Here is a 175,060-nt window from a genome sequence, read left to right on the forward strand (position 1 = left end):
TCCTTTTTTTGAATTTAATACAATAGATATTTAAAGTATATATACTATTTTTCCACAAAAAATATCCGCGAAAATAAATTGGACAAAATGAAAAAGAACAACGAAAACACTTGATTTTATGGGGGGTTTATAATGAAAAAACTTATGTTTAATCTATAGACCAACAAATAAACCGCTGACGAACTAATACAACTAATTTAATAGTACAGACTAAAAACCCTATTTATAATAAACAAAAAAATATTTTTTATCATCTCCAAGACTATAAAGCACTCTTTTAGATAGAAAAATATATTATTTCCAATCAAAAAAATATATATACCAAAATATACTATTCTGTTCTTTTTATTTTTTATTTTTATATTAAATTCATTTTAAAACAACAAATATTGAAAGTCTATATATATTTTTTTCATTTTTTTAACAAAAAAAGAGTTTCTGTGAGAATAAAATAGATAAAATGAGAAAAAACAAAGAAATATTTTTATAGAAATTTCATAATAAAAAATATTTTTAACCTATAGACCAGCGAAGCAGTAACATAATTGGCTTCATACTTGTGGATAACAACTCAAAAATATATCCTTTTGAGAAACGGATTTTTTGATTTTTTATTAGAAATGTCCGCATAACAAACACTATCTCATACTTGGCATATCATTTTTTGACGTACCTCCTAATACCTTGCTGCATTCCGTATACTGATTTTTGTATCTGAGGGAGCTTCCTGCACGCTCTAAGTCTTCTTCCTTGCTGAGCTTCATTCCTCTTTTTCAATCCCAAATACCCCTATCTGGGATTGAATTATTTCTTTATCCTAGATAGGGGTAGAATATTATGCTGTCTGTTACTCTTTTTACTTATTATTTTATATAACATCTCTTTTTGGTGTTGGCTTATATTGATCCCAGAAATTCTCTTCTACTACATGAAATCATCAGATAGACAAGCGGCAATTAAATAGACAGAAAAATAAGGTGTAGACAATGAAAGAACATACACTGGAAGGATTAAGCAACGTCAAATCGTAAACAGCGGACATTTACAAAGTTAAAAAATAGCTTTGTCTACTTATTAAACTTCTTACTACCTAATTTCATATGAAATTGAGGATCTTTCGGTATAGACGGATCTATTCCTCGAAGAACTGGAATCTTAGCACACATTAATTGCAATGGTATTATAAAGTTAAAGGTTAGCATTTCTTTATTATTCACAGTTGGTAAGACTAGATCCGCATTCTCTGATTCATAATTAGTAAATAAGTATATTGTTTTGCTCCAACCAGATAATATTCTTTTCATTTCATCTGATCGGGACTCATTACCAATGTCTAAAATGAAAACAGTTGATTCATTATCAATGGCATTATAAATCCCATGAATGAATTCTTCAAATTCATACCCTGTAACTGGACAACGCATAGTTTCCAGCAGCTTCAATGCACTTTCCAAGATATCTCCATATAATGAAGCCGGTCCAGTGATACGGATATCTCTAATTTCTTTTAATGAATCCTTGTGATTCTCAATCCATATTTCAGATGTATCAAAAACAGCACGAAAATGTTTTATTGCTTCTCTTACTTCAGTAATTTCCCTATTGAAAATTTCTTCTGAGACAGTCCTCTTCTCTAAACCAATGTACAAAGCGAACAATAATAAATTCAATTTAGTACAATAGAACCCTTTAGTTTTAGCCCCTGCCAACTCCTCGCCACAAGAAACAGTTAAAACATAATCCGCTACTTCATCGATAAAGGCTTCATCTACACCTGCCATGGAAGCCGTCATACAGCCATGATGTTTAGCCAGCTTCATTGTGTTATAGGTTGAGTAACTGCTTCCCCCTTGAGAAATTCCAACAACTAAAGTTTGTTCATTGTCTGCTAAAAAAGTCGTATCTGTAATTTCAAATGGATACATTGCACAAACATCCATTTTTAGTAAAGCTCGCATTTTTTGACTCATTTGCAAACCTGAATGATAGCTTGTGCCTGATCCAGTAATGATGACTCGTTTAATACGGGCTTTCTTTACTTCTGAGAATAATTCCCGAGCATTCTCAATGATAGCTTCCATTCTATCAGGTGTTTCCAGCATGTAGCTTTCAATTGTTGCCATTTATCTATTCTCCTTTTTTATAAAATTCCAATAGCGTGCATCAAAATTCCAAAAACGATGACTCCAATAGTCAACCAGGTAACACTAACCTTTTTAATCAAACTATAAATCACAAAGGTAAAGATCAGCGGAAGCATATTAGGTAAAATCTGATCCAAAATATCCTGAACAACAATTTCAGCTCCACTGATTTTTAATTCTAATGGTGTAGATATCGATAACATAGTCGCTACCATACCGCCTACAACTGATAATCCAATAATGGTTGCTATGGACATGATCTTATCCATCAGCCCTTCTTTTTGAAGGCGTTCCAGTGAGCTGACTCCAACCTGATACCCTAGTTTCAGACCAAAAATTCGAACAAGAAAATTTGGGAAATTGTAAATCAGAAGGAATAGTATCGGTCCAAAAACACTACCGTCTTTCGCAATTGAAACACCAATACCGGCAGCAATAATTCGCAAAGTTCCCCAAAAAATTGAATCTCCAATTCCAGCTAACGGCCCCATTAATGACGCCTTAACGGCATTGATAGATTGCTCATCAAAATTAACATTGTCACAATTTTCTTCTTCCATCGCTGTGGTAATTCCCATGATGGCTGGAACCACGGCTGGCGTGGTATTGAAAATTTCAAGGTGCCTAATTAGTGCCTCTGATTGATCTTTTTTCTCGCCGTATAAGCGCCTAATTACTGGAATCATAGAATAGCAATAACCAATATTTTGCATTCGCTCATAGTTAAATGCGCCCTGTAAGACAAATGAACGCCAGAAAACACTACGAAGCTCTTTGTTTGTTACCTTAGTCAAAGTCAATCTCTCCCTCCGTTAAGTTATCCTGAGTCAAATCAGATGTTTCTTTTTCCGGTTCGATATAAAAATGCAAGATAAATGCTAGACAGACCGCAAACAAAGCAATTGCAGTAATATTCAAGCCGCCATATGCAGCAGCCAAGAAACTGATGAAAAAGAATGGTGCCATTTTCTTTGAAAAGAGCATATCCATCAACAAAGCAAAACCAATTGCCGGTAATAGGGCACCAGCGATACTCATTCCATCTAAGATAACCTCAGGAACTGCGTTAATGAGATTAGTAACTTGGTCCGCACCCAAAAGAATTGCTAAAAAGGTTGGTAAAAAAGTACTTAAGAAAAACAGACAGACCGGAATCCATATAGAAATAGCCAATCCTCTATAATCTGCTTCTTTAGCATACGCATCTGCTTTGTGGGCAAAATAAGTATTGACAATCCTTACCGCAACACCTAAAGACTGTGCTAACACAGCTATTGGGACTGCCAACGCCAACGCTACTTCAACACCGCTTCCAGAAAGAATAGCGAATGCTGTTCCCAATATGCCTCCAGTTACTACATCAGGTGGTGTTGCAGCACCAATCCCCGCAATCCCCATCCAAATTAATTCTAGTTGAGCACCGATAATAATTCCTTGTGTTACATCTCCTAAAACCAGCCCAACAAAAAAGCCAGTCACTAGTGGTCGATCAAACATCATTTGTCCAAAAATTCGTCCATCCAAAATTCCGACCCCTGCTATCAGCCCCAGCATTAATGCTTGTGCTACCATTTACTTTCTCCTTTCTTATAAATCAAAATCCTCCAATGTTTTACGTTTGTCTCTTGGCAGCATTCGGAATTCAACTTCCACTCCAGATGCATGAATTGCTTTCAGATTTTCAATATCTTCTTCATTAACCGCCACTAAGTCCGTCAGCTTCCGTTTGCCTTCGTAATAGCGTAAGCCGCCAATATTAATTCCTTTGATGACATTACCAGTATTTTCGATCAACTTGCGGGCATCAACTGTATTTTTTACTAAAACTAAGACATTGCTCTTTTTTGAGTGACTGAATTTTTCAATAATTTCACCAGATTCCTCAATACTGCGAATATACAAGTTTACATTGCTCGGCTTTGCCAAATTTAATGCCATGGCCTTCATCTGGTCATTCTTGGCTTCATCATTTACAACTAAAATAGTGTTAATCCCTAATGATGAGGTCCAACCAAAAGCAACCTGTCCGTGAATCAGCCGGTCATCAATCCTCAATAATGATACTGTCACTCTCAACGCCTCCTTTATTTTCGATACATGCATTCACATGTAAAATTCCTTTTTTGGCTTCCTCCAAACTATTGTTGATTCGTTCTTTTATTGGGCCTTCTGACAAGAACAGATTCAATAACATTGGTAAATTTACTCCAGTAACCAATTGAAAATTATATCCCTCTAATAAAAATTCCGCAAAAAGATTTGCGACGCTGCCGCCAAACATATCCGCTAAAACAATTAACGGTTCCTCCTCTATCCCTTTTAAATATTGTTTTACTTCCTGAGAAGCATCTTCAGAAGATTTCGACTTTGTCATGCAGAAATAATCAATCGTTATATCTTCCCCGATAATTAGTTGGACACTGTCAATGATTCCTTTTGAAAACTCACCATGTGTCGCAATTAAATATTTCAAGTAAATCCCTCCTTCACTTCTATTACAAAGCAAAAAGCGTGCCATTAGTTGGCACGCTACGGATTATAAAGGATATTGTGTATATATCCGATCTCTGTGAGAGGAACTGTCACACTATATATCTTCTCCAGCACACTAAACACTTCCTGAATCACTTGAATTTCCTTTTGATGCTCATAAGAGAATTTCTCCAAATCAGGAAAGTCCATAATTTCAGAATGACGAATCAAACGTTCCACCATACAACTAATATGCACGTACATAGCAACTTTGCGAGCATTGGACAATTCCAAAAACAAGCGCGTTTCCAGTTGTCTAATACAGCCTTCCACGAGTTCCAGAGTTTTCTTAGTATCCAGAATAGTCAAATAATCAATCACTCGAATTAAAGAGAAGTTTTTCACCAGACGATTATTAATTTCTAGAATATCTTCCTCAGCCAAGGTCCGTTGGAAAATTTCTGCGATTTCACTAGAAACTTCACCGGAAATAATGGTCTCTAGAAAGACAAAATTTGCTTTTGGTACTTGTGGATCATCAGTGCCTATAATTGCTAAAATCTCATACTTGGCAATTACAGCCGAACTGATACCGTTCTCCTTAAGCTCATGAAATTCAGTTGGGATAATTTCAATATCCACTATACCCTTTAAACAGTCATACAATAGCTTTTGAATTTGCACAGCTGTCCCAATTCCAGTAAAACAGGTAGTAATAATCGCTTTCTGTTTACTGCGTTGCGGTTGAAAGAGCTGAACGTTCGGTGCAGCAACCTCTTTCATCCGATCTGCAATCTCCGACAGCTCCTTGCCTTGCTGAATTAGATTGCCGATTTCCAAAGCCAGCAAGGTTCCCAGCTGATCAATAAACAGAATCGGAATTTCAATATCTTGCTTCAACTGATCATAAATCATGTTCAAAGAACCCATATCAATTAAAATTATTAATCCACGATTAACCAAATTTTCTTCTATGTATAAACGAACTTTTTCACTAATGTCACTCAAGGCAGCCTCAATCGGCATGTCAATGGAAGAAAATGTTGCATTACCCAGCATTCGATTGCAAACATTGGCAATACTACTAGCAGTCGCATATCCGTGAGCCAAAATAAGGGCATTCAAATCAGCTTGTTGTTCGGCTTGTTCTAGAGTTGATAAGAAAAGGACAAACATACAATGATCTACCTCATTAAAAGTTAAATCGAGCCTCTTATCTACTTCTGGTAATAGTTTATTTATTGCACCTCTCTCTAATTGATAGTTCTCAGTAACCAATTGTTTTAAACCCTCAGGTAAAGTTAACTGATCTGTTTCTCCCTTTAATACATACCGATAAATATAATGAGAGAAAAACAGTACAAAATTTCCGTCATAGCGAAATTTTGTTTGGTAATCTAGTTCCCTAAAAATCTCTTGCATTGTCGTTGAAATGAATTTTTCCAATGACATATGGCTAGCATAGTTATCCTGGTACACTAGCTCATCCATAAACTGTGTCACCTGTTGTGACCATTGTTTTTTCAATTCATAAAAAGTTTCTTCACCAGTATCATAACGTTCATATAGCAGTACCACTTGAGAAATAAAACTGGTCAGTTCTTTAGCTCGACTGGAAACCGACCTCCTTTCATGAGAACCGGAAAAAATAAGATTAGATCCTTCAAAGGTCGACCATTGCTCTTGTTTGGTATTACGAGCATAGATTTTTTGAGGTAAGTCCCGAAACTGAATTTTCACCTGAGTCTGTTCATTACGAGCAATGGCACTACCACAGGAGTATTTGATCGTATTCTCAATTTCTCCAATATTTCCTTCATAGTGTGTCTGCATTAAAATATTCATTACTCGTGGTGTAACCTCAATCGGTTGGTTCAGCTTGCGACTTTCTTTATCAAATAAGTACTCAAGCATTTGACGTTTTTCCATAACTCCCCGTTCCTCCATATTTGGAACGTATATATGAATCGGAATTCTTCTTAAAAACGTTTGCAAAAATCCCTGTAATTTTTCTGTCGTTGCAAACGCTAAACGCACCTTAGCTTTATACGGTTTTATGTCACCAATTCGTGTAAACCTTCCTTTATCCATAAAAGTAAAAAGCTTCTCTTGTCCTTCAGCATTTAAACGATGGACTTCATCTAAAAAAAGTAATCCTTGATCGGCTTCCTCCAACAATCCAGTATGATTCTCATAAGCTCCGGTAAAAGCTCCTTTTGTGTAACCAAATAAAAATCCCGACAATAATTCTGGATTATTGTAATATTGTGCACAGTTCAACACTTTAAAAGGAGCATCAAATGGTAGTATGCCAGCTTTAATCATATATTCATACATTACTTGTACAAAATAGCTTTTCCCAACTCCCGTATCTCCTGCCAGCATGATTGGCAATCCATTCTCGGGATAATAGACAGCTGTTCGTAATTGTTCCAATGCTTCAGATAAGCTTTTATCCCAACCAATCATTTGTTCAAAAACTCGTTCAGCTGGCACCTTTTTTATCAATTCGGCGATTTCCTGCACTCGTTCATATTCCTTATTCAAATTTAATTTAAAGTGCTGCTCAAATATCTCTTTGGCTAAAAATAAAACCGGCCTTGTATTCACTTTAACCAACAACCCATTTTCAACAAGTCGGTTAGCTGCTCGGCTGGCTTGTGTTCTGCTTACCTTCAACAATTTCTCAATCTCAGGTGTGTCAAAGAAAAATCGGTCTAACTGGTCTAATTGCAGATTCGTACACTTTGCATTTGCTAGTTCTAGAATTGCTTCTTCCAATGTTGACATTTTTATCACCTCTGTATCCATTTTAGTGAAATCTGGAGCGAAAAATAATCTGTTGTTCACTTAGAAATCCGATCGTTTGCCTATTTTATTTACGACTATAGTTAATCATGATCCGTTCTTGCCGCAGGAATTTCTCGATACAAAGACATAGCTTCATTATTTGCCAATTCCTCAGCTAGTCCTTTAGTACCCTTTCTTTTTTCAAAATCCAATTGAATCTCTTCCAGTGTTCATTCCATTCTCTCACCCTTATGTTTTCTTTTTGTAGTAAACCATTAGTCCCCCTGGAATCTTCACACCGTAATTTTTCTTCTGTTGATCTAAATAATTCCAATGAATAGTCTCAGCTGCACTGCTTGCTTGAACCTTTGAAATAGCAATCTTCTTCATTAGCTCCTCAGCCTCTCTTTCAGAAGAACAAGCATGTTCATCAATAATATTAGTTCCATGCTGCACAATAACTATCCATAGAGCTCTATTTGCTTCTTCTTCAGTTTTACTAGTCAGATACTCCATACCTTGTCTAGTAATAACATATGTACCTCTATCTTTTTTTTCTGATTTCAACAGATCAACAGTTCCAACAAGAAATTTTTTTGGATACTTATTGTACTGCTGCTGCACATAGCTCCTTTCTTTCCCCCATCGTTCACTGGCTTGGCTAAAGGTCATTAGACCCAGTTCTCGAATATCTTGCATCCCTAACTCCGTTCTGACGTTTCATACATCTTTTGTTGTAAGACTATATTATACATCTTTTGAAGTATAGAGCAATAGATTTTATTCATTTATGGTATACCTTGTGCTGGCACTCCATGATGCTTGCGATATAATGTTTTCATTGTAAATAATACGTATAAAATAAATATGTAAAAGTTTAGGTGAATAAAATGAAAGTTGGCTATATTCGAGTTTCAACCATAAAACAGAATTTGGATCGACAATTAAAACAGATGTCAGACGAAAAAGTAGATAAACTATTTGAAAAGAAAATTAGCGGTAAAGATACTAATCGAACAGAGTTTCAAAAAATGCTTAAGTTTATTAGACAAGATGATATTCTAGTTGTTACCTCCATAGATTGATTGGGAAGATACTATGATGACATCAAAGCAACCGTTTCAGAATTACGTTCTAAGAGTGTAAAAATAAAAATTTTAACTGCTCCATTCCTTAATTTTGATACAGGGAATAACCTATTAGATAAGGCAATATTTGACATGTTTCTTTCTCTGTTAAGCTATATTTCTCAAAATGAACATGAAAAAATTGAGGAAAGATAAAAAGAAGGTATTGAACTCGCAAAAAAGCAAGGAATTTACAAGGGGCGTCCTGCTGAATACACTCCCGACTCAAAAGATCCACAAAAACGGCTTGTGTACCAGACTGTCTGTCAGCTATTGATACAGGATTCTTCTATCACTGAAATATCAAAACAAACAGGCATTTCCAGACCAACTATTTATAAAATGAAATCAGTCTAATCTAGTCTCAAGCTAGTTTAATTGACTTTCATTCCTATATCTACACACCAAATAAGCACCTAAATATACATGTATTTAGGTGCTTTAAAAACATTCTATTCACTGATATAATAACATTTATAGAGACTTCATATATTTAAACAAGGGGAGGAATAAAATTGGTTACAAATGTAGAAAAAATAAGAAATAAAATCAAGCGTGCACCAAAAGGAACCTTATTTATTTTGGCAGATTTTTCTCATCTAAATATTCCATATAATACCTTGAAAGATACAATTCGTAAATTTGTAAAAAAACGCGAGCTTATTAAAGTTTTTCAAGGAATTTACAAAAAACCGAATTTTAATAAGCTGCTACAAAGAGAAGTTCCAGCGTCACCACATGAAATTGCTGTAGCATATGCCCGAAAAAATGGATGGAAAATCATTCCATCTAGAGATATAGCTTTAAATCGATTAGGTTTAACTACTCAAGTGCCAAATGCTTACGAGTACAAAAGCAGCGGTCCTACTCGCAGTATCGTATTAAATAATGACCAGATAGTTAAATTCAAAGCAGGATTGGCAAGAGAAATTGATATAGATAGTACATCGGCTTTAGTGATCGAGGCATTCAAAGCACTAGGCGAAAATAATGTCACAAAGAACGATTTGAAAACTATAAAAAGTAAGTTATCAGGAAAGCAACTAAAACAATTAAAGAAGGATAGTACATTATCTAGAATTTGGATTAAAGACTTAATTATTCGTATGGAGAAAATGTAATTATGCTAGAATTTTTAAAAATGAAGGACGCAGACAAAAAGGATATTTATCGAGTTGTTTCAGAGGACTTAGGGATGAATGAAGCAATTCTCGAAAAGGACTATTGGGTTGTTTTAATGTTGGATATCTTATTTACTAAATCCAAATTCAAGCATTCTTTTGCATTTAAAGGCGGAACATCTTTATCCAAAGCATATCATCAAATTCAGCGATTTTCAGAAGATATCGATTTGATTTTGGATTGGCAGATTTTAGGATATGGAATGGATGAGCCTTGGATAGCAAGAAGCAAAAACCAACAGCGTAAGTTTAATGACGAAGCAAATGAACGAGCTGCCAGATGGATCGAAACAGAATTAGTCCCTGAATTAAATGCGAATTTAATAGATTTAGGTATTGAAAATATCACGTTAGCTATCTCACCTACTGATATAGCAGATAAAGAAATTTCGGCATATATTGTTGATGCATTTCCACAATTATTTGATATCAAAAGTGTAACTGTTCCTACCGTAGAAGCCAAAAGAACTTTTTGGGAAAAGGCTACAATTTTGCATAAGGAAGCTTACCGGATGAACACCCAAACACCAACTAGATACTCTAGACACTATTATGACATCTATCAATTAGCACAATCTATTACTAAAGAAGACGCTCTTAATGATCTATCACTACTATCTCACGTTATCTCTTTTAAGCAAAAATTTTACGCAGATAATTCTGCACATTACGGAGCTGCTGTGCCTGGCACTTTAAAGCTCCTTCCGAATAATATCCAAATGACTGGCTTAATCAACGACTATGATTCTATGAAAAGCATGCTTTTTGGCGAAGTTCCGACATTTGATGTCATTTTGAATGATCTGGAACAACTTGAAAGCGAAATTAATTCTATCGAATAAAGTAAACAAATTTAATTGTTGTCTCACAGCAAAGCTAAATATGCTGTGAGGCAATTTTTATTATCTCTAAAATTTCATGTTTATCTCGTTCTGAAAGCAGTGAACAGCCTTGAATTAGAACAGCAATGATCTTTTTATTTGTCTAGCTTAATTTTACTATCGACGTTATAAAACATAATACTTTTAAAATCATTTAAATTTTGCTTATTCAGATTTGACAAATAGCTCAACATAGGAGAAGTCGTACTTCCAAACATCATTTGAGAATATATGTGCTTATTATCATTATTTGACAAGTTTACATCATCTTTTGTTAACAGTGTATGGATATTGAAAAAAACTTTTTTCTCAAAATCAATCATTTGTCACCCTCCTTCCTTTTTCTATTTTTCAAAGCTATAACAACTTCGGTTACGATGGCTAACACCATTGAAAATATAATCCCGATAAACATCATATTACTATTATTTGGTGTTCCTTTAAATTCGTTCCCCACTTTTTGAATATCAAAAATAGTAAGACCAAAGATGTTTACACTATATTCAGTTAAAGAAGAACCTTTAACATAAGTATATCCAGAGCGAATTGCCATAAAGCAAACGAAAACTCCTAAAATAATTCCTAAAATAATAGATACGATAACACGAGTCGTTGGATTGTTAAACTTCTTTTTCATTAATGTATCTCCTCCTTTCACCAATTTAATTTTTCTTCTTTTGTGTTACAACAAAAATAGCAATTAGAATACATGTTAAGCCTACTCCTAAAATAGTATTCAACACTAAAAAATCTTGAATAAACACTTTTTTTTCAGCCCAAACATTAAAAAAGTCATTCATAACATATTTCATTGGGATAAATTTTCCAATTGATTGAAATGACGTTGGAAGATCTGAAAACGAAGAAAACGCACCTGTAAAAATATAAGAACTAAATAACAAGACCATACCTATTGGCATCAATATCCTCGTGTTTTTTACCAGCAGTGCAATTATTGCTCCAAAAATAAGTAAAACAAAGTTACAGTATAAACATTGTACGATATACGACAAGAAATAACCGATGCTTGGAATATGCAATCCATACATAAAAAAACCAAATAAAATATTGACGACAACGCTCAACAAAGTTAATAACGCGTAAGAGAAAACATCTGAAACAATCATATTGTGTGTGCTTAATCCAAAATACTCCAGACGTTTATAACTTTGATTTTGAATACTCTCACCTAACCATATAGGAAAACTAATCAGAGAGATTGGCATCATTCCCATACCTGTACTGATTAAAAAATATTTATCCACAAAATGAAACCCATTACCTATATCAAAATTCCCATATGATGTAACCATCGCAAACATCATAATTAACGGAAACAATAATGAAAAAAAGATGGATACTGGAATACGAAATTGTAACTTAATACTCGTCCCTAAATACCTCATTATTTTCTCACCTCCGTAATTAATTTGCTTGTAGTTTCAGTCATTGAATAGGCGACTAAATAAGTTGTGTATATACTTTGTTTAATGACAGTGTAACTTATGCTGTTCTCTTCAAAAGTTTTTTCTATATCTATTTGAAGGTCAGGACTTGAACAAATAAATGCTTCACCATCTCCAGTATCAGTGTGATCTACACTTTTAATAGTGGTTTCTTTCAATTTTGAAAATTCATTATAATCAATTTTCACGATAGAATAATGTGCGAATTTTGAGAAAAAATCTACAACTGATCCAAAAAAAATTAGCTGTCCTTGTTTTAGCATAAGAATTTTTGTCGCCCAATTTTCAATTTCGTCAAAATAATGTGTTACATTTATAACTGTTCGATTAATTACTTTTCTCTTCATCATAGCTAATAATGAAAGTCTTTTTTTATAATCTAAGCCTGATGTAAGCTCATCAAAAAAATAGATTGACTTGTTACTTTCCAACACTAGGCTTAGTGTCAGTCGTTGTCTTTCTCCACCGGAAAGATCTTTAATATACTTTTTCTTCAAGTCCTCCAACTCATAATTTTCTAAAAAATGAGATAATTCCTCTTTTTTAAAAGGTAGAACAAGCTTTATTAGTTCATTAACTTTTAGTAAATCATTATAAGAGTTTTCTTGAAAAACAATTCCACAACTTAGTTTGTCAAAGTTTTTTACTATCTTTCCCTCAAAATTAATTTCTCCTAAAATAGCATTGATTAGCGTTGTTTTTCCAGCACCGTTTTCCCCTAAAACTACTACTTTATCTTTAGGTAGAATTGCTATTTCTTGATCTATATCCAATATTACTTTGTTGCTCTTTTCTATTTTCAATTTGTTTATCGTTAAAATAGAATCCATTTGTATACACCACCTATTAAAAAAGGAGAATGAATCCCCTTTCATTTCTAACCCTATTTTTTGTTTCAGTAGTAGTTGAAGCGGAACACGTACATGTACATGTTGAACATGAGCATGAACAACATCCAGCAGCATAGTTCCTGGCTTCAGCACCAACACCTGTGTTACTATAACCATTCATTGATTGAGACTTGATATTCATATAAACACCTCCTTACTCAAAATCGTGTTATGTCAACATTAAAATAAGTCTATCATAACTAACTAACAGAAACCAATATTTTCCTATCGATTAGTTGTTTATATCCAATTTTTGTTCATTTTAAAAAACAAAACAGGTTATTATGAATCTTTTTGATAATCAATAGACGACAATAAGAAACATATATCGTTTCTTTAAAATTTATTTTTCAGACCAATTATAGTAATCGTATTGATCTAATTTTTGATACAAATCGATTAGTTGAGGCCGCATAGACTGAAAAATAGTGATTCGTTTATTATTAAATTCACGTCCAGAAAATCCAGAAGTTGGATACCTCGTCAATTCTTCACTAAGAAAATCAACTACTTTCAAGCTTTGACCATATGAACTTAATACATTTTACTGTTACTTCTTACAATTAACTTAGGAGACCGCAAAAGCTAAACATACACTTTACAATGGAAACACATCAAATATTGTCAATCTTTCTACTCATGAAGCATTCGAAAGACGACTAAACGAAGCACAAGAAGCTAAATAAAATTGCACTAAACTATGGAGGGAACCAATTAATTTTAACGTTCCTTCCACTTTTAAAGAAGTACAATTCTGTAAAGTGTTCTCTATTTTCAAAAAAACAAGAGACACCCATTTCTTGGCACCTCTTGAAAATACTGATATATAGGTATTTTTAACGTTTTGAAAACAGAATTTACTATCAATCACGAATTCCATCCCAGAGGAATCCATTTATATCAATAACTTAGTAGTTTATGATATGGATTGAAATAGATAAAATCGGATGTTTATTGATAGCACTTGAACCAATTCGAACCATAGATGCTAGTTGAATACAATCTATAGTCATAGAAAAAATGGGTTAATACTTTGAGAAAGGAGCATCAAAAAGAATTGTTAGACCTTAAATAGTTTATTATCAGTAGATAATTCGAGTTTTATCATTTCTTGAGAAACAAAATCATAGCTACTAATTTTTTCCTTTAGAACAGCTACAATATACTGTCCATCAATTCTGTTCATAATATCTACTAAATTTTTAAAAGCATTGTCATCCATACTCTCTAATACATCATGAATAATAAATTTCGGTCCTTTTATCTCATAATGTTCTGCATATTTAAGATATGCTAAATCAAATGCAAGGATTGTCGATTTTTTTGTCCCAGTACTAAATGTGCCACTCTCACTCCCCGTGATACCTAATGGAAAGCCATTATCAGCTTGAACATAATATATAAGGTAACTTTCGTTCGATAAACTATAACTATATTCTGAAAAATAGCTATTGAAATATTCAATCTTCTTATCAATGCCTTCCTTATCAATATCGATTTCTGCAAGCCTTGCAATTAACGTCTCTCGCTCAGAATTGTAGCTTTTCACTCGTTCATATACTTCTTTAACACCGCCAGATAATTCTTGATACTTTTCCAGTTCTCGTTGTATGTCATAGTATTTTTCTACATTCTTACTGTCAATTAGCAAAATTGCATCTTTATTTTTTTCAAACATCAAATCTAGACTACTTTTTAACTGCTTTACTTCCTCTTCCTTTTCTAACAATAATGATTCATAGAATGAAGTCTTATTTACTAGCAATTGATTATTAAATTCTACAAGCTGAGAAAACTCCTTATTTAAATTTAAGAAAATTTCACTAGTTTCTTTATAGAGAGTTTCTAAAACATTTTTATCAACCTCTCTAAAAGAAGAAATCGCTTCATCATAAATATCTTTTGCTCGATCTCTTTCAAAACTCGTTTTTTCTAGTTCATTCTGTAATTTTCTATATTGTAATCTGATGTGAGCAATTTCTTCCTCATTTAATTTAAACTCTTGCGAATTTACTAAATCATCTAAGTCTGATTTAAGCTTTGAAATTCGCTTATCTAAGGTATTAATTCTTTGATGTAATTCATTTTCATCTTGATATGCATTGATTCTTTTATACACTTTCATGTCATTATCTAACGACCTTAACCTCTCAGATAATTCATGAGCTTTTTCATTCACAGAGTCGTTATTAAAAGAAAATAGTGTAGAATAGATATTAATATAATCAATATTTGATGTTATGACATGTAAAAACTTTAGAAATTTATCATTATCACCTTTTAAATCTATTCTAACAAATTTTTTTATTAACTGCCTAAAGGTAGCGCTACTACTATTAGTAAAGAAAATATCTTTTAATTGTTGCAAGTAGTCTACTCTCTTTAAAGCCGTTCCGTTAATATATTTTTTTCCTCTTGGATATAAATCCACTTTCAATTCATAAGTCACTTTTTCCGGACCTTCTTCAAATTGAGTTGAAACTACCAATATAACTGAGACCTTGTGTTCAATTATATACTTCTCTAACACAACATTTTTTGAACTTGATTCAGAATCTACATATATATTTTTTATGTCATTGGCACCCAAACAGATATCAATTAACCGAAGTACAGTTGTTTTTCCAACATTATTACCTTTTGCACTTCCATCAGCATCTACAACAAAATTTAGCCCTTTAGAAAATGGAATGTTCCTTATTCTTTTCTCTTTCGGTTGAGTCTCTAAAATTATTAATCGTTCAATATACATAGTTTAAAACTCCACCTTCAATTTGAATTTTCCCTATAAGATACAAAAAATCTAATGCTAAACAATACTGACTAAAAGGAACATCTAGCTTGTAATTAGTTAGCATAGTATCGTATAAATCTTCAGGTGAAATATTATCTAACTGAGATTTACATAATGTTAACAGACAACCAGAAATATAAAACAGACTTTCTGTAGGGTCAGAGTCTTTACTAATTAACATAGATATCCCCTCCTCTATAATGTTAAAGTCAATATCTTCTTTAAAGGAAATACTTGATACATCTGATTGAGAATTTTTTAATATATCTAAAAAAAAGAATAGTATCTCTAATTTCGTTTCATTCCTTATTTTACTCATCGGCTATTTTATCATAATCAGGGAGAGGTTCTAGCAGTTGGCACTTTGTAAAAGTATAAAACATTACAGAATAAATTGCATCATTCTTTTCTTCTTCATACAATTCATTTCCACAACTAATACCTGAGGTAACAACAAGGTTTGATAACTCTTCAAAGACCTGATTCAAGACTTCATCCTTATTATCATTCTTCACTTTTTCTTTCTGATATATCGTTCGTATGTTTTGTATAATCAAATCTCTTTTTGGTATGGTTTTCAACGCTTGTTCTACTTTATCATATGATAAATACTGATCCTGAAAAATCGTCTTATAGCTTTGAATTTCATTGTATGCAATCTTTGCATTCCATTCACTATTTTTTTCAATTGAATATTTTTCAATTGCTTCAAATTCAATCTCAGATATAACTTTACAAACGTTATAAATCAGACTAATTGACGGAACTGGTTTTACGCCATGCAAATTGACAGAGTGATAAGTAGTAGTATTATTATTGCCGGTATTTAGAACAGAATGATTGGAAATATCATTATTTTGTTCCCTTGGAACCATATTCATTATTTGCTACCTCCACCACCATAAGAAGTAGTATTACCACTACCATTATTTATAACTGAATGATTTGTTGCTTTATTCTCTTTCAAAGAATCTCCATGATTTATCTCTTGCTGTTGGATCAATTTTTGTTCCAAAGTACTAATCTTTTTATTCGTTTCCTTTTTAAAGAAATATGTTATCACAAAATTTACAATTCCACATATTCCTGATAGAATACCAATTACTAATCCTATTTCTGCCATTATAAGCCCTCCAAATTTTTACTAAGCAATTTAGCACTTGATTTTATCCTCATATATGATATTATCGAAGTTTTCGCACAAATTCAAGATGCTATCCTCAATTACATAATATACCTATTTTAAAACATAAAAAAACACCTTCCAAGTAATCGAAAGATGCTTTAATATTAAAAAATAGAAATTTCTTAATTTTTCTTATTGGAATTCCTTTTAATCTATTTTATAAAGATTTTCCTTAATTACTATTCATCATCAGTAATATCATTAATACTGGACTCAGTAGTCACCTCTAAAAAATCATTTTTCCAGTTCTCATTTGTTTTTTCAGGATAATAATTAATTTCATCTGTTACTATTGGAATATAGTATTCACTCGTATTATTTGGATAATCTTCCCCTTTTACAAATTTTGATGTGCCAATAATTTCTCCATCCCTAATAGTTATCTCGTTATCAAGTAAACTAGAAAGACTAGATTCTACATACTCTAAATCTGCAGTATTTTTTAGCAAAATTGCTTGTATTCCAATTTCATTAAATCCCACAATTATAGTATCAGTTTTTCCAAACTGAACAGTTGCTAATCGTATATTACTTTTATGAAGTGTGACATTAGATAATGGCAGTTCTGAAAGCTTATACATAGTAGAAGTTTGATTATTATACTTGGTAAGAATTTCGTTATAAACTTCTAAATGTTGAATTTTTCTTTGATTTTCCTTTTCTTCAATTGACACAATTTCATTTGAAGTACTACTAGCTTCCTCACCGAAAAACTCACTTTCGTTGACTGATTTTTTAATTGCACTATTCTTAGAAGTAATATTTGAACAAGCTGAAATAAGTAATAAATTTACTATAAAAGTAATAAATAAAATATTTCTCTTCATATTTTTCTTCTCCATTTCTACAAAATGCTTATTGATTTTAATTAGAAACGCTCAAACAGGGAGTACCCCGTTTAAGCGTTTCTCTTATTCCGTCCTTACTTGGGACACATCGTCATTGAGAGGTGTATAAGGTTCTGTTCTATTTAATAGTTTAGTAGATTTCTGAAACTACTACTTTTACGTAGTAAGGGTTTGATCCTGACCAATTAATGTCAACGTTAATTCCATTAGCATCTGCATAATCCCACCATTCAGCTGAGACAGCTAACATGTGAGCTTGAGCTTCGGCAGTTGAGGTAAAACCTTCAGAAGTATACAACACTTGACCTACGTAAGTGTTTTACCACTATTATGAATAAATTAAAACCTTCAAAATGTGCAGTTATCCTTCATGATAAAGATGTAAATGATGTTGGTAAGGCTAAAGCTCCCCATATCCATATTATGGTAACTTTTGAAAATGCAAGGAGCTTAAAAAATATAGCCCATCTCTTAGGCATTGAACCTCAGTATATTGAACAATGGAAAGGAGAATCCTTGAATGGCTATTCCTATCTGATACATGCCACAACAAACGCCGAACATCAATATCAATATAGTACTGATGAAGTAATGGCAAATTTTGACTTTGATGAAGTAATGGAACAAGCACGTCAAGGGATTCAACGTGTCACTAAAACAACTAGTGCAAAAGATGAAATCATTATTCGAGCTTACTTAGATGAACTAAAAAAAGGAAGTGTTGCGCTTAAAGAAGTCGAGGATGCTCTTACAGGTTCACAATTTGCTAAGGCTAAACCTCGCCTTGAACATGTAGCACGAAAAAGAAGGGACACCTTAGCAGAAGAATGGCGAAAAGACATGCTTGAAACAGGGCGTTCAATTGATGTTATCTATATCTATGGACACGCTGGTGTTGGTAAAAGTCGACTTGCTAAAGATTACGCTGAAAAATCTGATAGTGATTATTTTTTGATTGGTTCAAGTCGTGACCCATTCCAACAATATGACGGGCAGTCAACAATCATCTTAGATGAGCTAAGACCTTCAACATTTCCCTATAATGACCTGTTGAAATTACTTGACCCTTTTAACACTTATTCAAACGCACCTAGTCGCTACTTTGACAAGGCATTAACTGCTGATCTAATTATCATTACATCACCTTATAGTCCGAAAGAATTTTATCAGCGTATCATTAAAAGTGATAAGCACTTTGACGAAAGAATAGATAGTTATTATCAACTTGCAAGACGATTAGGTTTAGTCATATTTTTAACAAAAGATTTTATGCAAGTAGCATTTTTTAATGAATCTCGGCAAGATTTTGTATTGGACAATTCATCTAAAGAACCAAATCCCTACAAAGAAGATACTGTGAATAATATTCTAAGTCAAAATCAAAAAGCAGAAAAACTTTACAAAGGCGTATTAGATACTTTTCCTATAGCAGACAATTCAGCAAAAGAAACTAGCGAAGAAATAGCAAATGACCAAACCACTCTCTTTAAAACTCATACTAAACTAGAAGTTACGAAAAAAATGATAAAAACAGACAACAAAAAAAGCCCCATCATCAAGCCGACCAAAGCAAATGATGATGAGACTACAGACAATTAGAAAGCTGTCTATAAGTCATTATCTCACTTTTATAGACAATTTTAAAGAGAGGTATAAAGATGGAACATCACAATAATTTTCCCTTTCTACTTACAAGGGAACAAGCTTCAAAATTTTTAGGTATTGACCCCAAATCTTTTGATAAATTTATTCGTGCAAATGACAATTTGGAACGCTTTATGATAGGTAAACAAGAACGTTACACAATTGAATCACTCTCACATTTTATTAAAGCTAATTCAATATGATCATACTGATGGTTGATATGCCGTTGAAAACTGTTTACAATAAAACTTGTATTCAACTAGCATCTATCAACCATCTTTTTTTGAAAGGAAATGATAGAACATGGCTAGTATTGTAAAAAGAGGAAATAAATTTAGAGCTCAAATTTCATTATACAAACGTGGAGAACATAAAAAATTAACCAAGACTTTTGATAATAAAAGTGATGCGAAACGTTGGGCTTTAGAAAATGAATTAGAAAAAGGAAATGGAAAACAGTTGGCAGAACGTACTACCACGTTTGCTGAGTTCTTTGAAAATTGGATTCACATTATCAAAAAGAATGACGTTAAAGAGACCACTTTTCAAAACTATCTACGAACATCAAATATTGTAAAAAAACTATTTGGAGATATCCAATTAAAAGATTTGAATGATATTGTTGTTCAAAGAAAAATTGATGAGTATGCTAAAAACCATTCTCGCAAAACTACTCATGAAGTATTGTTGAAAATTAAAACAGCTTTGCGTGATGCTTATGCTAGAGGTTACTTAGCAACTGATTTTGCAAGCTTAGTGAAAACTAGAGGAAAAGAATTGCCCAAACGAAACAAATCCCTATCTATTACTGATTTTAAAAAATTGCGCACCTATCTGCTACAAAATACTGATAATGAATTTAATGTGTTAGCGTTATTAGCTTTAGAAACAGGGATGCGACGTGGTGAACTACTGGGGATTCGTCCAGAAAATTTATTTGAATATGGAATCGAAGTACGGCACTCTATCAGTCCGACTTCTGAGGATACCTCATTAAAAATTAAAAACTCTAAAAGAGATGTTTCGATTAATCAAGAAGTATATAACCTGCTACAAGCAATACCAGTAAAAGATAATGGTTATATTTTTGATTCAAATGGTTTTCATCAATCTGCCGATTTAGCAAAACTGCTTAAAAAGCTAGATATTCCTAAAACCACTTTTCATGGGCTACGTGATACTCATGCGTCTTTTCTGTTCTCACAAGATATCAATATTGCCTACGTATCAAAACGCTTAGGTCATATTAATATCCAGACAACACAGAACTATTATCTTGAATTGATGCCAGAAAAAAAGCATCAGCAAGATGCCGATGCTTTAAACTTGTTAAATTCTTTGTCAAATTGATAATTTGAACCAACTTGAACCAAAAATCTCTTGTAAACGTCGATACAATAAGGAATTGATTAACGTTTTGAGAACTGTGAAGCTTTACGTGCTTTCTTAAGACCTGGTTGGCTGTTCCTGAGTTTTGTAAAGTTGAAGAACACTGTATTATCGGGATTTATAGCATATTTTAAACAGAAATAGTTTCACTAAATTTTATTGAATTTTAGATACTCATTACCAACATTCGTAACCAAAATAAATTAATTGCACATCAGAATAGATGCTTTCCATTAATATAAAATTTCAATTATTTTATATTCAGCTTCATTATTTGTTTCCTTGTATTCTTTATTATTTTTTATAACTTCAACAGGTCTGTATTCCCAATATTTTCTAGCTAAAGTAACGGGAGAATTACTTTTATCCTTCATATTCAATTCTTTTAAAATATACGAACCACAACCTGTCATGAGGCTACCTCTTCTTACCTTTTCTAAAGATTTCATTATCCCTTCATAACTAGTAGATTGGCTGTAGGTTGCATTTAAGTCCCCATGTCTAACATAATATCTAATTTCTCCATTTGAACGTTCTACTTCACCTGTTGGTTTACTTAATATTTCTATAACTTCAACAAGATTTTCTTTTAATGTAATAGATTTTGGTTTAATGAAGCTTATTTCATAATGTCCTGATTTATAACCCAAACGACCTCTTCCTATACACTCTAAAACATCCCCTTCTGACAACGGATGATCTACATATCCTTTAAATAAAGGAATTAGTGAAGGATTTTTATGCATATATTCCGATTGATGCTCAATAACTTCACCCAAAAATTTCACATAATTATTTTCACTATGCCATTTCACATTTTTAACTATAACTTTAAATTTGGTTTTCCAATTATCTTTTTCAGCTTTTTTATACCATTGTGCTTTAGAATCCATTCCATCCCACCAATACGAATCCTCTCTAAAAAATATTTGACTGATCTTCAATTTGATAGCTTTGTGTATTCTTTTAATAGCAAGTTAGACAACCATTTCTATCATCGTCATTACTCTAATCCCTTTATGGTTTGCAGATATAAGATATACAACCCCTGAATGATGTTCAGACATGCCAATTTCCACAGCGAAATGATCTGCTCTGATGCCGCAAAAATAATCATCATTTTTTTCTATCAATTCAATTTTTTCCATATGAAAGGCATTTAAATCTTCGATATTGGCTGGAGTTAATTCTTCAAGCTGTACACTATCAAATATTATATTAGACTTTATATGATCAAATTTCCCCTCGTAAAGTCCAGATAACCTAGTTGAAAAATTGTTAAACCTATCTGCTTGATGTACAAATGTGCTCATATTTATTCCTCTCCTCACTATAAATTTTATTAATTACAACTAAGATATGTGGAATTAATTAACTGTTGTCCTTTTCCCACTCATCAATAGTTGGAATTCCTTTCTCTATCACTTTCTTAATTACTAAATAAATAAGATTTGATGAATAACTTCCATCAACATAAAAATGTGAAGCACGTGAAATTTGTGTCTCAACTCTTTCTCCGACATCTTCTATTTCAACTCTTCCAGAGTCCTTTAAAATAGCTAGATAATCCACTAAACCTTTACTTGTCGCAAACAGACATTCAATGTTGCCGTCATCTATCACTAACCCGTATGGCATAAGATAATAATATCTAGCCATGTGAAGTGTTATCTCTATATTATCATCCATTTTTTGACATTCAAGTTTATCAATATACTCCGAATAATTAGTAACAATATTATTGCTCATACTAATTTTCTCAAAAGTAACTTGATTCCAATCAGGAATAATTGTTCCAAACCAATTTTTTTCTTTAATAACATTCATAAAGAACAATTTCGTTTGTATATCTAGTTCTAATTGATTTGGATATCATAATTCTTAATTTCCCAGCCTTCCTGCTCGTACTTAATAATCATTTTATCTACGAGTACGATGATAAACTTAATTTCATGATAACGATAGTTGCCAATAGTTCCAGTTGTTCTCGCATTGTCTGCATCTCTTATTGATTTATACAATAGTGCATAAACTTTTGATGGAGAATATATTTTAAGCCATCCATCAAATGCACTACAAAGCATTTTTACTTTTTCTTCATCATCCAATTCTCTGAAAAATCCCAATTTCTTCATTTCAAATTTAAATATCTTAAGCAATTCTTGAATAACGTAACTCTTCCATAAATGAATATATTCCCTAGAATTTTTCATCTCAATATCGTCTAAATATTTTAATTTTTCAAAAAATCCTTTCTACTATAGCGTTCACTTACTATATTTAATGAAAACAATGTTTCATCTACTCTATAAGAAAAATTTGTATCAGTAACGTTGGAAAAGACTTCTATTGGAGTTTGTTCAGAGACTTTCAGTATGTCTTTATCAATTAAATCCCTAATTGTGTCCAGCGTAAAGCCGTTTACTAACCCCTTATACGTTTTATATTGTGGTACTAAACAATTAAATTCTAAATTGCTGATTTGAAATAATGCTGCAATATTCACTCTGTCAAAAACACCAATATCTTAAAATTCAACTTCACGATCCAAATAGATATCATTAATATAGGTACGATTTTATTAGATTTTCAGACTTTCGTACCTAAAAATACACGTTAATAAGAACAAAACTACACAAATTTTTATTTAAAAAATAGGCTTTCTCAAAGAAAACCTACTTTCATTTCTGAACTCATTCTAAATTTATCTTATATTATCTATTCTCCACAAATCTTATATACTGTATTAGCAAATGTGGTTGTTTGACAGATTCTTCAATTGCATAAGCTTTTGAACCACCTCTATTTGGATAATTCTCTTTAATCTCTACTTTACGCAAAAGTTTTTTAGATGGTGGGCTGTAAACAAAATCATTTTTACTTTTAACCCACTTCACGTTTACTAATGGTGATTTCTTATCCAAATGCTCCATTTGTTTCTGAACAAGAATAACTTTTCCAATGTACTCACGAACAGTAAAATCATACTTGTTAACTGTCATTTCTCTAGGGACCAAAATTATTGGTTTCTCGTCCCCATCATATGGAAGCATCACTTCTATAGATTTCCAACATTGATCCTCTAAATCATAGTATCCATTGAGTTTAAATTTTTTCAGCTTTTGGATATCATATTTCTTACAAATTTCATAAGTAAACTCACTAAGTTCTTTACAAATAATATTCGTAATTAGATCGGAAAAACGATCCTCACCAAAATTATTTACAAATAACGGTATCAAACAAGGTTGGCTAAAAAGAGAACTGTCTAGTTTTCCTAGTTCCTGAATTTTAGAAAATACTTCATCCAATATTTCTGGAGATGCACCTTTCCCAACCGACTTACCACTAGAATAACCTAGGCGAGTAGCATTAATTTCCTTTGAACAATCAATTAAACTAAAAGCTTTTGACTTATCTCCTATACTGTAAAGATTGTTTACGTTAAGGAAGTAAGCCATTATCTTACTTTCAGCTAACTGACTCTTAAACAACCCTGCACCCACCTTTTTTATCTTATTAGGATCAAGAAAAACTGTAGTGTCTGTTGCCAAGTCAATATCTACATACTCGTTCCCTCTAACATTAAAAAACTCATTAAATTTTACCATATAACAAATCGTACCCCTTTATAAATTATTACAAAAAAGCACTTAGACACAGTAAATCCAAAAGTTTATAGAGAGTTTAACTATTTTATAAAAGAAATATACAAATACTACATTGAACTTACTCCATTTTTGAAAGTAGAGTAATAAATCTTTAGATTCAATAGATAGCTTACTAGCTACTATAGTCACTAAATAGAAAAAGATTACTCATAAAAAATGGTGACATTCTGGAACAAAAGTACTTGCATATAAAATTTTCAAGTGTTAAAATGAAGTTCAGAAAGTTATAATTTAGTTAACTCATCTATACGCCAATATAGATGTACCTAGCCCTGCACTGAATCCCTATGTCAGTGCTTTTTTGTTATGTCTATGATAACATATTTTATTTAAATCAACAAACTTATATAGTCAGAAATACATCTAATTATCGTTTTAAGCTATTTTAATCAAATATGATTCTGAACACCAAAGATAGATAAACATCCATTAAAAGGCATATCAACGTTGTTTTCAGCAATATTTTCAATGTTAATACACTTTCTATAAAAATTGAAAATTAAAGTTCTTAGATTTCTAATAAGTATAAAAGGAATGTTCTATTTCTCCTTAATAAAGATGATTCAACTGTAAAAATTAGTATCATTCCTTTTTTTACTTTAAACTGTACCTATCGTCAGAAGATGTTACAATATCTGAGATTTTTGAGAAATAGTAGCCCTTCTTCTCCCTAAAAATTAAATTCACTTTCTAATGCATAATATGCTATACTCAGTTTGGCAACTTGCCCCTAAAGGGGGTGTGTAGTATTGGATAAGCTTCTATCGTTAGTCATTGCGCCTATTTTTGTAGGTATAGTAATTCAACTAGTTTCTCATTGGTTAGATGAGAAAAGACAATGACTAAAAGCAGGTTGCCTTCTAACTCACACATTCGACGTCGCAACGAATGTAAAGAAAAACCACTCTATTTGCCGTAGAGTGGTTTTTGTGTAATATTGGTAAAGCGACTATCGTCTCGCAACAACATCATACCAAAAATAATGAGAAAAATCAAATTTTCTCTCTTAAAGATTTGTTCATCTTGTTTACAACGACTTCAACATTGCTAATAAGGAGGAAATACACAATGGCAGAAGAACAAAAGAAAGAAATCATTTTAACAAAAAACAATCAACCCATTAAGGAAATCTGTTAATAGGGTAGAGGGGAAATAAATTCCGCCCCTCACATTGCACCGTACGTACGGGTCTCGTATACGGCGCTACATTTGTATTGTACTCACGATTCTCTTAAATAGTAAGTTAAAGGATTGACTAGACCTGGTCGGTCCTTTTTCTTTCGAGCTAGAACTGTCGGGTTCAAAATGAAGTTAACGACAATCATCCCACTTCGTCTATACCACCCAAGTCTTGAGTTGGTCACTTTAAAGATATCTTCTTCAGCGAAACCGCAGTTTAACAGTCAGTTCAGTTTCTGGAGATTCTTCGATATACGTTTCGGTACCTTCCATTGTTTGATGATAATGACTCGGATTTTATGTCGTATCCATTGACCAAACTTCTCTATAAATGTCTTCATACTTCCGATTCGGTAGTAATTTATCCATCCTCTTACAATTTGGTTGACCTTCGTAAAGGTTTCGGCTAATGGTCTCGATACTGCCTGTTTTCTTTTCAGTACAGTTTTTATTTTTCCATACAGCTTGGCTTTACTGGCGTTGGTTGGCTTACATTTCCACCCCTGTTGATCTTTCCAAAAGGTGAACCCTAGAAATTGGCTTTGGGTCGGCCTTACGACTTTGGTTTTCGTCAGATTGACTTGTAAGAATAACTTCTTTTCCATCCAATTCGTGATTGACTTCATGACTCGATTCGCTGCCATTTCGCTTTTGACAAAGATACAAACATCGTCCGCATATCTTGCAAAGTGTAGCCCTCTTGTTTCCAATTCCTTATCTAATTTATCTAAATAGATATTCGATAGGATTGGACTTATTGGGCTACCTTGCGGGACTCCTATTTCAGTTTGTGTCGCTAATCCATCCGCCATTACGCCTGCTTTTAAGAACAAGCGTATCAAATATAAGGTGTCTCGATCATTTACCTTTTCTCTAAGAGTTGAAATTAATTTATCATGATTTACTGTGTCGAAATATTTCTCTATATCCATATCGATGACCCACTCAAACCCTTCATTCAAGTAATTGACCACTTGGTTAATGGCTTGATGTGCACTTCTGTTCGGTCGAAATCCGTAACTTTTCTCGCTGAACTGCTTATCATAGAGTTGACTTAATTGTTGGGCAGTCGCTTGTTGGATGACTCTGTCTATCACTGTAGGAATTCCTAATGGACGTTTAGTTCCATCAGGCTTCGGGATGTAAGTCCTGCGGACTGGTTTGGGCTGATACTTTCTTTCACAAATTTGTTGGACAAGTGTTTGTCCATGTTTTCGAAAGTAAGTCTCAAGTTCCTCCACGGTCATGTTATCGCTACCTGGAGCGCCTTTATTACTCTTGACTTTGTTAATTGCCTGTTCTATATTTCCAACATCTGTTATCTTTTCGATTAATCTCATCTCGCTGTTCCTCCTCTAGTTATAAATTTTTCCAAGACCGTCCCCATTACTTTCCCCATCAATGGTTACGTTCCATTGGGCTAGGGTATCCTCATTTTCGGACTACTTGGACATTCTCATCTAGTGATTCACACTATACAAACATTAGGTCCTTCATTATCTAGGCTGGATAATTACTATGACCTCAGCTGACTTCCTACGGTTAACCTTTTTCGACCGTCATTAACGATTGCTGATTTTAAAGCCTCTCGTGATTAGACGTCCGTAGGACCTCCCAGGGTAAGACACTTATCTTTCACTTTACAACCTCTTGATTTACTGTCTTGGTTTTACGTTTACCTTTTGGACTTCGGTTTGTTGAGCAACCTCATCCACCATTTAGCCTCATCAAGTTTCTGTTCGTAGGCTCAAAGTTTTGCTACACCACTTCCTTCACCCCGCCATTACTGACTTCGGCTTGTGGTTCGCTACGCTTGGCGGTAACTACCCGCGACTGGACTTTCACCAGCTAGATAAGTGCCATGCCTGGCACACTCAAAAAAAGACACTCTCCAAATGAATGAAAAGTGTCCTAAAACCCTTGGTATAACAAGGATTAACGTTTACTAAATTGTGAAGCTTTACGGGCTTTCTTAAGACCTGGTTAGCTCAACTATTTTTTTAATCAGCTATAAAAGGCTTTAATAGCAACTATTTTTAGAGATTCAAATGATAAAAATTTTATTGACTTTCAAATTATTTGAAAGCAATGGTGTCAATTTTTCAAACAAGTAAACATGCGAGCTGAAATGTTTTATTAGTGTATACTTATTATCGACGAAGAACATATCATATTCACTCACTCTAAACTACATTCTCAAAAATCCATCATACGAATACGAGATTTGATACTCTGATTAGGTTCAAACATCCAAAAAATAACAAACAACATAATTGTTGTTTGCTTTCAATTCGTATAATCGTTACTTTAACCCTATGAAAGTATCCGTTCTTTCTCGTAACACGTTTAAATCATCAAGATGAACTTCTAATCTGCTAACCTGATAATCAAACATAAATAATCCCGCTTGATTATTTATAATTTCTAGCGGAAGGTATTCAGCATCCGTATGAGCTAAAATAGAGCGTATCAATACGTTCTTTATAAACTCATCAGTAATCAGAATTTTGTGCTTCGTAAGTTCATATACACCAGGCTTGCTACGAAATAGAAATCCCCAATCAACCAAGGAACCCAAAACCGTCAACACCCCTTTATTCACTGTCTCAGTCATTCCATAAGTGCTACGAACTTCTTCCATAATTGTTTTCGATTGAAAAGTATCCTGCATACGTAGATACTTCCCAATTATATTTATGGTGTCTGAAAAAAATGAAAAAGAATAAAGCATCATCAAAACTTGCAACGATTTTTTCTCATCATAATTTGAAATAGCATATCGTTCTAGTACTTTCTCTTGAAAATCAGAAAGTGGCTTCTGGCCGTTCCCCCATACTTTCATTAAATTGTTTAGAGCTTTTCTGCGGAACGTATCCCCCTTAACTGTTTTTGCAAAGGTCTCATCTAATATTTGATACGCGTCTGTAGGTGAATATTTCACCATTACTTCAGCAGCTTTGTCCAACTCTTCAAATGTCATTACACGAAATAATCCCACCATTTTTTTCATCTATCGATCATCCCTTTTTAAAACTTTTACGAAAGGCACAATTACTTCTTCCACATGCATTCCACCATGGGTCATAATTATTTCACCTTCAGGTACAAATGCAAATTTTTCCTTAGCAATTAACGAAAAATAACCCTTATTCGGTAACGTTACACTCTCCCATTCTATGGTTGATTCAGTGTATAAATCATGTGTATTAGACCTAAGTACTTCTGAGTCATATATCCGAGCACGTTGCCCTTTCTCTGTAGCAAGAATACCTTCTTGGATTCGTCCAATCCCAGTTGCCTCCACATTTCCATGGTCAGACGTAATATACACATCATAATCTAAATTCATCAAGTCACGTAACATAAATTCTAAGAAGCCCTTCTCAAGCCAAATTCGTAATTCTGATTGAACTGTCTCCAGACCTTGCTTGGCGCCGTGCATAAACTCGTCCACCACATCGATGACGCAACCATAGATATCTGTACCAGCGTATCTATACTCAAGAACAGTATCTTGATAATCGGCATGCCCTAAACCCTTCTGATACTTGATTGAATTTTCTAGGAATCCTTTTTCTTTCCAAAATTTACGCCATTGAATTGGTTCCGAGGAAGTTCTTGTAATTGTTTCTGGGAACTCGCTAGGCCTTCTTCCAGAAAAAATTGCTTGTCTTGAAACAGAGGTAATGGTCGGAATCATCGCCATAGTTGCCATGGTTTGGAAATCAAAACTTTTATTAACTAACCATTTTTCAACAACACTCCATTGAGTAAAGCTCATTCCATCCATAACAATCAGAGCTAATTTTCTACCCGAAATACCCTGCATTCTGTGCAAATAATTCAAAATTTGATTTACATAATTTGGCTGTTTTGCCGGAGGCAGGGAAAGATTCCTGTCATAATCTTTTTTTAAATACTCTTGAAATTTTTTATTGGCATCATCGACTAATAGTTCAAACTCCTTATCCATTCTACGATATAAGCGATGTTCACCAATCAATCTAGCAATCTCGCCCCATTCACGTAAGATCGGAGCTTTTTTGTTAAATAGCATAAAATCTTCAACATAAGGATCAAGTATCATTGAAATGTATTCATCAGCTTCATGATAAATCACACATTCTATAAATTCCAGTGAAGAAACATAATCTTGTCTTGTTGTTAAACTTTGCTGGGCATTGTATAATTGCTCCCAATTTTCAATACCTAGCTCTTTCACAGCTTTACTATCCAAAAAGGGAAATATATCAGCAATTCCAATAGATTCACGAAATGCCTTTTGGTACACGTCCCAAGGAACCTCATAAAAATCAACACCTACTAAGCGAATAAGTAGCGTTCCATCAAATTTTCTGCCGAATTTGGTTCCGTAAGTATAACGAAAATGAACTGGATCTCCATAAGTTATTACAGAAATATCTAACTCAAACAATTTAACTTTAACATCATCTATCATCAGCAACTCATCATCATCTCTTACAAGATAAATATTTTTCTGCGGGAACTTATCTGTAATCTCCTTTATCCAGTTCATTTTCATCACTTCCCTCTATGTGTAGAATCTATCAAATTTCTTTATCATTAGTATTTGCTACATTTCTACTCGCATTAAAGCATTATCAAAATACATCAGAAGCTTATCGTCTTCTTGAATTACTTTTTCTGGAAGGCGCTCTCCTACTTTTACGATAGTTTGATATTCTTTTTCTGTCCACGCCTTCTTAAAACCAACACGGATTGCTTCTGTACGGAATACTTTTAATTTCTTCTTGCTATTATTGATTTCTTCAAGATAATGGACAAACTCACGCAATAAGTTCTTCTCTCGCAGTTTTTCCAAGTCGGCTTGTTGATTAGGATTTGGCACATACCAACGATTTTTCGCTTTTTCTTTTAACACTTCATCATCTTTGTCTAGCCCACGTAATTCATGATAGTTTTTTGTTAAGTAAGTGCTAATTTGATTGGGAACTGATCCGATTCCATTATAGAACAAAAAATTTTGCTGAAGTAAATCATCTAATTCAGGTAAATCTTCATGTTTTGCAATATTCATAATTTCTTTCATGAACAGAGGTTGTATATCTTGCCTTGTTTGTGGTTTTTTTAATAGTTGCTGCCTAATCCATTCAATAGCACTATTCTCATCAGATACAAACAATGATAATTTAGAAAAGTTTTTAGCCGTTATCCTTTTCTTATCATATTCAACAACCTGAGATTCAAGAAATATCATTCCATCACGTAAAGAGAATCGCCTCACAATTTCCTCCTGAAAATTCAAAGCAGAGATAGGGACAGGCAACCCATTTTGAACATGATAAGCAACCATTCGATCATACAGAATTCTAATAGTTCTTTCTACTATTACCGAAGCATCACCTCGAGTACCTACAAAAACTGGAAGTTTTTTTAAATGCTGTTCAATAAATGTCCAAGCTGATTCTTCGGAATTTCTTTCTGAAATCATTTTATTGACGCTTTCAATCGCTGGTTTATAAGCGGAAATAACTAAATCTTGTTTTACTGCTGTAGTTGTTATCATTGAATGGAAACCACCACGTTTTTTATCCAACGCATCAACACTCGCAATTACAAAACCAGCATTTTGTATGACGAATTGTAGCGCGTTCCATACACTAGCTTTCGTATTAGAAAATTCAACTGTAATCCATTTATTTGGTTTCAAAATTCGAAAAGCTTCATTAAATGCATCACTCATCAATTGAGTATAATCTGACAATCTCTTACCTTGACTTTTATTCTCTATTGCTTCCTTTTTATTATTAGTATATACACCCAACCAAGATTCTCTTATAAAGCTTAACTCTGAATACATAATATTGGCACCAAAAGGAGGGTCAATAAAAATATAATCTATTGAATTATTAGCAATAGGGACTTTTGTACTACTTTGAGTAGAAATTATCGTTCCCGAATAACAATTCCAAGCTTTTACAATCTTCTTTAATTGAAATTCAAACTGAGATAAAACATTATTTTCTACAGATAAAGGCGGAAAGTATAACGCGTTTGCCATTGGTCCCACTAATGCTCTACTACCATGTTGAGGCATATATCTGTTCATTTTGGTAAGCTTAGGAAGAGTACTTCCTAACAAAAACTGTATATCATCAATCATCACGGTATCCTCAACGTCTAAATAATCGTTTAAGATTGATAGGATTCTATCTGTGTATACATGATGGACGTAGGGCATTCCATTCCTGATTGGTTCTGAAGTTTTAATACCATTATTAAACTTTACAACTGGGATTTTATTGTAATTCCCTTGGAATTTAAAATAGTTAATAACTTTAATATCATACCAATCAGGGGACTTGTTGTATCTTTTTTTATTCACCGAATAATTGATTTTAACTGGTACCATCTTTGGTTGTAGCACTAGCTTATTAATCACTGGATCTAAGTGGCTTTCCATTGCCTTATCCAAATTTTTCTTTTCACTTCTTGCTCCGCAATGAGCACAAGTCAACACGCTCTCTACTTTTTTCTCATCTCTTGAAACAGCGACATCCCAGTAATTTATCTCGCTAGTACAGGAATTACAAATATACACTTCGCTCCATACAATATAATTAATTTCACCAAAATTTTCTTTATTTTCTTCATAAAATCGCCTTAAATTTGTATCGTTTTTTATCATACGAGAACCTTCGCAAATTGTTGAAAATGCCCAATCATATTTTTCTCTCAATTTTTTTAGTCTTTTCAACAAATAACGAGCTGATATTTCTGATTTTCCTTTTTTATTATAATTATGAGAAATAAATGTTGCTGCGGGTGCTAAGTCAATCAACATTGCTTTTCTGTAACCAACACTACTCTCGCAAAAATCATCTCCCATTAAATCTCTTACAGTTTCCTTATTATCACACATTTCAGCTGCAACACCTGTCATTCCGGATCCACAAAATCCGTCAAAAACTATATCTCCAGGATTCGTATAATAAAGCATATATCTCATAATTGCCTTATAAGGAACTTTAGTATGATAACTATGCGCATTATAGATTGGATCATTTTTACCTTCACTAACATCGACTGCTAACGGGTATTCAACGTCCTTTGTATAATTCTTATCAGTCTTCCAGTCGGAAAAAAAAGAACTTAACCATGGATTGGGACAAATTGTATAATATGGTGGATCAGATAACGAAATAATATCTTCGTCGCTACCAATTGGAAAGCCTTCAATTTTCTTCAACTCAGGAAGTTTTTTTCTCAGCTCCTCCCGGAAATACTCTCGACGAGCATCATCATTTTCAAATTCCATCCCGAGAACTGTCACTCTTTTATTTTCCTTTTGTTCAGAATCAAAAGACAATTGTTCATTTTCTAATGACATCTACTCACCTCTTAAACATAATTCTAACTTTATTTTTCTCTTTGCCTTCAGTTAGCTCTGCAATCAATTGACGGATACGTCCTTCTAGTTCATTAACTGACATTGGACTACCATCTCCCATCGCTTTAACCAGCTCCGCTTCAGTTATTTCGACCTTCTCAAAGCCTTTAAACAAATTATTTATGGTATTCAAGAATTGAGGACTAACCGGAAATGTTAATTCTTTTGTAGCAATGAATTGATTAATTTCTACTTTTTCTTCATTATTCAAGAGTTCCCGATTCTCAACAATGTCTCCCTGTTGTAAGCTACTTACAAGAATCTCCATCCAATTTTCATAAATTCTAGTTAATTTTTCTTTACCATTAGATACAACCAATTTAGAATTCCGATCAGTTTTTCCAATTTCGAAATTACAATGAATACATGTCGGATGCTGTTCTAGTTCAGCTTTTGTTAGTGAAAAACAAGCTCTTGTAGCACGTAGCTCTTGGACCCAATCAATAAGCTGTTGACCCGGAAGAATGTCGATATTGGCCTTTAGTGTAGCTAATACATCTGCCTCAACTGAATTAAGTAGCGCATCACGATTAATTTCCTCTTTACTTGTTAATCGCGATTTCTGATGAATATCATAATATTCATCTATATAGTGCTCTTTAATTTCTTTCAAGTCATCCATTTGCGACTTGAATCCAGCACCTTTCTTCACGGCTTCAACGACAGCATTAATCGCTTCTTGGGCATTCTTTGTCCAATCACTCTCAAGGCCATAGTTGTAAGTAGCCTGTGTAATGTATGTCACTAGTGTACCGACTTCGTCAACGTCTTTCTTCATCTGTTCAATTGAATCAATTAATTTCTTGTTTTCTTCTTGTTCTGAGATTTCAGTAACGCTAGCCGAAAAGTTTTTCATTTTAGCAACGGTATTATACCGTTGGACTTTTTCACAAAAGTCTTTATAAGAAGTGAGTCTCATAATTGTATCTTGTCGAGTATTTGCATCCATAACTTCTGTGCCGCCAATAGAAAAACCTTTCTTGACCATCTCAATAGTATTTAAGGTATGACTCACTTCTTCAATTGACTTGCTGCTAAGGCGCCTAATATATCCTTCTAGAATCTTTTCATCAAAGTTTGGGGCGTACTCATCAAATAGATTTAGTACTGCATTGATTTCATTAATTGGAAGACCAGATGGCTTTTTGATATAGTCGAAATTAGACAATATCTCGATATTTTCGGCAGCAAACTCTCGATAGTTCATTGCTGTATAATTCGTTCCAGCTACGCTTATCTCTAATTTCCCTGCATAAAGAAGCGCACCAATAACGACAACAACTAGTTCAGGCTCTAATTTAAACTCTTTTGAAAGTCGTCTATCACCTGTACCGCGTAAGGCGTCTTGGTCGTATATTTCTTTATTGTTAACCACCTTGCCGTTTCCTTTTTCTTCTAGCATTTCCAAAATCCAACGTGAAAAGCCAGAATTAGAAATGGATTCTGCAGTAACTTTCCCAGTGCTATCTTCCATAACCAAGCCATTGAGTAAGGCTTCACCAGTTTTTGTTGAACGTCCATTTAAGAATTGCAAAGCATCACTTGCGGAAGTTTTGATATTATCATTTGTTAGATATCCTGGCTTATATTCTTTAAAGGTTGGATAATCTGGGTATTTCTCTTGAAAGGCATCATTCAAGAACTCTGCAGAAGCATAGTTTACCATTGCTTTCAAAGTATCTTCTTGTGGAAGGAACATTCCAAAATCAGAAAGATATCCTTCTTTACCTTTATAAACCACCTTGAATACATCTACAAAATGTTCGAACAGCCATTTATTCAATTGCTTATAGTAGCTATCATACTTAGCTTTAAATAAAGGTTTTTGCGCTTGTGTTGTTTCAATGTACTGTTCTTTTGCTGCAGCATATTTTCGCAATGTCTTTTCAAAGTAATCGTCTTCTAAATTAAGTTTGAAGAAGACTTCATCCGAGCGCTTCTCATCTTTATAGTTTACGGTATTAAATGGTCGTAACATGTAAATGTAAAAATCTCTCTCTGGTTGCGCTGTAGATCGCTCATTGGGAGAACCCAAGAAAAGATATCCTTTTCGCATTACTCGGCGTTGTTCCCAAGGAAGCTCATATGACCAAATCTTATAACCAGAAATATAAGTAAGATCATCCAAAGCAATCGCATTTTGTAATAAATCAAAATAGTAGCGGTCCATTGTGTCTGCTTCAATAATTTCAGCACGATCTGCAATCAGACTATCTACATCAATATCTTTTTTCAAATCTAGATAATATTGTGCATTGACTTCATTTACTGAAATATATTGATAGCTGACGGTTTCCATAATTGTCTTAATAGCCACATCTATATTTGTTTTCAAAAATCCCGCAGGATCAGGATCTTCAAGCAGCATATCCATCTGACCAGGAATTGTTAGAAAAAGGTCATCTTTCAATTCATCAGAAGTCATCCCTACCTTAGAATAGATATCATCAGTAGTTAGACGATTCAATGCCATAGCATTCACTATACGAATAGACATTTTTTGATAGCGTCTTTTTGTTGAAGGAAAGGCACTATTTATTCTATCCTTCAAAATTGATACTTTATCCATCACTTCTCGAACTTCAGGAATTGTCTTGTAAGATGGGTCTTCCTCAATGTAAGCCCAATAACTATCATAGGAAACTAATCCTGGATCATCTATCGGTACGTCGTCATTAATAATCTTCTTCATCTCATTGGTGATGGTTTTCAATGCTATCCGTTTTTCAATATTATGAACATTCTCAAATGTCGATAAATATGCAGGATGAATTGGAAACAGCTCAACATATGTTTCCATATTCTCACTTAGTCGGTCGTAGAGCTTAGAAAACTCCGTTAAATGTTCACGAATTTTAGCTTTTTGTAAATCATTTTTCTTAAGTAAACGTTGTGAAATAACATAGGCAATATCTTCTTTAACAATACGTACTTGCTCGAAGCGTTCCTTTACCCGTCGCAGTGGATCCGCCACATAATAAAAACGCGGGTTATCGAATAACATCTCCTGAATCCCAGCCATAAACCTAAACCGGCTATCATACGCTACTTCACCTAACTCACGTAAGAACCCTAAATCCAATGTCATTTCTAACTCTTTACGTGAACGAAGATAATCCAGAAGTTCATCGACGACTACTAATAACCCTTTTTCTGGATATTTTGTATTGAAGGCATCCATCATTTCCAGTAGCCATTCTTTATTATTGGTTAACTTCGAATCATCTTCTGGAAATTCAAAGTTGACATCCATTTCAATAAAGCCTTTTTCGAGTTGTGAAATAATAATATCTTTGAACGGGCGATCCACTCCACCAATTTCAAACCGGATTACCTTGAATTGTCCTTCAATTTGTTTAGCGTGCTCAGCTACTTCTTTGTTTGCAATATGCTTACTAGCACCTTCATACTCAGCAATTGTTGAGATTACTGACATTAAATGAGACTTACCTGAGCCATAGTTACCCACAACCAATAATCCCTTGTTGTCTTCCGGTCTAGTGTATTGTAGTTGCTTAAAAATAATTTCATTAATTGTTTCTGCCATGCGATCTGAGATTACGTATGTATCCAACAGGTGCATTGCCTTTTCTGTTGAATTTGCATCTGTTAATTGGATGACTGAATCAATTGGTTCAAAATTTACTAATTCTTTATACAGCATTTTCTTCTCCTATCCAAAAAATAATTGATCTTCTCTCATTTCAATACGGCGGTATTCCTTGTGCCCAGGTTTTGCATATATGAGAGTGGTCCCTTCAATATCATAATGCCATGCAATCAAAACAACTTTTATCTTACTTAATTCTAGCAATAGATCCATAAAATTGACACCTAATTCTGGATTCATTATCAATTCAAAGTTATCAAACAGAACAACTTCTTCTGAAGATTGTTCTATTATTCCTTTGATAAAATCAGAAGCAATCAGATACCAACTTCGCCGACTCTTTTTCAGAAGTAATTCACTTAAAGGTAGATTCAAATTTACGAATTCCACTCTACCCGTATTAATTTCTTTATCTTGGCTAGATACTACTACTCCTAACTTCTGGTATTGTTTTTTCAAATGAGAAATAAACATCCATATATCATCCATTATCTATGATCTCCTTTTGAGCAAACTGGTGTATTTATGAATATTTTAATAGACAAAGACGAAACAATATCCGCAATATTTCAAAACAACCTGATTGATTTTCGATAATATAAAATAATATCTTATCGTCTTTTCGCAATTAAAAAACTGAAATATACTTATGTTAACTATCAGTGATTATACCATGCAAATTTGAGCATATAATTTTTTTGAAATAATCTAACCGGGAATAGTAAGTCAATTTATATCTTCTCGATAGTATAGCCTTATCCGTTGTCGGTTCAGCCTCAATTGATTACCTAGCGACATACCATCAACCCCTAATTTCAATTAATTTTACTTTTCAAACCAATCCTCAAGCTGATCAGCACTAATTCTATTGGACAGATTAATTAACGCTGGTCTTAACGTCTGAATCGTTTCTACTAACTCTTCCCCACCAAACAATCCTGTAAATGTCCTATCTGTCAACTCTTTAGACAAATGATTAAGTAACTGAATGGTCTGCTGATTGTCAGAAAGTATATTGATCAATTTCCCAATCAAATATTTATCTTCAAATTTACTATTTGCAAAAAAATCAAATTTCGCAACCTCTTCTTTTACTACTTTTATCATATCATCTTTTTTTTCATAATTAAATTCGCCTGCCACATCCAGATATTCGATGATACCGTTCGTAATAACGGTGACTGCTTCATCTTTCTTCTGTTTAGATAAATCATCGGCAATCGGTAAATTGTTTATCTTATCATGTACCATTTTTTGAATTTCTTCTTTAATGACGTCTTGCTGCAGTTCATAAAAATAATCATCCATGAACTCCTCACATGGATAACCAACTTCATTTTCCCATGCCGGATTCTTAAATTCCCCAGTGTAAAACTCTTCTTTGATTGCTTTCACAACTTCTGGATGTTCTTGCACAATCCTGTTCTGCCCTTTTAACCGCAAGTAGTCCGCAATATATTCTTCAATATCGCCAAAGTAAAACCAGCCTACTGGTTTCCCACTAATACTCGATAATTGGTTAATAACAATTTCCGGGGCTAAGGCATAGCCTTGAACATAGGAACTGATTGTTGGTTTCTTTATCCCCAAGCGATTTCCTAACTCTGTAAAGGACAAATTCATACTCTCTTTGATTTCTTTGATTCGTTGTCCTACCTTCACTTTATCCGGTTGTAATAAACCAAACATAGATTACTTCCTCCTTGTCATTTTTACTTATTATATCACTTGTATAAAATTTCGTATATATTTTTTCGCTAATTCTCTTGACTTCGTATAAACAAACGTATAAAATACAAATCATAGATGGCCGTCTATATTTTTTTAAACCAATCGTATAAATTATCGTATATCTAAAAAGGAGGACTATTATGCCAATTAAAATCAACGATCTTACCTTACCAAAAGAAAAACTCGAAAAAGAATATCAAGTTGTCAATATTACTCGCTGGCAAAAAGATGGAGAAATTCTAGGTTGGAGTTATGAATGTATCCTACCAAAACTCCGCTACGAAAAAATCAATGTCAAAGTCAAATCTGAAAATCCTATAATCACTCTGGAAGAGCTTACCCAACAAGGTTTAGCCATGGTTACATTTGCCAATTTAGTGATTGCACCTTGGGGTCGCTCTAACGGTCAATTTGTCAGCTATGGTTTATCAGCCACGGCAGATGCGGCAACCTTGATTCCGAAAAAACAAGGTAACCCTACGCAAAACTAATTTTCCTATGGGTTTGTTGGGTGGTTAGGACGAAACGGCGAGGCAGCGCCCACAGAGCCGTTTCTGTCCGTTAAAACCGCCCAATAAACACATAGGCTGGAAGGACTGCTTTGCAGGACTTCCCCTTAACTTGATTTATAGAACAACATCAGGCGAAAAATGATGGTTCTTTGACAACTGAATACACATCAAGGAGTGATGATTTTTGAAAGCTTATAATCAGAAAATCATTGAAACTCCCACGTACCTTGAAATTTATGATTATGAAGCAATCATTACTCCTAAACAAAAAGCAGGAAATATTGAAATCAATCCAAAACGAAAAAAAGAATTAGCTTGGCTTTATGAAGAAGAAAATCCAACTAGCGATAAAAGAAAAAACTATGATGAACTATCTGCTCAAGGGCAATACGACAGCTTAAAACGAAAACAAAAATACTATCAAAATATGCGCTTTGAAATCGCCAGACTCGTGGATATGAACTTTGACAATCAGACAAAATTTTTAACCCTCACTTTCAGAGAAAACATTCAAGACATTGCCTATGCGAATAATGAATTCAAAAAATTTATCAAACGACTAAACTACGAACTCTATCACACAAAAAAAGCAAACCTGAAATACCTTGCCACGTGGGAAAAACAAGAACGAGGCGCCATCCATTATCACATCATCCTGTTTGACTTTCCTTTTATCTCTATCAATCGCCTTACTACCATCTGGGGACATGGATTTGTCAAAATCAACAAGATTGATGTGGATAGCATCGAAAATCGCGGGCGCTATATCAGTAAATATTTTGAGAAGGACTTGGATATGAAAGAGCATAAGAAAAAAGCATTCTTCAAATCCCGCAACCTCAAAGTACCCAGCGTCACAAAGCAACTCGTGGATCAACCTTTTGACATCACAAATCAAGAGGTACTTTATACCAATGAGTATCTCGTAAGACGTCCAATATTTTACAGTGCGATAAATGAAGGTGGAACTCCTGAACAAGTGATGGATTTTCAAGAAAGCACTGTTCACTATACCAAGATAAAAAAATAATTCATTATTCCCTACGCAAAATTCAAAGGAAGTGAGAATATGACCGAAATGAAAATTTTACTCAGCGATGATCAGATGGGAATCATTTCTACTCAACTATCTGATTTAATCACAACTGAAATCGAAAAAATTAAGACACAGGAAAACCTGCAACATCGCTATATGAATAAGAAGCAGACTTGTAACTATTTACAAGTTTCCAATAATACGTTAGATGGCTGGATTAAAGATGGCTTGCCCCTTATTCAAATCCACGGATCAAATAGATTTGACCGTATCGCCATTGATCAATGGCTAGCAAGCCTAGCAAAATAATTCCGACATCGTTATACTCCATATATAGTATTTGATTTCGGCTCGCAAATTCGGAGGGAAATACTATGGCAATTAGCAAAACAGAAAATGAGACTTACCGTTTACGGCTTTACTATCCACAAGATATCCAAGAGATGATAGGTGTAAACAAACTTTATTCCAAAACTTTCAAAACTAGAAAGGAGGCAAAAGAAGCAGAAATTGATTTTTATGCCAAAATTAAAGAGCTACGGGAAAACAAAGAAAAGAATGCTTTTGAACTAGGTGGCGAAGCACTGTTCAAAGATTTCTATGAAGATATCTGGATTGATGCTTATACAGCTGGCTTAACTTCTCGAAACACAAAGTCTCCTACTCCTGTCACAATCGCGAATACAAAAGATATTTTTCGACTTCACATCTTACCAATGTTTGGAAAATACACATTGAACTATCTGAATCAAAACAAAGCCTTTGTTCTAAAAATTATGACTCAAAAGGCTGCCGAATACGCAAACTTCAAAATACTACGTAGCTACGTTAATTCTATTTTTGATTGGGCAGAAGAGCTTGAATACATCGAACGGAATAAACTAGAAAAATCGCTCAAACGGATCAACGCTACTAAGAAAAACCAACTGCAAGAAGCTAAAAAAGAAGAAGACTTGTACCTTTCCTTTGAACAACTTCAAGAATGGCTAACTGCCGTCCAAAGTGATTATGAAAGTGGGCAATTGACTTTACAGGACTATGTATTATTTCTAACCACCTTCTTTTTGTCTGATCGCAAATCAGAAACTTACGCCATCAAATGGAAGAACGTGAATTTCACTACTTCCCAGATTATGATTGGCAAAGCCTTGGATAAATTCGGCAATGAAAAAAGCACAAAAGGGAATAAAACGACAATTTTCCATATTCCGAATGAACTAAAGCAATTACTTCAACAGTGGAAAGTCCAACAAAAAGAAGAACTAGCTCAATTTGAAATCGAACAAACCGAAGAGCAGCTACTCTTTACCTTCTTTGATGATAAAGGGAATATCAATCAAAGACTTCATACAGATTATTTGAACTACCGTATGAAATCCATTGAGCGACGACATAAGCACCTTACCCATGCGACTCCACACAAGTTACGACATACTGGGGCAACTTTAGCCAAACAAGCTGGTGTCGCTCTAGAACAGATTTCTGAAGCATTGACTCACAGCGATACAAACATCACAAGAACTTATGTAAATACACCAAATGTGATTCAAATGCCTATTGGAGAAATTGCCTATCGTAAATTGTCTCAAAAAGAGTCAGACCGGAATGGTGTCAACAATGGTGTCAACTCAAAAAAAGACGCTTCGCAAAATGAATTACGAAACGCCTGAAAGTACTGATATGAAGCTGTTTTTAACGTTTAGAGAATTGTGAAGCTTTACGAGCTTTCTTAAGACCTGGTTTTTTACGTTCAACCATACGTGCGTCACGAGTAAGTAACCCAGCGCGTTTCAGAGCTGAACGGAAGTCAGGATCTACTTCCAACAATGCACGAGCGATTCCGTGACGGATCGCACCTGATTGTCCAGCGTATCCTCCACCGTTTACGTTTACGATTACATCGTAAGCGCCTTTTGTTTCAGTAACGCCGAATGGCTGATTGATTACTTCACGCAAGTCAGCGTGTGGAATATATTCTTCAACATCTTTTTTGTTTACAGTAATTTTACCAGTTCCTGGTACTAAACGTACGCGGGCAACTGCATTTTTACGACGGCCAGTGCCGATATATTGAACTTGTGCCAATGAATTTCCCTCCTTAAATTAGGTTTGTAATATCTAATACTTCTGGTTGTTGTGCAGCATGTGGATGCTCAGCTTCGCCGTATACGTGTAACTTAGTAAGCTGCTTGCGGCCTAAAGTGTTTTTAGGAAGCATGCCTTTTACTGAATTTTCGATCAAGCGACGAGAATTTTTCTCACGCAGTTCTCCAGCAGTAACAGATTTCAAACCGCCTGGGTATTGGCTGTGACGATAGTAAATTTTATCAGAAGCTTTATTACCAGTTAATTTAATTTTGTCAGCATTGATGACAATTACAAAATCTCCAGTATCCACATGTGGTGTGAATGTTGGTTTATTTTTTCCACGTAGTATAGATGCTACAACTGTTGAAAGGCGTCCCATAGGAACATCAGTTGCGTCTACTACATACCATTTACGTTCTACTTCGCCAGCTTTGGCCATATATGTTGTACGCACGTTTCTTTCCTCCAATTTTCGTTTCGATGTTTGACATACACTTGAGTTTCCGGGGCTCTTGTGGGGCAAACAATACCATTTAACATAATACCTTCTATTCCCTGCAATGTCAATGAATTTATGCAGTTTTCTCACCTTTTTTCAATGATTTTTTGCCCAATTTTCACTGTTTTACAAGTTTTCCTTTCTATTCTGACTTTTCTAAAAAGAAACTAATGATCCATCTATCAACAGAATTTTTACATCTCCGATTATTCCGACATTGCTTACTTTTCTTTTATTATTATAACAGTCCTTTTCTTAATGTCAGCAGGCTTCCTGAGCTGAAAACCACAAATATTTTTTGTCATTTAAACAGCTATTTTCAATTTATTACTATCAATATTTCCCTGATTCTTTGTTCTTTTCCCAGTCTTCAATTGTTAATCCTTTAATAATATCCGTCACTATTTTATCTTTATCAATTCTGGATTTTGGTAATCGTCCTTCTTTTTTCATCCCGATTTTATCCAACACTCGCCCTGAGTTGTGATTTGTTTCATCATATTTAGCAAAGATTCGTTGAAGCTGCAGTTTTTCAAAACCAAATGCCATTAAAAGAATACAAGCTTCCGGCACCAGTCCCTGTCCCCAGAACTTTTTATTTAATGTATAACCAATTTCCGCATTCTTGTTCAGCATATCTACCCGCAGATCAATTGAGCCGATCATTTTTCTATTTTTCTTCAACTCAATCGCATACTTGCCTAATGGATCAGCAATAAAATAATTTGCAATGACTACTTTTGTTTCTGTAAAATCTCTATGGGTAGGAAAAACATACTTGGTATTTTCTTCGTCTGACGCATATTCATGCATATCTCCCGCATCGCTCATGGAAAGCGGGCGCAACAATAACCGTTTACTTTCCAACTGCTGATTTTCAGCTAAAATCAATTTATACTCTAATGTCGCTTCCATTTCATCTTCCCAACTTTCATTTGTTTTATGTCTACTTTAGCGAAATGAGTGCTAAACCTCAAGCGTTGTTCTCCATTATTTTAAGTCATCTTTAAGCTTAACCAAGTATCTTTAATTTATCCCACAGAATGAAGAGGTTCCATCGATGAAGAAAAAATACCTAAATACCTTATTCTTACTAGTAGTTTTATTGAGTGTCAGTTCTGCTTTCTACTATCTGAGATTACAGTCCCCGATAATAAAAAGCAGCGCTGCCAGTCAGGAAACAGCTTTTGAGGTAACACAAACTCAACTGGCCGCTGCCAAAACTTCTGCTAATCAAACGATGATCACCGCTGTGCAGATGGGACCTGAGGATAGTCCATTATACAGCCAGCCCGACAGCAGCAGTGAAGAAATTGCTCTAGTTACTCGAGGCGAGTATATGGAATACTTGGATACTGAAAACGGCTGGTATCACGTGATTGTCAACAATGAATATGAAGGCTATGTTTCCAGCTTATACAGCGAAAAATATTCAATAAATATGCCAGTCACACCTACTTCTCCGGAAGGTGCCGTTGTTGTTCTGAATCCCGGCCATGGTGGTGAGGATACTGGTGCGCTTAGTAACGATGAGTATTATTATGAAAAAGACGTTACCCTTTCTACCGCTCAGGTGATTCAGGAAACACTTGAGACAGCCGGATTTACGGTCATTTTGACTAGAGATTCAGATATTACCGAATCACTGGATGATATTTGTGCGGACAGTATTGATAATCATGCTGATTTTTTTATCAGTCTTCACTATGATTCAACGGAATATATGAATGATGCTTCTGGAACTACAACCTACTACTATTACAATACCTATAAAGAACTGGCGGAAACAGTAAATGACGCCTTAGCTTCTACACTTCCACTGGAAAATCGCGGCGTTGAAGTCGGAAATTATCAGGTTCTACGTGAAAATACCCGTCCATCACTGCTTTTAGAGCTGGGTTACATGAACAATGACTACGATCAGTGGACCTTTATGACAGAAAGCTATCAACAGCAGGTAGCTGATGCTTTATTGGAAGCTCTGACAGAATATATCCAAGCGGCATAACCTAGGCAAACCAATTAAAATTACGCTATCCTTCGCCTTTAATTTGAAAAATAAAGGTAAGACACATTTCATATACAGTATTTCTCCATGACTTTTGATTATACTTATCAATAAAAAGTTATGGAGGTTTTTTTATGGAACAATGGATTTCAAAATTTTTAACATACAAAGGAACATATCACAATCTGTCTTCACGAACAATCAAAGCATATAAATCAGATCTTTATCTTTTAAATGACTACTGTACCCTGCAAAATATCGAATTGACGGACGGTATCCTCCCCTTTATCAATGAGCTCAATCATGAGAAAAAACTAAAAGCAACCTCCTTAAAAAGGAAATTAATCACTTACCGCATGTTCTATAGATACTTGTTAAATAATCAAGTAGTTGTGAAAAACCAGCAGTTTGAAGGAGCACGTTTAAGTTATCCTATTCCAAAAAAGATGCCAAAAACTCTAAAAATTACAGAAATCAATCATCTTTTATCAACAATGTATGAGCGAATACATAACCCGACAGTCAGCTCTTATCAAAAAGGGAACTGCATACGGGATACTGCACTCTTGGAACTGCTGATTTCAACAGGTATTCGCATCAGCGAAGCTAGCAATATCCAGCTAAATGATTACGATCAATCTGATCACTCACTTTTAATCCATGGAAAAAATCGAAAAGAGCGGTTAATCTACCTTTCCAGCAACGAAGCAGCAGAAGCCATCGCAGCCTATTTAAAAATCAGAGACAGGTTCCATCCTAAAGACAACAGTCTTTTCGTCAATAAATATGGAAAGCAGCTTTCTATCTATGGCATTGAAGATATTTTTTCAAAATACTTAAGGCTGGCAAATATCGAAAGTACCGCAACACCTCATTATCTACGACACACTTTTGCAACCGAACTATTAAACAATGGTGCCAACATAAGAGAAGTACAGGAGCTGCTGGGACACTCCAGCATCGTAACCACTCAGATTTATACAGAAGTATCGCTAAAACGAAAACGACATGTGCTGGATACCTATAATTACCGAAATTCAATGAACATAAAAACCTCCAAATAACTATAAATTATTTGGAGGTTTTAGGTCATGCTAGAAAAGCTAGAAGGATACCAACAATTTAAAAAAATTAATCATCAATTTACACAAAGTAAGCAAAAGACACTACCACTCTGTGCAGCTGAAAATAGAATCTCTGCTTTCGCAAAATTACCTTTGTCAAGCGATTACCAAGAACGCTATATAATGGATGGCTTATTAAATTTTAATCCCCAGAATAATTTCATTGGGAGTTCTTATTTGCATGAAATCTATCAATTAATAAATTACCAATGTAAGAAGCTTTACTCATGCAACTATGCGGATGCTAGAACTTTATCAGGAATGAACTGTGTGACTAGCTTGTTAATGTCTATTACTACACTCGGAGATAAAATAATGGTTTCAGATAGTTCTAATGGAGGACATCAGTCTATGAAAATTGTTTGTGAGCGCTTGGGTTTGGAAATCATAGATATGCCTTATGATTATGAAAGCTTCAATCTTGATTATGACAAAATTTATGATCTTTTAAAAGAAAATGAAATCAAGTTTTTCTTATTTGCACCCTCAGATATTATCTTCCCACCTGATTTTAGCCGGTTAAAATTACCTGAGCATGCACTCTTTTTATATGATGCTAGTCAAACATTAGGATTGATTGCTGGTAAACAATTACCAAACCCACTCAACAGCATTGAAAATCTTGTCTTATTTGGCGGAACCCATAAAACAATTCCAGGCCCCGCAAAAGGTCTAATCATGACTAATAATAAAGAAATTGCAAAACAAATTGACGAAACAATTAGTCCTAAGTATGTAAGACATACACAAATGCATCAAGTTGTAAGCTTACTTTTTTCATTATTTGAATTAGAAGTGTTTGGGGAATCTTATTCTGTAAAAATTCTTGATTATGCTAATAGATTAGCCAGAGGTTTAGCGTCATGCGGCTTTACTATTCCACAAATCAATAACGAGTATACTAAAACACATCAGGTCTTTATTCAAACATCTGAAGCTGAAATGAATACAATCTACAAAAATGCTTTTTTAAACGAGGTCACTCTTAACAAAAAAAGTAAAAAATTATTTCATAATCATGGTATTCGTTTAGGTACACAAGAAATAGCCCGATTAGCTTGGAACCAAGATCCTATTGAAAACACTATTCAAATTATTTTATCTTTGCTTGCTGACCCAACGATTACGAAGAAACTGATGAAACAATTAACTATTCCTTCTGAATTGAATTTCACTTTTAAAACAAGGGGAGAATTCTAGGAAATTCCTTTTTGAAATTAATTAAACAGTCTTTTAGTTCTTGAACATGTTGAAAACCTAGTTGGAATCGAAGTGAGCCATCTCCATATCTACATAAATTTTCACAAACAAATAAAGATTCAAGTTGACTTTCTTTATTTGCATGATAGAAAAATTCATTTGCTTCTAACTCTGCTGCTAACATTCCCAGTAAAGAATAAAGCTGGATATTTTTATCACCATTGTATTCTGAAGAATTATAGCTTTGTCGGAAACATTCAACTGCATTTTGAAAGTTTTTCTCTCTTCGAAGGATTTCACCTTTTTCAAAATACAAATTAAATCTTAAACGTTCCATACTTTGTTCATATTTATCTATAGTAGTTTGAATCAATTGATATGCTTCATCGAATTTTCCTGATAAGCTTAATTCAATCGCTTGATATTTATTCGTTGATAAGCGAGAGGCATCACTTTTTGTTTTTTTCTCACATTTTCTCACTGCATTATTAATTATATCCCTATTATAGGGAGCTTCAAATCCTTTATAGACAAAAATACTATTCTTTTCATTCAAGCATTTTACATAAATATCCCAACAGTTCTCAATATTTTCTCGGCATAATTCGATCGCTTGATCGTAATAATAGAGGGCATTCTCAAAGTCCCCCGTATGTCTATGAATATGAGCCAATCCCCAAATAGCTTTCGCAAGATTTTGAGGTGTTTCTTGCGAAGCATGTGAATCGATCATTTGTTGAAAATAATTTCCCGCTAATTCATACTCATTTTGAAGATGAGCAAGATTAGCCTGTGTAAAGTGAAGATCAAAACTATTTTTTGTAATATTTTCAGGTCTAATATTAATATACTTTTTAGAAAATTCATTAGTGAATAATTCATGTGCTTGTTGATAATTCCCTGCACCAATCAATCCATTTAGAACGTAATATAAAACTTTTTCTAATATCTCATTATCATATAAATATTTTAGAAAACTTGGGCTAAACTCCATGATTTTATATATTTTTAATGTAACAGTATTGTTCTCAGCTTTTCTATAATTTTCAAGTAAACTTATGGCTGACTTATGGTACTTCTTTACAAATAACTGGTGTATTGCAATATCTTCTTTGAGATGAATTTCTTTTTCTTCATACTTCTTAACAATAATCTCTTGCCTGCTTTTTAAATCAGAAAAAGTTGTGTCATATAAAATAGAACGGACTTTATCTGAAATATGAAAAGTATTGGGTACATCTGCTTTTGAGACAAATCCAAGTGTTACTAACTCTTCTAGAAATTTATGGATATTTGGATGATTATTCGGGCACAAATTATTTATTTCATAAAGGCTGATTTTTTCTCGAGAAAAAGATAATGCTAAACAGATATGAAAAATATCTCGTAAATTTTCATTTCTTTCTAAACGTTGGTCAAAGTATTTCATCATTGTTGGACTTAAATCAGATGTATCTAATTGTTGAGTTTTATCTTCTATTATAATATTTTTGACAATCTCCAAAAGTTCTAAATTCCCTTCTGTTAAGTCATAAATTTTTTTAGTATAACTGTCTGACAAATGAGTTAAAGAATGCTTATTAAAAAATATTTGTGTATCATTTATATCAAACTTTTCTAGTTGTTTTTCTTTTGTATTATTTTTTTTATAAGGAGCTAATGTACTAGAATAGACTAAAAAGAAAACAATTTTTTGTTTTTTGATATTACTCTTTAAATACATGAATAACTCAAATAAATCATTAGCTAAATAGTTCTCATCAATATTTTCGAAAATAAATACCACTGTTTTCCATCTTTTAGTTTGCCTATAAATGTATTTCGCCATTTCATTCTGTGCAATTGTTTTTGATAGGAGGTCTTCTTTGACTTGGAGTCGTTCTAAAATATCCATATAAATATCATTAATATCTTTCGAATTACAACTAAATTTAAAAGAAACACTCTTCGGAATAACGTAGTTAGAAAAATACTCATTTATAAAGTTTGTTGATTGCTCATCTAGCCTCTTTTTAGGAGTGTTTAGCAACCAATTTAGCACTTCCATGAATTCACTTTTACCGATGCCGGCATCACCAATAATTGAAAATATTTCACCATTTTCAGATTTACTAATATCCTCTAAAATTCCATGTATTTGCTTTTTTCTATCTGTGAAATAAGAGATTTTAGGATATTTTTCGTATTTCATTATATGTTTGTATTTTTTTTTTCTCTTTATATAAGCAAATAAAAAAATTACCGTAGTAAAAAAACCACCTAAAACTACAGTCAGCGACTCCAGTGAACTAATATTGATTTTTTCGATTAATTTAAAAATTCTATCCAAGGAATAAACCTCCAAATAATTTATAGTTATTTGTATATTATTATACCTGAGAATCGGCAGTTTAAAAACAGTAATTCTTAACATATAACAAGAAAATAATTCCCTTTTAAAAATTCATATCTACAACAAAACCAAATTCTATTTCTTTTAGAATAAATTTTCGATAAAAACAGCTGGTTATTCTATATTAACTCCTAGCCAAAAAGTTAGATTTTTGCTCGAACTTGGGATAGATGCTTTATTCACTTTATCCCCTCCTAACTCCCAGGATTACTTCGCTTTCTCACTCATTCTCCCTCTGTGTCATATCATTCGCATCTGTTGCTTTCGTTGCATTATCGGTTATTCCTGAATACCCTGTTAAAAATAAAGCTGCTACTGCCATCCTTATAAAATATTTTTTCAATTTCATTTTTTTCCCCTCTTCAACTGTGGTAGTTCAAAAGTTACTAACTAAAATGAACCCACTCCCTGATGTTACTGGGGTTTTCGGCACTTTTTGTCTCTCTCCCCTGTTATCTTAGTGGGTGAAGCGAACACTTTATAATGAGCATCATTGAGCTAAAGCTGCTGTTCTGATACGCTTTCTTCCTGCACTTCTTAACGTCAGAACGCTCAATGATGGAGGCTCGTTATCAAGTACACCAGTTCTTTAGCTGGTTCTTTTCATAGATTCTTTTGAACTACCTCAACTGTTTTGTCGACAACCGGCAATGAAGTAGGCCTATGTCTTCCTTCAAAAAAATAAAAACCTAATTACACTGATTTCAAAAAAATCAGCGTAATTAGGTTAGGTTTAGCTTGTCTCAAACGATCACTATCCTGTTGTTTAACTAAATGTATTATAATGCTTAGATTTCAGAGTGGAAAACCTTTCCCTGTAATTAAAATAATATTTAGTCTTTCATTAAAATCAAAATAGTTTCATTTCTATACAAAAGAACCGACTAATACTTCTGCCTTACTTATTCGGAGTAAGCCTAAACTGTCGAAAGCTCTTCAACAAAGGCAGAGACTTCTGCCTGTTTTCCTTCCTGCAGCAGCTTAACAATTTTACTGCCGACAATCACGCCCGCACAGCTTTTTCTAAAGCGTTGGACATGTTCTGCAGAAGAAACACCAAAACCCACCAGAACCGGCTTATCGCTGACACTTTGAATATAGGCCAAATGCTCATCCAGCTCTTCCTGATAATTCCGGCCGACTCCTGTCACACCATTTACTGCCACAGCATAGATAAATCCTTCTCCTTCATCGGTCAGCAACTTAATGCGGTCCCTCGGCGTTGTCAAGGCTACCAGAGGAATCAGCGAAATGTCAGTGTCTGTCAGTAAAGGCGTCAGATAATCGCTATGTTCAAATGGCAGATCAGGAATAATCAGTCCTTTGACAGGCGTTTCCTTTAGCTCTTCAACAAATTGTTCCAATCCTAATGAATACAATGGATTAAAATAACTCATAATGACTAAAGGAATCTCTGTTTCAACCGTTTTAAGCAGCTGCAAAATGTCCCGCAACGTTACTTGCCGCCTCAATGCTTCCAGTCCTGCCTCCTGGATTACCGGACCATCTGCGACCGGATCAGAAAATGGGATACCCAACTCAATTGCACTGGCTCCTGCTTTCTCCAGCATTTTGATTTCCCCAGCCAGGTTTTCCAGTCCCTGTGCGCCTGCCATTATATAGGGAACGACAATCGTCTGATTGTTCTCCTGCTTTTCTTTCAATACTTTAGTCAACGTTTTCATTGTTCCGCCCCTTTCTCCATCAGTTCCTTGATCTGCTGAACATCCTTATCACCCCGTCCAGACAGACAGACGATAATTTGCTTATCCAGTCCAAGTTCTTTCGCAACCTTTACCGCATGGCTGATTGCATGAGAGCTTTCCAGTGCTGGAATAATTCCTTCGGTACGACAAAGCAAATGGAAAGCCTCCAACGCTTCTTCATCAGTTGCAAAAGCATATTCTGCCCGACCAGATTCATCAAGATAACAATGCTCCGGTCCCAGCCCCGGATAATCAAGTCCAGCTGAAATTGAAAAAGCCTCTTGAACCTGTCCAGCTTCATCCTGCAAAAGCTTCATCATCGCACCATGAAGAATACCTGTCCGTCCCCTTGTAATCGTCGCTGCATGTGCGCCGGTTTCCAGCCCCAGACCAGCTGCTTCAACACCGATCAGCCGAACCTCATCATTGATAAACGGATAGAAAATCCCCATTGCATTACTTCCGCCCCCGACACAAGCAACCACTGCATCCGGCAATTTTCCTTCCACATCTAAAATCTGGCGTCGGGCCTCCTGACCAATCACGCTTTGATAATCTCGGACAATCTCCGGAAACGGATGCGGTCCCAGAACCGAGCCCATCACATAATGCGTATCCTCCACATTTGCCACCCAGTAGCGAAGCGCTTCATTCACCGCATCCTTCAGCGTCTTACTTCCAGAGGTTACACTCTCCACTTTAGTTCCCAGAAGCTCCATCCTAAACACATTTAATGACTGACGAGCTGCATCCACTGCCCCCATAAACACCGTACACTCCATACCGAACAATGCCGCAACCGTTGCAGTCGCCACCCCATGCTGTCCGGCACCGGTCTCTGCCACAATCCTATTTTTCCCCATCTTTTTCGCCAGCAAAATCTGCCCGATCGTATTATTAATTTTATGCGCTCCCGTATGATTTAGATCCTCACGCTTTAAATAGATTTTGGCTCCCCCAACATGTTCCGTCAGCCGCTGTGCATAATAGAGCGGATTCTCTCTGCCCACATACTGCTTTAAGTAATAGTCCAGCTCCTTCTGAAACGCCTCATCTTTCTTTGAAGCTTCGTAAACTTCCTCCAGCTCATTTATTGCATACATTAACGTTTCCGGCACAAACTGGCCGCCGTAATTTCCATAAAATCCTTTTACCGGTTGTTGATACATGGTGTATCCTCCTTCGCTTTTTTCAAAAATTCTCTAATTTTTGCTATATCCTTTTCCCCGTCCTTCTCCACGCCGCTGGAAACATCGACCGCGTAAGGACTAAAATAGGCTTTTGCCTGCTGAACATTCTCACTTGTCAGACCGCCGGCAATAAAAACCTTCTTATCTGAAAATAATGCAAGGTCCAATTCTTCCCAGTTAAAAGTTTCACCGTTGCCCCCCGCATATTGTTTTACCGGTGCATCAAACAGCAGGTAATCGCCACGACACATTTGCTCGAAGATTTGCGGCTCTGTTTGTCTGCCGACAGAGCCCGCCAAAATACAGGGAACAGAAAACGTTCCTTCTGGATACTCTCCATGAATTTGCACTATATCCAATCCGGCGGTTTTAATTGTTTCCTCCACCTCTTCTATTTTCGGAGAAACAAAAACACCGACTTTTCGAACCGTGTGCGGCACATCCATTGTTATCTGCCGCACCTGTTCAGCCGAGACCCGTCGCTTACTTTCAGCAAATACAAATCCGATATAATCTGCTCCTCCATCTACTGCTGCCATCACTGCTTCCTTTGTTTTCAATCCGCAGATTTTTACTTTCATCTCATCACCTGCAGTTCTCTGACCTTCTCCTGAGAGTCAGCTGCCTTCATTAATGTTTCTCCAACTAAAATCCCTTGATAATGCTGAGCGATTTTTTCTACTTGTTCACCTGTTTCAAAACCGGATTCACTGATATAAACTGCTTTTGTTGTCTGCTTTTTTCCAAGCTCAATACTGGTCCCAACAGACACCTCAAAGGTTTTTAAATTCCGATTATTCACACCGATCAATGGTACCCCAAGTTTTTCAGCAATCGCCAGCTCCGCCAGATTATGTACTTCCACCAGCACTTCCAGACCCAACTTCTGTGCCTTTTCAAGTAATTGCTTCAGATGCTCTTCCGTTAAAGCTGCCACAATCAACAGCACCATCGTCGCTCCGGCATTTCTCGCTCGAATCAGCTGCTTTTCATCAATAATAAAATCCTTGCAGAGAACAGGAACGCTCACTGCCTCGGCAACTTCCCTCAATATATCAATTGAGCCCTTAAAAAATACCTCATCCGTCAGAACAGAAATCGCTGAAACTCCTGCTTTTTCATAGTCTTTTGCCTGCTTCACACTATCTACATTCAGATTGATTATACCTTTAGATGGAGATGCCCGTTTGATTTCACCAATCACATGTATATGCTCCGGGTGGTTTTTGACTCGTGCATCAAATGACTCTGTCACTCTAAGAGGCTGCAGATTTTCCAGCTCCATCCCGGAAACTTCTTTCTCTTTTTCCAGCAAAATCTTTTCCAAAAAATCCATATTTATGCGACCTCCTTCTGTACACGAATAAATTCCTGCAGCTTGTCCATTGCCGCACCAGACTGAATGCATTGTTTTGCCAATTCGATTCCTTTTTCAATTGTTCCTGTTTTCCCATTGCTGAAAAAGCCCAGTCCAGCATTTAGAATCACTGTATCCAGATAGGCACTGGACTGATTTTTCAAGACCCTATATAGAATTTCTGTATTTTTCTGAGCATCCCCGCCTTGTATTCCTTCAAGTGGAACACGCTTGAACCCCAGTTCCTCCGGTTCAATTCTCCGAAGCTGAATCTGACCATTTTCCAGCAGCGCATAATGAGTGGTCCCGGCCAATGAGGCTTCATCCAGCCGCCCGCCGCCATTCACTACCACTGCCCGCTTTCTTCCCAGAGAACCCAATGTTTTTGCTGTTTCTTCGAGCAGGTCCAGCCGATACGTTCCCATCAGCTGTGTCTCAAGTGCCACTGGATTTGTTAACGGACCGATTAAATTCAAAATAGTTGGTGTTCCAAGCTCTTTACGAACCTTCATTACATAGCGCATATTCGGATGCATATTCGGTGCAAATAAGAAAGCCAGTCCCACTTCATCCAATAAAAAACTAATTTTCTCCGACGAAAGAGCAATATCCACACCCAGACATTCAAAAATATCTGCACTGCCCGAACAACTGGAAATACTTCGATTGCCGTGCTTCGCCACGGTTACTCCTCCGGCAGCCAGTACGAAAGCAGCTGTCGTGCTGATATTAAAACTCCCTGACTGATCACCGCCAGTTCCGCAGTTATCCATCACATTTTCTTTCTGACTTTGAATTTTACGTGCTTTGCTTTGAATTGTTTCAGCGATCCCAGCCATTTCTTCTGCTGTTTCACCTTTACACTTCAAGGCAGTTAAAAATGCCGCCAGTTGGCTGTCTGTCAATCGTCCTTCAAAAATTTCCTCTGCAACAGTTTTCATCTCATTCTTTGTTAAATGCTGTTTCTGATATATTTTTTCAAATAATTCGTTCATTTTCGTTTCCTCCACATAATTGAATAAATTTTTGTACCATGAGACTGCCTTCTTTTGTTCCTATCGACTCCGGATGAAATTGAAGCCCGAACACTGGATATTTTCTATGCTCAATGCCCATAATTTCTCCATCTTCCTCTGAATAAGCAGTGATTTCAAACGCTTCTGAAACCATTTGTTGCTTGATAACCAGCGAATGGTAGCGAATCACTTCAAACGAGTCGGATAATCCACGAAACAGCTGCCCGCCCTCTTGATTTACTATAGAAGCTTTTCCATGATAGATTTCCTGAGCCTGCTGGATGGTTTCACCAAAAGCAAAGCCAATCGCCTGATGCCCCAAACAAATACCCAGGATCGGTTTTTCTTTATAAAAATGCTGAATCACAGCGACACTTTCGCCAGCCTCCTCCGGTGTTCCCGGCCCCGGGGAAATAATAATACCGTCAGCAAGAGCTGCCTCTTCCATCAAGGTCGGATGATCATTTCTGAGAATTTTTATCTCAGCCGACTGCCCTGCCAACTGAACGAGGTTGTATGTAAATGAGTCATAGTTGTCAATCAGTAAAATCATTTGCCCACCTCCAATAATGCTTTAGCTTTTTGCAGTGTTTCTTCATATTCTTTTTCCGGCTCCGAATCATACACAATTCCGGCTCCTGCTTGTACATAGGCCTTTCTCTTATGGATCACCATAGTTCGAATCGCTATGGCAAAATCAGCCTGATCATTTTTAGATAGATAACCGACTGCCCCGGCATAGATTCCTCTTTTGACAGGCTCTAATTCATAAATCCTTTTCATAGCCCGGATCTTCGGTGCTCCGCTGACTGTTCCAGCCGGCAGTGTCGCTTTCAAAGCATCCATCGCTGTCACACCCTGCTTCATTTTTCCAGTGACTACGGATACGATATGCATCACAAACCGGTATTTTTCAACCGTCATATAAAGAGGGACTTCCACCGTTCCCTGTTCGCTGATCTTGCCGATATCATTTCTGCCCAGATCAATCAGCATTAAATGCTCTGCCCGCTCCTTCTCGTCTTGAAGAAGCTCCATTTCCAATCGTTTATCTTCTTCGACGGTGTCGCCTCTTTTGCGTGTTCCCGCAATCGGATTCGTTGTAGCTGTACCATTCCTGGCACTGACCAGCCGTTCCGGTGAAGAGCCGATAATAAAGGTTTCCCCAAAATCAATAAAGTAAAGATACGAGGAGGGGTTTTCAACTCGCAGCCGCCGATAATAATCAAAGGGTTCATTATGACACATTGCCGTCAGCCGCTGAGAAGGAACCATCTGAAACATATCTCCTTTTGTAATGTATCCTTTGACTTTTTTGACCGTCTCTTGAAAGGCCTCTTTTGTAAAATTGCTAGTATAGCTCATCTTCTGTAATTGAACTTCTTTCGTTTCTGCCTCACTCGGAAGCTGCAGGTCTTTCACTATTTGTTCAAGTGCCGCCTCCAGTTGCTCAGGTGTTCTTTTGGAGTAACTATCTGATTCAACCAGACACAGACACTCATTCAAATGATCAAAGATCAGAAAAGAATCAAACAGATAAAAATGAACATCTGGAAGCCCTAGTTCATCCGGGGGAATTCGCCCTAGCTCCTCATAATTGGTAACGACATCGTAGCCGACATAGCCCAAGCCACCGCCGTGGAACGGAAGCTTTTCATCTTCATCCTCTGATATCAGAATGTACTTCTCTAATTCTTTCAGCGGGTCCGTCACCTGATATGGAGAACTACCAGTAATGGAAAATTGCTGACCTCTGACCGTCATTTCTTTAACCGGATTCCACGCAATAATCGTGTGCCGCCCCTGCTCTTTATCTCTGGGAATACTTTCCAGCATACACTTATTCTTTCCCTGAATTCGTAGAAACGCTGAAACAGCTGTTAAATGATCCGCCTGTAATTTTTTAGTTTTCTGCATCTTCTTTTTCCTCCTTCTTTCCGTTCATCTATTCGATCCAAACTGAATGCTTCCTGGGATATTCAATCGCTTCAAAGGTTTCACAGTATCTGTACCGAACAATGCAAAAAGCCCTCAGAAAACAAACCTGCTGTTTTCTGAGGGCGAATAATATTCATCCACGGTACCACCTCACTGAAAAGAATTTTATCAATCCTGTGAACGACCCGAAAAAACAAAAAACCCCCAAACCATAAAAAAACTATGGTTTGAGGGTGAAAAGTCACGGTGCCACCTCAATATTGAAAGAATCATTCTTTCCTCTCTATCAGTCGTCTATCAACGACCTTTCTCTGTAACGGGAGTACCCGGAAATGCCTACTCTGGTTCAACATTTCGCTCGAAAGTCCATTCACAATTCCTTCCCTGCTGATTTCCACCACCATCAGCTCGCTGTAAAGTACCGGATATTGCTACTCCTCTTTCTCAAAGCTTCACTATTGTTCCTCATTATATTCTCATTTATCTGCTGTGTCAACATTTTTCCATTAAACAGATGAATCAGGAAAAACCTCAGATACAACAGGTTTTAGAAAGACCACAGATTAACTGTGTACCCCACCTGCTGCATTCTCTTTGATGATTTCCACAATTGTTTTCACAGCAGCCTCCATCGCCTCCGCTGTGATAAACTCATACTGTCCATGAAAATTTTCTCCTCCGGCAAATAAATTAGGCGTAGGCAAGCCCAAATAAGAGATTTTCGAGCCGTCCGTTCCACCGCGAAATGGAGCAATCAACGGTTTGATCCCCAGATTATTCATTGCTTTCACAGCCAGCTCGACAGGCCGCATGTCCTTTTCAATAATCTCCTTCATGTTGTAGTACTGATCGACAAACGTAATAGTACATCTTGGACGATCCAGCTGCCCATTCACTTCTTCGACTCTTTCCTGAAGAAATTGTTTCCGTGCAGCAAATTTCTCCTTGTCATGATCACGAATAATATAGGTCAGCTCTGCATGATCCAAGGTTCCTGAGAAGCGATTCAACAGGTAAAATCCTTCATAACCCCTTGTTTTTTCAGGTACTTCATCAGCCGGCAGCAATGCATCGATCTGTTCTCCAACTTTGATTGCGTTAACCATAAGACCGTATGCTGTTCCCGGATGCACACTGGTTCCTTCAATTTCAATCACAGCTTGAGCGGCATTAAATGTTTCATACTCAAAGCTGCCGACTCTCCCGCTGTCCACCGTATAAGCAAACGTTGCCGGGAAAGCAGCCACATCGAAGCGGTCAGCCCCTCTGCCGATTTCTTCGTCCGGACCAAATGCAATCCAGACATCTCCACGGCTGATCTCAGGATGCTCAAGCAGATAGATCACAGCTTCTATGATTTCCGCAACTCCTGCCTTGTCATCAGCACCCAGCAGTGTTGTACCATCGGTCGTAATCAATGTCTGTCCCTTGTAGTCTTTTAAATTGGGGAATTCTTCCACCTTCATTGTAAGACCCAATTCTCTGTTCAACAACACATCCTGACCATCATACTCAGGAAAAATCTGAGGTGTAATCCCCTCTGCTTCAAAATCTGCCGTATCCAAATGCGCAATAAACCCAATTGCCGGAATATCTGTTGTTGTATTTTTAGGCAGTCGTGCAGTCAAGAAACCATTCTTCTCATTATAATGGATATCTGATAAGCCCAGCTCTGACAGTTCCTTTTCAATCACCCTTGCCAGCTCGATCTGACCCGGTGTTGTCGGAATCGTCTGACTGGCTGCATCGGAACGTGTATTTACTTTTACATATCTGATAAAACGATCCACTAATTGACTCACTGTTTTCCTCCGTTCATCAGAACATGTCTGAAAACTCCAAAAACGAAATTTCCAGACATGCGCTGCTTATTATTTTCTATTCTTCAATGTAGGCTGTGCGCAGATTAAAATAATCTCCATATAAATGATAACTGATCCCCTTCACTGTTGGATTGATCAGATAGTTGGAGGCGCTTTGGTAAATAGGAACCTGCGCTGCATCTTCATCCAGTAAAATATCTTCTGCTTTTTTATAATCCTCAAATTGTACATTTGGAGAATTAGCATCTGTCGTTTTCGCCTGATTCACCAGTTTGTCATACTCAGCATCTTTATATCCTCCGTAATTGTATGCAGAGCTGCCTTCATACAAGTTGAAATACGAATCCAGATCACTGCTGCCGGCAATCCAGCCTGACAGAGACAATTCGTACTCTTTGTCTTTACGGGATTGAGTAACATTATTTTTGGGCTGTGCAGAAATCGTAACTTCCAAGCCCTCAAGATTTTCCTGCAGCTGACTTTGAACATATTCAGAAATTTTCTTACCCTGTTCATCATCGGATGCCAGTAATGTTAATTTCACTGTTTTACCAAGATCAGACTGAGCCTTTTTCCATTCTTCTCTTGCTTTCTCTACATCATAAACCAGATGATCACCGCTGTAAGCTCTGAAATCTTCTGAAGTATCCGGATTTGTGTAAAGGTTCGCCGGGATTAACCCATTTAACGGTTTTGAACCGTCATTTAACACATTGGTTGTCAGTGCTTCTTTATCAATCGCCTGTGCAATTGCTTTTCTCAAGTGCAGATTCGCTAAAGGCGTACCTTCTTTTTTGTTAAAATCAAGAAAATAATTGGCCACATCTGAATAGCTGATATAGCCCGGATCATCGCTGTACTGTGCAACATACTGTCCACTGATTCTGGTTAGATCCAGCTCACCGGTCTGATACAGATTAATCCCTGTATTTTCTTCCTTAACGGTTGTAACATCTACTTCTTCCAGCCTCACTTCGTCAGCTGCATAATACTCAGGATTCTTTTTCAGTGTCCAGGTATCAGAAGAAATTGTCCAGTCGGCAATTGTAAACGGTCCGCTGTAAATCAGATGCTCACTGTCAATCCCATAATCTTCGCCCTGTTCTGTAACGTATGCTTCATTTTGAGGTGCCAGCCAACCAATGGAGACCACTGAAAGGAATGACGGCTGTGCCTGATCCAAGGTCACAATAAATTGATTGTCCTTCGCTTCAATACCCATTTCATCAACCGATTTTTCACCTGTACGAATCGCTTTGCTGTTCTTCACGTTATCCAGCAAATACGCATTAGGTCCGATTGTTTCAGGAGTGACCAGACGTTTCCAGGAGTACTCAAAATCTTCAGCAGTAATTGGTTCCCCGTTGCTCCACTTAATATCGTCTCTCAGTGTAAATGTATAAATCAGACCATCCTCACTAATATCTAGTTTTTCCGCCAATCCTGGAATTGGTGTGCTGTCATCATCAAAACGATAAAGTCCTTCAAACAGATGCTGAATCATTGTAAATGTATTTTTGTCCATTGCCTGCGTTGTATCCAGTGTTGAAATCGGAGCAGGAGAACTGATTTTAATTTTCTGTTCCACACTGCTTGCTTCCTTATCTGTCGCTTTTGTTGATTCTGATGCTGTTCCGCCGCACGCACTCAATAGTAGTGCTAAAGCAGCCAACCCTGTTGCAATCACTCGTTTTTTCATACTTATTTCCTCCTTCATTAACTATGCTACCCATACTTAAAATTCTGTTCCCTGCTGCGATGCGAATCGTATTTTCATCCAAAAATGTAACAAAAAAGCCCTCATCCTTGTAAAAAGGACGAGAGCTTAAGCTATCGCGGTACCACCTTCATTGACTGTAAAAAAGTCCACTCTATCAGTACAAACATACTGAGGTGCTGTAACAGGCACTCCTGTATTGGCTTAAATATTCAACCAATCTGTTCAAAGGCCATTTTCTTCCTCAGCATCACTATCTCTTTCCACCAGTCGAGACTCTCTTTAAGCTGTCTGAAAAATACTTTCCTTCTCATCACATTTCTATAGATAACATGTTACTGAGAATATTAACAGATAATTTTTTAACAGTCAATTCATTTTAAACCATTATTTCATTAAAAATTTTAATGGATTAGTCAAATGCTTTCGTGACATCTTCGATCATTAAATGCGTAGACTCAAGTCCGCCGCCGCTTAGATACCAGACATCCGGCTGCAATGTGATTACTTTTCCGTTTTTACCTGCATTTGTTTGCTTGATGAGTTCATTTTCAGTAATATTATTGTTTGTTTCATCTCCGCCAATCGCCTGTGTCCGATCCACAACAAACAGAATATCAGGATTTTTTTCCAGTACATATTCATAAGAAACGCTTTGACCATGAGTAGAAGCTTCGATCGCATCATCTGCCTGGGCAAAACCAAATGTATCATGAACAATACCAAAACGAGATCCTTCACCATATGCAGACAACTGACCTTCATTCAACAGAACAACCAGTGCTTTCTCACCGGATGCTTCCGCTTTTTCTTTCAACTCTGCAATCTCAGTTTCCAGTGAGCTGATTTCTTTTTCAGCTTCATCCTGTTTATCAAAAATCTCTGCAAGTGTTTTGATATTTTGTTTTGTTGAATTCCATGTATCAGACGCATCTACTGAAAGATAGACCGTTGGCGCAATTTTGCTCAGGTCCTCTTTGAAATCACTTTGGCGACCGGAAATAATAATCAGCTCCGGCTGTAGTTCATTGATTTTTTCCAAATCAGGTTCTTTGATGCCGCCTGTAGATTCTACATCTGCATATTTATCAAGATATTTGGGAAGACTTGAAGTTGGTGCACCAATAACCATATCACCGACACCCAGCGCATCCAATGTATCCAGTGAACCATTATCAAATACAACGACTTTTGTTGGATTTTTCGGTACTTCAACAGTGCCGTCCGAATCCTTCACAGTAAGGGTTGTTGCTTTTTCACTGCTCACAGCTGTTGAAGAATCTGTCGAGCCTGATTCCTGGCCATTTCCGCATGCTCCTAATATCAATACTGCAGCAACTGAAAATACTGCAAATGCTAAAATTCTCTTCTTCATTTCGTTTCCTCCAACTTTGTATTTTCTTTTATTACGGTCTCTTAAAACCTGATACACAGTGTTTTAAAAGCAGCTTCTTTGACAATAAGCCGAAATTATTGAGAATTACTATTTTATATAAAATAGATGTTTCCTCATGAGACACTCGTCACAGTTTAGGTCATATAAGTGATGATCAATACCTGCCTAGTGCTTACTTCTGGAACGCCGTTTATTCAGTCTTAGGGGACTCAAACAGACTTTTGTCACAGACCCTCTATCAAACAGTGTTATTAATCGTTGCTTAGCTAAAATACATACAGAATCGTTTTCCCTCTATTTCACAGATACGAATAGTCATATCATATAACTGATTGAGCGTTTCCGATTGAATCATTTCCTCCGTCGTACCGTGAGCGAATAACTTTCCGTCTTTCATTGCGACAATTTCATCTGCATAGCTGGCCGCAAAATTGATATCGTGAAGTACGATGATAACTGTTTTCCCAAACTCATCAACCAGCCGCCGCAAAATCTGCATCATCTGCACCGCATAATTCATATCCAAATTATTTAACGGCTCATCCAGCAAAATATAGTTGGTATCCTGAGCAATCACCATAGCAATGTATGCTCGCTGCAGCTGACCGCCGGATAATGTATCAATCATCGTATCCGCCAGATCAGTCAGACCGAGATGCGCCATTGCTTCATCCACTTTTAGATGGTCTTCTTTGTTCAGCCGTCCTTTTGAATAAGGAAAACGCCCGAAACTGACCAGCTCTCTGACTGAAAGCTTTAAATTGATACTATTTGCCTGTTTCAGAATCGACAGTTTTCGAGACAGTTCATTCTGTTTCCATGTCTTTACTTCATTATGATCCAGGTAAATTTCTCCTGTATCTTTCGGAATCAATCGGCTCATCATGGAAAGCAATGTACTTTTGCCCGCTCCATTTGGTCCAATAAAAGCCGTCAGTTTTTGCTCCTCAACGGGCAATTTAATTTCTGAAACAACGAACGTATCGCCATACTTCTTTGAAACATTTTTTATTTCAATCATTTCTGCTGCTTCCTTTCATGAATTATTTTCCCGATAAAGTAAACACCGCCGCCAAATTCAATGACAATACTCAGTGTTGTATTTAATGCAAAAACCTGTTCAACCAAAAACTGACCGGATACCAGCAGGAAGATCGACAGCAGGCTGCCGCAGATAAACAGCTCTCTGTGACGATATGTGCCCATCAGCTGATAGCTCATATTCGCAACAATAAATCCTAAAAAAGTCACCGGTCCAACTAAAGCAGTCGAAAGACCCACAATCCCGCTGACTGCAATCAAAATCAGCAATTGAAACCTTGAAATATCAATTCCCAGATTTGTTGCCTGATCATTTCCCAGATGAAGAACATCCAGTGAATGACTTTGACTCCACAAAAATCCCGCAAAAATGACCATTAAACCAGCTGCAATCAGCAGATAATGACTATTTACATTGCCGAAGCTGGCAAAAAGTTTCCCCTGCAGCAAATCATATTCATTCGGGTCCATCACTACTTGAAGAAAGGTACTGATACTGCTGAAAAACGTTCCGGCAATCATCCCAATCATCAGCAACAGAAAAAGATCATTTTTCCCTCTGCCAAGCAGAAATTTTGAAAGCAGTACGCTGATACTCATCATCAACAGAATATTTCCCAAAAATTGAGGCAATGATTCTTTCCCTAATATTGCCTGCCCTCCTAAAAAGAAAAACAGTGTGGTTTGAATGAAGACATACAACGAATCCAGACCTAAAATATTCGGAGTCAGAAAATGATTCTGTGTCATTGTCTGAAAGCTGATGGTTCCAAACGCTGAGCCGATACCCACCAAAGCAAATGCCGCTAGTTTTTTCCCTCGTAAGGCAAGCGCAAACGACCAGTTCCCATAGGTTTTATAGGTTAAATAAAAGAAACAGATAAGAACGACTCCGATTCCCAATAATACGAATGTCGTAATGGGAGACTTCACTATTTTTTTCAAGCTGTCCTCCTCCTTAATAAAAGGAAGATAAAGATCAGACTGCCAATAACACCAACAACGACACTAACTGGGATTTCATAAGGCGCAATAACAATACGTGCTGCTACGTCACAAATCAGCAGAAAAATACTGCCGCCAACTGCCGTAATCCACAAAGTATTCTTCATATGATCTCCATAACGCATCGATACCAGATTCGGAATAATAACACCCAGAAAAGGAATGCTTCCCACCATAATCAGAACAACTGCACTTGACAATGCCACAATACTCAAACCTAGAAGCTGTGTCTGCCGATAATTCAAACCAACACTATGTGACATGTCTTCCCCCATACCAGCAATCGTAAAGCGATAGGCAAAAAAATATACGATGACTAACAACGGAAGGGTTAGATAAATCAGCTCATAGCTGCCCTTCATAACTGTGGAAAAATTTCCCTGCAGCCAGGAAGACATATTTTGAACCAATTGAAACTGATAGGCAAAAAAAGTCGCAATCGAACCGACGATATTTCCGAACATCACACCAATCAACGGAATCATCACCTGATTCTTCGGTGGTAAGAACCGTGTCAGCGAAAGAAAAATCAATGTACCGCCAAAAGCAAACAAAAAAGCGATTAATGAACGAAACAGCAGCGGTGCCGTGGGGAAGAAAATCATGACAACCAGTATCCCGAGTCGTGCACTATCCATTGTTCCCGCTGTACTTGGCGAAACAAATTTGTTCTGCGTTAAATGCTGCATAATCAATCCAGAAACACTAATCGTACTTCCTGCAATCATTAAACTGACTGTTCTGGGAATCCGAGTGGTCAGCAACACCAGCTTCTGTTCAGAATCCCATTGGAAAAGCTGGGTAAAAGAAATATCCTTCACACCAACAAAAATCGATAGCAATGCTAAAAGGAGTATAAACAGAAATAGACCTACTTTTTTCATGCATGAGCTCCTTTTTCTAATTGAGAATGATTTTCATTCTTAACAACTAGTTTATGTGATATTTTTTGGAAAAGCAACTATTTTTCGGTATATTCTTATTTTTAGTAATCAATTGACCTACTTCGGATAGTAGTACATAAATCCCAATATATAAACTTTTTATGCTATACTTCAAGAGAATGATTCTATGTTTGAGTAGATTTTACATAAGTATTTTCATCATTTTACTATTTGTATAACCATGACAAAAGGACTGAAAGAAACCGAAAAAGAAAAGCTTATTGAGGACTTGTGTACTCTGCTTCCATAATAGAGTCCAATACGGGTAATAAACGAAAGGAGCTTTTTTATGACAGATGAACTGCAAAAACACCTGGACAGTTCCCTTTACGGCACACCCAGGATCAAGCCAGATGAACAAAAAAAATACATGGGAACTTTTAAAGAACGCTGCTATGTCACGATGACTATCGCTCAAATGAAAAATCAAACCGATAGAAAAAACTTTCTGACAGAGCTGAAAAAGTATTCTGACGGTACTGTCCTATTGAACGGAAAAATGGACATCTCCCTACAAACTACCTATATAAAACTAATTAAAGCACAGGGAAATCGCTTTACAATTGTGAGTGAAGCAGAAAACAGCGGAAATCAGTCATTAGGTCTGATTATTGCCGCTTCAGAAGCAGTAGATGAAGAAGAAATCGATATTGAAAAGAAATATCCGCAGTCTGACGACAAACAGGATACAAAAGAAGCCGAACAGAAAAAAAGCTTTTGGAAGAATTTGTTTAAATAGGCTGCAGCAGTCAGGAAAGATTTCCGGCAAAAGCTCTATTCTTCCCAAAAAAAGAATAGAGCTTAGCAACATATACATAAATAACGGGACTGTGACATAAGTATGTCTGAGATCTCTAAAACCGAATAAACGGTGTTCCAAAGCCCCTCCATGCTTCGAGGATCGGAACGAAGTGAGAACCGTAGACGCAGAAAAACGGATACAGCGTAATGTTTTGTCTCGAGAATCGTTAGACTCGTAGAGACAGCAGTTCTGGAAATAAGTCGAACTATACTGAAAATATGAGTAGCTATTTTCGTATAGTTCGACTTATTTCTTGAGACAGAACACTTCTGTCACAACCTCGTTATTTATATAATAGATTCTTTTATTAACACTTACAATGCTCCTGCTGCCTCCTTATCCAGAATAACAGTTAAATTAGGATGCAGCTGCAAAATAGAAGCTGGTCGATCTTCTCCTATCGGGCCTGTTAGTACTCGACTAACCATCTCAGCTTTCTCTGCACCATTAACAATCAATACAAGATGCTTCACTCGCATGACACTGACTGGTCCCATCGTTACAAATTCCAAGCCTTTTTCCATCATCTCCGGAACAAACCAAGACTCTTCTCCTGTAACAGTTACTTTGTGCGTAAGAGTGTTAAAGGTGGTTGTTCCCGGCATATTGCCGCAGAAATGTCCATCTTTACCCAAACCAATCAGCATTGCGTCCAATCCGCCAGCTTCTTCTATTGAGCGGTCCTGTGTTTCGTAATTTTCAAGTGTCAAAGGATGGATGTTTTTTTCATCAATTCCTGCAGGTGTTAAGTACAGCCTTCTTAAATCACTCATAGTTATTCCTTCTTTTTGACCCTCTACAGGAATCTCATCAAAATTATAGTAGTGAACATTATCATAATTGGAACTTCCTTTGACCACCTTAACCATTTTTTTATAGACCTTCACTGGTGTATTTCCTCCAGTAATAGACAGATTCACTCGCCCGGTTTTTGCCATATGACCCAATAAAATATTTTTTGCTGTTTCACTCATCGAATTGAAATCGCTTTCAACGATAATCTTCATGTAAACACTCCATTTCTGTCTTATATAAGATAATTGTAGACTATGGGAATATTCCCATGTCAAGATGAAAAATTAGACAATGGAGATGACACCCCCCTCCATAGCTAGCATACAAAAAAGTCCGAAAGAAATCCCCTCGATTTCTTTCGAACTCAATTTAAATCTGCCTCTCATCGTTCTACCAGTCGATAATAAACCTTAGAAGTTCGCCAGTAGATAATGAAATAGCTCAGAGCAAAGACTGCAATACAGACTGCCGTCGTCAACAGCAGTAATGACGTATTCGTCAGACCAAACAGAACAAGCAGTTTCCTGATCATCGGAAAAGCAAAAGTCAGATGAATGACTGCAACTGTAATTGGCAGGAAGAAAACCAGCAAGATCTGATACTGAATTGTTTTATGAACTTCTTTGCGGCTAAGCCCAACCTTCTGCATAATTTCAAAACGATCGTGATCATCATTTCCTTCTGAAATTTGTTTATAGAAGATAATCAGAGTTGTCGCGATGATAAAGCTCAGCCCAAAAATCACTCCAATAAACAGAAATCCCCCTAATACAATGCGGTTCTCTTCTCTGTCCTCATCTATAGAAGAAACAGTCACATCCTCTTCTTCTCCGGCTTTTGCTCTCAACTCTGTTCTTAAAGCCTCTGTCATTTTCAGCCGCTGCTCCAAGGAACCATCCAGTTGAAAGCTAATAGTACTCTCTGAATCAGCAGTAACAGTATAAGAACTGTCCTGAAAATCTTCAATAATTTTTGCGAGGATCTCGTCATATCTTTCGTCTGAAACAAACATTAGAAAAGAGTTTGAGCTTTCGTCCTCTGTTTTAGGCGCCATACTGAAATTATCCAACACCTCATTCACAAGAAAGACCTGCGTTCCGATTTTAAACTCTTGTGACGTATAGTCTCCGTAGAGAGGATATAGCAGAATGTCTTTTCCGGTTAGTTCAATGTTCTCTCCTTCCACGCGGTTATACTCGCTTAGTTTAAGTAATTGGAATCCTCTCATATCTTTATAGTTGCTGAGTGTTTCTTTAGCCGGAACAAATGTATCTTCCTTAGCCTTGAACATAATGATTCCCTGTGATGAATGAACATATTGCAAATCCTCCACAGAAAGGTTATGAGCTTCAGCAGCAGCATACAATGATTCTTTTACTTCCTCTATAGGCAGTACGGTCTCTATTGTATTTTGAAATGGATTTCTGTTGCGAATGATGTCCTCCCGCCCCACATAAAGAGAAACTGTTGAAGAAATGGTTACCAGCGCCATTGTACAAAGGATACAAATACTTGCCAGTCCTGCACCATTTTGCTTCATTCGAAAAATCATTCCTGAAACAGAAATAAAATTAGACGGTTTATAATAGAACGAATTGTTCCGCTTCAGCAATTTCAAAATAGTAATACTGCCGGTTACAAATAAGCTGTATGTCCCGATAATGACCAGAATTACTGCGATAAAAAATTGCGTCAACGCTTCCAAAGGGGATTGAATAGTCAACGAAATAGCATATCCGCTGCCTAAACAAATAATCCCTATCAGAGCAAACAGCCATTTAGCTTTCGGCTCCTTCTCTCCCGATTTCGCCTGCTCCAACAATTCAATCGGCTTTGTTTTCCTTACCTGCCACATATCATAAAGAAAGGTACTTAAGAAAATTCCGGTAAACAACAGCAGAACTCTTAGTACAGAGGAAAAAGATAAATCAAAGTCAAATTCGTCCCCAAATGCTGTTATCTTTTTTAATATTAAAAACGTTAATTTAGAAAAAATAATTCCTGAGACTATTCCCCCAACCATAACAAGTAAAAATACATAGAAATTTTCAAACAGCATCATCACTGTCAGATTTTTTTTATCCATTCCCAGAATGTTATAGAGTCCCAGTTCCTTCTTTCTTCGTTTAATCAGAAAACTATGCGTGTAGAAAGTAAAAATCACCGAAAAAATCATGATGATTTTGCTTCCCAGACTAAACATCATTTTTACAGACATTGCCTGCGGGAGAGTATTCATTCCTTCATTATGAAGCATCACCTGCATGATAATATTTAAAATAACTGTAAACACCGTCGCCAGAATAAAAGGAAGATAGACAGTTCGGTTCTTCTTTAAATTATTGTATGCTAAACGTAGGTACAGCATCTCCATCACCCCTTCGCCAACAGTGTCGTCATTGTTTTAGATATTTCATCCAGCAATTGTTCATTTGTCTTCTGCCCTCTGTACACCTGATGGAAAATCTGGCCGTCTTTCACAAATAGAATTCGATTTGCTCTACTGGCAGCAAGTGCACTGTGGGTTACCATTAAAATCGTCTGATTCTGCTGGTTAATCTCCTGAAAAAGCGTCAGCAGGTTTTCTGAACTTTTAGAATCCAAGGCTCCTGTAGGCTCATCTGCTAAAACAACCTGCGGCTTCGTGATCAATGCCCTTGCTACTGCCACCCGCTGCTGCTGTCCTCCTGAAATTTCATAGGGATATTTTTCCAGAAGCTCTCCAATTCCCAGAATCTCAGCTAAAGGAAATAAGCGTCTCTCCATCTCACTGACTGCTGCTTTCGACAGTACCAACGGCAAAAAGATATTATCCTTCACAGAAAAATTATCCAGCAAATTAAAGTTTTGAAAAACAAAGCCGAGGTTCTCCCTCCGAAACGCTGCCAAATTCCCTTCAGGAATTTCTGTAATATCTTTTCCCTTCAATAATACCGATCCTTGTGTCGGTATATCCAATGTTGCCAGGATGTTAAGCAGGGTACTCTTCCCTGATCCTGATTCCCCCATAATTGCTATGTATTCTCCTTCTTCTACTTGAAAAGAAATATCTTTCAGCGCAGTTACCTGATTTCCGCCAAAGCGGGTCTGATAAATTTTTTGTAAGTGTGTCACTTCAAGTATTGCCATAGTATGTCCTCCTCTGCCTCATTTGAGTAATCGGCTGTTTCTCATTTCCCATATTAAACAAAACAGCAGCCAAAGACTACTTACACTTTAGCTGCCATACTTACAATGCTGTAAGGTTCATTCAATTTGATAGAGATGCTGGCTCAAATCCAGCCAGACCTTTGTCCCTTTACCAACCTCCGACGTAATATGGATAGTATGACCCAGACTTCTCATTACTTCGTCACTCATATACAATCCAAGTCCCGATGCTTTTTGATGATTATGTCCGTTATACCCTGTATACCCTTTTTCAAATATTCGCTGTCTATCCTCAGGCAAAATTCCGATACCGCTATCTGCAATAATAAGCTCCTTTGAATTCTCGGGATTGGCATAAATACGAATACCGCCGCGTTTGGTATACTTAATTGCATTTATCAAAATCTGCTCCACTACAAACTGCAGCCACTTTTTATCACTGATAACCGACTGCTTGGTCTCCTGAAAAGAAAACGATAGATTCTGATAAATAAAAAACGTTGCATACTTTTTTACCGTCTCTTTAATGAGACGATCAATGTCTATCGTCTCAAAAACAAAATCAGTCTCTGTATGATTTAGACGCAAATACTGAAGCATCATGTCCAAATACTGATCAATTTTAAACAATTCCTGTTTTAACACTGTATGATCCAGCTGATTTTCCTGCATTTTTAAATTCAAAACAGCCAATGGTGTTTTAATCTGGTGACTCCACAAGCTGTAATAGTCCATCAGCTTGTGGTTAACTCGCTTAGATTCCCCAATCTCCTGCCGGTATTCTTTATCTAGACTGTGCAGCATTTCTTCATAATCCTCTTCAAGCAATGTACTGCCGCGTTTCCTATCCAGCACATGAAGCTTTACAGCTTTCTTTCTGCCGTCCAGCTGCTGATGTTTTGAATAATATCGATAGAATTGTACTGCGGCAATGACTGCCAGCAGAAAAAAGGAAAACAGCAGCGCATCACTATACGCTTCAAAAGAAATATCATGAAGGAAAAACGTTACGCCAAAAATTAAAATAAATCCCATGTATGTCAAAAGTGCAATCTTCTGATCCAACAGATAACGAATAAACACTCTCATGTCATTCTTCCTTTCCGAGATAGTACCCTTTCCCCTTTTGCGTTTGAATAAATACATCTAGTCCTATATCACTGACTTTCTTTCTAAGTCGCGCTATGTTCACCGAAAGCGTGTTGCTGTCGACAAACGCTTCATTTTCCCAAAGCTTCTCCATAATCAGCTCTTTCGGCACTACTTTTTCCGGCTGTCGAAACAGCATATCTAAAATTTTTGTCTCATTCATTGTCACGGGAACACATTGTTCTCTACAGCAAACTTCAAAATCCTCAAGATTCAGGATATAGTCGCCATAGTTCAATGTCCGAACTTCTACCATCACAACATTTCTTCGCATAATTGCCTGAATTTTTGCGACAAGCACTTCCAGGTCAAAGGGTTTTGCAATAAAGTCATCCCCACCCATATTCATTGCCATAACAATATTCATATTATCACTGGCAGAAGACAGGAAAACGATTGGAACAGCTGACTGTTTGCGAATTTCTGTGCACCAATGATAACCATTATAAAAAGGCAATGAAATATCCAAAATTACCAAATCCGGCTGGAAAGCCTCAAACTCAGCCAGTACATATTGAAAATTTTCAACTGCGAGTACCTCAAAGTTCCATTTTTTCAGATAAGCAGACAATGTTTCAACAATCTGTCTTTCATCTTCAACAATAAATATCTTTTTCATAAGCTTTTCCCTCCACTCAACGCATCCGATAGTCTCAGCTTCACGTTTCTTCCAAAGCTGTTTCTTCAGCCTGTTCTTATCACAAGCTTACTTCTAAATCTGCAGCTCTGCCAACAAAATTTTCTTCAGCTCATCAGCTAAATCTTTTTTAGTGTACCATAAATTATAGAGAATATAATGGGACCGAGGGAGGAAATCAGTTGATACGAAAACGCCGCTTTTAGCTTTTTTCCCACTTTTCAAGTGTATGTCTCTCACTAATAATTTTCTTCCTGCAGCCTAATTTCCTTGTATTCATCGTTCCCCATCTGTTTTAATACTTCCTTTTTTTACCTTCAAAGAGATGGATGATTTAGACTCTAATCAACATTAAAAATAAAAAAACAGCTTAGTTCCTCTTACAAAATCCCAGAGGAACCAGCTGTTTCAATAATGCTGTCTTATTTATTCTGTATATTCAAGTATCACCCGTTCATTCAGCGGCTGTGTTTCTCTATTGTTGTGAGAATACAATTTTTTAAACGATTCAATCTGCTCTGCTGATACTTCTACAGGATTCTTCATTACATACCATTCTACATTTTCATTTAATGGCGGAGTAGTTAAAGAACCAAGGTAATGGTAGTAGCTTTTATTTGCCGGAATCATATCCTCCAAATCAGTGATAGGATCTGTTTTTTCATTATTAACATCGTCAAGAGCTTCCTGAAATCCTTTGTTTTCAGCTCCTTCTTTAAAGAACACGCCAATTACAGCAATACGCCCATCTTGGGCAATGTTAACAAAGTGTGCTTCTAAAGGATAATGCTCTCCGTCAACTGTATGTTCACTTTCTGCATGAAAATGAAATTGTGTCAGAGCAAAATTACGACCATTTATCACTGCTTCACCACCAGCAGTAAATTGAATACTGTGACCGTTATTCTCTGCTTTGGTGATATCTATTCCATAATCCAGCTCAATTGTTCCTTTATCCGGCATCATTGCTTCTGCCTTGCTGCTTGGAATATCGATTGGGGACTGCATATCTCCCGCTGTAAACTCCCAATTTTCCTGATCATCATAATTAAGGTGCTCTTCGGCTTCCTTTTTCTCACTGCTTTCTGTAACAGCTGCAGTGCTTGATTCTGATTGTGAAGCGGTTGTTTTTTCTGTTCCGCAGCCTGTGATAGAAACACTCACTCCAATTAATACGGTCATTGCTAAAATCTTTTTCTTCATCATTTCATCTTCTTTCTGTAAATTATCCATTGCTTACTATACTCTCTTTTAAAAAAAAATAAAGCACTTTTTAGATTTTATCAACTATTTCTTTTAGGAAAAATTGACAAAAGAAGCAAAAGAAAACTCCTTCTTTACATTGCAGTACATCAAAAAAAGGCTCTATACTATCTAGTATTGGTGAGGTGCCATTCACTGCACTTTTTCTTTTTGAAAAAAACAGAAAAGACATCTTGAAATCCGTTAGAATTAAAGTCGACCAAAACCAACCTAAAGGAGTGTTTCAAGATGTCTCTATCCGAGCCTACCAAAGATTTCCTTATTCGAACGGTCCCTTAGAATGTCTCAATAATCATAGTAAAGTATTGAAGCGAATGACCTATGGGTTTCACAACTTCACCAATTTCAGAGAGCGGATCTTTTTGTATAGAAGAACCTATTTCCTCAAGAAGAAACCAAAAGCAACACTGAAAAAGCAAGCAGGATGACATAGATTTCCTCCCTGTTTGCTTTCTCTAGCGTATTTCTTTTACCAACACTAGCATCTTGACAACATTATATTTTTGTTTTTTTAGGATAAAAACCAAAAAAAGTGAGTAATTCCATGAATCAAAAATATCAGGTCAATCTGAGTGAAATTGAACCTCGTAGAATCTGTTAGCAGAAAAACCATTCGTGTCCTGTAAAAAACACAACTTAAGCCTCACTAAAAAAAGCAATGGTGTATTTCTAAAAAAGAGTCCGGACATTTTGTCACAGCCATGGAAAACATCATGGAAGCCTACGCTCGTCCATATGACCCGGACTGTCCACTCATTTGTATGGACGGAGAAGCCCTACCAGTTATTATGTCATTGACCCGTTACCTATGAAGGGTGGGTAGATACAAAAATAGGACTACGAATACGAGCGCAAAAGAGTATTCAATATTTTACCCCTCACTGGCTGGCGCCATGTCAGTGCTCAACAAACACGAAAGAAACAGGTCTGGGCAGAAAAAATAAAGGAACTGGTAACCCTATACTATCCCAAGGCAAAACGAATTCGCTTAGTAACAGATAACTTGAACACCCATAGTATCAGTTCCTTGTATAATGGCTTTGCACTGGAACTTGCACAGCGCTTAGATAATTCATCATACACCCAAACACGGGAACTGGCTGAATATTGCCGAAATTGAAATTAATGTGATTACCCAGCAGTGCTTAAACAGACGAATTCCAACACTTCATGACTTGAAGCAAGAACTCAGTGCGATTGAAATTTATTTATTGATAAAGATTTAAAAATTTTTGACAATCTAGTATTCTTAAATCCAACAATATCTTTGATTTAGTTAATAACTCTTAATATGCTTTTATTAACAAAAAATACACTAATTATGAACACTACTACCATTCCCGAGATAGACCAGAGTATTGTTTCTATGCTAAAAATAGGAATGCTATCCTTAAATAAATGTCCGATTGGAAACATATTCCCTAGTAAAAAGACAAATTTATTTATAGCCATTCTAGACAGTAGATACCCTATAGTCCCCAAAAAAGGTAGACCAAACAATACTTCAACTATCATTTCAAAAGAAACGTAAACAGGAGTAGCCCCTAATAGAAGTTTTGTCTCAATATCATCCTTTTGAATAATAATCTTTTGACTCAGATAAACAAAATATCGAAAAATTCCCAAAATTAATAATCCAACGATAAACATAAATAAGCTCGTTTTTACTGTTAACAATAAAAAATTTAAATCAGGTTCTTTATTTACAGCCTGTAACTCATTAACTGGTGAATTATTAGTTGATTTTTCCCTTGTTTTAGAAATGACACGAAAAAGATTGAACAAGTGTAGCAGTAGAAATTCAAAAAAGAAAAAAATCAATGTTGCAATGTCACTATAGAATGTTTCTTTAGCTGCCCTACATCTAATTTTCAAGCTTCTATAAAAAAAATTTTTGACATAGATAACATAATGTTTATTCTTTATAGTATTGTCCATTTTTTTCATCCCTTATTATTTTTCCGTTATCTAATTCAATAACCCTAGAATTTAGCTGATTAACTATTCTTGAATTATGGGTAGCCATAATAATTGTTTGGCCTAATGCGTTTACCTTATTTAAATAATTCATTATCTCATTTGCATTACTTGGATCTAAATTAGCTGTGGGTTCATCAGCAATGAGTATTTTAAAATTTCCAACTAATGCTCGAGCAATTGCTACTCTCTGCTTTTCACCACCTGACAATTGATTAGAAAATCTTTTTTTCAAACCAACTAAATCAACCGCTTCCAAAGCATCCAACACTCGCTTTTTAACTTCTTTCCCAGTGTAGATTCCTTGTATTTCTAATGGATACGCTACATTTTCGAACACATTCAAGCTTTGAATTAATCGGAAATCTTGAAAAATAAAACCGATATTTCTCTTATAATTCCTCATTTCCAATTGATTATTTTGATTCATCAGTTTCTCATTGAAAAAAATCTTGCCTTTGCTAATCCTCTTTTCGAAAGATAATGTTTTCAAAAGTGTTGTTTTTCCAGAACCACTTTTCCCAACAACAAAAACAAATTCTCCATCTGCAATTGAAAGATTTATTTTGTTAAGAATTAATGTATCCTCAATAATTTTATTAACATCAACTAATTCAATTATAATCAACATCTCTCCTTCTAACTTTTAGATTACTTTAAATCACTTTGAATATCAATATATTTTTTATTTATAACTTAAAAATCTCAAATATCAAATTAAGATAGACAAATCATTGTTACTAACGTAATTCAAGAATACTTCTAAATGGTGTTTTATTAATTCAACGATTTTCTTGGGATATTATTTCTCTTGGATGTTACTGATTGAATAAAGGTTTCGTCCACTAAATTAAAGTCCATAGCTTTTGATAAACCATCTTTACGCAATAAACCGTTAGAATTCTCATTCAACCCTCGTTGAGAAGACGTTCATGAATCTGCAAAATAAATATCACTGTCATTATTATTGCTAATTTTCTTCCAATTTGAAAATTCTTTTCTACAATCAAAAGTGATTGATTTGAATAGATTTTTAGGTACAAACTGAAACCAATAATCTAATCTGTTTTCAATATCTTTTACCTGTCGTTCAGATGGCTTTAATATGATAATCACTTTTGATAGACATTCAACTGAGGTAGTGACTGTACTTTTATGTTTCTGACCGACGATAGTATTACATTCAAGGTGACCAAACTCCTCTGCAAATAAGGTATAGTCATTGGTACGTTCATGAATAGAGCGACGGAAAGCTTGTCCTCCTCGTTTTTCTTGATAACCCTCAGTGCTGCTCTCACTGTCAAGCGAAGAACAAGCAGACCATTATCAAATGGGGCTGAAAAAAAGTCACTCTCTTACTCAATGATGCCAGTAACTGCAAAACCCTGCTCTCTCTTAAAAAGCAGCGCTTTTTCTGTAAGGATTGCTTTCATTACGCACTTACTTTTCCCGTTATTCTAGGAAAGAGCATGCACACGTTTGTTTAGTCGTTACTGATTTTTACAGTCCCTATCGTACGTTAGTAAAGGAGCTGTTTCCTAATGCTTCCATTGTCGCAGATCACTTTCATATCAGCCAACACATGGGGCTACAACACAGAATTCAAATAATGAAGCGATTCAAAAAAATCGACCTACACGCTCTTCTGTCCTCTTTAGTATGACAGGAAATAGCGTGTAGGTCGATCGTTTTTTTCTTTTCATTCTGTTTGGTGAGGGCGTTAGCCCTCATGAGTGTTTGTCTCGACCTCCTTCTATTTTACTGAAGACCTATTCAAACAGATTTCTGTTTTTTTGAGGTTGACTTATTCACTCAAACAACTCTGGATACAATAATTTCAACACATCCATTGTCAAATGACGACCCACTCCAGAATAAGGGTATATATGCATATGCATTGCCGGATTGAAATTAGCTTCGATAATTCCATAAGTATTGCTTTTTTTATCAGCCGGAATGGATTTATCGGGAATGATTAAATCAATTCCGCATATTTTAGCCCCTAATGCTGCCACAGCTTCTACAGCAAGCTTCTTATAACTCTCATCAAACTGATCCGTCACATCAATGGAATCGCCGCCGGTACTGATATTAGAATTTTCTCTCAGATAAACCACTCTTCCCTTTTCAGGTACAGCATTCACCACCAGATTCTGTTCCTTCAGCATCAGCCGCTCCAATTCACCTAGCTGGATCAGCTCTAAAGGCGCCCGATGGTTGCTGCCTCTTAAAGGATGAAGGTTCTTTTCTGCAACCAGCTCTTCTATTGACCGGACACCGTCTCCCACAACATTAGCAGGAATGCGCAGCAAAATAGCTTTTACTTCATTATCCAACACAAAAAATCGATATTCTGTTCCCGGCATAAATTCTTCAACGAGAACAGAGTCGTCTTCCTTAAACGCAATGTTCAAGGCTTCCACATAGTCTTTCCCTGAAGCACCGTCTTTAAAGATAGATATCCCAAGCCCATAATTTGTCGATTTTGGTTTTACAACAAATGCCTGCTTCTCATATCTTAAATATGCCCGTTCTGCTTCTTCAATTGAAGAAAACTCCTCCCCGCCTGGCACACGAAAGCCAGCCTGTTCCAACACCTTTTTTGTGACTGTTTTATTTTCCATAATCAAGGGAACAATATAACTGTCTTTACTGGTCATATTCGCATTCTTCACATACTCAATATGCTTTCCATGCTTCAATTTCAGGAACTGTTCCTGCTCATCAAGAATATCTATTTCCAGCCCCTTCTGAATTGCATCAAAAAGAAACAGCTGTGTGGATAACTCCATATTTCTGAACCCGGCAAGCTGATAGGGACGCTCAAAAGCTAGTAAATGGTATTCTTTTCCATAAACAATTCCCAGTTCATGGTTAGAATTTGCTTCAATGATTGTCCACATTTTACCTGAAATAGTCATTTCAGGCATTCTTAGCTGTTCATGATAGGTTGTCAGCATTTCTTTTTTACCGTAAATTCCTAATTCAGTAACCATTTCAATCATTTCAGAGAAAAGCCTGTCACCCTCAGCCAATATATTCACTGTTGAAAAAGGATGCCCCAGCGCTACCTGTTCATTCAACAACTCACCGGTTGCTACCCATTCATCTGCACTTTCTTTTTCATCTGTCCATAGTAAAAACAGCATAAATAAATGCATAAATTCAAGCATTTCTTCGTCGATACCAAAGGGTGCGAACGGATTTAAATCAATATTCCTCAATTCAATATAACGAATGCCGGTCTGCGGCAAATCTGCCATGGATTTTCCGCCTCTCAACCGGACTGGAGCGTAAAACTCCTTCTCTTCGGACAGAATCCCATTTTCCACCATCGTTTGAATATCATCAATATACCCTTCCAGCGTTTCATAGGACACACGGACATTCTCCCTATTCCGATAGCCAAAAGAACTGTTACGCAGACTTCTTACCGGCTCTGCGGGATGCTCTTCTTTAGCCGTAAAGTACCCCGGCTCACTAACAACCGAGGCACCAAATAAATACGTAATCAGCCAGCGGTAACGAAGATAATTACGTGACGCCTTCATATAAAGAATGTTTTTAAACTCTTCAATTGACTTAGCCTCTTCCTGTACATGATACATTTGAAAAATTAAGCTTTCTGCATATTCAAAATTAAAGTGAATCCCGCTGACCATTTGTTTTCTTTTTCCATACTCTCTAGCCAAATAGCGTCTGTAAAGAATCCCTTCATACTGATCCAGCTTTGCAATTTTGATGTCCCGCTCATTTTCCGGAAGTTTCGGCGGCATACTCATTGGCCACAGCATTTCCTCTCTATTCATCGAACGAATGGTCACATCATGAATCGCTGCAAGATAACGCATAACCTCAGTAATCGAATCTGCAACAGGGGTAATCAGTTCCACCTGTGTTTCACTGAAATCCGTTTGAATATACGGATGATAGGAACGATTGCCTAGTACTGAAGGATGATCTGTTTGAGCCAGCTGACCGTCCAATGTCACTCTCTGACTCTCTTTTTCAATGCCAAAACGTGCTGTCAGCGCATAAGGACGAACGCTGTCTTTATTTAGTATCTCTTTAAAATTCATCTTTTCGCCTTTCTGTCTATATAACTTTTTACATTACTTACTATTATATAGAAAATTGATCTAAAAGAGAATCTTTCTGACCCCTTAAATAGAATTAAATAATTAATTCTTTGTACTCATTCAGCACAAAAACTCCGAAAAAAGTTTCGGAGTTCGCCTCTCTTTGTTGGCGGTCTGTCTGAAAACTATTGAGAAAATACGTTTGTATCGAGAATTAAGCAGTGTGAGACTCGTAGATATAAGATTTTTCTGTAGTAGAAAGTCAGTTAGCAGAATTGCCAGTCTCACTAAGATAAATAATCTAGTAAGATGGTATACGCAGCTCTGATGGGGATTAATTGGTCAAAATTTATTCCATATGTAAAGAGATAGCTGTATGCGAACGACAAGCTTTGAATGTGTTAACATTCAACCTTTAAACGGCATCTGACCCTTGATCCAGCAGAATGCTAAATGCATGACAATCACTGTTAATTTATAGTGGCGCATATCTAAGGCTCGTTTGCATAACTTACTCCTGCACTTTTAACAAATACTCGTCGCATATTCAGCATTCTCATATGTAACACTATTGGATATGCTTCACATTTCTTGGATTAGAAGAATCACTTAGTTTTAATTCGATCCATACACCAGCTCATATCTAGTTTTCTGAACAGAGTCGCCACTAAAATTTTCAGACAGACTCTAACCTTTTCTGCGTCGGGCAAATTCTATAAAACGGAATTTATCCAGTCGGTGAATAGATTCAGTATACTCAAAACAATTAGTATTTTCCAGATACACTAGGCTGCGGACAACAACCACATGACTGTCGCCATGGAGTGTCATCAGCTCCTGCATTTCCTGTGTCACCGGTTCAGCAGTGATCTCTTTTTGCGCATAGGAAATATCCAGTGACAGATCATTCTCAAAATAGTCATAGATTGAATCTTCCGCTCTGTCTTCAGGCAAATCCGGAATCACAGATTTTAACAAATAATCCTTATCCAAAATAACTACTTCACCATCAATTTTTCGCTGTCGAATCAATTTCCAAACGGGATCTCCCACCGGCCAGCCGGTTTTTTCATTTAACTTCTCCGTCACAGGAACCTCTTCCAACACACGAACAATCGTTTCACTGGGGATTCGCTGTGCTTCTTTCAGCTCTTTATAACTAGTCAGACCGGCAATCGGAAAATCAAAACGATTCAAGTCCAAAACAATAGAGCCTTTCCCCTGTTTTTTTTGAATATATCCGGCATTCAATAACAAATTCAACGCTTTACGAATCGTCTCTCTCGAAACACCGTAAATTTGTATTAACTGATTCTCACTTGGTAAAAGGGAATGTGCAGGATACTCATCTGCCAAAATTTTCTTTTCCAGATCAAGGAAAATCTCATTAAACTTATTCATACTATCTCCTACCTCCGTCGATAGTTATTATAATGTCTCTGAAATTAAACTGCAACCCTTGTATATCCTTTTATTACAGCTATGAGAGCCGTTTCAAAAAATATTTCCCAAATAATTTAAAAAGAAAAACCTTTCACAATGATAGAATTTTCCAAATCTTGTCATTGTAAAAGGTCTGAAATCATTAGCTCCAGCTTATTTCTTCAGCAACTCATCGATAGCCAATTCATCCAGCCGATAAACCAGCTGATCAGCACCTAAAAGTTTTTCATTTTCGACAATACCCACCGCATACATCCCTGCGGCATTGATTCCGTCAATGCCTGCCTGAGCATCCTCAAAACCAACAGCTTCCTGAGGCTTTACAGCTAATGCTTCTGCTGCTTTTAGAAATATCTCCGGATCAGGCTTCCCACGATTTAGAGTATCTGGATCTACAATATAGCTGAAATATCCGGTTACTCCCAGCTTTTCTAAAATTACCGGGGCATTTTTCGAAGCTGAAGCAATCGCACAAGGGATTTTTCTTTCCTTTGCCTGACTGATAAACTCCTTCACTCCCGGCAATAAATCTGCCGGAGATAACGTTTGTAACAACTCTACATAGTGGTCGTTTTTCTTTTCCGCCAGCTGCTCTTTCTCTTCTTTGGAATAGACAGTTTCTTTTCCGCCATAAGCTAGAATCCGATCCAGTGAGTCCATCCTGCTGATTCCCTTCAGCTGTTCATTGAATACTGGGTCAATGGTAATGCCCAAGGTTGCCCCCAAATCCTTCCAGGCTATATAGTGGTATTTTGCTGTATCGGTGATGACCCCGTCAAGATCAAAAATGAATCCTCTTCTCATTTGGCACTGACTCCTTCATAAAAAAGTTGCTGCGATTGCCCACTTTCCAGAGAAACAGTTTCTCCTTTAATAGTGACTCTTACCGACTGATCCGCTTCAATTTGAATCTTCTCTTTATCTATGACCAGTTGATAATGGACCCCTCGAATATTTAAACGGAACTTCAATTTCTCCCATGTTTCCGGCAGCTGCGGTTGGATTGCAACTTCCTTTTGACGAATATCAATCCCGGCAAAAGTTGTTAGTGTAATAAACAATGTGGCAGCCATCACTCCGGCATGAATGCCTTCCGCTGTCGTTCCGCCCTGTATATCCTGATAATCTGAATACAGCGCCTCCTGATACAAGTTCCAGGCAAGCTCTTTATCCTCAACAATGGAGGCCAGTTGAGAATGCACTATTCTGGATAACGTTGAGCCATGAGAAGTTCTGGCCAGATAATAATTCAAGTTCTTCTCAAGATAATCCTCCGGCAGCTGATAGCCCATATCCGCTAAAATCTGATCCACCTTATCTTTGCGGAAATTATAGAAAATCATCAACGAATCAGCTTGTTTAGCTACCTTATATTCATCAGCCGAACATCCTTCCGCACTTAAAATACGATCCATTCGATAGATATTTCCATACTCTTCTTTATAGTAAGTCCAGTCTATTTCTTTCAAATCAAAATAACCGGCAAATTGAGCAATAACCCCTTCCGAATTAATTTCCAGATTCAAGTCATGTCGGATACGATTCATTTGAGCCAGATCCTCTCTGGTCATTTCCGCTTTTTTCTGCGCTGTTGCTAAATCATCAGCAGAATAATTCAGATACAATGCTTCGATTTCTTCAAACAGCCAAACGACCATCATATTAGTATAGGCATTATCCGTCAATCCACCCTTAGTGCTTCCCGGATACGCCTCATGGAATTCATCCGGACCCATCACTCCAGAAATTGAATAGCGCTCAGTTTTGTCGTTATACGCTGCAATACTCAACCAGAATTTTGCAATTTCCATCAACAATTCAATACCATGATGAATCATGAATTCTTTATCTTCAGTATTGTTATTATACAGCCAGACATTATAGGCAATTGCCAAAGATACATGACGCTGCAGACGGCTGTGATCTTCTCCCCATTCACCGCTGATCGGATTTAGATGCAGCTCCTGTGACTGCTCTGTTCCATCCAAACCGGACTGCCACGGGAACATCGCTCCCTGATAACCGGCTTTGGCAGCACTGCTTTTGGCAGCAGGCAAACGATTGTAGCGATACATCAACAACTGCCGTGCTGTTTCCGGAAAATGAATAATATAGAACGGAAGAATAAACAGTTCATCCCAGAAAATATGTCCTCGATAGGCTTCTCCATGCAGTCCGCGAGCAGTAATTGAAGCATCCAAAGTTGGATTAGCTGTTGGAGAACCTGAAACTAATATATGGTAGGTGTGAAGATGCAGCATTTTTTCAGACATCATATCCCCTTCAACCATAATGGCTGTTTCCTGCCAATAGTCTTTCCACACTTCAGAAGACGCTTTATACATACTATTAAAATCAGAAATTTCGAAAGCCTCAAACTCATGGCTTTTTTGTTCTTCCCCTTTTTTATAAAGATGGACAGCTACACTTTTTTCAAGTGTGTACTTTTGACCCTCCGCCATTTCGACGGACATCGATTGGATCACCTTTTCATCCGTTATTTCAGAGATCAGTTCAGACAGATCCATTGTTGAGCTGAAAAGCTGTGCTTCCTGAACAATTGTAAATGCCGACTCTAGTGTTTTTGCCTGTAAACGGCTCCTCATTGCCTCTGCTACAGTCTCAGTAACTTTTAAATGCTGCTTTGTCAGACTGCGGTAACGAGCCACGTTATAGTTAAAAACTGTTCCATCTGCTTCAGTAGTAATTGTTACTTTTCCATTGAAATTAAGGGGCATGACTTCATAAGACAAGCTGTATTCATGCATATTGGCCATACTGACTACACGCTTCACCGTGACTTTTAGCTGACTTCCGGCAGAGGTTTCCAGAATACTTACTGCTTCAAACAAACCGGTTCGCAAATCCAAACTTCGTTTAAAAAATTTCACTGTTTCCTGCGTGAAGTTCACTATTTCTCCATCAATTTCCAGCGAAATATACTGCAGATTTGGCGCATTGACAAAATCCTCATTTTTAATTATCTGACCCTCTATCTGTGACTCGGCTGTATTATACAGCCCTGCAAGATATGTCGCCGGATAGGTATCTTTTGTAATTCGCATTTCCGGTACTGTGCCTCTTAACCCAATAAATCCGTTTCCAGTGGTTAATAAGGATTCAGCAGCATACTCATCTTTTCCCGTACGAAAATCATGATAGACTAAATTCCAGCTGCAGTATTCTGCTTCCTCTTTCAGTGAAGCCTCTACAGAATCCTTAACTGCTGACGCAAAAATAATCGGTTTATTCAATGTTTCTTCTAATATCAGGCGAAATTTATCTACTTCTTGAAATTCCATGAAAGACTCAGTTTCAGACCAATTAATTATACCCCCATCAAAAATACTGCCTTTCAATTCTTCACGAATATTTGCTGCGTTTTCTACCGTCAGTTGACCTGAAAATGTCAACGTTCTTCCTTCGACTAACACCATCAGCTGTTCATTTTCTTTGTGTATTTCTATATAATTCATAAGATACCCCTCCGAAACTTGTCTATACATGTTCACCAACAATTATACAATTCCATTCTTTCTTTTTCAAGCGTTATTATCTTATTTATTTTTGTACTTGAGGCTCTTCAGTCCATTTATACAACTACAAATTCCCTTGATATATCAGTATTATCAGTATTATTTATTTCATCTGTTACAAATCTTACCGAAAAGAGATATTTCCTCCAAAAAAAAAATCTATATTTCTTTTAAAGTAAAACGCTTGCATTTTCTTGTATAAGCAGTTATGATTAAAACGAAATAAATCAACTTGTGTATACAAGTTAACGAAAGGGGTTTTTCTGATGGGTAAATACTCAGCAGATGCTGAACAGCTATTAAAGGATATTGGCGGGAAAGAAAATATTGCAGCTGTCAGTCATTGTGCCACTCGTATGCGTTTCGTTTTAAACGATCCTTCGCTGGCAGATGAAAAAGCAATTGAAAATATTCCAAGTGTCAAAGGAATGTTTACCAATGCCGGACAATTTCAAGTCATTATTGGAAACGATGTGCCATTATTTTTTAACGATTTTTCTGCAGTTTCAGGTATTGACGGTGTTTCCAAGGAACAGGGAAAAGCAGCGGCAAAACAAAATCTAAATCCGATTCAACGTGCAATAGGTGTATTAGCTGAGATTTTCACTCCAATTATTCCAGCAATTATTGTTGGGGGATTAATTCTTGGATTCAGAAATGTTTTGGAAGGCATTCAATTCAGCGGTTTGGGCGGACAAACCATTGCTGAAGCTTCCACATTCTGGAATGGTGTCAACTCATTTTTATGGCTTCCCGGTGAAGCAATCTTCCATTTTCTTCCTGTAGGAATTACCTGGAGTATTGCGAAAAAAATGGGAACTACACAGATACTGGGAATTGTTTTGGGGATTACACTGGTTTCACCGCAGCTTTTGAATGCGTATGGCGTAGCGGGTGCTGCTGCTGCCGATATTCCATTTTGGGACTTTGGTTTTGCACAAGTACAGATGATTGGTTATCAGGCACAGGTTATTCCGGCAATGCTGGCAGGATTTATGCTTGCTTATCTGGAAATTTTCTTCCGGAAAGTTATCCCGCAAGCTATTTCAATGATTTTTGTACCGCTCTTTGCCTTAGTCCCAACTATTCTGGCAGCCCATGTTATCTTGGGACCCATCGGCTGGGCTATCGGTAACGTTATTTCAAATGTCGTTAACACCGGGCTGACGTCTGCCCTTAACTGGCTGTTCGGAGCAGTCTTCGGCTTCTTATATGCGCCTTTGGTTATTACAGGACTTCATCATATGAGTAATGCCATCGATACACAGCTGATTGCCGACTTCCAGTCAACGAACCTTTGGCCAATGATCGCATTGTCAAATATCGCTCAAGGATCAGCGGTTTTGGGAATTATCTTCCTGCACCGCGGCAATAAAAAAGAAGAGCAAATTTCTATCCCATCTATGATTTCCTGTTACCTTGGTGTCACAGAGCCGGCGATGTTCGGGATTAACTTAAAATATGTATATCCATTTGTTGCAGCAATGATTGGCTCAGGATTGGCGGGGATGTTCGCTACCCTGATGGGCGTTCGGGCAAATGCGATTGGTGTCGGAGGGCTTCCAGGTATACTTGCTATCCGTGTTCAAGATTGGCTGCCATTCATTATTTCTATGGCAATTGCCATTGTCCTTCCGTTCTTTCTGACTATTCTCTTCCGTCGCCAGGGAATTTTTAATAAAGTGGAGCCGGCAGATGAAGAAACAGGTGAACTATACGTAGATGAACTGGCTATGGCCGGTAATGTACCGCAGAGCTTCGCTGCTGATTTAGCAGCTGCAGAAACTACTGCAACTGCTGTACTGAAAGAAGAAACACTGTTCTCTCCTGCTGAAGGAGAAGTTATTGCTATTACTGAAGTAAATGATCCTGTATTTTCACAAAAAATGATGGGTGACGGCTTTGCAGTAAAACCTGTAAACGGGAAAATATTTGCACCGGTTGCAGGAACAATTACAACTATTTTTGAAACTAAACATGCCATCGGAATATTAACAGATACCGGTCTGGAAGTACTCGTTCACATCGGATTGGATACAGTTGAATTAAACGGCGAACCTTTTACTGTACACGTTAGAGAAGGACAAAGAGTCACTTCTGACACATTGCTGGCTGACGTCGATTGGGACCAGATTAAAGCAGCCGGAAAAGGAACAGATATCGTTGTTGTCATGACAAATAGAGAAGCTGTCTCCGGCATCACTTTGGCTAAAAAGGGCGCTGTTTCAGAAAATACAGAAATTGGCATCGTTACAGTTAAATAATTGCTGTTAAAGGGAAAATTAAAAGAGGTGGTTCTTTGCTCGGTCAGCAGAGAACCATCTCTTTTTTCTACTTTTGAAAAGGACTTCTTACACTTGTTAAGCTTTTCAACTGTTGAATAATCACCTGTTACTGCATGTAACAATACAAAAGAAAAATCTTCTTCACAGAAAATAACAAATTTACCGTCACTGTCCATTGTAGTAATTAAGCAGGAAAATAGGGAGAATCTCTCTGTTCGGTCGAATAGATACCATGGTAATCAGAGGGCTTTGAGGCGTAAATAGAAATACCGATGCTTATAGAACTGTCTAAAGAAACAGCTTTTCCAATAATTTCTTATTGATCTAAATCACAAAAAATAACTGTAAAGAAAATGAAGCTCACAGTTTAATTACTGGATAGGATAGAGGTGTATTGAAATTTTTCTCACTGGAGCCATCTGCGAGAATACCTGTAAAGGTAATTTTATCCCTGTACTCTCCAAGTTCAGCTGCAGACAGCTCATCTAGAAGCATTAAAAAAGAATCGATAGGGTTATAATCAGCATTCACATTACAGTCTGTTTAGATTAAAAGCCGTGCTAATTTAACCGTTGATACAGAAGGATTTATAGCAGCTTTGCTGTCCACCTCCTACTTTTTCCATTTTCAAATTAAAAGTAAGTTTTATGATTTAGCAGCTCCGCCATTAATGTCAGATATAAAAAAAGCAGCTGGATTTTCATTCTAGCCGCTTCTATTTTCTACTCTTCCTTCAACAGCCCTTTAAACAATCCAAGTGCAAAGTCGTTTGCATCGAATGGTTCAAGGTCATTGATTCCTTCCCCCAGACCAACTAATTTCACAGGTAAATGGAGTTCATTCCGAATAGCCAGGACAATTCCGCCCTTGGCTGTTCCATCCAGCTTTGTCAATACCAGTCCTGTCACATCTGTGGTTTCTTTAAATTGTTTTGCCTGTGACATAGCGTTTTGTCCGGTTGTCGCATCCACTACCAACAAAACCTCATGTGGCGCATCAGGAATTTCCCGTTGAATGACCCGTTTGATTTTTTCCAGTTCATTCATCAGATTTACTTTATTCTGCAGACGTCCGGCAGTGTCTACCAGCAAAATATCTGCCTGTTCTATTTTTGCCCGTTCAACAGCATCAAATACCACTGCTGCCGGGTCTCCTCCAGCATTGCCGCGAACCACTTCAACTCCCGCACGGTCTCCCCACACAACGAGCTGATCAATCGCTCCAGCTCTAAACGTATCTGCCGCTGCCAGCATCACTTTCTTCCCATTTTGTTTGAACTCATGTGCGAGCTTACCAATACTGGTCGTCTTTCCAACGCCGTTTACGCCTACGAAAAGCATGATTGTCAGTCCGTCAGGCTGAATATTCAGTGAATTATTTTCATCCACTCCTTCTGCTTCGTACAAGTTAACCATTTTTTCAATGATGGTATTTTGAACTTCTGCTGTTTTCTTGGCATTGCGCAGCTTCACTTCCTGTCTCAACTCTTCCGTGATTTTAATAGCTGTTTCAAAGCCGACATCAGCGCCAATCAATGTTTCTTCCAGCTCTTCAAAAAAGTCTTCATCTACACTTCGGAAGTTGGCCATCAATTCATTGAAACGCTGTGAGAAAGTTTTTCTGGTTTTTTCCAGCCCTTTTTCGTATTTTTGTTGCGTCTGAATCTCTTCTTCAAGTTCATTTTCAGATGATTCAATAACTTCACCTATTTTAATATCTTCAGCTGATGTCTCGTCTAATTCATTATCTACAGCACTCAGTTCTTCCTGCGGCTGTTCGTTGTCCTGTCCTTCCAGCTTTTCAGATTCATTTTCTTCTGCTGGAAGTTCTTCATTCAGCAGTTCTTCTTTTCCTGCTTCCTTATCTGCCCTAAAGGCCTTTTTTATCTTATCAAAAAATCCCATCAGTTTGCCCCTTTCAAAGATTTCAGTGCGTACTCTGTTACCGCATGGGCAACACCATTTTGATCATTATTTTTTGTCACGACATCTGCGGCTGCTTTGACCAAGGGAACAGCATTAGCCATGGCTACACCAATGCCGGCATATTGAATCATCGGCAGATCATTTTCTTCGTCACCGATGCCCATTACTTCTTCCTGACTGATGCCCAAGTCTTTGGCCAACAGGGAAATTCCGTAAGCTTTTGTAATTCCTTTAGGCATGAATTCCAAAAGATTGCTGCGTGTTTTAATAATCTCATAGCGTTCATAAAAATCCGCAGGTATCTTCTTTATCTGTTCATCTAAATAGTCCGCATCAATCGCTACCACTGCCTTATTATAAATTTGGTCTACAGACAAATGATTCAACTGCGCGCGTTTAAAGGTTAAAAGATTATTCAGCTGTCCATAGATTGATAAATAATTTTGAGAAGTCGGCAGCTGCAGCACCGTTCCCTCTGATAAAATATCCATAGGTACATCCAGAGAAGACGCCAATCCAAAGAGTTCATGAATATGTTCAACAGGCATCAGTGCTTTTTCAATAATTTCACCTGTATCATTCTTCTGCACTAATCCGCCATTAAACGTAATACTATAATCTCCCGGTTCTTTCAAATCCAATTCATCCAAGTATCCTTGAATTGCAGCTAATGGTCGACCTGTACAAATAACTACTTTGATTCCTTCTCTTTTTGCCTGCCTCAGTACACGCTGATCTTCCTTGCTAATTTGCTTTTGACTGTCCAGCAAGGTTCCATCCAAATCTATGGCAATTAATTTTATCATTTCGCTCCTCCTATAATCTATGCACTGGTAGAAATAGCGCCGCCTTCCTTCACATCATCCAAACGAACAGAAACAATTTTGGATACACCGGATTCCTGCATGGTAACACCATACAGCACATCTGCTGCCTCCATTGTTCCTTTACGATGTGTAACAACAATAAACTGCGTTTCATCTTCAAAATCACTGAGGTAGTGACCGAAGCGAGATACATTCGCATCATCCAATGCAGCTTCCACCTCATCAAGAATACAGAATGGTACCGGACGAACCCGGATAATTGAAAACAGTAAGGCAATAGCTGTTAACGCTCGTTCCCCGCCGGAAAGCAAACTCAGACTTTGAAGCTTTTTACCTGGAGGCTGTGCTTCAATCTCAATTCCCGTATTCAGTAAATCATCCGGATCTGTCAAAATCAGTTCTGCACGTCCGCCACCAAACATATTAGGAAATACTGTTTTAAACTGCCCGCGAATTGCTTCAAATACTTCGCTGAAACGTAATTTAACTTCCTGATCCATTTCATCCATTGTTTCAAATAGCTGATCTTTCGCATTCAGCAGATCATCACGCTGTGTTGTCAGAAACTCATGCCGTTCATTCACTTGTTCATACTGTTCAATTGCATTGATATTAACCGGTCCCAAACGTTCAATCTCTCGTTTTAGACGTTTGACTTCTGTTCCTGCTTCCTCCGGTTCAACTTCCTTCTGATAATCCATTACAGCCTTCTCGTAAGTTAAGTTGTATTCTTCCTGCAAATACTGCAATGAATTGTCCAGTTTAATTTCTGCTCGATTTTTTATTACTTCGATCTGAGTTTGTTCAGTCTGGGTCTGTTTCTGTTGTCGGTGCTCTTCCGCCAGATTGTTATCCAGAATGTCTACCTGTTCCTGCAGATTGTGTCGTTTACGCTTTCCCTGCTGGATGGCTTCTTCAAGCTCTGCTCTCTTCTCTGCCATCTGTTCCAGCTGAATAGAAAGACTCTCTTCTGTTACCTGATGATCACTTGAATGATTGCTTAGCTGCTGCAGCTGCTGCTTTAGTCCGCTTTCCTTCAAGAGCATTTCATCCAGCTGATCTTGTTTGCTGTTACTCTGCTGTTCAAGATGTGTCAGCTGCTCAGCAATAACTCCCTGCTCTGCCCGAGTTCGATTTAATTCTTCTTGGGCCTTATCTTTATAAGTTTCCATCTGACTGGCTTCTTGATCAATCTGTCGCATTTCCTGATCCAGACGGTCTTTTGACTGCTGCTGCTGCTGCTGCTGTTCTTCAAGTACCAGCTTTTTACTTTGATATTCTTCTAGGAATTGGTGAAGCTCCTGACTTTCATATTCAAACAGTCTTTTTTCTTTCAATAAGCGGTTGACTGTTTCTTCTTTATTCAGACATTTATTTTCCAACTCCTGCTGCTTCAAACGGCTTTGTTCTCCTTTTGAACGCAGCTGTTCCAATTGCTCTGTTGTTTCTTTTACCTGTTCAGTCAGAAATCGAACCTGTTTTTCATCATCTGTCAGCTGTGTTTCCAATCGCTTTAACTGGTCTGTCAGCGTCTGAAGCTCTTGAGTCTGAGAAAATAGACTACCCTGATTTCCTTTTTTTGTAGCTCCGCCCGTCATTGAACCGCCGGGATTCATCACGTCTCCATCCAGAGATACTACCCGATATTGATAATTGATGGTCTTTGCCAAACGGTTAGCGCTCTCCAGGTTGGCTGCAATGATTGTGACACCCAGAATGTTTTGTACTACTGTTGTGATTTTTTCCGGATAACGAACCAGTTCGCTGGCTATACCCAGATAACCATCTACTATTTTCACTTTTTCCCTGACTGCTGCAGACAATTGTCTGGGCTTAATCGCCGTTAAAGGCAAAAAGGTTGCTCGACCACTATGCTGCTGTTTCAAAAATGTGATTGCTGCCCGACCATCTGATTCATTCTCTACGATCACATGCTGTGCGGCGCCGCCCAGTGCAGTTTCTACAGCTAAAGTGTAGTCCTTGGGCACTTCAATCAGTTCAGCAACTGCGCCCACAATCCCGCTCAGCTGTTTTTTCTGTTTTAGAACCGCTCTGACTCCCTGATAGAAGCCTGAATAATTCTCCTGAATTTCCTGCAGACTTTTACTTCGTGCTTTTACCTGCTGTACCTGATTCATTATCTGATACATTTTTTTCTGAGAGACCGCAAGTTCCTCCTGTTGCTTATCCAAAGTATGTTTCGCAGCAGTATAATCAATTCGCTGTTGCTCCAACTGAGACTCTGTCTCTTTCAAAAAAGCTGTCAATTCTTCTTGTTCAAGCTGAGCAGAAGCAAGCTGTGTTTCTATTGTCTGATGCTTTTCCACAGCCTGTTGATTTTTTGCCGTTTCCTGCTGATACTGACGCTCCAGATATTTCAGTTCATTGGCTGTATTCGCCTGTTCCTGCATAACTTCTACATACTCACTGCGCAGCTCTTCCAAAAGTTCTTTTGAAGATTTACTGTATTTTTCAACTTCCTGCTCTGCTTTTTTTATTTCGACTGCAAGCTGTTCCTGCTCCTGACGCTTCAAGCTGTTCTTTTCTCGCAGTTCTTGAAGCTCTGTCCGATACAGTTGAATTTTTTCATCTGTTTCTTTTAGATTTTCCTGATATTCAGAGGTCGTCTGCAGTGTATGCTTGGATCGCTCAATAAGCACCTGTTTCTGACCTTCCGCCTGCTTCAGAGCTTCTGTTATTTTCAGTAACTGCTGCTGCTGCTGATCAAGCTGTTCATCCAGTTTATTTCTCTGGCTTCTCAATTGAAGCAACTGATCTTCCGAGTGATAAATTTTCTGACTAAGTTCTGTAAGTAACGCCTCCACAGATTGCAGTTCTTTCGACTTCTCTTCCCACACCTGCTTGGTTACTTCTATTTCAGATACAGTCAGGCTCACGTCAATTTCTGTTAATGTCTCTTTCAATTTCAAAAATTGCTTAGCTGCTTCGCTCTGAGCTGCCAGAGGGGTGAGCTGATCCTCCAGCTCGTAAATAATATCCTGTACACGATTTAAATTATCTTCTGTTTCAAATAATTTCTGTTCCGCTTTTTTCTTCCGTTGTTTATATTTTAAAACGCCGGCAGCCTCTTCAAAGATCCCGCGGCGGTCCTCCGGTTTACTATTGAAAATTGCTTCTACTTTCCCCTGTGAGATAATTGAAAAAGATTCTTTTCCCAAACCGGAATCCATAAATAAATCCTGAATATCTTTTAGGCGGCAGGCTTGTTTATTAATGAAGAAATCACTCTCGCCAGTTCTTCGATAGCGGCGCGTGACACTGATCTCTGAAAAATCAAGCGGCAGATAATTGTCTTTATTATCCAGCACCACAGTTACCTCCGCGATATTCAACGGTTTACGCCCTTCTGAGCCGGCAAAAATAATGTCCGGCATCTTGCCTCCACGCAAACTCTTGGCAGACTGTTCGCCCAGTACCCAGCGGACAGCCTCAGTAATGTTGCTCTTACCGCTGCCGTTAGGTCCAACAACAGCTGTCACACCATTTTCAAATTCAATTACTGTTCGATCGGCAAAAGACTTGAATCCTGCGATCTCAATACGTTTTAAAAACAAGAAAAAAATCTCCTTCCGATAATAAAAGCTGTAAAAGCTAGGCAGCTCATAAGCAATATAGGAAACTGACCATGCGATGTTTTTTGTCGCAAGAGGCAGTTTATCTTATTGCCGTAGTGAGCTGGCTTTTGAAGCTAGATAAGTGTAAAAGCTGAACGAACCTGATCAGGCTTTGAGTAAATTAGAGAATTGGATGAGTCGCTTACAATCAACTTATTCCAATTCATCTATTTACCGAAAAGGCTGGTTCGTGAAGCTGGATAATATAAAAGCTGTAAAAGCCGAGTAGCTCATAAGCAATAAGAGTGAGGGAACTAATGAATCACCCTTGGACTCATAGCTTCGCTTTACTTATTATTGATAAGCACAATTCCAATAACAAGTCAACAATACTTGATCTTTTTCGTCCAAGCATTATAACAGATGCAGGTCTATGAAAATTTCTTTAGGGCTTTTTCAGCTGCATCCTGTTCTGCCAGTTTTTTGGACTTTCCTTGACCTGTTCCAATCAATTCCTCATTCAAAAATACTTCTATATAGAAAACCCGGTCGTGAGCCGGTCCCTCTTCTTTCACTAGCCGATAATCAATCGACACATCACCTTGGCGCTGCAGAACCTCCTGCAATCGTGTCTTATGATCCATCTCATGTGAAAAAGCACCTGCATCAATCTTCGGAAAGATTACTTTTGCTACAAATTCTCTGACTGTTTCTAATTGCTGATCCAGATAGAGTGCGCCTAAAAATGCTTCAAACACATCACAAAGCAGCGCCGGACGTTCCCGACCACTAGAATTTTCTTCCCCTTTTCCTAAAAGGATATACTGATCAAAATGACATTCTTTGGCAAATTTTGATAAACTGTCTTCTCTGACAATTGCTGCCCGCATTTTAGTCAGCTTTCCTTCTGATAAATCAGGAAAATGACGATACAGATAACGTGAAACTAACAGTTCCAACACTGCATCTCCCAAAAATTCCAAACGTTCATTGTCAGACAGTTTTAGATACCGATGCTCATTCACATAGGATGAATGCGTAAAAGCCTGTTCTAATAAATTGACATCATGGAAAACAATGCCGTAGCGTTCTTTCAGTTCAAGTGTTAACTGATTGTTCATTCTCCACATTCCTTTAGATTTATTTACGACCTTCTCCATTATACTTTTTTTACAGAGATTTTAAAAGGTTTGACCTGAACAAGTCGCGCCAAATATAAGAAAAGAACTCCTTTTCTCGAAATCATCAGGCCTACAGACACAAAACTGAGATTTCTTTCACAGATTCAGTTTTATTATCCTAAAAATAGTTTCAAGCAGTTAAGATTATTTCATTCCGCAGTCCTTTTACCGACTAGACAGGGCTCTGTTCATAAAGAAAATCAATGAAATAAATAGTATTACGCCTCAAGTACTTAACACGCCCAAAGCTGTTAAAATTTATTTTTAAGCATGTCATGTATTTTCCCAATAATTATTGACAACGTGAAATATCTTCAATTTCAAAATAAAAAAGAGCAGACCCTTCTTTCAAAGAAATCCACCCTTTATTTTTACTATGTTTTGTCTACTATAAATGATTTACGATATAATCTACAGCAGCACCCACAGTTTCAATCTGCTCTGCATCTTCATCAGAAATCTCAGTTCCAAATTCGTCTTCCAACTCTAAAACAAATTCCATCACGCTGATTGAATCAGCATTCAGGTCATCTTTAATGTTCAGTTGATCAGTCACATTCTCAGTATCAACCTCAAAGTGATTTGAGATAATATTCGCTACTTTTTTTAATACTTCTTCACGAGTCAACTGTCTTCACCTCCACTGCTTTTAAAAACATTAATCACCAAAAGTCTTAAGCACTATGGTACATTTTACTCAGAAATCTGTCATTTGTCTACAATTTTTTCAAATTTGTTACAGACAAGCTGCAACAAACAGGCAAAAATGCTATGTTTTTTATTGAAGAAATGAGAAAGTTCAGAGTAATTATTGAGGCTGTTTCTGAGAACTCCAGCACTAAATTTTCAAGAAAAAGCCCTATGTTTTTAGAAAAATATATAAACGAAAGAAATTCATGCTCTATTCACATTTATCTTCCTTCGTAGTATTCTACCAATTGACCCACTACATCAGTAATCAACATCGTTCGAATCTGGCGAATCGTATAACGAACTGCTTCAGGACCAGTAGCTCCATGAGTTTTTACAACAGGCGCTTTCAGTCCGAATAGTACGGCCCCCCCATGTTTTGAGTAATCCATTTCTGATTTCATACCCTTTAATGCATTTTTTAGCATGGCAGCACCGATTTTACCTTTGAACCCTTCAGCTAAAATAGAGGATTTCAACAATGACATCATGTTCATAGCCGTTCCCTCAATGGATTTCAATACTGCATTTCCAGTAAAGCCATCTGTTACAACAACATCCGCAGGTCCATTCAGCAGCTCTCTTGCTTCTACGTTCCCAATGAAGTTCACTGTTTTATTTTCCGACAGCAGCTCAAATGTTTTCTTCGTAAGTTCGCTGCCTTTATTTTCTTCTGTTCCGTTATTCAACAAGCCCACTCTAGGTTTGTTAATTCCACGTACTCGATTCGCATAAAAAGAACCTAAGATTGCGTATTGGACAAGATGTTCCGGCTTGTTGTCTGCATTTGCACCTAAATCAAGCATATCAAATCCGCCATTCTTTTGACCAATTACCGGCATAGTTGACATCAGACCCGGCCGTTCAACATGTTTGATCCGGCCAACAATGAATAACCCTGCAGCCAACAGTGCTCCCGTATTCCCTGCTGAAAAAACAGCATCTGCTTCTCCATTTTTTACTGCCTGAGCAGCGAGAACCATAGAAGAATTTTTCTTTCGACGAATAGCCTTTACCGGCTCATCATTACTTGTTATTTTTTCATCTGTATGAATAATCTTTATGTTTTTTTCATCTGTTATATATTCTCTGATCTCTTCCTCTTTTCCGTAAAGTAAAAACTCAATATCCGGAAAATCGTTTCTAGCCAGAACGACCCCTTCTACTATAGCTTGAGGGGCATTATCGCCACCCATGGCATCAACGGCGATTCTCATAAATGTTTCCTCCTATTTTAATTTATCAACGTTTAATTAAGACACGACTGAAACTCCATTAAATAATATTTTTGTTATTTTTCCATTTAATTAACTGGATTGCTCTCATTCAAGGAGTACTGATTGCACTTTCGTATAACTGATTCTACTACCAGAATAAGTTCTGAAAATTTTATACTTGTCAGCGCTGTGCATATCCTCCGCATCGAATTCCTACAAGCTCTCCGAAGTTTCCAGACAAGAATCAGTATAGCATATTTTACTTAATCAAAATACTGATGTTTCCCATCTTCCGGCTGAATTTCTTCCGCCAGTCCCTGATAATCAGGGAGAACCCACCATTGCTTCTTCTTCCAAATTGTGGAAGCCTCTTCCCGAGCAACTTCCAGAACATTGAAGTCTGTAATAATATCTCCAACAACAAATTCAGGAAGTCCGGATTGTCGAACACCAAAAACCTCTCCCGAGCCTCGAAGCTCCAAGTCTTTTTCGCTCAGAATAAACCCATTATTAGTCTCTGTCATGATCTTCATTCGCTCAATCCCCATTTCATTTTTAGGATTGGCAACTAATATACAATAAGATGCCTCAGAGCCTCGACCGACACGTCCCCGAAGCTGGTGCAGCTGAGCCAGACCAAATCGATCTGCATCCATAATCAGCATAATTGTTGCATTTGGAACATTGACACCCACCTCAATAACAGTCGTAGAAACCAGCAGCTGCAGCTCATTCTCTTTAAAGCGCTGCATAATCTCATCTTTTTCCAGATTTTTCATCTTTCCATGAAGCAGCCCCACTTGGTAAGCTGGACTGAAAACATCCTGCATATGCTCAAAAATTTCTGTCGCATTCTTGACATCCAGTGCTTCTGATTCTTCAATCAGCGGACAAATGACATAGGCTTGATGTCCTCGTGCAAGCTCCTTCTGCATCCATTCCAATACGGTATCAAGCTGCGGCGGTCGAATCCATCGTGTCTCTATTGGAATTCTTCCGGCTGGCATTTCATCAATAATGGATACATCCATTTCTCCAAAAGCAGTAATCGCCAATGTTCTGGGAATGGGTGTAGCTGTCATGAAAAGTACATCAGGATGCTGCCCCTTCTCTCTCAAAATCCTTCGCTGGTTCACACCAAAGCGATGCTGCTCATCTGTGATTACAAGTCCAAGCCGCTTAAACACAACATCTTCCTGAATCAGTGCATGGGTTCCTATAACCACATCAATTTCACCCGAGGCCAGTTGTTCCAATATTTCTCGACGTTCTTTAGCTTTCGTTGATCCGGTCAGAAGAGCTGTTTGTACTTCCAGAGGATCGAACAGCAGCTGCAAACTTTCCATGTGCTGCTGAGCCAGTATTTCTGTAGGCACCATCAATGCGCCCTGAAATCCTGCAGTCATTACTGCATACAAAGCAATTGCTGCCACAACTGTCTTCCCGCTCCCAACATCGCCCTGCAGCAGACGCTGCATATGCTGCGGGCTCATAAGATCCCGACAGATCTCATTAGTGACTTTCTTCTGTGCCTGAGTAAGCTCGAATGGCAGTTTCTTGGTGAATCCCTTCAATCTCTGTACATCGTACTGAATGGCTATCCCATTCTTTTCAGCTTTTTCCTGTCTTTTCAGCCCTTGTATTTTCAGCTGAAAAAGCAAAAATTCCTCAAAAACAACTCTGCGTTTTGCCTGATGGCTTTCCTCCGGGTTTTTAGGAAAATGCATGGCAAACATCGCCGTCGGACGATCCATCAGGCGATATTTTTCCAGAAGCTCCTGCGGCAGGTTTTCCTCTACCAAACAACCATATTCTTCAAATCCTGTACGGATCAGCTGAACCAGACTGCTTTGTCGGACCCGTTTATTGACATGATAAATAGGAGCGAATTCCTCGCCATCATTTTTGGCTCCCAGAATTTTCATTCCGTTTAAGGACTTTCTTTTTGCATCCCATTTTCCATAGACCGCTATATCTTCAGATAAAACAACCTTATCCTTTAAATAAGGCTGATTAAAAAAAGACACATTGATGACCGCATGTCCTTGCATAATTCTAAAATTAAGTCTGCTTTTTTTATAACCAAATCTGTTAAGAACAGCCTCAGAAACAACTGTTCCTTTTAATGTAACTTTTTCCTGATCCTGGATATCCTCTATTTCCTTTTCCTGAATATCCTCATACCGGAAGGGATAATAGGTCAGTAAATCTTTTACTGTGTCAATACCCAGTTCTCCAAACGCCTCTGCCCTTTTTGGCCCCACACCGGAAAGTGTACATAAAGGGTCCGTCAATTTTTTCATTTATTTCCCTCCCTTCAACCGTGGACAATTCGAAATATATTCACCTAAATCCTTCAAATCCTTGATATGCAAGGATTCATAACCTGTGTTCTCCCCACTTGCAACCATTTAATTATGTTATCACAGATAACGAAATAAACACTTTACAATAAGCAGCCTTAAACTGCGATAGTCGTTCTGATGCGCTTTTTCTGCATCTTTTATCGCCGAAATGATTTATATTTGAGACATTTTATAAAATGCGATGATTATTTGATCAGTCAGTTTTTCATAGATTCTTTTGAGTTACCTATCCATATTTCTGTCCATATATACATGTACGCAATAAATAATAAATCTATCTAAAGAAAAGAGTCTGACGAATATTCAGTTAGAATACTGTTCAGACTCTTATAAAATGGCGTCAGTTAAAAGAACCGTTCTTTCAACAATTATTTCTTTTACCTGCTGCTGATTTATTCAGCAGAAAACAGATACGGATACACCGGCTGATCGCCTTCATGAATCTCAGTTTCCAAGTCTTCATGTTCAGAGGTAATTGCTTCAGACAGTTTCTCCGCCTCTGCCAATGTACCGTCTTCACCGACAATAATTGTGATGATCTCTGTGTCTTCGTCTATCATACGATTCAATGTATCTAAAGATGCCTTAAACATATCTGGTTCAGAAATGACGATTTTTCCGTCAATCATTCCAAGATAATCATCTTTTTTAATTTCCACATTATCAATCGTTGTATCACGAACAGCTGTTGTCACCTGACCGCTGACAACACTTTCCAACATGTCTGTCATGCTGGCTTTATTTTCCTCCAGCTTCTGCTGATCATTGAATGCAAGCATCGCTGTCATTCCCTGTGAAATTGTTTTAGACGGCACTACTGCTACAGGAACCTCAGCTACTTCTGCTGCCTGATCTGCTGCCATAAAGATATTTTTGTTATTTGGTAAAATGATAACCTGATCTGCGTTAACCTCTTTGACTGCTTTCAGAATATCTTCCGTACTCGGATTCATTGTTTGCCCACCGCTGATAATATAGCTGACACCCAAGCTTCTGAATAGCTCCTGCACGCCTTTTCCAGCAGCAATCGCAATGACTGCATAGGGTACACGTTCTTTCTTGGCAGGAGCTGCAACACCCTGTTGATCATGCTCTAAAATGGTTTCATGCTGCAAACGCATATTATCCACTTTTACTTTAACCAGTGAACCGAATTTCTGTCCATAATTCATCACTTCACCAGGATGTTCAGTATGCACGTGAACTTTGATAATCTCATCATCATTTACGACAAGCAGAGAATCACCCAGTTCATTTAGATAGTTTCGGAATGTTTCATAATCAAAGTCGCTGTCCACGGTCGGACCTTCGCCGATTTGAACCATGATTTCTGTACAGTAGCCAAAGTGAATGTCTTCAGTGGCCATTTGTCCCTGCACACTTCGATGGTGCTCAGCATTCACCATTTCATCCATTTCAGCAGGTGTTGGCTCATACACTGCTTCCGGATCATATTTCCCAGATAGCGACTCTAAAAAGCCTTCATAAATAAACAGAAGCCCTTGACCGCCGCTGTCCACCACACCGACTTCTTTCAAGACAGGAAGAAGATCAGGTGTTTTAGCCAACGCACGTTTTGCTCCTTTTACAACAGCTTCCATTACTTCAATACAATCATCTGTTTCTTTTGCTTTGCGTTCACCTGAACGGGCCGCTTCACGGGAAACAGTTAAAATGGTTCCTTCTACCGGCTTCATCACTGCTTTATAAGCCGTTTCCACTCCGTGAGTAAATGCCGCTGCCAAGTCTGCAGCATTTAGTGTCACAACATCAGGAATATGCTTGGAGAAACCTCTGAACAATTGTGAAAGAATAACGCCGGAATTTCCTCTGGCACCCATTAATAAACCTTTAGACAACGCTGTTGCCAACTCTCCCACCTTTTCAGATCGAGAATCTGCTACTGCTTTTGCTCCGCTGGTCATGGATAAATTCATATTTGTTCCTGTATCCCCATCGGGTACAGGGAAAACATTCAACGAGTTGACATACTCTGCATTTACATGCAGACGAGAGGCGCCGGCCTGGACCATTTCCTGAAACTGACCTGCGCTGATTTCTGTTACATTCACCTAAAATATCCTCCTTTAGATCACTGCTGATTCATTCAGAGCCCTGCTCTTTTTCAACAGCGGACTGTCCTTCTAATCAGGCAGCACACGAACACCTTGTACAAATACATTGACAGAATTTGCAGTCACACCAAGTAATGTTTCAAGATTATACATTACTTTTTCCTGAACATTACGGGAAACTTCAGAAATTTTTGTTCCATAGCTGACAATTGTATAAACATCTACTGCTACGCCATTCTCTTCTTGACGTACCACCACACCTTTTGAATAATTTTCTCTACGTAAAATCTCATTCAGATTATCTTTAATTTGCTTCTTGCTAGCCATGCCGACGATTCCGTAAATATCTGTAGCAGCGCCGCCGACTACAGTGGCAATGACTTCATTGGTAATCTCAATGGTACCTGCTGACGTTTTGATTTTTACAGCCATTGATGAAAGCCTCCTTAAAGAGCAGATTTGCCCTATTTTCTTCCTTAATATTCTATCATAGCTGAGGATTAATGAAAAGAAAGGAAATCAAAGTAGCCGATGAATTTTGTACACTTCTTAATAAATGACTGTTTTTATCATGAGCTGAGATTTCCTTGCTCCAAGACGCTCCGCCCTAAATAAAAAAAGCCGAGATTCATTTTGACATCCACAGCTCATCTTTTGATTATAAATTTTTCATTGCACGAACTGAAACCAGACAACTCTCTCCATTACTCATTTCAACGATACGTTCTTTTTTCTGAATCTTCTCTACATGATTTTTATTGATCAGAAATGACTTATGGCAACGGTAAAAATCTTCGTATTGATCTTCAATATCTTTTAAAGCACCATAGAACTCTTCTTCTCCATTTTCCAAGTGCATAATTACTTTATGAGAAGAAATGGAAGACTCAAAGAAAATAATATCATTGATGTCTACTGATCGAATCGCATCTCCATCTTTAAATTTAAAGAAATGCTTTTTCCCGCTTCGATCATTCAAGCTTCGGTCATGAGCAATCTGAATACACTCACACACACGTTTTTGAATATTTTCCTGCGTATCTTTGATAATATAATCCATTGCTTCCACTTTATAAGTGAACGTAAGATAGGACAACTCGCCATGTGTTGTCACAAATACGATTTTCCCCAGATCGTCGTATTTTCGAATTTCAGCAGCAAGTGTCAATCCAGACATCTCATGCTGTAGATCAACATCAAAAAAGTACAGTCCTACAAACTTCGGCTTACTCTTAACAAATTCCAATACCTCTGTCGGATTGCCTGTCGAAAACGCCAATTCCATATCTAAGTTTTCTATCATGATAAAATTCTTCACGTACTGCTCAAGCATCTGACGCTGTTTCCAGTCATCCTCGCAGATAATAATAGACAGCATTACTTCCACTCCTTTCTACACTACAATAACTTCTCTTAAAATGATTCAGTATTTTCATATTTTAAAATTCAATAACCATTTTTTGTGTAAACAGCTGGTGTTCAATCGTGGTAGCCAAACGGATATTGACTGCCTCTGTCACAATCTCCTGTACATTACTCAGCCCGTCCCCTCGATTCGTCCCCTTTGTTGAAAATCCTCTTGTCTTCAGCTGATGCAGCTTTGGTAGATCTTCTCGACAGCTGTTCTGAATAATCAAATGAACAGCCTGCTTATCCTGATAGACTGCAACAGAAAGTATTCCTTCACCTAAATACTCCAGCTCTTCAATGGCATTATCTAAAAATATGCCCATAAGCCGAACCAAGGAGACCGCATCCAGATTTACGTTATCGATCATTTCCGTTACTTCAATTCGTACATCAATGCCCTTTTCCTGTGCTGTTATCAGCTTTGATGCCAAAATACTTTTCAATTCTCTAACTTGAATATTACTCAGCTTTTCCAGCTTGTAATTATTTTGTTCGATCACTCTGGAAGAGGTTTTAAGCATTGATCGATAATACTCATCCAATCCATCCATATCTCGTTCCACAATAAAATTCTCCATCGAAGTCAGTATATTCTTATAATCATGACGAAACTTACTGATTTCTTTGAACTGGCTTTCCATAACATCCATATATCGCTGATTGGACAGATACTCCAGTTCTTTTTGTTGGGTCTCGTACTTATTCTTTGTTGAACTGGCGTACATTAGAAACGCCACAATTGAGATAAAGAAATACAAAATAAAAAATACCAAATTCAAGGTAATGATCTCCACATTGTTGCCTAGATACTTCCCAAGGAAAATACTGCTGTAATAGATCAGCATCATGAATACCCCCATGATGCTGATAATTGGGTAGAATTCGGATAAGAATGGGACTTTCTTTTCGACAGAAGGTTTGATCTTAGCAATTAAAAGTGCTATACCTATAGCTAACCCAATACTTACTGCCATATGTAAAAATGTGTCCAAGGGAAGTAGCATTATCCCATTATTATTAAAAAAATAGCTGTCAATTACTCCAGCAACATGATCACTAATTATCATGAATATCAAAGAATAGGATAGTGCACCAGTAATATGTAGTTTCCCCATTGGTATAAAGTAAAAGCTGAAGAGTAATAAAAATAGAATCATCAGAACAATTCCATATGTTCCTATCCAAACGAATGAACTTCCAATCCCCATAGAAAAAGATATTAATAAAAGAATTTCCATTTTACTGACGTTTCTATCCCCTATCAATAGTTTTAAAACTATGTAACTAAAAATTGTTTGAAGTCCTACAGCAATCGTAGACACCCATAGCCCTATTCCCATTAAAATCCCAACCTTCCACAAAGATACTTAAATTATACATCTTCGCAAAAACTTAAGCAAACTGAATAAGACAAAAAGAATTTTCTATTTGTGATGAAGTTGGATAAACATGTATTTTTTATTGTTCAATAACCATTTTTTGTGTAAACAGCTGGTGTTCAATCGTGGTAGCCAGACGGATATTAGCTGCCTCTGTCACAATCTCCTGTACATTACTCAGCCCGTTCCCTCGATTCGTCCCCTTTGTTGAAAATCCTCTTGTCTTCAGCTGATGCAGCTTTGGTAGATCTTCTCGACAGCTGTTCTGAATAATCAAATGAACAGCCTGCTTATCCTGATAGACTGCAACAGAAAGTATTCCTTCACCTAAATACTCCAGCTCTTCAATGGCATTATCTAAAAATATACCCATAAGCCGAACCAAGGAGACCGCATCCATATTTACGTTATCAATCATTTCCGTTACTTCAATTCGTACATCAATGTCCTTTTCCTGTGCTGTTATCAGCTTTGATGCCAAAATACTTTTCAATTCTCTAACTTGAATATTACTCAGCTTTTCCAGCTTGTAATTATTTTGTTCGATCACTCTGGAAGAGGTTTTAAGCATTGATCGATAATACTCATCCAATCCATCCATGTCTCGTTCCACAATAAAATTCTCCATCGAAGTCAGTATATTCTTATAATCATGACGAAACTTACTGATTTCTTTGAACTGGCTTTCCATGACATCCATATATCGCTGATTGGACAGATACTCCAGTTCTTTTTGTTGGGTCTCGTACTTATTCTTTGTTGAACTGGCATACATTAGAAACGCCACAATTGAGATAAAGAAATACAAAATAAAAAATACCAAATTCAAGGTAATAATCTCCACATTGTTGCCTAGATACTTCCCAAGGAAAATACTGCTGTAATAGATCACCATCATGAATATCCCCATGATGCTGATAATTGGGTAGAATTCGGATAAGAATGGGACTTTCTTTTCGACAGAAGGGTTGACCTTAGCAATTAAAAGTGCTATACCAACTGCCAATCCTATCCCGACTATTGTATGCAGTAACGTGTCCCAAGCTTTTATAATCACTTCGCTGTTATTCCATATATAAGCATCAGCCAATCCAGATATATGATCACTGATAATCATGATTATCAACGAATAGGATAGTGCACCAGTGATATATAGTTTTCTTGCATTAACAAATATCATTCCTAATACTAGCATTGATAGAATCATTACAATTGTCCCGATAATATTTTTATATAGAAAAAAAACACCTATAAAGGGGGCACTTGTTAGTAAGAACAGTAACTCTAGTTTCTTAAATTTTACTTCTCCAATCAATAATTTAAAAACTGTGTAGCTAAATATCATTTGAAAAAATATTAATGTTATTGTTACTAACTCACTCGTTTCCATTACAAATCCCAACCTTCCACAAAGATACTTAAATTATATATCTTCGCAAAAACTTAAGCAAACTGAATAAGACAAAAAGAATTTTCTATTTGTGATGAAGTTGGATAAACATGTATTTTTTATTGTTCAATAACCATTTTTTGTGTAAACAGCTGGTGTTCAATCGTGGTAGCCAGACGGATATTAGCTGCCTCTGTCACAATCTCCTGTACATTACTCAGCCCGTTCCCTCGATTCGTCCCCTTTGTTGAAAATCCTCTTGTCTTCAGCTGATGCAGCTTTGGTAGATCTTCTCGACAGCTGTTCTGAATAATCAAATGAACAGCCTGCTTATCCTGATAGACTGCAACAGAAAGTATTCCTTCACCTAAATACTCCAGCTCTTCAATGGCATTATCTAAAAATATACCCATAAGCCGAACCAAGGAGACCGCATCCATATTTACGTTATCGATCATTTCCGTTACTTCAATTCGTACATCAATGCCCTTTTCCTGTGCTGTTATCAGCTTTGATGCCAAAATACTTTTCAATTCTCTAACTTGAATATTACTCAGCTTTTCCAGCTTATAATTATTTTGTTCGATCACTCTGGAAGAGGTTTTAAGCATTGATCGGTAATACTCATCCAATCCATCCATATCTCGTTCCACAATAAAATTCTCCATCGAAGTCAGTATATTCTTATAATCATGACGAAACTTACTGATTTCTTTAAACTGGCTTTCCATAACATCCATATATCGCTGATTGGACAGATACTCCAGTTCTTTTTGTTGGGTCTCGTACTTATTCTTTGTTGAACTGGCGTACATTAGAAACGCCACAATTGAGATAAAGAAATACAAAATAAAAAATACCAAATTCAAGGTAATGATCTCCACATTGTTGCCTAGATACTTCCCAAGGAAAATACTGCTGTAATAGATCAGCATCATGAATACCCCCATGATGCTGATAATTGGGTAGAATTCGGATAAGAATGGGACTTTCTTTTCGACAGAAGGGTTGATCTTCATTATTGAAATGCAAATAATAAATCCTAAACCTATACTGACCGTCATATGTAAAATAGTAGAAAAGATAGATGTCCCAGCAGTAGTTTTCCATAAATATGTATCCATCATACTAGAAAGATGATCAGAGATAACCATTATTATTTGTACATAAGATAATGCTCCAACAATATATAAATTATTAGCATCTATAAAATACCAGCCCAAAATGAATACAAATAAAAGCATTACAATCACACCATAGGTTCCTGTTATCAAAAAAACATTTACCATAAAAAAAGCACCTAATAGTAAAATAATGATTTCAAACATGTTTATCTTTTTATCGCTTAAAAGTAACTTTAAATTTAAATAACTAAAAATTGTTTGAAATCCAATTACAAGCATAGTTGTTAAGTTACCAATTTCCATATAAAACCCCAGTTTTCCATAAAGATACTTAAATTATACATTTACAGAAGGGAGAAAAGCAAATTGAAATTTGTCTAAATAAAAAAGCAACCATCTATGCCTTGATACGATTATTTCAATTCTTCTAATAATTCTTGAGGAATTTCTATTTCATCCTGAAAACCAAAACAACATACAACGAGATTTCTTTCTCCCCAAGCAGTAAATAATTCAATTAATAAATTTTTCATTCTCCTCTATCATCTTTTTTGATAGTACTGGTAATATGGTTACACTTGATAAAAAGTTTCCAACAATGAGTAGATTTTGGATAAGCAGGACAGCTACACACCGAGCAAATGCAGTCACAAGTATGCATGAACACATTGCCTGAATCCTTCGCCTCCTTCTCTTCTCCTCACTGCCAACTGGATTTTTTGCTTGTAACGCCCGGTGCATATTTACTTAAGATCAACAGATTGATCAGCTGCAGCAATAACAAATCACTTTCTGGAATCAACAGACCTCCAACTAGCAAGCCGGCAAAACCGACAAACAATAAAATACTACTAATTTAATACAACCAAAGCTGCTGCCAGCATGCTCGCCATACGCAAACACCCGAACCGTTAAAAAACTAAGGTGTAAAATAAGGGTTTCAAAGCCAACATTCAGAATTAAGGCTGTTTTCTTCAATACACTCTCCATAGCCCAGAAAAATCGCTCGTAGATCCTCTTTTTCATAAACTCTTAGAGTGGGTTCTGCCGGATTCGAAACCGTATAATGCTCTCCATCTATTGCATGAACAACAACATAATGCGCGTATCCTTCATTTTCAACCACCAATACCATCGGCAGCTGCTCTACCTTTTCTAATTCCTCAAATTCTCTGACTTCATAGGCGCTTGAAACGACACCATATTGGAGCAGAATTTCATTCAACTCACCTAATGACAACCCCTGATCCTTCTTAAGATTGTAGTGCTTATATAGTTCACTAACATTTTTTATCTTAATTTCCAGTTGAGATAAAATGACCCTTAGTGAAGCTATACCGCAATCTGTACTTGATTTCTGCATATAATGCGCATACATAGCTTCTGCTCCTTCCTATTTTTCAACTGTGATGTCTCCCATCGTATCGATTCGTACTTGTTCTTTACTTGTTCCCTTAGTTTCAGGAACTGCTTTAACTTCTCCTTGCCCATTCGTCTCTAAATGATACTCGCCATCAAAGTTTTCTTGGATCATTGCTTGCACATCGCCCACAACACTGTTAACCTCCAGCACTTCACAGGAAGTATTTTTCCCTAATTCCACTGTCAGCTTCAATTGTTCCTTTCCATTGGCAGTTGTCATCAAACGAAACTGATTCAGCTCTGCTAATGTGATTTCAATACTGTCCTCTTTTACCACAGTATTTTTTAGATATGCTTCATTGTCTTCAGACACTTTCCCTGACAGTGCCACCCGAGTATACTCATTTTCCGTCTCTAAAACATCAACAACTATATGTTGTTCCGCACCAATTAAAGCTATCTTCTCAATTTTAGTATCGTCCAACTCCCATGAAAGATCGATTTTATTCTCTGTTTTCATCTCTGCAAAGCTTGTATATCCAAAGAATCCTCCGGTCACCAATACCGCTGCCAAAATTATCAATTTTTTCTTCATAATATATCTCTCCCTAATTTTTTATTCTTTTAATCAATCGCCTTATTTGAATTCCCTGTTATTAAACAAACTGAAGCTGATGAACAATGCAGCTGCACTATATAGAACACTACTAATCATGATCGTCTGAAACTGATTGGACGAAACAGCGGACAAATCTGTTACCATGCGCAAGTTTGAAAAGAATAATGTGTCTAAAATAAAATCTAGTTTTCCAAGGTATGTCGACACAATATTTGAAAAAATAGTATCTCCGACAAAGGCAATAGAGATAAATGCTGCTACTGAGAGGTAAGATGCCTTGAGTGCATTAAATAGTAGAATCCCTAAACAACTTGCTGCTAAATACAGCGGTATCTGTGCCACTAATGGTTTTAACGCTACTGTCAATGAAAATCCACCTTTGAGAAACCATGTAGTTCCAATCAGACTTCCAGCAAATGTTGTTACAAAAAGAATAGTTAGTAAAAATGTCAATAATGTTTTGCTGAAAAAGAATGTACTGCGTTTCATACCAGCAATCAAGGAGTTGTTGACCACACGATAGCTAAACTCATGTCCCCATGCAATCATAAATATATTTGTTAAAAAAACAGGTATTAATAACGCACCATTTGACAAACCAGACTGTACCATGAGCTGTGGCGGGTTATCTGTAGAAGCAAGAAAACCAAAAACAATCCCTAAAACGATAAGTCCAGCTATTGAATAAAATCCCAATGAGCTTTTAATAATTCTATAAAAATCTGCCTTTAATGTATTAATCATTGCTATTTCCTCCACTTATTAAATTTAAATAGTATTCTTCTAAATTCTCTTCCTTGTAGCCTAAGGAGGTTACATAGATACCATTTTCAAATAACAGCTTTGCGATTCCAGTCATTGCTTCCTTCTCTTCTTTGATGGAAATCAACCCTTCCTTCTCTTCCAGCTGGTACTCATAACTTTTTAAAAGCTGAACTGCCAAAAGATTGTTTGAGGTGTTTAAAGAGATAGACCTTCCGCATTCTGCTGCCAATTCCTCACTTGTCAACTCTTTAACCAGCTTTCCTTCATTGATAATTCCGTATCTTGTCGCTACGAGTGATAACTCTGATAAAATATGACTGGAAATCAAAATCGTCGTTCCAAATTCTTTATTCAAACGATGAATGATCTTTCTGATCTCAACAATTCCTTGTGGGTCTAATCCGTTAACAGGTTCATCCAAAATTAAAAATTCCGGATTATCCAGTATCGCTAAACCAATCCCCAAACGCTGCTTCATTCCTAATGAATAATCCTTAAATACTTTTTTCTTATCTACATTTGCCAACCCGACAAATTCAAGTACTTCATCAATTCGTTTCTCTGTTTTTATATTTCGTTGAATGGCATAGTATTTCAGGTTGTCTCTTGCAGACATGTACGGGTAACAAACCGGTCCTTCAATCACTGCCCCCATCTTCATTTTTCCTTCTGTATTAAATTTCAAATCCCCGGAGCTCTTTTCAATCAGTTGTGTTAAAAGGCGAATAAAGGTCGTTTTTCCTGCACCGTTTTTTCCTATAAAGCCATAAATATCACCTCTATTAATTGTCATTGATACTTCATTTACCGCATGCTGTTCTTTATAAGTTTTAAATAAATTATTTGTTTTAATTAGATAATTGCTTTTAGTGACTAGTTGCATTTTTAGTTTCCTCCTTTAGAATAACCTCATTTTATTAGGGTGTTCTTTTGGCTCTGCCTTACACTACTTATTATATTCAGAATAAAATGCTGTAACTCTTTTTGACTTAAAATAGAAGAAAGCAAGCATTATCGTTATTTTTAGCAACGCTCTAAACGTTAATGGTTCCCTAAACGTTTTCAGTGACAGTCTTTTTCACTGATGCATACTTAAACGTATAACATTTTGGAAATCCTACTAACTATTTTATTAAAAACATATAAAATCATTGGACCATCAAACATAGCTTACTGTTCTCTCTTTTCTTTCATCAAACAGATACTTCTTCAATTAGGAATATCTATTAATCAAACAGAAAATAGCTCACTTTATAAAAGACAAACATATACTGAGAATAAACTTGATTTGTGGTCATAAAATCAAGTTGAATTGAAATTAAGAACTTGCTCCTACGCTTCTTCGAATGCTCGTCGCATGTCTTAGAGTCCTTTATCAAAACTTGCTCCTACGCTTCTTCAATTGCTCGTCGCATGTCTTAGAGTCCTTTATCAAAACTTGCTCCTACGCTTCTTCAATTGCTCGTCGCATGTCTTAGGGGCCTGTATAAGAACTTACTCCTATCCCTTCTTCAAAATGCTCATCGTATTAATGTCCTAGGGTCATACAAAACACGCTCTATGTGTATGACAAGCCGAAAATGCGGCAACATTCCTTCTTTAAACGAAACTAGCCTATATTTATTTTTTCGAAAATACTTGCCGCTAGAGTTTTCAGACTAGTCCTAATTAAACCCGTAAAAAACTCTGACTGCTGGAAATTAAGCAGTCAGAGTTTTTCTGTAATGGTTAACTTAGTTTTAATGATGTGTTCCACCTCCCAAGGTGGGGAGACGTTAAAAAGACAAGCATCGATTGTTTCCTTCTTGTAATCAATCATTTCTTCATCCAATACAGACGTTATCTTCGCTAAAAAATCAACCTTTTGCAAACGAGAATTTTTCAGCAAAATGATATAATGGTAGTTTCTATCCAACTGGTCACCATATGCCAAGTTTCCTAGAAACAACTCTCTCCCCGAAGCCCGCTTCACGTAGGAAACTTCTTCAAAAATAATAATGAGCCGAAAATCTAACTCCTCCGAAGGATGCACCATACTTTCCTGCTCTTCTAAACAATCAAAAAGTCTAAGTAAAGGTAATTTCTTTCCATTTGCCTCTTGGATCATTTCCAATGTTTCATAGGGAATCATCGGAAGCCTATGCTGTCCCTTTTTAATAAGTGTCAATAAATTATCTCTATCTTCTGTTACTTCCTCCAACACCTCATTCTCCACATCCATTCTTATCATTATCATCACCTTCTTCTCATTTATGATTACACTAAAGCAATCAAATAAATAGGTTACTTATATTCTAGCTAATTCTTTCAGTATCAGGTGATATTCTCTTAAACTATCTATTTCCTTTCTTTTTCTCCTCTATAAACGTTTAGGAATTCCCGAACGTAAAAAAGAGCGGATTTTTTATAATTCTTAAAATTTTCTTGCTAATCCCTTCCAAATATGATAAATTAGTCAGGTATGAGCAGAAAACCATCGCTCCAAGATCAAAGCAAAGGAGGAAATTCACAATGGCAAAAGTATGTTATTTCACTGGTCGTAAAACAAGCAGCGGAAACAACCGTTCTCATGCTCTGAATGCGACAAAGCGTACTGTTAAACCAAATCTGCAAAAAGTTCGTGTACTTGTAGACGGTAAACCAAAAAAAGTTTGGGTGTCAACTCGTGCTTTGAAATCTGGTAAAATCGAGCGTGTTTAATAGAATAGATACAAATCAAAATCCTGTTTTCTCACATGAGAAAACAGGATTTTTTGTATGTGTTGAAAACCACAGGCTACGCCGGTGGTTCAGGAGAGCTTCCAGCGAGGTAAGAAAAAAAGCCTCCCAATATACTGACAGATATTGACAAAAAATGTCCCCCTTCAGCTTTGTAAAATGCTGTATCAGCATGAACTGATTCTTATGACTCAACTCACTAAGTATCGGCTCAATACAGTGATTGTCTCCTGTGTGTTTCTGCCTTATAACTTGAATAATCCATTAAAATCTCATTCAGAGACTAATAAGGCTGCTCCACCTTTTTAGATAATCTCCTGCATTATTTATCAACGAATAAAGCTCTGACAGCAAACCCAATCCCTGATAATCCGAGACCGCAGTCTGAGAGAAGAAGAGAAGCTCCTTTTCTCCGGTAACTTGTTTCGTCAATTGCTGCATTATATTCGGTGCAGCATGAATTCTTCTGTAATCCATCAGCTCATCACTGATCTGCTCACAATAGTGATTGTCATATGGATTAATCAGAAGAAAATTGACCCTTACAGCCACATACTCTTGCCATCTGCAGGAAAGAAAAACTCACCTACTTTCAAAGCTCAGTACATAGAGCTCATGGAAGTGATTGGAAAATTTTTGTTTAATCCCCTTAAACTGATAGGCTTAGATTGACAGCCTGCTATCAAACGTCGTAATTCTTTGTTCCACAGTCCTTCTCATTTTCCTTCTATATAACTGAAACTCAAGCGAATGTATTGAACAAAATGGATAATAAAAAAACAGCTGGATTTTATTTGGCCAGCTGTTCTGTTTGCTTATTCAATTATTTCTGTTTTGATGTACTCTCGGTACACTTTTTTAAAATAAAGTTTAGTCCCTGCTTTGGATGACTGCAATCACTCCAGAGGTAAAGGAGAAAGATGCTGTCTGTCCAACAAATTCATTACTTGCATATGAAGTTGGAACTGGAACCTGATGCTGATTCAGCAGATACTTACTGTCCTTAAGTGTCAGATCATTCACTGGTGTCAGACAGCAGTAAGCCAGATAATTCATTCCGGCTTCTCTTCCAACTGTATATTCTCCCGGCAAAAAATATCGGATGCTATTCTGTCGATCCCTTAAACCAATTTGCTGAGTATATGAACGAAAACGCTCCTCCAGCGGCAGCCAGAGATTCGCGAGAAAATGATCTAAACGTCCGCCCGTTGCACCAATAATTGTCACTGTTGCTTTCGGAAACCGTTTAAAAACCTGATCAAGAGCCAGCTGCGTATCTGTATCGTCTTTTTCAGGCTTGGACGTGATAACCTCGACTGCTTCCTTTTCTACATAAGCTTTTTCATTGGCACTCAAGGAATCAAAATCACCTACAGCTAAATCCAAAGGCCAGCCCTGTTCCAAGATAAACAGACTTCCGCGGTCAACACCGGCAAAATAATCAAATTCAGAAGAATGAATCGCTGGCCATTCTTCATTTGAGCCGCCAGCAACGATTAATAAATTCATTGATTCAACACAGCCCGTAATGCATCAATCCGCTCTTTTGGATCCTCTGCACTATAAATATAAGAACCTGCTACAAATACGTCTGCACCTGCATCTTTACATTTTTGAGCTGTTTCAGGAACAATCCCTCCATCTACTTCAATCTCATAAGTATACCCCTTTGTTTCTCTCCACTCTTTTAACTGAGCAATCTTACTCAGCTGGCTTTCAATAAAGCTTTGTCCGCCAAAGCCCGGATTTACAGTCATAATTAAAACAAGGTCTGCTAAATCCAATACCTCTTCAATAGCGGAAAGAGGTGTACCTGGATTAACTACTACGCCGGCTTTGACATCAGCCTGTTTAATCATCTGCATTGCCCGGTGAATATGCGGCGTGGATTCTTGGTGTACAGTAATAATATCTGCACCTGCTTCTGCGAATGCCTTAATATAGTTTTCCGGCTGCTGAATCATCAAATGTACATCTAAAGGCAGCTTGGTTGTCGGACGAATCGCTGAAACAACATTTGGACCCAGCGTAATATTCGGAACAAATTGTCCGTCCATTACATCCACATGGATATAATCGGCACCCAGCTTCTCTACTAACTGAATATCTCTTTCCAAATTTGCAAAATCTGCGCTCAAAATTGATGGGGCTATTTTCATAGTATGTATCTCCTTTGATTTTATTGATATCCGCCCACTCTTTCAATCCATGAAGGATGAGTGGATTTCTTCTTCAGCTACTTGCTATTATTTTTAATAAGACCGTCTCCATTAAATAAATCAGTTTCCTTTTTTCTTCTTGTAAATGGGTCGGCGGTCTTCAATTTCTGAAAGAAACTGCAAATAATTATCATACCTTGTCTGAGCAATTTCTCCTGTTTCAACTTGCTTTTTGACCTCGCAGCCAGGTTCTTTTCTGTGCATGCACTCTCGAAACTTACAATGGGGCGCAGCTTTTACAAATTCAGGAAACTGTTTGGGTAATTCGACTGCATCCATTTCAAGAAAATCAATCGAACTAAACCCAGGAGTATCTGCAACCAGACCTTCGTACAGAGGAATAAGCTCCACATGTCTAGTTGTATGCTTCCCGCGCCCAAGAGATTCGGAAATCTCTCCAGTTGCCAATTGAAGCTCCGGTGAAATTTTGTTTAATAAGGTGGATTTCCCTGCACCGGACTGCCCCATAAAAACGGTCAGACGGTCCGGAAAATATTGCTCCAGTTCTCGAATCGATGCCTGATCATCGATAGAATCGTCTCCAAAAATAATAGGATAGGATGGCTGATACACCTTTTTGATTTCCTTCAGCAGTTCTTTTTCTTCTTCACTAAACAAATCGATTTTTGTTAAATAAATGACCGGTTCGATCTCCTTGTATTCCAATGTCACTAAAAAGCGATCCAACAGGTTATAGGAAAAATTCGGTTCTACTACACTCATCACGACAACACCAATGTCGACATTGGCAACTGACGGACGAACTAATTCATTTTTTCTCGGTAAAATCTCCAGCAGGTAACCATCTGTCAAGTTATCGCTTTCAAAAATTACATCGTCTCCAACCATGGGAGTAATGTTTCGATTGCGAAAATTCCCTCTGGCTCTTGTTTGAAATGTTTCACCTTCTGCATAAACATAATAAAACCCGCTCAATGCTTTTCTAATTTGACCGTTCAATGTATCCCTCCTAACCAATCCGAATATACAAGAAAAATCGAGAAGATGCAAGGACTGTCCATGTTTTTTACCGAATTGAACATATCATTCATTAAAAATTTTGAATAAGCAATTATAATTGAAACTCTTTAAACATATAAAACAACCCGAAAGAGCCGTTTTTTCGGAAAGTCGCTACACTCTTACCTCTTTGATAAAAAAATCCTTTCACCTAAATTGATTGCTGTTCTCCCCCTCTGATAATTGAAAAAACATCGGAACCGCCAATTTCTGACATGCTCCGATGCTGCATTTAAGTTTACTTGTAAAAACAAACAGCTGTGGTCTTTCTATTCACCTTCGGAATCTTCTGATGAAGGAGATTCATTCTGTGTCGGTCCGCTGGAATAATAGATCGTAACCGTTTCTCCTTTTTCAAGACTTGTACCGGAGGACGGATTTGTTCTGATTACTGAATCTTTTGTTTCATTCGAAGTTTCCACCTGTTCAGATACCTTAAATCCTTTTTTCTCCAGCTCAGACTTAGCTTCTGATCGTGACATCCTCACTACATCAGGTACTTCCACCATTTCAGCACCGGAGCTGACTACCAAAGTGATTTTTCCTGTCTTCGGGTTAAACGTTGAACCAGCTCCCGGGCTTTGAGAAATCACATTGCCCTTGGCTACAGTACTGCTGGATTTTTCTTCTTTAGAAATACGATCCTGACTCACCCCTAAAGCAACCAGTGCATTTACAGCATTGTCATAGCTGTAGTCTTTATAATTGATCAGTGTCGTATTATCCGATCCGCTGCTGACTGTCAGTGTGATTTCATCATTCACCGGATCAAAAGAAGTTCCGGCTCCCGGATTTTGGCGGATAACATAGCCTTCTGTTACTGTATCACTTGCTTCTTCTTCATATAAAATATTTTCTTCTTTAATACCCAAAGCCAGTAAAGCGGCTACTGCATTCTCGTAAGAATAGTCAACATAATTATCCAAAGAAACATTTTTCGGGCCGGTACTGACTACCAGAGTCACCTGATCATTCTTAGGATCAACTTCTGTTCCCTCTTCCGGTGTCTGACGGATAACTTTATCTGCATCGACTTCCAGACTATTTTCTTTTTCAATTTTTATATTGCTCTCAAGGAAGCCCAGCTTCTTCATCGCTTCAATCGCATCTTTTTGTGTCCAGTCTGTGTAATCATCTATCTTGATTTTTTTGTTGCCGGTACTAATATAAAGAACAACAGACTTCTTCTTCTTCACGCTGGCACCTGCAGCAGGATCTGTCTTAACCACTTTTCCTTCTTCAATCTCATCATCCGGAAGTTTTTTTACTTCATCTGTTACTTCAAGATCTGCGGCTTCCAGCTCTTTTCGAGCCTCTTCCTGTGTTTTGTTTCTAACATCAGGAACCATCACCTCGTTCTTGCCTCCACCGGCAAAAAATAGAACAGCTCCGACTGCCAACGCTATAAATAACAGAACAAGGAAAATTATAATAAATTTCTTTCGTCTCTTTTTCGGCTTTGTTTTCTCTTCCGGTTTTTCTTCAACAGAGGCTCCTTCTGTTTCATCTCCCAGAGTTTCTAAAGCAGCAAGAGCTTCTGCCGCCTGAGTTTCATCCAAAGGGGTCAAAACCATTGTTTCGCCGTTCAATGCTGTCGGTTCCCATCTGGACTCATTTAGCCGGTCCACATTCAAGACAGTATAAAGGTCTCTTGACATTTCCTCCGCTGATTTATAGCGGTCGGCAGGATCCTTGGCTGTCGCATGCAAAACGATATTTTCCAGCGATTGAGGAACATTGGAGTCAAATGAGCGAACAGACGGCATTTCCTCCTGAAAGTGTTTCAAAGCAATAGTTACCGCTGATTCTCCATCAAACGGAACAGTTCCTGTCAGCATTTCATACAAAATAACACCTACTGCATAAATATCTGACTGGTTTGTCGCCATGCTGCCTCTGGCCTGTTCTGGAGAAAGGTAATGAACAGAGCCCAGCATTGTATTGGTTTGAGTAATTGATGTCTCAGACAGCGCAATTGCAATACCAAAATCTGTAATTTTAACAACACCATTTTCATCAATCAAAATATTTTGCGGCTTCAGATCCCGGTGAATAATGCGGTGTTCATGTGCAAGGGAAACAGCTGATAAAATTTGTTCCATAATATCAACAACTTGCGCATACATAATTGGATAATAGGTATGGATGTATCGTTTAAGGTCCATTCCTTTAACATATTCCATTACCAGATACTGCAGTCCATCTTCCTCGTCGACATCATATACACTGACAATATTAGGATGAACCAACTCGGATGCAGCCAATGCTTCTCTTTGAAAACGCCGAATGGCCGCTTGATCATTTTGGAAGTCAAACCGCAGGACTTTCACTGCAACATCCCGATCCAAAATCAAATCATGGGCTAAAAAGACATTGGCCATTCCGCCGCTGCCGATATTACCGATAATCTGATAGCGGCCGTTTAATTTTCTGCCGATTTCTATCATCGGTTACTCCTCCTCACTCTTGTCAAAGTGTATTACGAGAACGGTGATATTATCAACGCCTCCTGCTTCATTTGCCAAAGAAATCAGCGTTGCCACTTTTTCTTCCAGCGAAATTCCAGAAATAAGAACAGTTAAAATCATTTCTTCAGAAACCATGTTTGTCAGACCATCCGAACACAGCAGCAGGTAATCGCCTTCTGCACTGCCATGGTTGGCAACATCCACTTCAACGGTTTTCGGCATTCCCAGCGAACGGGTCAGTACATTTTTTCGAGGATGATTGAACGCCATTTCCTGCGTAATTTCTCCGGACTTCACCAATTCATTGACAAGAGAATGGTCCTCAGTCAACTGCATCATCTGCTGATTCCGTACTAAATATGCGCGGCTGTCTCCGATATTAGCCAAAACAAATGTCTCACCCAGTAAAACTGCACTGACGATTGTTGTGCCCATTCCTGAATATTCCGGAACAGACTGGCCTTTTTCATAGATTTTTTCATTTTCTTCCTGAATCATTTGAATCAGCCATTGTGCGGCTTTATCAGCTGAATCAATATCGTTTTCTGTCCACCGTTCTCCCAGGTAATTGACTGCCATCTGACTGGCAACATCACCGGCCTGATGCCCACCCATTCCGTCAGCAAGAAGTGCCAGCGAAATGCCGGCTTTATTCTCAAATACGCCTGCATAATCCTGATTTGTATTTCGTTTACGCCCAATATCTGTTTGAAAATTGATTTTCACTTGTTCCACCTCATTTAAGAAACTTTCTGCATGCAGCAAATAAAGAAACCGTCTGTTAAAAACTGGTGCGGATAAATTGTCAGCATTTGATCTTCTATTGAAGTTTCAAGAATCTCACTAACCTGCACATCAATTTTTTTAAACTCGGGATGCTTCGATAAAAATGCTGCCACCACTTCCTGATTCTCTTCTTTCGCGATCGTGCATGTGCTATAGACCATTATACCCCATTGCTTTAAGGTCTGCGCAGTATTTTCAAGGATTTCCAACTGAATTTTCGGCAGCTGTTCAAAATCCCCAGCGGTCTTATGATATTTAATATCCGGTTTTCTTCTCATTAGTCCAAGTCCTGAGCATGGCGCATCTACTAAAATACGATCAAACGTTTCTGCCGGAAAGTGTTCATTTACTTTTCTGGCATCCAGCTCTTTCGTTTCTACCAGTCCAGTCAGTCCCAATCTTGCTGCATTTTCTTTAATCAGCTTTATTTTATGGGGATGAATATCCAGTGCCGTAACTTTCCCGCCTTTTGCTGCATCTAGAAAAGTGGCAATGTGAGTTGTTTTACCCCCCGGAGCTGCACAGGCATCCAAAACCCGATGCTGTGCTTCCACCTGTAATGCTGGGGCTGCCAGCATGGAGCTTTCATCCTGAATGGTAATTTCTCCGGCTTTAAACAACTGACTGCCAGCCAAAAATCCTTTTTCTGCGACAATTCCATAAGGCGAAATCTCACTTGGAACAGCTTCAATTCCATCTTCAGATAATTCTTCAATCACTGTGGTGCGATCCAAACGCTGTACATCCACCCGTGCACTGGCATGACTTCGTTCAAACAATGACAAACCCAGCTTTTTTGTTTCGTCTATTCCAATTTGACTCACTAATTTTTCTGTCAGCCACAAAGGCATACTGATCTCTGCAGAGAGCCGTTCCATAGGATCGCTGATTTTTTCCACTTCTGGAAGACCTTCTCTTTGAATCGTTCGCAGAACACCGTTTACAAACTTGCCGATACCGCTGTTGCCTCTTTCTTTGGCAATCTCAACTGCTTCATTGATAATCGCATGATCCGGAACTTTATCCAGATAAACAGATTGATAAATCGAAAGAATCAGCAGATTTTTTACCCAGTTATCTACTTTTTTTGCTTTTTTTATGAATGGAGACAAATAATACTCCAACAATAATTTTCTGCTGAGTGTACCATATACCAGTTCAGTAAACAAGCGACCGTCCTGAGCAGAAAGCTTTGATTTTTCAATCATTTCACTTAACAGCAGATTGGAGTACGCACCGCCTGTATCAACACGTTCAATTGTTTCCAGCGCAGCATAACGGACAGAGTGTCTGATCTTCGCCGAGATTTTCTTTCCCATCTAGTCCACCTTCTCCATTTCTTTCACTGCCTGACCTGAGCCGTTTAAAAATTCTTGAATAGACAGTCTGCCTTTTCCGGAAGGTTGAAGACTATTCAAAGAAAGAACTGTACCTTCCCCGCAGGCAATCCACAACTCTTTTTTAGTTCGTTTAATAATCGTCCTTGGTTCTGCTTCAGTAGTTTCCAATAACGGAGAAACCTCCCATAATTTCCAGTTTATTCCCTGATAGGTCGTGAAAGCAGTCGGCCAAGGTCTCATTCCTCTGACCTGACAATCAATCTGTTCCGCAGTTTTTTGCCAGTCGATTTTTTCCTGCTCTCTGGTAATATTCGGAGAGAATGTTGCCTGTGACTCGTCCTGAGGAACAGGCTTAAGCGCTCCAGACAGGATTTCAGGCAATACTTCCAAAAGCAGTTCTTTTCCTACAACACTCAACTTGTCAAACATTGTTCCTACATCATCCTGTGTCAAAATAGGAATACTTCGTTGAGCATAGATACCTCCTGCATCCATTTTTTTGATCATTTCCATAATGGTTACACCTGTTTCTTTTTCCCCATTTATAATGGAATAGTGGACAGGTGCACCACCGCGATATTTTGGTAAAAGGGACGCATGTACATTCACCGCCCCCAATACAGGTGCCTGCAGCAGGCGTTCCGGCAAGAACTGACCAAATGCTGCGGTTACAATAATATCCGGCTTAAGAGCAATTACTGTTTCCATTTCCTCGGAGCCAGATATTTTTTCCGGCTGCAGTACCTTCAGACCGTGCTTTAATGCTGCCTCTTTTACAGGAGGAGCTGTCAAAATTCTTTTTCTTCCGACAGGACGATCTGGTTGTGTTACTACTGCTGCTACTTCATACCCGGCTTCTAAAAGACCTTCTAAAATGGGAACTGAAAATGTGGGCGTTCCCATAAAAATAATTTTAGTCATCCAACTTCTCCTCCATATATGCATCCAGATCTTCTGGAGCAATTTCTTCAATGATCTTATCAATGAACACTTTCCCATTCAAATGATCAATTTCATGCTGAAATGCACGCGCCAAATAACCATAGGCAGTCACTTCAATTTCTTCGCCTTCCCGATCAAAGTAACGAACCGTTATCTCTTCAGAACGTTCAACAGTCCCATATCTATTGGGGATACTGAGACAGCCTTCCACATCAATATCTACCCCGTTTCTTTCAATAATTTCAGGATTGATCAGCTCAAAACGTCCAGTTTCTTCATCGATTTCAATGACTGCAAGTTGAAGGTTCTTTCCTATCTGCGGAGCTGCAATCCCGATGCCGTCATGGGCTGTCATGGTGTCATACATATCATCTAACAGCTGTATAATCTCATCTGTAATCAGTGTCACTGGTTTTGCTTTTGCGGTCAACTTGTTATCAGGGTAAAGCACGATTGGATAACGCATTCGCTTTCCTCTTTTCTAACATCTATTTCGTCATTAATTGAATATTTCCTGCTTTTGCACTTCTTATGAAAACTTAAATAAAATTCATCGGCTCTGCATCAATCGATACTTTCAACCCTTTGGCTGCTCCTGCCTGCGTATCCGTTAAGATTTTCTCCAGCAGCTCCTGAAGCCGAGCCTCTTTTTTATATTTGATAATCATTTGATAGTAATAGCGATTATTTATCCTCATAATTGCTTTAGGTGTCGGCCCCAACAAAAGACTTTGATCTGAAAGTCCTTCCTGAAGCTCTTTCATAATCGAAAACATTTGCTTGGCAGCAACATTTTCTTCCGGATGGCTGGCTGTAATCTGAACTGTAAAATAAAACGGCGGATAATCGCCTCGATGACGAATCTGCATTTCCTTTTGATAAAAGGCTTCATAATTCTGGATTCTTGCCAGCTGAATCGCATAGTGGTCCGGATTAAAGGACTGAATCACTACTTCACCGGGTTTTTCTGCCCGCCCTGCTCTGCCGCTGACCTGTGTAAGAAGTTGAAACGTTCGTTCACTTGAACGAAAATCAGGCAGATTCAACGCGGTATCTGCATTTAAAACCCCTACCAGTGTGACATTAGGGAAGTCTAACCCTTTTGCAATCATCTGCGTACCAAGTAGTATGTCCGCCTCCTGATTCTCAAAAGCAGAAAGAATCCGTTCATGTGCTCCTTTACGACGCGTCGTATCAACATCCATTCTCAAAATTCGTGCCCCGGGTAAAAGCTGCTGCAGTTCTTCTTCTACTTTCTGCGTACCCGTACCATAGTAGCGGATTTTATCACTGCTGCAGTTTGGACATTGATGGGGAATCCCTTCCTCATGTCCACAGTAATGGCATTTCATTGTTTTTGTATCCATGTGCAGCGTCAGTGAGATATCACAGTTTGGACAAGGCACAACAAAGCCGCAGTCCCTGCACATAACAAAGGATGAATATCCTCTCCGATTGAGCAGCAGCACACTTTGTTCTTTACGCTCCAATCTCTCTTGAAGCTTATTCTGAAGCAGCTGAGAAAAGGTTGAAATATTCTTTTGTCTGACCTCTGAGCGCATATCAATCACATCAATCTGAGGCAGTGACGCTGCACTGTTTGCACGTTGGGTCAACAGCAAATGCCTATAGACTTTTTTCTGTGCACGAGCTCTGGATTCAAGTGAAGGAGTGGCACTTCCCAGGATGACAGGACAATGATGATATGCTCCCCGCCAAATAGCTAAATCTCTGGCGTGATATCTGGGCGTTTCTTCCTGTTTATAGCTGGCTTCATGTTCTTCATCAATGATGATGACCCCTAGATCAGATAACGGGGCAAATATTGCCGAACGCGCACCAACCACTACCTGTGCTTCTCCCCGCTCAATTTTCCGCCATTCATCATAACGTTCACCATGAGACAATCCACTGTGCAGCACTGCTACTTGTTCCCCAAAACGACTTTTAAATCTCTGAACCATTTGAGGTGTTAATGAAATCTCCGGTACCAGCATAATCGCTGTTTTCTTCTGTTCAAGCACTTCAGCAATCACCTGAAGGTAAACTTCCGTCTTCCCGCTTCCGGTGATTCCTTCCAGTAAATATGTATCAGATGATTCTGTTTTCATGGAATACGTGATTTCTTCTACTGCTGTCCGCTGTTCTTCATTCAACAGCAGTGCTTCTGTCTTTTCAAATTCCCGGTCAGCAAAGGGATCTCTGTAAGTTTCTTTTTCTATAAACCGCAGCCAGCCTTTTTTCTGCGCATCGTTTAATACAGCCGTGCTGAATCCCAGATCCTTCATTTCTTTTACAGCGACTGTCTGCTCCTGTCCCAGGCTTTGTAAATAATATAACAGCTCTTCTTTTTTTTTGGCTCCTTTGCGCAATGCTTCCTTTTCCTCTTGAAGCCGTTCAAAATCCATCGCTGCCTGAATATACCGAACTGTTTTTACTTTATTTTTCGTTTGGACTTCATAGCGAATATCAACTTTTTGCTCTGCACGCAGCTGCATCAGTTTCGGCAGAATGTTTCTCTCAACTGCTTCTTCCCATGGAATTTCATCAAGACCATAAAACAGCTCATCTTGAAGTTCTTCCGCAATTTCATCAGTCAGATAAATATATTTATGATAGGCTGCACGCATAACACTTGGCAGCATCGTCTGTAAACATGTAATTTTAAAGGAAAATGTTTTAGTTTTCATATATTCTGCCAGTTCCAGCATTTCTTCATCCAAAACGGGCTTTAAATCGAGGATTGAAATAATCTCTTTCCATTCATACTCAGAGAGCTGTTCATCAGAAAGCTGTCCAAGACCAACTATAAAGCCCTGAACATGACGATCTCCCCGACCAAAGGGAACCTCCACTCTCATGCCCACAACTATCTGACTGCTTAAGTTTGAAGGAATCAGATAGGTAAACGGCTGATCTGTCTGCATCGCCGGAATGTCTACAATTATTTGTGCAGCGTTCTTCATTCTGATCCTTCCTTTCTATGTACTGAAAATCTCTTTGCTTATTGTACTAAAGAATCCGACTTTTGTCTTGCTGCTCCGCCGTTTCTTAATAAAAAGACACAGTGCTTTATGCAGCTGCAGCCTAATTCCAATTAGTTTTAGGGCGTGTCTGAAAAGTTAATGGCATTCGAATTTTTCAGTGATTTTTGTTGAAATCAAGGAAGAAAACACAGCTTATGTGGTTCATAAGCGGGTATTTATGACGATGAGTTCGATAAAAATCATCAAACTATTCGCCGCTTGAATTTTCAGACATGTCCTAGGTATTCTCACTGAATTAGTTTAAATAAAAAAAACGGCTGGGAGTCAGTAATTGCCCCAGCCAACTAGTTCTATTTTATAACTTGCTTTCTTCCCGAATGCGCTCTTCCAGTTCTCTCTGTTCCTGATCTTTCGCCATTCGCTGCTCTTCTTTCGCTGCACGGATACGCTCGCGTTTTTCTTCAGGATTTGGATCATTGATAACCATTGCAGCATCAATTTCTTCCAATGCACGACCAACACTTTTTACAGATTCAAAGCTTTCAATGGTCGGCTGCGCTCCGGCTTCCAATTCATGAGCACGTTTACTTGCCAGAATAACCAAAGAGTATTTCGACGGAACTTCTTCCAATAATGAATCAATAGACGGTTTTAGCATCATTTTGGCTACATCTCCTTTAACATATTAATATATTTGCCGATCACTCGGTCTACTCTGAAGTGTTCACTTGCAATAATCCGTTTGATTCGTTCCACAGCAAGTGATACTTCATCATTTACTACAGCATAGTCATACAATGCCATCATTTCAATCTCTTCTCTTGCGACCTGCATTCGTTTCTCAATTACAGACAGATCATCTGTACCGCGATTGACAATACGGGATTTCAATTCAGCCAAGTCTGGAGGCGTTAAAAAAATGAACACACCGGCTTTGCCAACTTTATCTCTTACCTGTTTAGCTCCCTGCACTTCAATTTCAAGAAAGACATCTTTCCCTTCATCCAATGTCTGGTTTACATAGGAGAGCGGTGTGCCATAATAATTACCAACATATTCCGCATATTCCAGCATCTCTCCGGCTTCAATCATTGCTTCAAACTCTTCCCTCGTACGGAAATAGTAGTCCACACCTTCCACTTCTCCCTCACGCATTGCCCGAGTTGTCATGGAAACAGAATACTGAAAATCATGTTCTTCACTTTCAAAAATTGCTTTTCGAACCGTGCCTTTGCCAACACCAGAAGGTCCAGACAATACTATTAGTAACCCACGCTCTGTCATGATGACTTCCTTTCAAATGGTTTCTTTGTCATTATTTCTATAATGCACTTTTTTTCAACAATTTTCAAGGCTTTCTTATTAAGGTTTTCTAAGAAAATCATTTCTTTCATACAAACCACGCATTCCACCCATAACCATTCCATCGAAATATACATGAAAAAAATAGAATCCGTGCTAAACAACTATGTACAAATTCCGGTACCTGCTGAAGCACTGAGTGAAAAAAATTTCCAACTAAATGAGAAAGTTTATTCAAAGAAATGAAACTCAGTTTAAAACAGCTGAAGCACTGTTTGACCTGCTCGGCTCACAGCTGTTCCAGCCATTTCTTCCTCAAACTAAATCCCCATATTGGACAATATATTGACCACACCCATCAATTCATCGCGGCGTTTCATTTGTTTTTCAGCGGGTCCGTCAACTTCCTCTGCATCCACTCGAACGATGTAACGTCGGTCCATCGTTATAAACTTATCCTCATTGACTTGAATATTCAACACCTGATCTGTATAAGAAACACAGGCATCCTGCCATGCTTCAAAGGGTTCTTTCTCAGTCAGAACCTCTCTTTTAATTACTGACTTTCCGCTCAATTCATGAAATGTTATATCATAATATTTTGTCATTCTTCTCACCTCATTATCATTCTGCTCTTTAATTATAGCGTTAAAGGAAAAGGACTGTAACATAAGTATGTCTGAGTCCCCTAAAACCAAATCAGTTGATATGATCGAAGCGCAGCGGAGTGTATCTATTCTCAGTTATTCATTCTATGAATAGTGTTCTTTGACAATTTTCGGATATTCCGCCTTATTGTCATAAATCACTACGATTGACCTGTCAGAGTAGATAATACCTGACTGGTTCTTGATGCTCCTGCGATTACTCGTCGCAGTTAAGTTCGTGCACGTGCTCCTGCGGTTACTCGTCGCAGTTAAGTTCATACACGTGCTCCTGCGGTTACTCGTCGCAGTTAAGTTCATACACGTGCTCCTGCGATTACTCGTCGCAGTTAAGTTCATACACGTGCTCCTACGGTTACTCGTCACAGTTAAGTTCATGCATGTGCTCCTGCGATTACTCGTCGCATGGAGAAGCTTTGTCACACCCTCACTCCTATTCGATATTTTGAATCTGTTCACGGATCTTTTCCAAAATTGTTTTCAACTGTACCACATAATTTTTGATTTCTATCGGACTGGATTTTGAACCAATCGTATTTACTTCCCTGTTGATCTCCTGAATAAGAAAATCCAGTTCCCTTCCAACAGGCTCTTCCTGCTCTAACAATTCTTCTAATTTATTAATATGAATTGCCAGCCGGTCCAGCTCTTCATGAATATCTCCTTTTTCCAGAAGGATAGCCATCTCAGTCAGAAGTCTGGTTTCATCCACAGATGTTTCCAGCCAGTCACGCAGCTTTTGTTCAAATTTATCACGATAATCAGATTCATATAATTCTGTAAACTCTCCAAGCCGAGCAACCAGATTGGAAAAATCATTTGAATACTCAAACAAAATTTGTTTAATCTTTTCACCTTCTTGATATCGGCTGCTGTCCACTTTATTAATAGCTGCTTCAACAGCAGCCAGTAAACAAGACTCAAGCTCTGCATCTGTTTCTTTTCCTTCGACTATTTCAACATAGTCGGAATTATTCAACAGCTGATTCAGACTTGCTGACGGATCAAATGTATTTTCTCCGTATTGAGTGTATATTTCTTCTTTAATTTCCTGCAGCAGCTGATGGATTAATGACCAGTGAACATGAACTGCTTTACTGCCTTCCCCTATTTTTTTCAGATTGATAAAGACTTCTACCCGTCCTCTTTGAAGCCGTTCTTTAATTTTTTGTCGGATTGCCAGTTCAAAAGAATTGGCCTCTTTCGGCATTCTAAGCTGCATATCCAAAAAACGGTGATTAACGGTTTTTATTTCTACATCAATTTCATAGTGTTCACATTCTGTTTTTTCTTTCCCAAATCCAGTCATACTTTTCATTGACAGGGTGTCCTTTCTACATGGATTTCAGTGTTTCACGCAAGGTTTCAAATTCCTCATTTGTCAGTGTAATGCCCTTACCCATCTTTTCATGACCAGGCGCCCAGTCACGCAGATCAAATTTAGGCGGACGTTCATTCCAGCTCACCAAGTTCAGTTCTTTCCGCCAGCCTTTCGCATTTTCGGAAAGTACTGCAATTTCTTCTACGATTTCATATGAAAATTCAGCCAATAGTTATCTTCTCCCTTTTTGTATATATTCGTTCATCAATACTTCCAGCACCATAGCCGGCAGTCGTTCAAACAAGACTGACAAACGCCGTTGTTTCTCTTCAGCTTCTACATTTAAAAAATTTGTCATCAACTGAAATTGTCTCTTATCCGATAAAAGAAAAAATTCATCATAATATCTTCCCAGCCATTCCTGAACAGAAATCATCCCGTCAAAAGAATTTTCCGGCAGGCTTTCTTCTCCGTCTTTTTCCAGCAGTTGAATAAATTCAGTAACTGTATAAAGCTTATTTGGAGGAATATCTCTTTGTTTTCCAAGAAGCTCCAGTAAAACAAGACTGATATTTTCCTCATACACCCTGTCTTTATAATATCTACGCAATTTCTGATAGATTCTCTTTCGGGATTCCCCGTTTTTCCACAAAGACAGTGAATAATTCTTTTTTATATAGCGGAAAAAGCTTTTCTGAATGGAGACTGCTTTTTTTAAATCTTCATCAAAAGTATACCAATAACCGTTATATTTTTGAAATGCTTTCATGGTTTCCAAATAGCCCAGCTGGATATTTACCTTTGAACGTATCCCATCAAACAACAGCACATTCCCCAATGTCCATGGGGTTTTCAGCACAATTTTCGGTTGCGAGTCCGGCAGTTCCGTTCGTTTTGAAAAGCCCGGTCCCTTTACATCTGCTACAATATATTCTGTAGCTCCATTTTGAAAAGCAACATCTATCGGAACATTATTTCTATAACCGCCATCAATATAAAATTTTTCATCAATCACTGCAGCAGCCATTGCCGGAAAAAAAGAAGATGATGCCAAAAGCCATTGTTTCTGCTGGTTATTCTTACAAGAATTGAAATGAATTACCCGCTCAGTCACACCAGGCAGCTCTGTTGTTACTATATAAAATTCCTGTTTTGCCGATTTGAGCTTTTCTTCTGAAAAGGTATCATCCAGCAACTGCTGTAAAGGTTGAGTTGAAACTCCCTTTGATTGTATGGCTGCCAAAGTGAAGGAAGCGATTTGTCCCAATAATTCAGACAATGTATTTTTCGATGACACCTTCATTGGAAAAGAAAGGATTTTCTTAGTCTCAATTTTTTCCCACATTTCTTTGGCCCGTTCAAAATCATCCTGAATAATCAAAGCCCCGTTTAATGCACCGACTGATGTTCCGGTAATCAGCTCAAATGGAATTTCAAGTTCTTTTAGTGCCTGCCAGACCCCGATCTGATACGCGCCTCTTGCTCCACCGCCACCCAAAACCAGTGCCGTGTGGTAATGAAGTTTCCTGCTTGCTGTTCCGTCATCAGTAAAAAAATACTCATGCTTCTCCAATACAGCTTGTTCCATATGTGATAACGGCTGCGCAAATGTCATTCGTATTTCAGATTGAAACCTTGTTTTACCGATGAGTTCCAATCCATCGAAAATCAGTTTCCAATTCATCCAGGAAATATCTCTCGTCATTAAGTTGACAATACTTTCTCCTGATATTGTCGCAAACAGCACAGGCTGACTGTTTTTCAGCACGACATAATGATCTGCCTCCATTATTTCCAACTGTTCCAAAAACTGCTGATGCGCAGCAGAATGTTCTTTATAGAAAGGTAATGGCAAAGTGCTGACCTGAATAGCTGAAGCAATATCATACTTATCAGAAGGAACCAGTTTTAGTACATTCACGATGACACACCTCCTCCACTAAAGTATAGCAGAAAAAAAGGAATTACTCTTTTTGCACCCTATTATTCTTTATAAAATCCAGAGTATTCGACCTGCAGTTATTTACATTATTATTTAACTTGTAAAATTTATTTCTGAAAAGAAATTTATTTTTCAATTAGCATATCTTAATTATGAAAATAAATAAATTAGATAGACGCTTCTTTAGATTATGAAAAAGGAACTGCCCTCTCTTGGATAACAGTTCCTGAATTACATACTTTTACCTGCTTGTTACTCTATTTCAATTCGTACGTTAATTCCGCTTGGGTCCGGCAGCAAAATAGAAGCTTCCGTCTCACTGATGATTATTTCTCCATTCTTTTCCACATTCCTTTTTACCTTAGTCAAAGCGGCTTTATCCGGAACAAGTATCGTAAAGAAATCGAGTCCAAGATCTTTTTCATCAGGAGCCGGCAATCCTCTTCCTGTCCAGACATTTGTTCCAATGTGGTGATGATAGCTTCCTGCTGCAAAAAAGCTGGCATATTGACCAAAGTGATCTTTCAACCCCATGCCTAATGTGTTCATATAGAAATTTTCAGTTTGCTCCAGATCTGAAACAGAAAGATGAATGTGCCCTATTTTTGTACCTACAGGGAATTTATCTGTTTTTTCATCACGACTTGCCAAAACACCTTCTGCATCCATTTCGACTGTGATACCGATAATTTGTCCGTCTGGGCGAACATCCCATTTTGTTTCCGGTTTATCGCTATAAATTTCAATCCCGTTACCTTCCGGATCTTCCAGATAGACAGCCTCGCTATAACCATGATCAGACGCCCCAATAATTGCAGTATTGTTTTTCAACAGGGAAAAAAGTGTATTGCCCAAATCTTTTCTTGTCGGCAGAAGAAAAGCTGTGTGATATAGACCAGCCTTTTTTGCTTTCATATTGGGATTCTGTACTTCTTTTAACTTCAGCAATTCCGTACTATTGCCTTTAATACCCAATACTGCACTGTCACCATCTTTTCCCAGTATATCCAAACCGATAATCTCTGTATAAAAAGCCACTTGCTTTGATAGATTGGCTACTTTCAGCCCAACAGTTCCTATATGGGCTGCATTGTTAATTGTAAATGTTTGTGCCATCATGAGACCGCCTCCTAATATCTCTAACTTAACTTAATTATATCACTTACTTTTAGTAAGTTAAAACTTTTTGCTTCCGGCTTCTACAAATTTTTTGTACCTTAATTAGATTAATTGCAAAAAAGTACCCAATTTTCTTCTATTTTCATTTAAAATAGAACTATAGATGTTCAGATAAGCAGAAGCAGTGAAATAATCAGTCTCTAGTTATAGCTGTTTCCTTTAAGGGAAGTGAAAAGAAGTTTTTAGAAGATACATCCATCCTCTTCAACTTATTAGAGTAAATAGAAGACAGTCTTTTTATCTGCGGTGTATTTAGAAAATTTAATCAGTTGATCGTTCATTTTTTTCTAAAATAACTGGTTTTATAAGACTGGAATGCATTATAATGGTATAGACTTCCTTACAGTACGATTTAAAAAATTTTGTGTTTTGACGAATATAAAATGAAATAGCATGACAAGCAGAACAATAAATCATAAGAGTTTAGCCCAATAAAAATACTTTTTAGAGTAAAAAAAGAATGTAGGACCTCACGATTCTGCAAAATAAAAGCAGTTCATTTTCAAACATTAATGATGAACTGGTTTCAAATGAGAAAAGGAGTGCCTTTAGTTTTTAGCGATTCTATCGCTTAGAAATAACGGTCATCGGACCTGAAAAATAGAAGCAGTTCATTTTCAAGTATTAATGATGAACTGGTTTCAAATGAGAAAAGGAGTGCCTTTAGTTTTTGGCGATTCTATCGCTTAGAAATAACAGTCATCGGACCTGAAAAATAGAAGCAGTTCATTTTCAAGTATTAATGATGAACTGGTTTCAAATAAGAAAAGGAGTGCCTTTAGTTTTTAGCGATTCTATCGCTTAGAAATAACGGTCATCGGACCTGAAAAATAGAAGCAGTTCATTTTCAAGTATTAATGATGAACTGGTTTCAAATAAGAAAAGGAGTTATTATGCATAAAAGTAAATTGAGTCATTTGATGGTATTATCTAGTTTATTTATTCTATCAATTACGGCGCTGTTTCCCCTAGTCAGCTTTGCTGAAGATGGAACTGCTCCAGAAACAGAAACCACCACCACTCAGCAAGAGAGTATTGCTGAGGATATTATGTCCATCGCCCGCAATGCCGGGTATACAGTGGATGATGTTTATCGTCCTGCTGCCTCCATTGTGATTGAAGCAAATTCCGGGCAAGTTATTTGGGCAGATCAGGCGGATTTAGCTTGGTATCCTGCAAGTATTGCCAAGATGATGACTGTCTATCTGGTGCTTGATGCAATTAAAGAAGGCAAACTGACTTTGGATACCCAAGTGACAGCAACAGAAAGTGATGCCGCAATTTCACAAATTTATGAACTAAGCAATACAACAATTGTCGCAGGAGCAGCCTATCCAGTTACTGACCTGCTCTACATGACAACGCTGGCTTCATCCAATGCTGCAACTGTGATGCTCGCCAACTTGATAACAAGCAACGATGCCGCAGCATTCATCACAATGATGAACGAAAAAGCCAAAACACTAGGAATGACCAACACTACCTTTTATAACCCAAGTGGAGCTGCCGCCAGTGCATTTAACGGTTACTATGTCCCAGAAGGAATTGATCCTGAGGCAGATAATACATCCACTGCAAGAGACCTTGCTTTGATGTTCTATCATTTATTAAAAGACCACCCAGAGGTTCTGGAATATACAAATAAATTTCAAGTAACAGTTATGGAAAATACAGAGTACGCAGAAGTTTTGGAAAACTCAAACCGTTCTATTCCCGGCAGCAGTTATGGTTATGAAGGGGAAGACGGGTTAAAAACAGGGGCAAGCCCGGAAGCTGCATTTAACTATGCGGCAACAGCAAAAAGAGGGGATATGCGGCTGATTGAAGTGGTTCTTGGCGTTGGCAGCTGGGAAGATCCTGAGAGTGAAAACTATCGGCATATATTTGGGAATGCTTTGTTTGACTATGGCTTCAACAACTTTGAATATAAAATAGTTCTACCCGCCGGCACTCAGACCGTTAATAATAAAGAAATTATTTTAGAACAGGATTTTTATGGACTGCTGCGAAAAGGGACACAGCCCGAATTTATACTTTCTGACAATCAGCAGCTGCTTTTGTCAAACCAGCTGGAGAAGGTTTCTCCAAGTTTGCCTGCGCCAAGTATCTCTTATCAGGAAAAGAAAACTGAAAACACTGATACAGTCGCAGCTGACACTGGTGCTGATAAGGAGGGAAATAATGCTGCCTCTCCAACCTCTTTTGTTGGTAAAATAAGGCAAAGATGGAAAGAGTATGCAATCAGTATAGTCTTTCTCATTCTATCCATTCTGTTGTTGATATATTCTCAAACGAAGAGCAGCAAATTAAAACAAACACGCAAACGGGCAACAGCTAGAAAACAAACAGCTTTTATACTTGGAGTTACTTGCCTGCTGATTGCTGTAGCTGCTGCAACATTCACCTTTGTTGCCGGACAATGGCTGCCATTTTAAAACAATAAGAGATTAAAAAAAGAAGTGCTCCGTCTCTAATCAGACGAACACTTCTTTTTTATTGCATATTTTCCTACATTGATCCTTTAAACACTTTTGAATTCTTTATAAAATAGTCAACTCCGGAATAGATAGTAAATATCAGACATAGATAAAGCATAAGTACATCTACCGGAATTCCAATCAGATTAAATGGAATATTGTTGATAAACAACAGAATAATGGCAACCATTTGTGTAGCTGTTTTTACTTTTCCCGGCCAAGCTGCAGCCATCACTTCACCATCTTCAACTAAAAGCAAACGAAGTCCTGTTACTGCAAGTTCCCGGCAGACAATAACTGCAACAATCCATGCAGCTGCTTTGCCCTGTCCAACCAAGACAATAAACGCGGTCATAACCAGCATTTTATCAGCCAAAGGATCTGCAAATTTCCCAAAATTCGTTACTAATCCCCGAGCTCTGGCAATCTTTCCGTCCAACCAGTCTGTTACGCTGGCAACAGCAAAAATAATTGCAGCTGTCAATTGTGTGATTTCAAGAGTCGTATCTCCGACTGTCAGTGTTCCCCAATTTAATGGCAGACTGACGACTAAAATAAATACTGGAATCATACAGATTCTAAGTACTGTTAATTTATTTGGCAAATTCAAATTTTTCCCCTCACTTTCCATTTCTATTTTACGTTATTCACTCTTCACTGTCACGATAAACCCTTTTTATCCTATGAATAGTAGAACAGTATGCGGAGCGTAGAAGAACTGCTGTCTCTACGAATCTAACGATTCTCGAGACAAAACGTTAAACTGTATCCATTTTTCTGCATCTGCAGTGCTCACTACACTTCGTTTCGATCTCATCACTTTCTAAACGGCAGAGCCATTAAGAATTGAAGGACTTCGTTTCGATCCTCGAAGCATGGAGGAACTTGCTCCTACGCTTCTTCGAATGCTCGAATCATACAAAGACTGAAACGCCATTTATTCGGCTTTAGGGGACTGTGACATAAGTATGTCTGAGATCCCTAAAACCGAATAAACGGTGTTCCAGTGTTTCAATCTCTGCACATTCATCAGAGAGTCGCTTCGCATACCATCCTACTATTTGATGTTTTCTTGCATAAACACTCGTTACAGTTTATAGCTTACAAGTAGTGAGCGTTTCTGCCCTTGGTTCTCGGAGCTGAATGCTTTTGGAACAACCTCTCCATGATTAAATTTCTTATTGCTGATACGCAAGAGTCAAAATAATATTTCTTTCACCTATTCCGGTATTGTTAGGATTAAATAGGATTGATTGTCCATTCAGCTTCATATCAATGTACTCTGAAGCACCCAATGCAATTGTCAGACTGGTTACATCCGCAGGAATCTCATATTCCTGTGTCTGTCCGGCTGGAATTGTTGACTGGAACATATAGGCGCCATTAATAATCACCCCAACCCAGCAATTACCTGTAGTAGCTGTAAATGAAAATTTACCTGGCTTAGGTACATCTGTCGCAGTCATATTCACAATTCTGTTTGCTTCATTCTGATAGGTTACAACTGCCTGCTTCTCTTTAGAGCTTTCTGTTGTTGAGCTCTGCTCCGGTTCAGATGAACTACTTTCCGGCGGCTCCGTACTGGTACTTTCAACAGACGAGCTTTCCTCTGAAGATCGTTCCACCACAATGCTGGAAGCAGGCGGTTCAATAATCGGATTTGCTTTTTGATCCTGCCACATAATATAAAAAACAACAATGGCAATTGCCAACCCAAATAGCGACAGAATAATTGCCGGCAAACTCTTAAGCAGACGATTATCATGCTCTTCTTCGTAAATTTGCAATCTCGATTCTTCCAGTGTCTGATATTCCGTCGCAGCTTCAGTTTCTTCTGGAAGATCCTTGCCATCAAAATGATTAATGAGCTCTTCACCATCAAGGTTTACAGCACTGGCATATTGACGAATAAACGCACGGACATAAAAAGTTCCGGGCATAGAATCGAAATTATTTTCTTCAATTTCCATTAGATAGCGCTTTTGAATCTTGGTAATTTGCTGCAGCTCATCTAACGACATATTCATTTGTAGTCGTGCTTCTCTTAATTTTTGTCCTATGTTAACGCTGGCCACTCGTTCATCTTCTCCAGTCTTTCTAAATTCCTCAATACCATCCGCCGTTGACAGGAATAGTCGCTCTAGTTATATAATCAGCTTGATCAGAGAGTAAAAATGCTGCAGCTCCAGCAATTTCTTCCGGCCGGGCCATTCTCTCCAATGCTATATTCTCTTCTATTTCTTTTATTTCTTCATCTGTCCATTGTTGATTCATTGCTGTCTCCACTGCGTCGGGAGCTACTGCATTCACAGTAATTCCAGAAGACTTGTAATTTCCTTGCTGTAAGCTTGGACAAACGCTTCCTGCTCCCCCTTAACACAGCTTGTAAACAGCTTCCATACTGCTGCCTAACTGACCATAGACAGAACCTATAAACACAATTCGTCCGTGACCGCTTTGGCTCAATTTATTCTGCAGCTTTCGGCAAATCAAAATGGGTACTTTTAAATGAATGTTCAGCAAGCTCGAAATTTCCGTCTCTGCCTGATCTGTTAATAGACCATAACAAGTAAATCCACCTGCAAAAACAATGGCATCCACTTGAAACAGACCGTTAAAAAAAGACGGCAGCTGCTGCTCATCCAACATATCTAAGGATAACATAAAAAAATCTTGCTGAGGATAACAATTTTGAAAGTTTTCAATCAAATTTTCTATTTTTTTTATTTTTATTGTAGTGACAACACAGAGACCAGCCTTCTGCCGACAGTTTCTTTGCAACAGCTGCTCCAATGCCTCCGCTTGCACCCATTTTTCATCAGTATCGCTCCGATTTTTTATATTTTACAATCCTTTTGCAATTAAAAAGTTACTGCTCCTTAGGATATATGTAAAATCTGCTTAGCCCATCTTCTCTGATAAAAGTCTCTGCCGCTTCTTTAATATCTGACAGCTGAATTTGGTCAATCACAGATAGCATATCAAATAGTGTTACATCACCAAACAAAGACTGAGAAAACTGGTTGGCAATATACTCCAGTGAATTCAGTGACTGGAAGTATTTTCCGATCATTTTTTTCTTTAAAAGATTCAGATTCTCTTCCGTTAATTCAGCACTTTCTCCATAAGTCAGTAAAATCTTTTCAATCGCTTCAGCCAGTTCATCCGGACGATCGCTGTCTCCGCCAATGTCAGCGAAATGAAAGCTTCTATCCAAATTAAATTCATAGCTGAAGCTGTCATCAAGCAGACCTTCATTATAAAGAGAAAGATAATTTTTTGATGTATTTCCAAACAGCAGCTGAAGCAGCAGATTCACAGATGTTTTATACTTTATCAACTGCAGACCGTCTGTTGGAAGATCTTCCAGCCCTTTTAATCCTACCAGTACTTTTGTACGCTGTACCGGCATTTTAATGGAGCTTTCCCGAACAATGTCCGCAGCTGTTTCCTGAGGAAAATGGCGCTTGATCGGCACAGCTTTCGCAAAGCTCTTTTTTCCCTGATTTGCTCTGATAAAGGACATCATTTCATCCGGATTCATTTTCCCTACAATAAACAGTGTCATGTTACTAGGATGATAGAAGGTATGATAGCATGTATACAAATCTTCCGCCGTGATTTTATCGATGCTTTCAACAGTTCCTGCAATATCAATATGCAGCGGATGCTTGGGATAAAGATTGCCAAGAATACCAAAAAACAACCGCCAGTTTGGATCATCCTGATACATTTGAATTTCCTGTCCGATAATTCCTTTTTCTTTTTCTACTGTTTCTTCAGTAAAATAAGGCTCCTGAACAAAATCAAGCAGTGTTTCCAAATTCTTTTTCACCTGATCTGTTGTTGAAAATAGGTAGCTGGTTTTAGTAAAGCTTGTGAATGCGTTAGCAGAAGCTCCCTGTCTGCCAAAGTCCTGAAAGACATCCCCGGTTTCTTTCTCAAACATCTTATGCTCCAGAAAATGAGCGATACCATCAGGAACACGAGTGAATTTATTTTCTCCGAGAGGAACAAATTCATTGTCAATCGAACCATAATTCGTCGTAAACAGTCCATATGTTTTATGATAGTCATTTTTAGGCAGCAAATATACCGTTAAGCCGTTATCCAGACGTTCTGTATAAAGAACTTCGTTAATCTGCGGATAGACTTTTTTATCCATTCTTCTGCTCCCCTTCCAAAAAGAAAATTGCCTGCATGCTTATTCCTTCAGCAATCTTCTGTATGTCTTTAATCGTGACAGCCTCCATCCGACGAATCCACTCTTCCGCTGATAATTGTGTTTCAGGCAGAAGGAAATCCATGTAGGCCGATTCCAAAACTGCAGCCCCGTTGTCCAGTGAAAGCAGGTACTGATTTTTCAGCATAGCTTTTGTTTGAGATAGTTCTTCTTCCGTGATCTGTCCTCGACGCATATTTTCCAGCTCCGTCGCCACCAGACGCAATACCTTCTCGCGATTTCTGCCATCTATCCCTGTCTGAACAGTCAGCATCCCACGAAAGGTGTCTAAACTGCTGGATGCATAGTAGGCCAAATTTTCTTTTTCCCGAACATTCATAAACAGTTTGGAATGCGGAAATCCGCCAAAAACACCGTTAAAAATCTGCAGGGAAAAATAATCCTGATCTCCGTAAAAAATATTCGTATCATAACCGATATTCAATTTGGATTGTGCCAACTCTTCCTGATCTGAACGTTCTTTAATAACATTGCTAATGGAATGATGATAGTAAATTTCACCTATCCCTTCTTCTCGGTCAGTAAAAGGCAGTGCTGAAAACAATTGATGAATCTGTTTCTCTTCCACATCACCAAGAACAAAAATATCCACCTGATCCTCACGAATCATTTGACTATAATAGGCAGCCATACTTTGCGCAGTTTCTTTTTCAAGATCTTCCAGTGTTCCAAAGCTCGGAATTCGCTGATCTTCTGAATCACTGAAGTAAAGATTCTGCAGTGACAATGCCGCATAAGTTTGTTTGTCTTCATTCACACTCTTCAAATAAGCAGCGGTATTTTCTTTTTCCCTGTCGAATGTTTCCTGATCAAAATGATCTTCAATAATATGTGGAAAAAACACAATTTCTTTAATAAAGGAAACAGCCTCTCCCAATACATCTGTATCATTTAGATATTTATCATTGACGATACTCATGGAAAGATTCAGCCAGTGCAGATTTCCTTTTTTATTTACGTTCAATCCAAAGCCGGCTCCATATAATTCGGCCAGCTTTTCACTCATCAGAGTCTGATCTGGGTAATTGAGACTGTTTGTTTCCATCAAACTGGACAACAATGTACGTTTAGTAATGGTTTTACGATCTAATTTTGTATTAAAACGCATAAAAATGCGTATCGTTTTATATTTTTCAGTTGGAAGAACATGAAGGTTCACACCTTTAGCTAGTTTAACTGTCATTATTTCAGACCTTTCTTTTGTTGTTTTATCTTAATCAAATTCTATCCTAAATTCAAGAATAACAAGGGAATTAAATACTTTTTTAACTTCCTGTGTCTACTCTCAATTATAGCATAGCTTCCGGCTCTTTGAAGGCTCCAGACTTTATTCATTTAAAAATTTTCTAAACTTGGGTATACTAATGTCACAGAGGAGGAGATAGAATGTTCAAAGAATTCAAAGAATTTATGATGAGAGGCAGTGTTCTTGATTTAGCTGTTGGGGTTGTGATCGGGAGTGCATTTACTGCTATTGTCACTAAGATCGTTGAGGGGCTGATTACCCCTATTGTCAATTTAATTATCTTATTAATAACCGGCAAGAGCAGTGCAGATGATGCCTTCGGTTCCATGATCTTTAAAATTAGAGGCGTACCTTTTTATATTGGTGATGTCATTAGTGCCATTATTACCTTTGTTATCACAGCTTTTGTACTGTTCCTGATTGTTAAAGCAGCAAATAAAATGAATAGACAGAATAAAGAAGAAATCGATTCTCCTACAGCAGAAGACTATCTACAGGAAATTCGTGATTTGCTGGCTGCACAAAATCAAAATAATAATAGTGATGAGAACTAGAAAGAGACCGTCCGTTCATTACGCGAACAGGCGGTCTTCCAGCTTAACACACACAGCTGACAACCCACCGGTCGTCAGCTGTTTAATTTAGGAGTTATACACTTGAAAATTATTTTGTCTTTCTAACACTTCCCAGTATAGATTCTATTTGTGAAAAAATTGTGATGATTTTTTTTGGAATTAAGGATTTTTCTGAAACGAAACTTTAACTTCTGTAAAATCAACCGCTTTTCTAGATAAATTTACATTTATTCTGTTGAGATATTGAATAATTCAAAGACTTTCTTATCTGTTTCAAGTTCAAATAATAAAAAGACTGATAAAAAAATTACTCACCTTAATTCGAATGAACTGCCTCTATTTTTCACCATTATGACTAGCTTTTCTCTAAAAATGAATCCTATACATTAGCATACAGAAATTGATTTTATTGCATTTTCAGATTGTTTTCAGTATTTAACCGAACATTTTTCGAAAATTACAAAAAAACAATCGTTTTTAATCTTTTTTTAATGTTAGCTTTCTGTTATAATGATTTTCACATTTATTATCGTCCAAACGGTAAGAAGAAGGAGAGAAATGTATGAAAACAATTTATAATTTTTCAGCAGGCCCAGCAGTTTTACCAAAAAGTGTTTTGGAAAAAGCACAATCCGAATTGGTAAACTATCAAAACAGCGGAATGTCCGTTATGGAGTTGAGCCATCGTTCCTCCTTGTTTGAGACCATTATTCAGCAGGCAGAAGCGCTGTTAAGAGAATTGATGAATATCCCTGACAACTACAAAGTTTTGTTTTTACAGGGAGGAGCCAGTCTGCAGTTTACAATGGTTCCGCTAAATCTTGCTCAAAATAAAAAAGCGATCTATGTTAATACCGGTTCATGGTCTAAAAAAGCGATAAGTGAAGCAAAAAAAATTGGAAATGTGAACGTTGAAGTCATTGCTTCAAGCGAAGATAAAAACTTTTCTTATATACCTGAGATCAAAAAAGAAGATGTGCCGCAGGATGCAGCCTATGTTCATATCACAACAAACAACACCATTGAAGGGACTGCCTATTATAAGCTGCCCGATACTGGTGATGTGCCGATTGTTGCGGATATGTCTTCCAACATTTTGTCCATTAACTACAATGTTGCCGACTTCGGACTAATCTACGCAGGAGCACAGAAAAATATCGGACCTGCCGGCTTAACGGTGGTCATTGTCAGAGAAGATCTGATTGGTCAGTCCGAGGTTTTGAGTGCCATGCTGGACTATAATATTCAGGCCAAAAATGATTCCCTGTACAATACACCGCCGACCTATGCAATTTATATGGCAAAGCTGGTCTTTGAATGGATCAAAGAAAACGGCGGCGTTTCACAAATGGAGAAACGAAACAAAGAAAAGGCAGCTCTTTTATATAATGAAATTGATGCTTCTGCCTTGTTTTCTTCCCCTGTAAATCCAAAAGATCGATCTATCAATAATATTCCGTTTATTACCGGAAGTGATAATTTAGATAAAAAATTCAATCAGGAAGCAGTCACTGAAGGATTTGAAAACCTAAAAGGACACCGTTCCGTAGGAGGCATGCGTGCTAGTCTGTACAACGCTTTTCCAAAAAAAGGTGTAGAAGCTCTCACAGCATTTATGAAAAAATTTGAAGCAGAAAATGGAGGAAACAACTAAGATGTTCGATATTAAAACATTCAATGCCATCGCCCCGGAAGGATTAGCTCGTTTTGAAGACCCTCTGTTTACAGTCAATCAAACAGAGCAACCTGCTGGAGTAATCCTGCGTAGCCAGAAACTTCATAATTACGATTTTCCGAACTCTGTTCTCGGTGTCGCTAGAGCCGGTGCCGGTACAAACAACATTCCTGTACAAAAATGTACTGAAAACGGTATCGTTGTGTTCAATACACCTGGCGCCAACGCTAATGCAGTAAAAGAACTGGTTATTGCCTGCCTACTGCTGTCTGTTCGTCCTGTTCTCAAAGGCGCAAATTGGGTTCAGACGCTTTCAGGTCCGGATATCGAAAGTCAGGCAGAAGCCGAGAAAAAACAATTTGCAGGAACAGAGCTGGAGGGTAAAAAACTGGGCGTCATCGGACTTGGTGCTATTGGCGCTATGGTTGCAAATGATGCTTATCGTCTGGGAATGGATGTTACCGGCTATGATCCTTTTGTTTCTGTAGACACTGCCTGGAGTATTTCACGTCGGGTGAAACGTGCTCAGAATATGGATGAAATTTTCAATAATTGTGATTTCATCACCATTCATGTACCGTTAACTGAAAATACCCATCATCTAATTGGAAAAGACGAGTTGGCAAAAATGAAGAAGACTGCGGTGCTTCTGAATTTTGCACGTGGCGAGCTGGTTGATACAGAGGCTGTGCTTGATGCAGTTAACACAGGCGAGATCAATAATTTCGTCACTGATTTTGCCGATGAAAGACTGCTGGCTAACGAAAAAATCATGGTGCTGCCGCACTTGGGTGCTTCTACAGAGGAAGCGGAAATCAACTGCGCAAAAATGGCAGCCCGTACGTTAAAAAAATTCCTTGAGACTGGAAATATTAAGCGTTCTGTCAATTTTCCTACAGTGGAAATGGCATTTAATTCACCTTACCGTTTCACTATTATTCATAAAAATGTACCAAATATGCTGGGACAGATTTCAACAGGAATCGCAGACTTAGGTATTAACATTGATACAATGATTAACCGAAGCCGTGATGACTATGCTTATACGCTGGTTGATATTGCTGAAACAGACGAACAGAAAATTCATGATGCCGCTCAAAAAATTCAACAGGCAGAGCATATCATAAAAGTCAGAACGATTAAAAATATTGAGGCGGTGAGCTATTAATGGTCCGAATTCATCCATTTAAGAGTATTCGTCCTTCTGCAGAACATGGCGAACAGATCGCCACATTGCCTTACGACGTATTAAATTCTGCAGAAGCACGTGAACTTGGAAAAGATAATCCCTATTCTTATCTTCATATTGATAAAGCAGAAATTGATTTGCCTGATACTCTGTCTCCTTACGATGATCAGGTTTATGCAAAAGCAGCAGATAATCTGAGGAAATTTTTATCTGAGCAATGGCTGATTGAAGAAAAACAGCCTGCCTTATATCTTTATGAATTGATTATGAATGGACGTTCTCAAACAGGTCTCGTCACTTGTACTTCCATTGAGGAGTACGAAGAGGGAAAAATTAAGAAACATGAATTTACCCGTCCGGAAAAAGAAATAGACAGAATTAGACATATCGAAGCCTGTGATGCAAATACCAGCCCGATTTTCCTTACCTACCGGGCTCACCAGAACATTCAACAAGCCATGGACAACTGGAAGCAGAATCATTCACCTGTTTACGACTTCACCAGCTTTCATGACGTGACTCATAAAGTTTGGGTAATCGATGACGAGGCAGTCATTCAAACATTTGTTACAACCTTTGAAACGGAAGTACCGGCACTGTATATTGCAGATGGGCATCATCGGACAGAATCAGCTGTAAAGGTTGGGAAGAAAATTAAGGAAGCTCATCCTGAAATTGGCGATGAAGACGAAGTAAATTATTTCCTGTCAGTCATTTTTCCAAAAGAAGAACTGGAAATTTTAGATTACAATCGGATTGTGAATGCTCCGATTCCTGAAAATTTTATGGAACAGCTTGAAGAAAACTTTACCGTTAGCACTACTGATAAAGGGAAACCTGCTCAGCCAAAACATTTTGGGCTTTATTTAAATGGGCAGTGGTATGAACTGAAAGCCAAACCTCAGATATTATCAGAGGATCCGGTAGATGGACTGGATGTTTCACTGCTTCAAAAGTATGTATTTGCTGATATTTTTGACATTCAGGATGTCCGTACCGATAAACGTATCGACTTTGTCGGCGGAATTCGCGGGATGACTGAGCTTGAAAGACTGGTGGACAGCAAGCAGTGGACAGCTGCATTTGCCGTATACCCGACCACGATGGATGACCTTTTAAATGTTGCAGATGCGGGAAAAATTATGCCGCCAAAATCAACGTGGTTCGAACCAAAACTATTAAGCGGACTATTTTTACATGATCTAGAGACAAAACAGCAATAAAGCAGTAAAATAGAAGACAACTGGAAGCTGGGCCTGTAATTTATAGTCCCGGCTTTCTTACCATCTAAAAGATAAACAGCAAATACATAAGAAAACTGTCGGAAAATTAACTCAGAGAGGCCCCATCATTCACTTAATGTTATCAGCCGCAGTCGTTGTCAGAATACAGCTAGTTTATCAAAAACAGCGGAGGATTATTATGCGCAGACAATTAAAAAAAGCAAATCGAATCGTTATTAAAGTGGGAACCAGTACATTAATCTATCCCAACGGAACAATCAATCTAAGTGCCATCGATCAGCTGGCATTTACACTGACTGATTTAAAAAATCAGGGGAAAGAAATCATTCTGGTTTCTTCTGGAGCGATTGGAGTAGGGCTGCACAAACTGAATATGGACCAGCGCCCGCCAACCATTCCGGAACAGCAAGCGGTTGCAGCTGTCGGACAGGCTGAGCTGATGAATATTTATAACCGGCGCTTTTCTACCTACAGTCAGCAGATTGCACAGTTGTTATTGACTAGAGATGTGATTGAATTCCCGGAAAGTCGACGAAATGTTGTGAATACCATGGAGCAGCTGCTTCATATGAACATTATTCCAGTCATCAACGAAAATGACACCGTTGCAATTGATGAACTGGATCACCTGACAAAATTTGGCGACAACGATCAGCTCTCTGCCATCGTAACACAGCTGATTAATGCAGATGCACTGGTAATGCTCTCAGATATTGACGGCTTCTTTTCTGATAATCCTGTAACAAATAAATCTGCCATACTCTATTCTGAAATCAATCAGATTAATAACACGCTGCTGGAACAGGCAGGAGGAAAAGGCAGCCGTTTCGGCACAGGCGGTATGTACAGTAAATTGAAAGCGGCAGAACGGGTACTTGAGCACAACAGTATGATGGTTTTGGCAAATGGAAAGCAGCCCAAAATAATTTTTGATATTTTAGCAGGAGAAACAATTGGCACGTTATTTATCGAAAGGAGAAAAAAGAATGACTGATTTGATTCAACTTGGAAAACAGGCAAAACAGGCAGCCTATCAGCTGGGACAGCTGGACACAAAACGAAAAAATGAATTATTGCTGTTTATGGCAGATCAAATAGAAAAAAAGACTGCTGTTATCTTGGAAGCAAACCAAAAAGATCTGGCTCAGGCAGAAGAAAACAGCATTACTGAAACCATGCAGGACCGCCTGCGTCTGACAGAGGAACGTATTTCAGATATGGCAGATGGAATCCGTCAGGTTGCCGCACTTGATGACCCAATTGGTGAAGTGGAGAAAATGTGGAAAAATGAAGATGGATTGATGATTGGCAAACAACGTGTTCCACTTGGCGTTATCGGTATCATTTATGAATCACGACCTAATGTGACAACGGATGCCGCCAGCTTGTGCTTCAAGTCCGGTAATGCGGTGATCCTCAGAGGAGGAAAAGAAGCGTTCCATTCCAATCAAATTCTGGTGAATATTCTTCAGAAAGCCTTGGAAGCTCAGAAATTTTCTCCTTTCGCCATTCAATTTGTCGATGATACTTCCAGAGAAACAGCTCAAAAATTGATGACTTTAAACGGCTATCTGGATGTATTGATTCCTCGCGGAGGAGCAAGTCTCATTAATGCTGTCCTGAAAACAGCTACAGTTCCTGTCATTGAAACTGGGACAGGCAACTGTCATATCTACATTGACAAAGATGCTCAGCTCAAAATGGCCACAGATATTATTGTCAACGCTAAATGCCAGCGTCCTTCCGTCTGTAATGCAGCGGAGACACTACTAATTCACAAGGATGTTGCTGCAGACTTTTTACCAGTTATTGAAAAAGCATTGAATGAGTATAGTGTGGAACTGCGGGCCGATGAACAAGCACTCGCTATCTTTAAGCAATCTGTGCCGGCAACTGAAGAAGACTGGGCAACCGAGTTTTTAGACTATATTCTTGCTGTAAAAGTGGTAAATTCTCTTGATGAAGCGATTGAGCACATCAATAAATACAATACCAAACATTCAGAAAGTATTGTCAGTGACAACTATTTTGCAACTCAGCAGTTTTTGAAGCAGGTAGATGCTGCTGCTGTTTATGCCAATGCTTCGACCCGTTTCACAGACGGCTTTGTCTTTGGCTTCGGAGCAGAAATAGGAATCAGCACCCAAAAGCTTCACGCAAGAGGTCCAATGGGACTGGAAGAGCTGACATCCACAAAATATATTGTTTACGGAGATGGTCAATACCGTCACTAAGAACGGAGGGCAAAAATGAAGTACGATGGACATACCCATACAGAATACTGTCCACACGGAATAGTTGAAGATACGGAACAGCTTATTCAAAAAGCCATACAACTTGGCTTTAAAGAATACAGCATAACAGAACATGCTCCTCTGCCTCCTTCAATTACAGAAATTGCTGCCGGCGAACCGGAAATGTGGACAACTGCTTCTATGGATTTAAATGATGTGGATAACTATTTTAAAAAAATGGAAAAATTAAGAAAAAAATATGCTTCTGAAATAGTTATCCACATTGGCTTCGAACTGGATTATTTCTCCGAGTATGAAGCATGGACGACCGACTTTTTAAATGAATATGGTCCTTTGACAGACGACGGTATCCTCTCTGTTCATTTCCTTCCAGGGAAAGACGGCTTAAGAGGCATCGATTATACTTTTGAAGAATATCAGGACGGAATTTGTGACTTTTACGGATCATTCCAAAAAGCGCAAACCCTTTACTATCAAAGGGTTCTTGCATCATTGCAGGCAGATCTCGGAAAGTGGAAGCCCACTCGACTCGGACACATCTCTCTATGCCAAAAATTCGAACATTTCTTTGATGAAGCAACTGATTATTCGGTAAAAAGTCTGACCGTTCTCGACAAGCTTTTGGCAGTAGTCAAAAAGGAGAATTATCAGCTTGATTTAAACACTGCCGGCTTCATTAAAACAGGTTATCAACAAAGTTATCCACAGGCATGGATTCTTGAAAAAGCTTCTATTTTGGGCATTCCTTTTATTTATGGTTCTGACACCCATTCTTTGGAGACTGTGGGTCAAGGTTATGCAAAAGTCGAACAATGGCTGAATTAATGAAAAATCAGGAAAGAGCTGCTTCCAAAATTTCAATCGTTTGGGGAGCAGCTCTTTGTTTGTCTCTTTTTTCATTCACGTAAAAAACTTTCAGTTTTTCTTTCTAAAGATCAATCCAATATCTTTGCACAGGTTCACCGTCTTCCAGCAGTTCATTTTCCAATAATCCACCATTCGCCTGAATCACTTTTGCAGAAGCGATATTCGTTTTGTTACAAGTTACCAAAACCTTTTCGAGTCCGAGTTTCTGAGTAAAAAACAGCGCTTGTTTCAACATTTCTTTGGCATAGCCCTGATTCCATTCGCTTCTGCGAACGCTGTACCCGATATGACCGCCAAATTTCAGCAGAAAATCATTTAATGTATGACGAATGTCAATCATTCCGACCAGTTTATTATCACTCACTCGAACGGCTAAAAATTCAGTTGCCGGTACTAAACCTTCTGTCACCGTTTCTTCTCGGGTATTGCGTTCAATAAAGTCCAGCCAGTCCTGAATATCTTCATATTCACGTAAAAATGAAGTCCCATCCATACTATCGCTATTCGCTAAAAACTCATTTCTATACTCTCTGATTTGTTCTTCATACTCCATAGAAGGAGCAACCAATTGAATCTTTCCCATAACCATCCCATCCTTTTTTCAAAATAGTATAGCACAGCCTGTTATTTTAATATGTACTATTTTGACTTTAAAAAATTTCCATCATTCTACCTTTATCATCATTTTAAGAATAAAATCATCAAAATTTGGAGCTACCAGCTCGTTTTGAATAAAATCCACATAGAGATTTCCTTTAAGTGAGAGATTACGTTCTGCAGCAAAAGCAAGCAATTTTCTGTACCCTTCTTCGTAATCAAAGACCCCTCTGGAATAACATGTTAAATAATTTCCTTCTGGTCGAAAATCAGCAGATTCTGGAATTTTGATATAGTATTTGGTCTCAGAAGCTCTTATCTCCTGTTTTCCTTCTGACATGACAAGCATTCCTGAAGGATAAGGAAATTCATAACCAGCTGCAATACATTCCTGATAAAAATCATTTAAAGAAACTGAAAATCTTGATCTTGCCCCTTCATAAAAACATTTTACATGACTGCTGAAAAATAAAGGAACCTCATCAGAATACTTTACAGATATCTTTTTCTCTTCAAACATTTCCGTTTCTTCCAGAGTTTGAAGCTGCAAATCAAGCATTTGTTCCATTCGACGGTAAAACATTTGTTTCTGTCTGGCTTCTTCCCTCTGTCTTTGAATCAGATCGCTAATCTGACTGGCAGCTTTCATTTTATTATATTCTTTGATTTCTTCCAGCGACATACCAATTTCCTTAAAAAAATGAATCATATTCACTGTATACAATTGATGATAATGGTAATAGCGATAACCGTTGCTGTGGACAACTCTTGGTTTTAACAAATCAATCTGATCATAATAAATTAATGTTTTCCTTTTTATTCCGGACCGTTTGGCAAATTCTCCGATAGATAAATAATTGCCTTTTTCCTCTTTCTGCATTTATTTACTCTCCTGTTCAAATTCATCTCTTGACTGTCTAGTTACTATACAGTTTACACTATTTAATATGAAAGGGGTTTCGATTATGCAAAAACAATTAAAAAAAGTTGAGATGAATCCTTCCAACATACAATCTGATAGAATGAAGGCAACTATGATTGAGAGGTTAGTAACTCTTTATGAGAAAAAATATTTGTTGCACAGAAGTGATATTCTGAAAAGGGAACTGTGCGCTTATACATATTATAAAGCTGACAACCATTTTCAATTCCCTGAGCCTTATCTAAAAACAATCCGACTTTTATTCAACGAAGAGTATTTGTTTACAAAAGAGGCTTTTGCAGAAATCAATTTAATTTCTGAATGCTCTTTAGCCAATCATGATTTTCTTCGCCTTTTGGAAACAGTATTGCGCACTAATTGGCAATATTCCAATCAGCCGGAAAACATTCTGTCCTTTATTGAACTGATTCATTCCCTTCTGGAAATTATTAGTTGCCGCCTTAAGGTTTCAACGCAGTTTTTTGAATCCAGCCGCACCAGCTTCCTTCATCATATTAAGTTTCTAGCCCTCAAAATCCAACAAAAAGAAATAGACTACAGTACATCAGATAATGACCTTTATTTTTTTTTAGAGGAAAATCATCGGGAAGCATTCAGTATTGCTGAAAATATTCGAAAATTTATTACTGAAACCTATGATTTTGATTTATCGAATAATGACATCACCTATCTAGTCCTGCATCTTATAAAATCTTTAGGTGCATTGACAGTATGAAAACTCTGTTGCCTGACTCATTGAACTTCCTCATCAATTATAAACAAACAGCTGTGGACATATAGACTGACTCTGCGGCTGTTAATTTTCTTTCACTTGATCTCTTCAAACAGAAAGCCAAGAAAAAATGGATCTTGATCTTCGTTTCTCAAGATTTACTTAACTTTGGATTCTAATATTTTCATATACAGCTTAAAATTCTTGAATATTTTATGAAATTTTCCTTCTATTAGCTATATTTTATTTGAATATGCTAAACTAGATGATACGAATACTAATTGTGCTGTGAGGTCTTTTAATGAAAAATAAACTACAGAATTTTATTAAGGAAAATTGGCGTTATATGGCTGCCAGCTTCTTTATCCCTTTTTTTATAATGGTCTTTGTATATCTAAGTATCGGTATTTATCCCGGCAGCAGCCGAAGTGTTCTTGCCAGTGATGCTTTTTCTCAGTTCTCAAATTTTCATGCGAGCTTCAACAACATGCTTCATGGAAAACAAAGTATTTTTTATACCTGGAATGCCTCTTTAGGGCTGAACTATTTATCTTTGATTTCTTATTATCTGGGCGGGCTGTTTACTCCGCTTGTCTTTTTCTTCAGCAATCAAAATATGCCTGATGCCTTGTATCTGATTACTCTGTTAAAAATAGGATCTGCAGGACTGTCTTTCTGGTTTCTGGCTTCTCATACATTTGACATTAAAAAGTGGGCACATGTCACACTAAGTGTCCCATATGCATTGATGTCGTTTGCCACAGCTCATTCTGAGCTGATCATGTGGCTGGATGCATTTGTCTATTTGCCGCTGATTATTTGGGGCATCCACCGTGTTATGGATCAGAAAAAAATCACACTTCTGTTTGTCAGCTATCTGCTGCTGTTTATTTCAAATTTCTATATGGGCTTTATGATTGGTATTTTTTCGTTCCTTTATTTCATTGTTCGGTTGTTTACTAACTGGAAACAATATAAACAGTCCATTCTGCCTTATGGAATCACTTCATTACTTGCCGGCGGAGCGTCTATGATTATCATACTGCCAACAATTTTTGATTTACGTTTTAATGGTGAAACGCTGACGGAAGTAACTAAATTTAAAACAGAAGCAACAGCCTTCTGGGATATTGTCATGAAAAACATGGTCGGTGTTTATGATACGACAAAATATGGTTCTATCCCTTTTATTTACGCAGGGCTTCTTCCTTTGCTGTTTTGTATTTTTTACTTTGTCACCCGGCAGACACCATTAAAAAATAAACTGCTTTTTGGTAGCTTGTTTGTTGTGCTGATTGCCAGCTTTTACATTGTCCCGCTGAATCTTTTCTGGCACGGAATGCACGCACCAAATATGTTCCTATTTCGTTACAGCTTCCTGTTTTCATTTCTGATTGTCCTACTGGCCGGCTATGGCTGGGAAAAATTTAAAACAGACGATCTGGGAATTTTCACCGGGACAGCCATTTTGGTTATTGCCCTTTTCGCACTCGCAGAAGGTTCAGCACCCACTGGAAGTTATGATTATATCTCACTCACTACGTTTGTTATCACTGTTTTATTTTTGATTCTTTATACAGCAGGAATTGCGTTTTATCAGTTGAAGAAAATACCTGGCCGCTACTTATCCATTCTGTTGCTGCTGGTCGTCTGTGCAGAGGCGTTTATTAACACAAGCGCCATGATTAATGGCGTGCTGGATGATTGGAACTATGCTTCCAGAAGCTTGTACACCGAACCTTATCCGGATATCAAAAAACTGGTAGATCAGACAAAAGAGGAAAATGATTCGTTTTATCGACTGGAAAATTTGAACCCCGTTTCTTCAAATGACAGTATTAATTACGGCTACAGCGGAATCAGCCTGTTTTCTTCCATACGTAACCGAAATTCATCAGCCTATTTGAATACACTTGGATTTCGCTCAAGAGGAACCAGCTTGAATACGCGCTATCCAAATAATACTCTGCTCATGGATGCGCTGATGGGTATACAATACAATCTATCCAAGGACAATCCATTAAAATTCGGCTATACGGAAACAGCCCGTTCTGGAGAATACGGCTTGTATGAAAACAGTTATGCTCTGCCTTTAGGTTTTCTGGCAAATGAATCAATCTATGACATAGAGCAGCCAGAAACGGATAACCTGACTAGTCAATCAAATCTGATTAATGCTCTTTCTCAACAACAGCAGAACTTTTTCACATTTTATACACCGATAATTACAAATCAGCAAAATGTAAAAATCGAAGAAAATGCTTCTTCTGTAACGTATCGTGAAACACAAAGCAATGTTGCAAAAGAAATTACCTGGACCGTTAATGTTCCTGCTAATACTCAAGCTTATCTTAGCCTGTTTCCAACAGATTTCGGTCAGCTGCAAAGTTCCACTGCTACAATGATGGTCAACGGCACCACCCAGAAATCACAGATTAATATCACCGGTCAATATTACAATATCGGCTACTATGAAGTTCCAACAACTGTCACATTTACTGTCAGTTTTTATGGAACTGAAGCAGTCAGTTTTATGGAACCAAAAGTTGTTGGTCTTGATACGGCTGCTTTTGAATCTGCCGTGAAAGAGATTCAAGACAATAGTGTGAATTTAACAGTCAGCGGCCGAAAAGCAACCGGTACTTTTTCAGCAGAAGAAGATCAAATGGTTCTTACAACCATCCCTTATGATAAAGGATGGACAGCTTATATTGATGGAAAAAAAGTACCAATAGAAGTATTTAAAAATGCGTTTATCAGTGTTCCTGTCAGTGCCGGCAAGCATACCCTTAAACTGGTCTATCTTCCAGAAGGCTTCAAAACAGGTGCTTTATTCTTTGTATTCTGTACAGGCGCCTTTATCCTTTTTGTAACCACCATTGAAAAACCAAAAAGAAAGAGAGCACGCAGAAGACAGCGAAATAGACGGGTGAAATAATAACAGAACATTATAGTGTATTATCCTTATCTAGGACAAAGAAATAATTAAACCCTAGATAGGGGTATTTTATATGGGAAAGATACAAATGAAGTACGCGCCAGAAGAGCACTTAAAAATTGTAGAGAGCTATCTTAGTCATAAAATCAGTTTAAATGGAGCAGCCCAAAGTGATTATCAAACTGGCTCAAGCTGTATACTACTCACAAAAACTTCAAATCAGAAATTAGAAGGCTTGTTTGAGGGCTTAAGCGGGAAAAGTATTATATCCATGAGTTTACAGACCGTAAAGCGCTTATCACTATGATTATTCAATACATCGAATATTATAACAATGAACGATATCAATGAAAATATGCAAATAATGACACCTATGAAGTTTCATTATCGCTATTACAAAGCTGCTTAAATTAACCAAACATCATCAAAAAACCACCCATCTTTTTTTGATGGGCAGTCTACAGTATTTTTTTATATATCTCCTATCTTAAATTCCTTGGCATCATCTGAAAATCTTTTTTCTCCATTGAATATTGCGTAGTCTAATTCATTTTCGTCACAAGCAATGATCATTGCCACAGTAACATCTGCATCCACATTCAACAAAGTTCGGAACATTCCGGAAAACCAGTCTATTCCTGCCAACAAGGCGATGCTTTCTGTTGGTAATCCCAGCATTGGCATAACAGTGGCTAATGCAACCAAGCCTCCTCCCGGAACAACAATCGTTCCTAAACAAGCCAAAGTAGACAAAAGAACTATTTGGATAAGCTTGCCGACGCTTAATTCAACATTATAAAACTGTGTAAAGGTAATTACGGAAAGAGACAGGAACATTGCCAAACCATTGCTGTTTAAACTCATTCCTAATGGAACAACCAGCTTGGATATCCGATCACTAATCCCCAATTTTTCTCGGCTGTCTTCAATTTGGACGGGTAGCGAAACTGCAGAAGAAGTTGTCGTAAAAGAAATCACGGACATACGCCACATGTTTTTTACTAAACGAAAAACTCCTACTTTACAATACCAAGCAGTGATCAATAGCCAAATGACTAAAAAGATGAGTGAAGCAATACCTAAAGTTACTAAAAATCGAACTAGGGTACCTAAAACTTGAATCCCTGCTTCACCAACCACCGAAGCGATTAGACAGAAGATTCCAATTGGAGCTGCCTTCATAATCAAAGTAACCATTTTTAAGATTACATTGTTAAAAGCGATAATCCACTCCAGAATAAGCTGATTGGTTTTTTCTTCTTTAATTAAACTTAAGGCCAATCCGAACAGTAAAGAAAAAATAATTACTTGAATCATGTTTGCTTCTGCCATTGCTTCAATAATATTCAAGGGAATGAACCCAAGAATAATTTCTTGCAAGCTTGCATCTGCCATCCCCACAACTTCTTCTTGTAAAGCTGCAGTCGTTAGACCGACACCTGGTTTGAAGAGAAGTCCAAAAAGAATACCTATAATAGCAGCTAGAATTGTTGAGCCCATAAACCATAGAAATACCTTAAGCCCAATTTTTCCTAATTCTTTTGCTTCTAATCCACCAACTGCTTCAATGACTGCGCCCATAATCAATACAACCACAGACATTTGAATTAATCGCAGAAAAAGTTCACCTACAATTTTCAAATCACTTACTGCTCCTTGAAAAAGAAACCCGCATAGTACCCCTAAAACAGTAGCAATCATTATTTGATTGATTAAACTGATTTTTCTGTTTCTTTTTTTCATGTGAAGCTCCCCACTTTTTTATTAGTCATTCAAATCCTATTCTACAAAACACTTATAAAGCTTGAATACCCAGAGCTTTATGGTTGTTTTTATCTTTTCTGCCTCTACCTAATGCTCTGACCAAATTATAAATTATAATAAAAGATCGTTTATAAATGATGTTCACTGATAGAAAATTTTAATTTGTATACTTTAATAACAAGCAGCTGGAGAATTACTAGCTGTTTCTATAATTTTTACGGCTAGTTTGACTCCAGTTAGGGATGAAATCGGCGTTTTTTACCGAGTTGCTCCCGTGCTAGCTGCACGTTTCTTGGATTAAAAGCATCTCTTAGTTTTAATTTAGCCAACACACTAGTGGGATCGTATGCGAACAACAATCTTTGAATGTGTAATTATTCATCCAATGAATGGGTGGACAAGATATTGACATTAGATCAATATTGTTGTCTGAGGCAGCGAAGCGAACACTTTACAATAGTATCACCACTGCTGCAAGCATTTGTTTTAACACACTTGCTTATTACACCCTTTGTCATCAAAATACTTAATGATAGTCACTTACTGCCAAGTATATAGATGATTAAATCAAAAGCTTTTTATAGACTTTTTTGAGTTACCTTTTTATTCTGCTGCTTTCCTCGCATTGAATGATAAGAATAAGAGTGTTCCGCCGATTAATAGGATGATTGCTATATAAAAGCCCATAACTTTAGAACCTGTAGCGTCAGAAATAGAACCTGTCAGTGTTGGTGCAATAACCGAAGACATCATACCGAAAAAGTTAAAGACACCTAGAGTCGTACCAACACCTACTTTAGGTGCATTTTCACCTAACCATGAAATGATAATCGGTTCAACTGCCAGCTTTCCTAAAAATCCATATAAAATCAAGGCAATCATCAAGAAAGTTGCGTTCGTTGCTTGAACCGTAACTAAGAGCATTAAAGCAGCAAGTATTTCTAAAATAACAATAAATGTCACTTTTTTATGCATATATTTATCTGCCAAACGACTGAAGAACAATGCACCCGGAATAGATGCAAAAGCTACTAGAGAAGAAGAAAAGCCAATTGCAACCCCTTCAAATCCTCGTTCTGTTCCGAGGAAATTCGGCAGCCAAGTCACAGTCATATAGTAAGCATAGCATGTCGCAAAATATAACACATAGGTGAACAGCATCCGTAAAGAAAACAAAGTTGTTAGAGAAACTTTTTCCTTAGGTGCTTCACTGACTTCAGCTATCGCTTCCCGTTCCAAAAAGGCGACATCATCTTTGTTACTGCGAATAATTAAGGAAAAAGCAATTGTCATACATACAATCAGAAATGCAGACAAATACATCATTGTTTGCCATGGCATTTTCATCTGAATAACTAAAAAACTCGATAGAATCATTCCAAACCCAGATCCAACAGCTGAACCGCTGTTTACGATTGCTGTTGAGAAGCTTTTCTTCTCTTTAGGTATATTTTGTGAAGTCAGTGAGTAAGCTGACCCGTAAAAAGAGCCGCAGCCAATCCCAGCTAAAAAACTCCCTGTATAAATCATCGTAATTGATGATGCTTGCGAAATCAAAAATGCTGCTAAAGCAAACACCACAAAACCGGGAATTAAGACTTTTTTCTTTCCTATCTTATCAACTAAAAACCCTGCAGGTATCTGCATAATTACATACCCTAAAAAATAAAAACTTGCAATAGATCCTAATGCCGTGTCCGAGATATTACCACCAAGTGACTCATTTATTTGCGGATAAATTGGTGATAATGCGGACCGATAAATCCAGATTGTTACCCAACCTGAACACAATAAGACGATAATCTGTTTCCAGTAGGCAAAACTTGTTTGTTCTTTATTGATCTCCATATTTTCTCCTCCATCATTAGCTCTTGTAAAGTTTGTGCACCTCTTCAAGAAAACGCTTTAACATGCTTTTAGTTTACGTCTTCCTTTAACATTTTTCATTTGACATTTTTCACAAAGTACTAATTTCTATTGTGCATAAGTGCTAATTCGCTTGATAATAGTTAAGTGCAGCGGTTACTGCTTTTCCTGCTTGAATTTCAGCACCGTAATACAATAAGACACCTTCCAGAACTGCAAGAACATGAAGGATATTTTCTTTACGACTGCTATAACCCATATTCCCGATTCGCCAAACCTTCCCTTTTAAATCCCCAAAGGAACTCGCAATCTCTACACCAAAAGAAGTCAGCATTTCTTCTCTGACAGCTTCACCATCGACTCCATTTGGTATCAAAATAGGTGTCACCGTTGGCATTTTTGTTTCGACTTCACCATAAAAAGATAGACCCATTGCCTTCAGTCCTGCAATTAACGCTCGATCATTTTTTTCATGGCGTGCATAGGCATTTTCAAGCCCTTCCTCAAGCAGCACTCTCAACCCTTCGTGTAAACCATAAATCATACTAGTCGCCTCAGTATGATGATTGATTCTTTCTTCACTCCAATATCTTTGCAGCTGACTTAAATCCAAATAATTACTGCTAATGTGTCGTTTGTTGCGATCAGTTTTACTCAATCCCAGTTCTTTCTGATAACGAGCATTCACAACTTCCGCTACCCGATCATTATATGTAACTAAGGATAAGCCTGAAGGGACACTGAGACATTTCTGAGTACCTGCAATTGCCAGATCAACACACCATTCATCCACAAATAAAGGAACCCCGCCATAGGTCGCAACCATATCGACAACAAAGAAGACATCCTTTTGGCGACAATAAGCCCCTATTTCTTGCAGCGGCTGCATCTGACCATTTGCTGTTTCACCATGAACCATCGCCACAATTTTCGGCTGAAAATCATCAATCTCTTTTATGACAGTATTTGGCACAAATGGGGTCGTCCATTCTTTCTCCATATAGCGGACTTCTGCCTGCGCACGCTCGCAAATTTCCCCTAAGAGATAAGCAAATCGTCCATAGACAGGAATCAATACCTTATCTCCCGGCTCAATTAAAGCAATTAGTGCTGCCTCCAGTCCAGATCTTGAGGTTCCATCTACCGCAAAAGCCTCTTTATTTTTCGTACCAAAAGGCTGTTTAATCATTTCCTTTACTTCATCCATAATTGTTAAAAACATAGGATCAAACTGACCTAAAATTCGACTAGTCATCGCTTTTAAAACTACAGGATGAGCTTCCACAGGTCCAGGTGTCATAATCGTTCGTTGTGGTATTGCTAATTCTTTATACATTTTTTTCTCCCCATTTCTATATTCGCTTGTCAACGCTTCCATCATTATTGTACAATAGAGCTAACTTCTGCACGTTTTTTGTGCATTTTGATCAAAAACCAATCAAAAGGAGTCTCCTTATGAAAAAATTAACTGACTTATTAGCCATTCCTCGTTTTTCAGGACTACGCTTATTAACAGATAAAACTAGTACCCAAAAACCAGTTGAAAGTATTGAAATCACTGAAACGCCGGATATTGCTCATTATATTCCAGAGAAGACATTCATATTGACCACTGCAATGGTTTATAAAGATAATCAAAAAGAGCTATTCCCTTTAATTGACTCTCTCGTTGCAAAAAATGCATCTGGTCTCGGCATCAAAATAGGGCGCTTTTTAGATACTGTTGATATAGAAGTGATTGCCTATGCACAGACTTTAGGCTTTCCTATTGTTGAAATTCCTGCAACTATCCCCTTGGGAAGACTAATGCATCAGCTGTTAAATGTTCTCTGGAATACCAAGACCGAACAGTTGAGCTATGCCTTAGACATTCAAAAACGTTTTTCTTCATCCTTAATTAATGACGTTAGTATCGCCCGCTTTATTGCTGACTTCGGTCAAATTGTAAATACACCAATTATTCTTTTAAATCCTTTTAAAAAGGTGATCGCTCATTCCAAACATTTTACAAAAATGTCTAAGCCTGCAGAGTATTATATCCATGAACTCACCAAGAAAATAGGAGTCTTCACCGGCGAGAAAAGTGGTACTATTCCTATTACTGACTTGAATCAAAAAACATCTCAAATTTCTTATTTTGCGATTGAAACATCCAGCTACTTTCCTTATTATTTGGTTGTCTTGAATCCTGAAGCTATTCCTTTTCCTGTTTCTGAGTTTGCCATAGAACAAGCTGCATTAGTACTTTCTTTCATGCTGTATAAAAATCAAAAAGTCCAAGAATCTTTAGAAGATTTGAAAACTGAATTTCTAACTCGTATGATTGAATACCAGCAGTCAACAAAACAACAACAAAAAGATTGGTTAGACCTCGGGAAGACCTTTGGTTTAGTTAAAGCCCGGCATTATCGGGTGATCTATGTTGCCTGTCAGCCCACAGAAATAACACAAGCAACAAAAGTCAAATACCAAAAAGAAGAAAGTGAATTGGCTTATCAATGGTTTACCGAACAGCTTCCTCATCGAATCAAAGACACCTGCCTGTTCAATCTAAAAGGCAGCAATCATTTTGCTATCTTAGTCCAACATAAATGTGAACAGTTGGAGGCTGATTTAACGGAAACCGCTGATGCTTTGGCTGCTTGCCTGCCCTTTAAAATTACCTTTGGGGTCGGAACAGTCTATGAAAGTATTAATGATTTAGCTAGTTCGTTTATCGAAGCAAAAACTGCTTATGAAGAACGTAAATCGCAAAACTCGTCTTCGTCTGTCACATTCTATCACCAAAAAGGGATGCGGAGTCTTTTTGAAAAGATGAGCCCTGAGGATATTCATTATTTTTGCCGAACAATCCTAAAAGAATTAGCCTTCCCTCAAGAAGATGCCTTAATTGAATTACGCAAAACACTTCGCTATTACCTTGATTTCCAATGCGAGATAACTCGCACTGCTAAGGCGCTTTTTGTTCACCGCAATACGATAAAGTACCGCATTGAACAATGTCAAAAACTATTGGGCAAAAATGTCCATGACCCAGCAGTTAGTCTTGATTTGCGCCTAGCCCTGGAATTATCTGAAGAAGGAGACTAAAACAGCCGAATTGCTGGTTTTAACCAGCAATTCTAGTCCCAGCTTTTCCAAGTAATGCCTGATCTGCTTCTTCTAGTGAACAAATGATTGCTGTTTTCCCTTGTTTAGCAAAGTCAATTGCAGCTTCCATCTTTGGCCCCATACTTCCTTCTGCGAAATGTCCTGCATCAAAGTAAGCCTGCGCTTGATCTACAGAAATACTACTTAGCTTCTCTTGCTCCGGCGTACCATAATTGATATATACATTGCTAACATCTGTAAGCATCATAAAAATGTCTGCATCTACCTGCTCTGCTAATTTCTTTCCGGTTCTGTCTTTATCAATCACCGCTTCAACTCCGCGCAGACCTTTTTCTTTTTTAACGACCGGAATACCACCGCCGCCGCCAGCAATCACAATCGTATTTTGATTTAATAGATGAACCATTGCTTCTACACCATGAATTGCTACAGGCTTGGGAGAAGGAACTACGCGACGATAGCCGCGACCTGCATCTTCTGCCATCACCCAATTTTTTTCTTCCTCCATTGCCTTTGCTTCTATCTCATTGTAAAAGAGACCGATTGGTTTCGTTGGTTTTGTAAAAGCCGGATCTTCTGATGACACTTCTACTTGTGTTAATAACGTTACCACATTACTTGTCAGTTCTTTTTGTTCAATTTTATTTTTAATACTCTGTTCCATTAAATAACCAATAAAGCCCTGTGACTCTGCATTACACACATCTAAAGGAAAAGGCGGAACAACTTCCTTGGCTTCTTCATTTTGACGTAAAATGTTGCCAACTTGCGGGCCATTGCCATGAGTTACTACAATTTGATGATTCAATTGTTCAATTTTTGAAATTTGATCCGCACTTAATTCAATATTTGCAATTTGCGTTTCAACCGTGGCTGGTTGATTTGGTTTTAAAATTGCATTGCCGCCTAAAGCAATCACTACCCGCTTTGCCATAACGATCCCTCATTTCTATTTTGTTGAAATCTATAAATACTTCTTGCAAAGCCAGCAAGAAAATCAGCACCTGAAGTGTGTCCAGTCTTAAGAATTTCCTGAATAGCTCGATAGCTTTTTGCTTCTTCCTGACATTGACTAACTGCTAATGGTAATTGACTAAATGATCCTTGCAAAGCATTTTTTAAATAATGAAGGCTGACATCCGTCGTTAAATCAGGGACTGTTTCAAGCTTATGCTGTAAATACCTAACTAAGCGCTGATCTTCAGCCTTCATAAGCAAGCGAGCCAAGAAATGTCCGACTAGCATGTCATCTCCTGAAGGCGTCAAACCAAGCCCTCTTCCTAATAGAAAGTTCAGCCCTATTTGCTGCTGTGAAAATGAATCCTGACACACTTGATCTATCGCCTGACAAAATTGATGCTGACTGGATAATGCTGCATTGACCTTTTCTTGATAACCAGTTTCTTTATTCACCTTTGAAATCAACAAAAAAAATAGCTTTGGATCAAAGGTCGCTGACTGGGCTGCCCATTTCGTGGAGTAGCTTTGAGCAGATTGGAAGGATAGCTGATGCTGCGGAAAAATAATCAGCCGCTGCTGTATCAAAAACGGCATTTCTGGCCAGATTTCATTTTTCAAGATCAAAAAGTCTTTCTCTGCTACTTTGATACCTTTAGGAATTTTTGTTTCCTGTGCAGTAATCGTCACTAAATATTTTTTCTGCTGATCCTGGATATTGAAGCTTTTTTGAAAAATGCTATGAATATACCAGTATCCTTTCATCAACTGTGAGTCAAAAAGTACCTGATCCACCCATTCAGCTGCCAGCATTCCTTTCATTCCCTTCTCGTTTGCAAGAAAATTTTATTCTTACTCTTCCTTAAATCCTAATTTTTTTGCATAAGCTAAGACTGCTTTCTCAAAACAATCTATTGGTGGTGTTACTGTACCCGCACCAATTTGTCCAAGTCCTGCCTGCTTGTTCGCAATCCCTGTATTAATGACAGGCAGAATACCCGTTTCAACAACTTTGCGAGCATCAATACCCAGACATATTCCCTGAAAATCCCAAGTTGGTACTGAGAAATTAGGATTCGTATCAATACAAATTTCCAACATCTCATTACTTGTTTTTAATGCATCCTGAAAGCCGCCAGAGCCTACAAACCGTGTAACTGCTGGAGCCGCAATCATTGCCATTCCTCCAACACCGAACGTTTCAGTAATTGCACTATCTCCCATATCCGGAGAAGCATCTTCTTCACTAAACCCTACAAAATATAACCCTTTTGGTGTGTTAACCGGTCCGGTAAACCATTCATCCCCCATTCCAGAGATACGAATGCCAAATTCATGACCATTACGACACATAGCTGTAACAACTGTTCCTTCTTCAATTGTTCGAGCGCCATCCAGCACAGCCTTTGCAGAAGCCATCATAATATTCAGGAAAAACTGATCTGTATCTGCCAAGAACTGAATAACCTCTTGTTTTTGATTTTCAAACGCATCCAGCCCTGCAATAATTGGAGCCATTTCCTTTAAGAAAGCTAAAGAAGCTGCAATATTCCGTTGATGGAATTCATCGCCCATAGCAATTGCTTTTGCAACAATGACATTCATATTGAATCCCTCTGGTTTCATGTGCAGTGCAGCACTTAAAACAGGTGCTAATGTATCTTTCATCCAGTGAAGACGGTCAATAACCTCTTGTGAATAGGCGCCAAAACGTAAAACAGCACCAATTCCTTCATTCATAGTACAAAAAGCACGATTCCCATCTGTCTTATTTTCCACGACTAAAACCGGCATATGCGCCGAGGTAATTCCTCCCATCGGTCCAACAGCTTGAACATGATGACAAGGAATAAGCTTAACTTCACCTGTCTCTAATAATTGACGAACCTCTGCCTCTGTTTCACCCCAGCCTTCAAAAAGACCGGCTCCCACACAAGCTCCTTGTATTGGATCAACCATTTGATCATACCTAATAGGTGGACCAGCGTGTAAAAGAACTTTGCCTTCTGATAGCTCTGGAATCACACTTTCTGCTGGAACAACATCCATTAGAAATGGCGACCCAGCAACAATTTTTGCAATAACAGCTTGATTTGCTTCTTCAATTGTTTGATACACGATAATTTCCTCCTACTCTTTCAATGAAGCTTGGGCTAAGAAGCGCAGTGCTTTTTGCAATGTCACATTGCCGCCCGCAACAGGCTGCCAGTCATATTGAATTACACTGCCGTGATGTTCACGGATTGCTTCTGCAAAACTGCGCAAGCCTACATTGATAAATGCCTGATTTTTCAGCAATTGCACAACTGCCTCGGAAGGTTGCGGCAAAGCTTCGGTTGGTTGTGATTTTGGTAATAATTTACGAGTGATGTTTGGCAGAGGATGCCCTAATAATACAAGAGCTTTTTTAACTGCTTGTGCATTGCTCTGGCAAAGCGTTACACCTGCCTCAGTTAAAATTGCAGCCTGCTTATTGATATCTTGCGGGTCAAGGTCTGTACCAACAATTGTTCCAATAATTGCCAATGATCGGTCAGCCAAAGCTGCATTCGCTTTCAATTCCTTAATTGTTGGTGCCAGCTCACTCGCCATATCTGCATGTGAACCATAGCCTAATACGATATCCAATAAAATGACTGCTGTTGCAGGATCTGCTGCTGCCTGTTGCAGCATCTCTTTTCGTTTGCTTGGATCAATCATCGGATGGGGCTTTCCTTGTGTATAAATATCATCACCAAGATCAATAATTTCATGCCCTTGTGCTTTCAAAATATACCCATCCTCATGTGGTGCATCCTCTGATAGCTGCAAGCCTGCTTTTACAAGCATTGCCGCTTCATAAGCTAACGTTCCGCCTGAGTAATAAGCTTTGATCTTTTGCTGCTTCGGACTAAAAATAGTTTTTGACTGATCAATCATTTCATCAATCGGTGTCACTGCTTCTTCATGTAAAAGTTGAACAGCAATTTGTGCTGCTTCTTCTAATGTATAAGCACGGTACAAGCCAACTTCATGATCTGTTGGTTTTTCTCCAAGAAAGATTGTAACTGCCGGTTTTGTTCCTTTTCGTAAAAGATCAAGAACTTCATCACGAACTTGCGGAGCAGGTGGCTTTGAAATGACAACAATCACCTTTGTTTCTGGATCATTTTCCAATGCAATAATGCTATCTTTGACTGTGATTCCTCCTACTGCTTCACTTAAATCACGTCCACCAGTACCAAGTGCTTGTGTTACGCCCGCTCCTAATTTATGGATAATTGTTGTTACCTCTTGGATACCTGTACCCGAAGCACCCACAATACCAATACTTCCTTTACGCACTGCATTTGTGAAAGCAACTGGGATGCCATTGATAATACCTGTGCCGCAGTCAGGTCCCATTAATAAAAGCCCTTTATCATGAGCCATTTTCTTCAAACGTACCTCGTCTTCTATTGATACATTGTCGCTAAAACAAAAAACATGTTTCCCTGCTTCTAAAGCTGTTTCGATTTCCGGAGCAGCCAAGGTTCCGGGAATAGATAAAACTGCTGTTGCTGCTGCTTCGCCTGCTTCCAACGCCTTCTCCCATGTTTTGACTGTTTGAGGTCCTTCTTCCCCACTGCTTTTCCCTTGATCAGCTATAAAATCAGCTACTTCTTTTAAAACAATATCAATGAGGTCTTTATCTTCAATATCTAATACAAGAACCATATCATTTGAAGTAGCAGCTGCCATTTCATCCGTATAAATACCACCTGTTTTAAAAATATCCTTGTTGGCAGGAGTACCCATCATAACAGAGGCATTGCTTACACCGTCCACTGTAAGTAAACGGTTGGTCAATAGCATTAGGACAATAGAATCCTGATAATTATTTTTTTGGATAATCGTGTATAACATTGGTTTCCTCACTTTCCTGTTCCAGATTGAGCAAATGCATCCGCCCCAGAATATTGATCAAAATGAACAGTATCACTTAATAAATAAGCATAGATATTTTTTTCAATCGGGATGCCTTTTTTCATATATTTTTCATAATTTAGTTGATTGATTTCTCCTGGATAATACACTTGTTGAAACCCTTCAGCAGGAGGAATCTCATGTAATTCAGTAACCATTGTTTCAATTGATTCTTTAAATTGCTCCAAATCAGTAAAGCGCTGCGGATCAATTAAAAGAATAAACTGTCCTAAATCCCGCCCTTTGGTTAAATCATTGTACATTGAGGAAACATGTTTCCCAAATGGCAATCCCAAAAGCATTCCCGACAAAATATCCGCCATCATCATAAGACCAAAGCCTTTAGGTCCTGAGATTGGTAACAAGCCATGAACATGATGAGGGTTTGTCGTCGGTTTCCCTGAAGCATCAACCGCCCAATTATCTGGAATGTTTTTATTTTTTGAACGAGCATCTAAAATTTTCCCCCACGCTTGTACTGTTGTCGCCATATCAAAGACAAGGGGGGCTCCATTTTTACGAGGAGCGGCAAAAGCAATGGGATTTGTTCCAAAATAATTCTCTTTACCGCCAAAAGGAACAACCATCGGATCTGATTGACACATAGACAACGCCAATAAATTTTCTTGTGCTGCCTTCCTCACGTAATAAGAAAGAGCTCCACTATGGCTAGTTTGTCGCACACCGACAGCCGCAATTCCCGATTTTTTTGCCATTTCAATAGCATAATTAGTCGCCTCCAGCACCACAACCTGCCCAACACCATTTTGCCCATGAACAATCCCGCTGCTTGGTCCTGTTTCTTCAAACGTAATTTCTGGTGTACGGTTCATCCCGCCCTTTGCAATTCGTTCTGCATAATAATCAACTCTTACTGCACCATGGGAATGAATACCACTAGCATCTGCAAAAACCAAGTGCTCCGCAACGATGTCCGCATGTTTTTCAGACAAGCCTGCTGCTGTTAGTTTTTTTTGAATCAGATGATGCAGCTCCTCTGGCTTAACAATTACTGTTTCTTCCATTCTGCTCTGCTCCTTCTTAAATCTCTGGATCTCGATTACAATCTTTTGAATAGATATAAGCCAAAGGTTCATCTCTGCCAACACCATACGCAGCTTGTTGAACGTAGGCACTCATAAAAATATAGTCGCCTTTTTCCACTGGGAACCATTCATTATCTAAGTTGTACATCCCTTTACCAGATAGTAAATAAGCACCATGTTCCTGATAATGCGTTTCGATATAGCCATGACTGGCACCAGGTTCAAAGGAAAGTATGTGCATATTCATATCAAAACCTAAATCTTTTGGTAAAAAATCCCATAATAAAACATCTTCCATATCCTCATAATGGACAGGTGTCAAGTCAGAGAGATGTCCGACAATTTTATAGGCCTGATATCCTTCAAGCGGCTGGTAGCGTTTTTTATAAAGAAAGACTTCGGTTGCTTCTTCTTGAAGATTCCTCATAAACATTTTTTCTCCAGCTGGCAAGTAGAGATATCCGCCAGTTCCTAATTCATGAGTTTCTTTTCCATCACCAACTTCTAATTTCCCATTAATCACATACAAGAAGGTTTCAATCCCTTCCCCTCCAAAACCTTGAATATTTTCCCCTCCCTTTTTAAAAGAAACGAGATAATCTACAAAGGAAGCGCCCAGCTTCTTTGAGCCTAAAATTGAACATTCACAATTATCAAAGCCTGGAATTACATTATTGACTAACCCGTCATGGGGTAAAATTGCATAGTTGTTTTTCTTAACAATTGCTCTGGATTGCAATAAGCCATCTAAATAACCAGTATTATTATTCCTATAACCCACTATTCTTCCCTACTTTCTATTCTTGATAAGCTAATTCATACAAGGCAGCTGCCAGTACTTCTACACCTGCTGTCAAATCTTCAATGGTTGTTTCTTCTGCTGGATTATGACTGATACCATTGATGCTTGGGACAAAAATCATTGCCGTTGGGTAATGTGGTGCAATAATCTGGGAATCATGACCGGCTCCACTGTGCATTACTTTGTATCGCTTACCCGATTGTTTAACTGCCGATTCAATTGCCGCAACGATTGTTTCATTCATTGGTACCGGACGTTCATCCATCCATAAATCCATTTCAACATCTAAATGATGTTCCTGTGCAATTTTTTTAATTAAGTGCTCCGCTTCTGCAGCAAAGGAATCCAAAAGGGCGCCATCAGTATGACGGCAATCCATTGTAAATAAAACTTCTCCTGGCACAACATTGACAGTGTTAGGTTTAGGCTCCACTTTCCCAAAAGTAACGACCAGCGGATCTCCCAGTTCAAGACCTCGATCTATTACAGCTGAGCACATCTTAGCAAAGCCATATACTGCATCTCGGCGGTAGCCCATCGGCGTAGTGCCTGCATGATTCGCTTCTCCTTTCAATACAAAGGTATAGCGTTTTTGCCCAGCAATATTGTTTACAACTCCAATTTGCAAGTTTTCTTTTTCTAAGACATTTCCTTGCTCAATATGAATTTCAACAAAGGCTTTGATATCTTGCCTAAGTGTCTTATTTGAATCACAAAAGTCGAAGCCTTGCCGTCTCATTTCTGAAACAAAGCTTATTCCATCAAAGTCAGCAATTGTTTCAACATCTTCTCGTTTTGCTTCACAAACGAAGTTTTTACTTCCCCAAAAAACTGTTGGGAAACGGCTGCCTTCTTCCTCTGCCATCGAAATTACTTCTAGTGAGCGTAACGGGTTACCATATGTTTCCTGCAAATACTTAATTGCTAAATAAGCAGCAGCTACCCCATATTGTCCATCCAGGGTTCCACCATTTACTACAGTGTCAATATGCGATCCTGACATAACTGTTTCTTCGGGATACATTGTTCCTTCCAGACGTCCAAAAAGATTTCCAACAGCATCAAAGTGCGTAGACAATCCTGCTGTTTGCAGTTTCTCCTGTATAAACTCCTGAGCTTGCTTCCAGGAGTCAGTATAAAGTAGTCGTGTCATACCCCCTGTCGGATCATTACCAATTTGGGACAACGCATCAATTGTTGCAGCTACTTCTTTTTTTAAATCCATTATTTTTGCCTCCTTTGATTTATATTTCGATTGTAAGCGTTATACGAAAACGAATCATTGTTTAGTATCCACAAAATGCATTATATTTTTGGTCAAAACGCATATGATTAAAGCTGAGAGCGAGACAGAAATAAAGTTCCAAACTCTCTAAATTCAATTGACTTAAAAGGAAGTCGGTTCAATTTTATCGCTTATCGCAAACAGGAAGAGAAAAATGTTTCTGCTCATGAATTTAAAGAATACCAAGTGGAATGTATAGTGAAAATCATAGTAGACCTTCATAGGAATACTACAAAGAAAGACCGGAAGAGATATTTTCAACAGCAGAAACCGGAAAATCTATAGTCGAAGAAAAAGCGACGTAGAAACAGTTTTGGGCTGTACCTGCAGCTATAATATGGGGACAGAACTATGAAACATTTCTTGTCCACTACACTAAAAGCGACACCCCAAGCAGCTTTAGACCATTTAGCTGTCAGTCACTGGTTTATTAAGCCATTACAAACTTCAAATTTTCTTTTTTAAGAGACTGTGTTATTTTATCAAATGAAAATGTTGCCGAAAATAAATTTATTTTCCAATAAAAATCAAAAAAATACGTTTTATTTACTGACAAACATAAATAAAACATATTTTTTATATATAATTATAAAAATGAAAATTGATTGCAGCTTTGACAAGATCGCCTCTCTAGATGGTTTTTGTGAAAAAATTTCAAAAACAAAAAATTTATCTTTTTTTATTGAAATTCAAGTACCTTAAAATATCTGCTATACTTAGTTCAGTTGAAAGATGAGCGTAGCAAAACTTCTTTCTAACTATCTCCCCTTGAAGCCAAACTTAATTCATATTAAGCTTGGCTTCTCCCTTTTTGGTGCTTATAATTAAATATCTTCATATTATGGTCAGGCTGATTTTTCCGTTAAGCAAAAGCAGTCATTTTTTTCTGTATTTTCGCCAAATATCGTATATCAGGAACAGGATAGAAAATAAAGCAATTCCATAGCCAAAAATACCCAAAATAGAAACAAATCGCCTAGTCATGGTTCCGTTAAATTCAACAAGCATAGATGAACCGATAATCAGCGATGATAAGATCAAGCCAATGACCAAACGATTCACCATTACCTCCACTTTGTTCAACAGCTCATCCTGCTTTTTCAGTTCAATGTTGACTTTTGCCTTCCCTTTTGACAGATCATCCAGAACATCCAGCGTTCTGCTGGGGATCTGAGGAACTGCTTTTGCAGAATACAATGCATCCAATATCGTTCGTTTAAATTCCGTTGACCAGTCAATTTTTTCAGTAAAATATTTTCTAGCAAAAGGTGCAGAAATCTCCACCAATGATATTTCGGGTGCTAGCTCTCTAATCATCCCTTCAAAAGTAATGACTGACTTAATCAGCATTGTTACTTCCTGAGGAATCTGTAAATTATTCTCATGACAGATGGCAACGATTTGGAAAAACAGGCTTTGCAAATTCAATTCTCCAATACCCACACCATAGTTTCGTTCAAGTAATGGCGTCAATTGCTCATAAAAATGCTCCTCATCTAAAGGCCCAACCTTCTTGCATACTTGTAAAATTGCCTGACCAGTCACTCTGGTATTATTTCTGTACAGACTAACCATAATATCAGTCAGTTTATTGAGCATCTTATCCTTCAATTGTCCCATCATACCAAAATCCAGATAGATCAAACGATATGGCAGCTGCATATCTTCTCTTTGATAAAGAAAATCAATCGTTTTATACTTGAATTTCTTCTCAAAATAGTTGGCTTTATTTTTTTCAGCTCCAAACTCTTCATTAACTTTTTCATCTGCAGCTTGAACAAATATATTTCCCGGATGCGGGTCTGCATGAAAAAAACCATCTTCAAAAACCTGTTTGATGTAGTTACGGACAAGAATATTCCCAAACTCCTCCCGCAATTTCTGATTGGCGGGATCTGATTGCTGCTGATTGCCAAAAAAACTTCTAATACTGGCCCCTTCAATATATTCCATCACTAAGACTCTCGGAGTACAATATTCCTGATAAATTTTTGGTACTTGTATAATGGACCAGTTATTGTTGAGTTCATAAAAGTATTTTCCATTAGCTGCTTCCTGAATCCCGTCCAGCTCTTTTTCAAGCGACTGCTTAATCTCCTGAAAAATATTTTTAAGATCAATTATTTTCGACTCAGGAATATATTTAATAAGAGGCAAAGCTTTTTCCAACAGGGATAAATCCATGCCAATTTCTTCCCGTATCCCTGCATGCTGAATCTTAACAGCAACTATCTGGCCTTCAGGTAAAACAGCTTTATGTGTCTGACCCATTGATGCAGATGCAAAAGGCACTTCTTCAAATGAGGAAAACAGCTCTTTAATAGGCTGCTGTGCTTCAGTCTCAATGATTTCTTTTATTATTGGATAATCATCTTTTTTCACGTTATCCTGTAATTTTTTCAGCTCATCGATAAATGACGGAGGAAAAATATCAGTTCTGACAGATAACATCTGACCTATTTTAATAAAGGTTGAACCCAGCTCTTCAAAAGCTGTTCTGATTTTTTCCGGATGTGTCTGCTTCACTAAATTCTGGATGACATTATACTCGATAAATACCCCTGTTATTTGTCTGAATCTTGTACTTTTTTTATATTTCCGGTTCTTTTTCTGCGCTTCAGTATTCATTGCCATTTTTTCCCCTCCCTCTCTTTCATAGTACCTGTAAACCTTTTATGGGGCAAACAATTCCTCACTTAAAAAAATACGACTGAAGCATTGTTAGAGCTGTTTTTATCGAACTGCCTACTCAATAAAAGAAACAGCCGCCGGAAAAAAATGAAGTAAGGGGGTTATCTAACTGATTAAGTGATCGTTAAAAATAGAAGTTAACATACTCTACACTAACAATGGTTCTTATCTAAATATCCATCACTATTCACAAGTACCAGACAAAAATACTGCAGGCTATTTACATTTAAGTTAATTACACCTGAAGCACTCATATTGATTATAAGGAGCTCTTTAATACTGAATCTATAAGAGCCATTTATTTATAAAAAAATGAAAAACATCTGAAGTGCTGATAAGTCAGTCTTTCAGATGCTCTATCTTTTATACGTTTTTTGAGGTTTAAAAAGATGAAGCCCCCTATCTGCCGATCATGCTTCATCCTCAATTAAACTAGCACTACAATTTATGTCGGAAAAAAATTGGAGAAAGATTTTTCCCTTCCTCCAATATTCATAATTGATACTGTCAGTCCGATTTTATACGAAAGCTTATCAATAGGTTTCATTATTCAGGATAAACGAATAGTATGAGTTCATAAATGTTTGACAAAGAGTCATTAAACTTACTTTACACTAAACAGGAATTTCCTGATAGTTTCAGGTTGTTTTTTGACAGACTTCCTCGTACTAGTTCCTTGTCTATCCTGTTGTTCTATTTGATAAGTACAGCTCAAAGTACTCATTGAGCAGCTTAAAGCCTTCCATTTTCTGTTCCACTTCTTTTGGACAGTATATCCACTTGCCCATAACCTTTCGTTTAGAGGCAAGCTCTTCTACTTCATCAAGAAAAGTCGGAACACTGTTGACAAGCTGTTGACAGCTAAGTTCATTATTCAACAACATATCCTGCGGTTCATCTCCAGTTTCAATTGTTGACCAAAGATAAGGAAGCACCTCAATCTGTCGGATATTGCTGTAAAAATCTTCTTTCGAAACCATTCCCCGGGAACCTATTCCGCCTTTAACTCTTTTAAAACTTGAATAAATCTCTCCTTCAAGCTTTTTCAGCCGTCGCAGAGAAGTTGTTGACATTCTTGACTGCTCGGTTACTGGCTGATTTATTGGCTCTGTTCTTTTTGGATGATCAGAAACTCGATCCAGCATTTCTTCTATTGCAAGAGTCACTGTAGGGGCTCCTTGTGGAGTTTGAGATTCTGCTGGAACTGGATTTGTTCTTTGCTGATAAGCTGTTGGCATAGGTCTGGATGCCTGTAAAAACGATTCCTTGGTTGGAAAGCTTCTGGTTGCACCATGGTCATTCTGCTGCTGTGGTTGATTGGTCAGTGCCTGTACAGGTTCATTTTCTCTGTGATAGCCGTCAGATGGATGCACACTATTGATCCGGTTACCCGACATCCCACCGGTCACTCTGACCTTCTGCTCCAATTCGGCAATTTTCTGATTTGCCTGAATCAATTGAACATCTACTTTACCAACTGTCTGACTAAGCTTTTTGATTTCCATCGCATTCATCTTCAGCTGTTCCTGATCTTTATTATGCTGTTCCGAAAGCTTTTTCACTGTCTCACTCTTTTTCAGCTTCATCACAGGTACTTTTTTCTGACCCTTTTGTTTTACATCAGTCAATTCACTTTCTACAGACTGTAATTTTTCAGTCAACTGACTAATTACCTGATTCAATTTCATCGTTTCAGAAATAGTCTCCTGTATTTGACCATGCTCTTTTACTTGTTGAGCCAGCTCTTCCGGTGTCTGTTCGGCTTCTGAAACCTTCGTTTCAACAGTGCTCAGTTTATCATTGATTTCCTTAAGCTGATGTGAAATCATTGATACCTCTTTACTGGTAATAGCCATTTTTTCTTCGAGATTGTTCTGTTCCTCAAATCCTTGAGGTGGTAACGGCTGATTTTTCAGCAATTCTCTGTTTCGCCGAGACTCCTTCTCCAGCTTCATTGTCAGCTTCTCTATCTCCTGCTGAGAGAAATCTGTTTTAGCTGTCAGCTTTTGCACTTGTTCAAGTGCTTGCTCCACACGCTGATCCAAACCGTTTCTTTTTTCTTTGCCGTCAAAATAGATTTTAAATTTTGGCGGTTTTCTGTTCACTGAGGTGCTCTCAAGCCGTTCAACCACCTGTTGTTTAAATGCTTGAAATTCTTCAGTCATTTTATCTAATTTAGCTATTGTCTCATCAATACGCTGACTATTTTCATTTTCTTTTTCAAGCGTCTTTTTAGCAGCCGCTTCACTTTTTATTACCTTCATTACAGGAGGCGTTTTGCCGGACTTTAATACCTGCAATTCTGAATAAATATCTGTTAGACTTTCATTATACTGATTCATCATTTCAGTCAGAAGCAAGACCTCACTGTTTGTTTCCTGCCATTCTCTTACCATTTCAGTCGTCGCAGCAACAGGGGGTTCCATAAAATTAGATGTATGCTCCAAGGCCAATGAAGGTACTGTCAGCGCACCCATCCAGTTTTTTAATTCAACAATTTGGAATTTAGTCAGCGGCTGAGGCAAAGCAAGCAGTAAAGTAACATAAACCGCTTTAGGAACTGTTCGTACATACATGTTCTTCGTAACTATATCCTGAAAATCTTTATTAAATCTTTCCGGTAAATCCTTCAGCAGATTTTCCATCTGAGATAATTCCAGATAATCATCCTGTTCTTCAAACTTTCTCACCAAATAAACAGAATACTGGCACAAGATATCTTCTGCGTAGATCTCTTCTCCCAGTCGTTCCTGCTCTATCTCTTTTCTCAAAAAGATTTTCTTGTTCCCCTGTGCATACTTATTTAAATTCTCCATAATTGGTTAATGGCCCCTTTATTTCTATCCAACTAATATACCCGTGTCTGTCTTGGATATTCATATTGTTCTACCCATCTGAATTTTCACCTTATTACCCATCGTCTATTCTACACTAAAAAGAGCTAAAGCTGTTTTCATAAAATAAACAGACTTTTAAAAAATTTGAGAATTTTAAGACTTTGTCTTCAGCTGTTTTTTTCGTATATAGGGTATGCCTATCTATTTTATAATATTTGCACCGGCAACTCAATAGGCGAAACAAGTACCGTTTAAGTATAACCATCAGCCTTTTATATATTGCCGCAAAATGAATTAAAAATCTTTTGAATAAACTAGATAAATAAAATGAAATCAGTAAGCTTTTGCTATGAATTTTTCTTTGATATCAGATTTTTTGAAGCAAATTACTCAAATATTCAGCACATACCTGTCCTTATTTGGGTTCTCTGTAGTACCTTTCAATTCTTTTTTCCGGAACAAACCATATGATAAGAATTACACAATTGACGATCAAAACCAGATAAGGATGAATCACCCAGCCAATAATAAGCGCAAGAATATTTAAACCTAAAGAAAAATACAATTTATAATAGCGCTTCAATGCAATTTTTAACTGTGTATTCTGTTCATCGGCCCGAAATAATTCTCTCATTAAAAGAAAATAGGATGCATCCGCCAATAATACAACTATTCCATAAACCAACTGTGGAACCAGACTATCCAAATAGTTTCCCACCCATGCAGTCGCAAAAGGCATCAGTGTCAGAGTAAAGATAAAAAAATTATTTGCCCAAAGCACTCGTCCGCTGATTTTATGTACCATCTGAAACATATGGTGATGATTGTTCCAGTAAATGGCCAGCATGATAAAGCTGATAATGTAAACAAGAATCTTATGAAAAATTCCCCATAAGGCCGACCAGGTATCTGACTGCGGCGGCAATAATTCCAGTACTAAGATAGTCATAATTATCGCAATAACTGCATCGGTAAAAGCTTCCAATCTCGTTTTTGACATCACGCATCATCTCCATTCAGTTTTATTTTACTGACTTTTTTTATTAAGGCAATGGATAAGTCTTTTATCAACTATAAGTGCTTACCACTTCAACTGTAAAAATAATCCTGATAGATAGTAGGAAGACAGCTCTGGTACCCTCCGCTGATTTTATCCTGTTGTCCAATAATGAAACAAGACATAATCAGCTGCAGTTTCCACTATATATTTATAATCAAAATAAGAATCAATATCTCCATAACGAATTATTTTTACTATATTTGATCGAATGGCTAAAGAAGCAATTTTTTCGGCAACGGGAAACCAGTTATAAAATACTTCTTCAGAAATATACTTATAAGCAACTGCTCCATTTTTAATATTTAGATATTCGGGAAACCAGTTTTTTTTAAGAAGTTCCTTCCATTCTTGAGAATTAAATCCTTCCTTCCACATGGAATTATCCATCGACCACTCTTCACTCTCGTATAAACTATGGATAAACAGCAGCGGAAAAGCTTCTTCCAGTGAACTAATCTCCTTTTTAGAAACCATTGCATAATACGCCCCTTGTTCACCGCTTGCACTTACCTGATAACTTTCAATTATGTCCTGATAATACTCCGGTTCTATTTTTGAACCTTTCTCTGTCAGATAATCTAAATCCACAAGCATCTTTTCAAATTTATCCATCTTTAACTCCTCTAAGTGTAATAAATACTATTATATCAAAGGAACGAATAGTAACAGTCCACTTAAAACTAAGATACCCTATAAGGAACTGTATTCTTTTCAGCATTTAACTTGAGACAAACAAAAAATATCCCCCCAGAGTCGGACAATAAATCGGTCTTCAGGTGGATGCCTCCCATTTTTTCTCTTGCTATACTTTTACTATAGAAAATAAACAGGAACGGAGAGAATAAAATGAATAATAATAGATCTTTGGTAGCTAATGTATTGATGTTGATTGGGTTTTTCTTTGCAGCTGGTATTATTATCAGTATAATTTTAGGAATTGTAAGCAGTCTGCTATGGTTTGCAATTAAGATTGCGATTCCAGTAGCAATTGCTGTATGGTTGGTTCGCCTGATTTCACGTCCTTCCAAAAATGTCCGCAGATACTACTAATATCAGCTAAGACGGCACACATGGACTTAACATACAAAGAAGGATGGCGGCGAGCCATCCTTCTTTGTATGTTCATTGACGAAATCCATAAACAATATAAGTAATCCCAAATATCATAAAATAGAAGCCGACTAAAAAGCTTAATGTTAGCGCTGAGGACAGCGGGTTGAACAACAATACAAAGCCCAAAGCAATTCCCAGAATATCTACAATCAAGCTAAACCAGTAATAACCGGCACTGAAGGATCTTGCTAAATCCAAGGTAAATAAATTTATAAACGAATCCAGAATAAACCAGATTGCAAAGACATATGGTAAAACTGAAACACCCACTCCAAGATTAAACAGCAGGTAAATTCCAACAATAATATCAACAATACCCAATATAACTGGAACATAAGACTTGTAGCCAACCAGCTCCTTTAACCGATTTCGTACAAATATTTCAAAAATCCCTTTGAAGATCGCAAATATTGTAAAAACTATAACAATAGCAAGCAGATTCCCTGCCGGATCCTGAAAGGATAGTAAAGCGGTCATCACAAACAGAATTCCCAAAAGCAGCGATCCCCAGTCTAAACCTGAACGATGTTCCTTATCCATTTTCTTTCGCCTGCTTTCCTACTTATATATTTAAAGGAAATTTTATTATATTGGAGCAAATTTTAAATACTTATTAATTTAGGTAGTTTACATTTGAAATTCATTTCCTCGAAGATTTTTTTAAAATAGCCCCTTTTATCTGTTTTTAATCCATTCACTAAAGCCGACCTCTTTCAACTTATTCAAAAGTTTTTTATCTGAAAAATCTTTGATTTCCACCCATTTAGTTTCTAGTTCTGCACTTACTCTATCAGTTTTTTCTAATTTTAATATATATCTAAAATCATAATGCATATGTTCTTTTTCATTCTTTTTTGAATTTTTTTCAATAGTATGAATGTCAATATCTATCGGAAAACTATTTTCTATGTGCCAATCAGCTAATGATGTTCTATACCCTGTTTCCTCAAAAACTTCTCTGATAGCGGATTCAAAATGCTGTTCATCTTTATCTATATGTCCACCCAGAAATAGCCATAAATTCAAATACGGATGTTTAATCAATAGTATTTTTTGATCCTTAATAACTATACCACTAGCAGTAATATGTCCATCCATATTTTTTCTATCATCCTTTTCACTTTAATTTCCTTTCCCTTCTCTGAATTAAAATAATTTCATTTGTCAAATTAAGCTAGACACTATCTCATCATCCATATAACTCAAAAATACTTCCATGGGGGTTCGATAGTTCAGTGATTTCCTTGGAATATGGTTCCTTTTTGAGGCAACCGATTGGACAAATGCCTCATCAACTTCATTGAAATCCATACTAATTGCCCCGTTATTTCGCTATGCCCGTTTCATTGCTTCTTTCAGATTCTTCGGTTCTAAAATCTGAACCATTAGCTTTTGTAATTTCTGTTCGTCGGATCAGAGATTTGCCTAAGTCTTTCCTTCAGATTCCACATCACCATGGACATCTTTGACTTCAACTAGGTACTTTCCATTACTTGGACACGCTAAAGACTTTACCCCCTTAGAGTTTGATCATGCTGGGCAAACAAAAAGACATCTTCCAAGTAATGGAAAGTGTCTTGAAACATTCTAATTGACCGGTACTCGATTTCTGAAGAAATCTCCGTCCCATATTGTATTCGTAAGCAAATAAATTTGCAACGACTCCAACAATTAACGTTTTGAGAAGCGCCGTATAGGCTATATAAGAATCTCCATCTATAAGAATCCCTTTAAATCAACATTCATAACTATCTAAATTGGATAGAGGAGTATAAAAATGGATGATTATGGATAAAATTGTTACCAATTAACACTAAAAAAGATTGATAGAAAGAATGAATACTTCTATTTGATGTTACTCGAAAAAGTAACATGGATAGGCTACCTCAATCACGAAATAGTGGAAAGGGAGTGTGATCTATCTACACATACAGAAGAACACTCCCCTCTTTCATCTCCTGCGACAGAAAAAACTGTTCCTATCACCCATTGGGCAAAAAACGATGCTTCCAATGAATCAGAACTATCTACACCTGAGGCGGAAAAATTAATGGATGAACTCGCCTCTTTACGCCATAAACGAAACGAACATGTTGTCTATGAATAAGTTAAAAGCAGGGTTTACTACACTTATTCTTTTTAGTGGACTTCTATTATTTCTTGTGGTGGGTAGCTTCTCTGAACCAACGTTAGGCAGTCATACATCCTCCTCACAAGCTTTACCTGCATCAGTTTTACGATGGGAAGAAGATGTCCGAAAAGAAGCAGAAAAAAACAACATTTCCGAAGCAGTCTCTTACTTACTGGGAATCATTATAATTGAATCAGGTGGAAATGCCGAACAGTATCCAGATATTTTTCAATGTAGCAAGTCACAAGGCTGGGCACCAAATACCATCAGTGATCCACAACAGTCCATCGAAGTTGGGGTGAAGTATTTTGCGGAGCTTTGGAAGTCTCACCGTGATTATGACCTACTGAACATCTGCCAAGCCTACAACTACGGTAGTGGCTATTTATCCTTTTGTGAGCCTACTTATTCATTAGAAACAGCTATTGCCTTTTCCAAGAAACAAGCGAATGGAAAACAAGTCTCCTATATTAATCCAATCGCTAGGCAACTAGGTTATTCTTATCGCTATGCTTATGGCAACATGTTTTATAGTCAGTTGATTCAGCAATACCTCGCCTCGTCTTCTGATACATCAAGTGGAAATAATTCAGCCCTTGTTTCTGCGGCATTAAAGGAATTATCCGAAGGGAGCCATCAAGGAGGAACGAAATATTGGCAATGGTATGGTTTTGGTGGACGAGTAGAATGGTGTGCAGTGTTTGTTTCATACTGCGCCAATCAAGCAAAGCTTCTATTAGAAAAATTTGCCTATTGTCCTACAGGAATCAGTAATTTTAAAGCGAAGAATCAGTGGTTTGGAAAAGACCAAGTAAAAGAAGGATTGGTGATTTTCTTTGATTGGAATGGCGATTCAGTTAGCGATCATGTAGGCATTGTAGAAAAAGTAGATGGGGATACCGTCCACACAATCGAAGGCAATTCAGGAGATATCATTGCGAAGCGAACCTATGAAAAAAACAGTATTTATATTATGGGTTATGGTTCCTTATAAAAAAAAGAGTGTGGGACAATAGTCAGAAAAAAATCTGATTATTGTCCCACTTTTTTTGATTTTAAGGTATACAAAAAGCACACGACCTTATAAGATTAAAGTGACTAAACTCAACCAAAAAGGAGTGTGCCTTATGTTTAAAAATTATACCATTAATCAA

The 175,060-nt window shown here is 37.6% G+C and carries 153 protein-coding genes, 7 pseudogenes and 2 other annotated features; of the genes and pseudogenes, 36 read left to right on the top strand and 124 right to left on the bottom strand.

Going from position 1 to position 175,060, the window contains the following annotated elements; genetic code table 11:
• Positions 1–1,067: 1,067 nt before the first annotated feature.
• From IW492_RS03325 to IW492_RS03355, 7 genes are all read right to left on the bottom strand, one after another.
• On the bottom strand, positions 1,068–2,123 hold the full coding sequence (locus IW492_RS03325) for an SIS domain-containing protein (protein ID WP_202065169.1): 1,056 nt from the start codon (positions 2,121–2,123) through the stop codon (positions 1,068–1,070).
• Positions 2,124–2,140: 17 nt separating this feature from the next.
• Positions 2,141–2,938: a PTS system mannose/fructose/sorbose family transporter subunit IID gene (locus tag IW492_RS03330; RefSeq protein ID WP_202065170.1), complete on the bottom strand. Its 798-nt coding sequence runs from the start codon at positions 2,936–2,938 to the stop codon at positions 2,141–2,143.
• Entirely contained in the window at positions 2,931–3,716 is a 786-nt protein-coding gene (locus tag IW492_RS03335; protein ID WP_202065171.1) for a PTS mannose/fructose/sorbose/N-acetylgalactosamine transporter subunit IIC, read from the bottom strand. The genes IW492_RS03330 and IW492_RS03335 overlap by 8 nt, the downstream gene beginning before the upstream one ends.
• A 15-nt stretch (positions 3,717–3,731) precedes the next feature.
• A complete protein-coding gene (locus tag IW492_RS03340) occupies positions 3,732–4,214 on the bottom strand; it encodes a PTS sugar transporter subunit IIB (RefSeq protein WP_202065173.1) in 483 nt (160 codons plus the stop codon).
• A complete protein-coding gene (locus tag IW492_RS03345; protein ID WP_202065175.1) occupies positions 4,189–4,617 on the bottom strand; it encodes a PTS sugar transporter subunit IIA in 429 nt (142 codons plus the stop codon). Before IW492_RS03345 ends, IW492_RS03340 begins: the two co-directional genes overlap by 26 nt.
• A gap of 56 nt (positions 4,618–4,673) precedes the next feature.
• On the bottom strand, positions 4,674–7,406 hold the full coding sequence (locus IW492_RS03350) for a sigma 54-interacting transcriptional regulator (protein WP_202065178.1): 2,733 nt from the start codon (positions 7,404–7,406) through the stop codon (positions 4,674–4,676).
• Between the two features lie 249 nt (positions 7,407–7,655).
• Entirely contained in the window at positions 7,656–8,105 is a 450-nt protein-coding gene (locus IW492_RS03355) for a helix-turn-helix domain-containing protein (RefSeq protein WP_202065180.1), read from the bottom strand.
• A 191-nt stretch (positions 8,106–8,296) separates the two neighbouring features.
• On the opposite strand from IW492_RS03355, the pseudogene IW492_RS03360 reads away from it, so the two are divergent.
• The 3 genes and pseudogenes from IW492_RS03360 (at position 8,297) to IW492_RS03370 (ending at position 10,556) form a co-directional block, all read left to right on the top strand.
• Positions 8,297–8,890 (top strand): annotated as a pseudogene (locus IW492_RS03360) (recombinase family protein).
• Between the two features lie 158 nt (positions 8,891–9,048).
• Positions 9,049–9,654 carry a DUF6088 family protein gene (locus IW492_RS03365; RefSeq protein WP_202065182.1) on the top strand — a complete coding sequence of 202 codons (606 nt, stop codon included), beginning with the start codon at positions 9,049–9,051 and terminating at the stop codon, positions 9,652–9,654.
• Positions 9,655–9,656: 2 nt separating this feature from the next.
• Positions 9,657–10,556, top strand: a complete 900-nt coding sequence (locus IW492_RS03370; RefSeq protein WP_202065185.1) for a nucleotidyl transferase AbiEii/AbiGii toxin family protein — start codon at positions 9,657–9,659, stop codon at positions 10,554–10,556.
• Positions 10,557–10,690: 134 nt separating this feature from the next.
• On the opposite strand, the gene IW492_RS03375 is transcribed toward IW492_RS03370, so the two are convergent.
• The 10 genes and pseudogenes from IW492_RS03375 to IW492_RS03420 form a co-directional block, all read right to left on the bottom strand.
• A complete protein-coding gene (locus IW492_RS03375) occupies positions 10,691–10,918 on the bottom strand; it encodes a hypothetical protein (protein ID WP_330927515.1) in 228 nt (75 codons plus the stop codon).
• Positions 10,915–11,232 carry a DUF5963 family protein gene (locus IW492_RS03380; RefSeq protein ID WP_202065187.1) on the bottom strand — a complete coding sequence of 106 codons (318 nt, stop codon included), beginning with the start codon at positions 11,230–11,232 and terminating at the stop codon, positions 10,915–10,917. The genes IW492_RS03375 and IW492_RS03380 overlap by 4 nt, the downstream gene beginning before the upstream one ends.
• Before the next feature lie 25 nt (positions 11,233–11,257).
• Complete coding sequence (locus IW492_RS03385) at positions 11,258–12,001, bottom strand: ABC transporter permease (RefSeq protein ID WP_202065190.1); 744 nt, start codon at positions 11,999–12,001, stop codon at positions 11,258–11,260.
• On the bottom strand, positions 12,001–12,936 hold the full coding sequence (locus tag IW492_RS03390; RefSeq protein WP_236671764.1) for an ATP-binding cassette domain-containing protein: 936 nt from the start codon (positions 12,934–12,936) through the stop codon (positions 12,001–12,003). The genes IW492_RS03385 and IW492_RS03390 overlap by 1 nt, the downstream gene beginning before the upstream one ends.
• 13 nt (positions 12,937–12,949) lie before the next feature.
• Positions 12,950–13,093 (bottom strand): annotated as a pseudogene (locus tag IW492_RS03395) (listeriolysin S family TOMM bacteriocin); the annotation flags it as partial.
• A 918-nt stretch (positions 13,094–14,011) separates the two neighbouring features.
• On the bottom strand, positions 14,012–15,703 hold the full coding sequence (locus IW492_RS03400) for a DUF2326 domain-containing protein (protein WP_202065200.1): 1,692 nt from the start codon (positions 15,701–15,703) through the stop codon (positions 14,012–14,014).
• Positions 15,693–15,926 (bottom strand): ABC-three component system middle component 6, encoded by a 234-nt coding sequence (locus IW492_RS03405; protein WP_202065201.1) that lies wholly within the window; start codon positions 15,924–15,926, stop codon positions 15,693–15,695. The genes IW492_RS03400 and IW492_RS03405 overlap by 11 nt, the downstream gene beginning before the upstream one ends.
• A gap of 130 nt (positions 15,927–16,056) precedes the next feature.
• Entirely contained in the window at positions 16,057–16,626 is a 570-nt protein-coding gene (locus IW492_RS03410; RefSeq protein WP_202065202.1) for a hypothetical protein, read from the bottom strand.
• Complete coding sequence (locus IW492_RS03415) at positions 16,626–16,868, bottom strand: hypothetical protein (protein WP_202065203.1); 243 nt, start codon at positions 16,866–16,868, stop codon at positions 16,626–16,628. The genes IW492_RS03410 and IW492_RS03415 overlap by 1 nt, the downstream gene beginning before the upstream one ends.
• Positions 16,869–17,110: 242 nt before the next feature.
• On the bottom strand, positions 17,111–17,758 hold the full coding sequence (locus IW492_RS03420) for a hypothetical protein (protein ID WP_202065205.1): 648 nt from the start codon (positions 17,756–17,758) through the stop codon (positions 17,111–17,113).
• 345 nt (positions 17,759–18,103) lie between these two features.
• Between IW492_RS03420 and IW492_RS18290 the strand changes: the two are divergent.
• The 4 genes and pseudogenes from IW492_RS18290 to IW492_RS03435 all read left to right on the top strand — a co-directional run.
• Positions 18,104–18,379, top strand: a pseudogene (locus IW492_RS18290) (Rep family protein); the annotation flags it as partial.
• A 240-nt stretch (positions 18,380–18,619) separates the two neighbouring features.
• Positions 18,620–19,378 (top strand): hypothetical protein, encoded by a 759-nt coding sequence (locus tag IW492_RS18295; RefSeq protein ID WP_269160911.1) that lies wholly within the window; start codon positions 18,620–18,622, stop codon positions 19,376–19,378.
• Positions 19,379–19,437: 59 nt separating this feature from the next.
• A complete protein-coding gene (locus IW492_RS03430) occupies positions 19,438–19,626 on the top strand; it encodes a DNA-binding protein (RefSeq protein WP_202065207.1) in 189 nt (62 codons plus the stop codon).
• 100 nt (positions 19,627–19,726) lie between these two features.
• Positions 19,727–20,773: a tyrosine-type recombinase/integrase gene (locus IW492_RS03435; protein ID WP_202065208.1), complete on the top strand. Its 1,047-nt coding sequence runs from the start codon at positions 19,727–19,729 to the stop codon at positions 20,771–20,773.
• Positions 20,774–21,045: 272 nt separating this feature from the next.
• Here the strand turns inward: IW492_RS03435 and IW492_RS03440 are convergent, their stop codons facing one another.
• The 6 genes from IW492_RS03440 to IW492_RS03465 form a co-directional block, all read right to left on the bottom strand.
• A complete protein-coding gene (locus IW492_RS03440) occupies positions 21,046–21,705 on the bottom strand; it encodes a hypothetical protein (RefSeq protein ID WP_202065209.1) in 660 nt (219 codons plus the stop codon).
• A gap of 84 nt (positions 21,706–21,789) precedes the next feature.
• Complete coding sequence (locus tag IW492_RS03445) at positions 21,790–22,125, bottom strand: hypothetical protein (RefSeq protein ID WP_202065210.1); 336 nt, start codon at positions 22,123–22,125, stop codon at positions 21,790–21,792.
• 58 nt (positions 22,126–22,183) lie between these two features.
• A complete protein-coding gene (locus tag IW492_RS03450) occupies positions 22,184–22,639 on the bottom strand; it encodes a hypothetical protein (protein WP_202065212.1) in 456 nt (151 codons plus the stop codon).
• A 29-nt stretch (positions 22,640–22,668) separates the two neighbouring features.
• Positions 22,669–23,025 (bottom strand): hypothetical protein, encoded by a 357-nt coding sequence (locus IW492_RS03455; protein WP_202065214.1) that lies wholly within the window; start codon positions 23,023–23,025, stop codon positions 22,669–22,671.
• A gap of 20 nt (positions 23,026–23,045) precedes the next feature.
• Positions 23,046–23,318 (bottom strand): hypothetical protein, encoded by a 273-nt coding sequence (locus IW492_RS03460; RefSeq protein ID WP_202065216.1) that lies wholly within the window; start codon positions 23,316–23,318, stop codon positions 23,046–23,048.
• Between the two features lie 208 nt (positions 23,319–23,526).
• Positions 23,527–24,423, bottom strand: a complete 897-nt coding sequence (locus IW492_RS03465) for a hypothetical protein (protein ID WP_202065218.1) — start codon at positions 24,421–24,423, stop codon at positions 23,527–23,529.
• 809 nt (positions 24,424–25,232) lie between these two features.
• Between IW492_RS03465 and IW492_RS03470 the strand changes: the two genes are divergently transcribed.
• On the top strand, positions 25,233–25,325 hold the full coding sequence (locus IW492_RS03470; RefSeq protein ID WP_202065226.1) for a type I toxin-antitoxin system Fst family toxin: 93 nt from the start codon (positions 25,233–25,235) through the stop codon (positions 25,323–25,325).
• Between the two features lie 561 nt (positions 25,326–25,886).
• On the opposite strand, the gene ltrA is transcribed toward IW492_RS03470, so the two are convergent.
• From ltrA to IW492_RS03505, 7 genes are all read right to left on the bottom strand, one after another.
• On the bottom strand, positions 25,887–27,002 hold the full coding sequence (gene ltrA, locus IW492_RS03475) for a group II intron reverse transcriptase/maturase (RefSeq protein WP_236671765.1): 1,116 nt from the start codon (positions 27,000–27,002) through the stop codon (positions 25,887–25,889).
• A 962-nt stretch (positions 27,003–27,964) separates the two neighbouring features.
• Positions 27,965–28,672 carry a hypothetical protein gene (locus IW492_RS03480; protein WP_202065228.1) on the bottom strand — a complete coding sequence of 236 codons (708 nt, stop codon included), beginning with the start codon at positions 28,670–28,672 and terminating at the stop codon, positions 27,965–27,967.
• Positions 28,673–30,205, bottom strand: a complete 1,533-nt coding sequence (pglZ, locus tag IW492_RS03485) for a BREX-3 system phosphatase PglZ (RefSeq protein ID WP_202065237.1) — start codon at positions 30,203–30,205, stop codon at positions 28,673–28,675.
• 51 nt (positions 30,206–30,256) lie between these two features.
• Positions 30,257–33,034 (bottom strand): DNA methyltransferase, encoded by a 2,778-nt coding sequence (locus tag IW492_RS03490; RefSeq protein WP_202065239.1) that lies wholly within the window; start codon positions 33,032–33,034, stop codon positions 30,257–30,259.
• A 4-nt stretch (positions 33,035–33,038) separates the two neighbouring features.
• A complete protein-coding gene (locus IW492_RS03495; RefSeq protein WP_202065241.1) occupies positions 33,039–36,758 on the bottom strand; it encodes a DUF6079 family protein in 3,720 nt (1,239 codons plus the stop codon).
• 9 nt (positions 36,759–36,767) lie between these two features.
• Entirely contained in the window at positions 36,768–37,193 is a 426-nt protein-coding gene (gene brxF, locus IW492_RS03500; RefSeq protein ID WP_202065243.1) for a BREX-3 system P-loop-containing protein BrxF, read from the bottom strand.
• Positions 37,194–37,529: 336 nt separating this feature from the next.
• A complete protein-coding gene (locus tag IW492_RS03505) occupies positions 37,530–38,393 on the bottom strand; it encodes a helix-turn-helix domain-containing protein (RefSeq protein WP_202065245.1) in 864 nt (287 codons plus the stop codon).
• A 182-nt stretch (positions 38,394–38,575) separates the two neighbouring features.
• Here IW492_RS03505 and IW492_RS03510 point away from each other — a divergent pair, with 182 nt between their 5' ends.
• The 4 genes from IW492_RS03510 to IW492_RS03525 all read left to right on the top strand — a co-directional run bounded on the left by IW492_RS03510 (position 38,576) and on the right by IW492_RS03525 (position 41,653).
• A complete protein-coding gene (locus IW492_RS03510) occupies positions 38,576–38,926 on the top strand; it encodes a hypothetical protein (RefSeq protein WP_202065246.1) in 351 nt (116 codons plus the stop codon).
• A 205-nt stretch (positions 38,927–39,131) separates the two neighbouring features.
• Positions 39,132–39,977, top strand: coding sequence for a rolling circle replication-associated protein (locus tag IW492_RS03515; RefSeq protein ID WP_202065248.1), 846 nt, complete (start codon positions 39,132–39,134; stop codon positions 39,975–39,977).
• Between the two features lie 39 nt (positions 39,978–40,016).
• Positions 40,017–40,292 carry a helix-turn-helix transcriptional regulator gene (locus IW492_RS03520; protein ID WP_095803878.1) on the top strand — a complete coding sequence of 92 codons (276 nt, stop codon included), beginning with the start codon at positions 40,017–40,019 and terminating at the stop codon, positions 40,290–40,292.
• Positions 40,293–40,357: 65 nt separating this feature from the next.
• Complete coding sequence (locus IW492_RS03525) at positions 40,358–41,653, top strand: site-specific integrase (protein ID WP_202065256.1); 1,296 nt, start codon at positions 40,358–40,360, stop codon at positions 41,651–41,653.
• A 22-nt stretch (positions 41,654–41,675) separates the two neighbouring features.
• Here IW492_RS03525 and rpsI read toward each other — a convergent pair whose 3' ends face one another.
• The 3 genes from rpsI to IW492_RS03540 form a co-directional block, all read right to left on the bottom strand.
• The gene (gene rpsI / locus IW492_RS03530; RefSeq protein ID WP_202065265.1) at positions 41,676–42,068 is read right to left on the bottom strand and encodes a 30S ribosomal protein S9; all 393 of its coding nucleotides are present in this window, start codon (positions 42,066–42,068) and stop codon (positions 41,676–41,678) included.
• Between the two features lie 13 nt (positions 42,069–42,081).
• Complete coding sequence (gene rplM, locus IW492_RS03535) at positions 42,082–42,510, bottom strand: 50S ribosomal protein L13 (RefSeq protein ID WP_236671774.1); 429 nt, start codon at positions 42,508–42,510, stop codon at positions 42,082–42,084.
• A 393-nt stretch (positions 42,511–42,903) separates the two neighbouring features.
• Complete coding sequence (locus tag IW492_RS03540; RefSeq protein ID WP_202065276.1) at positions 42,904–43,485, bottom strand: GNAT family N-acetyltransferase; 582 nt, start codon at positions 43,483–43,485, stop codon at positions 42,904–42,906.
• A gap of 145 nt (positions 43,486–43,630) precedes the next feature.
• On the opposite strand from IW492_RS03540, the gene IW492_RS03545 reads away from it, so the two are divergent.
• The 3 genes from IW492_RS03545 (at position 43,631) to IW492_RS03555 (ending at position 46,902) form a co-directional block, all read left to right on the top strand.
• A complete protein-coding gene (locus IW492_RS03545) occupies positions 43,631–44,578 on the top strand; it encodes an N-acetylmuramoyl-L-alanine amidase (protein ID WP_236671766.1) in 948 nt (315 codons plus the stop codon).
• Between the two features lie 134 nt (positions 44,579–44,712).
• Positions 44,713–45,642, top strand: coding sequence for a tyrosine-type recombinase/integrase (locus tag IW492_RS03550; RefSeq protein ID WP_202065286.1), 930 nt, complete (start codon positions 44,713–44,715; stop codon positions 45,640–45,642).
• Between the two features lie 27 nt (positions 45,643–45,669).
• Positions 45,670–46,902, top strand: a complete 1,233-nt coding sequence (locus IW492_RS03555) for a hypothetical protein (RefSeq protein ID WP_202065288.1) — start codon at positions 45,670–45,672, stop codon at positions 46,900–46,902.
• On the opposite strand, the gene IW492_RS03560 is transcribed toward IW492_RS03555, so the two are convergent.
• From IW492_RS03560 to IW492_RS03625, 15 genes are all read right to left on the bottom strand, one after another.
• Positions 46,880–49,231 (bottom strand): tetratricopeptide repeat protein, encoded by a 2,352-nt coding sequence (locus tag IW492_RS03560; protein ID WP_202065290.1) that lies wholly within the window; start codon positions 49,229–49,231, stop codon positions 46,880–46,882. The two genes, IW492_RS03555 and IW492_RS03560, sit on opposite strands and share 23 nt — an antisense overlap.
• 283 nt (positions 49,232–49,514) lie before the next feature.
• Positions 49,515–49,643: a hypothetical protein gene (locus IW492_RS18300; protein WP_269160909.1), complete on the bottom strand. Its 129-nt coding sequence runs from the start codon at positions 49,641–49,643 to the stop codon at positions 49,515–49,517.
• 568 nt (positions 49,644–50,211) lie between these two features.
• A complete protein-coding gene (gene trpA, locus IW492_RS03565; protein ID WP_202065292.1) occupies positions 50,212–50,979 on the bottom strand; it encodes a tryptophan synthase subunit alpha in 768 nt (255 codons plus the stop codon).
• Positions 50,976–52,169, bottom strand: a complete 1,194-nt coding sequence (gene trpB, locus IW492_RS03570) for a tryptophan synthase subunit beta (protein WP_202065294.1) — start codon at positions 52,167–52,169, stop codon at positions 50,976–50,978. Before trpB ends, trpA begins: the two co-directional genes overlap by 4 nt.
• Positions 52,151–52,771, bottom strand: coding sequence for a phosphoribosylanthranilate isomerase (locus tag IW492_RS03575; protein WP_202065295.1), 621 nt, complete (start codon positions 52,769–52,771; stop codon positions 52,151–52,153). Before IW492_RS03575 ends, trpB begins: the two co-directional genes overlap by 19 nt.
• A complete protein-coding gene (gene trpC / locus IW492_RS03580) occupies positions 52,768–53,532 on the bottom strand; it encodes an indole-3-glycerol phosphate synthase TrpC (RefSeq protein WP_202065615.1) in 765 nt (254 codons plus the stop codon). The genes IW492_RS03575 and trpC overlap by 4 nt, the downstream gene beginning before the upstream one ends.
• The gene (gene trpD, locus IW492_RS03585; RefSeq protein ID WP_202065297.1) at positions 53,529–54,542 is read right to left on the bottom strand and encodes an anthranilate phosphoribosyltransferase; all 1,014 of its coding nucleotides are present in this window, start codon (positions 54,540–54,542) and stop codon (positions 53,529–53,531) included. Before trpD ends, trpC begins: the two co-directional genes overlap by 4 nt.
• The gene (locus tag IW492_RS03590; RefSeq protein WP_202065300.1) at positions 54,526–55,116 is read right to left on the bottom strand and encodes an anthranilate synthase component II; all 591 of its coding nucleotides are present in this window, start codon (positions 55,114–55,116) and stop codon (positions 54,526–54,528) included. Before IW492_RS03590 ends, trpD begins: the two co-directional genes overlap by 17 nt.
• On the bottom strand, positions 55,113–56,480 hold the full coding sequence (gene trpE / locus IW492_RS03595; RefSeq protein WP_202065302.1) for an anthranilate synthase component I: 1,368 nt from the start codon (positions 56,478–56,480) through the stop codon (positions 55,113–55,115). Before trpE ends, IW492_RS03590 begins: the two co-directional genes overlap by 4 nt.
• 247 nt (positions 56,481–56,727) lie before the next feature.
• Positions 56,728–56,958: a binding site (T-box leader), on the bottom strand.
• Between the two features lie 106 nt (positions 56,959–57,064).
• Positions 57,065–58,303, bottom strand: coding sequence for a peptidase T (pepT, locus tag IW492_RS03600; protein WP_202065304.1), 1,239 nt, complete (start codon positions 58,301–58,303; stop codon positions 57,065–57,067).
• 76 nt (positions 58,304–58,379) lie between these two features.
• Positions 58,380–60,023, bottom strand: coding sequence for a peptide ABC transporter substrate-binding protein (locus tag IW492_RS03605; protein ID WP_236671768.1), 1,644 nt, complete (start codon positions 60,021–60,023; stop codon positions 58,380–58,382).
• Between the two features lie 111 nt (positions 60,024–60,134).
• Positions 60,135–60,364, bottom strand: a binding site (T-box leader).
• A gap of 89 nt (positions 60,365–60,453) precedes the next feature.
• On the bottom strand, positions 60,454–61,416 hold the full coding sequence (locus tag IW492_RS03610; RefSeq protein ID WP_202065306.1) for a siderophore ABC transporter substrate-binding protein: 963 nt from the start codon (positions 61,414–61,416) through the stop codon (positions 60,454–60,456).
• A 283-nt stretch (positions 61,417–61,699) separates the two neighbouring features.
• Entirely contained in the window at positions 61,700–62,458 is a 759-nt protein-coding gene (locus tag IW492_RS03615; RefSeq protein ID WP_202065314.1) for an iron ABC transporter ATP-binding protein, read from the bottom strand.
• On the bottom strand, positions 62,455–63,423 hold the full coding sequence (locus tag IW492_RS03620) for an iron chelate uptake ABC transporter family permease subunit (protein WP_202065323.1): 969 nt from the start codon (positions 63,421–63,423) through the stop codon (positions 62,455–62,457). The genes IW492_RS03615 and IW492_RS03620 overlap by 4 nt, the downstream gene beginning before the upstream one ends.
• Positions 63,420–64,367, bottom strand: a complete 948-nt coding sequence (locus tag IW492_RS03625; RefSeq protein ID WP_202065333.1) for an ABC transporter permease — start codon at positions 64,365–64,367, stop codon at positions 63,420–63,422. Before IW492_RS03625 ends, IW492_RS03620 begins: the two co-directional genes overlap by 4 nt.
• Positions 64,368–64,716: 349 nt before the next feature.
• Between IW492_RS03625 and IW492_RS03630 the strand changes: the two genes are divergently transcribed.
• Complete coding sequence (locus IW492_RS03630; RefSeq protein WP_202065337.1) at positions 64,717–65,166, top strand: YueI family protein; 450 nt, start codon at positions 64,717–64,719, stop codon at positions 65,164–65,166.
• Positions 65,167–65,543: 377 nt separating this feature from the next.
• On the opposite strand, the gene IW492_RS03635 is transcribed toward IW492_RS03630, so the two are convergent.
• From IW492_RS03635 to IW492_RS03660, 6 genes are all read right to left on the bottom strand, one after another.
• The gene (locus tag IW492_RS03635) at positions 65,544–66,236 is read right to left on the bottom strand and encodes a glucosamine-6-phosphate deaminase (RefSeq protein ID WP_202065339.1); all 693 of its coding nucleotides are present in this window, start codon (positions 66,234–66,236) and stop codon (positions 65,544–65,546) included.
• Positions 66,237–66,406: 170 nt separating this feature from the next.
• Complete coding sequence (locus IW492_RS03640) at positions 66,407–68,392, bottom strand: ABC transporter permease (RefSeq protein ID WP_202065341.1); 1,986 nt, start codon at positions 68,390–68,392, stop codon at positions 66,407–66,409.
• Between the two features lie 5 nt (positions 68,393–68,397).
• Positions 68,398–69,153 carry an ABC transporter ATP-binding protein gene (locus IW492_RS03645; protein ID WP_202065342.1) on the bottom strand — a complete coding sequence of 252 codons (756 nt, stop codon included), beginning with the start codon at positions 69,151–69,153 and terminating at the stop codon, positions 68,398–68,400.
• A 117-nt stretch (positions 69,154–69,270) separates the two neighbouring features.
• Positions 69,271–70,263, bottom strand: a complete 993-nt coding sequence (locus tag IW492_RS03650) for a sensor histidine kinase (RefSeq protein WP_202065343.1) — start codon at positions 70,261–70,263, stop codon at positions 69,271–69,273.
• Between the two features lies 1 nt (position 70,264).
• Positions 70,265–70,942 carry a response regulator transcription factor gene (locus tag IW492_RS03655; protein WP_202065344.1) on the bottom strand — a complete coding sequence of 226 codons (678 nt, stop codon included), beginning with the start codon at positions 70,940–70,942 and terminating at the stop codon, positions 70,265–70,267.
• Positions 70,943–71,386: 444 nt separating this feature from the next.
• Positions 71,387–72,193 carry a carbonic anhydrase gene (locus IW492_RS03660; protein ID WP_236671769.1) on the bottom strand — a complete coding sequence of 269 codons (807 nt, stop codon included), beginning with the start codon at positions 72,191–72,193 and terminating at the stop codon, positions 71,387–71,389.
• Positions 72,194–72,456: 263 nt separating this feature from the next.
• On the opposite strand from IW492_RS03660, the pseudogene IW492_RS18590 reads away from it, so the two are divergent.
• A pseudogene (locus tag IW492_RS18590) lies at positions 72,457–72,651 on the top strand (transposase); the annotation flags it as partial.
• 844 nt (positions 72,652–73,495) lie between these two features.
• Here the strand turns inward: IW492_RS18590 and IW492_RS03670 are convergent.
• From IW492_RS03670 to IW492_RS03680, 3 genes and pseudogenes are all read right to left on the bottom strand, one after another.
• On the bottom strand, positions 73,496–74,161 hold the full coding sequence (locus tag IW492_RS03670) for a hypothetical protein (RefSeq protein WP_202065346.1): 666 nt from the start codon (positions 74,159–74,161) through the stop codon (positions 73,496–73,498).
• Positions 74,139–74,828: a cell division ATP-binding protein FtsE gene (locus IW492_RS03675; protein ID WP_236671770.1), complete on the bottom strand. Its 690-nt coding sequence runs from the start codon at positions 74,826–74,828 to the stop codon at positions 74,139–74,141. The genes IW492_RS03670 and IW492_RS03675 overlap by 23 nt, the downstream gene beginning before the upstream one ends.
• Positions 74,829–74,912: 84 nt before the next feature.
• Positions 74,913–75,481: pseudogene (locus IW492_RS03680) on the bottom strand (IS30 family transposase); the annotation flags it as partial.
• Here IW492_RS03680 and IW492_RS18500 point away from each other — a divergent pair.
• Positions 75,481–75,833 (top strand): annotated as a pseudogene (locus IW492_RS18500) (transposase); the annotation flags it as partial. The pseudogenes IW492_RS03680 and IW492_RS18500 overlap by 1 nt on opposite strands.
• Before the next feature lie 175 nt (positions 75,834–76,008).
• On the opposite strand, the gene gshAB reads toward IW492_RS18500, so the two are convergent.
• The 4 genes from gshAB to IW492_RS03705 form a co-directional block, all read right to left on the bottom strand.
• Complete coding sequence (gene gshAB, locus IW492_RS03690; RefSeq protein WP_202065362.1) at positions 76,009–78,279, bottom strand: bifunctional glutamate--cysteine ligase GshA/glutathione synthetase GshB; 2,271 nt, start codon at positions 78,277–78,279, stop codon at positions 76,009–76,011.
• 687 nt (positions 78,280–78,966) lie between these two features.
• Positions 78,967–79,680 carry a trehalose operon repressor gene (gene treR, locus IW492_RS03695; protein ID WP_202065364.1) on the bottom strand — a complete coding sequence of 238 codons (714 nt, stop codon included), beginning with the start codon at positions 79,678–79,680 and terminating at the stop codon, positions 78,967–78,969.
• Positions 79,681–79,875: 195 nt separating this feature from the next.
• Entirely contained in the window at positions 79,876–80,526 is a 651-nt protein-coding gene (pgmB, locus tag IW492_RS03700; protein WP_202065366.1) for a beta-phosphoglucomutase, read from the bottom strand.
• The gene (locus IW492_RS03705) at positions 80,523–83,198 is read right to left on the bottom strand and encodes a glycoside hydrolase family 65 protein (protein WP_202065368.1); all 2,676 of its coding nucleotides are present in this window, start codon (positions 83,196–83,198) and stop codon (positions 80,523–80,525) included. The genes pgmB and IW492_RS03705 overlap by 4 nt, the downstream gene beginning before the upstream one ends.
• 326 nt (positions 83,199–83,524) lie before the next feature.
• Between IW492_RS03705 and treP the strand changes: the two genes are divergently transcribed.
• On the top strand, positions 83,525–85,522 hold the full coding sequence (gene treP / locus IW492_RS03710; RefSeq protein ID WP_202065377.1) for a PTS system trehalose-specific EIIBC component: 1,998 nt from the start codon (positions 83,525–83,527) through the stop codon (positions 85,520–85,522).
• A gap of 743 nt (positions 85,523–86,265) precedes the next feature.
• On the opposite strand, the gene ftsY is transcribed toward treP, so the two are convergent.
• The 20 genes from ftsY to IW492_RS03810 form a co-directional block, all read right to left on the bottom strand.
• Positions 86,266–87,447: a signal recognition particle-docking protein FtsY gene (ftsY, locus tag IW492_RS03715; protein ID WP_202065385.1), complete on the bottom strand. Its 1,182-nt coding sequence runs from the start codon at positions 87,445–87,447 to the stop codon at positions 86,266–86,268.
• Entirely contained in the window at positions 87,447–88,274 is an 828-nt protein-coding gene (locus tag IW492_RS03720) for a Cof-type HAD-IIB family hydrolase (protein ID WP_202065386.1), read from the bottom strand. Before IW492_RS03720 ends, ftsY begins: the two co-directional genes overlap by 1 nt.
• A gap of 17 nt (positions 88,275–88,291) precedes the next feature.
• Positions 88,292–91,870, bottom strand: a complete 3,579-nt coding sequence (smc, locus tag IW492_RS03725) for a chromosome segregation protein SMC (RefSeq protein ID WP_202065393.1) — start codon at positions 91,868–91,870, stop codon at positions 88,292–88,294.
• Positions 91,871–92,301: 431 nt separating this feature from the next.
• Complete coding sequence (rnc, locus tag IW492_RS03730; protein WP_202065396.1) at positions 92,302–92,991, bottom strand: ribonuclease III; 690 nt, start codon at positions 92,989–92,991, stop codon at positions 92,302–92,304.
• A 448-nt stretch (positions 92,992–93,439) separates the two neighbouring features.
• Positions 93,440–93,679 carry an acyl carrier protein gene (gene acpP, locus IW492_RS03735; protein WP_202065398.1) on the bottom strand — a complete coding sequence of 80 codons (240 nt, stop codon included), beginning with the start codon at positions 93,677–93,679 and terminating at the stop codon, positions 93,440–93,442.
• A gap of 283 nt (positions 93,680–93,962) precedes the next feature.
• Complete coding sequence (plsX, locus tag IW492_RS03740) at positions 93,963–94,958, bottom strand: phosphate acyltransferase PlsX (RefSeq protein WP_202065400.1); 996 nt, start codon at positions 94,956–94,958, stop codon at positions 93,963–93,965.
• 263 nt (positions 94,959–95,221) lie between these two features.
• Positions 95,222–97,261 (bottom strand): ATP-dependent DNA helicase RecG, encoded by a 2,040-nt coding sequence (gene recG / locus IW492_RS03745; protein WP_202065402.1) that lies wholly within the window; start codon positions 97,259–97,261, stop codon positions 95,222–95,224.
• 455 nt (positions 97,262–97,716) lie between these two features.
• Complete coding sequence (locus IW492_RS03750) at positions 97,717–99,396, bottom strand: DAK2 domain-containing protein (protein ID WP_202065405.1); 1,680 nt, start codon at positions 99,394–99,396, stop codon at positions 97,717–97,719.
• 72 nt (positions 99,397–99,468) lie between these two features.
• A complete protein-coding gene (locus IW492_RS03755) occupies positions 99,469–99,831 on the bottom strand; it encodes an Asp23/Gls24 family envelope stress response protein (RefSeq protein ID WP_202065407.1) in 363 nt (120 codons plus the stop codon).
• A 226-nt stretch (positions 99,832–100,057) separates the two neighbouring features.
• Positions 100,058–100,777, bottom strand: a complete 720-nt coding sequence (locus IW492_RS03760) for a LytR/AlgR family response regulator transcription factor (protein WP_202065414.1) — start codon at positions 100,775–100,777, stop codon at positions 100,058–100,060.
• Positions 100,778–100,838: 61 nt separating this feature from the next.
• The gene (locus IW492_RS03765; RefSeq protein ID WP_202065416.1) at positions 100,839–102,149 is read right to left on the bottom strand and encodes a sensor histidine kinase; all 1,311 of its coding nucleotides are present in this window, start codon (positions 102,147–102,149) and stop codon (positions 100,839–100,841) included.
• A gap of 118 nt (positions 102,150–102,267) precedes the next feature.
• Positions 102,268–103,395 (bottom strand): sensor histidine kinase, encoded by a 1,128-nt coding sequence (locus IW492_RS03770; RefSeq protein ID WP_202065418.1) that lies wholly within the window; start codon positions 103,393–103,395, stop codon positions 102,268–102,270.
• 302 nt (positions 103,396–103,697) lie between these two features.
• The gene (locus IW492_RS03775) at positions 103,698–105,005 is read right to left on the bottom strand and encodes a sensor histidine kinase (protein WP_202065420.1); all 1,308 of its coding nucleotides are present in this window, start codon (positions 105,003–105,005) and stop codon (positions 103,698–103,700) included.
• Between the two features lie 397 nt (positions 105,006–105,402).
• On the bottom strand, positions 105,403–105,543 hold the full coding sequence (locus IW492_RS03780; RefSeq protein WP_202065625.1) for a hypothetical protein: 141 nt from the start codon (positions 105,541–105,543) through the stop codon (positions 105,403–105,405).
• A complete protein-coding gene (locus IW492_RS18595; protein ID WP_442896296.1) occupies positions 105,516–105,728 on the bottom strand; it encodes an accessory gene regulator B family protein in 213 nt (70 codons plus the stop codon). Before IW492_RS18595 ends, IW492_RS03780 begins: the two co-directional genes overlap by 28 nt.
• The gene (locus tag IW492_RS03790; RefSeq protein ID WP_202065423.1) at positions 105,643–106,080 is read right to left on the bottom strand and encodes a cysteine peptidase family C39 domain-containing protein; all 438 of its coding nucleotides are present in this window, start codon (positions 106,078–106,080) and stop codon (positions 105,643–105,645) included. The genes IW492_RS18595 and IW492_RS03790 overlap by 86 nt, the downstream gene beginning before the upstream one ends.
• 15 nt (positions 106,081–106,095) lie before the next feature.
• Positions 106,096–106,659 (bottom strand): hypothetical protein, encoded by a 564-nt coding sequence (locus tag IW492_RS03795; protein ID WP_202065425.1) that lies wholly within the window; start codon positions 106,657–106,659, stop codon positions 106,096–106,098.
• Positions 106,660–106,701: 42 nt separating this feature from the next.
• Positions 106,702–107,427 carry a hypothetical protein gene (locus tag IW492_RS03800; RefSeq protein WP_202065427.1) on the bottom strand — a complete coding sequence of 242 codons (726 nt, stop codon included), beginning with the start codon at positions 107,425–107,427 and terminating at the stop codon, positions 106,702–106,704.
• Positions 107,420–108,331 carry an ATP-binding cassette domain-containing protein gene (locus IW492_RS03805; RefSeq protein ID WP_202065433.1) on the bottom strand — a complete coding sequence of 304 codons (912 nt, stop codon included), beginning with the start codon at positions 108,329–108,331 and terminating at the stop codon, positions 107,420–107,422. The genes IW492_RS03800 and IW492_RS03805 overlap by 8 nt, the downstream gene beginning before the upstream one ends.
• 825 nt (positions 108,332–109,156) lie before the next feature.
• On the bottom strand, positions 109,157–109,678 hold the full coding sequence (locus IW492_RS03810) for a hypothetical protein (RefSeq protein WP_202065435.1): 522 nt from the start codon (positions 109,676–109,678) through the stop codon (positions 109,157–109,159).
• A gap of 281 nt (positions 109,679–109,959) precedes the next feature.
• Here IW492_RS03810 and rpmB point away from each other — a divergent pair, with 281 nt between their 5' ends.
• Positions 109,960–110,148: a 50S ribosomal protein L28 gene (gene rpmB, locus IW492_RS03815; protein WP_202065437.1), complete on the top strand. Its 189-nt coding sequence runs from the start codon at positions 109,960–109,962 to the stop codon at positions 110,146–110,148.
• 294 nt (positions 110,149–110,442) lie between these two features.
• Here the strand turns inward: rpmB and IW492_RS03820 are convergent, their stop codons facing one another.
• The 18 genes from IW492_RS03820 to IW492_RS03905 all read right to left on the bottom strand — a co-directional run bounded on the left by IW492_RS03820 (position 110,443) and on the right by IW492_RS03905 (position 128,277).
• Positions 110,443–110,718: a hypothetical protein gene (locus IW492_RS03820; RefSeq protein ID WP_202065439.1), complete on the bottom strand. Its 276-nt coding sequence runs from the start codon at positions 110,716–110,718 to the stop codon at positions 110,443–110,445.
• 318 nt (positions 110,719–111,036) lie between these two features.
• Complete coding sequence (locus IW492_RS03825) at positions 111,037–111,675, bottom strand: thiamine diphosphokinase (RefSeq protein ID WP_202065447.1); 639 nt, start codon at positions 111,673–111,675, stop codon at positions 111,037–111,039.
• On the bottom strand, positions 111,672–112,325 hold the full coding sequence (gene rpe / locus IW492_RS03830; RefSeq protein ID WP_202065449.1) for a ribulose-phosphate 3-epimerase: 654 nt from the start codon (positions 112,323–112,325) through the stop codon (positions 111,672–111,674). The genes IW492_RS03825 and rpe overlap by 4 nt, the downstream gene beginning before the upstream one ends.
• Before the next feature lie 120 nt (positions 112,326–112,445).
• Positions 112,446–113,345, bottom strand: a complete 900-nt coding sequence (rsgA, locus tag IW492_RS03835; protein WP_202065454.1) for a ribosome small subunit-dependent GTPase A — start codon at positions 113,343–113,345, stop codon at positions 112,446–112,448.
• A 329-nt stretch (positions 113,346–113,674) separates the two neighbouring features.
• Positions 113,675–115,852 (bottom strand): Stk1 family PASTA domain-containing Ser/Thr kinase, encoded by a 2,178-nt coding sequence (pknB, locus tag IW492_RS03840; RefSeq protein ID WP_202065456.1) that lies wholly within the window; start codon positions 115,850–115,852, stop codon positions 113,675–113,677.
• Between the two features lie 3 nt (positions 115,853–115,855).
• The gene (locus tag IW492_RS03845) at positions 115,856–116,599 is read right to left on the bottom strand and encodes a Stp1/IreP family PP2C-type Ser/Thr phosphatase (RefSeq protein ID WP_202065458.1); all 744 of its coding nucleotides are present in this window, start codon (positions 116,597–116,599) and stop codon (positions 115,856–115,858) included.
• A 14-nt stretch (positions 116,600–116,613) separates the two neighbouring features.
• Positions 116,614–117,978, bottom strand: coding sequence for a 16S rRNA (cytosine(967)-C(5))-methyltransferase RsmB (gene rsmB, locus IW492_RS03850; RefSeq protein ID WP_202065460.1), 1,365 nt, complete (start codon positions 117,976–117,978; stop codon positions 116,614–116,616).
• Entirely contained in the window at positions 117,979–118,920 is a 942-nt protein-coding gene (gene fmt, locus IW492_RS03855) for a methionyl-tRNA formyltransferase (RefSeq protein WP_202065462.1), read from the bottom strand.
• Positions 118,913–119,407: a peptide deformylase gene (gene def, locus IW492_RS03860; protein ID WP_202065464.1), complete on the bottom strand. Its 495-nt coding sequence runs from the start codon at positions 119,405–119,407 to the stop codon at positions 118,913–118,915. The genes fmt and def overlap by 8 nt, the downstream gene beginning before the upstream one ends.
• Positions 119,408–119,480: 73 nt before the next feature.
• Positions 119,481–121,907 (bottom strand): primosomal protein N', encoded by a 2,427-nt coding sequence (gene priA, locus IW492_RS03865; RefSeq protein WP_202065467.1) that lies wholly within the window; start codon positions 121,905–121,907, stop codon positions 119,481–119,483.
• A gap of 376 nt (positions 121,908–122,283) precedes the next feature.
• Positions 122,284–122,589, bottom strand: a complete 306-nt coding sequence (gene rpoZ, locus IW492_RS03870) for a DNA-directed RNA polymerase subunit omega (RefSeq protein ID WP_202065469.1) — start codon at positions 122,587–122,589, stop codon at positions 122,284–122,286.
• Between the two features lie 5 nt (positions 122,590–122,594).
• Positions 122,595–123,212, bottom strand: a complete 618-nt coding sequence (gene gmk, locus IW492_RS03875; RefSeq protein WP_202065471.1) for a guanylate kinase — start codon at positions 123,210–123,212, stop codon at positions 122,595–122,597.
• A 338-nt stretch (positions 123,213–123,550) separates the two neighbouring features.
• Positions 123,551–123,838 carry a hypothetical protein gene (locus IW492_RS03880; protein ID WP_202065473.1) on the bottom strand — a complete coding sequence of 96 codons (288 nt, stop codon included), beginning with the start codon at positions 123,836–123,838 and terminating at the stop codon, positions 123,551–123,553.
• Between the two features lie 144 nt (positions 123,839–123,982).
• Complete coding sequence (locus IW492_RS03885; protein WP_202065475.1) at positions 123,983–124,156, bottom strand: hypothetical protein; 174 nt, start codon at positions 124,154–124,156, stop codon at positions 123,983–123,985.
• Positions 124,157–124,328: 172 nt separating this feature from the next.
• Complete coding sequence (locus IW492_RS03890) at positions 124,329–125,213, bottom strand: YicC/YloC family endoribonuclease (RefSeq protein WP_202065477.1); 885 nt, start codon at positions 125,211–125,213, stop codon at positions 124,329–124,331.
• Between the two features lie 16 nt (positions 125,214–125,229).
• The gene (locus IW492_RS03895; protein WP_202065479.1) at positions 125,230–125,445 is read right to left on the bottom strand and encodes a YdbC family protein; all 216 of its coding nucleotides are present in this window, start codon (positions 125,443–125,445) and stop codon (positions 125,230–125,232) included.
• A 3-nt stretch (positions 125,446–125,448) separates the two neighbouring features.
• A complete protein-coding gene (locus IW492_RS03900) occupies positions 125,449–127,137 on the bottom strand; it encodes a patatin-like phospholipase family protein (protein WP_202065481.1) in 1,689 nt (562 codons plus the stop codon).
• 273 nt (positions 127,138–127,410) lie between these two features.
• The gene (locus IW492_RS03905) at positions 127,411–128,277 is read right to left on the bottom strand and encodes a VOC family protein (RefSeq protein ID WP_202065488.1); all 867 of its coding nucleotides are present in this window, start codon (positions 128,275–128,277) and stop codon (positions 127,411–127,413) included.
• 953 nt (positions 128,278–129,230) lie between these two features.
• Between IW492_RS03905 and IW492_RS03910 the strand changes: the two genes are divergently transcribed.
• Positions 129,231–130,772, top strand: a complete 1,542-nt coding sequence (locus IW492_RS03910; RefSeq protein WP_236671772.1) for a DUF1958 domain-containing protein — start codon at positions 129,231–129,233, stop codon at positions 130,770–130,772.
• Between the two features lie 73 nt (positions 130,773–130,845).
• On the opposite strand, the gene pgsA is transcribed toward IW492_RS03910, so the two are convergent.
• From pgsA to yfmF, 6 genes are all read right to left on the bottom strand, one after another.
• The gene (pgsA, locus tag IW492_RS03915; RefSeq protein ID WP_202065490.1) at positions 130,846–131,424 is read right to left on the bottom strand and encodes a CDP-diacylglycerol--glycerol-3-phosphate 3-phosphatidyltransferase; all 579 of its coding nucleotides are present in this window, start codon (positions 131,422–131,424) and stop codon (positions 130,846–130,848) included.
• Positions 131,425–131,992: 568 nt separating this feature from the next.
• Positions 131,993–132,889 carry a helix-turn-helix domain-containing protein gene (locus IW492_RS03920; RefSeq protein WP_202065492.1) on the bottom strand — a complete coding sequence of 299 codons (897 nt, stop codon included), beginning with the start codon at positions 132,887–132,889 and terminating at the stop codon, positions 131,993–131,995.
• Between the two features lie 31 nt (positions 132,890–132,920).
• Positions 132,921–133,088, bottom strand: a complete 168-nt coding sequence (locus tag IW492_RS17950) for an SDR family oxidoreductase (protein ID WP_229441333.1) — start codon at positions 133,086–133,088, stop codon at positions 132,921–132,923.
• Positions 133,089–133,187: 99 nt separating this feature from the next.
• Positions 133,188–133,622: an SDR family NAD(P)-dependent oxidoreductase gene (locus IW492_RS17955; protein WP_330927517.1), complete on the bottom strand. Its 435-nt coding sequence runs from the start codon at positions 133,620–133,622 to the stop codon at positions 133,188–133,190.
• A 61-nt stretch (positions 133,623–133,683) separates the two neighbouring features.
• On the bottom strand, positions 133,684–134,979 hold the full coding sequence (gene yfmH, locus IW492_RS03930; protein WP_202065494.1) for an EF-P 5-aminopentanol modification-associated protein YfmH: 1,296 nt from the start codon (positions 134,977–134,979) through the stop codon (positions 133,684–133,686).
• A complete protein-coding gene (gene yfmF / locus IW492_RS03935; protein WP_202065503.1) occupies positions 134,972–136,240 on the bottom strand; it encodes an EF-P 5-aminopentanol modification-associated protein YfmF in 1,269 nt (422 codons plus the stop codon). Before yfmF ends, yfmH begins: the two co-directional genes overlap by 8 nt.
• A gap of 203 nt (positions 136,241–136,443) precedes the next feature.
• On the opposite strand from yfmF, the gene mscL reads away from it, so the two are divergent.
• The 7 genes from mscL to hisJ all read left to right on the top strand — a co-directional run bounded on the left by mscL (position 136,444) and on the right by hisJ (position 144,066).
• Positions 136,444–136,857 (top strand): large conductance mechanosensitive channel protein MscL, encoded by a 414-nt coding sequence (mscL, locus tag IW492_RS03940; RefSeq protein WP_202065505.1) that lies wholly within the window; start codon positions 136,444–136,446, stop codon positions 136,855–136,857.
• A gap of 583 nt (positions 136,858–137,440) precedes the next feature.
• Positions 137,441–138,532 carry a 3-phosphoserine/phosphohydroxythreonine transaminase gene (gene serC / locus IW492_RS03945; protein WP_202065515.1) on the top strand — a complete coding sequence of 364 codons (1,092 nt, stop codon included), beginning with the start codon at positions 137,441–137,443 and terminating at the stop codon, positions 138,530–138,532.
• Position 138,533: 1 nt separating this feature from the next.
• Entirely contained in the window at positions 138,534–139,721 is a 1,188-nt protein-coding gene (locus IW492_RS03950; RefSeq protein ID WP_202065517.1) for a phosphoglycerate dehydrogenase, read from the top strand.
• Positions 139,721–140,965, top strand: coding sequence for a DUF1015 domain-containing protein (locus IW492_RS03955; RefSeq protein WP_202065519.1), 1,245 nt, complete (start codon positions 139,721–139,723; stop codon positions 140,963–140,965). The genes IW492_RS03950 and IW492_RS03955 overlap by 1 nt, the downstream gene beginning before the upstream one ends.
• Before the next feature lie 199 nt (positions 140,966–141,164).
• Positions 141,165–141,980: a glutamate 5-kinase gene (gene proB / locus IW492_RS03960; protein ID WP_202065521.1), complete on the top strand. Its 816-nt coding sequence runs from the start codon at positions 141,165–141,167 to the stop codon at positions 141,978–141,980.
• A complete protein-coding gene (locus tag IW492_RS03965; protein ID WP_202065524.1) occupies positions 141,973–143,220 on the top strand; it encodes a glutamate-5-semialdehyde dehydrogenase in 1,248 nt (415 codons plus the stop codon). The genes proB and IW492_RS03965 overlap by 8 nt, the downstream gene beginning before the upstream one ends.
• Before the next feature lie 15 nt (positions 143,221–143,235).
• The gene (gene hisJ, locus IW492_RS03970) at positions 143,236–144,066 is read left to right on the top strand and encodes a histidinol-phosphatase HisJ (protein ID WP_202065526.1); all 831 of its coding nucleotides are present in this window, start codon (positions 143,236–143,238) and stop codon (positions 144,064–144,066) included.
• 103 nt (positions 144,067–144,169) lie between these two features.
• On the opposite strand, the gene IW492_RS03975 is transcribed toward hisJ, so the two are convergent.
• Positions 144,170–144,691, bottom strand: a complete 522-nt coding sequence (locus IW492_RS03975; protein ID WP_202065528.1) for a GNAT family N-acetyltransferase — start codon at positions 144,689–144,691, stop codon at positions 144,170–144,172.
• 81 nt (positions 144,692–144,772) lie between these two features.
• Positions 144,773–145,585: a MerR family transcriptional regulator gene (locus tag IW492_RS03980; protein ID WP_202065530.1), complete on the bottom strand. Its 813-nt coding sequence runs from the start codon at positions 145,583–145,585 to the stop codon at positions 144,773–144,775.
• 85 nt (positions 145,586–145,670) lie between these two features.
• Here IW492_RS03980 and IW492_RS03985 point away from each other — a divergent pair, with 85 nt between their 5' ends.
• From IW492_RS03985 to IW492_RS18600, 4 genes are all read left to right on the top strand, one after another.
• A complete protein-coding gene (locus IW492_RS03985) occupies positions 145,671–146,363 on the top strand; it encodes a PRD domain-containing protein (protein ID WP_202065538.1) in 693 nt (230 codons plus the stop codon).
• Positions 146,364–146,661: 298 nt separating this feature from the next.
• On the top strand, positions 146,662–149,298 hold the full coding sequence (locus IW492_RS03990) for a YfhO family protein (RefSeq protein WP_202065548.1): 2,637 nt from the start codon (positions 146,662–146,664) through the stop codon (positions 149,296–149,298).
• A 73-nt stretch (positions 149,299–149,371) separates the two neighbouring features.
• The gene (locus tag IW492_RS03995) at positions 149,372–149,605 is read left to right on the top strand and encodes a hypothetical protein (protein ID WP_202065550.1); all 234 of its coding nucleotides are present in this window, start codon (positions 149,372–149,374) and stop codon (positions 149,603–149,605) included.
• Positions 149,566–149,649 (top strand): IS3 family transposase, encoded by an 84-nt coding sequence (locus tag IW492_RS18600; protein WP_202065623.1) that lies wholly within the window; start codon positions 149,566–149,568, stop codon positions 149,647–149,649. The genes IW492_RS03995 and IW492_RS18600 overlap by 40 nt, the downstream gene beginning before the upstream one ends.
• Positions 149,650–149,769: 120 nt before the next feature.
• On the opposite strand, the gene IW492_RS04005 is transcribed toward IW492_RS18600, so the two are convergent.
• The 3 genes from IW492_RS04005 to IW492_RS04015 all read right to left on the bottom strand — a co-directional run bounded on the left by IW492_RS04005 (position 149,770) and on the right by IW492_RS04015 (position 154,264).
• Positions 149,770–151,041, bottom strand: a complete 1,272-nt coding sequence (locus IW492_RS04005) for a dicarboxylate/amino acid:cation symporter (RefSeq protein WP_202065551.1) — start codon at positions 151,039–151,041, stop codon at positions 149,770–149,772.
• A 624-nt stretch (positions 151,042–151,665) separates the two neighbouring features.
• On the bottom strand, positions 151,666–152,910 hold the full coding sequence (locus IW492_RS04010; protein WP_202065552.1) for an MFS transporter: 1,245 nt from the start codon (positions 152,908–152,910) through the stop codon (positions 151,666–151,668).
• 142 nt (positions 152,911–153,052) lie between these two features.
• Entirely contained in the window at positions 153,053–154,264 is a 1,212-nt protein-coding gene (locus IW492_RS04015; protein WP_202065553.1) for a pyridoxal-phosphate-dependent aminotransferase family protein, read from the bottom strand.
• Positions 154,265–154,383: 119 nt separating this feature from the next.
• Here IW492_RS04015 and IW492_RS04020 point away from each other — a divergent pair, with 119 nt between their 5' ends.
• Positions 154,384–156,018 (top strand): PucR family transcriptional regulator, encoded by a 1,635-nt coding sequence (locus IW492_RS04020; RefSeq protein WP_202065554.1) that lies wholly within the window; start codon positions 154,384–154,386, stop codon positions 156,016–156,018.
• 19 nt (positions 156,019–156,037) lie between these two features.
• On the opposite strand, the gene arcC is transcribed toward IW492_RS04020, so the two are convergent.
• From arcC to IW492_RS04075, 11 genes are all read right to left on the bottom strand, one after another.
• On the bottom strand, positions 156,038–156,973 hold the full coding sequence (gene arcC, locus IW492_RS04025) for a carbamate kinase (protein WP_202065560.1): 936 nt from the start codon (positions 156,971–156,973) through the stop codon (positions 156,038–156,040).
• The gene (locus tag IW492_RS04030; RefSeq protein WP_202065562.1) at positions 156,958–157,809 is read right to left on the bottom strand and encodes a DUF2877 domain-containing protein; all 852 of its coding nucleotides are present in this window, start codon (positions 157,807–157,809) and stop codon (positions 156,958–156,960) included. Before IW492_RS04030 ends, arcC begins: the two co-directional genes overlap by 16 nt.
• Before the next feature lie 39 nt (positions 157,810–157,848).
• Entirely contained in the window at positions 157,849–159,114 is a 1,266-nt protein-coding gene (locus IW492_RS04035; protein ID WP_202065568.1) for a DUF1116 domain-containing protein, read from the bottom strand.
• Between the two features lie 12 nt (positions 159,115–159,126).
• Positions 159,127–160,881 (bottom strand): acyl-CoA synthetase FdrA, encoded by a 1,755-nt coding sequence (fdrA, locus tag IW492_RS04040; RefSeq protein WP_202065570.1) that lies wholly within the window; start codon positions 160,879–160,881, stop codon positions 159,127–159,129.
• Positions 160,882–160,889: 8 nt separating this feature from the next.
• Entirely contained in the window at positions 160,890–161,966 is a 1,077-nt protein-coding gene (gene allD / locus IW492_RS04045) for an ureidoglycolate dehydrogenase (protein WP_202065571.1), read from the bottom strand.
• Between the two features lie 16 nt (positions 161,967–161,982).
• The gene (allE, locus tag IW492_RS04050; protein ID WP_202065572.1) at positions 161,983–162,768 is read right to left on the bottom strand and encodes a (S)-ureidoglycine aminohydrolase; all 786 of its coding nucleotides are present in this window, start codon (positions 162,766–162,768) and stop codon (positions 161,983–161,985) included.
• Between the two features lie 16 nt (positions 162,769–162,784).
• Entirely contained in the window at positions 162,785–164,014 is a 1,230-nt protein-coding gene (gene allC, locus IW492_RS04055) for an allantoate deiminase (RefSeq protein WP_202065573.1), read from the bottom strand.
• A 936-nt stretch (positions 164,015–164,950) separates the two neighbouring features.
• Complete coding sequence (locus tag IW492_RS04060; RefSeq protein ID WP_202065574.1) at positions 164,951–166,708, bottom strand: ABC1 kinase family protein; 1,758 nt, start codon at positions 166,706–166,708, stop codon at positions 164,951–164,953.
• 737 nt (positions 166,709–167,445) lie between these two features.
• Entirely contained in the window at positions 167,446–169,581 is a 2,136-nt protein-coding gene (locus IW492_RS04065) for a hypothetical protein (protein WP_202065576.1), read from the bottom strand.
• A gap of 436 nt (positions 169,582–170,017) precedes the next feature.
• Positions 170,018–170,602, bottom strand: coding sequence for a TMEM175 family protein (locus IW492_RS04070; RefSeq protein ID WP_202065578.1), 585 nt, complete (start codon positions 170,600–170,602; stop codon positions 170,018–170,020).
• 150 nt (positions 170,603–170,752) lie between these two features.
• Positions 170,753–171,274: a hypothetical protein gene (locus IW492_RS04075; protein WP_202065580.1), complete on the bottom strand. Its 522-nt coding sequence runs from the start codon at positions 171,272–171,274 to the stop codon at positions 170,753–170,755.
• A 234-nt stretch (positions 171,275–171,508) separates the two neighbouring features.
• Between IW492_RS04075 and IW492_RS04080 the strand changes: the two genes are divergently transcribed.
• Positions 171,509–171,712, top strand: coding sequence for a hypothetical protein (locus IW492_RS04080; RefSeq protein ID WP_202065582.1), 204 nt, complete (start codon positions 171,509–171,511; stop codon positions 171,710–171,712).
• Positions 171,713–171,784: 72 nt separating this feature from the next.
• Here IW492_RS04080 and IW492_RS04085 read toward each other — a convergent pair whose 3' ends face one another.
• From IW492_RS04085 to IW492_RS18605, 3 genes and pseudogenes are all read right to left on the bottom strand, one after another.
• On the bottom strand, positions 171,785–172,315 hold the full coding sequence (locus IW492_RS04085; RefSeq protein ID WP_202065589.1) for an HdeD family acid-resistance protein: 531 nt from the start codon (positions 172,313–172,315) through the stop codon (positions 171,785–171,787).
• 135 nt (positions 172,316–172,450) lie between these two features.
• Entirely contained in the window at positions 172,451–172,873 is a 423-nt protein-coding gene (locus IW492_RS04090) for an NUDIX hydrolase (protein WP_202065591.1), read from the bottom strand.
• 66 nt (positions 172,874–172,939) lie between these two features.
• Positions 172,940–173,089, bottom strand: a pseudogene (locus IW492_RS18605) (IS30 family transposase); the annotation flags it as partial.
• A 538-nt stretch (positions 173,090–173,627) separates the two neighbouring features.
• On the opposite strand from IW492_RS18605, the gene IW492_RS04095 reads away from it, so the two are divergent.
• Both IW492_RS04095 and IW492_RS04100 read left to right on the top strand, forming a co-directional pair.
• On the top strand, positions 173,628–173,882 hold the full coding sequence (locus IW492_RS04095) for a hypothetical protein (protein ID WP_202065593.1): 255 nt from the start codon (positions 173,628–173,630) through the stop codon (positions 173,880–173,882).
• Positions 173,875–174,900, top strand: coding sequence for a lysozyme family protein (locus IW492_RS04100; protein ID WP_202065601.1), 1,026 nt, complete (start codon positions 173,875–173,877; stop codon positions 174,898–174,900). Before IW492_RS04095 ends, IW492_RS04100 begins: the two co-directional genes overlap by 8 nt.
• Positions 174,901–175,060 lie beyond the last annotated feature (160 nt).

Origin of the sequence: Enterococcus sp. BWB1-3 (assembly GCF_016745275.1) — a bacterium.
GTDB lineage: Bacteria > Bacillota > Bacilli > Lactobacillales > Enterococcaceae > Enterococcus_L.

Coding starts and splice junctions, on each gene's coding strand:
- IW492_RS03325 (WP_202065169.1), bottom strand. CDS start 2,123: ATGGCAACAATTGAAAGCTACATGCTGGAAACACCTGATAGAATGGAA.
- IW492_RS03335 (WP_202065171.1), bottom strand. CDS start 3,716: ATGGTAGCACAAGCATTAATGCTGGGGCTGATAGCAGGGGTCGGAATT.
- IW492_RS03350 (WP_202065178.1), bottom strand. CDS start 7,406: ATGTCAACATTGGAAGAAGCAATTCTAGAACTAGCAAATGCAAAGTGT.
- IW492_RS03355 (WP_202065180.1), bottom strand. CDS start 8,105: ATGCAAGATATTCGAGAACTGGGTCTAATGACCTTTAGCCAAGCCAGT.
- IW492_RS03370 (WP_202065185.1), top strand. CDS start 9,657: ATGCTAGAATTTTTAAAAATGAAGGACGCAGACAAAAAGGATATTTAT.
- IW492_RS03375 (WP_330927515.1), bottom strand. CDS start 10,918: ATGATTGATTTTGAGAAAAAAGTTTTTTTCAATATCCATACACTGTTA.
- IW492_RS03380 (WP_202065187.1), bottom strand. CDS start 11,232: ATGAAAAAGAAGTTTAACAATCCAACGACTCGTGTTATCGTATCTATT.
- IW492_RS03385 (WP_202065190.1), bottom strand. CDS start 12,001: ATGAGGTATTTAGGGACGAGTATTAAGTTACAATTTCGTATTCCAGTA.
- IW492_RS03390 (WP_236671764.1), bottom strand. CDS start 12,936: ATGAAAGGGGATTCATTCTCCTTTTTTAATAGGTGGTGTATACAAATG.
- IW492_RS03400 (WP_202065200.1), bottom strand. CDS start 15,703: ATGTATATTGAACGATTAATAATTTTAGAGACTCAACCGAAAGAGAAA.
- IW492_RS03405 (WP_202065201.1), bottom strand. CDS start 15,926: ATGTTAATTAGTAAAGACTCTGACCCTACAGAAAGTCTGTTTTATATT.
- IW492_RS03410 (WP_202065202.1), bottom strand. CDS start 16,626: ATGAATATGGTTCCAAGGGAACAAAATAATGATATTTCCAATCATTCT.
- IW492_RS03415 (WP_202065203.1), bottom strand. CDS start 16,868: ATGGCAGAAATAGGATTAGTAATTGGTATTCTATCAGGAATATGTGGA.
- IW492_RS03420 (WP_202065205.1), bottom strand. CDS start 17,758: ATGAAGAGAAATATTTTATTTATTACTTTTATAGTAAATTTATTACTT.
- IW492_RS18295 (WP_269160911.1), top strand. CDS start 18,620: ATGCTTGAAACAGGGCGTTCAATTGATGTTATCTATATCTATGGACAC.
- IW492_RS03430 (WP_202065207.1), top strand. CDS start 19,438: ATGGAACATCACAATAATTTTCCCTTTCTACTTACAAGGGAACAAGCT.
- IW492_RS03435 (WP_202065208.1), top strand. CDS start 19,727: ATGGCTAGTATTGTAAAAAGAGGAAATAAATTTAGAGCTCAAATTTCA.
- IW492_RS03440 (WP_202065209.1), bottom strand. CDS start 21,705: ATGGATTCTAAAGCACAATGGTATAAAAAAGCTGAAAAAGATAATTGG.
- IW492_RS03445 (WP_202065210.1), bottom strand. CDS start 22,125: ATGAGCACATTTGTACATCAAGCAGATAGGTTTAACAATTTTTCAACT.
- IW492_RS03450 (WP_202065212.1), bottom strand. CDS start 22,639: ATGAATGTTATTAAAGAAAAAAATTGGTTTGGAACAATTATTCCTGAT.
- IW492_RS03455 (WP_202065214.1), bottom strand. CDS start 23,025: ATGAAAAATTCTAGGGAATATATTCATTTATGGAAGAGTTACGTTATT.
- IW492_RS03465 (WP_202065218.1), bottom strand. CDS start 24,423: ATGGTAAAATTTAATGAGTTTTTTAATGTTAGAGGGAACGAGTATGTA.
- ltrA (WP_236671765.1), bottom strand. CDS start 27,002: ATGAGATTAATCGAAAAGATAACAGATGTTGGAAATATAGAACAGGCA.
- IW492_RS03480 (WP_202065228.1), bottom strand. CDS start 28,672: ATGAAAAAAATGGTGGGATTATTTCGTGTAATGACATTTGAAGAGTTG.
- pglZ (WP_202065237.1), bottom strand. CDS start 30,205: ATGAAAATGAACTGGATAAAGGAGATTACAGATAAGTTCCCGCAGAAA.
- IW492_RS03490 (WP_202065239.1), bottom strand. CDS start 33,034: ATGTCATTAGAAAATGAACAATTGTCTTTTGATTCTGAACAAAAGGAA.
- IW492_RS03495 (WP_202065241.1), bottom strand. CDS start 36,758: ATGCTGTATAAAGAATTAGTAAATTTTGAACCAATTGATTCAGTCATC.
- brxF (WP_202065243.1), bottom strand. CDS start 37,193: ATGGATGATATATGGATGTTTATTTCTCATTTGAAAAAACAATACCAG.
- IW492_RS03505 (WP_202065245.1), bottom strand. CDS start 38,393: ATGTTTGGTTTATTACAACCGGATAAAGTGAAGGTAGGACAACGAATC.
- IW492_RS03510 (WP_202065246.1), top strand. CDS start 38,576: ATGCCAATTAAAATCAACGATCTTACCTTACCAAAAGAAAAACTCGAA.
- IW492_RS03520 (WP_095803878.1), top strand. CDS start 40,017: ATGACCGAAATGAAAATTTTACTCAGCGATGATCAGATGGGAATCATT.
- IW492_RS03525 (WP_202065256.1), top strand. CDS start 40,358: ATGGCAATTAGCAAAACAGAAAATGAGACTTACCGTTTACGGCTTTAC.
- rplM (WP_236671774.1), bottom strand. CDS start 42,510: ATGGCCAAAGCTGGCGAAGTAGAACGTAAATGGTATGTAGTAGACGCA.
- IW492_RS03540 (WP_202065276.1), bottom strand. CDS start 43,485: ATGGAAGCGACATTAGAGTATAAATTGATTTTAGCTGAAAATCAGCAG.
- IW492_RS03545 (WP_236671766.1), top strand. CDS start 43,631: ATGAAGAAAAAATACCTAAATACCTTATTCTTACTAGTAGTTTTATTG.
- IW492_RS03550 (WP_202065286.1), top strand. CDS start 44,713: ATGGAACAATGGATTTCAAAATTTTTAACATACAAAGGAACATATCAC.
- IW492_RS03555 (WP_202065288.1), top strand. CDS start 45,670: ATGCTAGAAAAGCTAGAAGGATACCAACAATTTAAAAAAATTAATCAT.
- IW492_RS18300 (WP_269160909.1), bottom strand. CDS start 49,643: ATGAAATTGAAAAAATATTTTATAAGGATGGCAGTAGCAGCTTTATTT.
- trpA (WP_202065292.1), bottom strand. CDS start 50,979: ATGAAAACGTTGACTAAAGTATTGAAAGAAAAGCAGGAGAACAATCAG.
- trpB (WP_202065294.1), bottom strand. CDS start 52,169: ATGTATCAACAACCGGTAAAAGGATTTTATGGAAATTACGGCGGCCAG.
- IW492_RS03575 (WP_202065295.1), bottom strand. CDS start 52,771: ATGAAAGTAAAAATCTGCGGATTGAAAACAAAGGAAGCAGTGATGGCA.
- trpD (WP_202065297.1), bottom strand. CDS start 54,542: ATGAACGAATTATTTGAAAAAATATATCAGAAACAGCATTTAACAAAG.
- IW492_RS03590 (WP_202065300.1), bottom strand. CDS start 55,116: ATGATTTTACTGATTGACAACTATGACTCATTTACATACAACCTCGTT.
- trpE (WP_202065302.1), bottom strand. CDS start 56,480: ATGCAGAAAACTAAAAAATTACAGGCGGATCATTTAACAGCTGTTTCA.
- IW492_RS03605 (WP_236671768.1), bottom strand. CDS start 60,023: ATGAAAAAACGAGTGATTGCAACAGGGTTGGCTGCTTTAGCACTACTA.
- IW492_RS03610 (WP_202065306.1), bottom strand. CDS start 61,416: ATGAAGAAGAGAATTTTAGCATTTGCAGTATTTTCAGTTGCTGCAGTA.
- IW492_RS03615 (WP_202065314.1), bottom strand. CDS start 62,458: ATGATTGAAATAAAAAATGTTTCAAAGAAGTATGGCGATACGTTCGTT.
- IW492_RS03625 (WP_202065333.1), bottom strand. CDS start 64,367: ATGAAAAAAGTAGGTCTATTTCTGTTTATACTCCTTTTAGCATTGCTA.
- IW492_RS03630 (WP_202065337.1), top strand. CDS start 64,717: ATGACAGATGAACTGCAAAAACACCTGGACAGTTCCCTTTACGGCACA.
- IW492_RS03635 (WP_202065339.1), bottom strand. CDS start 66,236: ATGAAGATTATCGTTGAAAGCGATTTCAATTCGATGAGTGAAACAGCA.
- IW492_RS03640 (WP_202065341.1), bottom strand. CDS start 68,392: ATGCTGTACCTACGTTTAGCATACAATAATTTAAAGAAGAACCGAACT.
- IW492_RS03645 (WP_202065342.1), bottom strand. CDS start 69,153: ATGGCAATACTTGAAGTGACACACTTACAAAAAATTTATCAGACCCGC.
- IW492_RS03650 (WP_202065343.1), bottom strand. CDS start 70,263: ATGAGAGTGTTTATTCGTTATCTGTTGGATCAGAAGATTGCACTTTTG.
- IW492_RS03655 (WP_202065344.1), bottom strand. CDS start 70,942: ATGAAAAAGATATTTATTGTTGAAGATGAAAGACAGATTGTTGAAACA.
- IW492_RS03660 (WP_236671769.1), bottom strand. CDS start 72,193: ATGGATAATTTACAGAAAGAAGATGAAATGATGAAGAAAAAGATTTTA.
- IW492_RS03670 (WP_202065346.1), bottom strand. CDS start 74,161: ATGGACAATACTATAAAGAATAAACATTATGTTATCTATGTCAAAAAT.
- gshAB (WP_202065362.1), bottom strand. CDS start 78,279: ATGAATTTTAAAGAGATACTAAATAAAGACAGCGTTCGTCCTTATGCG.
- treR (WP_202065364.1), bottom strand. CDS start 79,680: ATGAATAAGTTTAATGAGATTTTCCTTGATCTGGAAAAGAAAATTTTG.
- pgmB (WP_202065366.1), bottom strand. CDS start 80,526: ATGAGAAGAGGATTCATTTTTGATCTTGACGGGGTCATCACCGATACA.
- IW492_RS03705 (WP_202065368.1), bottom strand. CDS start 83,198: ATGAATTATATAGAAATACACAAAGAAAATGAACAGCTGATGGTGTTA.
- treP (WP_202065377.1), top strand. CDS start 83,525: ATGGGTAAATACTCAGCAGATGCTGAACAGCTATTAAAGGATATTGGC.
- ftsY (WP_202065385.1), bottom strand. CDS start 87,447: ATGGGATTTTTTGATAAGATAAAAAAGGCCTTTAGGGCAGATAAGGAA.
- IW492_RS03720 (WP_202065386.1), bottom strand. CDS start 88,274: ATGATAAAATTAATTGCCATAGATTTGGATGGAACCTTGCTGGACAGT.
- rnc (WP_202065396.1), bottom strand. CDS start 92,991: ATGAACAATCAGTTAACACTTGAACTGAAAGAACGCTACGGCATTGTT.
- plsX (WP_202065400.1), bottom strand. CDS start 94,958: ATGAGAATCGCCGTTGATGCCATGGGTGGCGATAATGCCCCTCAAGCT.
- recG (WP_202065402.1), bottom strand. CDS start 97,261: ATGAAAAAATTGACGGACCCTTTATGTACACTTTCCGGTGTGGGGCCA.
- IW492_RS03755 (WP_202065407.1), bottom strand. CDS start 99,831: ATGGCTGTAAAAATCAAAACGTCAGCAGGTACCATTGAGATTACCAAT.
- IW492_RS03760 (WP_202065414.1), bottom strand. CDS start 100,777: ATGCTGTCTATTATTATCTGCGAGGATGACTGGAAACAGCGTCAGATG.
- IW492_RS03765 (WP_202065416.1), bottom strand. CDS start 102,149: ATGGGAATAGGGCTATGGGTGTCTACGATTGCTGTAGGACTTCAAACA.
- IW492_RS03770 (WP_202065418.1), bottom strand. CDS start 103,395: ATGATTCTATCAATGCTAGTATTAGGAATGATATTTGTTAATGCAAGA.
- IW492_RS03775 (WP_202065420.1), bottom strand. CDS start 105,005: ATGGAAATTGGTAACTTAACAACTATGCTTGTAATTGGATTTCAAACA.
- IW492_RS18595 (WP_442896296.1), bottom strand. CDS start 105,728: ATGAAAAAGAGGATCTACGAGCGATTTTTCTGGGCTATGGAGAGTGTA.
- IW492_RS03790 (WP_202065423.1), bottom strand. CDS start 106,080: ATGTATGCGCATTATATGCAGAAATCAAGTACAGATTGCGGTATAGCT.
- IW492_RS03795 (WP_202065425.1), bottom strand. CDS start 106,659: ATGAAGAAAAAATTGATAATTTTGGCAGCGGTATTGGTGACCGGAGGA.
- IW492_RS03800 (WP_202065427.1), bottom strand. CDS start 107,427: ATGATTAATACATTAAAGGCAGATTTTTATAGAATTATTAAAAGCTCA.
- IW492_RS03805 (WP_202065433.1), bottom strand. CDS start 108,331: ATGCAACTAGTCACTAAAAGCAATTATCTAATTAAAACAAATAATTTA.
- IW492_RS03810 (WP_202065435.1), bottom strand. CDS start 109,678: ATGATAAGAATGGATGTGGAGAATGAGGTGTTGGAGGAAGTAACAGAA.
- rpmB (WP_202065437.1), top strand. CDS start 109,960: ATGGCAAAAGTATGTTATTTCACTGGTCGTAAAACAAGCAGCGGAAAC.
- IW492_RS03825 (WP_202065447.1), bottom strand. CDS start 111,675: ATGAATTTATTAATCGTTGCTGGCGGCTCAAATGAAGAATGGCCAGCG.
- rpe (WP_202065449.1), bottom strand. CDS start 112,325: ATGAAAATAGCCCCATCAATTTTGAGCGCAGATTTTGCAAATTTGGAA.
- pknB (WP_202065456.1), bottom strand. CDS start 115,852: ATGATAGAAATCGGCAGAAAATTAAACGGCCGCTATCAGATTATCGGT.
- rsmB (WP_202065460.1), bottom strand. CDS start 117,978: ATGGGAAAGAAAATCTCGGCGAAGATCAGACACTCTGTCCGTTATGCT.
- fmt (WP_202065462.1), bottom strand. CDS start 118,920: ATGACTAAAATTATTTTTATGGGAACGCCCACATTTTCAGTTCCCATT.
- def (WP_202065464.1), bottom strand. CDS start 119,407: ATGCGTTATCCAATCGTGCTTTACCCTGATAACAAGTTGACCGCAAAA.
- priA (WP_202065467.1), bottom strand. CDS start 121,907: ATGAAGAACGCTGCACAAATAATTGTAGACATTCCGGCGATGCAGACA.
- rpoZ (WP_202065469.1), bottom strand. CDS start 122,589: ATGATGCTAAAACCGTCTATTGATTCATTATTGGAAGAAGTTCCGTCG.
- gmk (WP_202065471.1), bottom strand. CDS start 123,212: ATGACAGAGCGTGGGTTACTAATAGTATTGTCTGGACCTTCTGGTGTT.
- IW492_RS03880 (WP_202065473.1), bottom strand. CDS start 123,838: ATGACAAAATATTATGATATAACATTTCATGAATTGAGCGGAAAGTCA.
- IW492_RS03885 (WP_202065475.1), bottom strand. CDS start 124,156: ATGAACTTAACTGCGACGAGTAACCGCAGGAGCACGTGCACGAACTTA.
- IW492_RS03890 (WP_202065477.1), bottom strand. CDS start 125,213: ATGAAAAGTATGACTGGATTTGGGAAAGAAAAAACAGAATGTGAACAC.
- IW492_RS03905 (WP_202065488.1), bottom strand. CDS start 128,277: ATGATGGCACAAACATTTACAATTAACAATGCAGCCCATATAGGAACT.
- IW492_RS03910 (WP_236671772.1), top strand. CDS start 129,231: ATGCATAAAAGTAAATTGAGTCATTTGATGGTATTATCTAGTTTATTT.
- IW492_RS17950 (WP_229441333.1), bottom strand. CDS start 133,088: ATGAATCAACAATGGACAGATGAAGAAATAAAAGAAATAGAAGAGAAT.
- yfmH (WP_202065494.1), bottom strand. CDS start 134,979: ATGGATAAAAAAGTCTATCCGCAGATTAACGAAGTTCTTTATACAGAA.
- yfmF (WP_202065503.1), bottom strand. CDS start 136,240: ATGACAGTTAAACTAGCTAAAGGTGTGAACCTTCATGTTCTTCCAACT.
- mscL (WP_202065505.1), top strand. CDS start 136,444: ATGTTCAAAGAATTCAAAGAATTTATGATGAGAGGCAGTGTTCTTGAT.
- serC (WP_202065515.1), top strand. CDS start 137,441: ATGAAAACAATTTATAATTTTTCAGCAGGCCCAGCAGTTTTACCAAAA.
- IW492_RS03950 (WP_202065517.1), top strand. CDS start 138,534: ATGTTCGATATTAAAACATTCAATGCCATCGCCCCGGAAGGATTAGCT.
- IW492_RS03955 (WP_202065519.1), top strand. CDS start 139,721: ATGGTCCGAATTCATCCATTTAAGAGTATTCGTCCTTCTGCAGAACAT.
- proB (WP_202065521.1), top strand. CDS start 141,165: ATGCGCAGACAATTAAAAAAAGCAAATCGAATCGTTATTAAAGTGGGA.
- IW492_RS03965 (WP_202065524.1), top strand. CDS start 141,973: ATGACTGATTTGATTCAACTTGGAAAACAGGCAAAACAGGCAGCCTAT.
- hisJ (WP_202065526.1), top strand. CDS start 143,236: ATGAAGTACGATGGACATACCCATACAGAATACTGTCCACACGGAATA.
- IW492_RS03975 (WP_202065528.1), bottom strand. CDS start 144,691: ATGGGAAAGATTCAATTGGTTGCTCCTTCTATGGAGTATGAAGAACAA.
- IW492_RS03980 (WP_202065530.1), bottom strand. CDS start 145,585: ATGCAGAAAGAGGAAAAAGGCAATTATTTATCTATCGGAGAATTTGCC.
- IW492_RS03985 (WP_202065538.1), top strand. CDS start 145,671: ATGCAAAAACAATTAAAAAAAGTTGAGATGAATCCTTCCAACATACAA.
- IW492_RS03990 (WP_202065548.1), top strand. CDS start 146,662: ATGAAAAATAAACTACAGAATTTTATTAAGGAAAATTGGCGTTATATG.
- IW492_RS03995 (WP_202065550.1), top strand. CDS start 149,372: ATGGGAAAGATACAAATGAAGTACGCGCCAGAAGAGCACTTAAAAATT.
- IW492_RS04005 (WP_202065551.1), bottom strand. CDS start 151,041: ATGAAAAAAAGAAACAGAAAAATCAGTTTAATCAATCAAATAATGATT.
- IW492_RS04010 (WP_202065552.1), bottom strand. CDS start 152,910: ATGGAGATCAATAAAGAACAAACAAGTTTTGCCTACTGGAAACAGATT.
- IW492_RS04015 (WP_202065553.1), bottom strand. CDS start 154,264: ATGTATAAAGAATTAGCAATACCACAACGAACGATTATGACACCTGGA.
- IW492_RS04020 (WP_202065554.1), top strand. CDS start 154,384: ATGAAAAAATTAACTGACTTATTAGCCATTCCTCGTTTTTCAGGACTA.
- arcC (WP_202065560.1), bottom strand. CDS start 156,973: ATGGCAAAGCGGGTAGTGATTGCTTTAGGCGGCAATGCAATTTTAAAA.
- IW492_RS04030 (WP_202065562.1), bottom strand. CDS start 157,809: ATGCTGGCAGCTGAATGGGTGGATCAGGTACTTTTTGACTCACAGTTG.
- fdrA (WP_202065570.1), bottom strand. CDS start 160,881: ATGTTATACACGATTATCCAAAAAAATAATTATCAGGATTCTATTGTC.
- allD (WP_202065571.1), bottom strand. CDS start 161,966: ATGGAAGAAACAGTAATTGTTAAGCCAGAGGAGCTGCATCATCTGATT.
- allC (WP_202065573.1), bottom strand. CDS start 164,014: ATGGATTTAAAAAAAGAAGTAGCTGCAACAATTGATGCGTTGTCCCAA.
- IW492_RS04060 (WP_202065574.1), bottom strand. CDS start 166,708: ATGGCAATGAATACTGAAGCGCAGAAAAAGAACCGGAAATATAAAAAA.
- IW492_RS04065 (WP_202065576.1), bottom strand. CDS start 169,581: ATGGAGAATTTAAATAAGTATGCACAGGGGAACAAGAAAATCTTTTTG.
- IW492_RS04070 (WP_202065578.1), bottom strand. CDS start 170,602: ATGTCAAAAACGAGATTGGAAGCTTTTACCGATGCAGTTATTGCGATA.
- IW492_RS04075 (WP_202065580.1), bottom strand. CDS start 171,274: ATGGATAAATTTGAAAAGATGCTTGTGGATTTAGATTATCTGACAGAG.
- IW492_RS04080 (WP_202065582.1), top strand. CDS start 171,509: ATGAATAATAATAGATCTTTGGTAGCTAATGTATTGATGTTGATTGGG.
- IW492_RS04085 (WP_202065589.1), bottom strand. CDS start 172,315: ATGGATAAGGAACATCGTTCAGGTTTAGACTGGGGATCGCTGCTTTTG.
- IW492_RS04090 (WP_202065591.1), bottom strand. CDS start 172,873: ATGGATGGACATATTACTGCTAGTGGTATAGTTATTAAGGATCAAAAA.
- IW492_RS04095 (WP_202065593.1), top strand. CDS start 173,628: ATGTTACTCGAAAAAGTAACATGGATAGGCTACCTCAATCACGAAATA.
- IW492_RS04100 (WP_202065601.1), top strand. CDS start 173,875: ATGAATAAGTTAAAAGCAGGGTTTACTACACTTATTCTTTTTAGTGGA.